A 230,686-nucleotide genomic window follows, 5' to 3' on the forward strand; every position below is an offset into this window, starting at 1 on the left:
CGGTGGGCGGTTCGGCCTTGAGGCCAGCGGCAGCCTGGGCAACTGGAGCCAGACGCTCAATTTGCAAATGGCCCGTCTCGGCGGCCCGGACGACAAGCTTTATCACGCTGTACATGAACTGCACACCCAGCGCGAACTGCAAGGCAGTTTTTTCCGTCTGGGCTATTTCACCCCCAATTCCGAAGGGCTGACACGCCAACCGCGCACGTTCGGCACCAGCCCTGACACCGCCGTCGGCGTGATGTACGGCAGCTCCGACAGCCTGGCCATCAACAGCCCGATGCCCAGTGTCTACCCGATCTATGTCACCGCCAATCGTCAGGGCTCGGTAGAGATCTGGCGCGACGGCTTGCTGATCAATACCCAATCGGTACCGGCCGGGTTGCAGACCCTCGATACCCGGCCATTGCCCGGCGGTATCTACGAAGTGGAAGTGCGCCTGATCGAAGACGGCCAGATCACCGCCACAACCCAGGAGCTGGTGTACAAGCCCAGCAACTGGCGCAACCTCGACGAGCGCTGGCGCTACAACGTTTTTGCCGGCGAAGAAAGCAAACTGCTGAGCAACTGGGACACCCAGGCCAGCGGCAGCCCCACGGCCGGGGCGGCGGTCAACTATCTGCTGCACCCGCGGGTCATTCTCGGCGCATCGGCGCGACAGATCCGCGAAAAACTGCAGTACGGCACGTCTATCGACTGGACGCTGGCCAATCACGTCAGCGTCTATGCCAACGTCTACAAGACCGAGGATTACGGCACCGGCCTTGATCTGCAAAGCCTCTACAATTACGGCGCCGGCAGCATCGTCGTCAGCCACAACCGCAGCTGGCTCGACACCACCAACACCTACGAGACCTTGCCGGACGGCACTCGCGTGCGTCCGCGCAACGTGTTTGTCGGCCAGACCAGCAATTCATCGCTGGCACTCAATCACCGCATCAGCAGCAAGAGTTCGGTCAATGCGCGGCTGGCGCACAGCGAAGGCAATGTCGAAGGCATGGGCGTGGATCTGGGCTGGACCCAACGCACGACGCTGCTGGGCAGCGATGCCAGTTGGCGCCTGTCGATCTTCGATCGGCCGGGCAGCTACAGCAGCGGCGATGCGCGCAATCGCGGGGTCGATCTGAGCATCAATATGGCACTCGGCGCACCCGGCGAGCAGATCACCGGCAGCATCGGCTCGCGTACCGCCCGCGACGGCCAGCGCGACAACAACGCCTCGCTCGGCTGGCGCAGGGACTTCAAGGATCACGTGCTGCAGAACGTATCGGTCACCGCGCTCACGGATACCTATGGCCTGGGCATGTCTGGCCTGACCAATTTGCGCACCGACGCGGTCAATGGCGATGCGTTTGTCCAGCGCTCCTCGTACAACGGCAATTACACCGGCGGCCTCAACGTCGACAGCACACTGGTGTTGGGCGGCGAGCAGATGCTCATGACCAGCCAGAGCGATGTGCGCGGCGCCGGGCTGATCGTCGATGTCGAGTCGGACATCGAAGACATCACCCTGCGTGCCGACGACTTCAGCGGTGGCGGCGCGGCGTTGAAGCCGGGGCGCAATTTCATCCCGATCACGGCGTACCAGAACAGCTCGGTGAGTTTCGACTTCGAAGGCAACAACGTTCCGGCAGCAACGATCGAGCCGGCGCGCACCCGCTATCACCTGAACAAGGGCGGCGTCGAGTACCGCAAGGTGCGCGTGATGAAGACGTTCACCGTGCTTGGCCGTCTGGTCAATGCGCAGGGGCAGCCGCTCAAGGGCCACCACGTGATCAACCACGCCAGCCGCGGCGTGACTGAAGTGGATGGGTTCTTTTCGATGGAAATGAACGCCGGTTCGCCGACCCTGGAAGTGCGTCAGGGTAATCAGTTGCTGTGCCAGTTCCGACTCAACGAGGCCGACCATCGCAGTGAAAACAACGTGCTGATGATCGGTGATCTGCGCTGCACGCCGGACACCCTGGCGGATGTTGCGACCACTGAACAGAAGGCAGGTTGAAAGTATGAAAAGAATCGCAGGCGCTTTGGGCTTATCGCTGGGCTTGGTCATGTCCACCGCACAGGCCGCCAGCCAGGAAATTCGTGCGACGTTTCGCCCGGATTCCTCGCAGCCGAGCAAGAACGTGTTTATCAACCAAACGCCGAACAGCGGTTACTGCGCGAGCTATCCGGAGCAATGCGCGGACAACGCCACATTCAGTATTCAACTGCCGATTCGCTTCACTTCCAACGGCCCGATCAAACCCAATTGGGGGGTTGGCTTGAAGGTTCCTGCCAACTGGAGGCGGCTGACAGTCATTAATGCGGACACGCAGGAAGTGGAGACCGTTGAAATGCGCATCACCGGTATTGGCTCCAATTATGTTTTGAGTGATCCGGCGCATGAACTGGTCGGTGTGAGTGACCCATTGGAGGGCCATCAAGGACTCTGGGAAAGCAGCAGTTGGGTATACGCAGCCTCACCCTGTCAGTACAGCGGAGTCGGTGCTTACGGCCCTGCTTCGTACCGTTTTTTCTGGAAAGCACCCGCAGAGGGTTACTGCACGAAGAAGACGATGTACGCCATTCCGTCGATGTACTTCGACACGCTCGACTTCGCTTATGAACTGCGTACTCCCAATCCGTTGGGTATGTCCTCCGGGCTGTACACCGGCTCGATGACCTATAGCGTTGGGGGGGGCGGCGATTTCGACATTGGGGGCGGGTTTCAACCAGACGACAGCAGCCTGACCCTCGACTTCGTTCTCGACGTCCAGCACACCCTCAAGGTCGACCTGCCGCCGGGTGGCAACAACGTCACCCTTGAACCTGAAGGTGGCTGGGCGCCTTGGATAAACAGCGGGCGCAAGCCGACGCGGATCTTTCGCGATCAACCGTTCCACATTTCGGCGTCTTCGCGCTTCAAGGTACTTATGTTGTGCAATTCCACTGGCGGAACGGCATGCAAACTGGGCAGCCCAAAGGGAGATACCACCGAGGTCGAAGTCTTTCTGACGTTACCTCCAGGCATCAGCGGCCCAGGCGGTGGCAATGTCACCCGCTCGCCTCTGCGCTTCAACGCTTGGGCGGGGCCCTACCAGCCCGAAATCTATGTCGATCGCAAACCCGGTTCGCTGTTGTTCGAAATGACCCCCTTTGCTATCGATTATCTTCTGCGGCCCGGCAAGACTGATCGGCTGCGCGGCAACATCACCATCATCTGGGACTCGGACGTATGACCGTTCGGGCAAGGTCTTACTCAAATTCAACGGAGTTGAAGAAGATGAAACGTGGTTTTCTGCTGGGCTTGCTCAGCGTGTTTTGCCTGTCGGCCCAGGCCGGCCCGCAGATCAATGTCGGCACCGTGTACGACTATCTCGATGCCGATAAGAGTACTTACCTCAAGCGTGTGTTCAACAGCGGCGACGCCACCGCGTTCGTCAAGGTCAACGTGCTGGAAATCGTTTATGCCGCCGACGGCACTTCGCAAGAAATCGCCGTCGAGAACGCCGCCGACGGCGCCTCGCGCAACGGCCTGATGGCCAGCCCGGCGCGGCTGATCGTGCCGGCTCAGGGCATGCAGGGCACACGTCTGCTGTACATGGGTGAGCGTGATCGCGAACGTTATTTCCGCGTGCGTTTCGTGCCGGTGGTGCCGGAAAAGGAGGATGAGTTCGTGGTCACTAACGAGGAGCGCGAGGACTACAAGAACTCGCTCTCAGCCGGGGTCAACGTGATGACCGGCTTCGGCACGATTTTTTTCGTCCGGCCCAAAGACGCGCGTTTCGACACAGTGGTCAATGACAGCGCCCACCGTTACGAACTGCGCAACAACGGCAATACGGTGATCATCGTTGACGAGTTCAAGAGCTGTTCACTGACCAAGGACAGCGACTGCGGTGCGACCACCAAGCACCATGTGCTGGCCGGCAAAACCTTCAACTTCGACAAGGAGAAGGGCCGCGAATACCGCTTTTTCCTGATTGAAGGGGCCGAGAAGAAAGCCGTGAAAATCGCCAGCCGCTAGGTCCGTTTCCTTTGACGCATCGGGTATTCAACATGATCAAGCAATGCACCGCCGCCGCGCTGATGGTCGCCACCGGGCTGACCGGCGCAATGGCATGGGCGGCTCGGGAAGAGCACACCTTCGAAGTGTCGCTGAGCATTCCCAGCCGGCCGTTCTATGTCATCCCTGCCGAGCCGGACTGGATTCACCGGCCGCAACAACTGTTTTGGGATTATCCCAAGGCAACCTTGGGCAGCCTTGAGAAAAACTTCGATGTGCGCCACGACAGCAGCGCCATCGACGCGCGTCTGCTGTTCGAGCCGTATCTGGAAAACGGCCGGCCCAATGAAGCGATCATGCTGCGAGTGACGTTCAACAACGTAGAGCTGAGTTCCCAACCCGTTCCCCGGCAAGTGGTTTCCCGGGATGAGGCCGCCAATGGCAAGCGCGTCGCGCTGAAGATCGAACCGATCGAGCCGGCGGGCGGTTACCGCTCCGGTGACTACAACGGCAATGTGCTGGTCATGTTCAGCGCCGCCGCACCGGCCGGCGAGCTGGAACCATGAGCCTCAGGCGACCGACCGGGGTTTCGACCGGTTTGTTGTGTGTGATTCGGAAATCGGAAGTCAGGTAGCAGACTGCACACGGCCGGTCTCTGCCGGTCCGGCTGCGTACAACCTTGACGTTGTCAGAGGCTAGCTCGGGCCAGTGCCTCGCGAGTCAGGCGTCGTGACAGTTCATTGCGCTGATAGCCGATGCCGACCACCAGCTCTGCATAACGCTCCTCACTCATCGGCGCGTCGTCGAACAAGTCCGGCGCGTCAGCGATGTCCAGTTGCTCAGCCAGGGTCTGAATCTTTCGTGCCAGCGTGTGCGCATTGGTCTGCTCATGGGGGGAGGCCCATTCTGCCTTGGCCTTGCGCAGATCCTTGAGCAGGCTGAGCCTGGAATCGAATGCAGCAGTGTTGCGCGCGTATTGGTCCGGGTAGGTCTTTTCCAGATAACCCTTCCAGAAATTTTCGGAATACAAAGCGATCATGCCGTTGACCAGGCCATCACCCTGTTCACCTTTGGTGATGGTGGCGTATGCCATGTCGACCTTCTTTTGGGTCACCCCCGAACGCTCCCGGTAAAGCATGCCTTCTGATTGCCAAGGCAATTGCAAGCGCTCAGCCAGGCCCGTTTCGAATGCCATGTGGACTTCGACTTCGTCCGGCGCGGGATTGCCCGGATGATCTTTGTTCAGTTGCGCCTGGGTTTTGTATTCGAACGCGGCTTCGTCGGCTACCCGATTCAACCGCGCCGCGGCTCTGGCCAACCGGACCAGTTTGTCCTCGAGAATGGCGGACGATGTCGCTTCGCTGTAAGCCTTGGACACCAGCACTTTCATCCCCAACGAGTTCAACAGTTGCGCACCGAAATCGCCGCAGTCATCCGGTGTCGCAATCTGCTGGAACATTTTCTCGCGCAGTTTCGCGTCCAGCGCTACCGCATCGACCATTTCCCAGACGCGTTGCGTCAAGCGCTTGCGACCCTCATCACTGCGGTAATCAGCGCTTTCTCTGAGCTTGCGAATCACACTGAAAAAACCGGCGCTATCCGGTTCCGCCATCAGGTCGTGCCAGGATTCTTCGCGGTATTTACTCAAGAATGCCGAAGGGCTGAAGATGTCGGGTTGGTCGGGAAACGAACGCCAGTGGCTGATCTCGTTGCCGGCTGCAGGGAAATAATCCTGGACGAACGCCAGGCCTACGGATTCGCGGTAACCGCCAAGACGAACGCGATCCTCGTTGGTCAGTCGCGACGTATCGAACCGCACACGGCTAAGGATGCGTGCCTGCGCAGAGCCGGATGCGACCACGGGCAACATCTTGATCGGCGCTGCGCGCATATCCAGCATGAAGCTTGGCGGTCGCTGTTTCTCAAGTGCGCCGACGCTGAACAAACCCTCCGGCCACGTCTGGATACGGGTATTGGCCAGACTCAGTTCGGTCAAGTGGTCCATCGCTCCGACATCCGGTGGTAATTCCAGCGGATTGCCGTACAGGTTCAGCGTGCGTAACTGGGTCAGTCTGCCTAGTTGTTGTCTTGATTCGGCGTTCAGCCTGATTGCGTTGTCGGCCAGGTCCAGCACCTGCAAAGGACGCATCAGCCCGATGATTTGCGGTAGCGCCTGCAACTCACACTGCCGAGCGCTTAATTGGCGCAGGTTGGGCAAACTGCTCAGCAGCGCACTCGGATCCGACGAAAGACGCGCCCCGTCGAGTTTGAGCGCGGTGATGCGATCAAAGTACGCCTTCATTTTCGGCCGTCGGAGCAGGTCTTTCCACCAGCGCTCAAGATCATGGCTCACCAGATCCGAGGACAGATCGAGCGTATAGCCTTGATCTGGATGGGCGCTGCGCTCGCCGAACATTTCGCTGCGGCGCTCGAAGCACTCTTTCAGGCGCTCCTCGATAAAGTCGCCGCCCTTGTGCAGGTAATCCGGGGACAAGCCCGGATAACCGGTTTGCGGATCGACCTCGGTATAACTGCTGCGCCATTCGGTCAATTCGTTTTGCAGATCCTTGCGTTCCTGCTCAAGCCGCGCGATGGCGTCTTTCGGCTCGCCCTTGCGCGTCAGTGCTTCAAGAAATGTGCTGGCTTCTCTTTCCGTCATCGCCGGATACAAATCGCGGATCCTTTCCTCAGTGGTCGAGCGGCGCAGAAACCTCGGCAAGCCCAGCAGTGTTTCGGTTTCGACGCTCACCACCGGCCTGACCGGCGGTTCGGCGAGAACTGTGCGGCGCTCGGCAGGCGCGGCGGCCAGTTCCATCAGCCAGACCTTCAGCGCAGCACCCTGGCCGCGTCGATAGCCGATGCTTGTCAGCGTTTCTACAGGCAGGGCACCCAAGATCGCTTCATGAAACTCGGCGGGGGCATGCAGCGAGCGGGCGTTGGCGTCGAACACTTCGTAGCGACCGTGTTCGTTTCTGATCAGACGCCTGAGCGTTTTCGCGTTGTCAGGGCCGCTGCTGCAACGCAATGGACCGTCAAAGGTGCCGTCGCGCACCTCGATGCGCAGATCGCCGAAGGTGTCGGTGTGCAGGCGCAAGGTTCCGAGGGCGAGGCGTTCGCTGTCGGCGCTCAGTTGATTGCCGCGATAGAAACCCTCGTAGGCACGGCTGCTCCTGGCTTCGAAATCCAGTTCGCGCGCCTGATTTTTCAGACGCAACGGCAAGCGTTGTTCGTTCAGGGTGCGCTGCCGTTCGCTGGCACTGGCCTGGCCGAGCAGTTTTTCACCCAGCGGAACCGGCAGCTCGGGAAAGGTCTTGCGGACCACTTGCAAGTCGGCCTGGCGGGTGCGATCAGCCGCTTGATAAAGACGCTTGGCGACGTCGTCGCGGCGTTTGTCGACGGCATCGGCAAGCACATTGCGCAGCGCTTGCACCCGTTCGGCGGCGGGCACGTCACGGCCCAATAATGTGCGCATCTGCCCCTCGTCAAGAAAGGTCAGCAGACGCTCCGGCAACTGCCCGGCGTTGAGCGCTGACTGGGTAATGGTCAGCGTGTCGGCGGCGCTGGCCATCGGGTTGCCGTACTGGCGCGAATAACCGTCGAGATGGTCATACTGCACTTTCAACGCGCGCTCGTATGGCCAGCCGGGCAGGCTGGTGGCGATCGGTTCGAACCAGTCCGACTCGACCGCAATCGGTTTTCCGGCGCGGATGTTGGCACTGGCAAGCTTCGCATCGTCGTAGGCCGCGTAACGCTTGAGGCCATCGGCCAGCAATGGCGGCGGCGGGCTGCTGTCGCTGTGCATCCGGCGCAGGTGATGGTGGCCGGTGCCGCTGCTGATGCGGATCTGCTCCAGCTGTGTGGGCGAGAAGCGCTCGGCGCGGTGGCCCAGACGCGGCATCAGTGCGCTGTCGTGCCAGTCGGCCGGGTTCTCCGCCTCATGCCGCCAGGCGCCGTGTTCGTTGTGCTCAAGGAGCGGTTTGTAGGCGTTGGCGCGTTCAGGGTGTTTGACCCGCCAGGTTTTCACGTCTGGGCGTGTCGAGGCCTTTTCCACGCTGAAGAGTTTGCCGTCCAGCGGCAGGATGCGTTCGTGGCCATGCTCGTGCAGGCCATGCGGGTCGGGTTTCGACGCCGCATCGAGTTGCAGATCTGTTCTTTCGTAGGGGCCGAGATCGGGGCTCCACAACGATGCTTTGCCATCAGGCAATCGCACCGGTTTCATGTCGTCCACCAGCGGCGATAGCTTGACCTTGAAGGCGCCGGCAATTTCCGCACCCGCACCGAAGGCAGCCAGTTCGATGACGTTGGTCACCACGCTGATGACATGCTCGCCGGCTTCCTGCCACAGGCCTTCGGCCAGGTCGACGATACCTTCGATAACGTCGCTGGTCAGTTGGTACGCGGTGTAAACCATCATCAGCTCGCCCAGTCCTGGCACAAAAGGGGTGGCGATCAGCAGAGCGACGTTGAAAATGTCCGAAACGATTTTCTTGAAGTTATCCCACCAGGCCCAGCGCGCATGACTGTCGGTGTCGGCGGTGGACACGGCGATTTGCCGAGTGTCGTTGAGAATCTTGTTGAGCTTTTGCTGATAAGCGTGGCGCCAGTAATCGCCTGGCACTTTCAGTCGCGCGAATTGCAGGTGCGGATTGTCCACCGGGTCCTTGCGCCATGCCGGGCGCTGATCGGTCGGGTCGACACGCGGGTGATAGCGGGTGACGAACAGGCGCTGCTCGAGTTCGGCAAAAAAATGCCCGCGTTGCTGCTGATCGACAAACTGGCTGAAGAACTGCCGGTAGGTCTGTTGCGTCGCCTCACTGAAGCGGTCTTCGCGAAGCTGCCGGGTCAGCTCCTCGCGAAAGGCCTTCAGCGAGGCATACTCCTTGAGTGGGTGATCCGGATCGTGCGGGATGTAGACGATCAGACGACGAATGCCGCGGCTGTCCGGTTGCGCATGGCTCAGCAGCAGAACCCCGGTCAGGCGCGTGCCGAGCAGTGACAGATCGGCACATTGCATCGAGCGCCCGTTGAGCATCAGCGGGCGCTTTTCCTCGCTCAGGTTCAAGAGCATCTTGTACGCGTCGTAGTCGATGTTCTGCTGAATCAACGCCAGATGTGCGGCGACGACGAGGGCGTCTTTCTGGCTTTGACCGACCTTGTATTGCAGGACGCTTTCAGCCAACGGCTCACCGGGCAGCAGATAGCTTTGCAGGTGCTTCTGGTACTGCGCGCCGAGGTCCAGGTCGCGGCACAGCTTTTGAAAGTCGCTGATGGGCATGGCGCTCTTGATCGGCAAGACGTCGAACAGCCCGCGTTCATCGGGCTTGCTGATGTAATCCGAACCCTGCCCGGCCGTTTCACTCTTGGCAAAGTTGTGCAGCGCGGCATCAAGCAGCGACACCGTACGGGTGACGGCGCCCTCGGACAGATTGATCGCGTACCAAGGGGTTTCAACGGGTAGATAAATGCGTAGAAAAGTGCTTCTGACGTCCAGCTCGATGCCGTGAACGGCCTTGATCTTCGCCTTGAGCAACGGTTCGGCGAAAGCGTACAGCTCGGTTTTCGCCAACAGGTGATCGACCTGGTTCTGCGAACTCCACGCCTTGAGATTGGCCGCCGCGAGTTTTTTCAGCCAGGCGGCGGGCGCCGAGTTGTACCAGGGCTGCGCCTTCCAGGGCACGTCGGCCAGGACGCGGACGCGGCCGACAGTGGCGGTTTTGAAACTGTCGTTGACCGCAGATTTGATGAATTCGTAGTGCCGGCCTTTGTCTGGTTGTGCGGCAGGCAGGGAAGCGAGAGACATGGCCAATCATCCTTGATTGTTGAGGAGTGATCAGCCTACCCACGGCAGGACAAAACAAAAGTTCAAAGATCGGGTGGCAAAGGGTGCTGCGGCTCGCCTATCCGCCGAAAATTCGAATCTGAAAAATACATGAATACCACCCACCGCGAGGAAAAAGCCTCACGCTGATTCCGAATCTCCCGACACGATTTGTTACCTCGCTGTAAGACGCGACGCCTCGTTCAGCGCCACGCCCGCGGTCTGCGTCGGCTGGCATTGTGAGTCGCTGCCCGGTTGCAGATAGGGCGTCAGAATCGGCGCCATGCCCTTGAGCACCTGCGTGGGCAGGGCCGAGGTGAACTTGAAGTTTTCCGCCGAGCGCCCCGGAACGAACGCGGTGAGGGTGCCGAAATGGTGGTCGCCGATATAGAACACAAAGGTCGCGGTACGGTTGATCGACTTCGAACTGATGATGCGCCCGCCCGAGCCGATGGCCGCGATGCGGTTGTCGCCGGTACCGGTCTTGCCGCCCATGGCCAGCGGTGTGCCATCGGCCAGTTTGAAACTGCCGGAAACACGTTTTGCCGTGCCTGCATCGACCACTTGCGACAGCGCCTCGCGCATCGCTCTGGCAACTTCCACCGGCATCACCCGTTTGCCGACATGCGGGTCGTTGACCACTCTGGTTTCGTAAGGCGTACCGGCCGCGAAATGCAGGCTGTCGATGCGCAGCGTCGGCATGCGCACGCCGTCATTGAGGATGGTCCCGATCAACTCGGCGAGGGCGGCGGGGCGGTCGCCGGAACTGCCGATGGCGGTGGCCAGTGATGGCACCAGATGATCGAACGGGTAGCCGACTTTTTGCCAGCGCTGGTGAATATCCAGAAACGCTTCGATTTCCAGCATGGTGCGGATGCGGCTGTCGCGGGCGCCCTTGTGCCGACTCTTGAACAGCCAGCTGTAGACTTCCTGGCGTTCGAAATGGCTGGCCTTGACGATCTCGCTGAAGGTGGCGTCCGGGTGGTGCAGCAGGTAGCCGATCATCCACAGGTCCAGCGGATGCACTTTAGCGATGAAGCCCTGGTCGGGCAGGTCGTAACTGCCGGGGCCATAAGCATCGTAGAGGCGGATCAGGCGGTCGTCGGTGAGCTTTTCATTGAGCTTGGTGCCCTTGAGGTGCGAGCGCACGAAGCGGTTGAAATCTTCCTGACTGGCCTCGGGCAGCAGATAGCGATGCACGGCGGCCATGCGGATCGGCGTCGGGCGCATGCTGTCGAGGAAGGTATCGAGACGCGCCTGGGTGTCCTTGTTCCGGTACTTCTTCCAGAACTTGAGCAGGAATGAAGTGCCTTCACGATCAGCGAAACTGGCCAGGTATTCCTGACGACGCGGGTCACGATCATCCTTGAGCAGTTCAGCGTTCGGACCGGAATAGGTGGTGTAGCGGACGATGTCGCGCATCAGCCGAATGAACGGCAGATTGATCGATTCACGAAGAGAATCGCGCAGGGTTGGCAGGCGACCGTTGTCCTCTTTGCGAAAGTTGTGGAAGGTGTGCAAACCGCCGCCGGTGAAAAACGCCTCGCCGGGGCTCGCCGAATATTTGCGATCCAGCGCGGCGGCGAGCAGCTTCGACAGGTCGTGATCCTTGTTCTGCATCAGGTAGTCGATGACCCAGCGGCTCAGCCGGTCCTGATCGGGCACCTCGACTTTCTTCAGCTCGGCCGCGCTCATTGCGCCGTACTTGTCGTGCAGCTCGGCGATGATTTGCAGGTAGGTGGTGAGCACGCGCATTTTCGCCGTCGAGCCGAGTTCCAGTTTGCTGCCTTCATTGATGTCGAACGGCTGATCGGTGCTGTCGGTTTGCACCCGTACGCGCGAGCCGTCGGCAGTCAGTTCGAACAGGGTGAAGCTGTAGCGCACCTGGGTGGTGCTGGTCGGCGTCAGCAGGCGTTCGCCGAGCAAGCCGATTTCGGCGGCGTAGGCCGGGTCGGCGAGTTTTTTCAGGTACGCCGTGGCCTGGGTCTGCAGGTCGCCCTGCAAAGTGCTGGTGGCGGACAGGTCGAGGCGATCGAGGTCATACAGCGGCCGATTGAGCATGCTCGCCAGACGACTGCGGGCGGCGCTGATGCCCTTGTTAGTTTCGATCGGCTGGATCGTCGGTTGAGTCTGCCAGTCGCGGTACGACACGATGCTTGCCAGCGCGGCATCGGCGAGTGCGCTGTCGATCACGCCGTTCTGTTTGAGCAGGCGCAGGTGGCTGTCGGTCAGGCTGGCGAGATCCTCGCGGCCCTTGGTCAGGTAATACGACGGGCGACGCTGAGCAATCATCAACGAGAGCATTTCACGCAGGGCCAGGCCCTTGTCGGCCATGGCCTGCGGGTCGGTGGCCGGGCTGTTCAGTTGCTCGTTGGCCTTGGCGAAATCACTGCCGTACCAGACCCGCAAGCCTTCGGCCATGCCATGCACTTCACCGTGTCCCGGCACCGCCGACAGCGGCACGCTGTTGAGGTAGTCACGCACGATGTTCTGCCGTGCGCCCAGCGTCTGCGGCCCGTCTTGATAAGCGCGGACGCTGGCGGAAAACATCTGCCGCAGTTTTTCCGCGCCCGACGCGGTGAGGCCTTCAGGCGAGTGCCGATACTTTTCCAGTTGCGTCGCCAATGTGCTGCCGCCCGCCGACTGACCGGGCAGATGCAACAACTTCGCTATCTGCGACCACGCCGCCATGCCGAAACGCGGCCAGTCCACGGCCGGGTTAGCCAGCGGTTGTTTCGGGTCGAGCAGGAAGCGGTTCTCGATGAACAGCAGGCTGTTGACAACCACCGGCGGGATGGCGGCGAAATCGGCATACAGTTGCTGCGGATAGTTGTAACGGTACAGCGGTGCGGCGCGGCAATCGGTGATCGACAAGCCGGCCTGAATTTTCTCCGAATAGGGCACGAACAGGCCTTTGTCGGTGTAGCTCAGCAGCGCCGGCGAAAACCGGGTCTGTTCAGTAATCACGTAATTGCGCTTGAGCAGACGCGGCAGGAATTCATCCAGCGAGCTGTACCCCAGACGCAGGTCGAACGGCCCGTTGCCCGGATAACGAATCGCTTCGCTCGGCCCCGGCTCCAGTTTGTAAGTCAGCGACGCCGCGTACTGGCTCAGTTCCCGCGCCTGAAAGCGCGAGGTGCGCATTTCTCGGGACGCAGCAAGCCCCACCACGATCACGATGATCAGCAGCAACAACCAGAAAGCCTTCCACCCGTGCCGATGGCGACGAGGTTTTTCAGGGACAGGCGCTTGATCCATACGTTCAGTCGGAACCACGGTTTTACTCGAATCGGTTTGCCACAAAGCGCCCATAGTCGATTGATCCATACACGCAGATTGATCGGACTTGTCTGAAGCTTAGACGGTGGTTGGCGGTGGGGAGGGGAATTGTGCGAGCGCCGAGGAGAAAATCGGTCTGAAGATGTCGAGCGATACCAGATGCGGGCATTGTCCAGCTGAAAAACAACAAACGAGCGAAACGGGGGAGGTTTAAAACAGCGTTCGGTGGGCTGTAAGCAAGTATTGATTTCATTCGGTAATACATACAGCTGGTTACGCTTGATTGATTTTTAATGAGGGAATTGTGGGGTTTACTTTACTTGTTAATTAAACAAGGAAGACTCTGCAATGCAAGTAAATCGTTTTATGCCCGGTGCTATTTCTTCATCTTCCAAGGGCTCGGAAGAGACAGTTTCAGATGGCGTGGAACTTGCTGTTACACCACACGTACTGGGCGATTTTGGCGGTGCTCTGTCCTGGCCCATACCGTTGAGCTTGAAACAGCGATCAGACGTATTGAATTCAATCAAAGTGTTCAAGGCAGGTCGAGGTAATAAATGGGCGCCAGGGCTACAACTGCTGGATTATCTGCACTCTGCCCGCAAGCTGCCGGTGGAAATACTGGCGGACCCGGCCCAGGCCCTGAATGCACTGGTTGCCAGCGCTGAAGGACAGGCTTTGGGGCTGGCGGTGCAAACACAACTCAAGGGGTTTGCCACTGATGTCAGCATTAATGAATATGCTCTGGCAGCGCTGCAACTCAGTCTGGATCCCCGGTCCATTGATAACCCTGCGCGCAACCGGTTCGCGGGTTTCGATATTGCCGATCGGCAACATTGGGGAATGCCGATTTCGGCCATGTTCGGCCAACTGTGTGAACACTTGACCAAAGGATTTATCAGCACACCCGAAGTGGCGGGATTGGCTGCCTATGCACTGTTGGCCAAAAATACACCGGTGTTCCTTGTCCAGAACATTCCTGACGATGTCCGATATGGCGGGCCGGCATGGTTCAATCTGGCCGTTGCGGCATTGATCATCGACGCGCAAACGCCGGGCAAAGTTGCCAGCATGACTTTTGCGCAAGTCATGCTCGAGGCGCAAAGTGCCGCTGTCGCGGCTGATCCGGCCGTCACCCGTCACGCACAGACACTGGTGCTTATCGATTGGGGCGTGGTCCATGGCTTGGTGGCAAGGCAAGGGGACGAAACCTGTACCGATGCGCAACTCGACGTACTGAAAGCCGAGTTCAATGCTCGGTTGGTCGATCGACTGAACTCGCCCATCCTCCTGCAAAGCACCTTTCCCAGTCGTAAAGATATTGCGGTGGCCGGGCTTAAAAAACAGTTTGGCGAAGACTACCCGATTGAGAAACGGGTCCTTGAGTGGGACAGTTCCGCGAAAGCACTGGCTCAGCTCGCGCCTCTGCCAGCAACAACCTTTGGGCCGGTTGGCCTGTATTCGCTGCTGGACGTAGCAATGATGGACGGATCATGGCAGTGGAAAACCAGTGATTCGCTGTTGAAGTACCGTATTCATGAGATCAACGAACTGGACCTGCGTGTATGGAGGAACTTCAGCAGTCAGTTCGAGACCACCCTCAAGAACCTCAAGCAAGGCGCCAGACTCAATATCAAACATCTGATATCCGAGTTGCCGCTGCAAGACAGGGAAAATCTCGAATACGGCAAGATCACTTTTTATCAGCACAAGACGTTCAGATTGAGTATTCAGTTCTGGGGCAGACATCTTCGTTTCACCAGCACCGGATTAACACTGAGAGTCGAGCGAGGTGACGACAAGAAAGTTACGGTTTATCACATTGATCTGGCCGCCGGTTCGATTAGCAAAAAAGAGACCGACCCGGCTACAGAAACCGATCGGTACGACCTCCACGTGCCGAGCATCGTATATGCCACTACGCCTTTTACTGTCGCTGACGAATCGCTCGCGGCAAAATTTGAGCACAGTCCTTTGCAGGCAACGACGGTAGCGGTGCCTGTCAGCTATTGCAGTGAAAGGACGGCGGCGATCGCCGATGTTTTCGTCGAGCATCTCGAATACGACAGCGACGATATCCTGCAAGCCGCCAGAGGCCAGACGACCTATGACAATGAAATCGCGGTACTGGAATCCCGTCTGGATTTTCTCCTCAATCTGATCCCTTTCAAATCGGCGATCAGCCATTTCATCGACGGTAAATACGCAGACGGTGCCATCGATCTGTTTCTCGACGTCCTGGGTTTTGTCACAGCCGGCGTGAGCGCTGCGGCGAAGTTGACGCAAGTGGTGGCCAGGACCGCATCGGTTATCAGCAAGGCGCTCAAGGCCGCGAAGATTATCGGCATGCTGGTGATCAGCGAACTCAATCCGCTCAGTGCAGTGGTGGCAGGAGGGCAATTGCTGGGTAAAGGCATCAAACACCTGGGTGTAACGGGTCTGCGGCAATTCAACAGACTGCGCGGCGCGGCGCCCGCTTATGACCTGTTGATTGGCTTGAGCAAAGAGTATGGCCCTGCCGCAATCGGTAGCTTCAAAGTCGGTGAACAGAGTTTTACCGGGGTAGGGGTGCTGAAGGACGGCAAATGGTATCGATACAACAGCGAGACACGTCGGTTATATGGCATCCCGGGCGACTTTCGGCCCACCGGGACAGGAGGTTTCGCCAACGACGTCATGGGCAGTCTCGCCGTTAAATCGTCGAGCATTGCCGGGCTTGAGGCCAATGCCCATGGGATTTATCGAAGTGCAGACGGAGAGCGTTTTTACATCCGCAACATTGATGCGGCCGGCAAAGAGGCCATATTCAGAATCAGAAATGATTTCACACTGAGCGACGACCTCACCGACGTGATTATTGTTGATCGTGTGACTAACCGAACTTACGGAAGCAGGCTTCGGCAAGTTGCTCCGGATCAATGGCAACCCTTGTCACTGCGTGGCGGCAATCTACCGTCGACTGTGGCGAATTATCCCGCCGCCGCGATTGTCGATGAAACGGCTGATGTCGCCAGCCGAATCGTCCACACCTCGACCAATCCACTGAGCCTCGAATCGGCATTCACCCGTGAACGTCTACCCAACGGCTTGTGGGACCCCGTCATAGAAACCGTCAACAGCCGCCAAACGGCACACCTTGCCGGCGATTGGGGCGAGATATCGCAAGTGCCCTATACGTTCCAGCGCACCAGCATTCATCAAGCACTGTCGACGACAGAACTGAACCGGGTATCGGTGACAACAGGATTGATGCAATCAACAAAAGTCAGGTACAGCGCCGAGATTGCCGCGCAAATTCAAAGGAAGGAGGGAGGGGCGAATTTCATTTTTGTCATGGAGCGCATCAAGCCTGCGGATTCGCTCGGGGCTGAGATCAACGCCTTGAGAATCCACGACCCAAAAGTCGACAAACTCCCTGAGCAGGCGAATGCAGTGCTGGGCTACTGGGCGCCGCAGGGCGGCTATGTGGATATACCGATTCATCCGGCATGGGGTGAACCCGACCACCTGTTCACGGCTGACTTCGGCGGTTGCGCGTTGGTTGCCGATCAGATGGACGCCAATCGGCTGCGGGTCAGGCACGTCGAAGGGGCAAAGGAACTGGCTCAGTACAACGGTCTTGCCAGAGCGGACCATGGCTGGGGCCAGAGCCTGTCCATGGAGTTTCACGATTATGGCTTGCGGGTCAATGACAAAGGCCAGGCCGATGCCATCCTCACAGGGTTCGCATTCATGAAATATGACCGCACGGCACTTGCCTGGAAACTTCATTTCCAGTCCAGCCAGGGCGCTGCAACCATAGCCCGGCATTCATCGGTGAAACCCGCATGGGGAACGCGGCCCGATACACTCGTCGCGCTTTGCTCCACTGCAAAAGTGGCGAAAGTGGTGACCCGACCGGTTACGACCATCCCCGGTGCGGTGGCCGGTTGATGTGACGCTGCACCGTCCTTGTGCAATACTCGCCGCCTTTTTTGGTGGCGGGTTTTCCTACCTTTGCCAGTTGATCAACTCGGTCTGTTGGCAGATTCGCGACAACTCCCGCTGAATCTTGTGGTTTATAGAGTGAAAAGACCTGCAACAAGGTTTTTATACTGACGTCCCGCTGATCTTTCAGGGTTGCCCTGCAAGACGCGTCTGCCCACGAAGCCGACGCGGTTTCCTGCCCAGCCAAGGCCTATCGGCCAACGCTTCGAAACCCGGTGGTCATATCCAATAACAAGACGAGGTTGTACCCCTATGCCAGTTGGCAATCCTCTGCCGCACGGCGACACCGCTCAGGGCGGTCCGCTCAAACGTGAACTCGGCGAACGGCATATCCGCCTGATGGCGCTCGGCGCCTGTATCGGCGTCGGTCTGTTCCTCGGTTCGGCCAAAGCCATCGAAATGGCCGGCCCGGCGATCATGCTCTCCTACATTCTTGGCGGTCTGGCGATTCTGGTAATCATGCGCGCCCTCGGCGAGATGGCGGTGCATAACCCGGTGGCCGGCTCGTTCAGCCGCTACGCGCAGGACTATCTCGGCCCGCTGGCCGGTTTCCTCACTGGCTGGAACTACTGGTTCCTGTGGCTGGTGACCTGCGTGGCGGAAATCACCGCGGTGGCGGTGTACATGGGCATCTGGTTCCCCGATGTGCCGCGCTGGATCTGGGCGCTTGCCGCGCTGATCAGCATGGGCTCGATCAACCTGATTGCAGTCAAGGCTTTCGGCGAGTTCGAATTCTGGTTCGCTCTGATCAAGATCGTCACGATCATCGCAATGGTCATCGGCGGTATCGGCATCATCGCGTTCGGCTTCGGCAACGATGGCGTGGCGCTGGGGATTTCCAACCTGTGGGCGCACGGCGGTTTCATGCCCAACGGCGTGACCGGTGTGCTGATGTCCCTGCAGATGGTCATGTTCGCCTACCTCGGTGTCGAGATGATCGGCCTCACCGCCGGTGAAGCGAAGAACCCGCAAAAAACCATTCCCGACGCGATCGGCTCGGTGTTCTGGCGGATTCTGCTGTTCTACGTCGGCGCGTTGTTCGTGATCCTGTCGATCTATCCGTGGAATGAAATCGGTACCCAGGGCAGCCCATTCGTGATGACTTTCGAGCGTCTGGGCATCAAGACCGCTGCCGGTATCATCAACTTCGTGGTGATCACCGCCGCGCTGTCGTCATGCAACGGTGGCATCTTCAGCACCGGACGCATGCTCTACAGCCTGGCGCAGAACGGCCAGGCCCCGGCCGGTTTCGCCAAAACCTCGAACAATGGCGTACCACGCCGCGCCTTGCTGCTGTCGATTGCCGCCTTGCTGCTGGGCGTGCTGCTCAACTATCTGGTGCCGGAAAAAGTCTTCGTCTGGGTCACCTCGATTGCCACCTTCGGTGCGATCTGGACCTGGGTAATGATCCTGCTGGCCCAGCTGAAATTCCGCAAAGGCCTGAGCGCCAGCGAACGTGCCGGCCTCAAATACCGGATGTGGCTGTACCCGGTCAGCTCGTACTTCGCCCTGGCGTTCCTGCTGCTGGTGGTCGGCCTGATGGCGTACTTCCCGGATACGCGCGTGGCGCTGTATGTGGGGCCGGCGTTTCTGGTACTGCTGACGGTGTTGTTTTACGTGTTCAAGTTGCAACCGACCGAGGTAGCGCAGGGCTCGGTGCGCTCGGCTTCTTGAATCGATAGTCAGTCGTAAAGCGGGCGTACATTTCTGTACGCCCGCTGTGTTTCAGGCAGCCACCACTTCCTGCGGCTCAAAACTGTCCGCCCGTGCCATCTGCCACATCCGCGAATAAAACTCGCCGTTCACTTCCCCGGTGAGCAATTCCCCCGGTTTCAGAAACACATGCAACTGCGAGAACAGCTTGATCTCGGTTGCCGACATACGTCGTACCAAGTGCTTGGCCGACAGTTGCGACGGATGCTCAAGCCCTGCGGCGGCGAGCATTTCCGCCAGCGCTTTGAGCGTGTTGCGGTGGAAGTTGAATACCCGCTGGGCCTTGTCCGGCACCACCAGTGCGCGTTGGCGCAGCGCGTCCTGAGTGGCGACGCCGGTCGGGCATTTGTTGGTGTGGCAGCTTTGCGACTGGATGCAGCCGATAGCGAACATGAAGCCGCGCGCGGAGTTGGCCCAGTCGGCACCGATGGCCAGCACGCTGGCGATGTCGAAGGCGCTGACAATCTTGCCGCTGGCGCCGAGTTTGATCTTGTCGCGCAAGTTCAGGCCGACCAGCGTGTTGTGCACGAACAGCAGGCCTTCGCGCATCGGCACGCCGATGTGGTCGGTGAACTCCACCGGCGCGGCGCCCGTGCCGCCTTCCTTGCCGTCGACGACGATGAAGTCCGGAAGAATCCCGGTTTCGAGCATGGCTTTGGCAATGCCCATGAACTCCCACGGATGGCCGAGGCAGAACTTGAAGCCCACCGGTTTGCCGCCGGACAGTTCCCGCAATTGCTGGATGAAATGCATCATTTCCAGCGGCGTGGAAAACGCGCTGTGGCGAGACGGCGAGACACAGTCTTCGCCCATCAGGATGCCGCGGGTTTCAGCGATTTCCCGAGTGACCTTGTGCTTGGGCAGGATGCCGCCGTGGCCGGGTTTGGCGCCTTGGCTCATCTTGATTTCGATCATTCGCACTTGCGGGTTCTGCGCCTGCACGGCGAAGCGCTCCGGATCGAAGCGGCCGTCGCTGGTGCGGCAGCCGAAGTAACCGCTGCCCAGTTCCCAGGTCAGGTCGCCGCCGTGTTCGCGGTGATACGGGCTGATGCTGCCTTCACCCGTGTCGTGGGCGAAGTTGCCGAGTTTCGCGCCCTGATTCAGCGCGCGAATCGCGTTGGCGCTGAGTGAGCCGAAGCTCATCGCCGAGATATTGAACACCGAGGCCGAGTACGGCTGGCTGCACTGTGGGCCGCCAACGGTGACGCGAAAACCGCTCGGATCGCTCAGTGGCGCCGGACGCATCGAGTGGCCGATGAATTCGAAACCCGATTGGTAGACATCGATCAGCGTGCCGAACGGTTTGTCGGCGGTTTCGTTTTTCGCCCGCGAATACACCAGCGAACGCTGCGCGCGCGAGAAGGGCAGGGCGTCACTGTCGGATTCGAGCAGGTACTGGCGGATCTCCGGACGGATGCCTTCGACCAGATAACGGATGTTGCCCAGAATCGGATAATTGCGCCGCACCGCGTGCGGGCTCTGCAGCAGGTCGAACAGACCGATCAGGCTCAACACGCCGGTGACGGAGGTGATCGGCCACAGCCAGTCATGTTCGAGAAAGGGCAGGCTGGCGAGGGTGAACACCACGCAGACGGCAAAGAAGGCGTAGCGGCTCAGCAGTGACAGGCTCATACGGTTTCCTTGGGTTCGGACTCAAAATAATCAACGCTGCAATCCCTTGTGGGAGCGAGCTTGCTCGCGAAGACGGTGGATCAGCCAACATGAATGTTGGATGTGATGGCCTCTTCGCGAGCAAGCTCGCTCCCACAGAGAGCAAAAATTATTAAAGATCAGGCGTTCTGTGCCTGAAGAAATCGAAAACAGCTCGGACTGGGATTTGCGGGCTACCCCGGCCGCGTAATTCCCTGGCCGGTTGCTTGCTGCGCATACTGGCCCACAGACAGAGGCCGGGCAATCTTTCCGCACCCGGTGCGATAACAAGGAACACTCATTAAAGTCGAACTCGCCGCAACTGGCGGGCCGTGACAACGACACGGCGTACAACCTGCAACGTGCCTTGGCAGCCATCTCGGTCTGCGCGGCTGACACGCGATTGCTGGTGTTTGCGCAAACCCACCTGACGGGCTTCCCGAACAGCGTGACCGTGGCGCAGATCGCCGAACCGGTCGACGGCCCGAGCGTCAGCGCCGTGCTGGCGGCAGCGCGCGAACGGGGTATCGCCGGTGATCGGCATGGCCGAGAACGACAACGGTCGCTTTTACAACACCTCACTGGCGGTTTCCGTCGCCAGCCGCCGGAGCTGGATTTTCAGGAAGCGAGCTGATTCTGCCTCAGGCGGCCGGGCGGTTCTGGCGCATGGGCAATTCGACACGGAACGTCGTGCCCACGCCCGGTTCGCTGCGCACCTGAATGTCGCCGCCATGTTTTTTGACGATGCCGTAAGACAGCGACAGGCCAAGGCCGGTGCCTTGACCGACCGGTTTGGTGGTGAAGAACGGATCGAAGATTTTCTGCAGCGTGTCCGGCGCGATGCCCGATCCGGTGTCGGCGACCTCGACCCAGGCCATGTCTTGCTGCAGGCCGGTGCGCAAGGTGATGGTGCCGCGCTCCGGCCCCATGGCCTGAGCCGCGTTCACCACCAGGTTCATGATCACCTGATTGATCTGCGACGGCAGGCATTCGATGTCCGGTAACGGCTGGTACTCCTTGATCACGTCAGCCTTGTATTTGAGTTCGCTGGCGACGATGTTCAGAGTCGACTCGATGCCTTGCTGCAAATTGGCCCACTGCCATTGCTGATTGTTATCGACGCGGGAAAAATCCTTGAGGTCTTTGACGATCTGGCCGACCCGGCCGATGCCTTCCTTCGACTCGCGAATCAGCAGCGGAATGTCTTCGAGGAGAAAATCCAGCTCTGCCTCTTCACGTAGACGCTGCAGTCTGGCGGCCGATTCGCTGTCGAGGTTCGGCGCGCAGCCCTGATAGGCCTCGAGCAGCGACAGCAACTGCTTGAAGTAGCCGTCGAGGGAACCGAGATTGGAAGATATGAAGCCGATCGGGTTGTTGATTTCGTGGGCAACGCCCGCCGCCAGTTGGCCTAACGAGGCGAGTTTTTCCGACTGCACCAGTTGTCCTTCGAGTTGCTTGCGCTCGTCGATTTCCCGTTGCAGGGCTTCGCTGGCCTGCTTGAACTGCACGGTGCGCTGATCGACCAGGTGTTCCAGATGATGCATCTGCAATGAAGCCTTTTCGGTCATCTGCCATTTGGTCAGCAGGGTATTGGCCATCTGCTGCACTTCGATATTGTCGAAGGGTTTTTTCAGGATCAGTAACCGGTCGTGTGCCTGCAAACGGTCAAGCAATTCATCCCAGGAATAATCCGAATAGGCCGTGCAGACCACGACCTGCAACTGCGGGTCGTGCTGCCAGAGGTGTTCAATGGTTTTCGCCCCGTCCCAGCCGTCAGGCATACGCATATCGACAAAGGCCAGTGCGTAGGGGCGCTGTTCCTGCAGGGCCTTGATCAGCTTGCCCAGACCTTCCTCGCCACCGTACGCCGAATCCAGCTCCAGCAGCGGTCGCTGGGGCCGGGTCTGCGCGCCGAACAGCGCGGCCTCCATCTCGTCCAGCTCCGCTGATTGCGCCGTCGCGGGGGTGAGAATCTTGCGAAAGTCTTCATGAATCGACGGCATGTCATCGATCAGCAGAATACGGCGGTTCGACAGTTCGCTCATGCGTGCTCCGTTACGGTAATCAGCGGTATCTGCAAGGTAAACAGCGCGCCTTTGCCCGGGCCGTCGCTATGCGCGCTGAGATGGCCGTTCATCTCGATGGCGGCCAGGGCGCAGCTGTGCAGGCCGAAGCCGTGGCCTTCCTTGCGGGTGGTGAAGCCGTGGGCAAAGATTCGCGTCATGTTCTCGGCGGCAATGCCCTCGCCGTCGTCCTTGACGCTGATCTGCAAAAAGCTGTCATCGACGGTCTTCACCGCCAGAGTCATGGTGCGCGGGCGATTACTCAGGTCCGACATTGCGTACTTGGCGTTACTGATCAGGTTGACCAGGATCAGCAGCAGCCGGTGCTTGTCGCCCATCACTTGCGGCACGTCGCCGTAGTCCCTGACCACCGTGACGTGATGGCGGGTCAGCGCGCCGGCGTTCATGCGCAAGGCGTCTTCGAGCAGTTCGTCGATAAACAGCGGCTCGGTCATGCTGCTGGCGCCGGCATAGGATTGCTGGGTGGCGACGATGTCCTTGATGTGGTCGACGCTTTTGCTCATTTGCGTCAACTCGTCGGTCATCTCCTGTTGTTCCTGAGCGATGGCGCCGACCAGCTGGTTGAGGTAGCCGGGGAGCAATTTACCTTTCGCATCCTCTTGCAGGAATACGCCGAGATCGTCGGGGTGTTCGTTGATCAGTTGCATGGCTTTGCCCACGCCCTGAGTCTTGCTGTTGCGTAACTTGCGCGCGATCAGGTCAGCAGAAATGTTGACGCTGTTGAGCACGTTACCGACGTTGTGCAAAACGTTGGTTGCAATCTCCGCCATGCCGGCCTGACGCGCCGCGTCGAGCAGTTCGCTCTGCGCGCTTTTCAGTTCGCGGGTGCGCTCCTCGACCCGTTGCTCGAGCACATCGTTGGCGGTTTGCAGCGCCGCATTGACCCGGTTGATTTCGGAAAAACTGCCGATCAGGCGAATGGCCAGAACCACCAGTGACAACACCAGCAGTACGGAAAACAGCAGCATGTAGAAATGGTATTGCCGATCGATTTTCTCGGCGCGCTGCTGGTCGCGGTCGAGCAGGGTGGTGATGGTGTCCAGGCGTTCGGCCACGGGGATCGCTTCGATGCTTTCGAGCAACTGATTGACCACCGGTTGTTCTCGCCCGATCAGGGCAATATGGTTGCTGAGAATCCTGATCGGTGCCTGGAATTCCTGCGGCAACCGCTGTGCATTCACCGCCAGTTTGTTCAGCCCCAGATCGATTTCTGCGGCGCGCTCGGCACTGGTGACCTGGGCGTATTCCAGTGCGCTGAGCAGCAGGTCGTAGGTGTCGGTAGTGATGTTCTGCAACTGCAGTTTGTCGAAGTCAGGCAGGTTGGCCAGTTGCTGCTGGATATCGTCCTCGGCGGTCGGCAGGAACGCCAGCGAGTTGCGCAGAAGGGCATTGTGCGATTTGAACTGCTCGACCAGGCGGGTTTTCTCTTTGATGGCCTGCAGAAAATCATTGTGCGCCTGATTCCATTGCGCCCCGTGGTTGCGCCCGAAACCGGATTCGATAGCGTCGAAACGCTCCCAGAGCTGGTTAATGGCATTGAGCGGTGAGACCAGTGGGTCGTAGTTGTGAGAAATCGCTACCCTGGCCTTGAGGATCTCGTTTTCCCACAGCGAATCCTGCTGTTTGATCTGCCGGATCAGATCCCGTGATTCGGTATATGCCATGGTCTGGTCTGAACTGGATTTGATGTACAGAAACAGCAATATCGAGGCCAGCACCGAGGCGATCAGCGTCAGCATCAGAAGGCTGCGGCGCCGCGAAACATTCATCATGGCTTGCCCTCCCATTGGCCGCTCAGGGTCTTGAGAAACAGCACGATCAGGCTTTTGTCTTCGGCGCTCGGCATGCGTCCCAATTGATACTGGAACATGATGTCCACCGCCTGTTCGAGGGTCGCCGCCGAGCCGTCGTGAAAGTACGGCGCGGTCAAGGCGACATTGCGCAGGCTGGGCACCTTGAACACTGAACGATCAGCCTCGTCGCCGGTGACATTGAAACGCCCCTGATCGGCCTCGGTTGCGTGGCCGCGATCGGCAATGTAGTCGCCGAACACACCGAATTTCTGGAACATGTTGCCGCCGATGTTGACCCCTTGATGGCAGGCAATGCAGCCGTATTCCTTGAAGCGCTGATAGCCTTGTTTTTCTTCGTAGCTGATGGCGGCGGTGTCACCCAGCAGGTACTGGTCGAAGCGCGAACCGGGGGTCAACAAGGTGCGTTCGAAGGCCGCCAGCGCTCGCTGGATATTGGTTTTGGTGACTCCGTCCGGGTAGATCGCGGCAAACTTGCGACGATAATCAGCGTCCTCGTCGATACGTTTCACAACGGTGGCCCAGTCACTGCCCATTTCATGCGGACTGGTGATGACCACGTCAGTCTGCTCTTCGAGCGTCTCGACGCGGCCGTCCCAGAACTGCCGAAAATTGAGGCTGGCGTTGAACACCGTGGGCGTATTGACCGCTACCGGCTTGCCGTCGAACCCCAACGACAACGCGCGATTGTCGGCACCGTTCTTTTCCAGTTGGTGGCAACTGGCGCAGGACAGGCTGTTGTTGCGCGATAACCTGGGGTCGTGAAACAACTGGCGCCCAAGGGCAACGCGCTGCGGATTCTGCGCGATGGCGTCAGGCAGCGGCTTGAGCGGTTCGTCCAGCGGCTCGGCCCTGGCGCCGCCAGCGAATGCGCATAGCAGCAATGCGCCGATGCAGGGCCAGAGGCTTTTCAAGAGACGGCTCAGTGGCTCCATGGCGCGTTTTTTCCCTGAGCGAGCCATTGGGCGAACGCCGCTGCCGGCAGCGCCTGACTGAAGTAATAACCCTGGCCTTCTTCGCACTGGTGATCCTTGAGAAACGCCAGTTGCCCGGCGGTCTCGATGCCTTCGGCGATGACCGTGAGCCCCAGACTCCTGCCCAGGCTGATGATCGCGTCGACGAGGGCGGCATCATTGCTGTCGCTGCTCAGGCTGCGGATGAATGACTGATCGATCTTCAGCACATCGATGGGAAACCGGCGCAGGTAACTCAGGCTCGAGTAGCCGGTGCCGAAATCATCGATGGCCAGCCGCACGCCCAGCGCCTTCAAGCGATTGAGCGCGGTCATCGTCGCTTCGACGTTCTGCATCAATACCCCTTCGGTTATTTCCAGTTCGAGGACCTGCGCGGCCAGCCCGGACTGCTCAAGCACGCGCCCGACGCTTTCCACGAAATCATGCTGACGAAAATCGATCGGCGAAATATTCACCGACAGGCTGATCGGCTGCAGCCCCGCCAGTTGCCATTCACGCGCCTGACGGCAGGCTTCGGCGAGCACCCACTGAGTCAATGGCGCGATCAGCCCGCTGTCCTCGGCCACGGCGATGAAATCGCCCGGATAGATCAGCGCTTGCCCCGGCTTCTGCCAGCGCACCAAGGCCTCGGCACCGACCACGGCGGCGCTGCGCAAATCGATTTTCGGTTGGTAGTGGAGGACAAATTCGTGCTGCTGCAGGGCGCGGCGCAGGCCTGATTCGATACTGTGCTGTTCACGCGCGCGCTGGTTCATGGCTTCGATGAAAAAAGCGCTGGTACCGGGACTCTGTTCCTTGACGTTGTGCATCGCCGTTTCAGCTTTCTTGATCAGTTCGATGGCCTCCAGCCCATCCTCGGGATACAGGCTCATGCCCAAACTGGCAGTCACGCTGATCTCGTGGCCAGCGATCGTCTGCGGTTGGCGAATGGCCGCGAGCAGTTTCTCGGCGATGCCATGGGTCTGCTGCGGGTGGTTGATGTCGCCGAGCACCACCACGAATTCGTCGGCGCCGTAACGAAACACCGAGTCTGAATCGCGTACGCAGGCGGACAGTTGCTGGCCGGTGCGCTTGAGCATTTCGTCGCCGGCCGGATGCCCCAGTGCATTGTTGATGCGCTTGAAGCGATCGAGGCCGAGAAACATCACCACCAGCTGCTTGTCGTGCCGTCGGCAATTTGCCAACGCCTGGGTCAAACGATCGCCAAGCAGGGTGCTGTTGGGCAGCCCGGTGAGCGAGTCGTATTGCAACAGGTGCGAAACCTTGAGCAGTTCCTGAACCCGTGCCTCGATCGTGTGTTCAAGGCTGAGCATCTTCAATGCCGCGTCCTGAGCGAGCTGCCACTTCCAGGTCAGGGCATTGGCCATCTGGCGGATTTCGAGGCTGTCGAAGGGCTTTTTCAGGATCAGCAATTGATCGCCGAATTCCAGCCGCTCGGCCATGGCTTCCCAGCTGTAATCGCTGTAGGCCGTGCACAAGGCGATCTGCAGGTTCGGATCGACCCGCCACAGTTGCTCGATGGTTTCCAGGCCATCCCAGCCGGGCGGCATGCGCATATCAATGAAGGCCAGCGCATAGGGGCTGCCTGCGGCCAGTGCGTGCTTGACCAGGTCGAGGGCGTCCTGGCCTTGATAGGCCGAATCGAGCTGAAAGGTCAGATGCGGCGTTTGCGCATCGCCGAACAGCGTTTGCTCCAGTTGCTGCAACTCGACTTCGTCCTGAGCGCGTGGGGCGAGGATCTTGCGAAAGTCATCGTGGATCGCCGGTGTGTCGTCGATGATCAGGATGCGTCGGTTGCTTTGCGTGAAGGGTGTCTTCATTCCCTTTGCCCCCCGGCACCGGGCAGGAGGCCCCCGGCACTGAGCGTTCGGGGCGTTCGCGATACACACGCCGTTGTCATCGGGAACATCCTTTTCCTCATCTCTTATCTGTTCGACGACCGCAGTCGTTTTCCCGTTTGAGCGTAGTTGGCGCCTCGCCACTTCGCCTGCGACTGCCGGCAGAAGTTTTGCGTGAAAGTGTAAAAAAATCATCTAGCCTTGAAGCAGGCGCCGCGACACCGGGGGGTGTGCTGCGCATCGTTCATGTCCACTGTTTTGCTTGAGGCCTTGCCATGGAAGAGCCAATCACGCCCACGCCGAGCCAGCGAGCGAAGGTGCTGCTGGTCGACGACGAAGAATCCATTCTCAACAGTCTGCGCCGCTTGTTACGCGGTCAGCCCTATGATGTTCTGCTGGCCACCAGCGGTGCCCAGGCGCTGGACCTGCTGGCGCAGCAACCGGTGGACCTGGTGATGAGCGATGCGCGCATGCCCGGCATGGACGGCGCGACGTTGCTGGCGCAGGTGCGCGAGCGCCACCCGGGCACCCTGCGCATCATGCTCACCGGTTACGCCGACCCGAGCGCCATTATCAAGGCGATCAATGACGGGCAGATCCACCGTTACATCAGCAAACCGTGGAACGACGAAGAGTTGCTACTGATCCTGCGTCAGGCGCTGGAGCATCAACATTCGGAGCGCGAGCGGCAACGCCTGGAGCGTCTGGCCCGGGCGCAGAATGCCCAGCTCAAACAGCTCAACACTTCGCTGGAAAAGCACGTCGCGGCGCGCACCGCCGAGTTGCAGCAGACCGCCGACATGCTCGATCTGGCGTACGAAGAACTCAAACGCAGCTATGTGACCGGCACCGAGGTGTTTTCGCTGCTGGCCAACCTGCGGTTGCCGCCCGCCAAACAGACCAACCGGCAGATCATCGAATTGGTGCGCGGCTACTGCAAGGTTCATGGCCTGGACGAAGCGTCCAGTCGCGACCTGACCATGGCCGCGGCGTTGTACAACATCGGCAAACTGAGCTGGCCGGACTCGATGATGGTTACGCCGTCGGATTTGCTGCATTCGGCAGAGCGCGAGCGTTATCGCGGCTATCCGAAGCAGAGCGAATCGCTGCTGATGACCCTCGATCCGATGAAAGATGCCGCCCGGCTGATCCTGCACCATCAGGAGCATTGGGACGGCAGTGGTTTTCCCGACCGGCTCAAGGGCGAGGCGATTCCGTTTGGCTCGCGGTTGCTGAAGCTGGCGGTGGACTTCGTCGAATTGCAGCGCGGCTTGATTCTCGAGCGGCAGATGAACAACGACGAAGCGCTGCTGTACCTGCGTCAATACAGCGGCCGGTTGTACGATCCGGATCTGGTCGAGGCGTTCATCGAGGTCTGTGTGACATTGCTCAATGACGTCGCCCTGATCGACCCGCAGGTCAAAGTGTTGAGCACCCGCGAGCTGAGCGCCGGAATGATCCTGGCACGTAACCTCAATGCCGATAACGGCATGCTTCTGCTCAACACAGGCAAAGTGCTGAGCGGCCCGTTGATCGAGAAGCTGATTGCCTTCGAAGCGATGGAGGGCGGCAAGTACCGGGTCTTCGTCAGAGAACCCGAGGAGCCAGAGGCCGCGCTGGAGGCACACGGCTAACGCGCATGACGGCGGAGGGTCGGGCATGGGATCCTTGGTTTTTTGCCCCAGGGATTTTCCGCCTCATGCCGCTGACTTCTGACGCTTCGCCCCGCACCCTCCGTATCGCTGCTGCGCTGCTGCTCAACCCACAAGGGCAGACCTTGCTGGTGCGCAAGCGCGGCACCACAGCGTTCATGCAACCGGGCGGAAAGATTGAAGCTGGCGAAGAACCGGTGCATACCCTCGCGCGTGAGCTGGAAGAAGAACTCGGGCTGCACATCGATCCTGCGCAAGCGGAATTCCTTGGCGAGTTTTCCGCACCAGCAGCCAACGAGCCGGGGTTTGTCGTATACGCCGAGATTTTCCAGCTGACCATCGCAGTTGACGTCTGCCCGGCGGCGGAAATCGAAGAAGTCATCTGGGTCGATCCAGCCACTGATCCTGCGGTCGACCTGGCGCCATTGACACGCGAACACATCCTGCCGTTTTATCGCCGTTCACTGAGCGCACTCGCCTGATCATCCACGCAAGGGACTTTGCCATGATCCCGCTTGAAGACCTGCTGATTTTTGCCGCCGCTGCGTTGTTGATGGTGCTGACGCCGGGGCCGAACATGATTTATCTGATCTCGCGTTCGATCTGTCAGGGCCGCCAGGCCGGTGTGACGTCGTTGCTGGGCGTGGTTGGTGGATTTTTCGTGCATATGTTTGCGGCGGCGGCGGGTTTGACCGCGGTGTTCCTGGCCGTGCCGATGGCCTATGAAGTGTTGAAGTGGGCCGGTGCCCTGTATCTGCTGTGGCTGGCCTGGCAAGCGGTGAAGCCCGGCGCGCGTTCGCCGTTCGAGGCGCAGCAGTTGCCGCCAGATTCGTCGCGCAAGCTGATCACCATGGGCTTTTTGACCAGTGCACTGAACCCGAAAATCGCAGTGTTTTATTTGTCGGTGTTTCCGCAATTCATCAGCCCTGAACACGGCTCGGTATTCGCGCAAAGCATCGTTCTCGGCCTGACCCAGATCAGCGTCAGCTTCAGTGTCAATCTACTGATCGCGTTGTTTGCGGCGGGCATTGCGGCGTGGTTTGTGCGCAATCCAACGTGGCTGTTGCTGCAGCGTTATGTAATGGGGTTTGTGCTCGGCGCTCTGGCCGTGCGCCTGATGCTTGAACAACGCAGGACAGCCTGAACATGTGGATCGAACGGCTGGACGCCAGCCACGCGCTGGCCTATCGCGAACTGATGCTCGAAGCCTATGACCGCCATCCGCAAGCTTTCACCTCAAGCGTGCGCGAGCGCGCGGTGATGCCGTTGAGCTGGTGGGAAGGGCGCCTGACCAGCAAGCTCGACGTGATATCGGGCGCGTTCGAGGATGGCAAGCTGGCCGGGATCGTCGGCTTGGCCTTCGAACCACGGGAAAAAGCCCGGCACAAAGCGACGCTGTTCGGCATGTACGTGTCGACCGACTTTCGCCAGCGCGGTATGGGTTACGCCCTGGTGCAAGCGGCGCTCGGCGAAGCGCGAGAACATCCTGCGCTGAAGCTTGTGCAACTCACGGTCACCGCCGGCAACGACGCCGCGTTCAACCTCTATCAGCGTTGCGGCTTTATCCAGTTCGGCCTTGAACCGCTGGCCGTACGGGTGGGCGAAGAGTATTTCGACAAGATCCACATGTGGCGTGAAATCTGAGCCGCGCAGATGATCGTTCCCACAGGGATCGGCGGCGTGACGGATTTAGCGCACGGCGCTGACCCCATCCAGGGTCGAGAACGAAGTGTCTTTCGCCGTCAGCAGAAAATCGCGCATATACGGCGCATCGAGCATATCCGTGCGAATTGCCGCATACAGCGTTGCAAACAAGCCTTTCTCGCCGAGTCGCTTGCCCTTCACATACCCGCGCGAACTGTATTCGTGCAGCGCCCAGTGCGGCATGCCGCAGACACCGCGGCCGCTGGCGACCAGTTGCATCATCATCACCGTCAGTTCCGAGGTGCGCACCTGCGCCGGTTCGATGTCGGCCGGTTCGAGAAAACGCGTGAAGATGTCGAGGCGATCACGCTCCACCGGATAGGTGATCAGGGTTTCGCTGAGCAAGTCTTCCGGCACGATATACGGCTTGCTCGCCAGCGCATGCTGATTGGCCACTGCGAGCATGGCTTCGTAGGTGAACAGCGGCACGTAGGTGATGCCGGCAATGTCCAGCGGGTCCGACGTCACCACCAGATCCAGATCGCCCCGGGCCAACGCCGGCAGTGGTGCGAAGGAAAAGCCCGAAGCGAGGTCGAGTTCAACCTCAGGCCAGGCGTCGCGGAACTGGTCGATGGTTGGCATCAGCCATTGGAAACAGCTATGGCATTCGATCGCCATGTGCAGGCGACCGGCCGTGCCACCGGCCAGACGGCCAATGTCGCGTTCGGCGGCGCGCAGCAGGGGCAGGGTTGCATCGGCCAGTTGCAGCAAGCGCAAACCGGCGCTGGTGAAACGCACCGGTTTGGTCTTGCGCACAAACAGCGCCATGCCCAGGCGCTCTTCGAGTTCCTTGAACTGGTGCGACAGCGCCGACTGCGTCAGGTGCAGGCGGTCGGCGGCATCGACGAGGCTGTCGGCATCGCGCAAAGCATGAAGAGTCTTCAAATGGCGAATTTCAAGCACCAGCGTGGCTCCATGAAAAAAACTTGTGATCAGCAGGGTTTTGTTGAGTTTGTCTCATGCTCATTATGTTGTCGACCACGGCGTATCTGGAGCTCACGACCCTCCCATTGTGTTCGCTGTCATTACGGGTGGTGGGCAAGTTCGCGCGGCTGGGTTCAAACCCGCTGGAAATGCCCGATGACAACCGACTGTTTGCCGATTTTCGCATAGGGCAGCGTCGCATCATCGGCATGGGTCAGGAATCGGTGCTGCGGCAATTTCAAGTGCGCGGTTTCAAAGCGCTCGAACACCGGTGTCGCGTCGCGGTAGTGAAAGTGCGCGTACCACAGCAACTGCTCGGGTTCGCGCGTAAGGTTCCAGATCTCGTATTCCTGCATGTAGTCCGGATGGCCGGCACGCCTGCCGAGCAATTTGATCGGCAGCGTTCGGCGTATGTCCACGACGCCTTGACCGATCAGGTCATCAAGCATGCCATCGGTAGGCTTCAGGCTGGTCAATGAGCGTTCGGTGCGCAGGGTGCGCCCGGCAACGCTAAGCTCGGCGGCTTCATCACGCAATCGCTGGATCAGCGGATGCTGCGCAGATCTGCTGGCGATGCGGTCGGCGCGGGTGTTCAGCTCACTGGCCTGGGAGTCCATCATGTGTTGCAGATCGACCGGCAGCATGCCCCGGTCGGCATTGCTGTGCACGCTGGCGCGGTAGGCAGGAATTCTGTCCAGACGCTGCTGGGCATCACTGATCAGAGCAGCGAGGGTGACGGGTGGTGCCTCGGGTAATGGAGCCTGAGGGCCGATCTGACGCGAGCGACCGTCGGCGCCTTGCTCCCAGATCTGCACTTCACCCTCTCTGAGTTTGCGTTCGTAAATCCGCCGCTGCGACTGCGTGTCGAAGCGTTCCGTGCCGTACAGCAGGTTGCCGTCCTCGGTGGTGAAAACCCGTTGGGCCGGCTGGCCGGGTGTTTTCGGCGACGGTGGATCGATGACGCCTCGGCGGGCGCGACCGGCCATCTGCTCCAGGCCATCAAGCAGCGGTTCGACGGTGTCCTGATGAAAATGCTCTGGATAGGCTGTCCTCCAGATGGTCATCTGCCGCCGGAAGCGGGTGTAGACGTCCAGACACTCCTCAAGCATGCGGCTGCGATTCTGCGCAGTGGTCTGAATGTTCGGCAGGTCGTACTGGGTGGTCGCGGCCTGTCTGGTCTGCTTCCAGAGTTCATCTGTGCGCTCGCGGAAGTACATCCAGGAAACGTCATTGTCATAGCTGTAATTCTTGACCAGATCCAGGCGAATGTAGGTTTTGTGATAGAGCAGACGCGCGTCGCTGTGTTGGCTGTTGATGAGCTCGACAATGCCGAACTGAGTGGCCTTGTCGGATTTCAAGGTGATGCGTTCACTCCATTGATTGACTTTGGTCCTGAGGTCTTCCAGTACCTCGAACTTTTTCACGTAGTCCAGTTGCAACTCGCGAATCTGAGCAAACATTGCCAGTCGCCGCGTCCGTGCGCCTGGAGGTAAAGCGTTGACTGTCCTGCTCAGCCGCATGACGTCTTCCAGGACCAGGACAGACGCTGCGGACACTTGACCCGAGCGCATGGCGTATCGCGAAGTCAGTCGTTGAGCAAGGGAGCTTTGCACCCGGTTGACGGAGGCTTGCTTATTGCCGCTGGTGAGCGGTTTCAACTCCGTCAAAGCCTGATAGCGTTCAACACACAGGCGAATATCTTCAAGGCATGCGGTTTCGGCTGCAGGCAACAGGGCACGCTGGTTGGCGGAGCTGGCATTCTGGAAAGCCAGTATCGCGGTCTTGTGTGCCTCGACCTTGCTGTCGATGACATGGGCCAGGCGTTCAGTCTCGAATTCGAGTTGCTGATGCCGACGAAACGTGCGCTCTGCCCACCAGCGTGGCAAGCGCTGGCGAATCACCGGTGGCCAGTACGGGTCCAGCGCATCGGCCAGATGCCCGGCGACGTTGCCGCCGCCACGCAAGCCATCTGCGCTGGCGGTTCCATAGACGCCGTACCAGGTGTCCCACTGGCCGGTCTCATCCAGCGCGATCGGCTGTTTGTAGGTCTTGCGCGAGTTGCCGAACAGGCGCCAGTTGCGCGAGCCCGTGCCCAGTTCTACCTGATAGATGCGCCCCTGACGTTCGATGAAATCACCGTCGACATGCCGGTAAACGCCTCGGTAGAGACCGTGAGTGACAGGCTCGATTCCGGCCAGCGACAGCGGTTGTTCGTAGTCGTAGCCCTGGAAACGGGCCAGTACATGCCGGGCTTGGCGCTGCGTTTTGCCATGCAGAGCCGCGACGTTGCCCAGCAGCGTATGCAACTGGCGTGCACGCGTCAGCGCGCGCGTGGTGCGCGAGAGGGTCGAAGCCACCGCTTCGCCCGGGAGCAGGTCCATGAACGCGTCGATCAACGAGAGAAACATTGTCTCGAGTTCCGCCAGGCCATCCGCCACATCGCCGCGCAGAAACGCTGCCACGGCCTGATTGGCCGCAGTCCAGGCGTCGTACAGCGCCACGACGGTGCCGACGAAAGGCACCATGCCCAGCGCCATTTTTATGTAGTTGAACGCGCGTGGCCCTTTCAGTGCGTAGCGCTCGAAGAACAGTTCATCATTGGAGCGCGAGCTGCCGCGATGAGCTTCGATCAAACGCCCCTTGTGCGCGTCGAGCAGGTGCGCGGCCAGCGAAGTGCTCGCCGGCCAGCGGGGGCCAATGTCGATAATGGCGTCGAAATTTTTTTCAACCGCCTGACCGATGCGGCTGACATGGGCGCGGACATCGCCGTGCAGGGCCTTGCCCGCCAGGTAGCTGATCCAGTGATCACTTGCGCACAATCTGAACAGCCCTTTACGCGCTGACTCGAGACTGTCGTAGCGGCGGAAAAAACGCTGATCAGGGCTGTCCGGCAGATACAGCACAGTCGTGCCGCTGATCTGCTCTTCAATGAAGGTCACGCCGGACAAGGTTACGGGGCCTTCACGCGGGGTGTCTTTGCCGCCGGTTTTAAGCGAAACCGGCAGTAGCACGATGCGCCTGCCATTGGCGAGCCAGGCGTCTGCGGTATTGGCGTCGATCGCGATGTTGACCACCTCAGCCTCATCACGGGCGAGGTGTTTCTGTGCCCGGGCGTTGTCGCACTGGATTTTCAGCAGCAGGCGCCAGGGTTCGATAAGGCTTTCGCGTCGATTTTGCCTGACGAACAGCGCCTCGCCGGGCGCGCCATGGAAGGCTTCATGGATCCTGCGCTCATAGGCCTTGGGCAGGTCCAGCTCCGGCAGGACTTTACGCAGATAGCTCAGGTTGATGCCGTTGAGCAGACGGCTGCGATCCTGTCGGCGTGCGGCGTTGACGTCCAGGCGCATGAAAATCAGGCGCTTCGACAGTGAGTCATTGAGCACTGATTGAACGTTGTCGATATTCAGTTGGGCAAGATCCTCAAGGGACATCCTGCTGCGCGTGGCGCCCGGCACGATTACGGTTTTACGCCGCGGGCCGGCGGGGCTGGGTTCCAACACCGTTTCGGTTCCAGTCGAATCGGGCAACTCGACCTGCACGGAAAAATAGCCCTCGGTGGCGAAATCCTTGCGCAGGCGCGCGTGCAGATGTTTGCGGGTGAAGTCGTCGCGCGGTTCCAGTGCCAAGGTCATCAGCGCATGACTTTTACGCATCGCGTCGATGTACGCCTGAATATGTTGTTTGAGTGCGATCCGCTCGTTTTTCTGCAGATGCACCAGCCAGCCCGGCAGATGAGTGGCCAGCACGCCGCTGCGCTCCTGCTCCTGCACATGCGCAAACATCAGGCCTCTGGCCGCGCTGACCGGGACCTGCATAGCGGCTGTGCAATCCTGACGGAAAATCTCCAGTGCATCGGCGTGCTCGGGTTGGGCGCGCAGACGGGTTGCCTGTGTTTCGCAATTGGCGATCAGCGCGTTGAGACAATGCTGCAGCGGGTCCGTGGTAATCGCGTTGAGTTGCAAAGCGGACTCGCTGTCCTGATCGCCAATTTTCAAAAGGGCGAGCGCCAATGCCCGGCGATCGCTGAAGCGCTGCAGGCCACCGCCGTTGCCGGGGCAGTAAAGCAGCAGACTCGTGTCGGACGCGCTGTCCGTCAGTGCCGCTTGCCGGGTGAATACCAACGCGCCCTTGAGCGTTTCGCGCTGCTCCGTGGTGGCTGCGTCGCGGGTTTCGCTCAGCGACAGGGTCAGGCTGGCCGCGACCAGATCTGCATCGCGTGTGCCCGCCACAGGGTTGTCCAGCACAGCGTTGAGCAGGTCGTGTTCAGCGCTGTCGATTTGCCCCAGTAGCGCTTGCAGCTTCGCCTCGGCATACAACCCATTCTTGTGAGCCTGATAAATCGCAGCGAGCGTCGTGGCGGCGGCAGGGGCGTCGAGCAACGAGGTGCAGGCGTTCTCGCAGGCTTGCTCGGCAATTTCCAAGGCTTTCAGTGCGTCCTGACATTGTCGAAATCGGGCGCCGTCGCGGTCGTTGGCCAGCAAGTGTTCGAGAGCCTCGCGCTCGCGCTTGAGCGCGGCATGCCTTGTGGCGAGCGGAATGCCAGCGGACAGGCTGCCGAACAACGGACGGTCGTCACTCGCGAGCGTATCTGGGGCAATGAGCGTTTTGGTCGGTGCTGCGACGATGATCGCTGTGCTGCGTTGATGGTCAATCAGCTCGACATGCAGCAGCGCGTGCGCACCGTGTTCGCGCAACCCGGGTTTGCCCCGGTTGGTATTGCGCAACGCACTGATTTGCGCCTGTTGCCGGTCGGCGAACAGATCGCTGGCGCCGGTGATCATCGGGTCTGTCGCTGCGCGGTAATCGAAGCGCAGGTTCTCGCGCGGCAGACCGGTGGGAATCTGCGCCTGGCCAACCAGCCACGTTTGCAAATCCGCTCGATTGTTGAACGCCTGAATACAGATCGGGCGGCAGGGCAGGTAGAGCAGCGTTCGCGCTGTTACCTGGTCACCCGCGCGGATGACCCAAGCCCCGGGGAATTTGACTCTGCTGTGGTTGCTCAGCACCAGAGCCGGTTTTTCCAGATGAATGGGCTGATCTTTGAAAGTCAGTGGAGTGGAATCTGAATCGACGATTTGCTGAAGCAGGTCGAGCTCTTCGGCGTCGATGATTTTACTGGCGTAAGCGGCGTCAGCGCTCGCTTGGAAATGCGCTCGATACAGGTCGCTGGCGCGCGTGCGTCGCGAAACCGGCGTGCCCGGCGCACGTGCTTCCCAGAATTCGGCCCAGCGTGTGGCGTGGGCGCGCTGCGGGTCGAGCGGCTTGAGCTTTTCCAGCAGTTGCGACGGCTTCAGGGCGTACAGAGGATGACCGGCCATCAGACCGACAACGTGGCAGTGCTGGTCAAGCGAGGGTTCCAGCATCGGATGTTGTACGACAAAAGCGCAGGCATCGGTAAGGCTGACGAAACGCTCTGGCTGCGTTTGGCTGGCAGTGAAGCCGAATCCGGTCTTTTCGCCGTTCAGTTGCAGTTGTTGTTGCAGCGACGCGTTGATCGTATCGCGCAGTGCGGGACTGCTAGCAAACAATTGGCGCAAGCCATTGCTGCTGTCGCGCCAGCGCTGATTGGCCTGTAACAGCAAACTTTCGTCGATGGTTTCGGGCAGTGCCAGGGTCTTCGCGAACGACTCTGGGGAGGGCGGCAAATCGAGGATAAGCGGTTCGAGCATGGTGGATGACTCGCAAGGGGGAGCGGGGCATCCGCTCCTGTGCGGTTCATTGAAAAGCGTTCACGTCGGACCATGGTGGTACATGGGTATTGTTTGCCGGCTGAATGACCGCTCGGCACTCTTCATCAAACTGTCATCGAACTGTGGCAGCGCGCTTGAACAAACATCATCAGACTCGCGGCTTACTGGGGTTCTGCGTTTCGGTGTTTTTCATGGGTAAGCATTTTCTTTCTGTCGCGGCCGTGTTGGCCGCGCTTTTGTTCGGTTCGACGGCAGGGGCGGCGGCGCGTTGCGACGTCAATGTGCCGACTGAGCGGGCCGATCTGGCGCAGGTGAGCATCGCCTATCAGAGCATTGGCCGCGCCTCGGATCCGGCTTTGCTGCTGGTGATGGGCCTGGGTGGGCAATTGATTCATTGGCCGGATGAGGTGGTGGTCGCGCTGTGTCAGCAGGGCTTTCGAGTGATCCGTTATGACAACCGCGATGTCGGCCTGTCGACCTGGCGTCAGGCGCCGGTTGAAGCCAACCTGACCTTTGAAGTGCTGCGCTACAAACTCGGCCTGCCGGTGGCGGCGCCGTACAGCCTGACCGATATGGCCGGCGATGCGCTGGGTCTGATGGACGCCTTGCATATCGAGCATTTCCACATACTCGGCGCGAGCATGGGCGGGATGATTGCGCAGCATGTAGCGGCGATGGCGCCGCAGCGGGTCGAGAGCCTGACGTTGATCATGAGCACTTCCGGCGCCGAAGGGTTGCCGGCACCGAGCGCGGCGCTGGTGCAATTACTATCGCGCCGTGGCGCACCGAATCGTGAAGTGGCGCTGGAGCAACAAGCGGATCTGCTCGCGGCGCTGGGCAGCCCCAACGTTACCGATGATCGCCAGGTCCTGCTGCAACAGGCCGCGGCCTCCTATGACCGGGCATTCAATCCCGAGGGTGTGAAGCGGCAGATCATGGCGATTCTCGCCGAACCGAGCCGGGTGGCGCTGCTCAACCAGTTGCGGGTGCCGACGCTGGTGGTGCATGGCACGGCGGATCCGTTACTGCCAGTGATGCATGGCGTGCATCTGGCGGCGCATATTCAGGGTAGTCAGTTGAAGCTGATTCCGGGGTTGGCGCATCGGTTTCAGGAGGCGTTCAAGGAACCGTTGCTGGCGGCGGTGCTGCCGTATTTGCAGGCGCATCGTGAGGATACGTCGCATTGGGCGCGGGTTGAGCCGGTGGCGGGTGGGGATGTGCTTTAGGGTGGTTTTTGATCTTAACTATGAATACGTACCCAAACAGTCACCAACACCGTCGCCGCCATCAACCAGGCCACCGCCGCCACAGCCAGCGAAGCCTCCAGCCGCATCCGGTCCACCATCACATACAACGTCGCCAGATAAACAAAATACGGAATGATCGACCACATGCCGAACACGATGGTGGTTTTCAGATCATCAACCGAGCGCCCTTTGCCAACGATGTAATGCGCAATCAACGCAAAGGTCGGAAACAGCGGCACCAGACCTGCGATGTAATAGTTTCTGGTTTTCGACAGCGCCGCGAGGATCAGCACCACGGCGGCGCCGATCGCGGCTTTCAGAATCAGGTCCATCAGTGGCTCAGCCCGTATTTTTTCACTTTGTCGAACAGCGTGGTCTTGGCCATGCCCAGTTCCAGGCTCGCCTGGGTCAGGTTGCCGCCGCTGCGTTGCAGGGCGTCGCTGAGCAGGTTGCGTTCGAAGGCTTCCACCGCTTCGGCAAACGCCAGGCCCTGGCCGCTGCTGGCGCCGGATTTCTTGAACGCCGGCAAGCCGAGGGCGAAGCGTTCGGCGACGTTGCGCAGTTCGCGCACGTTGCCCGGCCAGTCGTGGCTCATCAGGTTCGACAGCGTCTGGTTGTCCAGCTCCGGCAAGGCACGGTCGAAGCGCAGCGCCGATTGCTGGGTGAAGTGCTCGAACAGTTGCAGGATGTCTTCGCGGCGTTCGCGCAGCGGCGGCAGTTCCAGGGTCACGACATTGAGGCGGTAGTACAAGTCGCTGCGAAACTCGCCAGCCTTGCTTGCGGCGTCGAGGTCGGATTTGGTCGCCGCGATCACCCGGCAATCGACCGCCACGCTCTGGTTCGAGCCGAGGCGTTCGAGGGTGCGCTCCTGCAGCACACGCAGCAGTTTGATCTGCAACGGCAATGGCATGCTTTCCACTTCGTCGAGGAACAGCGTGCCGCCGTCGGCGTGTTCGATCTTGCCGATGCGGCGCTTGCCCGCACCGGTAAAGGCGTTGGCCTCGTGGCCGAAGATCTCGCTTTCGAACAGATTTTCCGGCAGGCCGCCGCAGTTCAGCGCAACGAACTGTTTGCTGTGGCGGCGGCTGAAATCGTGCAGGCAGCGTGCGACCAGTTCTTTGCCGGTGCCAGTCTCGCCCTCGATCAACACGTTGGCCGAGGTGTCGGCAACGTTGGCGATCAGCTCGCGCAGGTTCTGCATGGCGGGCGAGCGGCCGATGATCCGCCCTTCGAGGGAATCGCGTTCGGCCAGTTGCCGGCGCAGCGACGACACTTCGCGGGCGAGGCTGCGTTGTTCCAGAGCGCGCCGCGCGACATCGACCAGCCGCTCTGGGGAGAACGGTTTTTCCATGAAGTCATAGGCGCCTTTCTGCATCGCACCCACCGCCATCGAGATATCGCCGTGGCCAGTGATCAGCACCACCGGCAGGCTGCGATCGCGGGCCTTGAGGCGGGTCAGCAGTTCCAGGCCATCGATGCCCGGCAGGCGAATGTCGCTGATGACGATGCCGGCAAAGTTGTCGCCGACCTGCTCCAGCGCTTCTTCGGCACTGCCGACGCCGATACAGGGAATGTCTTCCAGGGTCAGCGCCTGTTGGCAGCCGAGCAGCACATGGGGGTCGTCTTCGACGATCAGCACACTGAGATCGTTATTCATATGGGCTCGGCAGGAGTAGGGCTTACCAGCGGTAAACTGAGGACGAAAGTGGTGCCACCACTGGCCGGGTGCTCGACACCCAGATGCCCGCCGGTGGCAGCTGCGAGGCTGGCGGAAAGGGTCAGGCCCAGGCCCAGGCCTTGCGCGCCGGGCTTGGTGGTAAAAAACGGTTCGAACAGATGCTTGCGCGCTTCGGCGTCGATGCCGTGGCCGTTGTCCCGCACGCGCAGGCGGTATTTGCCGTCGAATTCTTCGCCTTCCAGCCACAATTCGGGTTGCGCTTGTGCGTGCATGGCGTCGAGGGCATTGCCGATCAGGTTGACCAGAATCTGCTCCAGACGGGTCTGGTCGATGTGCAACTGCACGTCGGCGAACTGCCGGTGAATCTGCAGCGTTGGATTTTCCAGGCGTGCGCCGAGCAATTGCAGCGCCGCCTCGACGGCTTTGCCAAGGCTGGCCTGGCCGTGGTTGTCGCCGCGCCGGGCGAACGACCGCAGGCTGGCGGTGATGCGGCCCATGCGATCGATCAAGTCATTGATGGTCTTGAGGTTGGTGCTGGCGACATCCAGTTGACCGCGCTCAAGGAAGCGCACGGTATTGCCGGATAGCGTGCGCATCGCCGCCAGCGGCTGGTTCAATTCGTGGGCGATGCTCGTGGACATCTGGCCGATGGCGGCGAGTTTACCGGCCTGCACCAGTTCATCCTGGGCGCGGCGCAAAGTCTCTTCGGCCTGACGGCGTTCGCGAATCTGGCTCTTCAACCGTTCGTTACTGGCGCGCAGATCGGTGGTGCGTTCGGTAATCCGACGCTCGAGTTGACTGTTGGCTTCCTGCAGGGCTTCACGGGCGGCAAGGCGGGTGGCGATGACTTTGCGCCGCTCGTTCCAGGCGATCAGCAGGAAGGCGAGGAAGGCAAACGCCACGGCGACCAGAATGCCTTGGTTGATCGCTTCGCGGCGCAAGTCCTGCAACGGGGTGAGCAGGGTGAAATTCCACGGCGTGTCGCTCAGCGGCCGGGTCTGCGCCAGATAACTGATGTCGTCTTCGTCGGACTGCACTTCGCTGTTGGCCGGGAAGGTGAGTTTTTCCACGCCTTCGTCCAGCGTTTCGCGGGCCAGCGGTTGCAGTTCATTGAGCGGGAACCAGTAATACTGCAGGCTGCGCGCCAGTTTCTCTTTGATCTCGTCGCTCAGCGGGATCACCGACTTGAGGCGTCGGGCCGGATCGCTGGAGAGAATGATGATGCCGTTCTCGTCGCTGACAAACGCTTCCAGACGCGCGCGCTGCCAACGTTCTTCCATGGCTTCCAGGCGCACTTTGACCACCGCGACGCCGATGATCTTGCCGTGCTCTTCGAGGCCGTGGGCGAGGTAATAACCGGGCTCGCCGCTGGTGCTGCCGATGCCGTAGAAGCGTCCGGGTTCGCCGCGAACGGCTTTCTGAAAGTAGGCGCGAAAGGACAGGTCTTCACCGAGGTAGCTGTCGACATCGCGCCAGTTGCTGGTGGCCATGACGCGGCCGGTGGTGTCCATGACGTAGATGGCCCGACTGCGGCTGCGCCGGTTCAGGCCTTCAAGGTAATCGTTGACCGTGCGCCGGGTTTCCGGGGTCGGGTCGGCCAGCAGCTGCGAAACACTGGTTTCGAGTTCCAGCAGGCTGGGCAGGTAGGTGTATTTGCTGATCTCGCTTTCCACCGCGCGGGCGTGCAGTTCCAGCTGACGCTGGCCGTTCTCGCCGAGGCTGCGGATACCGAAATGCTCACTGGTCCAGAAGCCGATGAAACCCAGACCGATCATCAGCGCGATGACCAGCGGCGGCAGGAACAAATGACGAATCAGACGGGGCTTCACGGCAAGTGATGGCGGCGCTGCGCGATAAAGATTGGGGTCGCATTTCATCACAGTTGCCTTGGGTCAACCACACTTGCAGGCTCACCACTGTCCCTGTGGGAGCGAGCTTGCTCGCGAAGAGGCCGGAATGCTCAACATTGATGTTGAATGTCAGTCCGCTTTCGCGAGCAAGCTCGCTCCCACAAGGATCAATGTGATGCCCTGGATGCTCGGCTTTTTAGTGCTGCAGGATTTTCTCGAGGAAGTGCTGCGCGCGTTCGGAGCGGGCGCTGATGTCGCCGAAGAACTCCTCTTTCGGGCAGTCTTCGATGATCTTGCCGGCGTCCATGAAGATCACGCGGTCGGCCACTTTACGGGCGAAGCCCATTTCGTGGGTCACGCACATCATGGTCATGCCTTCGTGGGCCAGTTGCACCATCACGTCGAGCACTTCGTTGACCATTTCCGGGTCGAGCGCCGAAGTCGGTTCGTCGAACAGCATGACGATCGGGTCCATCGCCAGCGCACGGGCAATCGCCACACGCTGTTGCTGACCACCGGAGAGTTGCCCCGGATGCTTGTGGGCGTGCGCCGAGAGGCCGACGCGCTCAAGCAGTTGCAGGCCTTTTTTGGTCGCCTCTTCCTTGCTGCGGCCCAACACCTTGATCTGCGCGATGGTCAGGTTTTCGGTAATGGTCAGGTGCGGGAACAGTTCGAAATGCTGGAACACCATGCCCACGCGCGAACGCAGTTTCGGCAGGTTGGTCTTCGGGTCGGCAATCGAAGTGCCATCGACGACGATGTCACCTTTCTGGAACGGCTCCAGCGCGTTGACGCATTTGATCAGCGTCGACTTGCCCGAGCCCGACGGGCCGCAGACCACGATCACTTCGCCTTTCTTGACCTCGGTGCTGCAATCAGTCAGCACCTGGAAGTCCCCATACCACTTGTTGATGTTCTTGATAGAGATCATACGGCGAACCTTTTTTGCAGACGCTTGACCAGCAGCGAGGCGGAAAAGCTGATGATGAAGTAGACGACACCGGCGAAGATCAGGAACTCGTTGGAACGGCCGATGATGTCGCCGTTCGAGCGCGCGGAGTTGAGGAAGTCGACCAGGCCCACGGTGTAGACCAGCGAGGTGTCCTGGAACAGGATGATGCTCTGTTGCAGCAGCAACGGCGTCATCTTGCGGAACGCCTGAGGCAGGATGATCAGGCGCATGGTCTGGCCGTAGGTCATGCCCATCGCTTGCGCGGCGGCCATCTGGCCTTTGGGAATCGACTGCACGCCGGCCCGGACGATTTCACAGAAATACGCCGCTTCGAACATCATGAAGGCCACGACGCACGAGGTGAATGCACCGATTGGCGTGTCTTCGCCGGTGATCCAGCGCAGCACGAACGGCACCGCCAGGTAGAACCAGGTGATCACCAGCAGCAGCGGGATCGAACGGAAATAGTTGACGTACGCGCCGGCAATGTTCGACAGCAGTTTGCTTGACGACAGGCGCATCAGCGCCAGGATCGTGCCGAGCACGATGCCGCCGATCACGCCCATGACCATCAATTGCAAGGTCATGACCATGCCGTTCCACAGGCCCGGGATCGCGGGGATGATGCCGCTGAAATCGAAGTCCATTATTTACCCCCCACGGAGATCAGGCCGGGCACGGCGACTTTCTTCTCGACCATGCGCATCAGCAACATCAGGCTCATGTTCAGGGTGAAGTAGATCAGCGTGGCCAGGGTGAAGGCTTCAAACAGGTTGGCCGAGAACTCGGCGGTCTGTTTGGTTTGCGCCAGCAGTTCCATCAAGCCGATCAGGGACGCCACGGAGGAGTTCTTGAAGACGTTGAGGAATTCCGAGGTGAGCGGCGGAATGATGATCCGGTACGCCTGCGGCAGCAGTACGTTCCAGTAGATCTGCGGCAGCTTGAAGCCCATCGCGCGGGCGGCGGATTCCTGGCCGCGTGGCAGCGCCTGGATACCGGTGCGCACCTGCTCGCAGACACGGGCAGCGGTGAACAGACCCAGGCACACGACAACGCTCAGGTACGCCGAGGTGGTCGGGTTGAGGTCTTGTTTGTACCAGTCCTGCAGGTTCTGCGGCAGCAGGTCGGGTACCAGGAAGTACCAGATGAACAGCTGAACCAGCAGCGGCACGTTGCGAAACAGCTCCACATAGCAGGTCGCGATGCCCGCTACGATCCGGTTTGGCACAGTGCGCATGACCCCCAGAATGGAGCCCAGCAGCAGAGCGATGATCCATGCCACGACAGCGATGCCAATGGTCCAGCCCAGACCGGCGATGTACCAGTCGAGATAGGTCTCGCTGCCTACGCCGGTGGACTTGAAGAACACGCCCCAGTCCCAGTTGTAATTCATTAGGGTCTCCCCTCGAAATCGATCGATGTACAAGCACCCGCTTGGGGAAGTTCCTTTCCCGTCCGACGAGGAACGCCGGACACACGCGATCGGCTCGAAAACCGCCAGGTCGAGTGTTCCACAGCAAAGCCAGCAGGCAGTAACAGACGTCTGAGGGAGGGTCGCTCCCTCAGACGATAAGGTTAGTCAGGAATCAGATTTTTACGTCAGGCGCCGGCTTGTCGCTCGGGTTGGCGATCAGATCCTTCACCTTGTCGCTCATCGGGAAGTTCAGGTTCAGGCCTTTTGGCGGGATCGGGCTTTCGAACCACTTGCTGTAGATCTTGTTGATCTCGCCAGACTTGTACAGGCCGACAATGGCGTCATCGACAGCTTTCTTGAACGGCGCGTCGCCTTTGCGAACCATGCAGGCATAGGCTTCGAAGGACTGCGGCGTGCCAGTGATGACCCAGTCAGTCGGTTTCTTGGCCTTGGCTTCTTCACCAGCCAGCAGGGCGTCGTCCATCATGAAGGCAACGGCGCGGCCGCTTTCGAGCATGTTGAAGGATTCGCCGTGGTCTTTGGCGGAGATGATGTTCATGCCCATCTGCTTGTCGGCGTTCATCGCTTTGATGATGCGCTCGGACGTGGTGCCGGCAGTGGTCACGACGTTTTTGCCCTTGAGGTCGGCGAAGTCGTTATAGGACGGCTTGCCTTCCTTGTCTTTCTTGACCAGCAGACGGGTGCCGATTTCGAAGATGTTGACGGTGAAGTCGACCTGCTGGGCGCGCTCGGTGTTGTTGGTGGTGGAACCACACTCGATATCCGCGGTGCCGTTCTGGATCAGCGGGATACGGGTTTGCGAGGTCACCAGGTTGTACTTGACCTGCAGGTCTGGCTTGTTCAGGTCTTTTTTCAGGGCTTCAACGATCGCCACCTGAATGTCGTGGGAGTAGCCCACTGGTTTGCCAGAAGCATCTGCAATGTAGGAGAACGGAATTGAGCTGTCGCGGTGAGCGAGCGTGATGGTGCCCGAATCGTTGATTTTCTTCAGGGTGCCGGTGAGTTCGGCGGCGAAAACTGGCGTGCTGATCAGAGCGGCAGCAATGGCTGCGCCCAGGATATGGGGAACGATGCGCATCAAATTTTCCTCGACATTGTTTTTTTTATGGAGCCAGTTTGTCGGCCCTTTTGTGCTTCGAATGCCTGACGGCTCCTGAAGTGTTGGCTCAGCGGGCATTCGTCGAGAGAGTGTAGAGCATGAGTCGTGCCAGAGCAGGCAGCGATGGTTAAGTGCTTGTTTTATAAGGGTATTAAACTTTTGTGATGGTATTTTTGTGAATGCCTGATCCGGTTTACCGAATCGACCATTGAGTCTCGTTCGGAAAACCGAACGCCGCGCCTCACCGCCACACAGGCAGCCATCCGAACACAAACAGAAGATGCGACAGCGCGCATATTCCTCCGAACGACAGCACCAGCGCGATCATCGGCGTACCGCCCCATACCCGATAGCGTGGGCTACCGAAGCGTTTGCGTGATGCGCGTGCCAGCAGCGCCGGGGTGATGACCGCCCATAAGGTTGCGGCCAATCCGGCGAAACCGATGGCGTGCAGAAAACCTTCCGACCAGATAAAAGCGCAGAACATCGGCGGTGCAAACGTCGCGATGGCGGTTTGCAAGCGGCCGCCGGGGCTGTCGTCAAACCCCAGCACATCGGCCAGATAATCGAACAGACCGAGGGTGACACCGAGAAACGAGCAGGCCACGGCGAAGTTGGAGAAAAATGTCAGCAGCAGATCAATGTTGGCGCTGTCGAGCCGGGAGCCCAATGCGTTGATCAGCACATCGATATTGCCGCCGCGCTGGGCGATGTCCTTGAATGCATCGCGGGGAATGTTGCCCATGCTGCATAGCATCCACACCAGGTACAGCAGCAATGCGACCAGCGTGCCGCTGACCAGACAGGCACGGATACGCTGCGGATCCTTGCCGTAGTGTTTCATCAGGCTTGGCACGTTGCCGTGGAAACCGAACGAGGTCAGGCAAAAGGGCAGCGTTACCAGCAGATAAGGCCAGTAATGACTTTCGGAACTGGTCAGATCGAGCAGCGTAGTGCTTTGCACGTGCCCCAGCAAACCGCCGAAAGTCAGGAAAAACGCGAGAATCTTTGCCCCGAACACCAGCGTGGTCATGCGGCTCACTGCGGTCGTGCTGAGCCAGATGATGAACGCCACCATCAGGGTGAACAGCAGGCCACCGGCGCGTGACGAAAACTCGACACCCATCGTTTGCGCGGTGTGATGAATCACCGATCCACTGGCGGAGATATAAGCGTAGGTCAGCGTGTACAGCACAAACACGATGCTCAAGCCATTCAAGCGGCTCCAGCCACGACCGAGCAGATCGCGGGTAATCGTGGAAAAACTCGAGCCTTCGCGGTAATTGAGATTGGCCTCAAGAATCATCAGCCCGGAATGCAAGGTGCAGAACCAGGCAAACAGCAGCACGGCGACCGAGCCGTAGAACCACAGTCCGGACATGATCACCGGCAGCGAGAACATGCCCGCACCGACGATGGTGCCACCGATGATCATGGCGCCGCCAACGATTGAGGGCGCGCGTTCGGCAGCGGGCATGGAAGACATTGGAGTGACGCGCATGGCAAGGCCTGCAATCTGAATGGTTAGGGATGCATCAACACGGATCTTCTGTGGGCGCGAGCCTGCTCGCGAAGGCGGTCGTTCAGTCAACAGTGATGTTGAAGCCGATGGCCTGTTCGCGAGCAGGCTCGCTCTTACAGGAATCGAAGGTTTAACCGCTCTGAAGCAGGTGCATCAGATACCGCACGTTCGCCAGTAAAAATTCGTCCTGTCCCGGTAGCGCATCGAACGACAGACCCACCGGCAACGCACCTGCCGCCGCCACCGGAACACTGATGCTCGGCGCCGCCAGGTTGCTTGCCGGGTCGGTATTGCGCACGAAGGTTTCGAAGTGGCTTTCATTCGGGCAATCGCTGAGCAGCGGTGCACTGCAAGTGACGGTCGGGTAGGCCAGCAGATCCAGTCGATGACGAGTGAAGAGGGCGCGGTATTCCTGCTCCAGACGCAGTTTGCTCATCAGTGCCTGCACGTAGTCGGTGTAGGAAATCGCAGGGCTTTCCAGTTGGGCGGTGAGGATCTTCCTGATCGCCGGGTCACGGATCTGCGCGAGGATGTCGAGGAACTGCTCGCCGCGTCCTGCGTTCATCAGAAACCGCGGAAAATCGATAAAGAATTCATAGATCGGCAACGGAAACTGGATGCTCTCATTGATCTCGCCAATGATTGCATCGTCGACCGGCACGATGATCGCACCGCGCTCGGCGAGGGCATCGATGGCTGCGCGGCAATCGCGCTGCACGTTGTCGGCGAGATCGGTCCAGAGAAAACCCTCGGGGATGCCGATGCGCAACGGCCGGGTCTCAGGTTGCTGCAGGCTGCCGGTCAGTTGCGCGTGAACGAACTGGCAATCTTCCACCGTACGGGTCAGCAGGCCCGGGGTGTCTTTGGTTTGCGACACCGGGACGATGCCGTCGACCGGATAAACGCCGGTGGTGGGACGAAAACCGACGGTGCCGCAGAATGCGGCCGGTATGCGCACCGACCCGCCGGTGTCGGTGCCGACCGCGCACGCCACCAGTCCGGCAGCGACCGCCGCAGCACAACCGCCACTGCTGCCGCCGGCACTGTGGCGTTGGTTGACCGGGTTGATCACGGCACCGTGGCAATGGTTGGCCGATGTCACGCCGAACGACAATTCGTGCATGTTGTTCTTGCCCATGATCTGCGCACCCAGTTGCCGGAAGCGCTCGACGATGCCGGCATCGGCCTGCGGGACATAGTCAGCCAGCCCGGGCGTACCGGCAGTGGTTGGCAGGCCGCTGACGTTGATGTTGTCCTTGAACGACACAGGCAGGGCATACAGTGCGCTGCCGGTATCAGCGGCGCGGTTGGGTGCCGTCGGGGCGAAGGTGATGAAACTGTTGAGGTGTTGCAGGTGCACATGACGCTCGCGCAGGGCGTGCTGCCAGGTGTCCGGGCAGTGTTGGCCACTGCGAAATCCGTTGACGAGCTGTTCAATGGAAAGCTGGCTGTACATGGAGGATTCTCGACGCTGGAAGGAGTTGGGTCAGCAGTAGCGGTACTGCGGGTGCAAGTCGTCGAGCGGGTTACCCGCAATCAGATCACCGCCCAGACTGCTGATCACTGCACAGGCACCATTGAGCGCGGTTTGAATCGCGCCCTCCGCCCAGCCACCGGTGAAAGAGGCGCCGCAACCGGCCAGATACAAACCGGTATCCTGCTGCGGATCGAGTGCGGTGCGGAATTGATAGAACAGGCGTTCGGAGTAGATGTCGTCGCCGGGAAAATTGAGTTTGAAAGCGCCCAGTGCATGTGGGTCGGTCAGCCAGTCGTACTCCAGCACGTAGCGCTGGTAGTCACCGTTAAGCGGGAGCAGGTGGCTGGCAAATTCCGGTGCACTCATTGCCAGTTCATCAACGAGTCGCAGGCAGCGTTGCACCTTGTTCTTCATCGACACCATTTTGTGCGAGTCGTCTTCCCAGGTGTAACTGATCAGTACCACGCCCCAGGCGTCAGGGTCGTGTGGCGCGTAGTCGAGGCAGTACACGCCCTTGACCAGGGTGTCGGTCTGGATGTTCTGGGGCAAACCGTGCTTGAGCCAGAACTTGTCCCTGGTCAGGATGAACAGCTTGGACGAGCCGACCATGTGCGTTTCGTTGATCGCCCGCGCGACGTCGCGATTGACGAACGCCTGGTTCTGCGTGAGCTTGAGGTTCACCTGCAGGGCGCGGGTCGTGGTGGTGGTAATTACCCGGTCGCAGGCATAGGTTTCGCCGTTACTGCCGGCCAGCAGAATTTCGCCGTTCGCGCCTTTGTTGATCGATTCGATGCGTGTGCGGCAGATCATGTCGCGCAGCGCAATGCCATTGAACGAGGTGTCGGCAATCCGATCGGTCAGGCTCGAAATCCCGTTGGGCACCAGCCGCTGGTTGACCTCAAGTGCATTGACCACCAAGCGCAGGATTTCCGTGAAAGAGGCGCGGTACACCGATTGAAAACCGCCCGAACCAATGCCCAGCGAGCCGAACAAGTGGAAGTCTTCGGGTTTACGCCACGGCTTGCCACCGGGAGGATTATTGCCGGTGAAGATGCGCACCATCGCTGAATAGAACGAGCTGTCGCCGAAGCAATCCAGATAGCGTTGCCATTCCGGTTGCACCTCGGCGTAATTATGCTGTTTGAGCAGTTCTGTCAGCAGCAGCGGCGGGGCGAGACAGGTACCGTCGTCAAGGGTGACGCCCTCACTGAGAAACGCGTTCCAGCCCTGATGCACGGTGCTGAACAGCGCCGGCGGTGCCTGCATCGCCGCCCAGTGATGGGCTTGGCCACGGTAATGGATTTCGGTGTCGACAACGCCCGGATCGGGAAACGCTTCGGTGGTTTCAATGCCAAAGCGGTGCAAGTAATGGAACAGTCCGACTTCGCTCGGAGGAAACCGCATGGCACCCATTTCCGCGATGAATTGCGGATGAGCCGGATCAAAGCACTGAGTCAGAAAGCGTCCACCGACGTGCTGTTCTTCAGCTTCGAACAGGGTCACGCGGCGTGCGCCGGCACGCAGCAATTCATAAGCCGCCACCAGCCCGGTCAAGCCGGCGCCGACGATGCCGATGTGTTTTTCAGCGCTGTGCGGCGGCAGGCAGCCGACGGCGCTGTGGGCGTTGCGCAGAAACTGACCGTAGTCATACAGCAGATCGACGTAGGGAAAAGACAGGCAGTCGGACGCCTGTTTACAGCCGTTGGGGATAGCGTTCAAAAGAAATTTCTCGATCGATCAGATGATGAGTTGCAGGCTTTCGAGGGCACGCGCGGGGCTGAGCAAGAGGATTTTCTTACCCTGAATTTTCCAGCAGCCATCGAGGTTGATCAGTTGGTGTTCGACGGTGACCGGGTAGTGCCATTCGCGGTCGCCGCGAGCCTCGCAATAGAGCATGTTGGAGCTGGCGAAGGCGCTTGGCGAAGCTTCCTCAAGTGTGATGCGCGGGCGCTGGGCGATATGCAGGCTGCGGCTCCTGGGCTGCTGGGAAAAGTTGCGCGCGTTGGCCAGCCGGTTGATCCGCAGCGTGGTCAGGAAGCGGTCTTCATACACCAGCGACGATTCGTGCAACGGGCTGCGTTGCTCGCGAGTCATCGGGATCCAGTAGTGGTAATCGTCACTGAGCAGTTGTTGCCAGGCGTCGAAATCCTGCTGGTCGAGCAAGTGCAACTCGGTCTCGATCAATTGCTCGATGGCGCGGTGATTAGATTGATCGGGTTGCATGGTCGTCCTGCATCAAGTGCTGCCAACTGTTATAGAAATTACGCATGGCCATTTCGCTGGTGCCGGACACCACCTGGGTCTGCGCATAGGATTCATTCGGGCTGAACAGGCGGGCGACGTTGACCCAGTCGTTGGCGTCACTGCCCAGGCCTTCCATGGCCCGTTCGTACATTTCGACGTCATCATGGGCGACCATCGAGCACGGCGAATTGATCAGGTTGTTGTACTGCACGGTTCTTTCCAGCAACTGCACAGGCGCGCCTTGCAGCTCGAAGATCCACGATTCAACAATGGTTTGGCGGGCGCTGACCGGCTTGATCACGCGCAGCGTCTGGATCGGTCCCTTGACCATCAGGTTGGGGAAATACACGGTGTTGTGGCGAGTGTCGTCGAGGATCGCCCGGGCCTGCTCTTCACCGTAGCTTTCGACCATCGCCTCCCAGTAACCGGGAATATCGGTGTACGCCTTGTGAATCGAATTGCTGACGCCGGTGTGCCCGTGCCCGTTGGGCCAGACGCGAATGCCCATGCCGGCGAAAAAATCGTAGGACGCCATGAATGGCGAGAACAACTCGACCGCCATCGGCGGCTTGCCTTGATCGCCGGTTTCCTGCCACAGACGTATTGCTTCGCCGGCCGAAGACTCGTGGGCGATCATCGGGTGGCAGGTGTCGGTCTGATTGTCGACGACCATTTTCCAGTTGCAGCGGTGGCGGTGCAGCAGCGGCTGGCCGATCACTTTCAACTGACCTAGCGGCGAACGCATGACCATGTTGTCGAGCGTCGACAGCGACTCACCGAAAAACGCCTCAAAGCCGATGCCCTCTTCCGTCAGACGGACAAACACGAAGCCGCGATAGTTGTGCACCGCCGTCACGGGACGCATGCCTTTGTGCGCGGAGCAACTGCTGAGGTCGCAGTCGTCGTATTCCTTTTTCACCGGAATGCTCAGCAGCTCGCCGTCAGTCTTGAATGTCCAGGCGTGGTAGGGGCAGCGCATGAAGCGGCCGACATTGCCGCGCGCTTCAGCGAGGACTTTCACGCCTTTGTGCGGGCAGCGGTTGTGCAGCACAACGATTGCGCCGTTCTTCTGCCGCACCATCGCCAGCGGCTGCGCGGCCAGGGTGGTGGTGAAATAGTCGCCGGTTTCGGGGATCAGGCTGTCGTGGCCCAGGTAACACCAGCTCGCGGCGAACACGCGCCGCTGTTCCTGTTCGAAAAGTGCCTGATCGAGGAACAGGGATTTATGCACTTCTCTGCCATTGAAGTAATTGTCCAACGCAGTGTCCTCTTCAGATTGCCAGCTTCAGGCGGGGGCTTTTCGCTCGCGAAACGCAGGGGTAGATCCGTGCGCTGCAAGCCGCTTCCTGTTCGCTCATGATGAAATCGCGGTGCTCGACTTCGCCTTCCAGTACATCTAGCGCACACACGCCACATTCGCCGCGGCGGCAGTCATAGAGCGGGTCGAGGCCGGCGGCTTCGAGGGCTTCGAGCAACGACTGCTGTGGGCCGACGTTGATGTTCACGCCGGAATCAGCCGCCTCGATCACGCAGCCCTGGGCGTCGCTGTCCGCGGCTACGTTGAACACTTCCAGATAAACGCGCTCGCGCGGCAACCCGGCGGTTTGGGCGTGACTGAGGACTTCGCTGAGCATCGCGGCCGGGCCGCAGACATACAGTCGGTCTTGCGTCGTGAGGTCGGCCAGCACCTGACTGATCGTCGGTCGACTGCCGGACAGGTGCAGTTGCAGGCGCTCCTGCAGTTGCGTTTGCAGAAGCTCGACATAGGCAGCGTCGTCGCGGGTCTTGGCAAAGTAATGCAACAGCGGCGTGCGCTTGAGCGAGGACAAGTGACGCAGGATGCCGGTCAGCGGCGTGATGCCGATGCCGCCGGCAATGGCGATGTCGCGACCCTGCTCGGTCTCGAGTGGATAATCAAAGGTATTGAACGGGCCCTCCAGCTCCACGCCGTCGCCGACGTTCAGGTTGTGAATGTACGAACTGCTGACGCTGTCCGGCGAAAGACGGATGGCGAAGGTCAATCGCCCCTCGTCGGCCTCGTCGATGTGCACGGTCGAGTAATGGCGCCACTCGTCCAGGCCGGGAATCAGCCATTTGAAATGCGCACCGCCATGCGGCGTTTCGGGTTGGTGCGCCGGCCCCTGAACGGTGATTTCCTTGATGGACGGCGACAACATGCGGCACTGGCTGACGGTGTACTTCATGCCGGCTGTTCCACGCTGATCGGTGTTTCGTGCAGGTACTGCCACTGGACGTCATGGTGGTGGATGCGCACGATAGCCACCGACACCCGCGAAGTTTCCTGCTGATCGAGTCGATGGGTTTCCTTGTAGCGCAGCGCCACGGTCGTGCCTTCCTGCCATACCGTGTGCAGATCCTCGATCACAATCTCCAGGCCTTTACGGGCGCCGACCGCACCGCTGAACAACTGCTCGACCTGCTCGCGGGCAATGACGGCGGCTGAGGTGGTGACCATGCTGAAATGTTCGGCAAACACAGCCATCAGCGGTTCGAGCGTGGCTTCACCCGTGCCGTCGGCATCGGTGAAGACCTGCTGAATCAGTTCGTGCACGCGGTGAATGCTGTGGCGGGCTTGTTCAACCAGGTTGTTGTTCATGGCATTCCTTTGGAGGGTTCAATTGGCTCATCTGAAAAAGCGGGAACAGCCCGATCAGTGCTGCCAGCGCGAAGGTGGCGTGATAGGCCGCGGTGATTTCGAACTGCTTGAGCAGGACGTTGAAAATCATCAGAAACAACGCGGCACCGAGGCTGAACGACATCTGCCGGTTGATGTTCCAGATCACGCTGGCCTTGTGCGTATCACCACCGGCAAAGTCCATCAGCGATGTGGTTTGTGCCGTGTTGGCGCCGATGCCGCCGCCAACGCCCATCAAGCTGTAAGCGATGACAATCACCCACAGGTCCGCCGGGTCGTTGACCAGTATCAGCGTGGCGATGCCGGCGCTGTGCAGCAGCATCCCTGAGATGAACAGGCGTTTGGCGCCGATGCGGTTGTAGACCCGGCCGCAAATCGTCATGGCGATGAACGCGCCGATGGCATAGACAATCATGAACATGCCGGTCAGGCGGGCGCTGAAATGCAGGGTGTCCTGCAGGAAGAAAATGCTCATCAGATTGACCCCGGTGAACACACCGGGAATCGCGTAATAGATGAGGATCGAGGTGCTGAGCTTTTTGCTTTTGAGCAGGCCCAATTCAATGATCGCATTGCTGCAGCGGCGGTAGTGCAGCAGGTACAGCGCGACGAACAGCAGACCGGCCGCGACGCAGATCAGCGCGAGCAGCGCCGGGGAGTCGCCACCGTACAGCGACATGCCCATCAGCAGGCTGGCGAGTGCGGCGCTGACCAGCAACAGGCCTTTGATGTCCGGGCGGGGCAGGCTGGCCGGTTTGCTTTCCTTGATCCAGAACCACGACAGCCCGGCGGCGATCAGCGAGAACGGAATGTTGCTGTAGAACACCCAGCGCCAGGAACTGCTGTCGACAATAATGCCGCCAACGGTCGGTGAGATGGCCGGGGCGATCAGTGCGACGGCCATCACCAGTGTGGAGATTTTTGCCCGCTGTTCACCCTGAAACAGATTGAAGGTCAAAGCCTGGCCGACCGGAATCAACAACCCGCCGCCTATTCCTTGCAGGAAACGCCAGGCAACCAGTTCGTGGAAGCTGTCCGACAGCCCACACATCCACACCGAACCTGTGAACACCAGCATCGACGCCGTGAGAATCCCGCGGCTGCCAAAACGTCCGGCCAGCCAGGTGCTGACTGGAATAATCAGAGTCAGACCAAGGATATAAGCATTGGCGACCCATGCCACCGATGAAGTACTGACCTGCAAAGTTGCCGATATACTTGGCAGGGCTACCGCCGACATGAATATGTTTATACAGTCAATAAAGAAGCCGATCAGAAAGATCAGCGCGATCTTGTAGCGATAGTTCATTGCATATCCTCTTTGCCGCGCAGGATAGGGGCGGTGGACTCGAAGTGTCGATACGACTATGCTTAAAACAATGTTTGACAGGATTTAACAGTGAGCCAACACTTCATGCACTCTCACCTTAATCGGGTTCAGACGTTTCTCGCCGTGGTCGATTTTGGTTCTTATACCAAGGCTGCGAATTACCTCAGCATCAGCAAAGCCATGGCCAGCCTGCATGTCAAGGCGCTTGAGGAAGTCCTGTCGGCGACGTTGCTGATCCGCAATACCCGCAACATAGCCCTGACGGAGATAGGGCAGGACTTTTATGAAGAGTTCAAGGGTATTGTCGCGGATATCGACAATGCCTTTGACAATGTATTGAAGGGTAATAATCGGGTTTCGGGTAAGTTACGGATTAGTTCAACCAGCGAGTACGGCGAAAAGTTTATCCTGCCGTTGATACCGTTGTTTTCCCAGCGCTATCCGGAGATTCGCCTGTGCTACAACTTTAATTCTTCGTTGAATGACCTGGTCGCAGAAAAACTCGATCTGGTGGTACGTCTGGGTAATCTGGCGGACTCGGCGTTCAAGTGTCGCAAGTTGGCGGACTACGAAATTGTCCTGGTGGCGACCGAGGCGTTTCTCGCCCGCCATCCAGTAGCAGAACCGCAAGACCTGAATCACCTGCCGTGGATTGCCAACAGCAATCTTCAGGCGCCGACGCAGTGGACGTTGCGCGACGGGCAAGGGCGAAGCGTGGAGGTCAACGGTACCAGTCACTTCGAGTCGAATTCCTCGACAGCGATCCGTTCGATGACCTTGTCATCGCTGGGTGCTTCGGTACTGCCGGCATGGATCGTCGAAGACGATATTGCCGCCGGGCGTCTGGTGCGTCTGCTGCCTGACTATTCTCTGCCATCACAGTCGATCAATGTAGTGTTTCCCAACACAGCGCACCTGCCGCACAAGTCACGGGCTTTCATTGATTTTCTATTGCTTCACCTGGCTCGGTGATACCGACCTGAAAGCCCCTCACCTAATCCTCTCCAGGAGGAGAGGGGTCTGGGGCGGTCCGACGTTTCGGGGGGCTGGGGTGAGGGGGAAAAGATCTGAATGACCCCATCAGGTTCTGCAGAGCCCACAAAACAAAAAGCCCCTGAATCTCAGGATTCAGGGGCTTTCGTTCAAGCGTTGCTCACATCACGCCGCTTCGATCTTGCGGTTCTGCTCAACCTTGCCCAGATACGTCGCCAGCTTCTGCTGCTCGTCCGCTGTAGTGAACAACCCGAGCTTGGTGCGACGCCACAGAATGTCGTGCGCCGTGGTCGCCCATTCTTCGCTGCACAGATAATCGACTTCACGGGTGTAGAGACCGCCGCCGATGTGTTCGCCCATGTCAGCCAGGCTTTCCACGCCTTCGAGCATGCGCCAGGTGCGGCTGCCGTAGGTCACGGACCAGCGACGGGCAATTTCCGTCGGGACGAAATCGAACTTGTCGCGGATCAGTGCGCTGAGTGCCTGTGGGGTGGTCATGTCTTCGCCGCCGGGCAGAGTCGCTGTGGCGGTCCAGCTTGGGCGCATCTGGGTGAAGAACGGCATCAACTGCGCCATCGCCGACTCGGCGAGTTTGCGGTAGGTGGTCAACTTGCCGCCGAACACCGACAGCAATGGGGCTTCCTGCGCGTTGCCCGACAGCGCCAAGGTGTAGTCGCGGGTCACGGCCGATGGATTATCCGACTCGTCGTTGCACAGCGGACGTACGCCCGAGTAGCTGTGCTGGATGTCGTCGCGGCTGAGCTGCTTCTTGAAGTGCTCGTTGACCACTTTCAGCAGGTAATCGGTTTCAGCTTCGGTGATCGTCACTTTCGCCGGGTCACCGGTGTATTCGCGGTCGGTGGTGCCGATCAGGGTGAAGTGGTTCAGGTATGGAATGGTGAAGACGATGCGCTGATCTTCGTTTTGCAGAATGTGCGCATGCTCGCCTTCGTACAGCTTCGGCACAATGATGTGGCTGCCCTGAATCAGGCGGATGCCGTATGGCGATTCCATCTTCAGATCGTCGCGGATGAATTTGGCAACCCACGGGCCGGCCGCGTTGACCAGGGCTTTGGCTGTGATCGAAAACAGGCTGCCATCAGCGCGTTCCAGGTGCAGATGCCACAAGCCTTTGGCGCGACGTGCGTTGACGCAGCGGGTCTGGGTGTGCACGTGGGCGCCTTTTTCGCGCGCGGCCATGGCGTTCAGTACCACGAGGCGGGCATCGTCTACCCAGCAATCGGAGTATTCGAAGCCTTTCTTGATTTCACTTTTCAATGCGCTGTCGGCGCCGAACTTCAGGCTTTTCGAGCCTGGCAGTTTTTCGCGCTTGCCGAGGTTGTCATAAAGGAACAGGCCGGCACGGATCATCCATGCGGGGCGCAGGTGCGGACGGTGCGGCAGCACGAAGCGCATCGGTTTGACGATGTGCGGCGCCTTGGCCAGCAGCACTTCGCGTTCGGCCAGTGCTTCACGCACCAGACGGAATTCGTAATGTTCGAGATAGCGCAGGCCACCGTGGATCAGCTTGCTGCTGGCCGACGAGGTGTGGCTGGCAAGGTCGTCCTTTTCGCAAAGGAATACCGAGAGCCCGCGACCGGCGGCATCCGCAGCAATCCCGACGCCATTGATCCCGCCACCAATGACGGCGATATCGTAGATCTCGGAGATAGGGGGCGTTCGCAAGGTAGAGGTGGACATTGGCTGGCCTCGGGTTTTTTTGATTTTCTATATTTGAAATCGAACATGAATGTTCATTTGCGAAAATGGTAGCCCATAAAGACGCGCACAGCCAGTCGCCTTCGATTGAAAAAACTCATCGAAGGGCGGGAAAAGGAAAATTATCGAACATGGAATGCGCGCGAAAGCGCCAGAGGTGTGCTGCTTGTAGGGGGCGTCTTCGCGAACAGGCTCGCTCCCACAGTTTGAAATGCATTTCAATGTGGGAGCGAGCCTGCTCGCGAAGGTGTCAGTACAGCCAGCGAGGAAGAGGGATCAGACCACTTCGAGGCGAATCTTGTGCTGACTCAGCAGCTGCGCCAGCGCTGGCACCGGTGGCTGATCGGTTACCAGGCAGTCGATCAGGCTGATCGGCCCCAGCCGGATCATCGCGTTACGCCCGAACTTGCTCGAGTCCGCCGCCAGAATCACCTGGCGCGCATTGGCGATGATCGCCTGACTCACACGCACTTCCTGATAATCGAAGTCGAGCAGGCTGCCATCCTCGTCGATGCCGCTGATCCCGACCAAGGCGAAATCGACCTTGAACTGATTGATGAAATCCACGCTCGCCTGACCGACCACCCCGCCGTCGCGTCGCACATTGCCGCCGGTCAGCAGCACGTCGAAATCATCCTTGGCACTGAGCATCGAAGCCACATGCAGGTTGTTGGTGATGATTTTCAGATGGCTGTGGTTGAGCAGAGCGCGGGCGATCGATTCGGTGGTGGTGCCGATGTTGATGAACAGCGAGGCGTGATCCGGTATTTGTGCGGCGATGGCTTCGCCGATGCGTTGTTTTTCATCGCGCATCTGATCGGCGCGCATCGCATAGGCGGTGTTTTCGACACTGGAATCATAAGCCGCGCCGCCATGATAGCGACGCAACAAATTGGCTTCCGCGAGCTGATTGATGTCGCGGCGAATGGTTTGCGGGGTAACAACGAACAGCGTGGCCATTTCCTCGATGCTCACATAGCCGCGTTCGCGGACCAGCTCGAGGATTTGCTGCTGACGGGGAGGCAGATTCATGGGGCTTCCTTTGGGCTGCCGTGCAAAATTTGCCCATGATGACGCAGGATTCCGCTCCCGACCAGTTTCCAAACAGCGTGAAAGCTACTGCGCTCGGCAATCCTGCGTTAAAAACAGGCTCGGACTGCTCATTTACAAACCCGTAAACTCCGCGTCCTCGCCTGTTTTTGCCTTGTCTTGCCTTCGCTCGCTACGCTTTCACGCTGTTTGGGCTATTTCTGTACGCAGGCTTGGCTTATTCAGCGTCCTCACGCGCCCAGTCACGGGTGCGGCTGACGGCTTTTTTCCAGCCTTTGTACAGCTTCTCTTTCGCCGCTTCGTCGAGGCTCGGTTCGAACTCGCGCTCGATCACTGCTTTGCCGCGCAGTTCTTCCAGGCTGCCCCAGAAACCGCACGCCAGACCGGCCAGATACGCCGCGCCAAGAGCGGTGGTTTCGCGCATTTGCGGGCGCTCTACCTGGGTGCCGAGAATGTCGGCCTGGAACTGCATGAGGAAGTTGTTCGCCACCGCGCCGCCGTCCACACGCAACGCTTTGAGGCGTTCGCCGGAGTCCTGTTGCATGGCGTCGAGCACGTCGCGGGTCTGGTAGGCGATCGATTCCAGCGCGGCGCGGATGATGTGATCCACGCGCACGCCGCGGGTCAGGCCGAACAGTGCGCCGCGGGCATACGGGTCCCAGTACGGCGCGCCGAGACCGGTGAAGGCCGGTACCAGATAGACGCCGTTGCTGTCCTTGACCTTGTTGGCGAAGTATTCGGTGTCGTGAGCGTCGTTGACGATTTTCAGTTCGTCGCGCAGCCACTGCACGGTCGAACCGCCGTTAAACACTGCGCCTTCCAGTGCGTAAGCCACTTCGCCGCGTGGGCCGCAAGCGATGGTGGTGAGCATGCCGTGCTGCGATTTCACCGCTTTGTCGCCGGTGTTCATCAGCAGAAAGCAGCCGGTGCCGTAAGTGTTTTTCGCCTGACCCGGCTCGACGCACATCTGGCCGAACAGCGCCGCTTGCTGGTCGCCGGCGATACCGCCAATGGCGATGCCACTTTTGGTGCGGCCATAGATTTCTGACGAGGCTTTGACCTCCGGGAGCATTTCGCGCGGGATGTCGAGGATTTCCAGCATCTTCGAATCCCATTCCAGCGAATGGATGTTGAAGAGCATGGTGCGCGAGGCGTTGGTGTAGTCGGTGACGTGCACCTTGCCGCCGGTGAATTTCCAGATCAGCCAGCTATCGACGGTGCCGAACAGCAGTTCGCCGTTGCGCGCACGCTCGCGGCTGCCTTCGACGTTGTCGAGGATCCACTTCAGCTTGGTGCCGGAGAAGTACGGGTCGGTGACCAGGCCGGTGGTGTCGCGGATGTAGTCTTCGTGACCATCACGCTTGAGCTGCTGGCAGATCTCGGTGCTGCGGCGGCACTGCCAGACGATGGCGTTGTACACCGGCCGGCCAGTGGTCTTGTCCCACACAACGGTGGTTTCACGCTGGTTGGTGATGCCGATGGCGGCCACCTGATCGTGATGCAGACCCGCCTGGGCCAACGCTTCGACCATCACCGCGCTCTGCGTGGCAAAGATTTCCATCGGATCGTGTTCGACCCAACCGGCCTGCGGGTAGTGCTGGACGAACTCGCGCTGCGCGGTGCAGACCACGTTCGCATCGCGGTCGAAGATGATCGCGCGCGAGCTGGTCGTACCCTGATCGAGGGCAATGATGTAGTTCTTGTTCTGAATGTCGGTCATGTCGATTGCCTTGGACGAAATAAGGGAGAGTGGGCCATGGCGCAGGCTCGGAAGGGCAGGAGCCGGCGCCGACTGTTTCAGGACGTTCTGGGTTTGCCGTCAATGGCCGGTTCTGCATCCTTTGTAGCAGGTGTGGCGCCGGTCAGGTGGCGGGCGATGAGCCCGCGGTACCCGGCGGCGCCGAGGCAGGCACCGACAATCGGTGCAAAAATCGGAATCAGGAAGTACGGAATGTCACGGCCGCCAGTGAAGGAAATTTCACCCCAGCCGGTGAAGAAAGTCATCAGTTTCGGACCGAAATCGCGCGCCGGGTTCATCGCAAAACCGGTCAGGGGGCCCATCGAGCTGCCGATCACCGCGATCAACAGGCCAATCAGCAGGGGCGCCACGGGGCCGCGGGGCAAGCCGTTGTTGTCGTCGGTGAGGGCCATGATCACGCCCATCAGGATCGCGGTGATGATCATCTCGACCAGAAAGGCCTGAGCGGTCGACAGCGCCGGATTCGGGAATGTCGAGAACACCGAGGCCAGCTCAAGGCTGGCGGCCGAGCCACGAACCATCTGGTGAGTTTGTTCGAAATCGAAGAACAGATTGCTGTACAGCGTGTAGACCAGCAGCGCGCCACAGAAGGCGCCGGCAATCTGCGAAACAATATAGAACGGCAGTTTGCGCTTTTCGAAATCGGCGAAAATCGCCAGAGCGATGCTCACGGCCGGGTTCAAATGCGCGCCGGAAACCCCGGCAGTCAGGTAGATCGCCATGCTCACGCCGACGCCCCAGATGATGCTGATTTCCCAAAGGCCGAAGCTGGCGCCCGCGACTTTGAGCGCGGCAACACAACCGGTGCCAAAGAAGATCAGCAGGGCGGTGCCGAGAAATTCGGCCAGGCATTGGCCCCAAAGCGATGGTTGCGGTAAAGCAGTGGTCATTGAATACCTCGGTTTTTGTTGTTGTCTGGCGCGCTGCCAACAGGGCAAGGCGCGATATCCGCCGGTTAGGAATCCCCATTCCGTCCCCGGGTACTGCAATATCGATAATTCTTACATTATTCAGTTTCGAAAAAATATAGACAAGAAACAAACCTGTCAAAGGTCGAAAGTGAACTGTCAGTCACAATAAAACTATTCGTGGCGTGAATGATCCCTCGCCGAAGGAGCTGTCTGGTTGGCCTGGAGTCGCTGCAGGTCGCGGGAATCGTGGCGTGCACTAGAGCCTTTTGCACGGTGATCGCCTAAAATCCGGCGCAGGTTTTTTCCGTCACTGCCGAGCCCGGAGCTGCCATGACCCCTGCGTTGGACTTGTTGAAAAAAGTTCGTGCCGAACATCGCGTGCACAGTTACGAACATGACCCCAAAGCCGCTTCGTACGGGCTCGAAGCCGCAGAGAAACTGGCGCTTGAGCCGGCGCAGGTGTTCAAAACACTGCTGGCAGCGAGCGAAAAAGGCGAATTGCTGGTGGCGGTAGTGCCGGTCGTCGGAAGCCTTGATCTCAAAGGTCTGGCGCACGCGGCAGGGGTGAAGAAAGTCGAAATGGCTGACCCGGCGGCGGCGCAGCGCTCCACCGGTTATCTGTTGGGCGGCATCAGTCCGCTTGGACAGAAGAAGCGCCTGCGCACGTTCATCGATAACTCGGCGCAAGGCTTTGCGACCATTTATGTCAGCGCCGGGCGCCGAGGACTGGAGGTCGAGTTGGCGCCGGCAGTGCTTGCCGAACACACTCAGGCGAAATTCGCCGACATCGGCCGACCCTGAAGGGCCCCGGTACTGTATGAAAGAAAATCGCCGGTTCTGTCACTGGCGCCGCCCGCCGCACGGTTGCATGCTGTGCAGACTGACTTAGGGAGAAGGTTATGCAGCTTGCGTTTCATCAGGTCGACGCGTTCAGTGACCGGCCGTTCAGTGGCAATCCGGCCATGGTTTATCGGCTCGACGCGTGGCTGGCCGACGAGTTGATGCAGAAGATCGCCGCCGAGCACAATCTGGCGGAAACCGCGTTTCTGGTGCGCGAAGGCCAGGCCTGGCATATCCGCTGGTTCACCCCGACCACCGAAGTGCCGCTGTGTGGGCACGCGACACTGGCTAGCGCCTATGTGCTGTTCGAGATCTACGGCGAAACCGCCGAGCGTATCGACTTCATCTGCAAATCCGGGCCGCTGAGCGTCAGCCGTGAGGGCGATCGGTTGTGGCTGGATTTCCCGACGATTGTGCCGACCGAGATTGGCGTGACACTGGACGTCGAACGCGCGTTGGGCGTCGAAGCAGTGGATGTGCTCGGCTCCAATGAGTTGTTCGTGGTGCTGGAATCAGAGCAGGCGGTGCTTGATTGCACGCCGGACATGGTGGCGCTGGCGAAGCTGCCGTGGCTGGGCGCGATCGTTACCGCTCGCGGCAACCAGCATGATTTCGTCTCACGCTATTTCGCCCCGGCGATTGGCATCAACGAAGATCCGGTTACCGGATCGACCCACTGCAGCCTGATTCCGTATTGGTCGAAACGACTGGGCAAATCGAGCCTGACCGCGTGCCAGCGTTCGGCGCGGGGTGGGGAGCTGTTCTGTCGCCTGGAAGGCGAGCGAGTGAAGATCGGCGGCAATGCGACGCTGGTGGCGAGCGGAACACTGAGTTTAGGCTGACATAAAACAGACTGTGGGAGCGAGCCTGCTCGCGAATACGGTAGGCCAGTCAGATCATTTTTGACTGATACACCGCTTCGCGAGCAGGCTCGCTCCCACATTTTTACCCGAATTGGATCAGAGGGCCGTGCTGTGCCGCCGAACGCCGTTTTCCACTGCCGGAATCTGCGCCGCCGTGCTGCCGGATGCCTGGAACAGCACCAGATGCTCGGCCACTACCCGAATCCCGACATCGGCACCCACCTGATGGTCCGCATGGCTGGGGAATATCGATTCCAGCTGCGCACCGGTCGGTAGCTGCAAACGATACAGCGTCGAAGCGCCCAGGAACGTCTTGCCGACAATCCGCGCCTTCAGTGCGCTGTCCGGCGCGTAGACAATGTCGTCCGGACGCAGCAACACATCCACCGCACCGCCGATTGACCAGGTGTAAGCACGATTACCGCGCAGTTCACCGAGTTCGGTCTGCACCGATTCCGGACTGGCGAGTTGCCCGCGAATGAAATAGCCCTGACCGATGAAACTGGCCACATAAGGCGTCGCCGGCTCGTGGTAGAGGTTATACGGGGTATCCCACTGTTCCAGCCGCCCTTCCTTGAACACCCCGACGTGATCGCTGACGGCGAAGGCTTCTTCCTGATCGTGGGTCACCAGAATCGCGCTGGTCCCACGTGCCTTGAGAATGTCGCGCACCTCATGACTGAGCTTGCGGCGCAGTTCGCCATCAAGGTTGGAAAACGGCTCATCAAGCAGCAACAGTTGCGGCTCCGGCGCCAGGGCGCGGGCTAGGGCGACGCGCTGTTGCTGACCACCGGACAGTTCGTGCGGGAAGCGCTTGCCGAGGTTCTTCAGGTTGACCAGTTCCAGCAACTCTTCGGTGACGCGCTCCTTGGTCGGGTGCTTGCGAATGCCGAAGGCGATGTTGTCGGCGACGCTCAGGTGCGGGAACAGCGCGTAATCCTGAAACACCATGCCGATCCGGCGTTTCTCCGGCGCCAGAGTAAACCCGGCGCTGGACAGGGTTTCGCCACCCAGGGTGATTTCGCCTTCATGCACCGGCTCGAAACCGGCGATGGCGCGCAACGTGGTGGTCTTGCCGCAGCCGGAGGAGCCGAGCAGGCAACCGATGTCGCCGGCGTTGAGGTGCAGATTGAGATTCTGCACCACACGTTGATCTTGATAGCCGCAAGCGAGGTTGCGCAGGTTCAGCAGTAATTCATGACTCATGCGTGGTGATATGCCGGTTCGACGAGGAACTCGAGCAGGGCCTTCTGTGCGTGGAGACGGTTTTCTGCCTGATCCCAGGCGACGGAACGCGGGTCATCAAGCAGGTCGAGACTGATTTCTTCGCCGCGGTGCGCCGGCAGGCAATGCATGAACAGCACGTCCTCGGCGGCGAGGTCGAGCAGGGCACGGTTGACCTGAAACGGCGCAAACAGCTTGAGGCGCTTGGCAGTTTCCTCTTCCTGGCCCATCGAAGTCCAGACATCGGTGCTCACCAGATGCGCGCCACGCACAGCATCCTGCGGATCGCGAACGATGGTGACACGGTCACCGGCACCGGCGACGAACTCGGGGTTCGGCTCATAGCCTTGCGGGCAGGCAACGCGTAACTGGAAGTCAAACTGGATCGCCGCTTCTATATAGCTGTTGCACATGTTGTTGCCATCGCCGATCCATGCCACGGTCTTGCCCTGAATCGAGCCGCGATGTTCGAGGAAGGTTTGCATGTCAGCCAGCAACTGGCACGGGTGCAGGTCGTCGGACAGGCCGTTGATCACCGGCACGCGTGAGTTGGCGGCGAATTCGGTCAGGGTGCTGTGGGCGAAGGTGCGGATCATCACCGCATCGAGCATGCTCGACATGACGATGGCGCAGTCACCGATCGGCTCGCCACGGCCCAGTTGCGTGTCACGCGGCGACAGGAAGATTGCCTGGCCGCCGAGCTGGATCATCCCGGCCTCGAAAGAGATACGGGTGCGGGTCGAGGATTTTTCGAAAATCATGCCCAGCACGCGGTTTTTCAGAGGCTCGAACAGTACGCCGCGCTTACGCAGGTCCTTGAGCTCAACGCCTCGACGGATCACGCTGACCAGCTCTTCGGGCGTGCAATCCATCAGGGAGAGAAAGTGCCTTGCGCTCATCATTGACTACCTTTTTGCTACCAACCGCAGATGCTCAAAGCCTTGTTTAACGGAACAACGGGCGAGACCTGCGGCGTAAGCCGCACGGGGCGACGGAATAGGGGAAGGCGCGATATTGACATTAAATGTCGCGTTACGCCAATAGGCTACGGTTTACGCGAGAATCGAAGGGCGCACTGCTGCTTGCAGTCGCGCATTTGAAGCCGGGTTCAGAGCAGCAGCGAGCCTCTTTGTACACCGGCCCCGCCGCGCTTGGCAATGCGTCGCGCCGCGCACGGCAGGGGTTTGGTCGGTTTGAAGCGCGGTAACGGCGGATTCTGTTGGTCGGATGGCCGGGTTGAAACATTTGCTAAAGCAAAGTGCTGGGTTATAAATAACATTCGAGCGACGCAGGAAGCCTCCGCATGGAATCGAAAGAACAATTGTTAATGGAACTGCTGGGCCACACGGCTCGCTCCTTGACCCACCTCACCGCGTCGGTCACTTCGATGTCGTTCGAACTGCTGCGCAGTGAGGACGAAGTGGTGAAGACGGCCGGTCGACACATGATTGACCGCATGGCCACCATCAGCGCCGGGCTCGATGAACATTGGCGCCTGATCGGTGAACTGACCGGCGTGCACGTCGCTCACGAGCAGATCGAAACCATTCAGGAAATCCAGCTGGCGCCGCCACCCCAGTTGCCGTCGAACTGACGGCTGCAGCGGTATCGGCACGCCTGATAAGCCCCGATTCACAAGACGAACGTCGCTGGCGTCAGGGTGCTGGCGGGGCCATAGTTTTGTTCCCGCGGGCGCGATCGCCCGCCCCGAACAAGACAGAGACTGGCCATGACCAAGACTCTCCATCACCGTGCCTGCCACCTGTGTGAGGCCATCTGTGGCCTGACCATCGAGACCACTGAAACCGATGGCCATGTCGCAATCACTTCGATCAAGGGCGATGCCCTCGACACCTTCAGTCGCGGCCACATCTGCCCTAAAGCGGTAGCACTACAAGATATCCAGAGTGACCCCGATCGCCTGCGCCAACCGATGCGGCGCGTCGGTACCGAGTGGCTGCCGATCGGCTGGGACGAAGCGTTTGCGCTGGTGGCGACGAAGCTGGCGGCGATTCAGGAGCGTCACGGGCAGAACGCCGTGGCGGTGTATCAGGGCAACCCGAGCGTGCATAACTATGGGCTGATGACCCACAGCAACTACTTTCTGGGATTGCTGAAAACCCGTAATCGCTACTCGGCGACGTCGGTTGACCAGTTGCCCCATCACCTCAGCAGTTATCTGATGTACGGCCACGGTTTGCTGCTGCCGATTCCTGACATTGATCACACCGATTTCATGTTGATCCTCGGCGGCAACCCGCTGGCCTCCAATGGCAGCATCATGACCGTGCCGGATGTCGAGAAGCGCCTCAAAGCGATTCAGGCGCGCGGCGGCAAAGTGGTCGTGGTCGATCCGCGCCGCAGCGAAACAGCAGCGATGGCGGATCAGCATTTGTTTGTGCGCCCGGGTGGCGATGCCGCGCTGTTGTTCGGTGTGCTCAATACCCTGTTCAGCGAAGGTCTGACCCGCGCCGGTCATCTGCCGGTCGATGGCCTCGACGAGGTGCGCGCTGCGGTGGCGACGTTTACTGCGCAGGCGATGAGTCCGTTGTGCGCCGTTCCGGCCGAGCAGATCCGCCAACTGGCACGCGACTTTGCCGCTGCGCCAAGCGCGGTGTGCTATGGACGCATGGGCGTTTCGACCCAGGCGTTCGGCACGCTGTGCCATTGGCTCGTGCAGTTGATCAATCTGGTCACTGGCAACCTCGACCGCGTCGGCGGTGCTTTGTGCACTGAGCCCGCTGTCGATCTGGTGGCCTCGACCTCGGGCGGCCATTTCAATAAATGGCAGAGTCGCGTCTCGGGCCGTCCCGAATACGGTGGCGAGTTGCCGGTGTCGGCGCTGGCCGAAGAAATGCTCACCGAAGGCGAAGGGCAGATCCGCGCATTGATTACCGTCGCCGGCAATCCAGTGCTGTCGACCCCGAACGGGCGGCAACTGGAGCAGGCGCTGGACGGACTGGAGTTCATGCTCAGCATTGACCTGTACATCAACGAAACCACGCGCTACGCCGATCTGATCCTGCCATCGACCTCGGCACTGGAAAACGATCACTACGACACCACGTTCAATCTGTTTGCGGTGCGCAATGTCAGTCGCTTCAATCGCGCAATCCTCGCCAAACCTGAAGGTGCGCTGCATGACTGGGAAATCTTCGTCGGCCTCGCCAAGGCGTTTGCGGCGCAGACCGGCAAAGAACTGAAACCGACCATGCCGCCGTCGAAGATGATCGACATGGGGCTGCGCATGGGACTGTATGGCGACGGGTCCGCACACAAACTGTCGCTGGCGACGCTGTTCGATCATCCGCACGGGATCGATCTGGGCGCTCTGAAGCCGAATCTGACCGCGCGCCTGAAAACCCCGAATCAACGGGTCCAGGCCGCACCACCGGAAATCCTCGCCGATCTCCAACGCTTCGCCGCGTTGCAGGCGCCCGCCGTGGATCAACTGCTGATGATTGGCCGACGTCACGTGCGCAGCAACAATTCGTGGATGCACAACTACCATCGTCTGGTGAAGGGCAAACCGCGTCATCAGTTGTTGATGCATCCGGCCGATCTCGCCAGCCGCGGGCTCAGTGACGGCCAGCGAGTGCGCGTCAGTTCGCGGGTCGGGCAGATCGAAGTGGAAGTGCTCGGCAGCGACGACATGATGCAAGGGGTGGTCAGCCTGCCGCACGGTTGGGGCCATGCACGACCTGGCGTGCAGATGGCAATCGCCAGCGGCCAGCCCGGCTCGAGTGCCAACGACCTGACCGATGAATGCCAGCTGGATGAGTTGTCCGGCAACGCGGCGCTCAATGGTGTGCCGGTGACAGTGGTGGCGGCTTGAGCATGTGTCTGTCGGGGAGACCGAGCAGCGCGCTCGGGATTCCGTTACAATGCGCCACCGTGCCGACCCATGAGTCGGAAAGTTCAGCCGAGGTGCTCCATGGATATCATCGAAACGATTAAAGAGCAGATTGCCAACAACACCATTCTGCTTTACATGAAAGGCTCGCCGAATGCCCCGCAGTGCGGCTTCTCCGCAAAAGCTGCGCAGGCTGTCATGGCCTGTGGCGAAAAGTTTGCATACGTGGACATCCTGCAGAACCCGGAAATCCGCGCCAACCTGCCAAAGTACGCCAACTGGCCGACTTTCCCGCAACTGTGGGTCGGCGGTGAGCTGATCGGCGGCAGCGACATCATGACCGAGATGGCCGCTGACGGTTCGCTGCAAAGCACCATCAAGTCGGCTGTCGAAGCCGCAGCGGCGAACAAGTCCGAAGCCTAAGCAGGCTTCTGTAGGAGCGAGCCTGCTCGCGAATGCGGTCTGTCAGTGACGAAGCTTTTGGCTGACACGACGCTTTCGCCAGCAGGCTGGCTCCCACAGGGATTTCAGCAACGACTGAAGTTCAGGCAATAAAAAGCCCCGCACCTCAAAAGAGGGCGGGGCTTTTTAGTGTCTCGCTTTCAGCGGGCGCTGACTTACTCTTCGCCCATCTGCGATTGCAGATAGTTCTCCAGACCGATCTTGTCGATCAGGCCCAGTTGGGTTTCCAGCCAGTCGATGTGTTCTTCTTCGGATTCGAGAATGTCTTCGAGCAATTCACGGCTGCCGAAGTCGGCAACGGTTTCGCAATGGGCGATGGCGGCTTTCAGATCGGCGTGGCCGGTCTTCTCGATACGCAGATCGCACTCAAGCATTTCACGGGTGTGCTCGCCGATGTGCAGCTTGCCCAGGTCCTGCACGTTCGGCAGGCCTTCCAGGAACAGGATGCGCTTGATCAGCTTGTCCGCGTGTTTCATCTCGTCGATGGATTCTTTGTATTCATGCTTGCCGAGCTTGTTCAGACCCCAATCTTCATACATGCGCGCATGCAGGAAGTACTGATTGATGGCGACCAGCTCATTGGCGAGGATCTTGTTGAGATGCTGGATGACGGTAATGTCGCCTTTCATGATCGGAGTCCTGCCCTGTAATCGCGGTATATAAGGCGGAGTTTGAGCTTCACACTTATAAGTGTCAAACCTAAGTTATTGAATAATATATGAAAATTAATCGGAATAAGAATGTTTGTGTTCCGCGTCTTGACGCTAAGCAGTTGATTTACAGACATAAAAAAACCGGACATACGTCCGGTTCTTTGAAATTGGGCTGATCAGGCGGCAGTAAATTCTGCAGGGTAGGGAATCGCGGCCTGAGCGGTTTGCAGCTTGGTCAGGGTTTCGCGTACTACTTCCTTGGCCAGGCAGGCACATTTGCCGCATTGGCTGGCGACGCCGGTCGCCTGGCGAACTTCTTTGTAGCTGCAGCAACCTTCATAGATCGCTTCGCGGATCTGTCCGTCGGTGACGCCAGTGCAGAGGCAAACATACATAAGTAAGAACCGTCGCTGGTTGTGACTCAATTGCGATGGATCTTAATGTTAACGAGAATGATTGTCAAAGTGCTTTCCGGCAGCTTTTGGTCTCATTTGGTCCATGACTGACGAACGGTGTTTGAGCGCCGTTTGCCTGTCCTTATAAATACTCAACGGACAGCCAACGTGGAAAATCCGTTGAGGACAGGCCAAAAACGCAGTGTATGATGGTCGTCCCTTGCGAAGAGGGTTCGTGTCACAGGGCTGTCGCCTGAGGGTGACAGGCTGGCCCGGACCCTGAACTTCAAGTCTTTACACCAGGAGATATCAATGAGCGTACTCGTAGGCAAACAAGCCCCTGACTTCACCGTCCCGGCCGTACTCGGCAATGGCGAGATCGTTGACAGCTTCACCCTGTCCTCGGCCATCAAAGGCAAATACGGCCTGGTATTCTTCTACCCGCTGGACTTCACCTTCGTCTGCCCGTCCGAGCTGATCGCTCTGGACAACCGCATGGCCGACTTCAAGGCACGCAACGTCGAAGTGATCGCCGTGTCGATCGACTCGCATTTCACCCACAACGCCTGGCGCAACACCCCGGTCAACAATGGCGGCATCGGCCAGGTGAAATACACCATGGCAGCCGACATGAAGCACGACATCGCCAAGGCCTACGACGTTGAGTCGGAAGGCGGCGTGGCGTTCCGTGGCGCGTTCCTGATCGACGACAAGGGCGTTGTCCGCTCGCAGATCATCAACGACCTGCCACTGGGCCGTAACATGGAAGAGCTGATCCGTCTGGTCGACGCACTGCAATTCCACGAAGAGCACGGCGAAGTCTGCCCGGCCAACTGGAAGAAAGGCGACAAAGGCATGAACGCTTCGCCAGAAGGCGTTGCGGCTTACCTGACCGAGAACGCTGCTGCCCTGTAAGGCGCAACGTCGAGGTATAAAAAAACCGGCCCACGTGGCCGGTTTTTTCATGCGCGGGATTTGATCGACAAGGATCAGTCGTCGAAATCTTCCCAGCCGCCCATCTGCTTCCAGCGGTTGACGATGCCGCAGAACAGCTCAGCGGTTTTCTCGGTGTCGTAACGCGCCGAGTGCGCTTCACGACCGTCGAAATCGATACCGGCGGCCTGACAGGCTTTGGCCAGCACGGTTTGACCGTACGCCAGACCGGCCAGCGTCGCGGTGTCGAAGCTGGAGAACGGGTGGAACGGGTTGCGCTTCATGTCCAGACGCGCAACCGCGGCGTTGAGGAAGCCCAGATCGAAGCTGCTGTTGTGCCCGACCAGAATCGCCCGCTTGCAGCCGTTGGCCTTCAGCGCCTTGCGAATGCCACGGAAAATGTCGGTGAGCGCGGTTTCTTCGCTGACGGCCATGCGCAGCGGGTGATCGAGTTTGATCCCGGTGAACTCCAGCGCCGCTGCTTCGACGTTAGCGCCTTCGAACGGCTCGACGCGGAAGAAGTAGGTGTGATCCGGGTATACAAAACCCTTTTCATCCATGGCGATGGTGGTCGCGGCAATCTCCAGCAAGGCATCGGTGGCCGCGTTGAAGCCACCGGTTTCTACGTCGACGACAACCGGCAGGTAGCCGCGAAAACGTGCTGCCATCGGATGGCGGGAACCGCCGCCGCCATTTTGACCGTCCAGCTCGTCGTCGAAATGCTCTTCACTCACGCGTGTTCCTCCAGCAGGCGCCAGCGCAGTTTTTCACCGGCGCGCAGCGGGATAACGGTCAGCTCGCCGAAAGGCAGGCTGGTCGGGGCGGTCCATTCTTCACGAACCAGGGTGATACGGTCGGTGTTCGTTGGCAGGCCGTAGAAGCGCGGGCCATTGAGGCTGGCGAAGGCTTCGAGCTTGTCCAGCGCGTTACGCTGTTCGAACGCTTCGGCATACATCTCGATCGCGGCGTACGCGGTGTAGCAGCCGGCGCAGCCGCAGGCAGCTTCTTTGGCGTGCTGGGCGTGCGGGGCCGAGTCGGTGCCGAGGAAGAACTTCGCGCTGCCACTGGTGGCGGCGTCGAGCAGGGCTTCCTGATGGGTGTTGCGCTTGAGGATCGGCAGGCAGTAGAAATGCGGCCGAATTCCGCCCACCAGCATGTGGTTGCGGTTGTACAGCAGGTGATGCGCGGTGATGGTTGCGCCGACGTTGGCCGAGGCCTCGTTGACGAACTGTACGGCATCGCCGGTGGTGATGTGTTCGAACACTACCTTCAGCGTCGGGAAACGCTCGACCACACGGCGCATGTGCTCATCGATGAAAATCTTTTCGCGGTCGAACACATCGACGTCGCCACGGGTGACTTCACCGTGGATCAACAGCGGCATGCCGACGTCGGCCATGGCTTCCAGCGCCGGGAAAATCTTGTCGATGCTGGTCACGCCGGAATCGGAGTTGGTGGTCGCACCGGCCGGGTACAGCTTGGCGGCATGCACGAAACCGCTGGCCTTGGCTTCACGAATTTCTTCGGGCTGGGTGCGGTCGGTGAGGTACAGCACCATCAGCGGCTCAAAGCGACTGCCGGCCGGGCGGGCGGCAAGAATGCGCTGGCGATAGCCGTCGGCTTCAGCGGCGTTGCGCACCGGTGGCACCAGGTTCGGCATGATGATCGCGCGCCCGAAGGTGCGGGCCACATCGGCAACGGTATTGGTCAACACGGCACCATCGCGAAGATGAATGTGCCAGTCGTCGGGACGCAGCAGGGTCAGGCGGTCGGACATGGGGGGCTTCCAGGCGGGTCAAACTGAGGCGAATGCTACCGGAAAAGACTCTTGCAGGCACTCGCTATCAAGTTTTGCAGCAAGCGTCCGATATCCCGAAGGTATGCCGTAAACATTGTGTGAATCGGTGTTTGTGTTTCACAAGCCAATGGAGCCTCCCGTGCGCCAGCGTTATCTAGCCTTGCTCAGTGTGTTTGCCAGCCTCCCTGCGATGGCGCTCACCTACCAGACCCGTCTGGAGAACATTGAGTGGACGGTCGCCGGCGACAAGTTCGAGTGCCGTCTGACCCAGCCGATCACCGATTTCGGCTCGGGCGAGTTCGTGCGCAAGGCAGGCGAACAGGCGATTTTTCGCCTCAACGCCTACAACGCCATGCTCGGTGGTGGCTCGGCGACCTTGCTGGCGGCCGCCGCACCCTGGCAGCCGGGGCGTGGCGACATCAATCTGGGCAGCGTTCGGCTGGGCAGCGGCAATGTCCTGTTCAACAGTTCGCAGTCGCAGGCTGGCGGGCTGATCAGCGGCCTGCTGGACGGTCGCAGTCCGGTCGTGCGCCGTGCATCGGGCGATGGCCGGGTCTCGGAAGTTCGTCTGCTGCCAGTCAAGTTCAGCAAGGCCTTCAACGATTACCAGACTTGTGTGGCGAAGTTGTTGCCGCAGAATTTCGATCAGATCAAGCAGTCGCAGATCGGCTTCCCGGGCGAGGGCGTTGATCTGGACCCGGATGCCAAAGCCAAGCTGCAGGTGATGCTCGAATACATGAAGGCTGACCCGACGGTGAACCACATCGAACTCGACGGCCACTCGGACAACAGCGGCAATCGCCTGACCAATCGTGAGCTGTCGCGCCGCCGGGCGCTGGCGGTAGTCGACTTCTTCAAGGCCAATGGCATTCAGGAGTCGCAGATCACTGTGCGTTTTCACGGCGAGCAATATCCGATCGTGCCGAACACCAACAAAGCCAACCGTGCGAAGAATCGTCGCGTCAACGTGAAACTGGCGCGCGTCGCACCGACGACAGCCCCGGCCCCGGCACCCCAAGCGAGTACGCCCGCCACGGCTGCAGCAACTTCCTGACTCGCCGGTCATCGTCGCGCTCTCGACAGATTCTGTCGCTTTGTCGTCTTAAGCTGTCGCGCCTCTGTAAATTATCGCGTTTGAGCGGTAGACTCCCCGGCTTTCCGTAGAACCCCGTGGAGTGATGGCATGGCGGACGTAAACAAGGTCGTTCTGGCGTATTCCGGCGGCCTGGACACTTCGGTGATCCTCAAGTGGCTGCAGGATACTTATAACTGTGAAGTGGTGACCTTCACCGCCGATCTCGGTCAAGGCGAAGAGGTCGAGCCGGCCCGCGCCAAGGCCCAGGCCATGGGCGTCAAAGAAATCTACATCGACGACCTGCGCGAAGAATTCGTGCGTGATTTCGTCTTCCCGATGTTCCGCGCCAACACCGTTTACGAAGGCGAGTACCTGCTGGGTACTTCCATCGCACGTCCGCTGATCGCCAAGCGTCTGATTGAAATTGCCAACGAAACCGGTGCCGACGCCATTTCCCACGGCGCGACCGGCAAGGGGAACGACCAGGTACGTTTCGAACTGGGTGCCTACGCGCTCAAGCCAGGCGTAAAAGTGATCGCCCCTTGGCGCGAGTGGGACTTGCTGTCGCGCGAGAAGCTGATGGACTACGCCGAGAAGCACGCGATCCCGATCGAGCGTCACGGCAAGAAGAAGTCCCCGTACTCGATGGACGCCAACCTGCTGCACATCTCCTATGAAGGCGGCGTGCTGGAAGATACCTGGACCGAGCACGAAGAAGACATGTGGAAATGGACCGTCTCCCCGGAGAACGCTCCTGACAAAGCGCAATACCTGGAACTGACCTACCGTAACGGCGACATCGTTGCGCTGGACGGCGTTGAAATGACTCCGGCCACCGTGCTGGCGACGCTGAACAAGATCGGTGGTGCTCACGGTATCGGCCGTCTCGACATTGTTGAAAACCGTTATGTCGGCATGAAGTCCCGTGGCTGCTACGAAACCCCGGGCGGCACCATCATGCTGCGCGCGCACCGCGCCATCGAATCGATCACCCTGGACCGCGAAGTCGCTCACCTCAAAGACGAGCTGATGCCGAAATACGCCAGCCTGATCTACACCGGCTACTGGTGGAGCCCTGAGCGTCTGATGCTGCAACAGATGATCGACGCTTCGCAGGTCAACGTGAACGGCGTTGTGCGCCTGAAGCTGTACAAAGGCAACGTGATCGTCACTGGCCGCAAGTCCGACGATTCGCTGTTCGATTCCAACATCGCGACCTTCGAAGAAGACGGCGGTGCTTACAACCAGGCCGACGCCGCGGGCTTCATCAAGCTCAACGCGCTGCGCATGCGCATTGCTGCCAACAAGGGCCGCAAGCTGTTCTAGGCATCACGCGCTGAGCACCACAAAAAGGGCGGCCTTGTCTTCGAGACAGGGCCGCCCTTTTTGCATCACTGGGTGGCTGCTTCGACTGAGCAATTTTGCCAGGCACCGGCGCGTGGCAGTGGCTCATTTTCAGATTGTTCCCAAACGCGTCACCGCTTGTGAGCAGAGGTTGTAAACGATGCACAGCGTTTTGCCGGAGCCTTTCTTGAACTGCCTGGCTTGCAGTAGCGGATGTTGGGTGAGCAAGACATCCGATACGTGACTGGAAAGAAATACGATCACTCGTGATGTCTTGCGATCGAGGTTGCGGACGTTATTCAAAATCGTCGCCAGTTCCTTGGCTGCATCGACATTCCGTGCATCGATCAGATGCAAATGACTGACCCACGTCGGCAACTGAATATTGTGCTGAATGATCTGACTGGATCTCGCATTGCTATTGCTCGGCGGGTCGGCCGAATTGTGGACTTTGCACGATGCTTTGCGCTCGACACTGCCAGGCGCGCAGGAGACGACACAACTGGATAGCCCGAATGTACCTTGATCGCAGCGCTGCGGGGATGATGTGCTTCGCTTGTTGTCGCGTTCATTGGTATCTATCACTTTAAGAAAATTCTTGTCTTTATCAAAGTCCGAAGGTGAATAGAGGGAGCGATAATTGAAATTCAAAGTGATAAAGAAAAGAAACAGTAAATAAAAAGGAAAGCTGATCAGGAACCACACGTATATCTCCCTGTCCTTGTTGTCGAGAAATGGCAGGGAAACCGCCGCGGATGTTTCCGAGATGGCTGCGAATATGGCGATTACCGTCATTGGGTTGGCGATCTTGTTTTTGAGTTTTATCATCTTGGTGCTCTTTGTTTTAGTTTTGATTGATGTTTGTGCTGGTTGAGTTTTTTTTATTTGGATTTCAAGAGTTCATATTTATAGAAAAAATATTGTGTTGGGTATAAATATCTTGTTTCAAGTGTTTATGTTGTTGAGGGTTATTTGTATGCCGGAGAAATAGTGGTTTCTGCATGTGCCTAATCGTTAAGGCATATGTTTGGGTGCGGATTCTGCGGCTTGAATCGCCGCTGGGACGCAGAAGGAGATCGCGATGAATCCTGCTGCCATTGCTGTAAGACGTACCCTGTAACAAAAGTAAAGGTGAAATTTCGTCGTAGGGCGATCAGTAAAAAGTGATAGATGTTCAGGAAGTCATCGATTTTTTGTAGGATTAATCCGCGATCGCCGTAGGGCATGTCTCTCGATGCAAGTGCATGTCAACCCTGGCATGCCATGGAGCAAGTGAGTGGGATATTGTGCGTGCTCTAAAAATTCGAACAGCGAAACTGGACTTGCCATGAATAAAGTGCTGATCGTGGATGATCATCCTGTCATTCGTCTTGCGGTGCGTATGCTGATGGAGCGCCATGGCTACGAAGTCATTGCAGAGACGGATAACGGTGTGGATGCGTTACAACTTGCTCGAGAACAAATGCCGGATATTGTCATTCTGGATATCGGCATTCCAAAACTTGACGGTCTGGAAGTTATCGCGCGCCTGAGCTCGACCGCCATGCCCATAAAAGTACTGGTGCTGACTTCGCAGGCGCCCGGGCACTTTTCAATGCGTTGCATGCAATCGGGGGCCGCTGGCTATGTGTGCAAACAGCAGGACCTCACCGAATTGCTCAGTGCAATCAAGGCCGTGTTGTCCGGCTACAGCTATTTTCCCAATCAGGCCTTGCATACCGTGCGCACCAGTCTGGGCAATGCCAGCGAAGCGGACATGGTAGATCGTCTGTCCGGTCGGGAAATGATGGTGTTGCAGCAGTTGGCACGAGGCAAGACCAACAAGGAAATTGCCGACGGCATGTTTTTGAGCAACAAGACCGTAAGCACCTACAAAACGCGTTTGTTACTCAAGCTCAATGCCCGTTCGCTGGTCGACCTGATCGAGCTGGCGCAGCGAAACGGTCTGGTCTGAATATGCTGAAAGCTGACAAGTCATGGGCCGGCCGGATTCAGTGAATACAGAATGTGAAAAGCCTCCGGTACGGGAGGCTTTCAGGTATCAAAGATCAAAATCGTAATCAGCCAATTGCCTTTGCAGTCGGCGCTCCTCAAGCAGGTTATCGATGGTGCGGCGCTTGCTCAGGTTGGTCTTTGCAACTTCGACCACGGGCTCTGCTTCGTCGGAATCAACGACAATAAAATCGTCGTCTGCATCCACGGGTACTTTGTCGTCGCTCATAAGGTTAACTCCCGGCCAAGATTGCCTTTGGCGCTCCTTATATCGACATTCCGATGGCGGGTAAAAAAGTTTTTTTCAATCGGCTTATCAATTTTCCCAATAGCCGCTCAATCGTCCGAAGTTTTCGCTTTGTACTCGCACAGGTCTTCTATACGGCAACTGCCGCAGCGCGGCTTGCGCGCCAGACACACATAACGCCCGTGCAGGATCAGCCAGTGGTGGGAGTCGAGAAGAAACTCCTTGGGCACAAATTTCATCAGTTTATTTTCCACTTCAACCACGTTTTTACCCGGCGCGATGCCGGTGCGGTTGCTGACCCGAAAGATATGCGTATCGACGGCCATGGTCAGTTGCCGAAACGCGGTATTGAGTACCACGTTGGCGGTCTTGCGGCCCACGCCGGGCAAGGCTTCCAGTTCTTCACGGGTTTGCGGTACTTCACCGCCGTGGCGTTCGACCAGCAGACGGCAGGCTTCGATGACGTTTTTCGCCTTGCTGTTATAAAGGCCGATGGTCTTGATGTATTCGGACAACCCTTCAACGCCCAAGGCATGGATCGCGGCCGGCGTATTCGCCACGGGAAACAGCTTGGCCGTGGCCTTGTTGACGCCCACGTCCGTCGACTGCGCCGATAGAATCACCGCGATCAACAGCTCGAACGGCGATGAATATGCCAGTTCGGTTTTCGGCTCCGGATTGTCTTCGTGCAGACGGCGGAAAATCTCCAGACGTTTTGCGGCATTCATGGGCGATGCATTTCCTTTGAATTCAATTTCGGGCGAACCAGCGCCTGACGCGCTGCCAGCAGCAGCGCCAACACGATAAAAGCGCCGGGAATCAGACTGATCAGGGGCAGTCCGTGGCTGAACAGGGCGCTGCCTTGCCAGCTGTCAAAAGGGTTACGGCCAAGGGTGCCGCTCCCAGCGACCTCGCGCAATATCCCCAGCAGTAACAGCAATGCGCCGAACAGAGCGCAGAGTTTGCCGCGCCCAGTCAGTGTCTGGCGCCAGAAGCCATTGTATTCCAGCACCACACATTGCAAGGCGATCAAACTGGCATACAGGCCGAAGGCTTGCTGCCAGGGCAGAAACCAGCGTTGCGCCAACACATCAGCGCAACTGCTGAGCGTGGCGGCGAGCAAGACGCTGACCAGTAATCCATCTGTTTCCGTCAATCGTGGGCGTAACGCGCGCATGCACAGACCGTACAGGCCCACGACAACGCTGAATACCAACAACGTGCCGATTGCGCTGACCACTGAACCACTGCTGCCCAGCAGCAACGGCAGCATCATGCAATGGGCCAGACCCGGCGACGGCTTCATGTTCCGCTCCCCAGCAGTGCGGCGCGATGGTCATCAAAATAACGCAGGGCGTCATGCACCGCATTGATGACTGCGCGTGAAGTGATGGTGGCTCCGGCAATCTGATCGAATTCCCCGCCATCCGTCTTGAGTGCCCAACCTGCTGTCGTCGGCGCATCGCTCGACTTGCCGGTAAACGTCTGCAGCCAGGCATTCGGTCGGTCCGCCAGATGCCCGCCAAGCGCTGGTGTTTCGTGCTGTTCTAACGTTTTCACGGCGAGCAATCTGCCATTCGGCTCGATGGCGATCAACAATTCGATGGCGCCCACATAGCCCTGGGTCTGACTGCGCAACAGTATTGCGACGGGCTTGCCACTCCGGGTCGCGCGATAGCCTGCGCTCAACTGGCTGTGGTCCAGTTGGGTATCGGTCAAGCTCAGTGGTTGTTGCAGCGGCTGATTGTCGTAGCTCTCAGGCGCCAGCATGTCGAGCCATTTGAGGCTGTCGAGCACATGCTGCGCGGCGGCGATTTCTGGCGCGCTCACACGCTGTACAAGGTAAGTCGCGGCGATACCGCTGATGGCCATAAGTAGCACGATCACGGTGCTGGCCCTGCGCTTCATGGGCTCACCTTGATCTGGCGATTTGCGACGAATCGCTCCAGTGCTGGCACGCAGAGATTCATCAGCAACACCGCAAACGCCAGCCCGTCCGGGTAGCCGCCCCACGTGCGAACCACATAGGTCAGCAACCCGACTCCAACGCCGAACAGCAGGCGTGCCAGTGCGGTTTTCGCGCCGCAAACCGGTTCAGTGACAATGAAGAACGCGCCGATCATGGTCGCGCCGCTGAGTAGGTGAAACAGTGGCGAGCCATGTGAATCCGACCCCGAGCCATTCCAGCACAGCAGGCTGATCATGAACAGACTGGCAAGCATGCCCAGCGGTGCGTGCCAGCTGAACACCCGACGTTGCAGCAAAAACAGGCCGCCGGCCAGAAAGGCCAGGTTCACCCACTCGGCAGGGCTTGCGCCAAAATGCCCGAACGCCGGATGGCTGGCGAACAGTTCGTCGATGGTCAGGCTGGTGTTGACGCGCAGAGTGTCCAGCGCGGTCGCCTGCGCCCAAGCGTCTGGCGCCTGACCTGAGCCGAAGGTCTGCTGCAGGGTAGTTGCCAGATCCAGAGCGTGCGTCGGCCACTGCGTCATCGCGCGCGGGAACATGATCATCACCAACGCAAAACCGAGCATCGCCGGATTGAACGGATTTTTTCCCGTGCCGCCGTACACGTGCTTGCCAAACAACAGGCCCCCGGCGGTTGCCGTCACCGTCAGCCACCAGGGGCAATAGGCGGGCAGTGCCACCGCCAGCAAGGTCGCGCTGACCAGCGCACTGCCGTCGCGCAGCGCTGGCTGCAGAGGCCGTCGACGCAGTTGCGCAACGCCCGCTTCGACAATCAGCGCAGTGACGACTGCCAGCATCAAGTTGATCAACACGCCCCAACCGTAAAACCAGAGCAGCGTCAGCAGTCCTGGCATCGCGGCCAGCAGCAGGGTTTTCATCGCCTGTTGCAGGCGATCGTCCGCTGCCTCAAGGGGCGGCATGTTCGGCTACCTGGCGCTCGGCGGCTTGCAGTCGCGCGCGGGCCTCTTCAAGAATCTCGGCGGGGGTGTCGGCGTTACGTTCGAGCTTGCCGTATTCTGCGCGACACATCGCCAGTTGGATCTTGGCGCGCTTCAAGTCGGCGTCTTTGGCGGGTGGCGGTGCTGGAACCGTGGGTACGGCGGTTTTTTCCAGTTGCGCCAGCGCCTCTTCGGCCGCTTCGAACTGGCGTTGCAGGACGATCAATTGCGCCTGCTGCTCGAAAGTCGGCGGATGGCCGAAGGCTTTCAGCGATTTGTGCAGTTGCGCGCGGCTCATCGCGACATCGACTTTGGCTTTCTTGACGGCTGCATCGGCGTTCGCCGCTTTTTGCGCACGCACCCTTTCAAGGGCCGCCTGCACCGGGTCGGTGGCGCTCACTTGCGCTTGTGCCGGCCTTTTCGCCCGCGCCTCACGCTCAGCCTGTTTCTCCTGCTCTTCGCGATGCAGACGCTCGTTGCGCCGCTCGAAACGCTGCCGCGCGTGATCACGTTTGGCGGCACGGGCGCGTTGCTCGTCGAGGCTGAAGGCCAGCCCGCCCACCACCGGCAAGGTCTCGGGCGGCAGCGGGTGCATTTCGATGCAGTCCACCGGGCAGGGCGCCACGCACAGGTCGCAACCGGTGCACTCGTCGATCAGGACGGTGTGCATCAGTTTCGCTGCGCCGACAATCGCGTCCACCGGGCAAGCCTGAATGCACTTGGTGCAGCCGATGCACTCGGCTTCGCGAATAAACGCCACCTGTGCCGGCGCCGTGCCGCGGCTGATGTCCAGTTCCAGCGCCGGCACTTTCAACAGCTCGGCCAGCGCGGCGACGGTTTCCTCGCCACCGGGCGGACACTTGTTGATCGGCTCGCCGGCGGCGATGCCTTGCGCGTAAGGTTTGCATCCGGGATGGCCGCACTTGCCGCACTGGGTCTGCGGCAGGAGGGCATCGATGCGTTGAATCAGACTCATGTTTTGATCAGTCCACTGAATCCGAGAAAAATCACTGCAATCAATCCGGCGCCGATCAGATCGATCGGCAGGCCGCGAAAGGGCAGGGGAATGTCGTTGCCCGCCGTGCGTTCACGTAAATCGCTGAAGAGGCTCAATACCAACCAGAACCCCAGCCCGGCACCGATGCTCAGCGCCATCGCGTGAAGCAGCCCTTGGTCATTTTGCGCATTGATCAATGCCAGGCCGAGGACGCCGGCATTGCCCAGCAACAGCGGCCATAACCCGTCGAAGGGCAGATTCGGCAAGCCGCGCGCCAGGCTTTTCAACAACGGCGCGATCAGCAAAACGCTTAACGGCAGAAACACAAACAGGCGCAGGGATTGGAGTTGCAGCGGCACCAGCAGCCAGTGCCAAATCGCGTAGCCGAGCACGCCGACAACAACCATCAGACACAAGGTTGCCAGCCCCAACGCATGCACCTGGCGCCGGCTGCCCGCCAACAGTGGATCGACGCCCAGCGGCCAGTGCAACACGAAGTTGTTGAGCAGCGCGGCACTGATGAGCGTTAGCACGAATTCGGTCATGGTTCTGCCAGCGATACGGGCGGGTGTCTCTCAAGGTTAGGCCTTATCCGGCCGCCTATGAAAAATCCCACCGGCATGCAGGGCACGCCGGTGGGATCGATTTACCGCACAGTCTTACTTGATACGTTGACCCGGCTTGGCACCGCTGTCGGGGCTGAGCAGGTAGATCTCTTCACCGCCAGGGCCGGCCGCCATCACCATGCCTTCGGAGATGCCGAATTTCATTTTCCGCGGCTTGAGGTTGGCGATCATCATGGTCAGGCGACCGTCGAGCTTCGACGGGTCCGGGTAAGCACTCTTGATGCCGGAAAACACGTTGCGTTGCTCGTCGCCGATATCGAGGGTCAGGCGCAGCAGCTTGTCGGCGCCTTCAACATGCTCGGCCTTGACGATCAGCGCCACGCGCAGGTCGATGGCGGCGAACGCGTCGAAGTCGATTTCCGGCGACAGCGGATCCTTGGCCAGTTCGCCATTGCCGGCCGGAGCGGCTGCGCCGGTGTCGGTCTGGCTGGCGCTGAGGTCTTCTTTCGAGGCGTCGGTCATGGCTTGCACTTTTACCGGGTCGATGCGGGTCATCAACGGCTTGAATTCGTTGAGCTGATGGTTGGCCAGCAGCGTGGTGTGGTCGTTCCAGTTCAGCGGCGCAACGTTGAGAAACGCCTCGGCATCGGCGGCCAACAGCGGCAGCACCGGCTTGAGGAAGATCACCAACTGGCGGAACAGGTTGATGCCGGTGGCGCAGATCGCCTGGACTTCGTCCTGCTTGCCTTCCTGCTTGTTCAGCGACCACGGTGCCTTGTCGGCGATCCACGCGTTGGCGCGGTCGGCGAGGGCCATGATTTCGCGCATGGCACGGGCGAAGTCGCGCGCTTCATAGGCGTCGGCAATGCTCGGCGCGGCAGCGAGGAAGGCCTCGGTCAGCTCCGGCGCGGCATTGTTGTCGACCAGCAGACCGGCGTTGCCCTTGTGGATAAAACCGGCGCAACGGCTGGCGATGTTCACGACTTTGCCGACCAGATCGGAGTTGACCTTCTGCACGAAGTCTTCGAGGTTCAGGTCGAGGTCATCGACGCCACGGCCCAGTTTCGCCGCGTAGTAGTAACGCAGGTATTCCGGCGACAGGTGATCCAGATAGGTACGGGCCTTGATGAAGGTGCCGCGCGACTTGGACATTTTCTGACCATTGACGGTCAGGTAACCGTGTACGTTGATCGCGGTCGGCTTGCGGTAGCCGGCGCCTTCGAGCATCGCTGGCCAGAACAGCGCGTGGAAGTTGACGATGTCCTTGCCGATGAAGTGGTACAGCTCAGCGGTCGAGTCCTTGCCCCAGAACGCGTCGAAGTCCAGCTCCGGCGTGCGGTTGCAGAGGTTCTTGAAGCTGGCCATGTAGCCGATCGGCGCATCCAGCCACACGTAGAAATACTTGCCCGGCTCGCCCGGAATCTCGAAGCCGAAGTACGGCGCATCGCGGGAAATGTCCCACTGTTGCAGGCCGGCGTCGAGCCATTCGGCGATCTTGTTGGCGACCGCGTCTTGCAGGGTGCCGCTGCGGGTCCAGGCCTGCAGCATGTCCTGGAAGTCCGGCAGCTTGAAGAAGAAGTGCTGGGAATCCTTGAGCACCGGGGTGGCGCCGGAGATTGCCGACTTCGGATCTTTCAGGTCGGTCGGGGCGTAGGTCGCGCCGCATTTTTCGCAGTTGTCGCCGTACTGGTCTTCGGTGCCGCATTTCGGGCAGGTGCCCTTGATGAAGCGGTCGGCCAGGAACATTTTCTTTTCCGGGTCGAAATACTGGGTGATCGAGCGTTGGGCAATGTGCCCGGCGTCACGCAGCTTGAGGTAGATCTGGCTCGACAGCTCACGGTTTTCTTCGGCGTGAGTGGAGTGGAAGTTGTCGAAATCAACCAGGAAGTCGGCAAAGTCGGCGCTGTGTTCAGCCTGCACGTTGGCGATCAATTGTTCCGGGGTGATGCCTTCCTTTTCCGCGCGCAGCATGATCGCCGAACCGTGGGCGTCGTCGGCGCAGACATAGATGCATTGGTTGCCGCGATGCTTCTGGAAGCGCACCCACATATCGGTCTGGATGTATTCCAGCATGTGGCCAAGGTGGATCGAACCATTGGCGTAGGGCAGGGCGCTGGTGACGAGGATCTTGCGTGGCTCGGACATGTAGGGCTTCGCTACTTGATGAAACGGAGGTCGGCCACTATAAAGCGCCGGACAAGATATTTCACCCCTGCAAATCGTTGCCAGGCATGCCGTCCGGAGGATAGAAGGGGTAGGATAGCCGCCATCTTTTCCAGTCTTGTTATCGGAGTTGCCCATGAGCGCCGTCACTCGCGCAGCGGTGGAAGCCGTCCTCAGCCAATACACCGACCCTTACCTGAACCAGGACCCGGTCAGCGCCGGTTGCGTGAAAAACATCGAGATCATCGGTGACCGCGTCGACGTGCAGTTGGAAATCGGCTACGCCGCGGGTCTGTTCAAGAGTGGTTGGGCGCAATTGCTGCAACTGGCCATCGAAAACCTCGACGGCGTGGTCATCGCCCGGGTTGAGGTCAACAGCGTGATCGCCGCGCACAAGGCCCAGGCGCAGATTCCGGGGCTGGCCAACGTCAAGAACGTGGTTGCGGTGGCCTCGGGCAAGGGCGGCGTGGGCAAGTCGACCACCGCTGCCAACCTCGCTCTCGCGCTGGCTCGCGAAGGCGCCCGGGTGGGGATTCTCGACGCCGATATCTACGGCCCGAGTCAGGGCATCATGTTCGGCATTCCCGAGCGCACCCGCCCGCAGGTCAAGGACCAGAAATGGTTCGTGCCGCTCAAGGCCCACGGTGTCGAAGTCATGTCGATGGCGTTCCTCACCGACGACAACACGCCGATGGTCTGGCGCGGGCCGATGGTCTCCGGCGCGCTGCTGCAACTGGTCACGCAAACTGCGTGGGGCGATCTGGATTATCTGGTCATCGACATGCCGCCAGGCACCGGCGACATTCAACTGACCCTGGCGCAGAAAGTCCCGGTGGCGGGCGCGGTGATCGTCACCACGCCGCAGGACCTGGCCCTGCTCGACGCGCGCAAAGGCGTGGAAATGTTCCGCAAGGTCAACATTCCGGTGTTGGGCGTGGTGGAAAACATGGCCGTGCACATCTGCTCGAACTGCGGGCATGCCGAGCATCTGTTCGGTGAGGGCGGTGGCGAGAAGCTTGCCACCCAGTACGGCGTGGAACTGCTGGCCTCGCTGCCGCTGTCGATGCTGATTCGTGAACAGGCCGATGGCGGCAAACCAACGGTGATCGCCGAGCCGGACAGCCAGATCGCCATGGTCTACCAGGAGCTGGCCCGCCACGTCGGCGCGCGGATCGTGTTGCAGGAAGCGGCGACGCCGGCGATGCCGAATATCACCATCAGCGACGATTGATAAATTTAAAGCGCTGAACGAACCCTGTGGGAGCGAGCTTGCTCGCGAAGGTGGTGTGTCATTCAACCCATCAGTTGTCTGACACGACGCTTTCGCGAGCAAGCTCGCTCCCACATTGGTTTGTGGCGTGGCTTAGATACGCAAGCCGCCATCCATCTCCAGAATCCGCCCGGTGTAGTAGTCGTTTTCGAAGATGTACGCCGCCGAATGGGCGATCTCTTCCGGTTTGCCCATGCGCTTGAGCGGGATGCCCGAGGTCATTTTTTCCAGCGCTTCGGGTTTCATGCCCAAGGTCATTTCGGTTTCGATGAAGCCCGGCGCAATGCCGGCCACGCGAATGCCGTAGCGCGCCAGTTCCTTGGCCCAGGTCACCGTCGCCGCCGCGACACCGGCCTTGGCTGCGGAATAGTTGGTCTGGCCGACATTGCCGGCGCGGGAGATCGACGAGATGTTGATGATCGCGCCGCTGTTCTTCAGCTCGACCATTTTCGCCGCCACCTCACGGGTGCAGAGGAACACGCCGGTCAGGTTCACGTCGATCACCGCTTGCCATTGGGCCAGGCTCATCTTGCTCATCTCGCCGTCCTTGACCTTGAGCAGCAGGCCGTCACGCAGAATCCCGGCGTTGTTGATCAGGCCGTGAATCGCGCCAAAGTCAGCGGCAACCTGGGCGACCATGTGCTCGACCTGTTCTTCGTTGGCGACGTTGCACAGATAGCTGCGCGCCTCGACGCCTCTGGCTTTGCACGCCGCGACGGCGTCGTCGAGCTTTTCCTGATTCAGGTCGACCAGCGCGAGCTTCGCGCCTTTGCCGGCGAGGTACTCGGCCATGGAGCGGCCCAAACCCTGGCAACCGCCGGTGATAATGATTACTTTGTCGTTGAGTTGCATGCGCGTGCCCCGATTGCTGGTCTGATGGTTTTTATTCTTGGCGGCTCCTGTTCCGCCCCGGTCGTGGCCGGGTTGCGCAGGAGCATTGCCCGATGGCGTGGCCGAAACCTGTTTTCGCGCGCCTGTCCGTTTTTTCGACGGATTCTATTCAAGGAGTCATAAATTGAGCGTTGAAGTGGCGAAGAATGCCCGAGAATTGCTTCTCAAGGAATACCGTGGAGTGCTCTCGACCCACTCGAAATCGATGCCCGGTTTTCCGTTCGGCTCCGTGGTCCCGTATTGCCTGGACGAGCAGGGCCGGCCGCTGATCCTGATCAGCCGCATCGCCCAGCACACCCACAACCTGCAAAAGGACCCGAAGTGCTCAATGCTGGTCGGCGAGCGCGAGGCCGATGACGTGCAAGCGGTGGGGCGTCTTACTTATCTGGCCGAAGCGCAGAAGCTCGAAGACCCGGCCACCATCGAGTCAGCCGCCGAGCGCTACTACCGCTACTTCCCCGATTCACAGAACTACCACAAGGCTCACGATTTCGACTTCTGGGTGCTAAACCCGGTGCGTCACCGCTATATCGGCGGTTTCGGTGCGATTCACTGGATTGATCAGTTGACCCTGGCCAATCCGTTCGCCGGCAAGGCTGAAATCAGCATGGTCGAGCACATGAACAGCGACCACGCCAAGGCCATCGCCCATTACGTCGAGCTCGCCGGTTTGCCGAACAGCGTGCCGGCACAACTGGCCGGGATCGACAGCGAAGGCATGCATTTGCGCATCGGTCAGGCGTTGTACTGGCTAGGCTTCCCAAGCCCCTGCAATACGCCGACACAAGTGCGCGAAGCCTTGGTTTCATTGGCTCACGCCGAGGTCTGGGCAAAAAAAGCGGATTCTTAAGGTTGAATTCACGCAAGGGCGACGTCATCTAAGGCTTACTGCAAGGCATTTCTTGCGTTGAGGACAATTTGATGTGCCCTTTTCTGTTGCTCTTTCTGCTGTTTCCAGTGCTGGAGCTGTTCGTATTCGTCAAAGTGGCAGGGGCGATCGGGTTTTTCCCGGCCCTGCTGCTGATTATTGTCGGCTCGATGTTCGGCGTGTTCGTGCTGCGCATCGCCGGCCTGGCCACTGCCCTGCGTGCCCGCGAAAGCCTGAACCGCGGCGAACTGCCAGCGCAGACCATGCTCGAAGGTTTGATGCTGGCGCTGGCCGGCGGTCTGCTGATCATCCCGGGCTTCATCAGCGATGTGGTCGGTCTGGTCATGCTGCTGCCGTTCACCCGACGCTTGCTGGCGAACAAAATGCGCCAGCGTGCCGAAGACCAGGCCATGCGCCAACGCGCCTTCGCTGACGACCTGCAACCCCGTGGCGGTCCGGCACCGCGCGAGCCGTTGGGCCGTGAGCCGAATGTGATCGAAGGCGAGTTCGAACACCGCGACCACAAGTAACGTCAGCATCGACACGGCACCTTCGGGTGCCGTGCTCGTTTATGGGGCCAAATCACCGGACGGGGTTAAAATTTTTTTTGCCCCAGCTCTTGTAATCAGCTTGTACGCCCCTATGTATCGGTCACCGAAAGGTTTCCGGTGATTACACCGGACAGACTTGCGCGGTTCGCTCGACGAGCCGCACCCGGCACAGGCCGGATTTGTTAAACCCGCCGGGACTACACCGGCCGATGAAAACCACAATTAGGAGAGATCGACAATGAAGCTTCGTCCTCTGCATGACCGCGTCGTCATCCGTCGCAGCGAAGAAGAAAAGAAAACCGCTGGCGGTATCGTCCTGCCAGGTTCGGCTGCTGAAAAGGCCAACCACGGTGTAATTCTCGCTGTAGGCCCGGGCAAAGCTCTGGAAAACGGTGAAGTGCGTGCACTGTCCGTGAAGGAAGGCGACAAGGTTGTGTTCGGTCCTTACTCCGGCAGCAACACTGTGAAAGTCGATGGCGAAGACCTGCTGGTAATGAGCGAGAACGAAATCCTCGCCGTTATCGAAGGCTGATACTCCCGTTCATTTTCCCGTTACTACAAAGTATTTAAGGAATATCGATCATGGCTGCTAAAGAAGTTAAGTTCGGCGATGCCGCCCGCTCCAAGATGCTCAAAGGCGTCAACGTTCTGGCTGACGCGGTAAAAGCGACCCTGGGCCCGAAAGGCCGTAACGTGATTCTCGAGAAGAGCTTCGGCGCTCCGACCATCACCAAGGACGGCGTGTCCGTCGCCAAAGAAATCGAACTCGAAGATCGCTTCGAAAACATGGGCGCGCAGCTGGTCAAAGACGTTGCCTCCCGTGCCAACGATGACGCCGGTGACGGTACTACCACTGCTACCGTTCTGGCTCAGTCGATCGTCAACGAAGGCCTGAAAGCCGTCGCTGCCGGCATGAACCCGATGGACCTGAAACGCGGCATCGACAAGGCGACCATCGCCATCGTCAAAGAGCTGAAAGCCCTGTCCAAGCCATGCGCTGATTTCAAAGCCATCGCTCAGGTCGGCACCATCTCCGCCAACTCCGACAACTCCATCGGCGACATCATTGCCGAAGCCATGGAAAAAGTCGGTAAAGAAGGCGTGATCACTGTTGAAGAAGGCTCGGGCCTGGAAAACGAACTGTCGGTTGTAGAAGGCATGCAGTTCGACCGTGGCTACCTGTCGCCGTACTTCGTCAACAAGCCGGACACCATGGTTGCCGAGCTCGACGGCCCGCTGATCCTGCTGGTCGACAAGAAGATCTCGAACATCCGTGAAATGCTGCCCGTTCTGGAAGCCGTTGCAAAAGCCGGCCGTCCGCTGCTGATCGTTGCCGAAGACGTTGAAGGCGAAGCCCTGGCGACTCTGGTGGTGAACAACATGCGCGGTATCGTTAAAGTTGCTGCCGTCAAGGCACCCGGCTTCGGCGATCGTCGCAAGGCCATGCTGCAGGACATCGCTGTTCTGACCGGCGGTACCGTGATCTCCGAAGAGATCGGTCTGAGCCTGGAAAGCACCACCCTGGAGCACCTGGGTAACGCCAAGCGCGTGACCCTGTCCAAGGAAAACACCATCATCGTTGACGGTGCTGGCGTGCAGGCAGACATCGAAGGCCGTATCGCCCAGATTCGTGCCCAGGTTGCCGAAACTTCCTCCGACTACGACCGTGAAAAACTGCAAGAGCGTCTGGCCAAGCTGTCCGGCGGCGTTGCAGTGATCAAGGTTGGCGCTGGCTCCGAAGTTGAAATGAAAGAGAAGAAGGCCCGCGTTGAAGACGCCCTGCACGCTACCCGTGCAGCCGTTGAAGAAGGCGTTGTACCTGGCGGTGGCGTAGCGCTGATCCGTGCTCTGGAAGCCCTGACCGAACTGACCGGCGACAACGCTGACCAGAACGTCGGTATCGCTGTGCTGCGTCGCGCTGTTGAAGCGCCGCTGCGTCAGATCGCTGCCAACTCCGGTGACGAGCCAAGCGTCGTTGTCAACGAAGTGAAGAACGGCAAAGGTAACTTCGGTTACAACGCTGCTTCCGGCGAATACGGCGACATGATCGAAATGGGCATCCTGGACCCAACCAAGGTAACCCGTTCGGCTCTGCAAGCCGCAGCTTCGATCGGCGGTCTGATCCTGACCACCGAAGCAGCTGTTGCTGACGCACCGAAGAAAGAAGGCTCGGCTGGCGGCGGTATGCCAGACATGGGCGGCATGGGTGGCATGGGCGGCATGATGTAAGCCAGCCTTACCCCTGTAACGAAAAACCCCGCCGGCGCGAGCCAGCGGGGTTTTTTATTACCCAAGTTCAGCATCACCCGAACCCATGTGGGAGCGAGCTTGCTCGCGAAAGCGTCGTATCAGCCAACATAAATGGTGGATGACACACCGCATTCGCGAGCAAGCTCGCTCCCACAATTGGATCTGTATTTCAGGCGTTGATTGGTGGTGCCAGGATGCTGGCATCCGTCCTCATCGCCGGGCGATACAGCACCCAGTAATATGCCCCCAGACAAATCAGCCAGCAGAAAATCGCCGTCCACACGTTATGGGAGAAGAAGTGCGCGCCCTGCATCATCCGGCTGATCGAAAATACCGAGCCCAGCGCGAATGCAAACACAAATGCCTGCCGCGCCAGACGTGGACGACGATCACGCAAGACAAAGAACAGCGCAAACAAGGTGAAACCCGTCGCCGCATGCCCGCCCGGCCAGCAACGGCCCGGCTTGTCGGTCGGCGGGCGGTGTTCCATCAGTTTGCTGTAGGTTTCATGTCCACCGAATTGCTCCAGGCTCCACGGGCATTGCACCGCCGTCACGGCTTTGACCGGGGTGACGAACGAAGTGGCCAGGCCCAGCGACAGCACCAGGCAACCCAGCTCACGCTTGAACGGTTTGAGTCGGGCGAGGAAAAACGCGCCGATGAAACCGAGGATCGCGAACACCGAGAAGGCGATGACCACTTGTTTGGCGCGGTCATGCAGAATGTCTTCGAGAAAATAGCTGTGCCGTCCGATGAAGTCGCCGGCGACCGGGTCATAGAACAGTCGGGCCAGATCCATGTCCAGATCGGTCAGTTCGAGCAATACCAGAATGATCGCCGCAACCGCGGGTATGCCCAGGCATAACCAGAGGTTCAGCGGCCGGGAAACGGGACGGGCAGAGGTCAACGCCATGGGCAATTCCTTGGTCGGCAAGCATGTTCAGGGGAGCGCAATCGCGCGGAGTCTGCGCGCCGTGGCGTTGCCGATTCGTTAACCGTAAGTGAAAAAAACGTTGGCGGGCGGCATCAGCATTTTTATCGTCAAACAACCCGACACACGCCTAGCCCTGAGCCACACTTGGCCGTAAGCTGCGCGGGCCAAGACGGCCGTAACCCCGTTCGGAGGAGGTGCCCATGCGAATTCTGTTGGTCGAAGACAACCGCGACATCCTGGCCAATCTGGCCGATTACCTGGGCCTCAAGGGCTACACCGTCGATTGCGCGCAGGACGGTCTGTCGGGCCTGCACCTGGCCGCCACCGAGCATTACGACCTGATCGTCCTCGACATCATGTTGCCGGGAATCGACGGCTATACCCTGTGCAAACGCCTGCGCGAAGATGCGCGTCGCGACACACCGGTGATCATGCTCACCGCGCGCGACCAACTGGACGACCGTTTGCAAGGCTTCAAGTCGGGTGCCGACGATTACCTGATCAAGCCTTTTGCCCTGTCCGAACTCGCGGCACGGGTCGAAGCCGTGATGCGTCGCGCTCAGGGAGGGGGCCGCCGCGCCTTGCAGGTCGCCGATCTGAACTATGACCTCGACACACTGGAAGTGACCCGTGAGGGCAAGCTGCTCAAGCTCAACCCGGTCGGCCTCAAGCTGCTGGCGGTGCTGATGCAGAAAAGTCCGCACGTGTTGCGTCGGGAAATTCTCGAAGAAGCACTGTGGGGCGATGACTGCCCGGACAGCGACAGTCTGCGCAGCCACGTTCACCAGTTGCGTCAGGTGATCGACAAGCCCTTCGCCAAGCCACTGCTGCATACCGTGCATGGGGTGGGTTACCGGTTGGCCGACGTGTAATGGAGTTCAAGCAAAGCCTTTCGCAGCGGATCATCATTGCCTTTGCCTTGATGAGCGCACTGGTGGCCGGCGCGTTTGCCATGGGCATCGTCGCGACCGTGCATCTGGTCGAGGAGAAACTGATTTCGGCGGGGCTGGGCGGCGACTTGCAGCGCTTGTTGCTGATGGACAATGTCTCGGACTGGAGCCACCGCCCCGAACCGGATCAGCTGTTCTATTTCAGCGGCGGGCCGGGCGATTTCGATCTGCCCAAGGATCTGCGCCATCTCGATGCCGGTTTTCATGAAGTGTTCCGCGAGCAGTTGTCGTATCACGCGATGGTCGAGATTGTCGACGGCCGCCGCTATGTACTGCTGCAGGATCAAAGCGATTTCGAAGAGCGCGAGCGCGTGCTGTTTGCCGTGGTGCTGGTGGGCTTCGTGCTCAGTCTGGCGCTGGCGGTGTTTCTCGGCTGGGTGCTGGCACGCAAGGTGATGGCGCCGGTGGTAAGGCTGGCGCGGCAGGTCCGTCATCGCGATCAGTTGCTCGGGCTGGCACCGCCGTTGGCACCGGATTATGCGGCGGATGAAGTCGGTGAACTGGCGGTGGCGTTCGATGCCACGCTGGGACGCTTGCGTCAGGCATTGACCCGCGAGCGCTTGTTCACCAGCGACGTCAGTCATGAGTTGCGTACGCCGTTGATGGTGCTGGCCAGTTCCTGCGAGTTATTGATGGAAAACCCGACGATCGACCAGCGTGGGCGCAATCAGGTCGAACGGATCGCCCGAGCCAGTCAGGAAATGCGCGAACTGGTGCAGACCTTCCTCATGCTCGCACGCTCCCAGCGCGAAGACGCCGGCTCGGCACCGCAGCAGAATCTTGCGCAGGTGGCCGATAGCCTGCTGTGCCTGTGGCGCGAGCCGATCGAAAGCAAAGGCCTGCAATTACAGTTCGAACCGGGAAATCCGCCGTCCACCAGCTACAACGCAACGCTGCTGACGGCGGTGATGGGCAACCTGCTGCGTAACGCGTGCCATTACACCGAGCACGGATTCATTCGCCTGACGCTCACCGCGAACGGCTTCTTGGTGGAGGATTCCGGCGTCGGTATTCCGGAAGAAAAGCGCGAAGCGATGTTCGAGCCGTTCGTGCGTGGCAGCGAGAAGCGTGGCGAGGGGCTTGGGCTGGGCCTGTCGCTGGTGCAACGCATCTGCGAAAACCAGGGGTGGACCGTCAGCTTGAGCACGATGCAACCCAATGGCTGCCGATTCGAAGTAGATCTTGGCGGTAATGCCAGCAAATAGTGGCTCGAGGCTACTCCCGCCTGCCTGTCTAAATCCTGTATAACGTTGTAATACTTTGCCGGTTTACCTGACATTTTTTTCACAATTGGATGACCTGACGCTGACAAGCCGCTGACTAAGGTGGCTTCATCAGACATTCAGGAGTCCAGATGATGTCCGGCCCGATCAAACTCGATTTTTCCGAAAAGTACGACGATCAACACGCACAGCGGTACCTGCGCAAGCACAAGGAAACCTTGGGCCGTCGCCTGTCGCATTGGCGCGATGAGCAGTTGGCGCGCAAGGCCTTGTCGCTGGCGGGCGATCCCGGTCTGGTGCTGGATTTGCCCTGCGGTGCCGGGCGTTTCTGGCCAATGCTCGCGGAAAAACCCAACCGGGTGATCATCGGCGCGGACAATTCCGAATCGATGATCAAAACGGCATTGCAGGGCCAGCCAGCCGACGTGGTCAAGCGCGTGCAGCCGCTGCACACCTCGGCGTTCGACATAGCCTTGCCGGACAACTCGGTCGACAGCATCTTCTGCATGCGTCTGCTGCACCACATCGGTGAGTCCGAGCACCGTCAGGCGATCCTGCGCGAATTCGAGCGCGTGAGCCGCGACAGCGTGATTGTTTCATTGTGGGTAGACGGCAATTTCAAGGCCTGGAAGCGCAAGCGCGCCGAGCTGGACCGGCCGAATCGTGATTACCAGAATCGTTTTCTGATTCCGGCGGCGACGATCGAGAAAGAATTTGAACAGGCCGGTTTCCGCATACAGGAACAACTGGACTTTATACCGCTCTATGCGATGTGGCGGGTTTACGTATTACGCAAGAGGTAAAGGATGGCAGTGCAAGCAGCAGTTGAAGCGAACGTCGCTTCGCAAGATGGTTTCGATTATTACTGGGCCCAGCGTGGCGAATGGGTTGAAGAACCCAACGTGCGCCGCGGTGGCGAAAGCGGTGTACAGCGCATCGTAGGCCGCGACGGCCAGTTGCTGTACGCAAAGCGCCAGACCGGACACATCTATCGCAGCTGGTTGCACCCGTTCGGTCGTCCGACCGTATTGCGTGAACTCGATGCGCTGACCGGCGTAAGCAAGCTTGGCGTGCGCGTGCCGCAAATCGTTTTTTGTGGTGCCCAGCCTGATCCGCAACACAAATGGCGCGCGCTGCTGGTGACCAAATCCCTGGACGGTTTCCAGGAACTGGAACACTGGCTGGCCGCTGCCGGGGGTCGTGATCAATGTGGCGACGTGGTCTTTGATCGCGTGCTCAAGGATCTGGCGGAAAACCTGGCGCGCATGCACAAGGGCCGTTGGCAGCACAGCTGCATCTACATCAAGCACGTATTCGTGCGGGTGACCGGTGAAGGCGAGTCGGCCAAGGTCGAAGTGGCACTGATCGATCTGGAAAAATGCCGCCAGCGCCTGACCGCCTATCGCGCCGCGCAGCACGACATGAAGCAACTGCGGCGCCATTCGTCGTTCCGCGATGCCGACTGGAAAAAACTCGTCTATTTTTATGAGACGGCGTTTGGCAGCGCTATCAAAGGTTTATAGCGATGAAACTCGAAATTGCACGAGGTTTGTTTCTGGTTGGAGCCTTGGCAGTCGCTTCATTGGCGGTGGCTGCCTGGGAGCAGCCACGCATGCAGGTCATCGGAGCGTCCACGACGGACGCTCATTGCACACTGCCACGGGTGGCGAAAGCCTCCGTGGCGACCCAGCCCGATCATGACTTGCTGTTGTTCATGTTCGGGCTTTCTCAAGGGATGAGGCCACAAAGTTGAACCGATTGAAGCCCACGTAAAAGGCCTCGCAGATGCGAGGCCTTTTTTTTGCCGAAAATTGATGAAGACATGCGAACCCCTGTGGGAGCGAGCCTGCTCGCGAATGCGGTGGCTCAGTCGCATTGATGGCGACTGACACACCTTCGCGAGCAAGCTCGCTCCCACCGGGGAGATGGGTGCTACTTGGGATCGGGTTTCGCCAGCAGGGTATAAACGCACGGCAACACGAACAATGTGAACAGCGTGCCAATCGACATCCCCGTCGCAATCACCATGCCGATATCGAAGCGGCTGACCGCCCCCGCGCCCGTCGCCAGGATCAGCGGCACCATGCCGAACACCATCGCCGCCGTCGTCATCAGCACCGGGCGCAAGCGAATCGCCGCGGCTTCTTCAACCGCTTCGCGCGCTGTCAGGCCTTTGTCCTTGCGCAACTGGTTGGCGAACTCGACGATCAGGATCCCGTGCTTGCTGATCAGGCCGATCAGCGTCACCAGCCCGACCTGGGTGTAGATGTTCATGCTCGACCAGCCGAGGAACAGCGGAATCAGCGCCCCGCAGATCGACAGCGGCACCGTTACCAGAATCACCAACGGATCGCGGAAACTCTCGAATTGTGCCGCCAGCACCAGAAAGATGATCGCCAGCGCCAAGGCAAAGGTGACCCACAAGGCGCTGCCTTCCTGAACGAACTGCCGGGAAGCCCCGCCATAGTCAAAGGCAAACCCGGCGGGCGCTTCTTCGCGCGCGATCTGCAGAACGGTGTCGATGGCTTCACCCATGCTGACCAGCGGGAAACCGGAAATCTTCGCCGCGTTGAGTTGCTGGAACTGGTTGAGCTGACGTGGCCGCGCGCGGTCGCTGACCTTGATCAGGGTCGACAGCGGCAGCAGTTCGCCTTGGGTGTTTTTCACGTAGTAGTTGTTCAGCCAGTCCGGGTTGTCGCGGTAAGGCCGTTCGACCTGCGCGATCACCTTGTAGCTGCGCCCCTCGATGGTGAAACGGTTGATCTCCGCCTCGCCCAGCAATGTCGCCAGCGTGCCGCCAAGGTCCTGCATCGACACGCCCATCTGCGCCGCCTTGGCGCGATCGATATCAACCACCACTTCCGGTTTGTCGAACGCCAGATCAAGGTCGACGAAGGCAAACTTGCCCGACTCCATCGCGCGTTTCTTGATTCGATCAGCGACTTGCAGCAGCAGCTCGTAATCGTTGGCGGTGTTGACCACGAACTCGAACGGCAACCCTTCGCCGGTGCCGGGCAGGGAGGGCAGGTTGAAGCCGAAGATCTGCAACCCCGGAATGCTTTCAAGTTTGCCCTGCACCTCGGGCAGGATTTCCATCTGCGTGCGGCTGCGCTCGTTCCACGGTTTCAGCAGGAAGCCGCCAATCCCCGCCTGCACACCGTTGTAGCCGTTAATCTGGAACGAGGAGTAGTACTCGGGGAATTCCTTGAAGATCGTGATGAATTCGTCGGTGTAGGTGCTCAGGTAATCGAGGTTGGTCGGCTGCGGCGCACTGGCCATCATGAAAATGATGCCCTGGTCTTCATCCGGGGCCAGTTCCGACTTGGTGAACTTCAGGAACACGGGAATCAGGCACAGCACGATCACCGCAAACACCAACACCACTGGCCGCGTGTTCAGCGTGCCATGCAGCATGCTCTGATAGCGACGTTTGAGGCTGTCAAAGACCCGGTCGAGACGATGTGCCAGGCCGCTGGGGTTCTGGTCATGCCGCAGCAGGAACGCGCACATCATCGGCGACAGCGTCAGGGCAACGACCCCGGAAATCACCACTGCACCGGCCAGAGTCAGGGCGAACTCCTTGAACAGCGCGCCGGTCAGCCCGGTGAGAAAACCGATCGGCGCATAGACCGCCGCCAGGGTGATGGTCATTGACACCACCGGCATGGCGATTTCGCGGGCGCCTTCCAGCGCGGCGTCGAACGGTGTCTTGCCTTCTTCGATGTGGCGATGGATGTTTTCCACCACGACAATTGCATCGTCGACCACCAGACCGATGGCGAGGACCATTGCCAGCAGCGTCAGCAGATTCATCGAATAACCCATCATCTGCATGAAGAACATCACGCCGATCATCGACAGCGGAATGGTCACCACCGGGATCACCACCGAACGCAGCGCACCGAGGAACAGGAACACCACGACGATGACGATCAACACCGCTTCGAACAGGGTTTTCACCACTTCGTCGATCGAGGCCTGAATGAACAGCGTGGCGTCGTAGGCGATTTCGCTTTTCAGGTTCGGCGGCAGCTGTGCTTCGAGTTCCGGCATCAGCTTGCGCACTTCCTTGATCACGTCCAGCGGGTTGGCGCCCGGTGTGGCCTTGATGCCGATGTACACCGATGGCGTGCCGCCGAACGAGCTGATGGAGTCGTAGTTTTCCGCGCCCATCTCGACCCGCGCGACATCGCTGAGCAGCACGCGACTGTCGCCTTCGACCTTGAGCGGAATCGCTGCGAAGGCTTCGGCGGACTTCAGCTCGGTGTTGGCGTTGATGCTGGTGACCGTGTACTCGCCTTTCACTTCCCCGGCCGCGGAGAGAAAGTTGTACTGGCGCACCGCGTTGGTGACGTCGGCGGCGCTGAGACCAAAACCGGCGAGTTTCACCGGGTCGAGCCACAGACGCATGGCGAACACCTGGTTGCCGAGGATCTCCGCTTCGGCCATGCCCGGCAGCGTCGCCAGTTTTGGCTGGATCACCCGTGACAGGTAGTCGGTGATCTGCGGGTTGCTCAGGTCCTTGCTGAAGAAGCTGATGTACATCAGCGCCGAGGCGTCGGCGGATTCCTTGCTCAACACCGGGTCTTCGGCGTCCTGCGGCAGCTTGTTTTTTACCTCGTTGGCCTTGGCCAGCAACTCGGTGAACAGGCGGTCGGTGTTGGCGCCGATCCGCGCATAGATGGAAATCACCGAGAAGTTCTGGCGACTGACCGAGGTCATGTAGTCGATGCCCTCGGCACTCGCCAGACTTTGCTGCATCGGCTGGGTGATGTAGCCCTGAATGGTTTCGGCATTGGCCCCGGGATACGCAGTGGTCACCGTGATCAGCGCGTTTTCCATTTGCGGGTACTGGCGCAGCGGCAGCTTGCTCCAGGCCTGGAAGCCGAGCAGCACAATCAACAGGCTGACCACGGTGGCGAGCACCGGGCGGCGGATGAACGGGTCGGTAAAAGCCATGGGGATTCCTTGATCAGTCGGCGCGAGGCGGACTGTTCTGCTCGCCGAGGGTCTTGTCGTCGCTGATGGCGATGTGTGCACCGTTGTCCAGTTTGATCTGGCCGGCCGTCACCACTTGTTCGCCGCTCTGCACGCCCTTGTTGATCATCACCAGGCCATCGCGGCGCTCACCGGTTTCGATGAAACGGCGTTCGGCGATCAGCACCGGTTGGCCTTTGTCGTCTTTTTCGACGCTGCCGTCCTCGGCTTTCTTCTGCCCGACCACGTACACCGAGTTGCCGTAGAGGGTGTAGGTGATCGCGCTCTCCGGCACCACGATGTGCTTTTGCGGCTCCGGCAGGAGCACGTCGAGGCTGGCGAACATGCCCGGCAGCAGCTTGCCATCGGGATTGTCCAGGGTCGCGCGGACCAGAATGTTGCGCGTGCTGCTTTCGACGATCGGGTTGATCGCGCTGATCTTGCCGGCGAAGTTCTGCTTCGGGTAGGCGGCGACGGCGATCTGGACCGGTTGACCGATGGCCAGTTTCGGCACCGATTGTTCAGGCAGGTAGAAGTCGGCGTAGAGACTGCTCAGATCCTGCAGTGTGGCGATCTTGGTGCCGCTGGCGAGGTAGTCACCGACGTCGACCTGACGGATGCCGATGGTGCCGCTGAACGGCGCAAGGATGCGTTTTTTCGCCAGCGAAGCGTTGAGCTGATTGACCGTGGCCTTGTTCTTTTGCAGCACGGCGGAGAGGCGGTCGTACTCGCCTTTGGAGATCGCGCGGCTGTCGACCAGTTGGCTGCCGCGGCCGAAATCCAGTTGTGCCAGGCCGAGATCGGCCCTGGCGGTTTCCAGCAGCGCGGTTTCGACGGCGCTGTCGAGTTGCAGCAGCGGCTGCCCGGCCTTGACCTTCTGTCCCGATTCGAACTTGAGTTCGGTCACCGTGCCAGCCACTTCCAGGCTCAGCTCGACACCTTGCAACGCCTTGAGCGTGCCGACGGTTGGCAGGCGCATCTGCCACGGCTGTTCGCTGGCCCTGGCCACGGCGACGCTGATCGGCGGCTTCGGCTTGGAGAAGCCCTGGATCATCGTGTAGATCGAAAAGGCTTTGTAGCCGCCCAGCACCAGGACGATCAGCAAAACAACACCCAACATGATCAGCATGCGGCGACGCAGCATATTTCCAGTTCCTTGGATAAATCAGGTGAGACAGGCGGGCACATTACTCCGAGTACAAGGGGTATTCCAACTGGCAGTTATTACAGGTGATGAAAAGGGCGAGGAGGATTGAATCCCGCTCGCCCTTGAGGTTGTATCGGCACTGCCGCGTCTGGCTCAGGCCATCAGATGCAGATGGTTGTCCCAGAGCCCTGCGGGCAATTCCAGCGGTTTGGCCAGCAACTCCGCCTGACGGCAATCGTAATAACGGCAGCGCCCTTGCCCTGAGGTCACGACAAAACCGTCCTGCACCGCACCGACGCCGGCGCAATCGGGCAGCGGTGCATCGAGGCGCACTGCGCCGCTGTCCAGATCCCAGATGAAGAAACGGTTGCCGCGCGGCGCGGTCAGCGCAACGAGCCGCAACTCGCTGTGCACCGCGACGCTGGCGGTGTAATGCCCCATCGCCTGCAACTGCTGCTCGGGCACCGGAAACGCCGTGAACGGCTGCCCCGGACGCTTGATCGCCAACAGCTCCGAACGCTCATGGGAGGGACCCATGAATTGCTGGCCGGCGACGATGGTGCCGTCACTGGCGATGCCCAGGTGGCGCACGCTGTTCATCTGCTGGGCGAGGGTTTCCTTGCTCAGCAAGGTGCCGTCGCGCTGCATCAGCACCAGGCTCGGCTCCATGGCGTTGAGGTTCATGTCGACGCGGCTTTCCGCTTCGGTACGTATTCCGCCGTTGGCCACTACCAGCGTCTCGCCATCGGGCATCCATGACACCTGATGCGGGCCGAGACCGTGGGTGGAAATTTCGCCGTTGTGCACCAGCTGCGCGCCTTCGAACTTGTACACACCGAGCAAGCCGCGACCGGGATCAGTCGTGTCGTTCTCGGTGGCGTACAGGTATTCGCCGTCCTTGTGCACCACGGCGTGGCCGTAGAAATGCCGGTTCGGCTGGGAGGGCACGGTTTGCAGCAAGCTGCCGTCGCGCAGGTCGATCAGATAACTCTCGGTACCCGGGCGCCGGGCCACGAACAACGCGATCGGCTGCGTCGGGTGGTTGATGATGTCGTGGCAGCGCTGGCCGACCTGCGTGGCGAACACTCGCGTACCGTCGAGCCGATAACCGACGGCGTAGTGCCTGCCGTCGGTGTCGTCGCGCGCCGACAACAGCAGCGGGCTCTGATCCTTGCGTTTGAACAGCGTCCAGCCGCCCAGCGTCACTGCTCCCAGCAGCACACTACCTAAAGTCAGAGCCTGGCGTCGCAGCATGGCACTTGCCCTCATCAGTCACCGTCGTTGGCGTTGAAGCCCAGTTGAATGCCCAGCGCCTTGGCCAGTTCGCCTTCATGCAGGCGATGGACGACGTTGAGGCTGTCGTAGATATCGTTCAATTGCTGGCGACCGGCGTCGTCTTCAAGCATTTCGCCGAGCGAGCGCTGTGTGCTGTCGAACAGTTTCAGCGAGGCGGCGTAGGCGGCGTCGATCTTGTCGGCCAATGGCTTCTGCTCGGCTGGCAACAGACCGCGCAGGCCTTTGTTGTCGACACCTTCCCAGACGGTTTTGGCCGCTGCAAGGCTGGCTTCCAGTGCGGTCAGCGACGACTGGCTGCGCCAGGCATCAGCCTGGAAGGGTTGCGGCACACCTTTGCTCTGGCGGCCCATCGGCGTGCCGAGCTTTTTCTTCAGGGTATCCAGTGCGGTGACCTGCACGCGCAGCAGATCGGCGATTGCTTCGTGGGAGTCGGCATAACGCTGATTCGGGAATTTGCTCATCTGCGCGAGCATGCCGTCGGTGGTGTTCCAACCCTGCAGAATCTCTTCAGCCAATTGCTTCTGGCGTTCGCCAATGGCGATCAGCAGCGGGCAGTATTTGGCTTTCTGCTCGGCATTGGCCACGTCAGGCTTGGCATCGAAGAGGATGTATTCGTAGGCCGACAGGCCCTGAACCACCACACTCGACTTGGCCAGTGCCGCGGCATCGATCTGTGGCTGGGCGACGACCAGTTGCTCGACCTGACGGCCGACGAGGTTTTTCTTGTCCGGCCAGAACTGCACCTGCCATGAACGATTGCCCTCGGCCAGCGGACCGATCAGCAATGGTTGCAGCTCGGCCCAGGCCTTTTGCGCGTGAAGGAAGTCGGCGCGCGCGGTTTCCAGGGTTTCCTTGCCCTGGCAGTAGGCGAGGGCGCTAACCGCCAGTTGCTTGTCGGCTTCGACCCAGCGGGTGTAGGTCGGCAGGATCACCGATTTGGCGATGGCCGCCGAGGTGACTGCTTGCGGGTCCTGCGGCGAGCAGGCGCCGAGGGCGAGCGCGGCAAGGCTGGTGAACAGTAGCTTGGGACGGAACATGTCGGGCTCCCGATTCTTTCTTCAGTATTTAAAGTGAGTTCAAAAATGCCAGCAACGCAGCACGCTGCTCGGCATTGAAAGACAAAACCTGTTGCTGCGCGGCTTGCGCTTCGCCGCCATGCCAGAGCACGGCTTCAAGCAGATTGCGCGCGCGGCCGTCATGCAAGAACTGGGTGTGACCGCTGACCGCTTGCGTCAGGCCGATGCCCCACAACGGCGGCGTGCGCCAGTCGCGGCCGGAGGCCTGGAATTCGGTGCGATTGTCCGCCAGACCGTCGCCCATGTCGTGCAGCAGCAGATCGCTGTACGGGCGAATCAGCTGATTGGCCAGTTCCGGTTCGGCGGCGTTGGCGGCGGTAGTGTATTTCGGCGTATGGCACGACTGGCAACCCGCCTGGAAAAACAGGTTCTTGCCCGCCAGCACCTCGGCATCGTTGACGCCACGGCGCGCTGGCACTGCGAGATTGCGGCTGTAGAACAGCACCAGCCGCAGAATGTTGTCGCTGACTTCCGGTTCGCCATCCGGGCCTTTGCCGTTCGGTGCCTGCTTGCAGGCGGTTTGCGCCTCGGTGCAATCGTCGAACGGGCGCAGGCTGGTGGTCAGGCCCATATCACCAGAAAACGCGTGAACATTTTGTTGATTGAGGTTCGGTTGCCCGGCTTTCCAGCCAAAACGGCCGATGACGGTCTTCTGCAGTTCATCGTCCCAGACCCGGTTCGGCCTGCCCTTGATGCCTCGGTTGTCTTTGGCTTGTGTGGCGGCGTTGGCGAGAATCGCCTCTTCGGGGATCGCTTCAAGCAGACCCAGGCCAATCATCGGCGGCGCTACTCGCGCAGAGAGTCGTGTGTCCGGGTGCATCGGCCCGTAGCCCAGTTGCGTAATCTGCAGGACCGGCTTACGCAGCTCGACCTCAGTGCCATCCGCGAACCGCACCGGCACCGGCGTGTAGTCGACGCGTACCTTGCCTTCCGGCGCAACGCCGGGCACGGCCATGTCCTGGAATTGACCGCCATAGACCGGTTCAGGCACGACGCCAAGTTGCTCGATGACTCTGGCGTAGGGCGGCGCATCGGGAATCGACAGCCTGACCAGCATCGACACTGCATTGGTTGCGTCCGGCGCCGGTGGATGACCGCGACCGTCTTTGATGTGGCAGTTCTGGCAAGCGTTGGTATTGAACAGCGGGCCGAGGCCGTCGCGCGCGGTGGTGGTTGACGGCGCGATCACCCACGGGCTGCGAAAGAAGCTGTTGCCAACGCTGAAATCCACCCGTCGCGAGGGTGGGAGGTTGGCCGACGGCAGGGAAAACGCGTTCTGATCACTCTTGCGCACCGTCGCCGCGCCACCCGAACGCGCCTCACCGGGCTCGGCCTGGGTGAAACGCGGGGCGTCATCGCAGGCACTCAGGCCCAGGGCCAGCAACAGTGCGGACAAGCGAAGAGGCAGCGAGGGCATCAGACATCCTGCAGACGGGCGAAAACAAAGGCGCAAAGTCTAACAGGGCCGGGGAGTTTGAATAAGAGGAATTATCGTTTGCTTGATACAGCGCAAGCCGGAAAGCGCACGCGCCCCCCTGTAGGAGTGAGCCTGCTCGCGATAGCGGTGGATCAGTCACCCATTCATCAACTGACAGTCCGCTATCGCGAGCAGGCTCACTCCTACAGGGGACAGTGAACAGCAGACATTTAGCGGTGATCCCGCAGGGCAGGTTTCGGGCAGGTATGAAAAAGGCGACCCCGAAGGTCGCCTTTCTTTGGTTCGGACGCAGTGATCAGAACTCGTGATCGGCGTTGTCCGGGTTCAGGTCGCTGATGCCCAGTTTGCCGGCAGCGGCTTCGATCGAACCGGTCTGCTTGACCAGCGCGGCGATCGCGTCACGAACGATCTGGTTACCCGCCGTGTTGCCAGCCGCGATCAACTGGTCGTAGTGCTCACCCTTGTTGGCGTGATCGACCATGACCTGGATTTTGGCTTCGGTTGCGGCCAGATCGGCTTTCAGTGCGGTGTCGGCAGCCGGATCAGCCTTGGCCACCAGCGACGACAGGCTCGCGCCGGTCATCTTGGTGCCGTCGACGCGGGTGTACTCGCCCAGGTAAACGTTACGCACGCCTTTGGCATCGTAGAAATGCGAGTAGTGGGTGTTGTCGCTGAAGCAATCCTGCTCGTCTTCCGGGGAGTTGGCTTCCAGGGAAACCTTCATGCGCTCGCCCGCCAGTTCGCCAAGAGACAGGCTGCCCATGCCGAACAACATTTTGCGCAGACCGGATTCACCCGGCTCGGCTTCCAGCGTGGCGCGGTAGTTGTCGGCCACGTTCGGCTTCCAGTTGCCGACCATTTCTTCCAGGTCGCTGACCAGCAGCTCGGTCACGGCTTTCAGGTAGGCACGGCGACGATCGTTGTGACCGCCGGTGGCGCCGGCGCCTTCCAGGTAATCGGAGGCCGGACGGTTGCCAGCGCCTGGGCCGGTACCGTTGAGGTCCTGGCCCCAGAGCAGGAATTCGATGGCGTGGTAGCCGGTGGCGACGTTGGCCTCGGAACCGCCCAGCTCGTTGAGGCTGGCGAGTTTCTCGGCGGTGATGTCCTTGACGTCGACCTTGTCTTCGCCAACCTGAACTTCAGTGTTGGCAATAATATTGGCGGTGGCGCCCGGGTTACCCAGCGCGTGCTCGTAGGATTTGTCGACGTAGTCGATCAGACCTTCGTCCAGCGGCCAGGCGTTAACCTGACCTTCCCAATCGTCAATGATGGTGTTGCCGAAGCGGAACACTTCACTTTGCAGGTACGGAACGCGCGCGGCGACCCAGGCAGCCTTGGCGGCTTTGAGGGTGTCGGCGTTCGGCTTGGCGAGGAACGCGTCGATGGCGGTCTGCAAGGTTTTCGCAGTGGATTCGGCATCGCTGTAGACGGCGAAGACCATGTCGGCGTAGTGCGCGACCACAGCCTTGGCGGCGGCATCGTCGACTTTACCGGCAGCAGGCGCAGGCGTAGCGGCAGGGGCTGGAGCAGCGCTGCTGGAAGCCGGCGTCATTTCGGAGGCTTTTTCTTTGTCCTTGCCTTCGCCGCAACCGGCGAGGGAAATAGCGATGGCCAGCAGACTGGCGGTAGCCAGAGGCATACGAATCATGGCGAACATCCTGCTTCGGTAGTTGAGTGGACTGGCGCCGAGGGCGCGCAAAACTGCGACATAATGCAAATCTTTCGCATTATGTGTAAAGGGTTGTGGCTGGAAATATTTCTTGTTTACCACATGGACGCGCGGGACCAAGCGCACAAGCCCGAATGGCAGGAGGCGCCGCGTTCACGGCGTTTCAGAGAATGGCGGCGTTGCTGCGTTGCGCCTGCTTGAGATAAGCGCTCAACTCACGGGCCGGCAGCGGTTTGCTGTAGTGATAACCCTGACCCTCGTGGCAGCCTTCGGAGATGATGTAGGTCTCCTGCTCGGCGGTTTCCACGCCCTCGGCGATCACCTGCATACCGAGGCTCTTGCCCAACTGGATGATCGCGCGAACGATGGTCGCATCGTCGTCGTCATCGAGCAGGTCCTGGACGAAGCTCTTGTCGATCTTGATCTTGTCCAGCGGCAGGCTTTTCAGATAGCTCAGCGATGAATAACCGGTGCCGAAGTCGTCGATGGCAATCAACGCCCCGGAGCGGCGCAGGCTGAGCAAGTGCTGCGCAGCGGTGCTGATGTCTTCCATCAGGCCGGTTTCGGTGACTTCCAGTTCCAGACTGCGCGGCGGCAAGCGGTACATCTGCAGCAGGTTGTTGACCACCCGTGGCAGCTCGGCGTGGTGTAACTGGACCGTTGACAGATTGACCGCCATGCGCAGATCGGCAAAACCCTGATCGTGCCAGTCGCGCAGCTGCTTGCAGGCCTGATCCAGCACCCACTCGCCGATAGCGATGATCGTGCCGTTCTGCTCGGCCAGCGGAATGAACAGGTCCGGCGGCACCAGACCGTGTTCCGGATGCTGCCAGCGAATCAACGCTTCGACCCCGACCACGCGGTGGTCGCGGTAGCTGATCTGCGGCTGATAGACGAGGTAGAACTGATCGCGGATCAGCGCATCGCGCAGGTCTTTTTCCAGCTCGCGGCGGCGACGCATCTCGCTGTCGACACTGGCGATGTAGAACTGGTAGCGGTTGCGCGAGCGAGTCTTGGCCAGGGTCATGGTTTGCTCGGCTTTCTGCAACAGCTTCTCGGTGCTGTCGCCATCCTCAGGAAACAGAGTGATGCCGATGGTTGCACGCAGGCGGATCTCCTGGTGGTCAAGGGCGAATGGCGCCTCCAGATCGTCGAGGATGCTTTGCGCCAGTTCCGCCGCTTCGTAAGGCTGTTCGATATCGGCCTGGACCAGCGCGAACTGGTCGCCGCCAAGGCGGGCGAGGGCGCCGAGGCGACCACTGTGGGCGCGCAAACGGTCGGCCAGGGCCAGCAGCAATTGGTCGCCGGTCTGGTAGCTGAACTGCTCGTTGATGCCTTTGAAATCATCCAGCCCCACGCACAACACCGCGACGCGGCGTTGCAGCTTGCCGGCGTCGACCAGAATCTTGTCCAGTTGCTGCTGCAACTGCTGGCGGTTCGGCAGGCCAGTGAGGAAATCGTACTGGGCCATGCGCAGCAGGCTGTTTTCCGCTTCGTGGCGCAGATGGGTGTTGCGTTCGATCGATTCCAGCAACTGGTTGGCGGTGTTGATCCACACGCCCAACTCGTTTTTCTCGTGGCCCTTGAGCTGCGGGATCTTGTGTTCGCTGGGGCGATCCGGGTTGATCTCGGTAAGGTGCTCGATGATCCGCGACAGCGGTTTGGTCAGCAGCCAGTGATAAACCAGATACAGCACCAGGCCCATGGCCAGCGCCCGCAAGACCCCGGATATGAAGATGATCACCGAACTGACGAGAAAACCTTCGCCATAGGTGGCGGTGTCGAGGGTAATGCTCAGGTCGCCGTAGTACTCGCTGTACGGCCCGCGCCCGACCAATTGGGTGGTGAAGGTGCGTTCCTGCCCCAGGATCAGGTCGGTCAGCCAGCGGCTGTTGGAATGCTGCAGCTCGCGGGATTTCTGCGCGAGCATGGCTTCATTGGGATGGCCGATCGACGCCTGACGCACGGCATCGTCCTGGAACAGGCCTTCGATTACCTGCATGCCCATTTCCCGGTCCAGGCTGTACACGGCCTGAGTCGACGGGTCGCGGAACATGTCGAGGATGCGCTCGGCGTCGCCGGCCACCGCCTGACGGGTCTTGTAGGCATCGAAGACGATTTGCGCACAGCTCAAGACCACGCCGACGATCAATGCCGACAGGAGCACGACCCGGAGCAACTTCACCGACAAGCTGTTCTTGAGTTCCAGCTTCAAAGGGGTATTCCTTGTTCCGTGCGGGTAGCGTCAAGTTGCCATGAGTATTGGCAATCCCGGGGTGGCAGTCAAAGGGACAATCGGGCTCAGAGCGATTCGCCTGCGTCTTGGCCGCAATGCTGCCAATTGGAGTATTAGCTCTGAATTAACTGTGTCGGTAGCGGCTGCCCTCAACTTGAGCCTGCACATGATATTTTTTGCGCTCTGTGATGGTAGCTTCCCGTGCGCTTCCGACAAACGGCACGAAGCTGTTTCCAACGTGAGAAAAACGCCATCCGCGAACATAAAAAAACCCGGCAATAGCCGGGTTTCTTGTCTGGCGTGCGGCTTAAGCGGTGAAGGCTTTGCCTTCGAACTGCTCGGCCACGAACTTCCAGTTAACCAGGTTCCAGAACGCTTCTACGTACTTCGGACGCACGTTGCGGTAGTCGATGTAGTAAGCGTGTTCCCAGACGTCGCAGGTCAGCAGCGGGGTGTCGCCGCTGGTGATCGGGTTGCCGGCGCCGATGGTGCTGGCCAGCGCCAGGGAACCGTCAGCCTTTTTCACCAGCCAGCCCCAGCCGGAACCGAAGGTGCCGATCGAGGTTTTGCTGAATTCTTCCTTGAACTTGTCGAACGAACCGAAGGCTGCATTGATCGCTTCAGCCAGCGCGCCGGTGGGTTGACCGCCGGCGTTTGGCGCCAGGCAGTTCCAGTAGAAAGTGTGGTTCCAGACCTGAGCGGCGTTGTTGAAGATACCGCCCGAGGAAGTCTTGACGATTTCTTCCAGGGTCTTGCCTTCGAACTCGGTGCCTGGCACCAGGTTGTTCAGGTTCACGACATAGGTGTTGTGGTGCTTGTCGTGGTGGTATTCCAGGGTTTCCTTGGAAATGTGCGGCTGCAGTGCATCGTGTGCGTAAGGCAGCGGCGGCAATTCGAAAGCCATGATGATTCTCCTAATCAGGTCTGTTGCGGTGAGCGCAAGGCCGATCACGGGCGGCCAGAAATGCACCGGCGAGTTTTTACTCTTTGCGGCGCAGGGTCTGGATCATAGCACCGGGGTTGCGGCATAACCACGCAACAACTGTGTGGGATAGAGGTTCCAGAGCCGTTTGGAATAAATCAGCTCGCGATAATCAACTGCCCGGCCACCGTGAACATCATCAGCGCGACCACCAGATCGAGAATCCGCCAGGTACTCGGCCGAGCCAGCCACGGTGCCAGCCGTGCCGCGCCCAGGGCCAGGGTGAAAAACCACAGCAGCGAAGCACTTGCCGCGCCCACCACATAAGCCCCCGGCACCGATTGCTGGGCGCCGAGTGAGCCGATCAGCAATACGGTATCCAGATAAACGTGCGGATTGAGCAGGGTCACCGCAAGCGCACTGAGCATGACCGCGCGCAGCGAACGTACGGTCTGGTTTGCGCCTTGCTCCAGGCTTTGCTTCGAACAGGCCCGGCGCAACGCCTGGCTGCCATACCAGATCAGAAACGTCGCGCCGCCCCAGCGGGCGATCCCCAGCAGCGTCGGGTTCTGCGCCAGAATCGTCGCCAGGCCGAACACCCCGGCCGCCACCAGCAGTGCATCGCACACCACGCACAGCGCGGCGACCGGCAAGTGATGTTCACGGCGCAGGCTCTGCGCCAATACAAAGGCGTTTTGCGTACCGATCGCCATGATCAGCCCGAGGGCCACCAACAGGCCGTTAACATAGCTTTGCCACATGAAATGTACTCCGCGTCATAAAGTGCTTGCTGGCCATTCTCCGGTCGGACGGGGTATAAGAAAAACCAATATTGCTGATCGCTCATTAGGAAAACTGATGTTCGACTATAAATTGCTGTCTGCCTTGGCCGCGGTGGTTGAACAGGCCGGTTTTGATCGGGCCGCGCAGGTACTGGGTTTGTCGCAGTCGGCGATTTCGCAGCGGATCAAACTGCTCGAAGCACGGGTCGGTCAGCCTGTGCTGATTCGCGGCACACCGCCGGCGCCGACCGAGATCGGCCGACGCCTGCTCAACCATGTGCAGCAGGTGCGTTTGCTGGAGCGCGACCTGCAAAGCGTGGTCCCGGCGCTGGACGAAGAGGGTCTGCCGGATCGTCTGCGCATCGCGCTGAACGCCGACAGTCTCGCCACCTGGTGGGGGCAAGCGGTGGGGGATTTCTGCGCTGCCCAGCATTTGCTGCTCGACCTGATCGTTGAAGACCAGACGGTCGGCCTCAAACGCATGCGCGCCGGTGAAGTGGCGGCCTGCCTTTGCGCCAGCGAGCGACCGGTGGCCGGGGCACGCAGTGTGTTGCTCGGGGCGATGCGTTATCGCGCTTTGGCCAGCCCGGCCTTTATCGAGCGCCATTTCCCTCAGGGTGTGCGCGCCGAACAACTGCCGCGCACGCCGGCGCTGGTGTTCGGCCCGGACGATTTTCTGCAGCATCGCTATCTCGCATCGCTGGGCGTCGATGGTGGTTTCGAACACCATTTGTGTCCGTCTTCGGAAGGTTTCATCCGCTTGGCCGAAGCCGGAATCGGCTGGGGACTGGTGCCGGAACTGCAAGTGCGCGACCAGTTGCGCAGCGGTGCATTGCGCGAGTTGCTGCCAGATAAACCGATCGATGTGCCGTTGTACTGGCATCATTGGCGCAACGGCGGGCAATTGCTCAACCTGCTCACCGAGCAATTACTGCGCTCGTCACCGCAATGGCTAGTGGCTTAACAGCAGCTGCGAGCGTCAAGCTGCAAGCGGCAAGCGCAGCGTTTTAACTTGCAGCTGATGGCTTGTAGCTTGCAGCTGTATTCCTGGAGTTTTTGATGAAGATTTTGGTTACCGGCGCGAGCGGCTTCATTGGCGGGCGCTTTGCGCGTTTCGCCCTGGAGCAGGGCCTGGAGGTGCGCGTCAACGGGCGCCGTGCCGAGAGCGTCGAGCATCTGGTGCGCCGTGGCGCCGAGTTCGTGCCCGGCGATCTGACCGATGCCGAACTGGCCCGCGAGCTGTGCGCGGATGTCGAAGCGGTGGTGCATTGCGCTGGTGCGGTGGGTGTGTGGGGGCGTTATCAGGATTTCCATCAGGGCAACGTGCAAGTCACCGAAAATGTCGTCGAGGCCTGCCTCAAGCAGCGGGTCCGACGTTTGGTGCACCTGTCGTCACCGTCGATCTATTTTGATGGCGGCGACCATCTCGGTCTGACCGAAGAACAAGTGCCCAAGCGCTTTCGGCATCCGTACGCGGCGACCAAATATCTGGCCGAGCAAAAGGTCTTCGGTGCCCAGGAGTTCGGTCTGGAAACCATCGCGTTGCGCCCGCGCTTCGTCACCGGAGCCGGTGACATGAGCATCTTTCCGCGCCTGCTCAACATGCAGCGCAAGGGCCGTCTGGCGATCGTCGGCAATGGTCTGAACAAGGTCGATTTCACCAGCGTGCACAACCTTAACGAAGCCATGCTCAGCAGTCTGCTGGCGGCGGGCTCGGCGTTGGGCAAGGCCTACAACATCAGCAATGGCGCGCCGGTGCCGCTGTGGGATGTGGTCAATTACGTGATGCGCAACATGGATGTACCGCAAGTTCGCAAATATCGCTCCTACGCGCTGGCCTACAGCGTTGCCGCGCTCAACGAAGGTGCCTGCAAACTCTGGCCGGGGCGTCCGGAGCCGACGCTGTCGCGGCTGGGCATGCAAGTGATGAACAAAAATTTCACCCTCGACATCAGCCGCGCCCGGCATTATCTGGACTACGATCCGAAAGTCAGCCTGTGGTCGGCCCTCGACGAGTTCTGCGCCTGGTGGAAGGCTCAGGACATTCGTTGAAACCATTCGGTCGGCCGGCAATGAACCGCACACCCGGATGGGGGTCAATGCCTGCGGCTGCGGCGGTTATACTTCGCAGCATTTAGCCATCACCGCGTTTCTCAAAGGTTGCCTCAATGTCCATGCGTAACGATGCTCACGACGACGATTTCGATAACGTGCCCAGCCTGCGCGCCGACCCCTTCGACGACGATGACATTCCCACCACCGCCCGCACCTCCGTGCACTCGCGCACGCCGCCGGTGGTCAAGGTCAAGGCGGCCAGCACCGGGCCTTTGTGGGCGTTGGTCGGCGCATTGTTCTTTGCCTTTATCGGTCTGGCCTGGTGGAGTTTCCAGCAGATCTCGCTGATGGAGCAGCAACTGGTTGCGACTCAGGAAAGCTTCGCGCGGATCAGCGAAGAAGCGGCCGGGCGCCTGCAGGACATTTCCGGCAAGGTTGTGGCCAGCCAGTCCAACGTCAGCAGCGACAGCGAAGCGCTGAAGCTGCAAATCAAGCAACTGGAAGGCAAGTTGCTTGATCAGAGCAAACAGCAGCAAGGCGTCGCTGGGCAGGCCAGCGATCTGGACAAGCGTCTGGCGCAGATGACCGCGCAGACCAACGAACTGCAGACCGCCAACAGCCAGTTGCAGGCACAGGTGAAAACCTTGAGCACGGAACTGGCGACCCTGAAAAGCACACCGGCTGACACCAGCAAGCTCGATGCGGAATTGAAAGCGTTCGATGCGCAGTTCAAGAGCCTCGGCGCCGATATCGTGGCCTTGAAGAAACAGGGCAACCCGAGCGCAGCCATCGATCGACTCGAGCAGGAAATCGTTGTGCTCAAAAGCGAGCAGGACAACCGCCCGGCAACCCCGCAGGGTGGCGGCAACACCGCTGAGTTCGACGCCTTCCGTGCGCAGATGACGCGCAACCTCAACACGCTGCAGGCGCAGATCCAGAACCTGCAACAGCAGATCAACGCGCGACCTTGATAGTCGATTGGCTGTGGTGGGGCATGCCTCACCACAGCCACCGCGTAACGTTCAGAAACCCTCTGAATGTCCCTACATCAGCCCAGGCCGTCTACGCTCTTGAAACACTTACAAGAACGAGGGATGCGCTATGGGTTTTTTGCATAAAGTGGCCTGGCTCGGCCTGATGTTATTGGCCAGTGTCGGCCATGTCAGCGCCGCCACCGATGGCAAGGACGACAGTCAGGCTGCCGTCGCCCTGCTGGAAAAAGCCCTGGCTTATTACCACGATAACGGCGACAAGGCGTTCGCTGCGTTCAGCCGGCAGGGTGAGTTCGTCGACAAGGATCGCTACGTCTTTGTGGTCGATACCAAGGGCGTGATGCTGGCCAGCGGCGGGCCTTCAGCGGCATTGATCGGCCGCGATGTCAGCGAAGTGCTTGGCCCGGATTTGCAAAAGGCCTTCAAGGATGCCCTGAAAGTGCCCGAAGGCAACGGCATCCAGCAAGCCGAATACCGTTGGCAGAACTGGGCCGACGGCAAGGTCGAGCGCAAGCACGTATTTTATCAGCGCGTCGGCCAGCGGATTCTGGCGGTGGGTTATTACTTGCCGCGCGCTTCGGCGGAGCAGGCCAAAGCACTGCTGGATAAGGCCGCAACGGACCTCGGTAAAGACGAGAAGGGTACGCTGACCGCGGTCAATTCGCTCAAGGGCGGCTATCTGCAGGATGACCTGTATGTGTTCGTGGTTGACCTCAACACCCGCCGCTACGTGGCGCATGGCACCAACCTGCGCCTGATCAACACCGATTTCGCCAAGGTCAAGGACCCGGAAGGAAAACCGGTGGGTGAACCTATTCTGGCGCTGATCGGCAAGCAGGATGAAGGCGAGTACGAATATCGCTGGAAAAACCCGGTAACCGGCAAGATCGAGGACAAGCACGCCTACCTGAAAAAGGTCGGGCATTTCCTCGTCGCGGTGGGTTACTACAGCCCCTGACCGAAACACCGCCCCTCCCTTGTGGGAGCGAGCCTGCTCTCGAAGGCGTCGTGTCAGCCAACATCCTGGTGAATGACACACCGCTTTCGCGAGCAGGCTCGCTCCCACAGGGGTTTGTGGTGTTGCGGTTATTTCGCGCCGTGCTCCCGCCCGCGCAGCAGGTTGTTCGGCATGGCAATCGCTGCCGCGAGCCCCAACAACGATACCGCTGCACTTACCCACAGCAAATGCCGGAACGTCACTAGCAACTCCGCCCGCAGCGCGTTCTGTGCATCGCCGGGCGCTGCATTCAGGCCATCGAGCAGGACATTGCCCGAATGCCCCTCGCTGAGCAGCGAACTGCTTGCCAGGTGGGCGAAACTCGAATGCTGCAGCAGCGCCAGCAACAGTGCCGACATCAATGCCACACCCACCGCGCCGCCGAGGGAGCGAAACAGGTTGGTGGTGCTGGTGGCCACGCCGATGTCGCGTTGTTCCACCGAGTTCTGCGTGCCGACCAGCGACGTCGGGAATTGCATGCCGCCGGCAATGCCGCTGAGCAACATGAACACGCCGCTGAGCAGCGTCGCTTCCGGTGGGCTGAACGCCATGCCGAGAATCGAGATCGGCATCAATATCGCGCCGCTGAGGATCTGCGGTTTGTAGCGCCCGGTGATCGAGGTGCGGCGACCGGCAAAATACGCGCCGATCGGCAGCCCCATCGCCAGCGGCAGCAAGTGCAGCGCGGCGCTGTCGGCACCGGCCCCGGTGACGCTCTGAAAGCGCAGCGGCATCAGCACGATCAGCGAAATGGCCTGGAAACTGGTGAAGAAAATCGTGCACCAGCACAGCAAGGCGCTGCGGTTGGCGAACAGGTGCATCGGCAGCAACGGCTCACGCGCACGCCTTTCATGCCAGACGAACGCCGCCAGCACCAACACGGCACAAGCAAGCAGACCGAGCACTTCGCTGCTGCGCCACGAATGCCCCTGACCGACCTCCGTGATCCCCAGCAGCAGGGCGGTCAGACCGATGATCATCAGCACCGTACCGAGGTAGTCGATCACCGGTTTGCGCTGCGGTATCGGCAAACCGCGCAGGTTGCGCCGGGCGACCCACCAGGCACCGAGGCCCAGCGGCAGATTGATCAGAAACACCCAGCGCCACGACAGGTATTCGGTCATGTAGCCGCCGAGCACCGGCCCGGCAACACTCGCCACCGCGTACATGCTGCTGAAATAGCCCTGATAGCGACCCCGTTCACGCGGCGGCACAATGTCGCCGATGATCGCCTGACTCACCGAAATCATCCCGCCGGCGCCAATGCCCTGAAGAATGCGCGCCAGCACCAGTTGCTCCATGCTCTGCGCCATGCCGCAAAACAATGAAGCAAGGGTGAACAGGCCCATGCCGAACAGCATCAGTTTGCGCCGCCCGTACAGATCGCCGAGCTTGCCGTAGATCGGCACCGCCACGGTCATCGCCACCATGTACCCGGAAATCACCCAGGCCAGCAGGCTGACGTCCTTGAATTGCGCAGAGATGGCCGGCATCGATACGGCAACGATGGTCTGATCGAGCGCGCCGAGAAAGATCGCCATCATCAAGGCGACCAGCACGCTGCGAATGGCCGGTTTGGGTGTTTCAGGCGGGTTCAGAGTGGTCACGGAAAACCTGCGGGCAATGATGGACCCGCAAGACATGGCGAGCGGGGATGCTCGCCAGTGTAAATCGATAGCAGGCTATTCGATAGCCTCGTACGCAAGCCCGACGTAATTTTCTGCGATGGTTTTTCGCCCGGCTTCCGAGTCGACGAAGTAGTCCAGTTCCGCGGCGCTGATGCGCTGGTTGAACGCGTCGTGATCATCGAAGCGGTGCAGCATCGAGGTCATCCACCAAGAAAAACGCTCGGCCTTCCACACGCGGCGCAGGCAGATTTGCGAATACTTCTCCAGCAAGTCGGTGCGCCCGTCGCGGTAAACCTTCAACAGAATATTGAACAGCGTGCTGACATCGCTGGCCGCCAGGTTCAAACCCTTGGCGCCGGTGGGCGGGACGATGTGCGCGGCGTCGCCGACCAGAAACATCCGCCCGTACTGCATCGGTTCGACGACAAAACTGCGCAGGGGCGCGATGCTTTTTTCGATCGACGGACCGGTGACCAGTTTCTTCGCCAGTGCGCTCGGCAAGCGGCTTTTCAATTCGTCCCAGAAGCGCTCGTCGCTCCAGTCCTCGACGTTGTCATCAGCGGGTACTTGCACGTAATAGCGGGTGCGCGTTTGCGAACGCATGCTGCACAAGGCAAAACCGCGTTCGTGACGGGCGTAAACCAACTCGTCGTGTACCGGCGGGGTGTCGGCGAGAATGCCCAGCCAGCCGAACGGATAAACCCGCTCGAAGACCTTCAGACAGTCGGCCGGAATCGATTGCCGGGCAACCCCGTGGAAACCGTCGCAACCGGCGATGTAGTCGCAATCGACGCGCCAGGTTTCGCCATCCTTTTCAAAAGTGACGAACGCTTCGTCGCTTTTCATGCCGTGGGGAACGACATTGCTCGCTTGATAAATCGTCGGCGCGCCGGCCTCCCGACGAGCGGCCATCAGGTCGCGGGTGACTTCGGTCTGGCCGTAGATCATCACGGTCTTGCCGCCAGTCAAAGCGTGCAGGTCGATGTGCACCTGGCGCCCGTCGAGGGCCAGTTCGAAACCGCCATGGACCAGCCCTTCGGCGTCCATGCGCTGACTCACCCCGGCCTGACGCAACAGCTCTACCATGCCTTGTTCCAGCACGCCGGCGCGGATGCGCCCGAGCACATAATCGGGCGTTTGCCGTTCGAGGATAAGGGTGTCGATGCCAGCGTTGTGCAGCAACTGGCCGAGGAGCAAACCGGACGGGCCGGCGCCGATGATCGCGATTCGGGTTTTCAGCGTTTTCATTGTTTTTATGGCTCGCAAGCGTCACGCGGCAAACGCCGGTGAGGGTTTTTTATGGATCGAGTGCTTGCATTTTTCCCTTGCGGGTCTGTCAATTGAAGGTGAAAACTGAGCCGATACCTGTACATTCTGCCAATCGGTGCGATTATCGCCCACAACCCCGAGGCCTGGATTGAAGTGATGAACAAGCCTGAGCTGCCTTCGATTCCCGTGTTCAAGCTCTACGGTGAAAGCCTGGACTGGCCGACCCCTGACTTGCTGCACTGTGAAACCATTTCCTCACGCAGTCGCGAACATGAATGGGAAATCAAACCCCATCGCCACGCCGATCTGTGCCAGTTGCTGTTCGTTTTCAAAGGTCAGGCAGAGCTTGAAATCGAAGGCCAGCGCACGCAATTGCAAACCCCTGCGATCCAGGTCCTGCCACCGCTGTCGGTGCATGGCTTTCGTTTTTCCGAGGACGTCGAGGGCTTCATCGTTACCCTCGCCACACCGTTGATCAACCATTTGCAGGCGCAACTGGGCGATGCGGTGCACGCGCTGGCCAGCGCCGAGCATTACCCGGCGGGCGCGGACGGCGACTACCTCAACAGTCTTTTCAGCGCCTTGCAGGCCGAGTACAACGGCCATCAACCCGCGCGGGAAATGCTCATGCATTCGCTGGTCAGCGTGATCATGGTCTGGGTCAGTCGCCAGGCGATCGTGCGGCACAAAGCCAGCCAACGGCCGCAGCGTCAGCGCGAATATTTGAATGGGTTTATTCAGTTGGTCGAAGAAACCTATCGCCAGCATGTGAAGGTCGAGGATCTGGCCCATCGCCTGGGCATTTCCGTCTCGCACCTCAACGGCACTTGCCGCGAGCTGGCCGGGCAACCGGCGTTGCAGATCATGCACGAGCGCCAGTTACTCGAAGCCAAGCGCTTGCTGACCTACACCAGCATGACCATTTACGAGATGTCGGAGCTGTTGGGATTTTCCGACCCGACCAACTTCACACGCTTGTTCCGGCGCCGGGTGGGGATATCGCCGAAAGCCTTCCGTGATCGGCTGAAGGCCGAGCAGTAATCCTGACAGCACCGCCAAATACACTGTGGGAGCGAGCAGGCTCGCTCCCACAAGGGGCGAATTCCGGCGCTCTAATCAACGCAATGCATTGAGCGTCGCATTATGCGGAATACAGCGCTCGTAATTGCAGCTCGCATACTCGCGCGGCAACTGCCGCATTTGTTCGACCCGCCAGGCCGCGGTGCCGTACAGCGCCAGCGTGGCGGCGCAGGTGATGAAAATCGCGAAATACCTTCTTGTTTTGATGTTCATGGCGATGACCTCTGAACGACATACCCTGCGGTACTAGTTTCAGCATAGGTCAGTGGGGGGCAGCTGCAAGCTTCAAGTTGTAAGCTGCAAGTTGAGTCATGACGGCGCTAGCTTGTCGCTTCTGGCTTGCCGCTTGCAGTTTCGTCCCATTGCGGATTTTCGGGGAAGCGTTCCACCAGAAAATCCAGCAGGCTGCGCAGTGCCGCCGGCATGTGTTTGCGTGAGGCGTACACGGCATAAATGTTCATTTGCCGCGGTTCGGCATGGGGCAGCAGGCGCACCAGTTCGCCGCTGTGGATATGCACCCCGGCCTGATAGGTCGGCAGCATCGCCACCCCGGCGCCGGCCAGGGTGGCGCGCAGCAGGGTGCTGGCCTCGTTGGCGCTGATGTTGCCCTGCACCGGCACCGAAACCGCTTCGTCATTCTCTTCGAAATGCCACAGGCTTTTGCCGAAATAAGAATGGGTCAGGCAGTTGTGCCGACTCAACTCCTCGACCCGCACAGGCGCCGGGTGCTCCTGCAGATAAGCCGGCGCTGCGCAGACCACGGAACGGCATACAGTCAGGCGGCGGGCGATCAGATTGGGGTCGAGGTCGTTGCTGGTGCGAATCGCCAGGTCGATGCGTTCATCCACCAGATTTACCGTGCGGTCGAGCATTTGCAGATCGATGCTCACCCCCGGATAGCGCCTGACGTAGACCGCCATCGCCTCAGCCAGTTGCGCCTGTCCGAAAGAGGTGCTGACGCTGATCCGCAGCAGCCCGCGCGGCGCGGCATCGGGTTCGCTGACGGCGGCCTGCATGTCGCTCGACAGTTCGAGCATCTGTCGGCAGCGCGGCAGGATCTCGTTGCCCGCGGCGGTCAGGCTCAACTTGCGTGTGGTGCGGTGCATCAGACGCGCGCCGACCCAGTCTTCCAGCTCGGCCAGATAGCGCGACACCACCGGCCGCGACAGGTCCAGATGGTCGGCCGCCGCCGACTGGCTGCCCAGATCGACCACACTGACGAATACCCGCATTGCTTGTAACCGATCCATGATTTGCCCGCTTTCAGAAACAAACTATGTTCAAGCATCGCATTTTTTGTACTGAGTCAGGCAACTAAGCTCTGTCCATCGCCAGCAACGGCATTCGCACAGCGGAGCAACAGATGATCGGCTTCACCACACTTAAACGCGTTGTACTCGCCACGGCCGCCCTCGGTTTTGCGGCGCACGCAGCGGCGGCCAACCTGACCCTCGACGTCTACAACCCGGGCACCCAGGCGATTTTTCCGGTGACCTCGGTACTGGTCAGCGGCGAAAAAGAAGCGATTCTCGTCGACGCACAGTTCGGTAAATCCCAGGCGCAACAGGTGGTGGAAAAGATCCGCGCCAGTGGCAAGCAACTGACCACGATCTACATCAGCCATGGCGACCCGGATTATTACTTCGGCCTCGACACCCTGACCCAAGCCTTCCCGAATGCCAAGGTGCTGGCCTCGCAGCCGACCGTCGACCACATCAACCAGACCGTCGCCGGCAAACTGGCTTTCTGGGGCCCGAAAATGGGCGCCGACGTTCCGGCGAAAACCATCGTGCCGGATGTGCTCAAGGGTGACAGCCTGATGCTCGAAGGGCAGAAATTGCAGGTGATCGGCCTGCAAGGCAAACAACCGGATCGCAGCTTCGTGTGGATTCCATCGCTCAAGGCCGTGGTCGGTGGCGTGGTGGTCGCCGAGAACATTCACGTATGGATGGCCGACACCCAGACCGCGCAATCCCACGCCGACTGGCTCGACACGCTGCGTTCGATCGAAAGCCTGAAACCGACCACCGTAATACCGGGCCACTACCTGGGCGACAGCAGCCGTTCGCTGGCCAGCGTCAAGTTCACCGCCGACTACATCAAGGCATTCGACGCCGAAACCGCAAGCGCCAAGGATTCCGCAGCGTTGATCGCCGCGATGAAGAAACGCTACCCATCGCTCGGCGAAGAAAGCTCGCTGGAACTCAGCGCCAAAGTCGCCAAGGGCGAAATGGCCTGGTAAAGCGAATCCGCATACGCAGCACTCTCAAGCCAACTGGAGAACATCATGAGCAAAATCGCAATCATCGGTGCCACCGGCCGTGCCGGCAGCCAATTGCTGGAAGAAGCCCTGCGTCGTGGGCACAGCGTTACCGCCATCGCCCGCGACATGTCGAAAATCGGCAGCCGTGCCGGTGTGATCAGCAAGAATGTCGATGTGCTCGATGCGGCGGCGCTGCAGGACGCAGTGGCCGGTCACGATATAGTGATCACCGCCGCGCATTTCGCCACAGTGCCAGCGGCCGCGATTGTCGGGCCGGTGAAAAGCGCTGGGGTGAAACGTCTGCTGGTGGTGGGCGGTGCCGGTTCGTTGTTGTTGCCGGATGACACGCGGGTGATCGACAGCGCGGGGTTTCCGGCCGAGTACAAAGCCGAGGCCAGCGCCGGGGCGGCGTTTCTTGAAGCGTTGCGACAGGAAGGCGATCTGGACTGGACGTTCCTGTCGCCGTCGGCGGAGTTTGTTGAAGGGGAGCGCACAGGCACGTTTCGTGTCGGCAAGGATCATTTGCTGGTGAGCAGCGAAGGGCGCAGCTGGATCAGCTTTGCCGATTATGCAATTGCGCTGATTGATGAAGTGGAAACGCCGAAGCATGTGCGTCAGCGGTTTACGGTTGGTTATTGATTGAGGTGACGTAGAGGGATTGGTCTGGCTTCAGATCTTTCCCCCTCAACCCAGCCCTCTCCCCCAAAGGGGGCGAGGGGGAAGGGAGCCGATCTTCATGCTTTTCCAGGCCTGAGTTCGACTCGCTATTGCCGGTCGGCGCAGGTAGACCAAACAACACGGTCAGTTCCCTCTCCTTGGGGAGAGGGTTAGGGTGAGGGAAAGGCTTCACCGCAAATGAGCCTGCTCGACCAGCCAAAGCATCAGCTCTTCCAGCTGCGGCGACGGCTGCGCTCCGCCAGGCACCGCCACGTAATACGCCAGCCCCGTCTTTACCTTCAACTCGAACGGCATCACCAGTCGCCCGGCGTGCAAATCATCACCAATCAGCGACCAGTCCCCGATCGCCACTCCCGTGCCATGCGAGGCCATCGACATCGCCTGATCCAGCGTCTCGAAATGCTGGCCGTCGTTGACGTTGTTCAATTGCAGTCGCGCCGCCGTCAGCCACACCGTCCAGTCGTGGGTGTCGGGGGTCGGATGCAGTAATAAATGCTGCTGCAGATCTGCAGGTTCCAACAGCTCCGGTGGACCTTTCAACAGTGCCGGTGAGCAGACCGGTGTCAGTTGCTCATCGAACAGGTGCAGCGCGGTCGACGAGTTGTCCGGCGGCGTGCCGTAGATCACTGCGGCATCGAAAGGCTCGCGTTGAAAATCCACGCCGTGGGCCAGTGTCGTGGTGAGCTTGACCGGCACGTCCGGACGTTCCTTTTGCCATTGCACCAGGCGTGGCACCAGCCAGCGCATCACGCAGCTCGGCGCTTTGAGTTGCAGGGTTTCGCGCTTGGAGCCGATCTGCTCATTGGCTTCGCTGATCAGCGCGAAAACCTTCTCCACCCGTGGCAGCCACTCGCGTCCTTCGGCCGTCAACTCCAGACCTCGCGCCAGACGGATGAACAGCTCATAACCCAGATGATCTTCAAGCCCGGCGATCTGCCGGCTCACCGCACCCTGTGTGATGTGCAACTGCTCGGCGGCGCGGGTGAAGTTGCAGCACTGCGCGGTGACCAGAAACGTGTGCAGGGCGGGCAGGGGAGGCAGTCGCTTCATGTGGATCCAAGGTATGACGTGAGGACATGGCTAGTATGACTTTTAATCGATTGTTGCCGCTAGCGGCCGCCCGTTCAATGAGCCTATTCCACCGGCCCCTGTGGGAGCGAGCTTGCTCGCGAAGGCGATTTCATATCCAGCATTGATGTTGGCTGATCCGACGCTTTCGCGAGCAAGCTCGCTCCCACATTGGCACGGCGTATTGATCAAACAACAGGGGCAATCGACATGGCGACGTGTGGCGAAGTACTGGTCAAGTTACTCGAAGGTTACGGGGTCGAGCAGGTGTTCGGCATTCCCGGGGTGCACACCGTTGAGCTGTATCGCGGGCTGGCCCGTTCGAGCATCAACCATGTCACGCCTCGGCATGAGCAGGGCGCCGGTTTCATGGCCGACGGCTATGCGCGCATCAGTGGCAAACCGGGTGTGTGTTTCATCATCACCGGCCCGGGCATGACCAACATCACCACGGCGATGGGCCAGGCCTACGCCGACTCGATCCCGATGCTGGTGATCTCCAGCGTGCAGAGCCGCGGCCAGTTGGGCGGCGGGCGCGGCAAGCTGCACGAATTGCCGAACCAGAGCGCACTGGTCGCTGGCGTCGCGGCGTTCTCTCACACCTTGATGTCGGCGTCGGAATTGCCCGGCGTGCTGGCCCGCGCATTCGCCTTGTTCCAGGCGGGCCGGCCGCGTCCGGTGCACATTGAAATTCCCCTGGACGTGCTGGTCGAAGACGCCGATGAATTGCTCGCCAGCCTGCCGGTGCACATCGACCGCGCCGGTGCCGCGCCGGCCGCCGTCAGCCGCATGACCGAATTGCTGGCCGGCGCGCAACGGCCGCTGATCCTTGCTGGTGGCGGTGCCATCGATGCCGCCGCGGAACTTGGCGAATTAGCCGAACTGCTCGACGCGCCGGTGGCATTGACCATCAATGCCAAAGGCCTGCTGCCTTCCACGCATCCACTGTTGATCGGCTCGACGCAAAGCCTGGTCGCCACCCGCGCGCTGGTGGCCGATGCTGATGTAGTGCTGGCGATCGGCACCGAACTGGCCGAGACCGATTACGACGTGACCTTCGCCGGCGGTTTCGAGATTCCCGGCAAGCTGCTGCGCATCGATATCGATGCCGATCAAACCGTGCGCAACTATCCGCCGCACGTCGCATTGGTCGCCGACTCGCGCAACGCCGCGCAGGCCTTGCTCAGCGCCTTGTCGCACAAAGCGTTGGCCGAGCGCCGCAACGATTGGGGCCAGGTGCGCGCGGCGCGTCTGCGTGATGATCTGGCCGCGAGCTGGGACACAGCGACCCTGGCGCAGACGCGTTTCCTTGAAACCGTGCTGCAGGAATTGCCTGACGCGGTGTTCGTTGGCGATTCGACGCAACCTGTATACACCGGCAACCTCACCTTCAACCCTGAACGCCCGCGACGCTGGTTCAACTCGTCGACCGGATACGGCACCCTCGGTTATGCCTTGCCAGCGGCCATTGGTGCCTGGCTCGGTGGGCCACTGGAGAAAGGCGTTCGCCCGCCGGTGGTGTGCCTGATCGGCGACGGCGGCTTGCAATTCACTCTGCCGGAACTGGCCAGCGCGGTCGAAGCGCGCACGCCGGTGATCGTGCTGTTGTGGAATAACCAGGGCTACGAAGAGATCAAGAAATACATGGTCAATCGCGCCATGGAGCCGGTCGGTGTCGACATCTACACCCCGGACTTCATCGGTGTGGCCAAAGCGCTCGGTTGCGCCGCAGAAGCGATCAGTTCGGTAGCGCAGTTGCGCAGTGCGCTGCGTGCCGCCAGTGATCGCCAGGGCCCGACCGTCATCGAAATCGATCAGAACCAGTGGATGCAGGCGGTGGCCCAATGATCAATTTCCCAACGACCCTCGACGGCCTCTACATCAACGGCCAATGGTCGGCTGGCCACGAGCATTTGCGCGTGATCAACCCGGCCACCGAAGCGCTGCTGACCACGGTCAATGGCGGGGATGAACGTGCGGTCGAGCACGCGGTGACCGCCGCGGTTGCAGCATTCAAGGACTGGTCGAAAACCACGGGTGCCGAGCGCGCTGTGGTCCTGCGCAACATCGCCAACGGCGTGCGCAACGGTCGTGAGCACTTGATGAACCTGCAATCGAGCAACAACGGCAAGCCGTTGTTCGAAGCGGCGATCGACGTCGACGATGTCATCGCTACCTTCGAGTATTACGCCGAACTTGCCGAAGGCCTCGACGCGCAGGTCGACACGAATGTGCCGTTGCCCAGCGACGACTTCAGTGCACGTCTGCGTCGCGAACCGTGCGGTGTGGTCGGGTTGATCGTGCCGTGGAATTTCCCCATGGTCACCACCGCCTGGAAACTCGCCCCGGCGCTGGCTGCCGGTTGCTGCGTGGTGCTCAAACCCTCTGAAGTCACGCCGCTGCCGGAGCTGGAACTGGCGGCGATCATCGCCGAGTCCGGCCTGCCCGACGGCGTATTCAATCTGGTCTGCGGCACCGGCCTGGCCGTCGGCGCGCCGCTGTCGGCGGACCCGCGCATCGCCAGGATCTCCTTCACCGGCAGCAACGCCGTCGGCGTGCAGGTGATGCAACGCGCAGCGGAAACGGTGAAAGGCGTGAGTCTTGAGCTGGGCGGCAAGTCTTCGCTGCTGGTGCTCGAAGACGCCGACCTGGAGCTGGCGGTGGAGCTGGCCTGTGGTGGCGGTTTCTTCAATGCCGGGCAGATGTGCTCGGCCACCAGCCGAGTGCTGGTCGCCGATGAACTGGCCGATGAATTTCTTGAACGCCTGCAACAACGTGCGCAAGCGATTCGCGTGGCCGACCCGTTCGACGCGGATGTGGAAATGGGTGCGCTGGTCAATCAGGCGCAATACCAGCGCGTGCTCGGCCACATCGATCGCGGCCTGAGCGCCGGGGCCAAGTTGGTCTGTGGTGGCAATCGTCCGGCGCACCTGCCACGCGGCTTTTTTTTGCAGCCGACGGTGTTCACCGAAGTGCCCCTCGACAGTGCGCTGTGGTGCGAAGAGATTTTCGGCCCGGTGTTGTGTGTGCGCAGTGTCAGCAGCGAAGCCGAGGCGATTGCGCTGGCCAACGACAGCCAATTCGGCCTGGTCGCCAGTGTGGTGACGCGTAACGCCGAGGCCGCCGAGCGGGTGGCCAACGCTTTGCAGGCCGGGCTGGTGTGGCTCAACGCGCCGCAAGTGATTTTTCCGCAGACGGCGTGGGGTGGTTACAAACAGAGCAGCATCGGCCGCGAACTGGGTCCGTGGGGCCTGGCCGCGTTTCAGGAGATCAAACACGTGATCCGGGCGCTCTGAACGCCCGAAAGAGGGCAGCGCATGCCTCGCAACGAGGCATGCGTCGGCGTCATGGCATCAATGAGTTTTTATCGCGGTGTACTTCTTCAATATCCCCCAATCAGTCCCCTCTCCCTCCGGGAGAGGGTAAGGGTGAGGGGCTCTCGACGATCACACCGAAAGCCGCAACCGCGCCAGATCCCGCAACGGCGGCGCGCCAAACAGGCGGCTGTACTCTCGGCTGAATTGCGACGGGCTCTCATAGCCCACGCGATACCCCGCGGCCGACGCTTCCAACCCTTCAGTCAGCATCAAGCGCCGCGCCTCTTGCAGGCGCAACTGCTTCTGGTACTGCAACGGACTCATCGCCGTCATCGCCTTGAAGCGGTGATGCAGGGTCGAGACGCTGAGGTTCACTTCCTTGGCCAGATCATCGATGCGCAGCGGCTGCTCGAAGTTGCCGTTGAGCCATTTGATCGCTTGGCTGATGCGATGGCTCTGGCTGTTGGCAATCGCGATTTCGTACAAGCGATGGCCCTGCGGACTGCGCAGCAGGCGGTAGAGAATCTCGCGGCGGATCAGCGGCGCGAGCATGGCGATGTCTTTCGGCGCATCGAGCAGCCGGGCCAGGCGCAGCACCGCGTCGAGCATCGAACTGTCGATGCGCTCGACGTACAGGCCACGCCCGGTCGGCCGGGTCGGTACGCCCATCGGGCCGGCATCGGCGATCAGCGCGGTGATTTCGGTCGGGTCGATATCCAGGCGCACGGCGAGGATCGGTTCATCCGGCGAGACATTGACCACGCGCCCGCTCAGCGGCATCGAAACCGATACCACCAGGTAATTCAGCGGGTCGTAATTGAAGAATTCGTCGGCCAGCCGCACCTCTTTGCGACCCTGCGCCATGATGCACAGCGCCGGTTGCGCGAGCACCGGGGCAAAGTCGTGGGATTGGGTGTGACGCGACATGAACAGCGAGCCGATGGCGGTCTGGTAGCTGCCATCGTCGCTGGTGTTGCGGCGAATGATCGCCGCCAGCTCCGCGCGCTGTTTTTCCATGTCAGCAGTGGGTTCGGCTTGAAAACGATCGAATGACGTCATGCACGGCATCCTCGGCAAGTGAGGTGGAATGCAGCAGAGCATAAGTTTGTGCAAGCGCGAGCGGTAGACACATTCTGTCAAATGCTTGCCTGATCCTGCCGGCGCATGACGGACTACCCAGCCACAGCATGGCGCAGCCCGGCAAACTTGCTTGATACGCCGTATGACAAGCCTGTGACACCGATTTACAGCTTGTTACAGGTGCAGGGCGCACTGGCGCAGGATTGGGCAACTCGACGACAGGAATCGACTAACGGCGCAAACGCCTCGGCCCTTAATCTTTGCTTCAGTCGCAGCCCGCCCCCGGCTGCCACGCGATTTCATGGAGGGTTGATCATGTCCAAGCAGATGCCTGTCAGTCATATGGCTTTCGTTCGTGCCCAGCCCGGGCGTTCGGCGGAACTCGGTGTGCGCCTGAGCGCGTTGATCGAAGTCTCACGATCGGCACCCGGTTGCCTGAGTTTTTCCTTGCAGCAATCGCAATGCGATCCAGAGCTGTGGCTGGTGTCCGGGTTCTGGAGCAGTCAGCCAATGATGACCGCTTATTTCAACAGCCCATCGATGGAAGTGTTCGCTGAGCTGGTGCAGGACCTGGTGGTCAACAGCCTCGATTTTCACACCTTCCGCGACGTCTCGGCGGCACAAGCCCTGCTCCAGTGCCCGGCGCCGGTACACAAACTCGTCGGTTGAGGGTTTAATGGCCGGCTTATTTGTCTGAGCCGGGATGTGTGACATGGCACGTAAAGAGTTCGAACGCTTCGAAGCAGTTTCCGCAGTGGTCCCCGTCGAGTTGGGCGGCAACAAGGGTTATTACGCGGCAATCGCGGTCAAGGCCCTCGTCGATGGCGGTGCACCACGCTTTCACACACTGCTCGACGAGCGAGTGTTCCCCGGTGCCATTGCCGCCGACGACGCCGCCATCAACGAACTGGACAAACTCAAGGGCGTCACTGATGACGCCGAGTTGATCTGGTAAGCACTTACTTGCTGGCGCCCGGACGCCACATTTTGAACAACGCCTCGGGCCCCAACTGGAAGTAGTCCGCCGGCCCGCCGCCGCGCAAAATCGGTTGTGCCGCGGCGGTGTCGTAGATGCCGTCCTTCAACAACCATTTGGCGATGTGCACGGCGACCACTTCGCCGAGGATCAGCCAGCTCGGCACTGTTTCGCCATCGACGCGCTGCAACTGAATGATCTGCGTGACCTTGCATTCGAAGGACACCGGACTTTCTGCCACGCGAGGCACGGCGATCACCTTCGACGCTACGGTCGTCAATCCCGCCAGTTCGAATTCGTTCACCTCAGGCGCGACCATCGCGCAGCTCTGATTCATCTGCTCGGCCAATGGACGCGTGGCGAGGTTCCAGGCGAATTCGCCGGTCTGCTCGATGTTGTTCAGGCTGTCTTTGCGGCCGACGCTGGAAAAGCCAATGATCGGCGGAATGTAGTTGAACGCATTGAAGAAACTGTACGGCGCCAGGTTGAGCTGACCTTCGGCACTCTGCGAAGAAATCCAGCCGATGGGCCGCGGACCGACGATGGCGTTGAACGGATCGTGCGGCAGGCCGTGTCCGTTGGCGGGTTCGTAGAAGTGGATGTGATCGGGCATGGCGTGGTCCTGCGAAGTGTTTTCGAGCGCTACATAGTGCAAGCCCACGTCGCAGATTTCCAGCCAGATGCAAACCCTTGGGGGAGCCAGCCTGCTGGCGATAGCGGTGTATCAGTTACAACTGCATTGGCTGGTATGGCGCTATCGCGAGCAGGCTCGCTCCCACAGGGGATGTTTGCGATGCCCCGGAATGATCAAGCCCGGCGAAGGCCGGGCTTTGGCGCAACTGCGGTGACTCAGCTGATCGCTTGGGCGGTACCGGTTTTGTCGAAACCATCGGCGGCGACGGTTTTGCCGATGTGGGTCTTGTCGAAACCGTCGGCGGCATAAGTGCCCGAATGGCTGGTTTCGATGGCTGCAGTTTCGCCGGAAATGAAGTCGGCGGATTTGGTTCGGTCCGAACCATCGGCAGCGAAGGTATTGGCAGCCAGTACGGACAGGGTCAAGGCAAGCATCAGTCGGGTTTTCATGGCGGTTACTCCGGATTCGTTGGCGTGTGTGTCTTGCATGGGTTTGATTTTACGCCGGATAAGTTGATTGAAAAGCGCATATTCATGCTGAAAGCTATCGATTAAATTGATATTAAGAGCGGCGCGGATTTTTCGCTTTCTTCGCAGGAGCGAGCGTCGCGCAGGTCTTCGATCAGGTGATTGCAGAATGAAGTGGCTGCATTAATTAGCGATTAATCGCTGTATTGCGCTGCGTGACAGATTTTTCATGCTTTCCCGACTGCTTTTTCACTGTCGCACCGCCAGTCTGCCCTCGGTCATAAAACCAAGAACCGGCCGTCACACACTGGAGCGTCTCTGCGATGAATAAACTTCCCCAAATCACCCTGGCCTTCTGGGTCATGAAAATCTGCGCGACGACCCTGGGGGAAACTGCAGGGGACTTGCTGTCGATGACCCTTGATGTCGGTTATGCCATGAGCTCGCTGATCCTGATCAGCGTGTTCGTGCTCACGCTGATTACGCAGCTGATGGCCAAGACCTACAAGCCGCTGCTGTACTGGATCGTCATCCTTTCCACCAGCACCGCCGGTACCACCATGTCGGACTTCATGGATCGCACGCTTGGCCTGGGGTACGCCACTGGCTCGATGATCCTCATTGCAATCCTGCTGGCGATCTTCGCAGCGTGGCGCCTGAGCGGTGACTCGCTGAATGTCAGCAAGGTACAGAGTTTCCGTGGCGAGATGTTCTATTGGATGGCGATCCTGTTTTCCAACACCCTCGGCACAGCGCTGGGCGACTACCTGGCCGATGATTCAGGCCTGGGTTTTGCCGGTGGCGCACTGCTGATCGGCTCGACCATTGCGGTGGTCGTGCTGCTCAAATACTTCACGAAGATTTCCACGGTGCTGTTGTTCTGGGTGGCGTTCGTGCTGACCCGGCCGTTTGGCGCGACTCTGGGCGATTTGATGACCAAGTCCCATGAGAAGGGTGGTCTGGACTTCGGCACCATCGGTTCATCGGCGGTGCTGGCGGGGATTCTGCTGGCGATGATCGTTGGCGCTTCGTATGCGCAGAAACGTTATGGCAAGCCGCAGGTTGCCGAGTTGACTTGATACCGGGTTGCCGCCTTCGCGAGCGGGCTCGCTCCCACACTGGATCTGTGATCGACACGAATCCTCTGTGGGAGCGAGCGTGCTCGCGAAGGGGCCATCAACGCCGCCATTGCAGCGGCTGTGAAACCCGATCAGTCAGTGACGATGCGCGAATGCTTCTGGGTGTCTTTCATGGTGATGTACACCAGCAACGACACGGCAATGCACGCGGTCACGTACCAGTAGTAACCGGTTTCCATGCCGATGCTCTTGAACCACAGCGCGATGTATTCGGCGGTGCCGCCGAAGATCGACACGGTCAGTGCGTACGGCAGGCCGACGCCCAGTGCGCGGATTTCGGTCGGAAACAATTCGGCTTTGACCACCGCGTTGATCGAGGTGTAGCCGCTGACGATGATCAGCGCCGCCATGATCAGGAAAAACGCGCCCCACCAGGTCTGGATGGTGTGCAGGGTCATCAGGATCGGCACGGTGAAGATCGTACCGAGCACGCCGAAGGCGATCAGGATCGGGCGACGACCGATCTTGTCCGACAGGCCGCCGATGATCGGTTGCAGGCACATGAACAGGAACAGCGTGGCGGCGGAAATGGTGGTCGAGTCGGAAATGCTCATGCCGACCGTGTTCACCAGGTACTTCTGCATGTAGGTGGTATAGGTGTAGAACGCCAGGGTGCCGCCCATGGTCAGGCCGACCACGGTCAACAACTCTTTCGGATGGCGCATCAAGGTGCGCATGGCGCTTTCTTTGGCCTTCTCTTTTTTGGTGAACGACTCGGTTTCTTCCATGCCGCGACGCAGGTAGAGCGCAACCACGGCGCACAGCGCGCCGATGGCGAACGGGATGCGCCAGCCCCATGCGTACAGTTGCTCGGTGGTCAGCGTGTTTTGCAGCACGATCAGTACGCCCAGCGCGATGAGCTGGCCGGAGATCAGGGTCACGTACTGGAAGCTGGAGAAGAAACCGCGACGTTCCTTGGTCGCCATCTCCGAAAGGTAAGTCGCCGAGGTGCCGTATTCGCCACCGACCGACAGGCCTTGCAGCAGACGGGCGAACACCAGCAGGATCGGCGCGCCGATGCCGATGGTTTCGTAGTTCGGGCTCAAGGCGATCAGCAGCGAGCCGAAGCACATCAGGTACACCGAGGCCATCAGGGCTTTCTTGCGGCCGACTTTGTCGGCGTACATGCCCATCAGCCAGCCGCCGATCGGACGCATCAGAAAGCCGACGGCGAAGATCGCTGCAGTGTTCATCAACTGCGCGGTAGTAGAACCGGCCGGAAAAAAGGTTTTCGCGAAGTACAGCGAGAAGGCGGCATACACATACCAGTCGTACCACTCGACCATGTTGCCGACAGAGCCGCTGAAGATCGATTTGATCCGGCTCGCAGTGGTTCGCGGTTTGGCCGGCGCGGCCGCCGACCCGAGTGGCAGGGCGTTGGAGTTATCCATTGAAGGATCCTTCGTTTAATTGTTTTTGTGGAGCGCGTCGGAACGCAGCCTGCCGGGGCTATAGCAGGAGCTGTGCCAACGGGAGGAGGGCCGGTTTAGAGGGGGTGTCGGGAAAGCGTGAGCGGAATGTTGCCGAAGGATTCGAATCCATGAGCGGATTTCCGCTTATTGAGGCGCAAGCCCAAAGCCCCTCACCCTAGCCCTCTCCCGGAGGGAGAGGGGTCTGACCGAGGTGCTCTTGGAAGTAACGCCGACCTGGAATATCGAGTCGAACTCAGGTTTTGAAAAGCATGAAGATCAGCTCCCTTTCCCCCTCGCCCCCTGGGGGAGAGGGCTGGGGTGAGGGGGATGGTTCTCAGCCCACACAAAATCATTCGGCCAGAAACATCTCCCGACTCAACCCATGCCGCTGCATCTTTTCATTGAATGTGCGGCGCGGCAGTTGCAGTTCTTCGAGCACCGCTTTCACATCACCTTTGTGCCGGGTCAACGCCGCGCGCAGGCATTGCGCTTCGAAAGCTTCCTGCTGCGCCGCCAGCGATTGCCCCGGATCGATTCCAGCGACAGGTTCATCCAGGGCCAACACCTGACGCTCGGCGACGTTGGCCAGTTCGCGCACGTTACCCGGCCAGTCATGGCTGAGCAGGTGACTCAGTTGCGCACCGCTCAACGGCGCAAATGTGCGGCCCAGGCGTTCGGCGGCCTGGCGAGCAAAGGTGTCGAACAGCAACGGAATGTCTTCGCGGCGCTCACGCAACGGCGGCAAACGCAATTCGGCGACGTTCAGGCGATACGCCAGGTCTTCACGAAAACGCCCGGCGCGGGCTTCGTCGAGCAGATCGGGTTTGGTCGCCGCGACAATGCGCAGGTCGACGCGAATACTCTGGTTCGAGCCCAGCCGTTCAAGCTTCTGCTCCTGCAGGACCCGCAGCAACTTCACCTGCTGGGCCAGCGGCATGCTTTCGATCTCGTCGAGAAACAGCGTGCCGCCATCGGCGTATTCCAGCTTGCCGATGCGCTTGCCCGAGGCGCCGGTAAACGCGCCGCTCTCGTGGCCGAACAGCTCGGCTTCGAACAGTTGCTCCGGGATCGCCGCGCAGTTCAGCGCCACGAACGGTTTACCGGCGCGCGGGCCGAAATCATGCAGGCAGCGCGCGACCAGTTCCTTGCCGCTGCCGGTTTCGCCACGGATCAGTACGTTGACCGGCAACGTCGCCAGATCCAGCACTTGTCGGCGCAATGTCTGCAGACCCCGGGACACGCCAAGCAACGTCGCATCCAGCTTCGCGCGGTTGTCGGCCAGTTGGTGCAGGGCGCGGTTTTCCAGGACCAGGCGGCGTTTGTCCAGCGCCCGGCGCAGGCTGCCGAGCAGCATTTGCGGGCTGAACGGTTTTTCCAGAAAGTCGTAGGCGCCGTCGCGCATGGCTTCGACCGCCATCGGCACGTCGCCGTGGCCAGTGAGCAAGATCACCGGCAGATCGGCGTCGCGCTTCTGCACTTGCGCGAGCAGTTGCAAACCGTCCATGCCGGGCATGCGTACGTCGCTGACAATCACCCCGGCAAAGTGTTCGGGGAGCACGGCGAGGCACTCTTCTGCGCGGCTGAACAGTTGCACCTGGAACCCTGACAGGCTCAGCCATTGCTCGACGGCGCTGCGAATGCTGCTTTCGTCGTCGACCACCATTACCGAGTTGAGCATCAGATGTGTGTCTCCTGATCGATTGGCAGGGTCAGGCTGAACACCGCGCCGTGGTCACCATTCTCGGCGCTCAGGCGACCGCCGGATTCATGGACGATGGCGAAGGATACGGCCAGCCCCAGGCCCAGGCCGTCACCTACCGGTTTAGTGGTGAAGAACGGATCGAACACCTGGCCCAGATGCTCTTCGGCAATCCCGCCGCCATTGTCGCTGACGCTCAGGCGCCACAATTGTTCGTCGGCATCCAGACGGATCTCCAGACGTTTGCACGCTTTGCCCTGCATCGCATCCAGCGCGTTGCGCAGCAGGTTGATCAGCACCTGTTCGAGACGAATCGCATCACCGCGCACCCACGCCGGACGGGTCAGGTGCAGCACCAGACTGACCTGCTCGTCACGCAGCCGCGCATCGAGCAATTGCAGCGATTGATCGACCACTGTCGCCAGATCCAGACGTTCACGCAAACCGCTTGGGCTCTTGCGGGCGAAAGTCTTGAGGTGGCCGGTGAGGGCAGCCATGCGCGTGAGCATGTCGTCCACCGGTTTCAGCGCCTTGTACGCGTCATCGACGCGGCCATGTTCGAGCAGCAGACGCAGGGTTGCCAGTTGCATGCGCTGGGCGGTCAGCGGTTGATTGATTTCGTGAGCCAACGCCGCAGACATCTGCCCCAGCGCGGCGAGTTTGGCTGATTGCACCAGACCCTCCTGAGCGGTACGCAAGGCGCGGGTGCGCTCTTCGACCAGACGCTCGAGTTCCTCGCGATTGCGCTGACGGATCTTGGCCAGCCGCCAGCGCTGATTGAGGAACAGCAACAAAAACACCAGCGCCAGCCACACCCCGGCGGCGGCCAGCGCGGCGTTGCGCAAATCTTCGAAAGCGACTTGCGGGCGGCGCAGCAGGTGCAGAGTCCAGCCTTCGGTCGTCAGTGGTAGCGACTCCCAAAGATAGTCGGCAGTGCCGTCCGGGCCTTCGACCCGGCGCAGGTCGCTGTTGTCATCGAAGCGCCGTAGCGGCAAATGGGTCAGCGGCACCAGTGATTGCTTGTCGTACTGGCGCGTGGCTTTGATCTCGGCCAGATCATCGGTGCTCAACGGCCGCAAGGCGCGATAACGCCAGGCCGGCTGGTTGGAGATGAAGATAATGCCGCGCGCATCGCTGACCAGCAGCGTGTCGCTGCCCTGGCTCCACTCGCGCTCCAGCTCCGGGAATTCCAGTTTGACCACCATTGCACCGAGGAACTCGCTGTTCTCCCCTAGCACTGCGCTGGAAAGGAAGTAACCGGGAATGCCGCTGGTCACGCCCACCGCGTAAAAACGCCCGGTGCCTTGAGTGCGGGTCTGGCTGAAGTAGGGACGAAAACCGTAATTATGACCGACGTAACTGCTGGGCAAGCGCCAGTTGCTGGCGGCCACGGCCAGCCCTGTGTGATCGAGCAATTCCAGGGTCGAGGACTGTGCCGCACCGTTGATCTTTTCCAGCTTCAGATTCAGTGCCGCTTGCTGTGCGGCATCGACCGGGCCGGCCAGGGCCGAACGCAGTTGCGGATCCAGCGCCAGCACGGCGGGCAGGGCGCGATAGCGATCGATCAGGGTGTGCAGTGAGTTGGCGTACAACCCCAGTTGTTGGTTGGCGCGCGCGGCATCTTCTTCCAGCGCCTGACGCTCGGCATGGCGCATCGCGAGGGTCGCGGCCACGACCGTGCCGGCGATGATCAGCAGAAAATACAACGACAGACGCAGGGTACGGGAAGTCGGCAGCATGCTGGGCGCAAACAGTCAGGAAAGTCGGGCCGAGACCATAGCATGGCCCCGGCCTGAAACGATAAGCACCGTAGCGCCAGACTTTCCTAAAGGTGGACCACCTGCTTGTTCGTGCGCCTGCGAGCGGGATCGTCTCGCTTAAACCCGCTGGTCTGTGCGCCAACAGAGGCCGTCGAATTTCTTCGCGATGGCTCTGGATCATCCATGGATCGCATCCCGGATATTTTCTCGAGCATGCCCATGCTTCGCCAACTGATCCCGGCCAGCTCTTCCGCCCCCAGTACCTGTCCATGCAAAGCGTCCAGTGCCGTTGTCGTCGGTTTATCCTTTAATTGCATCTTGGCGATCAACTGGTCTGTGGTGTCCAGCAATGCTCCAGCGCGCTTGTCATTCTCTGCCTTGAGCTTGGTGCCTCTCAACTCATCGACGTATCCGCCCACCACTGGCCCTAGAATCATGCCGGCGACGGTCGCAGCCGCGTTGACCCCGGCGGTGGTCAGGTTGAAAACCCGGTTGGCATCCTGCGTGACCTCGACAGGCGGCATTTGTCCATTACTATCCGGGTCCCACGTGCCGGGGGGAGACCAGCCGGGGTTGAACATTGAGGCGTGTATTACGAGTTGCGCGGATATAGTCAAAACCGAGCTGACGACGGCTGCGTTGGCAGGAGACGATGTCCCCACAGGCAGCAGCGCTAGCCCGATCCTGGAGTTGACGACTGTCAGCGTTGCCGACTTGACCCGCTCGCGCCATGTTTGATCGGGTTCAGGGGGAAGGTGCCCGGGGGGATTAGCCTGGGGATCGGTTACCAGATCGGGCGCGCTTGCCGAAGACGGTCGGCGCGAGGAGCCAGGAGTGGAGATGGCAATGGTGGTTTGTGATGCACTGCCGGTTTGTGCAGGTACTTTGGTCGCCCCTTGTTGGTCGACAAAGTTGATCGGGTTGTTACCGGTCATGCAATACAGATTCAAGCCATCTGCGATTCCGTGTCGGTCCGGTTGCGTCCAGCGCCCCAGCCACGGCGCATAATAGCGCTCGCCATAATAGTAGAGACCGCTGCGATCCAGCTCCTTGCCGCTGTACCGAATGACTTTGTAATCGACCTCTATATCAGAGCACAACGTGAAGGCGGCTGTAGCGCCGAACGGAAAGAATTGCTCGTGGCTGATCATTTGCCCGAGCTGATCAAGTTCGATCAGGCATGAATTCAAGTGATCGTTCAGACCGTAACGCAATTGCGTACTGCCAACGTTTGCCGGATCGTTTTCCCAGTAAAGACAACGCACCGTACCCGCCCCGGTGGTGACGGTGATGGCATGCAGCTCTTCACCATTGTCCTTGCAGGAGATCTCAAGCCCCGGCAGGTAACGTACCTGGTGAAAGTGGCTGGTGTTCCTGCCGTAGTGCTCATAGCGTTTGCAGACTCTCACGCCCTGGCTGTACCAGCAGTGCTCCGCATCTTCCTGACCGTCGGAACGGGGGATCATCACCACCGATTGCAACTGATCGCGGCTGTTCCACCGCAACGGCTGGCCCGGCAATCGCTCCAGCAGATTGCCGTGCGGATCAAACAGTTGGCCGAAATCCGGCAGCGGATCGCCTGGCTCATGCAATACGCCTCGATTGCTGTATGGGTCGATCATCACATGACGGGTATGACTTGTTCCCTCACGTATCTGAGTAATCTTGATCAGATTGCCGCCATCGTCATATTCGTAGGTCTGCAGGTAGTTACGCAGGTCTCTGGGGTCGCAGGATTGCGGGCGGGCCAGGTTTTTTGGCATTGCGGCGGCGCTGCAACCGGTAGCGCTGCTCAGTTGATACAGCGAATCGTAGGTGAAGGTACGGGTGCCATCGCAGCGCTGGTTGGCGAAGAAAACCGGCTTGACGGCGGCATCGAAGATCCGGGTGATCATTCCCATGGGATCGTACTTGTACTCAAGGTCCTGAATGGGCGGTTCGCTGCTGTTTTGTGACCATTGCCTGACGAGGAGGGAATTGGCCGGGTCGTAATCCCAATGAACGCTCACGCCGTTGCCATTTTGTTGCGTGAAAAGCTGTCCGGCGGCGTTGTATTGCGCGTCGATAAGCACCCTGCGCTCGACCCCGTCTTTCAGGATCAGAGAGGTGGCTTTGATTTGCCCGGCCAGATCATAAAGCATCGTCTGTTGATGCTGGCCGGCATCCGTCAGCGCTATGACCGCACCCAGCGGACCATAGGTGCGTTGGCTGGTGAACGATTTGGCATCTTGAAAGGTTCGGGTTTCTCGCTGGGAGTGGCCGGCGAGGCTATAGCTGTGCACTTCAAGGCAGCCTGAGGGATCAGTCAGTCGCTGATGTCGTCCCCGCAAGTTGTTGCCGGCATCCGCCAAGGCATCGGCGTATTCGAATATTTCATCGTCCTGGGGGGTGGCTGTGTTCTTTACGCTCAGCAGGCGCAGTTGCGGGTCGTAAGTCATGAGCCAGACCGCACCGCGGCCATCCCAGCGCTGCAGTGTCTGACCCGCCCGCCCTGGCAGGCTCAGACGCATACCGGCATCGACGCTGTCTGTTCTCAATGGCTGATCCGACAATGAGTAGACAGTCGCCAGGCAGGGGGCGGGAAGACGTGGATCCCATTGGGCAACGCTGCGTCCGGCCAGATCATGTTCCGTGCACGTGGTCCGGGTCATGGGCAGGTCATCGGCATTCTTGCGCCAGTAGTCGACCCGCCGCACAGTCAGCCCACGACTGTCGGTGGCTGTCAGGGTTGGCGTACGATGATGAACGTGGCTGCTCATGACAGCTCTTCTGCGGTGTCGTTGAAATCCTCACTGATGAGGTACCACGGGTGATGAGTCTCACGGGAAAAATGCCCCATGGGATTGATCAGGCGCACCACGCGGCGCAGCACGTCATAGAACAATCGATCGAAGTAGCCATGCTCACGCAGGGAGACATCGTTGACGTAGCGATAGGTATCGGCGAAGAACGGCCGGAACTGGCGCACCGGCAAGCCCTTGTTGTTGTATTCGACCCGGGCGCTGATGCGCCAGCGCGACTTGCTGAAGACTTCACGCAACTCGCCATCCTCAACGATCAGCGAGCCATCGGTGTCCACCGCATAGGCCATGCCGGGATCCACCAACTGTTGGGTTTGCAGCTCGCGGCCAAAACCGTCCACGCAGGTTTTGACAATCTGGATCTGCACGTTGTCGGTGGGGTAGCGGTCGGCGCTGAGCATCACGGTGTGTACCGGCTCTCGGTGAGCCCGTTCAATGGCCATGAGCAATTGCTGTTCTTCAGGCGCCAGGGCGTGGAGTCGCGCAAGCCGGCGACGTGCGCTGGCGCGGATGTGCCCGCCGGGCAACAGATCACCTTGCTTGATCGACCGGGTTTGAAGCGCGGAAGAGGGGATCGCTCCCATCCAGCTGAACAGGTCATTGTGCAGGGTACTCGCAGCGTTTTGTACGGTGTCCTCCGGATACCGGATGGCGTATTCCGGACTCATATCGGGCAACGGCCGGTAGTCGATCAGCTGGTCGAACCCGACGTCCATGCCGTTCTCGGTCCCATGAAAGCTGATCACCAGTGGCTGACCGGAGGGCTCATAGATGACTTCTTCGGTATTTTCATTTGCGTCGATGATTCGCAGGGGTTTCAGTGCGTGGTAATCGAACTCCGCTACCTCAACGGCGCAACCGTCGGGCAGTACCGTGCGAATGACTGTCAGATAGTGTTGATCGTATTCGGCTTTGGTCACACCATGACTTGGCGTTTCGTTGAAATCGAGCACTTTGTAAAACGCTTCCAGATCGCCGTACCGAGCCAGATTGAACCGCGATGACCAAAGGTTTTGTTCCTCGCTCGGCGTCGCTTCGAACAGCAGCGGCATGGGTGAGTAACCAATTGCCTCGACGGCCTCGCGAATGTTCAGGCCCGGCACAATGCTGTAAGCGTCCAGCGCGGTCTTGTCCAGCAGGGCAAGCTCCAGAGAATGCGACAGGGCTTCGAATCCGGCGACGCCGTCACCCAGTTCAATACCCTCTACGTCCACATAGCGCTGTATGGATTGGGAAGTCAGCACCCGTTCGATGGCCCATTCTGCCGAATCCTGCAGCTTTCTCAGGGATTCAAAAGATACCTGTGCCGGGTTCAGCTCGCCGGGGAGCGTACCTTTGGCTAATTTCAGCGCGTTGTCCCGTGCCTGATATCGCAGGCCCAATCGCCATTGCTGCGGCTCAACCAGGTTGATCAGGCGCGCACGGGTTTCACTGATGTAAAAGTATTGCTGCGCCTCGTCGTGGGCGTCGCCCCACCATCGAATCAGGTGGGGCTCTGTGAAGGGGGGCGGGCTCTCGGCGGTCAACCTGCGCGCATAGCACACCGTAAGTGCGTGCATCACCGCGCCAAAAGCGTCCCAGCGCAAGATCACGTCGTGGCGGCACAGCGGGTCATCGATAAAACCGTCGTACTGATAACTGATGGTTTCTACCTCTAGCGACAGCAGCACGGCTGCGTCGTAGTGCCCTTGCGGCCGCACCTCGCGCACCAGATAACGCTTCTCCTCTACCGAGTACAGCGCGGCAGCACCAGGCGCCTGCGCATCGGTCCGATAGGCGAGGATTTCCGTTCGAGCGACCGAGCCGACCAGTGCCTGCGAGATCCGATAGCGACTGTCGGAATCCTCCGGAGCGACGGGCTCATCGATTTCACCTTTGGGGTGGTAACGACTGAACAGGGTTTCGCCCAACGGGCAGGCTTCGACGTCTGCGCTGAAATAATCGTCGCGCGAACGATTCATTTCCTGACCGTTGTGAAACCAGGTGCACGTTTGCACCGGCTCGCTGAAGCCTGGGTCTGAAGGATCTGTTCCAACCTCGCAGTCCAGTTGCTGCAGATAGCCGAACCCGCGAAATTCCCGTGCCCTGCCGTCGTAGAACCCCTCGCGCCAGGTAAATGACTGGGTCAACCGGTTGTCGGTAATTTCGTCGTGCTGCTCCTGTTTTTTCACCACAGCTAGCGGAAACGGCAGATGACATACCGGTGCACGTTCAAGCGCCAGCAGCCGCTCCTTTTCATCCAGCCATTCCTGAGCCGAGCTGCGATAAGTCACGCTGCTGGAACAGCCCATGTTGTTGTTACTGTTGACCAGCAGGTAGGGCTTGGCCGCAACGAAATCGTAGCGCCAATGCCGAGGCTGGATATGCGGCACCGTCAGAATCAGGCTGGCGCAACCGAGGCCTTGCAGATCGGCGAAACTGACCTGGCACAAACGGTCATAGCGCACATCTTCAGGCCACGGCACGCTGACGGGAATCTGTTCCAGACCATTGCCGCCGCGGTTCAGGTAAATCTCGAAGCCATCGGATTGCAGATAGATCAACGCCGGCGCGCCGGAGCCATCGAGGTCGGCCAAGCGTACTCGCGAGGCGTCGAACTCTTCATAGGTGAAAGGCAGGGCACTGATCTTGCGACCTTTACCGAATTTACCGTGACCAAGATTCGGCCAGCAGCGGACCTCGTCATGGCGGATGCGGCACAGCTCAGGCATGTCGCTGCCGAGCAGGTTACCCAGAAGCACCAGTTCGGTTTGCGAGTCGCTGAAAACCGGCAGACGGTCGTCATCGTATTCATGAGGTATTTCTTGTGCGGCGGCGAAGCCTTTTTCACGCAGGCTGGCATAGAGACGCACACGGTCGGGGCTGATGGAGGCCGCTGACATCAGGCCATCGCCGCAAAAATCGCCCATGATCAAGCCCAGATTCTGGTGTTCCACGGGAAATTTATCGAACGCGCTGAACAGTTCGAATTGTCGCTGCGCATTCAACGCGTGGAACCCGAAGTAACCCAATCGGGTGGTGATCAGGTCCAGGCGCCCGTCTCCGGTCAGATCAAGCAGTTGTGCCACGGCGCGGTTACGATCTGCCACCGGGATCTTGTCCAGCAAGGCCCATGGGCCGTAACCGATCAGTTCAGTGCCAGGCGCCGCGCGCAGCGGTTCACGGTAATACCAGGCGTTGTCGTAGCGGCAAAGAAAGCCCGGCACGCCCTCGCCATACAGATCGACGCATTGGTAGAACCCGCCATCTTCGATGCCCGGTTGAGTCTCTTTTTCCAACAGGCGTGCAGGTGTCTTATTGATCTCGAAGGGCGAGTATTCGAACTCTACCGGCGGTGAATGCTCGACATTGCCTTGCGCATCGAAGGCCTGATAGTGCGCCGCGGTGATCTGGCTGTAGGCACTCTGCGCAACGTTTTGGATCGGTCGATATTCCAGCAGCAGGCGACGGGCGAGCTTCGCCTCTGCAGCGACGCCCTCGGGGAAGTGATGAAACATCAACACTTGCTGGCACAGCCTGCGAGTGCTCAATTCAAAACCCTGGCCATAGGTGAAAAACGGATCAGGTCGTAGCTGCCAGCGGTTCACTTCTTCGTAGCTCGGAACCTCCGTCAGCGAATGGCTGCGCTCGCCGTAATCGAACACCAGTTGAAAATGCCATGGCAGATCCGTCGGCCGCTCGGTGTCCCAGCTATAGAGGCGGTCGCTCGCCGTGGCATTGCCGTAACACACCCGTCGCAGATAACGCTGGGCGCGGTAGTCGTGAATGGGGTCTTGCTCGTCAGGCTGATCGTCGGGTTTGTACTCGTAACAGATATGTTCGCCATGGGCGGTCATGCTTTCACACAGCAGCCAGCTACTGATGCGCGCTTCGTCGTCGGGGTCAGCACGGCGTGAGTCGGTGGTTTTGCCGTAGACATGCAACGTGCCGTCGGCCACATGCACCAGCCAGAAGGGCGCTCCACCGTCAGCCGGATGCCAGCATTCGCGCAGGGAGAAATCACTTTCAATCCGCGCCCGGTAAGACACCACCGTGTGCTCGGGAATGGCCAGGTCGCGGTATGTGGTTTCCCTGCGCGATTTCAGGTTGCCGTCATCATCCAGCTCGGGCATCCACACCTCGCCGTCATGACCGATGATGTTGTCGTGCTTGGTGTAACGCGGTACGCCCTTGTTGGTGCGTCGGCTGATCAGGCTCAGGCCAGCCAGATTCCAGCCCAGCCCAAACGCGCTGTTACCGCTCTGGCTGCTGCATGACAATGTCAGCTGCGGATCAAACCCGCGCCCGGCCGACGCCGGGATGGGCAATTCGATTCCTGCGGTGCCGGTCGGGCCAACGGCGCTCCAGCTCTTGCCGATGGTGGCGATCGATGAGCTTCGGGCGATGGAAGGAGCAGTGATGCTGAGGTCTTGGTCGGCCATGGTCGAATCCATCCGCGCTACGTAGGGCGTATGGATAGACGCTAACAGGAGTGAGCGGGAAATGGACCTGTCAGATCTGACAGGTGCACAAGATCACTTTTTGTGCATGGCCAGCGTTCTTGTCGCGATCGATTAGCACAACAAAAACGGCCGGGGCATCTTTGCGGATGCACCGGCCGTTTTCATGACACCAGAAGCTTACTGCACTTCTACCGCCAGGCTTTCGCTGATCTTCTGTTGCCAGATAGCAGGACCGGTGATGTGCACCGACTCACCTTTGCTGTCCACCGCCACGGTAACCGGCATGTCCTTGACCTCGAACTCGTAGATCGCTTCCATGCCCAGTTCGGCGAACGCCAGCACTTTGGACTTCTTGATCGCTTGCGCAACCAGGTAAGCGGCGCCGCCGACTGCCATCAGGTACACGGCTTTGTTGTCCTTGATCGCCTCGATTGCGGTCGGGCCGCGCTCGGATTTGCCGATCATGCCCAACAGGCCGGTCTGCTCGAGGATCTGCCGGGTGAACTTGTCCATCCGCGTTGCGGTGGTCGGGCCGGCCGGGCCAACCACTTCGTCACCGACCGGATCAACCGGGCCGACGTAGTAGATGAAGCGACCTTTCAAATCCACCGGCAGGGTTTCACCCTTGTTGAGCATCTCGACCATGCGCTTGTGCGCGGCGTCGCGACCGGTGAGCATCTTGCCGTTTAGCAGCACGGTTTCGCCCGGTTTCCAGCTCTGGACGTCTTCAGGGGTCAGGGTGTCGAGGTTGACGCGACGGGCCGAAGGGCCAGCTTCCCAGACGATTTCCGGGTAGGCGTCGAGCGGCGGCGCTTCCAGCGAAGCCGGGCCGGAACCGTCGAGCACGAAGTGCGCGTGACGGGTGGCGGCGCAGTTGGGGATCATGCACACCGGCAAGGATGCGGCGTGGGTCGGGTAATCCATGATCTTCACGTCGAGCACGGTGGTCAGGCCACCGAGGCCCTGGGCGCCGATGCCCAGCTGGTTGACCTTCTCGAACAATTCCAGACGCATTTCTTCGATGCGGTTCTGCGGGCCACGGGCCTTGAGCTCGTGGATGTCGATGGATTCCATCAACACTTCCTTGGCCATCACCGCGGCTTTCTCGGCGGTGCCGCCGATACCGATGCCGAGCATGCCCGGCGGGCACCAGCCGGCGCCCATGGTCGGAACGGTCTTGAGCACCCAGTCGACGATCGAGTCGGACGGGTTGAGCATGGCCATTTTCGATTTGTTCTCGGAACCGCCGCCCTTGGCCGCTACGTCCACTTCCACGGTGTTGCCCGGGACGATGGAGTAGTGAATCACCGCCGGGGTGTTGTCCTTGGTATTTTTACGAGCGCCCGCCGGGTCGGCGAGGATCGAAGCCCGCAGGACATTTTCCGGCAGGTTGTAGGCGCGACGCACGCCCTCGTTGATCATGTCGTCCAGGCCCATGGTGGCGCCATCCCAGCGTACGTCCATGCCGACGCGCACGAACACGGTGACGATACCGGTGTCCTGGCAGATCGGGCGGTGGCCGGTGGCGCACATGCGCGAGTTGATCAGGATCTGCGCCATCGAATCACGGGCCGCTGGCGATTCTTCGCGCAGGTAGGCTTCGTGCATCGCCTGGATGAAATCCACGGGGTGGTAATAGGAAATGAACTGCAGGGCGTCGGCAACGCTCTGAATCAGGTCGTCTTGCTTGATCACGGTCATGAGTCGCGCTCCTCTAAAACACGATGGGGCAGCTACAAGCTTCTAGCTTCGAGCGGCAAGTTAAAGCATTACGCGGACAGCTTGAGCTTGCCGCTTCAGGCTTGCGGCTTGTAGCTGTCCCTTTGTGGCGCGACGCTAAAAAGGCGCGGCAGTATACCGCGCATCAAAGGGGCGTACACGCGTTGGCGGTCATTCTCGGCGGCAGCTGCAAGCTGCAAGCATTGAGCGGCAAGTCGAAGCAGTCCGCGGACAGCTTTAGCTTGCCGCTTGAAGCTCGCGGCTTGTAGCTGCCCGTCTGGGCCAGGCAGGCCACACTTTTGACGCCATTTTCCCGGCCCGAAAATCGGTGGTCATTTAGCGACCGGGCCTCTAAAGTGGCAACCGGTCTGTAGAGTAGGACACTCGGTCAGCTTCTTATCGCACGGTGAGTCAACGATTGACCCATAACGCCATTCAACGTCTTTTGCTCAAACGCTTCGCCCTCGCTGCAGCCACCTATGGATTGGCTTTGCTGCTGCTGTGGCTGGCGTTTTTTACCGGGCATTACCAGCAATCCCTCAGCGCCGTGAGCATCGGCAGCGCCCTGGTGGTCATCAGCCAGGCGGTGCTGTTCGCCTTGTTCTGGAGCGGGCGCAACCTGCGTTTCGCCGATCCCAGCCTGACCGAAGCGCAAGTGCTGCTCGGGCTCGGCTGGCAGACCTGGCTGATCGCGCATCTGGACGAAGCCCGCGGCGTGTTCCTGGTGTTTTACGTGATGATCCTGTTGTTCGGGCTGTTCCACCTCAGTCGGCGAGCGTTCGTTCGCTGTGCCTTGCTGGTGTTCTTCAGTTTCAGTGCGATCACCTTGTGGGACGGTTATCAGTTGCGCCTGCGCGAGCCGGCGCTCGCCGCGTTGCAGGTCTGCGTACTGGCCCTGGTGCTGGCGTGGCTGGTGCTGTATGCGCGCTTCGTTCAGGTTTCGCGGCAACGCCAGCGCCAGCGCCGGTTTGCCTTGCAGGCGCATCAGGACACCTTGCGCGGGATGATGCGCCAGCTTGAGGATCTGGTTGCCACTGATGAGCTGACCGGGCTGTTCAACCGCCGGCACTTCCTGCGCCTGGCCTCACGCGAACTTAACGCGATGGACAACGACGTCGTGCACGGCCTGGCGCTGATCGACCTCGACCATTTCAAGCGCATCAACGACCTGCACGGCCACGCGGCCGGCGATCAGGTATTGCAGGCCTTCGCCGGTGTCGCCCAGGCGTGCCTGCGCGACGGCGATGTGCTGGCGCGTTATGGTGGTGAGGAATTCGTTGTGCTGCTGCCCGATTGCGACGCCGAACGGCTGACCGCGTGCTGCGAGCGTCTGCGTATTGCCTTTACTGACGTGGAACTGGTGGGCTTGAATGTGCGCAATCTGAGTCTGTCGGCCGGCATGACTCTGCTCGGCCTGGGCGATGATCTGGACGACGCCTTGCAGCGCGCCGATCAGGCGCTTTACCGGGCCAAGCGCGACGGGCGCAATCGCTGTTCCGCCGCGTGGGAGAACGTCGATGCCTGAACTGCGCGTCGGTGAGCGGCACTTGTCGGTGGCGGCGGGCAGCAACCTGCTCGATGCGCTCAACCAGAACGGCGTCGCCGTGCCTTACAGCTGTCGCGCCGGCAGTTGCCACGCGTGTCTGGTGCAATGCGTGCAGGGCTTGCCGGCCGATAATCGTCCGGACGCCCTGAGTGCCGAGCAACGTCGGGACGGCTGGCGCCTGGCCTGCCAATGTCAGGTGACCGAAGATCTGCAGGTCCACACGTTCGACCCGATCACCGATGGTCGCCCGGCCGTGGTCGAGGCCCTGGACTGGCTCAGCGACAGCGTCCTGCGTCTGCGCCTGACTGCGCAACAACCGCTGCGCTATAGCGCCGGGCAGCATCTGGTGCTGTGGCTCGGGCAGATTGCGCGGCCCTATTCGCTGGCGAGCCTGCCGCAAGAAGACCGTTTCCTCGAATTCCACCTCGATTGCCGCCAGCCCGGCGAGTTCAGCGATGCCGCCCGAAAGCTGCAGATCGGCGACCCGCTGCGCCTCGGTGAATTGCGCGGCGGTGCCTTGCATTACGACCCGGACTGGCACGACCGACCGTTATGGCTGCTGGCCGCCGGCACAGGTCTGGGCCCGTTGTTCGGTGTGCTGCGCGAAGCGTTGCGGCACGATCACCAAGGCGTCATCCGCGTCATTCACCTGGCCCATGACGAACGCGAACACTATCTGGCCAAACCCCTGGCGGCGCTGGCGGCGCAGCGCGACAACCTCAGCGTCGAGCTGTGGACGGCGGCCGAGTCAGCCGCCGCTTTGGCGCAACTGCGCCTTGTTTCCCGGCAAACCCTGGCTTTAGTCTGCGGCTCGACCGCCAGTGTCGACGCCTTCGCCAAGCGTTTATACCTGGCTGGACTGCCGCGCAACCAACTGCTGGCCGACGTATTCCTGAGCCGTGGTTGAACGCTGATTTTTTCAGACGCGAGACACGCCATGACCGAAGCCATCCTGTTGCAACGCGAACGCGGTTTACTGACCCTGCGGCTCAATCGCCCTGACAAGAAAAACGCCCTGACCCGCGCCATGTACAGCCGCCTCGCCGAGGCACTGCAACAGGCCGACAGAGATCCTGAAATCAACGCCGTGCTGATCAGCGGCAGCGCCGAGTGCTTCACCGCTGGCAACGACATTGCCGACTTCCTCCAGCAACCGCCGAGCGACCTCGACAGTCCGGTGTTCCACTTCATGCTCAATCTGCTCGAATGCCGCAAACCGGTGATCGCCGCCGTGGCCGGTGCCGCCGTGGGTATCGGCACGACCATGCTGCTGCATTGCGATCTGGTCTATGTGGCCCGTGATGCGCGCCTGCGCATGCCGTTCGTCAATCTCGGGCTGTGCCCGGAATTCGGCTCCAGCCTGATTCTGCCAAGGTTGCTCGGGCAGGCCAAAGCGGCGGAGCTGCTGTTGCTCGGTGAAGGCTTCAGTGGTGAACAGGCCGCCTCGTGGGGGATTGCCACCGAGGCGCTCGGCAGTGGTGATGCGGCGTTGAGCAAGGCGCGGGAAATGGCGCTGCGATTTGACGAACTGCCGGCTGAGGCGGTGCGCATCAGCAAGCAATTGATGCGAGCGCCGGATCGTGAGGTGCTGCGAAAGGTCATCGAGGAGGAGGGCGCTTTGTTTACCCAGCGGCTCAAGTCGCCGGAAGCGTTGGTGGCGTTGAACGGGTTTATCAAACGGCATTGAGATTTTCGCCGACTGTGCCAGCCTCTTCGCGAGCAGGCTCGCTCCCACAGGGAAACGCATTCCAATGTGGGAGCGAGCTTGCTCGCGAAGAGGACAGATCAGTCGACAGATCTTCCTGAGCAGTAAACAAAAAGCCCCGCCATTCACATGGCGGGGCTTTGGTTTTTCAGCAACCGGTCACTCAGACCTGCGGATCACCGACATGCAGGATCTTCATGCCGTTGGTGCCGCCGGTGGTGTGGTAGCTGTCGCCCTTGGTCAGGATGACCCAGTCGCCTTTTTCCACGACGCCGCGCTTGGTCAGTTCGTCGATGGCTTTCTGGCTGACTTCGTGCGGTTCCAGCGAGGCCGGGTCGAACGGGATGGTGTAGACGCCACGGAACATCGCCGCGCGAGCCTGGGCTTCGCGGTGCGGGGTGAATGCGTAGATCGGCACCGAGGAGCGGATACGCGACATGATCAGCGGGGTGAAGCCACTCTCGGTCAGGGCGATGATCGCTTTGACGCCCGGGAAGTGGTTGGCGGTATACATGGTCGCCAGCGCAATGCTTTCGTCGCAGCGGGTGAATTCCTTGCCGATGCGGTGGCTGGAGGTCTTGCCGGTCGGGTGTTTCTCGGCGCCGACGCAGATGCGCGCCATGGCCTGCACGGCTTCCAGCGGGTACAAACCAGCGGCGGACTCTGCCGAGAGCATTACGGCGTCGGTGTAGTCGAGCACGGCGTTGGCCACGTCGGACACTTCGGCGCGGGTCGGCATCGGGTTCTGGATCATCGACTCCATCATCTGGGTCGCGACGATCACGGCCTTGTTGTGGCGGCGTGCGTGCAGAATGATCTTCTTCTGAATGCCCACCAGCTCGGCGTCGCCGATTTCCACACCCAGGTCACCACGGGCAACCATTACCGCGTCGGAGGCCTTGATCAGGCCGTCGAGGGTTTCGTCATCGGCCACGGCTTCGGCGCGTTCGATCTTCGCCACCAGCCAGGCAGTGCCGCCGGCCTCGTCGCGCAGTTGACGGGCGTATTCCATGTCGGCAGCGTCACGCGGGAAGGACACCGCGAGGTAGTCGACTTCCATTTCCGCAGCGAGCTTGATGTCGGCCTTGTCTTTTTCAGTCAGGGCCGGCGCAGTCAGGCCGCCACCGCGACGGTTGATGCCTTTGTGGTCCGACAGTGGGCCGCCGATGGTCACGGTGCAATGCAATGCATCGTCAGTCTGGGTATCAACGCGCATCACCACTCGGCCGTCGTCGAGCAGCAGCTCGTCGCCCACGCCGCAGTCCTTGACCAGATCCGGGTAGTCGATGCCGACCACTTGCTGGTTGCCTTCGGTCAACGGATGGCTGGTGGAAAAGGTGAACTTGTCACCGATCTTCAGCTCGATCTTCTTGTTGGCGAATTTGGCGATACGGATTTTCGGGCCTTGCAGGTCACCGAGCAGGGCGACGAAGCGGCCGTGCTTGGCAGCCAGGTCACGCACCAGCTTCGCGCGAGCCTTGTGCTCGTCGGGGGTGCCGTGGGAGAAGTTCAGACGGGCAACGTCCAGACCAGCCAGAATCAGCTGTTCGAGAACTTCCGGCGAGTTACTGGCCGGGCCAAGGGTAGCGACGATTTTGGTACGACGGACGGACATGCAAAGACTCCTGAGTTCAAGCGCTAGCGAAGGCTACTATGCTCGAAGGGTGTAGTCATTGTTCGTTTGCACTACTTATCGTTTTCTTTATTGAACGCGGCAACTTCGGGACAAACGCGCCTGAAGATTTCCGACGATGGGTCGATACAGAGCACAAGACAGGAGAACCCCCATGCGATTGTTGCCCATTGCCGCCCTTGCCCTCAGCGTCCTCGCCGTGACGGGCTGCACCCGTTGGTCGATGAACCATCATTTGAACAACGCCTACAGCGCCTACGAGCGGGGCAACTGCGAGCAGGTCATGCTTGAGCTGTCCAAGGTCGAACGCGCCAGCCGCGCCCGCCCGTACGTGTGGCCGGAAGTGTCGATGATGCGCGGCCAGTGCCTGGAGCGGCAGAAGCTCTACATCGACGCGGTGCAGACTTACCAGTTCATCATCGCCTCGTACCCGAACAGCGAATACGCCTACCGCGCCCGCGCGCGCCTGGAAACCTTGCAGAGCCTGGGCCATTACCCGACCCGCAGCGCCGCGACCGTGGTACGCCCGACGCGTTTCTGATGACAACGATGCGGTACAAAATCTGGCCGTGTGTACAAGCTCAGCTATAGTCAGATAACCCGGATCCAGCACACCTGCAATGATCCGGAGCAACACCTGCAACTGGTCAGCGGTAAGGTGACGGCGACTTGGCGACCGGCACACCGGAAGCGGGGAGAGCGGCCCGAGTACGGGCACGTTCCGAAGCAAAGGTGCGGCTCCGTGAAGAGCCTTGCATGGCGAACTGCACATGTTTACCGACCGCCGAATCGAACGGCACCAGCTGCCTTACTTCCTCAGAGTGTTCAACACTGTCACCGACAAGCCCATTGGCTTTCTGGGCAATCTGTCCCAGGACGGGCTGATGTTGATCAGCCAGTTGCCGATGATGGTGGGCGTCGACTTTCAACTACGCCTGAAAATCCCTATGGATGGGAACAGTCAGCAAGTGATCGACCTCAATGCCTGCTGCCTGTGGTGCCACGAAGACGCAACCCCCCAGCACTATGACGCCGGCTTCAGCCTGCAACGGGCACCGCCGGAGTATGGGCAATTGGTCGAGGCACTGAAGCAGTACTTCAGTTTTCAGCCGTTGCCTGCTTCTGCCTGAAGGCTGCGGCGCTTTCATTATTGCTATCGCGAGCAGGCTCGCTCCCACAGGAGATCTCGTTGACCATAAATGTTGTGGTCAGCGCCTGTCACTGTGGGAGCGAGCCTGCTCGCGATGGCGTCAGGAAAGACGCCTGACATCTAAAGGCCAGGTCGGCTTGATCCCCCGTTCGTTATCCGCTGTAGCCACGTGTTCACGACTGAAGGACATCAGCATATTGCGGTGTGGGAAAAGTTACCGCTTGTCGGGACTGTCAGATCTTACAGGTGTCGGCCGAGGCTGAACTGGGTATTCAGTAGTCAGGCTTCACCCATGACTTACAGACATCCCGTCGAGGAGAAATCATGGAAGAGTATGAAGAGAGCGCCGATAAGGATTCCGAGCAGGAAGCGAACAGTTCTCCGTTGACACAATCATCGCAAGACGAGGTCCTGGAGCAGCGTCATGAAATTACTGCGTATCGGAGCTATCAAGGAACGGACTATTGGTGCGTTCTGGATGTTTCCGGTGAGTTTACTGCGGATGGGAGCCGATTCAGGTGCAGAACATATCGTTATAACGCCAAGGCTAATGGAGCAAGGAAGGGCAATTTGCATGTCCATGCGTCCAGCCAGAACTCGTGGTTGCGCGACTGGGATGACGTAGGCATTCAAGACGGCAATTGGCATGCGCTGGAGGATTCAGGGTGGATTGACTCACCGAATGGAAGCGCGAACGTCTACTTTCGGTATATATACGACAAGGCTGGTGCGGACGTACAGCTTGATACCCAGGTCAATTTCCACTTCAAGCCCGCCACGCCGTTTATTACCAGTCCTTCTGGAAATGTGACAACTTCACCGTTCCCGGTCAGGGGAACAGGCGGCGTATATGGATCGGCATACCTCATTGTACATAATGCGGACGGAGGTGCTGGACTAGCGGCCGCGGTCATCGAATCCAATGGAAACTGGACGGCGAATGTATCATTCCCCAGTGGTATCAAGACCTTGACCTTGTACGCCAAACAGTCTATCCGGAACATTGTTTCCGACGAGTCCAATCGTGTCGCTGTGAACCTGGTCGTGACTGCCGTCAGCATTGATTCTCCAAAGGACGGTGACTCGATACGAGAGCGCAAACCGGTGATCTACGGTAAGGGCCATACTGGCGCGACAATCAATATCCACAGGGCTAATAACGGAACGCCGATCTATGGAACCGGCACCGTTCGGAACGGAGAGTGGAGCATACCGCTGACGACACCGCTTCCCGCTGGACCGTTCACGATGGTTGCCGGCCAGATTTATGCTGGAGAAACGATATGGTCCAGCAACGTATCTGTTTCCGTTTTGCTTTATTTGCCTGTCATTACCCAGCCTGCCGACCAATCCGTACAGAGCCGTTCATTCTTGCTCAGCGGAACCGGAGGCGAGGCCGGGGCCACCATGAAGATCCATGTCGATCTGACTGATGTGGTGGTCGGCACGCTTGCATCGGTAACAGGCGATGCCTGGACTGTACCGGTCGTTATCCCGGCCAGTATCCTACCCGGGGAAATTCGCCTTGCCGCTGAGCAGACGTTGGGAACGCTCTCCGGTAGAAGCATTTATCGGTCATTCAAAATAAGGCCTGACAGAGTTGCGTCGCTGTCCGCCACGGTCGACGGCAATGCGAAGGTCACTGTCAAAGGCTCTGGAACCGTAGGTCTTACGCTTGATATCCACTACGTAGGTAACCAAACGCCTGTCAAGTCGTTCACCGTGGACAGCAATCCATGGAGCAAGGATTTCCCTGATTGGTTACCCAGTGCTACGCGATACAGTATTGGCGCGCGACAAAGCACGCCAGGGGGCGACAATCAGCCCATCTATTCGGACTGGACGGAAGTGGCGGCGACCTTCACTGTCGCAGTGCCTGTGCCGACATTAAACCATCGCGTGAGTTCGGAGGGCATTCCCACCTTCTCGGGAGTGGGCAGGAACTGGCCTGGACAGGCGGCTTGCCAAATAGAAGTCCGGTTGAACAACACTGGCGTTCCCATTGTACCCATTGTCGAAGTGATGGGAGGTGAAACCTGGTCCAGTGCGGCATCTGAACGTTGGGCTCCCGGCACTTATTCGGTAACCGCCAGGCAACTGTTTGGGACGCTGCCATCGACATGGGTGCCGGCTATTGCCGTCGACATACCAGCACCCTTGGTCGTCATCGAGAAAGTGGCCGAGAATGGATCGTTCCCGCAGTTCTCTGGCCAATGCTGGCCGGGAGCTTTGGTGACGATCACGTTCAGTGACAACGATGATTCCCATCCCGTTCCGGACATCGATACTGACGGGAAATGGACATTCCAGCGGCCGGCAGCCTTCAGCCCGGGCAAGTTCACGGCCAGCGCCACGCAGACCTTCGGCGGGCAAACCTCCCACCCGGTGTCCATGTCGTTCGATGTCCCGATGAGCGTACCGGTAATTACTCCACCACCCGGTGGGCAAACGGAATACTTACCTGTGCTGCACGGCACGGGCGGGATCGATGGCTGCCTGATTCAGGTGTTGGACTTTGTGACCCATGAGGTGCTCGGGGCGGTGGATGCCACAGCTGACAGCTGGACGGTGGAACTCACGGAGCTTGATTACATAAGTCATACCGTTTTCGCCAGGCAGAGCCTAGGTAACATTGAGTCGGTCGGTAAGCCGGTCATGTTCACCGTGGTTCTGTTTGCACCAACGCTCAACCTTGCACTCTCGCGCACGTCCGTCCCCCGGACCTTCATGGTTGAGGGCTATGCGCGACGGGGGAAGGAGTCCGACCGGACTGAGGTCGAGTTGTACCTCGGCGAGGCTCTGCAGCCTCGTATCCATCCGCGTTTTGCCGATGGCTATTACAAACACCGTGTCACGTTACCGCTGGGCCCCTGCGAGCTAAAAGCCAGACAGTTCTTCAAGGATCAGATATCGCCGTTTACCGGTGATGTGGAAATCACGGTCGTTCCCGACAAAGCGCACATCGAAACGCCCGGCGTTGATGAGGCTGTGGGGCAGCTACTGAATGTCTGCGGATTCGGATACCCCGGCGACACGGTCGTGGTGGCGCTGGCCGGCGCTATCGAAACACTGCTGGGAACGGCAGTCGTCGAAGAGAACGCTACCTGGTTCTGTCAGGTTGTCCTCCCCGAAACGGCGGGTGAACTGTCCATTGTCACTGAGCAGCGCAATGGTATTTACGTCTCGGGATGGTCGACGCCCAGAAAGCTCCAGTTGCTTGACGTAGAGCCCCGGTTTACGGCGCCCTCAGAGGGCGCGTGGACGTCTCGAACACCCGGATTCGCTGGGGACGCACGGACACACGCAAGCGTTGATGTCTGTGCGTGGTATGACTCGGGGACGAACTGGGCCGAAAACCTGGACGGCTCTGATGGCAGTTGGGCCGGCACGCCTGAGCATGGTTTGCCTGAAGGCCCGAACTGGGCTCGGGCCGTACAGATCATCGCTGGGAAACGCTCCATGCCAGCCGACAGCAAACGATTCGAAGTGGCGTCGCCTGATGAGGCTCCCACGCAAGCCCCTCAACCGCCACTAATCTGACCGGCGGTCATGTCTACTGTCATTTATGACAGTAGACGTTGCACGGCTGATGCTGCCAAATATCTTGCAGGAACAACGAAAACTCGACCGTTCGCTCACTTTGCATCGGTGTTTGCCCCCAGGAGTGTCAGCATGACTCAGACTCCCGTTCAAATCGCTCAAAAGATGTTCACTGAAACGGTTCGCAAGCCCAAGCGTTCGTCTTCGACGGCACTGGCACGTTTTTTCGAGGCGGGAGGGTCGGTCGCCGTACTGGCGCAAAAGGGCGTCGACGGGTTGATGCACGACTATGCTCTGAACCAGCAAGAGGCCAGCGAGTTTCAGCAGCGTCTTAATGTCTTGTCGACGGTGGTGCTAAGGCACTTCATCGAACATCAATTGACCTGCAAGGACGCCAAGGGGGTCGCGCGAGGGGGGCTCGATAACGGGCCGACTTACAGTTTGCTGTTCGAGCCGAACTTCGAAAAATTGTGCGTGCCGGGTGCAATCGAGGCCATTCACTCGCCTGTGGCGTATCTGACCGCCCTGTTTCATTGGGCATTGCACCGGCTCGGTGTGACAAACGGCGGATTTCCACTGAGTGACCGGCGCACGGATCTCGAAACATTGAAGATCGATGTCAATGCTGTCCATGGCGTGGTGTCGTCGGTAGAAGTGATCAGTAACATCATGGAAAACTTCATTACCGACACGCTCGGAACCATTCAGAATCTTGACGAGGCGTTTAGCGAGCAGGCTTTTCCCAGAGCGCTGCCCTTCCACTGGCCCTGGGTCACGCTTGATCAGGTGATGAAAGGGCATGGCGAGTCGGTTGGCAGTGTGGTGCGACTGTGCGATTTGCAGTATCCGTACTTTCTTCGCTCCGCACCGTGGAGTGTCAAGTCGGATGCGGCACTGATTCAGGCATCGCGACTGAGTCCTTCTCAGCGAATCCTGGTAACTGAACACGCCTATTTTCCGGACGGAGCTGCAGAGTTCTATCCGAAATATTTCGGTCTCCAGCCGGAGCATGGGAGCAATCTGGCGAATGTCATCCTTTTCAACGAAAGAACGAAGCTTGATACCGCGAGTCTGGAGGCACTGCTTTCATTAGAGGGTTTCTCAACTTCGCTGTCTGCAAACGCACCGGGCTATGGCGACGCCGAGACCCCCGTGAACGGCAAGGATTTCGGATCGGTTTTCATTCATGAAGCAAAGGATCCACCCATCACCATTGGTCACTCTGGCACGGGAGGTTTCCTCAATCGCTTCGTGGACATGACCGACGACCGCATTGACCGCATCAATCGAATACTGCGACTCAGTGACTGGTTGGGGCTGGAGCGCCATGAAACCGATCAACTCGTTGTCGCGGCAATGCTCGCCGAACATCCGTCGCCCGCCCCGACTCACTATTGGATAACGCCAAATACCCTGCGGGCCCTTGGCCTGTTCCAGCAGTTGCGCGAAGGGTACGGCTGTACGGCAGAGGAATTCGCCGTGTTCATCGCGCAGATTTCTGTTTTCGGACGGGGCACGGAACGTTCGCAATACGACCGGATTTTCAATGGCACCTCTTTCAATACACGTCCGTTGGTGCTCGATGACCGAACTGTTCCGATCATCCCGGTGACTGCTGAAGATCTGCTCACGGTCAATCAGTTATGCGCGGGTCTGGGCATTGATTTGCAAGCTTATTTTTATATTGCCAATCTGGTCGCTGCCGCTCATGGTCTGACTCATCTCAAGCTTAGCCTGCCGATTGTTTCCAGTTTTTATCGTCTGGTCAGACTGCCCCGGTTACTCGGCATCACATCAATCGAGGCGATCCTGTTACTGAATCTGATGGGAGGTCAGGCATGGGTAGACGCGTTAGCCGGCTTGCCACAGATCAACAGCCAACAATTGGTGGATACACCGGACGTACTCAGCGTGATCCACGCATTAATGGACTGCGTGCAATGGGCTTATACCGCTCAGTTATCCGTGGGCTGGGTGGTGCAACAGGCAACGGCCTGGCCACCGGCACAACCTGATGCCAGTCAACTCACCTTGTTCGATCAATGGCGTCGCCAGGTCCCTGCGGCTCTGATGACGGAAGACACACTGAAAATGGCTGGCGTGGCTCCATTGTCCAACAATCGTCAGTGGTTGCGCGCGCTGGTGGCATTGGTGGACGAATACGGGCTGATTCGTCATATCGTTGAATCAGCGGATAAAAACTATGAAGCCCATGCCCGGGAGATGACGGGACGGGCCGTGGTGCAGGAGACGGGTAGCCTCGATATCGCGCTGGTCGAGCTGATTGTGGCGGTGCTGTTACGTTGCCGCGCCGGTCAGAATATTGTCGTGCAGGAGGGGTTGGCCGCGTATAGCGGTCTGAAGCCCGATCTGGTTCTGCAAGTGCTTGGCTGGTCGGGCGCGAATGTGCATTACGTATTGGCTCAAGTGCTCGCAGTGCCGCAGGTCGCTAACGACAGCAGTATTGTCCGGCGGCGGAAGGAGCAGCCGGGTGATCCTGTTCTGCAGATGTTGGCCGAGTTCTCACGACGCAGCGCCGCGGTTGCGATGCTGGAACTGAGCGGTGAATTCCTGACTTATTTCATCACGACCGGATACAGCCAATGGTTCGGTGAAAAACAAGTCGCTGCGTTTGACCTTTCAACGCTGTACTACCTGACGATCTACAAGCGTGCCCTGGCCATGAGCAGTCAGCCTGAAGCCAGGCTGATTGATTATCTGCGCCGAATCAACGCACTGCCAGCCCGATTGGGAAATCACGGTCTTGAGCTGGTTCAGGAGCGGGCGGCAGCATGGTTGGCTGAACTGTTCAATTGGAGCGTGAGTGACGTGCAGGCCTGCGCCACCTATGTAGACCCGTCAAAAGGCCTGATCGTAACCATGCCACAGTTAGATGTGCTGACGCGCGTATGCTTGCTTGCCAAAAAAACCGGTCAGAATGCCAAGACCCTTCTCGAACTCGGGACGTTGCCTGCGGACAGCGAATACGCTCTCTACGCCCAGGTGGCAGACCGCGTCAGAAGCAGCCTGCCGAACGTTGTCGAGCCGACTTATGTAGCCAGCATCAGGCCCGTCGGCGTGGATGTAGTCGTCGGTTGGACTACCGTTCCTCATCCCGTCAAATTGATCGCCAACAAACCTGATGAATCGGCAGAATTTACCGTGACGGTGAATAATCGCCTGGGCGTTCCACGGCTGAACGTCAATGTTCATTGCGCCAGCGCGCTGGGCCGGTTTGAGCCTTCAATGGTCACTACGGACATCACCGGCACGGCAAAGGTGAAGTTTTTCCCGGATGGCCGCATGGGCACCGTAACTCCCGCTTACAGGCTCGACCTGGATGACGAGATGGCTGCGCCGAACATCGAGATCGGCCCGGATTTGGCCACACTTCAGGTAAAACCCGAAAACCCTTTCCCTTCACCCGCCAGTACCGTGCTGGTCGGTACTGCGGTGACCTGCCGCGCCGTTGTTCGAGACGACTACGACAACCCCATATCCGGTGCCTCGCTGATCTGGACATTTGAACCGCTGATCATGCTTGAGACCAAAACCATCTCGGACAGTCGAGGGTATACCGAGGTGACATTCACCAGTACCGAGGAGGCCAGGGTCAGCGTCAAGGCGACGGCAGAAAACCTGTCTGCCGCCAGGTTCCGGGATGTGACGTTTGTCGAAACCCTTCCTTCGCGCCGGCGAGTGTCCACCCCGCAAACAACAACAGTGACGGGAGATGATCATGCTCAATGAACAATCGGGTCAACTGTCTGCCCTGCGCCGCGATGCGTTGATTGATTTTTGCCTTCACGCAAAGCATTCCAAGGCGAATCTGCCGGTACCGATGAAAATTCAGTCGGCGGACGATTTATGGGAGTGGTTGCGCTCCGATCCGCTGAACAGCGCTGAGATTGAAACCTCCAGGGTGGCGGAAGCAGTGAGCTGCCTGCAGGCTTACGTTCATGCGGTGTTCCAGAAGCTCGAGCCTGGTTACGACAATCGCGAATTCGATGCCGATCTGCTGGAGGAGTGGGACATTGCCGGCAGTTACAGTCCCTGGTCGGCCAGCATGCTGCTGCGGTGTACACCGGCGGATTACATCACGCCTTATGTGCGCATCCGTAAATCCGAGTTGTTCAAGGCACTTGAGAGTCACGTGAACCAGACATCGATCACCGACGATTCTGTGCTCAAAGGCGTGCAACGCTACCTGCGTAGCTTTGAAGAAACCTGCAACCTGAACGTCTTGACCGGCTACCTGGACGGTGCAAATCCGCTGAACACTCGCTACTACCTGGTGGGCAGACAGCGCGTTGCACCTTATGGCTGGTTCTGGCGTGAGGCGAGAATCGAACTTGCGGTCGACTCGCCTTCTGTCAATCCGACCGCGTGGCGAGAGTGGAAAGCGGTAGATATTCCCACCGATGTGAGTGTGCTGGACTGTCGAATGGTCTATTGGGAGGGGCGGCCGTGCATGGTCTGGGTTCAGTGGCGAGCGGGTATTTTCAATAACGCTGGTCAGTTGCAAAGTCCCCATGAGCTGGAGGTCATGGTGGCGTTCATAGCACTGGACGATAGCTGGTCGCCGCCCATTCGTTTGCATCTGCTCCAGACGGACAAGGACGTTTCAAAGGGTTGTCGGCTGGTGGCGGTCGTACTGCGCGACGAAATCGATGCCCTGTACCCCAAAGGTCGGCTGGCCGTGCATTTGACCAATGCGCAGCCCGGCACCAGTTTACCGTCGCGGCAATCTGTCGCGATTTATGAAACCCGTGATTCGCTGTTTCGCAAAGTAAAGGACGAAACCGCTGTCATGGATTACTTGGCCAATCATCTGTTTCGCGATTCCCGCACGCTTCAGCAAAAAATGCAGCCCACGCTTTTCCCTTCCGTTGACAGCCAGATTACACAAGTCGGCACGTTGGCAGAGTACCTGGGCATCAAGGCTTATATCGTTCGCAATGCCACGGACTATTCGCTCTGGGTCCAGGGCTTTTGCGCCCATGTGTCACGTGTCAGCGCCACGGATGTGGAGTTCACGCTGGACGTTCAAAATGATACCGGTGATGACCCAAAGCCCCTCGTTGCCAATTACCCGAGCACAGGAGGATGGGCAACCCAATGGCAGGAAATCAAAAGACCAGCGTTCAACAACACCACGATTACCGTGAAACTCACGGGTACTAACAGCGGAGAGGGCTTCGGTGAGCGAACCGTCACCCTGACGGTGCCTGCTGCGCTTGGAAGTCATGGGCCTCTACCGTTTATTCATGACACCGATGCGCAGGGCGCTCAGTTTCTGGCATTCAATCAACCAGCGAATGCACTGAAGCTGAAATACGTTCGGCTCAATACGTTGATCGGTCACGAACTGGTACTGCGCGCCAGCGTGTCGATCGGGGCATTGCTGCATCGGGCGACACAGTTCCCGCAAGAACCTCCTTTGCCAGACGAAGAGACCGAACCGAATGGCCCGTTCGACAGCGCCAACGGCCTGTTTTTCTGGGAGTTGTTTTTTCATCTGCCGCACTTGATTGCCGCCCGCTTGCGTGACGAAAACCGCTTTGAACAAGCCCAGCGCTGGCTGCATTACATATTCGATCCGAGGTCTCCAGCCAAACCGGCGCAAGGCGATATTCCTGCGGGACCTGCCTACTGGCAATGCCGGCCGTTGGATACCCCGAAGCCCGATATCGCTTATGAAGTCTTTGCGCCGACGGATCCGGATGCCATTGCCTATTCCTCACCCCAGCACTACCAGATTGTTATTTTCCTCGAATATGTGAACAACATCATGGCTTGGGGTGACTGGCTTTTTCGTCAGATGACCCAAGACTCATTGACAGCTGCCAAGCTGCAGTATGTCCGGGCCAAATCGCTGATGGGACCAAAACCGGATACACGCAGTATCAATCTCTGGACACCGCAAACACTCGGTGATCTTGTCAAAGAGATGGAGACGCGGCCCGCTCTGGCAGAGTTTGAAAAGACATTGCTGCTGCAAGCTGAGGAGTTGCCTGTCAGTGCCCCGCGCGCTCGGCATCCGGGCGTGTATGGCACGAGTTCTTTCAAAATACCGCTCAGTCCCCGACTGCTGACCTTCTTTCGGCTGCCCGATGAGCGGATCGATAACATCCGCCATGGCAGGACAATCGACGGAAAACGTGCCGCGATTCCTCTTTTCTCCGCCATGGACCCAATGGCTTTGCTGAACCGTTTGGCAGCCGGCAATTCCGGGCCGGTGCGACCCATGGGCGGACAACTGAGGGTAGCGGCGTTTCGCTGGCCTGTATTGTTCGATTGCGCGTTGCAGATGGTGCAGCACTTGCGTGATCTGGCTGGCGAGGTGCTGCGCCTGCTCGAGCAACAGGACCGTGTCGAGCAGGAAGAAATGCAACAGCGTCATCTCACCGAACTGGGCGACTTCGCCCGTCGGGCGCAGGAGGAATCCATCGCACGCGAAGTCGAAAGTCTGACGGCACTGCAACACAGCAGAGGCATGGCAGAAGAGCGTGAGCAGCATTACGCCGATCTGTACGACAACCACATTTCGCCTGATGAATTCAAAGTCATGGAACATGTGGAAGCGGCCTCAGGCTTTGTCTCCTTGGCCACCGGTTTCCAGATGGGGGCGGCGGTCATCCATGCGTTTCCCAATATCTTCGGTGTCGCCAATGGCGGTTCTGAGCCGGGACATCTGGTCGGCGCCGTGGGGTTCGGCTTCCAGATCGCAGCCGATGTGTCACGGGGCAAAGCCGACAAGACGGCCACCTCCGAAAGTTACCGTCGCCGTCGGCATGAATGGCTTTTGATGCGAAATCAGGCCGTTGCGGAAAAAAACGCGATCAGTGCCCAGATCGCCGCCCAGGAGCGGACCATCAATGCGGCAAGGATTAACCTGGAACATACCCTCGCGGCCAACGCTCAGACGTTGAAGTTGTTTGAGTTCTTGCAATCGCGCGCGACCAATCTGGAGTTGTATCAGTGGTTGATGGGGCAGCTGCAGACCTTGCATTTTCAGGCATATGACGCTGCTGTGGCAGTCTGCCTGAGCGTTCAGGCAGCCTTACGCGCGGAAACCTGCGAGTTCGATGCCTTTGCGCTGAATATTGATGTGTGGCGCGACCAGCGTCGCGGATTGACGGCTGGCGCTGCATTGCATGCCGGTTTGTTACGCATGCGTTCGGAGTATCTGCAACACCATGAGCGGCGCCAGGAAATCGTCAAGACGGTTTCGTTGCAGCAGCTTTTCGACGACCCGGCAACCCGGCAAAACGGCTTTGATTGCTGGGCGGATGCGCTCAATCACTTGGTGACGACGGGCGCACTGGATTTCGAATTGACTCAACAGCTGTTCGATCGTGATTACCACGACCACTATTGCCGACAGATCGTTCGCATTGAAGTCACGCTGCCGGTACTCATCGGCCCCTTTGAAAATGTCGTGGCAAATCTGCTGCAGGTCGGCAGCTACATCGCCACAAAACCGTCCTTCGAATCGTTGGAGTATCTGCATTCCGCAGAAGGGGTGGCGCCTGCCGATGTGCTGATCAATCTAAGCAGTGGGCAACAGGTTTGCCTGTCCACCGGACTGGATGATTCCGGTGTGATTTCTCTCAGGCCTGACGAAGGCATGACCCTGCCATACGAAAATACCGGCGCCGTGTCGCGCTGGCAGATCAGGTTTCCCTGGCATCTGAAGAAAAAACCGGTGCTTTTGTCGCTGACAGACATTGCGATCAAGATCCATTACACGGCCAAGGTTGGGGATCTGGCTTTTTCCAAAAAGGTTCAGGAGCTGGTGAATCAGGCGGATGGGAAGATCCAGGCGAAGGAGAAGCAATCATGAGCATGAGAGCGATCGACACGGATCACAATTTCGTGAAAAACCACGATATGCAGCAAGGCTATAAGCATTGGGACGATGTGAGCAATGCCGGGGGCGTCGTCATCAGGGATGACCGCTGGGGTGACGAAATGGTATCGATCATGACGCTTACCAATGCGGCGGCGGTCCGTCAAATGATGATCGTGCCGATCGAGCAGCAAGCGGATGCTCGTTATCACTTACGTTTTCTCTACGAAAACACCTACCCGTCATCAGCCGGCCAAGTGGTGGTCAACAAAAAAGGCAGTACTCAAAAGCTCGATATCGAATTACCGGCGAAGACTGGACTGGACAACGCCGATCCGTTGACCGTTGATCTGCTCGAGAGGCAAGTAGAACTGCCGGAGACGTTGGGCCTGCAAGCCGGCGATGAGCTTGAGATCAACCTGATCAGCCCGAAAAAAATAGCGGGCGACGGTGGTTCTGCGGAAGTTCGCCTGACCGGGTTCTTCCTGAATCTGCATCTGTCTGCATTGGAGCTGGACGCCGTTGTCATTGATGACCGCCGCTTCGTGTCAGGTAGTGTTTTTCCTGTTTGCCTCGGAGCCACCGGGAATCAAAGGCATACGTTGGGTTTCGAGGTGAAGCCCGAAAGCCTTTGGCATGATGCGAGCCTGTGGTTTGTGGACAATCCGTTGGACTCAATCACCAGTGAGCCAGTGATGGGTAAAAGCCAGCCGATTGATCGGCTCTGGTGGCTGGATTGTCCGGATTTGCCAGGTGATGAGCCTCGCGAACTGGAGGCTATGATCTACTCCAAGTACTCGGCGCCACCTTGCCCGCTGCGGGTTTCCTGGGGGCATCATCGGCTGGAGCTGATCGCCCTCAAGGAAGCGCAGACGTACCCGGTCATTGAGTATGCCCAATCGGTCGAGCTGCAAGTTCAAGTCCGGTCTTTTTACACCCAGGCACCGGTAGCACGAGAAGTCTGCTGGAGTACCGGGGATGGGAAGAATACGATCCTGCACCGAGTGTCTACCGATGCTCACGGTCGAGCGTCCTTCCAATACACGCCAACGGACGCAAACGTGAGCGAGATTACGGCTTCCGTTACCAGTCTTCTGTCCGAAAAGGGTGAAGCCACGCTTACCTTCAAGGTGCGGGCGTTTGATGTCGATCCGTTCAAAACTTTGCGGGCCCGGTTTGATAACGGATCACCCGTTATCTGGGGAGAAAAACCCAGCTACCCGGAGCGAGGAGAGCCATTCCTCGTCAATCTGGACATTCCTGCAGACCATCCTCTAAACGATGCTGACTTTTCCCTGGTCTGGGGAGAGGGCGATTTGCCAACGGACCTGGGAGCAAGCTGTCAACCTGCCTTCGGGGATCCAGCGGCGGTCGCTGGCAATACGGTGCTCTGGACGGTAAATTTCGAGGACAAACGCGACGGTTTTTTCCACTGGGTCCTTGGTTGTTCCAGGTTGCAGCATGCATCGCCCGGCAATGCCCTGTCATTGGCGTACAACAGAGTTCAGATCGGTAAGACCTGGGGGCCAAACAAAACGCCGGTCAAGGATGAAGACGACGTCGTCACTTGCATGGTGCAGGTGCAACGGCGCGATCGCCAGCCTGTCACCAACGCAGACGTCGAGTTTGAGACGCCGACCGGTACGGTCAGATCCCTCACTGGCATGAATGGCTGGGCGAGTGTGGATCATCAGCCAGACATTGCCGGTGAATACGAGATCACCGCGCGGGTCCAGCGCCACGAGGGTGCTCCTGTGGCGGAACATCTTTTTTCCGTCAAGGCGTTGCCGACCAGTGCCTGGAAAGAACAAGTCGTCTTTTCTATAGATGGGAAGCCGCTTAATAGGGCGCTGCTGGGTGTGATCTGTCGACGAGGAAGGACATATAGACTGCGTATCGATCCCGTTGCAGACAGCAGCTTTATCAACCAATTGATCGCGTTGGATTGGGGCCCGCAAGTGGACCCTTTGCCAGGGTTCACAATGAATCCGTTACCCGGTGTAACCCGATCAATGGATGCCAGCGGCCTCGAATGGATAATCGGCTCGGGCACCGATATCAGTGGACTGTCGAGTCTGATGTTCACCAGTTCGCATGTGCCGGAAACACGTGAATTCCCTCTGCGGTTGCTGGGTGACAATCTCGCAACAGAAACCCGGGTGATGCTTGATCATGTTTCGGCCGTACCGGGTACCGACACGCTTTACCCCTGCCTTTGGGCCAGCCACCAATGTGCACTTATGCCGTACGGGGTCAGTGCGTTGCACGGATTGGCGGTGAAGACCGCCATTGCACCGATGCCATCCGGGTTGGAGATCGTTCCCCCGCTGACCATCGATATTGTCATGACGGCAGGTGGGGCGCGCAGGGAGCTGAATTTTGCCGATAGCTCGGAAGATGCAGAAATGACGTTGACCGAGACCGTCATGATCGGTGACGAGCAGCTGACGGCGCGTACTCAATTGAAGCTGGGCCACAATAAAATCAAAGTGGTTGCTGCACGCGGGCCGGCCATTGATCCGATATTGGACAAGGGCCAGCGTGCACGCGTGCAAGCGCGCTTCTACTCGGCTTTTGAGAATCGACCGGTTGAGTCTGCGCAGGTTGGATGGCAGGTCGGGAGTGCAGATCCGGTCAATTCGCCGACCGGTTCAAATGGCTGGTCAGTGTATGACGCACCGGCGCAAACCGCGCCTACCAGTGACGTATGTGCGACTGTGCTCAACCTTTATGATCAAACAACAGCCGAACAGCATTTTAAACTCAAGACCTTGTCGACCGACCCATGGACTAGTCTGCGGCTGACCACTGCTTCGTCCGATCAGCTTTGGGCGCAACGCGCGCTTTTCCCGAGGCGCGGCGAGAGCTTCAGCTTTTGTCTTCGGGCCGACGACAATAACCCGTTGCGCCATCAAACGCTGGCAGTTGGCCTGAGTCATCCAGACCCAAGCGAGCTTGAGCTTGAGTTCGTCGAGCAATTGGGTGAGTTCCGCGATTGGACGAGCGAGGGACTGGAGTGCTCGTTCAGCGCGGGCGATGTCAAGGACGGCAGCGTGTCTGTCCGATTGGCTGCCAGTCGCTTGCTGGAACTGTCTCCTCCCCAGCCCATGTCATTGGGCTCCCACGCCATTGCCGCGAACATCACAGCGAGTTCCGGTGTGCTTCAGATAGTCCAGTGGGGCGAGCCTGTTGTTTGCAAGTTGGGGGTGACGAGTGCCTTGACTGGCCGGGCTATGGCAAATGCGCAGGTCAAGTGGGAGCGAGGGGAGCATGAGCCGGTGATTACGAACACCGATTTTCGTGGCTCGACCTGGTTCAGCTTCCTACTCGACTTCCCCGGTCCAGGCGCAGTTCGTGCTTCGGTAGTGGGCGGCGCTGATTCGGCGTATGTCGAGTTTCATTATTCGATGAATGAGCCTCGCAAGATGGAAACCCTTCTCGCCGATACGCCAAGCGGACATCCGGGGCAGGAGGTCTCCGCACACGCAGTTGTGATTTCCGCTCGTACAGGCAAGCCCTTGATGGGTATCGAGGTGGAGTGGGAATATCCGGGCATCAAGATTGCCCCGACGAAAACCGATGACACCGGCAAGGCCAATGTCACGTTCAGGTTACCGCCGATCAGGGAAGGGTGGTTGACTGCCCATGTGAAGGGGGGCTACGCCGGATGGGAGGCCAGAAGGATGATGTTTACAGCGATTCCGAATTCGAACACGTGGTTGCAGGAGTTTACGCTTTGGCTCAATGGCGAAGAGGTGGACCTCGACGGAGGAGAGCTGATTCTGACACGCGCCTTGGCCTACGACCTGGAATTAAGGGTGAGGAAGCACAGCTGGTTGATTGGTTGGGCGAAGGTGGCGCTGGAAGATGTAACTGGGGTTGAGGAGTTGGGCTTGAGATTTGAGCCTGAACTGAAAACCTTGCATTCGGTCGACGGAGAACCTATTCGTTGGAACGTTTCAGCAGAGGTTTCCGGGCCAGTTGGCGAGTTTATGCTGAAGTTGACGAGCCCGGATCTTCCGGATCGTTTGTTGCCAGGGCATTTATCTGATTTTGACCTCGATAGTCAGTTTGAGGTGGAATGCAACGGCGTTTTGACGGCGCTCGGTGAAACGGCTTTTCCTTGCCTTGGCGCTTATAACGGTATCCGTATACGGGTAAAGCCCAATAGTCCATTGATAGGACGTGAGGTGGTGTTGGTGTGGGAAGGCGATAGCGCTGAAAGTCTCGCTATAGAGTTATATCCGCCGCATAGAGACACGCTGGGTACAGATTGGATTATGTGGACGCTTGACTGCAGGGAAAGTACAAAATTTGGAAATTTTTCATGGCGTTTTCAAGATGCCTCAGGAACGTGGATCACGAACTCACCGCTGGCAATGTCGATGGGACATCACATGGTGTCCGCTGAACGATGGGAAAACAAATACGATGGCCCGATCTATTTTTATGATGAGTACGGAATCAGGGCAATTTCAGGTTTCTTGAATGTACCGGCTGCAAATGTGGAAGTAGCTGTCTATCGAAATTATTCAACATCACCAGAATTTCGCTTCACCGACGTCAAAGGAGAGGTAGTTATCACGACGACCACGGGTGAACCTATCAGCTTTAAAATCACAAATCGTTACAACGGCACCGTTGTATAGGTCGTGTGATACATCTGTATGGCTGGTTAATTCTATTCGGGGGACGCGTTTCCGTTAAAAACCTCCGGCTCTTTTAAGCGCGTAGTACGCTGGCAACAGTTCAGCGCTAAGCTCCAAAGGCCGAACATCCACCACCGCAACTCCATGAGCACTCAACCGCTCATGGAGTTCTCCCCGCTCGTTCAGATAATTCACCGCCCCGCAGTAAGCCAGTGCCTGGGGTAACGCTTGCACCGGGGTGTTGCGCAGCGCATCGAGCGTATCCTCGCGCAGGCTTGCCACCAGCACCCGGTGTTGAGCGCTCAAACGTTTGACCGCGCCGAGCAATTCTTCATCATTTTCATCACGTAAATTGGTCACCAGCACCACCAGCGCCCGGCGCTTTTGTCGGGCCAACAGCTGGTTGACGGCTGCCTGGTAATCAGCCGGGCGCTGTGTGCTGTGCAGATCATAAACCGCATTGAGCAGTACGTTGAGTTGCCCGGCTCCTTTGACCGGAGCCACGTAACGCTGATCACCGGCAAACGTGCTCAACCCCACCGCATCGCCCTGGCGCAGAGCCACGTATCCGAGCAGCAGACAGGCATTTAACGCATGGTCGAAATGCGAGAGCTCGCCGTCCTGACTGCGCATCTGCCGCCCGCAGTCGAGCATGAAAATGATCTGCTGATCGCGTTCGTCCTGATACTCACGGGCAATCGGTGTGCGTTGACGGGCAGTGGCTTTCCAGTCGATCTGGCGCAGGCTGTCGCCTTCGCGAAATTCGCGCAATTGGTGAAATTCCATGCCCTGACCGCGGCGTTGCCGTTGGCGCACGCCGAGCTGGCTGAGCCAGTTGTCCACGGCCAGTAGTTCACCGCCGTAGAGCCGGGCGAAGTCGGGGTAGACGCGGGTCTGGTCGTCGACGTTGAGCAAGCGCTTGCCGATCCACAAGCCCAATGGGCTTGGTAGATTGATTTCGCAGCGTGCAAACGTGAAATGGCCGCGCTTCAACGGACGCAGGCGGTAGCTGGCCTGGCTGAACCGGCGGGGTTGCAGCTCAATCGTCAGCGGCAGATGTTCGAAGCTCAGGCCATCCGGGACATGGTCGAAAAGGTTGATGTTCAGCGGTGCATTGAAGTCGTGTTCAATCGTCAGCGGTACGTCGGCCCAGCGCCCGAGCGAGAGGCTGCCCGGCATCTGCCGGCTGATACGCACTGGCGGCATTCGCTGCAGGCGCAGCGCATCCAGCACCGCCAGGGCCAGCAGCGCCAGCAGCAAGCCCCAGTTGATCGAGATCAGGCTGGCCGGGATTGCCAATTCCAGAGCCTGCAAAGTGCCCAGCGCGATGCCAATGACCAGCAGCGCCGCGACCCAGCCCAGCAGCAGTCGTGAGGGTTTCACAGACGCGGCGCCGGTACTTGGTCGAGCAATTGCGTCAGCACCTGATCGACCTGCAGGCCTTCGATATCCAGCTCCGGCGCAAGGCGCACGCGATGGCGCAGCACGGCCAGCGCGCAGCCTTTGATGTCATCCGGAATGACAAACTCGCCGCCGCGCAACAACGCCCGGGCACGCGCGCAACGTACCAGCGCAATCGACGCGCGCGGCCCGGCGCCGAGGGTCAGCCCCGGCCAGGTGCGCGTGCTGCGCGCCAGTCGCACGGCGTAGTCAAGAACCTGATCGTCCAGCGGCAGATCGCTGGCGATGCGCTGCAAGGCTTGCACATCTTTGGCCTGCAACACGGTGCGCAGCGGTTGCACGTCGAGCATGTCGGCGCGGGTCGAGCGGCTGACCTGACGGACCATGTCCAGTTCCTGGTCGGCGTCGGGATAGTCCATGCGCACCTTGAGCATGAACCGGTCGAGTTCGGCTTCCGGCAGGGGATAAGTGCCTTCCTGCTCGATCGGGTTTTGCGTGGCCAGCACCATGAACGGTTGCGATATCGGCAGGGCACGACCTTCGAGGGTGACTTGCCGCTCCTGCATCGCTTCGAGCAGCGCCGCCTGGGTTTTCGCCGGGGCGCGGTTGATCTCGTCGGCCAAAAGTAAATTTGTGAACAGTGGGCCTTTGCGCAGCTTGAACTGCTCGGTTTGCAGGTCGTATACGGCATGGCCGGTAACATCGCTGGGCATCAGGTCGGGGGTGAATTGAATTCTCGCGAACTCGCCGCCGAAGCAGCGGGCGAGGGCGCGCACCAGCAGGGTTTTACCCAACCCCGGCACGCCTTCGAGCAAGACATGGCCGCCGGCGATCAGCGCCGTCAGCACATCGTCGATCACCTGATGCTGACCGATCAGCGCTTTGCGCAATTCGCCGCGCACCGCTTGTGCCACCTGGCTGGCACGCTGGCGTTGCTGCACGGCGTGGCTGGCGCTGCCGGGCTCGATCTGTTCAGTCATAGCGTGTTCCTCAAGGTTTGCAGGTGGGCGACCTGGCGGCAGAACTCAGCGCTGGACAGGCGCCGCTTCGGTGCCGGGCTCAGGGCCTGGCTGATGGCGCGGGTGGGTTGCCGGGTCAGGCGCGACAAGGCTAGCCATTGTTCGGCAACGTTCAATTGGTCGAAGCCGGGATGGCGGCGGCGCGCGCGGCGCAGCACGTCTTGTTGCAAGGCTTGCAGCAGCGCCTGCTGACCGTTGTGGCGCAGCAGGAAATCGGCACTGGCGCGCAAATGCTCCTGCAACTGTCGACGCCCGCTCGAGGCTGGCGCCTGAACCGGGCCATGACGCATGCCGACGTGCCATAACCACAGGACGATCAAGACGAGCAGGGCGACGAGTGCTTGCGCAAAGAAGCGCCAAAGCAAGGTCAGCAAACCGTCGTGTTCGCTGTTGTAGACCAGCGTGACGTCGGTGTCGGCGCTCAGATACCAGAGCAGCCAGGCGTTGTCGTAATCGGCGATGGCATCGGTTTTCCACAGCTCGGCGTCGGTCACCACGGTGATCGAGCCGAGGCCGTGAGGCAATTGCATCATGTGCGTAGCCTTGGCGCTGTTGGCCCAGGCTTGCGCGAGATTTTTCGGATCGTCGAGGTGGAAGTCGGTATCGAAGCTGGCGTAGGCCGGTGCGTCTTCGTCTTCAAGATAGAGTTTGGTCAGGTGCGGGAAACGGTCGGGTTCAACGTCTGCGGGTACGTCTTTCAGATCCTTGCTGAGGGACTGATGCAATTGCACCCGATCGAGCAGCAGGTCGTTGCTCTGTTTGCTCTGTTCGTCCCACAGCGATTCGGCGACGAACACCAGGCGCCCGCCGGCGCGGGTCCAGTTCAACACCTGATCGACCTGACGTGGCGTCATTCGTGAACGGTCGTTGAACAGCAGCAGCGTATGTTGGTGCGGGTCGATGTCCGGAAGCACCGCGAGGCTTTCACCATGACTGACACTGAGCCCGCGTTGGCGCAAAAACAGTTCGGCCGCGAGATACGGATTGGCCTGCGCAGCGGGCGAGGGGCCGTGATCGATTTGTTCCTGATACGGCGTGGCCTTCATAAACAGAAAAAAGCCCAGCGCGCCGAGCAAAGCGACCAGCAATGCACCGACCCACGCCAATGCGCGGCGACTCAACGGGCCGTCTCCTTGCCGAACAGAACGCGCCAGCCATCGCACAATTCCAGCCGCGCAGACGCTGTCGGCGCGCGATGTCCGTAAGCCATGTTCTGCCAGTGAGCGGTCAGACTGCGGCTGAAGGCGAGCAGTTGCGGATGCTGTAGTTGCTCGACTTGCGCCAGTACCTGATTTTCGGTGTCGGCGGGTTTCAGTTGCAGGTCAAAGTCGTGCAGCAGGTGACTGAGCAAGCCGCGATAGAGCAGGCTCAACGCCGCGCGCGGTTGGCTGTGCCAGAGTTGTTCGGCGCTGGCGGCGATATCGTCGGGCAGACTGTCGCGGTGCACATCCAGACCGAAGGCCTGCTGTGGCACTGTGCGTTTGGGCCTGGCTGGCAGGCGCGGGCGACGGCTGACAAAAGCTTGCAGAAAGTCGCGATAGCGCCAGACCAGCCAGCCGCTCAGCGCAATGACCGTAGCCCATAACAACACCTCAATGAGTTTTGCCAAACCATTAAGGTGCTGCCCGTCGAGCCAGCCCAGCAGGGTTTTCAGCCACTGCGGTGCCTCGCCGAATTCCGAGCCTCTGGCCGGTGCGGCCGGGTCTTCGCCGAAGCGATAGCGGGTAACGGACTCTTTGTTCTTGAACGGTGGCTGTTCGAGTAATGCCTTGATACTTTCTTGCGAGGCCTGACTGGTCAGCGGCTGATTCAACAGGCGTGGAGCCTGCGGATCGTCATTCGGCGCGGCGGCCCAGACTGGCGGCACATTCGGCAACACCAGACACACCGCCAGCAGTAGTCCCAACACCGAATGGTTCAGCCGCTGACGCAGGCGGCGGAATACCAGTTCGATGTCCCAGGCTTCCAGTTGTGTGCGCCGGTTCAGGTACAGGCTGAAACCGCACGCGACATACACCGGCCCCCACACCACCAGCACCAGCGCATAGAAGGCATTGGTCAGGTGTTCCAGCCAGCGCCATTCATGATCTTGCGCAAGGATCAGTGACTGCCAGTCCCAATCGGTTTCGATCTGCTGCGGCAGCAACAGGTAGAACAGCACCAACAGACCGATCCACAGCGCAGTTTCCAGATGCATGCCGATGATCGTCAGCCATTGCGCGGCGCCGGCGTTGCGTTGCAGCAGCACTTGCAGGCGTTGCTGGCGGGCACTGCCATCGAGGCCTTCGAGCTGCAGCACCGGCAGCAGAAAGCTGCGGCTCAGGCTCAGTCGGCGCCAGGTCAGGCTGGCCAGCAGTTGCGGCTTGAGCAGGCGCGGCCATTCACGCAAGGCCTGGCGCAGTGTCGGCGTTTCGCCGAACAACGCCTTGGAAAGGATGTACAACGGCAGCCTTTCGTAAGCCGGTTTCAGCCACCAGAAGATGAATACTGCCAGCGACGGCGAATCCCACAGCATCAGGCTGAGCAGGGCGAACAGCGGCAACGTGATGATCGCCCAACTGGTCATCAGCAAACGCCGATGCTGTTGACTCATGAGCACGCCCAGGTCCATGGCTTCCCATGTTGTGCGCGGGCGTATTTCGACGGTTGCGTCACTCAGGCGCATGACGGGTTCTTCCGGCAAACATCAAGTAAACCGCGACCAATGCCCACAGCCCGGCACCGACCAGATATTTGGTCGACGGCGTGACGCTGGTTTTAGAAGACCAATAGGCTTCGATGAAGGCTGCGATCAACAGGAACAGCATCACGCCGCACACCAGCAACACGCTTTTGCGCGCCGCCCGTTGTAACGCTTCGCCGCGGCTCAGGCGCCCCGGGGCAATCAACGCCCAGCCGAGTTGCAGGCCCGCCGCGCCGGCCAAGGCAATAGCGGTGAGTTCGAATGCGCCGTGGGCGATGACGAACGACCAGAAGGTCTGGCCGTAACCGATTTCGCTGAGGTGCCCGGCTACCGCACCGATGACCATGCCGTTATAGAACAGAAAGAATGCGCTGCCGACGCCCAGCAACAGACCGCTGGCGAAGGTCTGAAAGGCAATGCCGATGTTGTGCATCACGTAATAACCGAACATCACCCAGTCTTCGCTGGCCGCGCGTTCGACAGGGCGGCCGAGGTGACCGGCGACCGGATCGTACATGCCTTGCATTTCGCGCACCTGATCGGCGGGGATCAGGTTGTAGATCAACTCCGGAAACGCAAGAACCAGCACGCCGACGCCAATCAGACTGCCGAAAAACAGCAGGCCGGCGGCGAGTACAAACCGCCATTCGGCACGCACCAGTCGCGGGAAGTCAGCCAGGACAAAGCTCAGCAGATTGGCGCCGAGGTGGCTGCGATGACGGTAGAGCTGTTGATGCCCGCGCAGGACTTGCTGCTGCAACGAGTCGATCAGGAAACTGCTGTAGCCGCGCTCTTGCGCCAACGCCAGATGCTGGCAAAGCCTGCGGTAGGCTTTTGGGAAACCGGTGACTTGCGTGGTGTCCTTGCCATGCTCAAGACGTTCGAGCGCCAGGGCGAAACGCTCCCACTCGGCCTTGTGGCGGCTTTCAAAAAGGCTTTGTTTCATGTCGGGCCCAACAGGCCGCGGGCGATGCCGTTGAGCTCGGCGACGGCTTTGGGCGCAGAAACGTGCAGTGGCTGGGCCAACAGCGCCGCGAGTTCATTGACCCGCGCTGGCGATAGCTCGCTCTGGCGCTCGGCAAAGGCCAGCACCGCGCGTTGTTCGTTGAGGGTCAGCGGGGTCGGCGCGCGCCGCGGTTCGGCCTCAGGCAGTTGCGGCCGGGTCAGCGGGCGCTCGCTGTAGACCACCAGCGTGCCGGCGGCGATATCACCGAGACGTTTGAACGTCGGGTGATGCAGACAACTCAAGGCACCGAGAAAATAACCGAACGGCAGCAAGTCGACAAAGCGCAGCAGATTGCGCAGCAGCGAGGCCGACCAGCCCACCGGTGTGCCGTCGTCGTGCACCACACGCAAACCCATCCATTGCTTGCCGGGAGAGCGACCCTGGCGCAGCACTTCGAACAGCACCATGTACCACCAACTGATCGTAAACAGCAGCAGCGAACCGAGGCCCATGCCGAGCTTGCCGAGAAACGCCAGCGCCATGAACAACACGCCCATGATCAACCCGCGCAAAGCCAGATCAATGGTGAATGCCAGCGCGCGTACCATCAACCCGGCCGGGCGCAAGGGCAGGTCGATACCCTCCGGCGTTTCGACCTGATGCCGCGTATCCAGCGGTATGGTCAGCGGTGCTTTCCCTGGCGGTGCTGTGGGCTCGAGCATGGGCTACCTGATGTTCGCCGGTTTGGGTGTAAGTGAGGCCGATGCTAGCAGCCTCTCGGGGGAAAACGACATAGCTATGTATTGCACTGCATGTAAAAGCAGCCGGTTGCAAATCCCACAGGGGAAATGCATTTGCAGCTGTAGGAATCTGGAGAAATGACTGTTGGATGGCTTCAAGGCTGGCCGTGGCAACCCGGGAGCGCCTAGACTTCGCCGATCTTAAGTTCAGGAACCGCCCGTGACTTCCATTTTCTGGTACGACTACGAAACCACCGGCATCAATCCGCGCAACGATCGCCCGTTGCAGGTGGCCGGGATTCGCACGGACCACTCACTCAACGAAATCGACGAGCCGGTCAACCTTTATTGCCAGCCGAGCGAAGACATCCTGCCGCATCCGGCAGCGTGCGCGATCACCGGCATCACGCCGGGCCAGCTTGCGGAAAAAGGTTTGAGCGAAGCCGATTTCATGACCCGTGTACACGCGCAACTCGCGGCGCCGGGCACTTGTGGTGCGGGCTACAACACCCTGCGTTTCGACGACGAAATGACCCGCTACAGCCTCTACCGCAATTTCTTCGACCCGTACGCGCGTGAATGGCAGGGCGGCAACAGTCGCTGGGACCTGATCGATGTGGTGCGTGCCGCCTATGCATTACGCCCCGATGGCCTGGTCTGGCCCACCGACGATGAAGGCCGGGTGACCCTCAAGCTCGAACGCCTGACTGCCGCCAACCAGATCGATCACGGCCATGCTCACGAAGCCTTGTCGGACGTGCGCGCGACTATTGCGTTGGCCAGGCTCATCCGTGAAAAACAACCGAAGCTCTACGACTGGCTGTTCCAGTTACGCAGTAAACAGAAAGTCATGGATCAGATTCGCCTGCTGCAGCCGATGGTGCATGTGTCCGGGCGATTCTCGGCGGCACGCAGTTATGTCGGCGTGGTACTGCCGCTGGCCTGGCACCCGAAAAACCGCAACGCCCTGATCGTCTGCGACTTGCACCTCGACCCGCAGGGACTGCTGGATCAGGATGCGCAAACCCTGCGCCAGCGTTTGTACACCCGTCGTGATGAGCTGTCGGAAGGCGAGTTGCCGGTGCCGCTCAAGCTCATTCATGTCAACCGTTGCCCGGTGGTGGCCCCGCTTGCAGTGTTGCGTGCAGAAGATCAGCAGCGTCTGGGCCTGGACATGGCTTTGTATCAACAGCGCGCACTGCGGCTAACTGACGCACAACTAGTCTGGAAAGATAAAGTTACCGAGATTTATGTCGCTGAAGATTTCACTCCCAGCGAAGATCCGGAACAACAGTTGTACGACGGATTTATCGGAGATCGCGATCGGCGCCTGTGCGAGCAAGTGCGAAATGCCGACCCGGCTCAACTGGCACAAGAGCAATGGCCGTTCGATGATGAACGTTTACCCGAATTGCTCTTTCGATATCGCGCGCGCAACTTTACCGAGACCCTGACCGGCGAAGAGCAACAACGCTGGCGAATATTTTGCCAGCAGCGTTTGACCCTGCCTGAATACGGCGCGCCGAATACCTTGCAATCTTTTACCGAGGCCGCCGAGCAATGGGCAGTTAACGCCAAACCGTTGCAGAGAGAGGTACTCAATGACTGGCAAAATTATGTCCAGGCATTGCGCAAACGTTTGGATCTTTGAATTCGAACATGCCTGGGCTTAAATGCCAGGCATAAAAAAACGCCAGCGTTCGCTGGCGTTTGTTTTTCACAGATTGCTCTGCGAAAGGCTTGCCGCTTAGCCCAGCAGGGTAGCCCAGCCTTCAACCACGTCACCGCCCCACTTGGCTTTCCACTCTTTCAGAGTCTTGTGGTTGCCACCTTTGGTTTCGATGACTTCGCCATTGTGCGGGTTTTTGTATTGTTTAACTTTGCGTGCACGCTTGGTGCCGGTAGTTTTCACTGCGCCGCCACGTGGTGCCTTGGTTTTTGCTTCCGGATCCAGCAGCGCGATGATGTCGCGCAGGGATTTGGAGTATTCACCCATCAGGGTGCGCAGTTTGCCTTCGAATTCCAGCTCGGCTTGCAGTTTGTCGTCTTGCGACAGGTTCTTCAAACGAGCTTGCAGCTCTTTGATGGCTTCTTCGGTGGCGCGATATTCGTTGATCAGGGACATGGTTACTACCTTGGTGAAATGTTGAATGGCAGGGGGACAGTGTCGCAATAATAGTCAGGGTGTTTCATCAAGTAAACATTTAACCCGGGTTTTTATTTGAATTAGTTACGAGAGACTGCCGACTTTTGAATATTCCGTTAAATAATGTGATCGGTTCGTCACAGATATTCACAGTTGCCTGGTCGAATGCCGCCTCCAGCGTCTGAGCAGTCGACGTTGAGTGCCAACTAATGGCGTAGCGCCCGCCGTGGCGAGGCCTGCTGCCGATCAATACTGCAGTTTTCCCGCGCAGTCGCTAGAATGGCGGCCTTTGCGAAGTTCTGGAGTTCCCCCTCATGCGCACTTTTCGTCTGGTGATCTCTTGCCCGGACCGCGTTGGCATCGTTGCCAAAGTCAGTAATTTTCTGGCCTCTCATAACGGCTGGATCACCGAAGCGAGCCACCACTCCGACAATCAAGTGGGCTGGTTCTTCATGCGTCACGAAATTCGTGCCGACTCGCTGCCGTTCGGTATTGAAGAATTGCGCGAGAAGTTTGCGCCCATCGCCGAAGAGTTCTCGATGGACTGGCGCATCACCGACACCGAGCAGAAAAAACGCGTGGTGTTGATGGCCAGCCGTGAATCCCACTGCCTGGCGGACTTGCTGCATCGCTGGCACAGCGACGAACTGGACTGCGAAATCTCTTGTGTGATTTCCAACCACGACGACCTGCGCAGCATGGTCGAGTGGCATGGCATTCCTTATTACCATGTCCCGGTCAATCCGCAGGACAAGCAGCCGGCGTTCGCCGAGGTGTCGCGGTTGGTCAAGCAGCACGACGCCGAAGTGGTGGTGCTGGCGCGCTACATGCAGATCCTGCCGCCTGAGTTGTGCCGCGAATACGCGCACAAGGTCATCAACATTCACCACAGCTTCCTGCCGTCCTTCGTCGGCGCCAAGCCGTATCACCAGGCCTCTTTGCGTGGCGTGAAACTGATCGGTGCGACCTGCCACTACGTTACCGAAGAGCTGGACGCCGGGCCGATCATCGAGCAGGACGTGGTGCGGGTCAGCCACAGCGACAGCATCGAAGACATGGTGCGTTTCGGCCGTGACGTCGAGAAAATGGTGCTGGCCCGCGGCCTGCGCTACCACCTCGAAGACCGCGTGCTGGTGCACGGCAACAAGACTGTGGTGTTCTGATCAAACCAGCAGGCTTGAAAAAAACAGGGTCTGGGCGTTGAATCGCTCAGGCCCTTTTTTATTCAAGCCACTCGGAGCAAGCCGATGAGCGATCCACGCGACAAAGCCACCTCCAAGGCCCCGACGACCTTGGGTGAAGGCTGTTTGAGCCGCTATGACCCTGAGGACATGAGCCCTGACGACGGTACGGAATTTCCCGGAGCCGCCGAGTTGTGGGAACAGCTTCAGGATCAGCAGGACGACGCTAAGAAGCCTGCCTGACATTCATCAGCTTCTTCAGCAGCGGCCGGCCGAGCATCAATACGAACACCGGGCCACCGACCAGCAGATAGAAGTAATACGTTACCACCCGCCAGATCAGGATCGCTGCCGCTGCGGTGGATTTGCCCACCATCGGTGCCAGCAGCGCCGCTGAGGTCAATTCCGCGGCGCCGGCGCCACCCGGCAGCAGGCTGAACTGCCCGGCGCCCAGCGAAAGCATCTGTATCAGAAAGCTCCACGCCCACTGCAAGTCCGCGCCCAGGCCGCGTAGCGCCAGATACAACACGCTGTAACGCAGCAGCCAGTGCACGCAAGTCAGCGCGAAAACTTTGCCCAGCGTCTGCCAAGGCAACTTCAAGGTGTCGGTGAACGCGGCGAGAAAATGCAATAACTTGCGCGCCCAGCGCCGACGCGTGCTCGCCCTGACGTTCATGCCCGCCAGCAATCGCCCGCTCAGACGTATCAGTGCGCGGTGGTAGCGCGCGATCAGCACACAACTGAACAAACCGCCAAACAGCGACACTGCACTGAGCATCAACAGCCACTCGAGGCGATCGCTTAGATGCTGGAACAACGCATAAATCAGGATGCCGCTCAGGGCACAGAGAAAAAACAGCAGATCGCTGAGCTGATCCATGGCAAACACCGCACTGCTGCGCGCCGGACGCACACCGAAGCGCGCCAGCAAAGCCATGATGGTCAATGGCCCACCGCTGCCGCCAGGGGTGGCGCAGTAGGCAAACTCAGCGGCCATGACCACGCCGAGGCTTTTAACGGGTGGCACCCGTTCACGCTGGTCGCCGAGCAACAAGCGCAAACGCAGGGTGTTGATGCCCCAGCAGAGCAGAATCATGCCAAACATCACCAGCAGCCAGCGCAGCGGGAAGCTTTGCAGGCGCGCCCAGGTTTCGCCACCGCCGAGCACGACTGGAATCAGCACTGCGACGAGCAGGCCAATCAGCAACAACAGGCTGCGTTTCATGCGGCGCGTTCCAGTTGGGCGCGCTGTTGAGCGAGCCAGTCGATCTTGGTCATCGGTTCGCGTCCATCGGCCAGTAGGCGTTCGAGGGTTTGCAGCCAATAGTTGCGCGAAAAAGGGTGGCGCATATCCGCCGGGTGCAAGCCCAGGCGAATCACCGGCGCCTGACGCCAGCGTTGTTCGCGCTGATCGCTGAGCACTTTAGACAAGCCGCGGCGCCAGGCACTGCGCGCGCTCCATACCAGTCCCGGTGCGTCGATGGCGGTGAAGTCCGGTAGTCGATAGATGTGCTGTGGATCGCTGGTGTACTGCAGCGGCAATTCGCGCAATGCCTGGCGCGTACCATCGCTCATCAGCCAGGCGGGGGCGACGAAACCGTGCACCGGCCAGTCGTGGCGTTGGAACACTTCAAGACCGGAATGCAGGCGGGAGAGGGCGGTTTCGCGGGACAAGCGATAGAATTCGCCTTCGTGGGTGTAGACCCGGCGCATGAACCAGTCACGCGGTGTTCTCGGGCCTGGCTCCTGGTCGTCGTGATAGTAACCGTGCAGGGCCAGTTCATCGCCCCGGGCCAGTCGCCCGTCAAGCAAGCGGCGGAACGCCGGGTGCGCATCAAGGACGTTGCGCCGATGAAAATCCGGCACGACCAGCCACGTCATCGGCACTGCGCCCATGGCCTCGACCGCTTCGACAAACGGCTGATAATCGGCCCACGTTTCCGGCGCCACGTCATGCAAGACCAGTAGTACGGCGCGGCGATTGTTCGATTCAGCCATTGGCCACCTTGGGGATCGCGTGGCCGAGTACGGCGTGATAGTGACTGAGCAGACTGTCGACCACATTGTCCCAGGCGTAATGCTGCTCGACGTGCTGGCGCGCTTGTCGTCCAAGATTTGCGCAGCCGCGACTGAACAGTTCGCGCACGGCATTGGCCATTGCCTGCGGGTTATTTGGCGTACAGAGCAGGCCGCAGGATTCATCGACGATTTCTTCGAAGGCTCCCGCTGCCACGGCAACCACCGGAATGCCGCAGGCCATGGCTTCGAGAATCACCAGGCCGAAGGTTTCCTGATCCCCGGCATGCACCAAGGCGTCGGCGCTGGCCATCAATTGCGCGACGCGCGCCGGAGGGCAGAACTCGTCGATGACGCTGACGTTGTCCGGGACGATGGCCGGCATCGACGAGCCCACCAGCAGCAGGTGATAACGCGGGCCGAGGCGTTGCATGCACTTGAGCAGCACCGGCAGGTTTTTCTCTTTCGAACCGCGCCCGGCGAAAATCAGCAGGCGCGTGTCCTCGGCGATGCCCAGTTCCGCACGCAGATTGCGCTCGCATGCGCCTGGATGAAAGGTTTGCAGATCGACGCCCAGCGGCTGCACGAAGACGTTGCGCACGCCCAGACCAGTGAGCTTGTCGGCCATCACCTGGCTCGGGGCCAAGACCCGGTCGAAGTTGCCGTAGAGTTTGGTCACGTAGGCCTCGACATTCGGCGTGACCCAGTGGCCCATCCGGTTGCCGACCAGCAGCGGCAGGTCCGAATGATAGAAGCCGATCACCGGCACATCCAGTTGCCGCCGCGCATCCAGCGCCGCCCAGGCGGTCAGGTAGGGATCGCCGACTTCGATCAGATCAGGCTGCAAATCCTGCAGCACGTTGCGCCATGGCGCCAGACGCAGCGGGAAGCGGTAACCCTTGCCAAAGGGCAGGGCAGGGGCCGGAACTGTGTAAACGCCGTCGTTTTCGCCATAGCGGGCACCGGGAATCAACAGGCTGTGACGAATGCCGAGCCTGCCCGTCAACCGACGGTGCTTGGCATCCAGATAAGTCCGCACGCCGCCGCTGGCCGGGGCGTAGAACATGGTGATGTCGGCGATATGCACGGTGATCATCCCTCCGCTGCTGGGTTCTCCCTTGTTGACCTTTATCGAGAATAGATGTTCGGTCGGGATTGCGCGGTGGGTTTGAGGAGCGCCCTCACCCTAACCCTCTCCCGGAGGGAGAGGGGACTGATCGGGGGGGATGTTTGATCCAAGTCGACCTGGTGGTACGAGTCGAACTCAGGTTTGAAAAGCTCGAAGATCTGCTCCCTTTCCCCTCGCCCCCTTGGGGGAGAGGGTTGGGGTGAGGGGGAGGCTCTTGATCTTCAGATTCTGAAGCTGCCGACCAGTTGTTTCAGCCGCGCAGCCTGCTGCTCCAGATCCGAACAGGCACGCAAGGTCGCCTGCAGGTTTTCCACGCCTTCCTGGTTCAGCGTATTGATCTCGGTGATGTCGACGTTGATCGATTCAACCACCGCGGTCTGCTCCTCGGTCGCGGTCGCCACCGACTGGTTCATGCCGTCGATTTCACCGATGCGCTGGGTCACGCTGTTCAAGCGCTCGCCGGCAAGGTTGGCGATCTCGACGCTGTCCTGGCTGTGGCGCTGGCTGTCGCTCATGGTGCTCACCGATTCGCGGGCGCCGACTTGCAGCTCCTCGATCATGGTCTGCACCTGCTGCGCCGATTCCTGGGTACGGTGGGCCAGATTGCGCACTTCATCGGCAACCACGGCGAAACCGCGCCCAGCCTCACCAGCGCGCGCCGCTTCGATCGCCGCGTTGAGCGCCAGCAGGTTGGTCTGCTGGGAAATGCTGGTGATCACTTCGAGAATCTGCCCAATGTTCACGGTTTTGCTGTTCAGCGACTCGATGTTGCTGCTCGATGCACTGAGCATGCTCGACAACCGGTTCATCGCTTGAATGCTGCGATCGACCACTTGCTGGCCATCTTCGGCGAGGCCGCGCGCATCGCTGGCCTGATTCGACGCTTGCGCGGCGTTGCGGGCGATTTCCTGAGCGGCGGCGCCGAGCTGGTTGATCGCTGCCGCCACGCTGTTGGTGCGCGAGGCTTGCTGATCGGAGTTGTACATCGACGAGTTCGAGGCAGCGACCACGCGCAGAGCAACTTCGTTGACTTGGCCGGTGGCCGACGAGACTTCGCGGATCGAACCGTGAATGCGCTCGACGAAGCGGTTGAACGCGGTGCCCAGCACGCCGAATTCGTCGTTGTTGACGATGGTCAGGCGCTTGGTCAGGTCGCCTTCACCGTCGGCGATGTCTTCCATGGCGCGGGTCATGACGTGCAGCGGCTGAATCAGGATGCGGATCAGCATGCCCAGCAGCGCCAGAATGATCGCCACGGCAATCACCGTCGCAATCACCGCCGAGGTGCGGAATTCGCTGAGCATCGCAAACGCCTGGTCCTTGTCCACCGACAGGCCGATGTACCAGTTCACCGACGGCAAACCCTTGATCGGCGCGAAGGTGACGATGCGGGTCTTGCCATCGACGCTGACTTCGCTGAAGTCGCTGCTGATGCGCGGCGTGTCCTGCGGATAGGCTTCTTTGAGTGATTTCATCACTAGCGCCTTGTCCGGGTGCACAAGAATCTTGCCGTCGGCGCTGACCAGAAATACATAACCCATGCCGTCGAAATCCCGCGCGGCGAGGGTGTCGACCAGCGATTGCAGGCTCAGATCACCGCCGACCACGCCGACGCTCTGGCCAGCCTTTTTCGAGGCGGTGGCGATCGAGATGATCAACTGCCCGGTGGCCGCATCGATGTACGGCTCGGTCAGGGTCGAGGTGCTGCTGCTTTCGGCGCCCTTATACCAGGGACGAACGCGCGGATCGAAACCGTCCGGCATTTTCGTGTCGGGGCGGATGGTGAAATGGCCGGTGGCATCGCCCAGGTAGGTGGCCATGAACGTCGAGGTCAGGGTTTTCTGCTCAAGCAGGCTGGCGACGTTGGCCGGTTCCGGATTGGCGGCGATGTTCTGGGCGGCGTTTTCGATCAGCAGAATGCGACCGGTCAGCCAGGTCTGGATATTGCCCGCAGTGACCTCGCCCATTTCTTCGAGGTAGCTGTTCAAGTCATCGCGGATCGCGTTGCGTTGCAACCAATCGTTATAAAGGGTGAACGAGGCGAAGGCGGCGATGACGACGAGGGCGGCGGCAAGCAGGATTTTATGGCTGAAGCGCAGATTTTTGTTCATGGCTTGGGGTTCCGCTAAGGTCTTAATGTCCCGGGCGTGCTTTTATAGGGGCACGTGAAACGGGCAAGGGTCAAAACAAGCTGATATTTCCGTCTCTCCTTAGGGAAATGTCCGGCTGACTCGGGTCGGGTCTCTCAACCTTTCTATCGGCCATGCAGCATCAAAGATTAACCATTGGGTGACAAAATGCCTGACTCCTTGCAACTCGTAATCGGCGCCGATCCGGCCGGCCAGCAGACTGCTCAGGCGATGCGCCTGGCTAACCGCCACGGCTTGATCGCTGGCGCCACCGGCACCGGTAAGACCGTCACCTTGCAGCGCCTGGCCGAAGCCTTCAGCGACGCCGGTGTCGCGGTGTTCGCCGCCGACATCAAGGGTGACCTGTGCGGCCTCGGTGCCGCCGGCAATCCACAGGGCAAGGTTGCCGAGCGCATCGCCGGCATGCCGTGGCTCAACCACACACCGCAGGCGTATCCGGTGACCTTGTGGGATATTCATGGCGAATCCGGGCATCCCCTCCGAACCACGTTGAGCGAAATGGGCCCGCTGCTGATCGGCAGTCTGCTGGAACTTACCGACAGTCAGCAGTCGGCGCTGTATGCGGCGTTCAAGGTCGCCGACCGCGAAGGTCTGTTGCTGCTTGATCTGAAAGACCTGAAAGCCCTGCTCAATCACCTCAAGGACAATCCGCAACTGCTCGGCGAAGATGCCGCGCTGATGACCACCGGTTCCAGTCAGGCGTTGCTACGGCGGTTGGCAACCCTTGAGCAGCAGGGTGCAGAAGCCTTGTTCGGCGAGCCGGCGTTGCAACTGGAAGACATTCTGCAACCGACCGCCGATGGCCGTGGGCGGATTCATCTGCTCGACGCCAGCCGCCTGGTGCACGAAGCGCCGAAGGTCTACGCGACGTTCCTGTTGTGGCTGCTGGCCGAACTGTTCGAGCAATTGCCGGAGCGTGGCGATGCTGACAAACCGCTGCTGGCGCTGTTCTTCGATGAGGCGCATTTGCTGTTTGGCGACACACCGAAGGCGTTGCAGGAACGTCTGGAACAAGTGGTGCGGTTGATTCGCTCCAAGGGTGTTGGCGTGTATTTCGTCACCCAGTCGCCCGCCGATCTGCCGGATGACGTGCTGGCCCAACTGGGCTTGCGTATCCAGCACGGCTTGCGTGCGTTCACCGCCAAAGAGCAGAAATCGCTGCGTGCGGTGGCCGACGGTTTCCGCCCGAATCCGGCGTTCGACAGCTTGTCGGTATTGACCGAGTTGGGGATTGGTGAGGCCTTGGTCGGCACCCTGACCGAAAAGGGCACGCCGGAGATGGTCCAGCGTGTACTGGTCGCGCCGCCGCAATCGCGGATCGGGCCGCTGAGCGCAACCGAACGCACCGTGCTGATCGCCGGTTCGCCGTTCAAGGGCCGTTATGACAAGCCGATTGATCGCGAGTCGGCGTATGAAATCCTCATGGGGCGTAAAGGCCTGGCGCCGGAAGCTGAAGTGCCAGCAGGAAAACCCGCGCCTGAAGAACCAAGCCTGGCCGACCGGGCCGGGGAGTTTCTCGGCACGGCGGCGGGGCAGGCACTGAAGTCAGCCATGCGCCAGGCGGCCAACAATCTTGGTAAACAGTTGGTGCGTGGTTTGATGGGCTCATTGCTCGGAGGCAGCAAACGCCGCTAAATCCGAACTATCGGGAATCCAAATGTGGGAGCGAGCCTGCTCGCGAAAGCGGTCTGTCATTCAACTTTGATGTTGTCTGACAGGACCGCTTTCGCGAGCAGGCTCGCTCCCACATGGGTATTGCGCATTCAAACAAAAGTCAGGATTTGGCCTTGGCATGCGCCGCCAGTCGTTCCAGCGCCGCACGCAAACCCGGATCACTGATCCCGTCGGCGGTTTCCTGAATCGTCGCGGCGGCATCCGTCGACAGATCCATGGTGTGCCCGGTCGCGCCACGCTGCACGGTCGGCGGCTGCACCTTGAACAGAATCCGCGTCAGGCTGGCGAACTCGTCGAACATCTGCAATTGCCGCTGCAAGCGTTTTTGCTGATAGCGCAGACGCGTGGCCCAGTGGCCGTCGGTGACAATCAGCAGCAGACTGCCCTCGCGCCATGACGCCACATGGCAGTGTTCGCGGGCGGCGGGTTGCAGCTGGCTTTCGAGCAGACGTTGCAAATGCCCCAACCGTTGGGCATGGCCGAGGATGGCTTTGAGCGGCTTCGCTTCGCGTAACAGAACGGCGGGTGCTCTGGCCGTGAGAGGGCGAAATGCCATGATCGAACACCTGAAGGAACAGAGGCGCCATGGTAGCAGAAAGCTGCGGAACCACTCGCCCATTGCTTTTGTCCCTGCTTTGCTCATTAAATCAATGACTAACTTCTTGCCTTGGTGGCTTGAAGTTGAGCAAAACGCCCTTATTTCAAGTGAGCCCCGTCAAAGCGCAGTGCCAGCATCGTGGAACATCGCCACTTTCCTCACCACCGTTTCCGGGTAGAATGCTCGTTCGCATGCGGCCATGAGGGCTGCACGGGCGACTCACGGGGCCGCCCTCCATCCCTTTAGTGTGGAAGATCCTGCCGATATGTTTGCGCCTTTGTTAAAGAAACTTTTTGGAAGCAAGAACGAGCGTGAAGTCAAACGCATGCTCAAGACGGTGCAGCTCGTCAATGCCTTCGAAGAGCAAATGGTGGCCCTTTCGGACGATCAATTGCGCGCCAAGACCGCTGAGTTCAAGGCCCGCATCGCCAAAGGGGAAACCCTCGACAAGCTGTTGCCGGAAGCCTTTGCCGTCGCCCGCGAGGCCGGCAAGCGCGTCATGGGCATGCGCCACTTCGACGTGCAACTCGTCGGCGGCATGACCCTGCACGAAGGCAAGATTGCCGAAATGCGCACCGGTGAGGGTAAAACCCTGGTGGCGACCCTGGGCGTTTACCTCAACGCACTGTCCGGCAAGGGCGTGCATGTGGTGACGGTGAACGACTACCTGGCCCGTCGTGACGCCAACTGGATGCGTCCGCTGTACGAATTCCTCGGCCTGACCGTCGGCGTCGTGACGCCGTTCCAGCCACCGGAAGAAAAGCGTCTGGCCTACGCCGCCGACATCACCTACGGTACCAACAACGAATTCGGTTTCGACTACCTGCGCGACAACATGGCGTTCAGCATGGAAGAAAAATTCCAGCGCGAACTCAACTTTGCCGTGATCGACGAAGTCGACTCCATCCTCATCGACGAAGCGCGTACTCCGCTGATCATTTCCGGTCAGGCCGAGGACAGTTCCAAGCTGTACATGGAGATCAACAAGCTGATCCCGCAGCTGGAGCTGCACGTCGAAGAAGTCGAAGGTCAGGTCACCAAGGCCGGCCATTACACCGTTGACGAGAAGACCCGCCAGGTCGAACTCAACGAAGCCGGTCACCAGTTCATCGAAGACATGCTCACCCGCGTCGGCCTGCTGGCCGAAGGCGAGAGCCTGTACTCGGCGCACAACCTCGGTCTGCTGACCCACGTTTACGCCGGTCTGCGTGCGCACAAGCTGTTCAACCGCAACGTTGAATACATCGTGCAGGACGGTCAGGTCGTGCTGGTCGACGAACACACCGGTCGTACCATGCCCGGTCGTCGTCTGTCCGAAGGCCTGCACCAGGCCATCGAAGCCAAGGAAGGTCTGAACATTCAGGCCGAGAGCCAGACCCTGGCCTCGACCACCTTCCAGAACTACTTCCGTCTGTACGACAAGCTGTCCGGCATGACCGGTACCGCCGACACCGAAGCGTTCGAATTCCACCAGATCTACAACCTGCCGGTCGTAGTCATTCCGCCGAACAAGCCGTTGGCGCGTAAAGACTACAACGACCTGGTGTTCCTGACCGCCGAAGAGAAATACGCGGCGATCATCAATGACATCAAGGAAGGCATGGCCCAGGGCCGTCCGATCCTCGTCGGTACGGCGACCATCGAAACTTCCGAGCACGTGTCCAGGCTGCTCGCCAGGGAAGGCATCGAACACAAGGTTCTGAACGCCAAGTTCCACGAAAAAGAAGCTGAAATCATCGCTCAGGCCGGTCGTCCGGGCGCCCTGACCATCGCCACCAACATGGCCGGTCGCGGTACCGACATCCTGTTGGGCGGTAACTGGGAAGTGGAAGTCGCGGCGCTGGAAAACCCGAGCCCCGAGCAGATCGCGCAAATCAAGGCCGACTGGCAGAAGCGTCATCAGCAAGTGCTGGAATCCGGCGGCTTGCAGGTGATCGCTTCCGAGCGTCATGAATCGCGTCGTATCGACAACCAGCTGCGTGGCCGTGCCGGCCGTCAGGGTGATGCCGGTTCGAGCCGCTTCTACCTGTCGCTGGAAGACAGCCTGATGCGTATCTTTGCCTCTGACCGGGTGAAGAACTTCATGAAAGCCCTGGGCATGCAGCCGGGCGAAGCGATTGAGCACCGCATGGTGACCAACGCGATCGAGAAGGCGCAGCGCAAGGTTGAAGGTCGCAACTTCGACATCCGCAAGCAATTGCTCGAGTTCGACGACGTCAACAACGAACAGCGCAAAGTGATCTATCACATGCGTAACACGTTGCTGGCCGCCGACAACATCGGTGAGACCATCGCTGACTTCCGTCAGGACGTGCTCAACGCTACCGTCAGTGCGCACATTCCGCCGCAATCGCTGCCTGAGCAGTGGGACGTCGCCGGTCTGGAAGCCTCGATTGCCAGCGATTTCGGTGTGACCCTGCCGATCCAGCAGTGGCTCGACGAAGACGATCACCTGTACGAAGAAACCCTGCGCGAGAAGCTGATGGCCGAGCTGATCGCCGCGTACAACGAAAAAGAAGATCAGGCCGGTGCTGAAGCACTGCGCTCGTTCGAGAAGCAGATCGTGCTGCGCGTACTGGACGATCTGTGGAAAGACCACCTGTCGACCATGGATCACCTGCGTCACGGTATCCACCTGCGTGGCTACGCACAGAAGAACCCTAAGCAGGAATACAAGCGCGAGTCGTTCACGCTGTTCTCCGAGCTGCTTGATTCGATCAAGCGCGACTCGATCCGTGTGCTGTCGCACGTTCAGGTTCGCCGCGAAGATCCGGAAGCCGAAGAGCAACGCCTGCGTCAGGAAGCCGAAGCGCTGGCCGCCCGCATGCAGTTCGAACACGCCGAAGCGCCGGGGCTGGATCAGCCGGAAGCACTGGGTGAAGAGGTCGATGTCGCCCTCGCCACCGCACCGGTGCGCAACGAGCAGAAGCTGGGCCGCAACGAACTGTGCTATTGCGGTTCGGGCAAGAAATACAAGCATTGCCACGGGCAGATTCAGTAAAACCCGTCGCACTCGCTGAACTACCCGCGCCGCGACCGGCTTCTGCCGTCGCGGCGTTTTGCCATTCACACCACCGTCGCGGCGAGTGACGGTGCTGACTTCATTGAGAAAGGAGCGCATTCATGGCTGTTGGTCTTGGTCCGTTGCCAACGTTGCACCCGGTTGCCGGTTTTGAACTCGGTATCGCCTCGGCCGGCATCAAGCGCCCCGGGCGCAAGGATGTTGTAGTGATGCGCTGTGCCGAAGGCTCGACCGTGGCGGGCGTATTCACCCTGAACGCGTTCTGCGCCGCGCCGGTGATCCTCGCAAAAAAACGCGTGCAGAATGCCGTGCGCTACCTGTTGACCAACACCGGTAACGCCAACGCCGGCACCGGCGAACCGGGACTGGCGGCTGCCGAGCGCACCACCGCGAAACTCGCCGAGCTGACCGGTGTCGATGCCAGCCAGATCCTGCCGTACTCCACCGGTGTGATCGGCGAGCCGTTGCCGGTCGAGAAGATCGAAGGCGCACTGCAAGCGGCGCTCGACGATCTGTCGGAAAACAACTGGGAAGCCGCTGCTACCGGGATCATGACCACCGACACCCTGCCGAAGGGCGCCAGCCGCCAGTTCGAGCATGACGGCGTGACCATCACCGTGACCGGCATCAGCAAAGGCGCGGGCATGATTCGCCCGAACATGGCGACCATGCTCGGCTACATCGCCACTGACGCCAAAGTCTCGCGCGATGTGCTGCACAACCTGATGCTCGACGGCGCCAACAAGTCGTTCAACCGCATCACCATCGACGGCGATACCTCGACCAACGACTGCTGCATGCTGATCGCCACCGGCAAGGCTGCACTGCCGGAGATCACCCGTGCTGAAGGCGAGTTGTTCGGCAAGTTGAAGCAAGCGGTGTTCGACGTGTGCATGGACGTGGCCCAGGCCATCGTGCGCGATGGCGAAGGCGCAACCAAGTTCGTTACCGTTGAAGTCAACGGTGGCGGCAATCACCAGGAATGCCTCGACGTGGGCTACACCGTGGCTCACTCGCCGCTGATCAAGACCGCGCTGTTCGCCTCCGACCCGAACTGGGGTCGAATCCTCGCCGCCGTTGGTCGTGCCGGTGTGCCAGACCTGGACGTGAGCAAGATCGACGTGTTCCTCGGCGAGGTGTGCATTGCCAGCCGCGGCGCCCGTGCGGCGACCTACACTGAGGCCCAGGGCTCGGCGGTGATGCAGCAGGAAGAGATCACCATCCGCATCGAGCTGGGTCGCGGCGATTGCAGCGAAACCATCTGGACCACCGACCTGTCGCACGAGTATGTGAAGATCAACGCTGAGTACCGCACCTGATTCAAGTTGTTGGAGTGGGCTGCCGGCCTCTTCGCGGGCAAGCCCGCTCCCACGGTGATTGCGGTCGTTCACAAATGCCGTGTACACCACCAAAACCTGTGGGAGCGGGCTTGCCCGCGATGACGGACGACCAGACGCCAGACATTCTGGATATTTCCCTGACGAAAAGGCGCCACCACTATGTCCCTGCACCTGATCATCGGCGACAAACTGCTGTCCTCCTGGTCCCTGCGCGCCGCCCTGGCGCTGGAGCTGACCGGTGCACCTTACAGCGAAGAACTCATCCGGCTCGGTAAGCCCGATACCCGCGAGCTGCTGCTCAAGCATTCGCCGACCGCCAAGGTACCGCTGCTGAAAACCACCCGCGGCACCATCGCCGATTCGCTGGCGATCGCCGAATACCTCGCCGAGCAATTCCCTTCCGAACAGCTCTGGCCGAGTGATGTGTTCGCCCGCGCTCAGGCCCGCTCGGCCTGCGCGCAGATGCACAGCGGCTTCTTCGCCATGCGCAATCACATGCCGTTCAAGCTCAATCACGACGCGCCGCTCAATCCGGTGCCGCCAGAAGTGAAGGTCGACATCGAGCGCATGCTTGCCTTGTGGGCAGAATGTCGTGCAGCGGCGACCGAAGAGGGGCCGTATCTGTTTGGCCGCATTAGTCTGGCCGACGCCTTTTTCGCACCGATCGCCGTACGCCTGCGTACCTATCAAGTGCAACTGCCGGCCGCCGACGAAGCTTATGTTGAAACCATCTACCACTGGCCTGCGTTCAAGGCGTGGCAGAAAGCCGGACTGGAGGAGTCGAAACCGTGAAACGCGTTCACGTCGCCGCTGCGGTCATTCGTGATACCAGCGGCAAAATCCTCATCGCGCGCCGTGCCGACACTCAGCATCAGGGTGGTCTGTGGGAATTTCCCGGCGGCAAGGTCGAGGCTGATGAATCGGTGGAAAAGGCACTGGCGCGGGAATTGAAAGAGGAGCTGGGCATCGTCGTTGGCGCCGCCCGGCCGCTGATCAAGGTGCGCCACGATTATCCAGACAAACAAGTGTTGCTGGATGTCTGGGAAGTCTCGGCATTCAGTGGTGAGCCGCATGGCGCCGAAGGCCAGCCATTGGCCTGGGTGACAGCGAAGGAACTGGTGAATTATGAGTTCCCGGCGGCCAACCAGCCGATCGTTGCCGCGGCGCGCTTGCCCGCCGAATACCTGATCACCCCCGAAGATCTGGAAACCCCAGCGCTGCTGCGCGGTATCCAGAGGGCGATAGCTGGCGGCATCAAGCTGATTCAACTGCGTGCGCCGAATGGCTACGACCCCAAGTACCGTGATCTGGCGGTGGATGCGGTCGGCCTGTGTGCCGGCAAGGCGCAACTGATGATCAAGGGGCCGTTCGAATGGCTCGGCGATTTTCCCTCGGCCGGCTGGCACATCACCTCAGCACAGTTGCGTAAATACGCGGCGGCGGGGCGGCCATTGCCGGCGGAGCGCTGGCTGGCGGCGTCGTGCCACAACGCCGAAGAGCTGGCGCTGGCCGAGCAGATGGGTGTGGATTTTGTCACCCTGTCGCCGGTGCAGCCGACGCTGACCCACCCGGATGCGCGGCCGTTGGGTTGGGAACAGGCTGAGACATTGATTGAGGGTTTCAGCAAACCGGTGTTTTTGCTCGGTGGGGTAGGGCCGGCGGAGCGGGACAAGGCCTGGAGTGTCGGGGCGCAGGGTGTGGCGGGGATTCGCGCGTTCTGGCCTGAGTCCTGATCTGCAGTGAGGCTTCTGGCCCCTTCGCGAGCAGGCTCGCTCTCACAGGGATTGCATATCTTCAGTTGTAATGCAGTCGAATGTGGGAGCGAGCCTGCTCGCGAAGGCGGAGTGTCAGACGCTACTTATCCTGGGGCTTTGGGGCCGCCTGCCACAAAATCTCCGCCACCCCCTGGCGCCGCGCAATCAACCTTGCCGCAACAAACAACAGATCCGACAACCGATTGATATACGCCAGGCCAACCCCGGCCAGCGGTTCCAGCGCATTCAGATGCTGGCAACGCCGCTCGGCACTGCGCGCCAGGCTGCGGCACACATGCGCTTGGGCGATCAGCATCGAGCCGCCCGGCAGAATGAAATTCTCCAGCGGCCCCAACTCTTCATTCCACACGTCGATCGCCGCTTCCAGCCGTTCGATTTCTACTGCGTTCAACGCCTGATACTCCGGCATTGCCAATTCGCCACCCAAATCAAACAGGCGATGCTGACAAGGCGCCAAGACCTCGATCAGTTCATTGAGTCCTGGGCAGCTTTCACGCTCGGCGATCAACCCGGCCAGCAACACACCGACCTGACTGTTCAGCGTATCGACTTCGCCGATCGCCTCGATCCGCGGATGATCCTTGGGCACGCGACGGCCATCGCCCAGGCCGGTTTCGCCGGTGTCGCCGGTGCGGGTGTAGATTTTTGACAGGCGAAAGCCCATGGGTTACCTCGGTAGTTGATTGTTTTCAGCGGCGATGGGTGTTGGCTGGGTCAGTGGCAGGCGCAAGGTGAAGCAGGTGCCCTGGCCCGGCGCGGACTGCACTTCCATCTGCCCTTTGTGATTGTTGGTGATGATGAAGTACGACACCGACAGGCCCAGCCCCGTGCCCTGGCCGATTTCCTTGGTGGTGAAGAACGGCTCGAAGGTACGCTTGCGCACGCTCTCGCTCATGCCGATGCCGTTATCTTCGACCTGAATCTCGGCCCAGGGCGGATTGAGTCTGGTGCGCAAGATGATGCGCCCCGGCTCGCGGTCGTCTTCGCGTTGGTGAATCGCCTGCGCGGCGTTTTTCAATAGATTGAGCAGCACTTGCTCGAGCTCGTTGGCGGTGCCCGGCACCGGGCCCAGCGCCGGGTCGAACTGACGGATGATCGCCTGGCCCTTGAAGTCGAAACCGATGGCCAGATCGAAGTCGTTGCCGGCGATTTCCACGGCTTGATCGATCAGTGCCGGCAAATCGCACGGCGCCATTTGTCGAGTGCTGCGGCGGCTGAAACTGAGCATGTGCGTAACGATCTTCGCCGCCCGCGCACCGGCCTGTTGAATGCCGTCGAGCAGTTGCGGCACTTCGCGACCCTGCAGGTAGCGGTTGACCGTGTCCAGGTCGATACCCAGTTGTTCGGCGGTTTCCATGTTCTTCGGCAAATCCGTGGACAGGCGTCGGCGGATGTTTTGTACGTTGTGCAGGATTGCACCCAGCGGATTATTGATTTCGTGGGCCATGCCAGCAGCGAGGCCACCGACCGAGAGCATTTTTTCCGACTGGACCATCATTTCTTCCAGCGACAGGCGCTGGGTGATGTCGTCGATGCGAATCACCACCCCGCGCCCGGCACCGCCCATCAGCGGATAAAAGGTCAGCGCGTAGTGCTTCGGCTCTTCATCCTTGAACCAGGTGACCCGCTCGATTTTCGCCACGGTATGCTGTTCGACGGTCTGCTTGAGTTGCGGCAGAAACGGCTTGAGCGGTTCGAAGGCAAGGAAGATCGGCTGGTTCAGCGCCTCATCCAGACGCGTGCCGGAGAGGGCGCTGGCTTCCTGGTTCCATTGGGTGACGTAGAGCTGCTCATCGAGGGCGATCAGCGCCGAGGGCATCGAGTCGATGATGCTGTTGAGGTAATTCTGGAAACCGGTGAGCTTCTTCTCGATCTTGCTGCGCACCTGAACTTCCAGTTCCAGTTTGCGATTGGTGTGGCGGGTTTCTTCGGCCAACCCCTGGGCCTGATCGTAAGCCGCCTGCGAATCATCGCGGGCACGCTTGAGCTGCTGCTCACGCGCTTCGATGCGCGACAGCATGGTGTTGAAGGCCTCGGCCAGGCTGCCGATTTCGTCGTGGTTGCCGCGCGCGGCGCGCAGGGCGTAATTTTCTTCTCGGGTGACCTGCCGCGACAGCTCCTCAAGCTGATGGATCGGCCGGGTGATCAGGCGTTTGATCTGCCGGGCAATCACCAGCCACAGCAGTACGCTGAAAATCAGAATGCCCAGGCTTGCGGTCAGGGTGCCGGTGTAGAAAGCCATCGGCAGCTCGCTGCTGGCAACCAGCAGCAAATGGCCCGGTGAAGTGCCGGGACGGGGCAGGGTGATCAACTGGTTGCTGCGAAATTCGGTCAGTTGCCAGGCCTCGACGTGGCGGTAATGCTCCGGCAGGCTGAGCCTGTCGCCGCGCTGCACTTGCGCCAGACGTTGCCCTTTGCCGTCGTAGAGGGCGGCGGCGCGCAGCGGTGAATAACTGTCGAGCTCCTTGAGCAGGCGTTCGGCACTTTGCGGTGATTGCAGGGCTTCGCTGACCAGGCTCGGGTTGGAGATCAGCCGGCCGATGGTCTGCAAGGCTTGTGGGGCCATGCTTTCCTGGGAGATGTAATAGGCGGCGCTGATAAAGGTCAGGTTGGCGACCAGCAGAACCGTGGTCAACAACACCAGCAGGGCGGCCAACAGTTTCTGGCCGACCGGCAGGTTTTCGAGGCGCTGGCGCAATGGCATCAGGTTTATCGCAACAAAGGAACAAGTTGCCAGCGTAGCCGCTGCTCAGTCGCTGGGCAATCCGAGGCTGCGCAGATGGCTGATCAGGCGCTGTTGCAGCTGTTGCAGGTGCGGCAGGTTTACCCGGTGACGTTCGGCAACGTTGCAGGCGTGGCCCAACAGGTAGCTGATTTCTGTGCGGCGCTGATTGGCGACGTCCTGGTACATCGAGGAGTAATTGGCCGCGGTGGCCTGTATCACCCGCTCGACTTCCGTTTGCAGATTGTCCGCCGCCGCCGGTTGGCCACAGCGCTCAAGCAACTCGGCCAGCTCGCCACACAGCGTGGCGACTTCACAGTGATGCTCGATCAATCCGCCGTTGCGGCAGTCGTGCAACACCGTCAGCGGGTTGATCGCGCAGTTCAGCGCCAGCTTGCGCCACAGGCGAGTGAGGATGTCTGCGGTCCATTCATGAGGAATGTTCGCCGCTTGCAGATCGTCCAGCCAGATCGGCGTCAATGGATTTGCGGCATCACCGAGCCAGGTGAAACCATGGCCGGCAAACACCACCCGCCAGTCGCCATCACGGAACGCACCTTCAGTGCTCGAGGCGCTGATGCAGCGTGCATGCGGCACTCGGGCGGCGACCGCGTCCTGACTGCCGAGGCCGTTCTGCAGCAGGATCAGCTCGGCATCCGCCGCCAGACGCGGGGCGATTCGGGCGACGGCGCTTTCGGCGTCGTAGGCCTTGCACGCGACCAGCAGACGGCGGATCGGCGTGGGGTTATCCGCGGTTTCAGCGGGAACTGCATGGGTACTGGCTTGTCCGTTTTCTACCAGGGTCAGTCCACCGGCAGCCTCGTAGCTGCGCAAACGCGTTTCGTCGCGCACGATCAACCGCACCGGCAGGCCCGCGCGGGCCAGGCGGGTCGCCCATAATGTGCCGAGACTGCCGGCGCCCAGTACATGCCAGGGAGTCGACATCAGTTTTTTGCTCGATTGCTTGCAGGCATGTGCGGCGCGCCGTATCGGTGGGAAAAGACCCGTTATAATGAGCCCGATTTTAACCGCAAGCCAAGCGCGCTCCATCACCATCGAGCGCGCCTTTTTATTGGAGAGATTACATGCCGTCGTTCGACGTGGTATCCGAACTGGACAAACACGAGCTCACCAACGCGGTCGAGAACGCCGTGAAGGAACTCGACCGTCGTTATGACCTGAAAGGCAAAGGCAGCTTCGAGTTCAAGGAAAAGGACCTGACCGTCAGCCTGACCGCCGAGGCCGGATTCCAGCTCGAAGCAATGATCGAAATCCTCAAGCTGGCGCTGGTCAAGCGCAAGATTGACGTGCAGTGCCTTGAGGTCAAGGACGCCTATGCCTCGGGCAAGTTGATGAAGCAGGACGCCGTGCTCAAGGAAGGCATCGACAAGGAACTGGCGAAGAAGATTGTCGGCCACATCAAGGAAGCCAAGTTGAAAGTGCAGGCCGCCATTCAGGGCGAGCAAGTGCGTGTGACCGGCAAGAAGCGCGACGACCTGCAGGAAGCCATCGCGGCACTGCGCGCCAAGGAATTCGGCATGCCACTGCAGTTCAACAACTTCCGCGACTAAGCTCTGTCGGATGGCCTGTGGGAGCGAGCCTGCTCGCGAATGCGGTGTTTCATTCAGCGAACAGTTGACTGACACAGCGCTTTCGCGAGCAGGCTCGCTCCCACATTATTTTGTGTACACCCCGGGAAGCCGGAAATCAGGAGATGGAACATGGATTTGAATGCTGAGGTGGACAACCTGGTCAAGGCGTCCCAGGCGTGGATTCCGATGATCATGGAGTACGGCAGCCGCGTGCTGCTGGCGGTGATTACCCTGGCCATCGGCTGGTGGCTGATCAACAAGGTCACGCAAAAGCTCGGCGGTCTGCTGGCACTGCGCAATGCCGACCTGGCACTGCAAGGCTTTATCAGCAGCCTGGCGAACATCATTCTCAAGGTGCTGCTGATTGTCAGCGTCGCGTCGATGATCGGCGTCGAAACCACCTCGTTCGTCGCGGCCATCGGTGCGGCCGGTCTGGCCATCGGTCTGGCGTTGCAGGGCAGCCTGGCGAACTTCGCCGGTGGCGTGCTGATTCTGCTGTTCCGGCCGTTCCGTATCGGTGACTGGATCGAAGCCCAGGGCGTGGCGGGTACTGTCGACAGCATCCAGATTTTCCACACCGTACTGCGTACCGGCGACAACAAGACCATCATCGTGCCGAACGGCAATCTGTCCAACGGCATCATCACCAACACCAACCGTCAGCCGACCCGCAAGGTTGTGTTCGATGTCGGTGTCGATTACGAGGCGGATCTGCAAAAAGCCCGTCAAGTATTGCTGGACCTGGCCAAGGATGAGCGCGTATTGCAGGACCCTGAGCCACAAGCGGTGATTTCGACACTGGGCGACAGTTCGATCACGGTTTCCCTGCGTGTGTGGGTTAAAACTGCCGATTACTGGGACGTGATGTTCATGTTCAATGAACTGTCGCGCGATCGCTTGAAAGCTGCCGGGATTGATATTCCTTTTCCACAGCGCGTTATTCGGGTAATGCAGGAACCGGCCCTGAAATGATAGGTTGCTAATTAGTTGCCTGACTTCGCAGTCAGGCGACTATTGAAAGAAGCGTAATAAAAAAGGCCCATCCGAAGATGGGCCTTTTTTTATGCTTGCAAACTAACCACTGACAATTACAGGATGTTCAGTGGGTATTCGGTGATCAGGCGGAACTCTTTGACGTCGCCTTCGCCTTCGTCAGCGTTGGCAACGTGCCAGGCTTGACGGATGCGGAAGGACAGGTCTTTTGCCGGGCCAGACTGAACAACATACTTGGCTTCGAAGTTGGTTTCGTGGTGTTTGCCATCTTCGCCATACAGGCCAGTGTAAGCGCTGCCCGCTGGAGTGTTGGTGCCGTCGATATCCCAACCTTTGACGTAACGAACCATGAAGCTCAGACCAGGCACGCCGTACTCGGCCATTTTCAGGTCATAACGAGCCTGGATGGACTTCTCGCCAGGGGCGTTGAAGTCAGAGTACTGGATCGAGTTGGCGAGGAAGATCGAGTCGCCGCCACGGTTGTTCTTGCCCACGCCGATGTAGTCGAACGGGGTATCGCCGTTGACCTTCTGGAAGCCCAGGGTGAAGGTGTGCGCCTTCAGGAACGACAGGGCAGTTGCCAGCGAGAAGGCGGTGTTGCTGATCTCGCCCGCTTCGGCGCTACCGGTGTCGGTGGTGCGGTAGATGTTGAAGTCGGTGTTCAGCGAAGTATCACCACTGAAAGGCGTGGTGAGGTTCACGTTGGCGTAGTACTGGTTCCAGATGTCTTCCAGCTTGGCGCCGTACAGCGATGCACTCAGGTTCTCAGTGATCGCGTATTTGCCACCGAAGTAGTCGATGGTGTTCGCTTCAACACCGGCGTAAGTGGCGAAAAGGCCGCCATCACGGGCGTTCTTGTCCTGGCTGGAGCCGGAGTAGAAGTGGCCGGCTTCGAGGTCAAGATCTTTGACTTCGCTGCTCTGCAACTGGAAGCCAGTGGCAGTTTGCGGAAGGATACGGGAACCGCCAACAGCGAACACTGGAGAAGTGCTTGGCTGCATGTCGCCGAATTTCAGCTCGGTTTTGGAAACGCGGAACTTGATCGAAGCGCCTGCCTTGCCCTGACTGTCGTTGACGTCACGAGCGTAGCCGTTGGCCTTGACGGTATCGCTACGGCTCATGTTGCCAGTACCGGAAGTACCGTCACCGCCATCCAGTTTCAAGGCCAGATAGCCGTAGGCATCAATACCTACACCCACGGTGCCCTGGGTATAACCGGAGGTGAAGTTGCCGAGGAAACCCTGGGTCCAGTCTTTCTGGTCGCGGCCACCATTCTTGTTGTCACGGTTGAAGTAGTAGTTCTTCAACGTTTCGGTGAGTTTCGCGCCCTCAACAAAACCTTTGGCTTCTGCCTGGTCATCTACAAACGGTGCGGCCGTAGCCAACTGAGAACCGGCAGCTGCTGCAACTGCCAGTGCGATCATGCTCCACTTCATCACGCGCATCGTGATTTGCTCCTTTGGTTTTAGAAGAGTACTGCCGTCCCACCTGTTTTATTATCTGGGCGGCTCTTTCTTTTTGTGTCGGCGCAAACTTATATCACGCCGACAATGTTGGCGATACTTGCGAATTCAACCTTTCAGCTTCTTTACGACGTTGTCGCGAATGACTGGGTGGATGTCGCAAATTCACAGTACCAACGCAGCCGGACTGACAACTTTCTCGCTGTTCATGGGCCTTTTTGCATCGGTAAAAAAGAGTCCCTGGCAAAACACTTGAATCTCCATCGGGCAACCCTGCCACTGTTTTTATGGGGCTTAGGCATCCACTTCCGGTGGTGCGCTTATAGTCCATATGAGTACGAATGCAACAAGCGTGCTCAAACCGCGTTTTCCTTGCGGTTATTTTTTTCAACGCCCGCCCGCGGTTGTGAAAACCTTGTGAAACGGGGGCTTCGAGGCTGTTTTTATCAGCGCTTGACGTCAGCCCTGCCATGGTGTTGCCACGCTGTTTCGCGCACGTGACAACCAAAAACGTTACCCGTTCACCCCGTCAGTGAGTATTCGGCGGATGCCCGACGCACTGAGCGTAGACGCGTTGTACGATTTTGGTGCAAAAAATTTTCTGTCCCTGATCGACTTCCCGCGGCGTTGAGCGCTTGAAAGGCCGAGCATAGGGCGTGTTTCGATCATTTACCGGGATGGCGACGGGTATCGGTTCCGCGTTGGTGCGCAGCGCTCGCAAATGTCCCATGTCGGGGCGTCGGCGCGACGATGGCAGGCAGCGCGTCGTGAAGGCTCGCGCATTCGCAGGTATGCTGCACGCCTGTCGCTTGGCGGCTGCCCCATGAGGATCGCCGCTAAGCTGAATATGTCGATCACCGGGAGTGCGCGCAGTGTTTACTTTAGATTCACGACTTCAACAGGACACGCTGGTCATCGGTGACTTCCCGCTCTGCCGCTTGCTGCTGTCCAACGATAACCAGTACCCGTGGTTCATCCTGGTGCCGCGTCGCGAGGATATCAGCGAGTTGTTTCAATTGGATGTCGCCGACCAGCAGCAACTCTGGCAGGAAACCACTACGCTGGCCGAGCTGCTCAAGGATTCGTTCGATGCCGACAAACTGAACGTCGCCACCTTGGGCAACGTCGTCAGCCAGTTGCACATGCATGTCATCGTGCGCAAACGCGATGACGCTGCGTGGCCGGCACCGGTCTGGGGCAAACACCCGGCCCGGCCGTATAGCGCAGAGCAAGTCGCCGCCATCCGCGAGCGCTTGCGCCTGGTACTGACCGACGATTTCAGTTTTGTGGAGGGCTGAGTCATGACTCTGGAACAGCGTGTTACCGATCTGGAGAGCCGGTTGGCCTTTCAGGACGATACGATTCAGGCGTTGAATGACGTTCTGGTGGCGCAGCAGCGCGTGGTCGAGCGCCTGCAGCTGCAGATGGCGGCGCTGCTCAAGCGCCAGGAAGAAATGGTCGGGCAGTTCGGCTCTTTCGAAGAAGACGCGCCGCCGCCGCATTATTGATTTCATGCAGGCATAAAAAAACCGCGAGCAGCCGGGCTGTTCACGGTTTTTTGCTTTGGGTCAGCGGCGCGGCAGGGCGGCGATGACGTCCTCGGCTTGCAGGCCCTTGTCGCGGTTCATCACCGAGAACTCCACGCGCTGGCCTTCGACCAGAACGCGGTGACCTTCGCCACGGATCGCGCGAAAATGCACGAAAATATCATCGCCGGAATCGCGCGAGATAAAGCCGAAGCCTTTGGAGGTGTTGAACCACTTGACGGTGCCGGTATCGCGGTTGGTCATGTCGTAGCTGGTCGGCGCGGCGGCCGGTGAAGAGCGATAGAAGCTCACCGCCAGGTGCACGACCACCGCAACCAGTGCGATCACCAGGCTGAACAGCACGGCAGGCTGGCCGGCAATGACCGGCATCGGTGCGATCAGGGTCAGGGTTTGCAGGACGACAGTCAGTACCAGAAGAGCGCTGACCAGGTTTTGCAGATGCTGACGCAGGCCTTTGTTCCAGTAGGGAATTACTGGCGCAAGGATCAGGTTCAGCAGGCCGAAAAAGGCCAGGTAGAGTGCATCGGGTTGTTGCAGGTAGGGAACGGCTTCGGATTTCAAGCTGGGTATGAACGACAGCAGCAAGGCCGCTGCGCCCATCAGCAGGTGGACGATTTTCAACATTTTGATTGGCTCACGTTTATGACGGCTCACAAGGAAGAGCTGAAGGCGAACGGTTCGCTTCGAAACAAAAAAAGAGGCGGTGGACACGTGCACGGCATCAGCCTATGCGCGAACACCCCGAAAAACGGGGCATGGCGACACATCGCCTATTTAACAGCAAAGCCTGCGGCGACTCAAATCAGCCCGGCCAGTGGCAGTGCGTCGGTCGTTTTGTCGCAGTGCAAGCGTTTGATCGGGGCTGCGGGGTGGCGGCAGCCTTGCTAGAGTGGGCCGGCATCTTTTGGATGAAATCAACCGCCCTCAGGAGGTCACCATGGCAATCGATATCGGTATCAGTGAAGAAGACCGCAAGTCCATCGTCGAAGGACTGTCGCGTCTGTTGTCGGACACCTACGTGCTGTATCTGAAAACCCATAACTTCCACTGGAACGTCACCGGCCCGATGTTCCGTACCCTGCATCTGATGTTCGAAGAGCAGTACAACGAGCTGGCGCTGGCGGTGGACTCGATCGCCGAGCGCATCCGCGCCCTGGGCTTTCCGGCGCCGGGTGCCTATGCCACCTACGCACGTCTGTCTTCCATCAAGGAAGAGGAGGGTGTGCCGAGTGCCGAAGACATGATCAAACAACTGGTCGAAGGCCAGGAAGCCGTGACCCGCACGGCGCGCGGCATTTTCCCGCTGCTCGACAAGGTCAGCGATGAGCCGACCGCCGACCTGCTGACCCAGCGCATGCAGGTGCACGAGAAGACCGCGTGGATGCTGCGGGCATTGCTCGAAGCCTGATTGCCGTACGCAGGCCTTGCCTCTCAAGGCCTGCGTACCCGAGCAAAGTCTTACTTGTATCGTTGGCTTATCCTACGGCGACGGTCTACAAGTCGTCTGGCTATAACTTTGCGTCTGCGCTTTTATGAAAGCCACAGGATGTGACTTTTTCAAACAAGCAGAGATGGCAAAGGAGCGTCAGCGATATGGTTGAAGGAGACAGGCGCGGCGACCGCAGGGTCGGCGCGCCACATGATTTGAAGGTCGATCCGTTCGTCAGCGGATTCGACATGGCGCTGATCAGGCCCTTGTCGAGGTCCGTGCGCCTGAACGGTTACGCCACCTGCCTGCGTCTGGAGCAGGTTTACTGGAACATCCTCGGCTCGATGGCGGCGGACAACTGCTGTTCGATCAGCTCGCTGTTGTCTCACGTCGATCGTGAAGTGCATCTGCGGCACGGCGGGGTGAAGAATTTCAGCGCACTGGTGCGGGTTGTGTGTGTGATGAACGGCATTGGTCAGGAGGCGCGGTCCGATTCGCTCTGATACGGCGCTTGCAAACGAGGTCGCGGCCTGTGCAGCTTAGCGGCTGCACAGGCCGCATTTAATCGATATAATCCCGCTCTTTCGCCGCAAAGCCCTGCGCGCGGCAGCAATCTGATCGCCGAGACACCTCCATGCCGATGTACGATTACCAATGTGCTTCCTGTGGTCATCAGTTGGAAGCCATTCAGAAGATCAGCGACGCACCGCTGGTCGACTGCCCTGCCTGTCAGGCGCCCGAACTGAAGAAGCAGCTGTCGATGCCGGGTTTTCGCCTCAGCGGCAGCGGTTGGTACGAGACCGATTTCAAGACCGGAGCCAAGAAGAATCTGGCCGGTGGCGACAAAGCTGACTAGGGTTCAAGCCCTGAACTAACGACACGCGTGAGTTTCCGCATTGCTTGAGCAACGGGATCTCCACCGAATATCGAATGACGAGAAGCGAACCATTATCATGATGCGCAGCCACTATTGCGGCCAACTGAACGAAAGCCTGGAAGGTCAGGAAATTACCCTTTGCGGATGGGTTCACCGTCGTCGCGACCACGGCGGGGTGATTTTCCTCGATATTCGTGATCGTGACGGTCTGGCCCAGGTGGTCTTCGATCCGGATCGCGCCGAGAGCTTCGCCGCCGCCGATCGCGTGCGCAGCGAATACGTGGTGAAGATCACCGGCAAGGTGCGTTTGCGTCCTGCTGGCGCAACCAACGCCAACATGGCCTCGGGCATGATCGAAGTGCTGGGTTACGAACTGGAAGTGCTGAACGAATCGGAAACCCCGCCGTTCCCGCTCAACGAGTTCTCCGACGTCGGCGAAGAAACCCGTCTGCGCTATCGCTTCCTCGATCTGCGCCGTCCGGAAATGGCCGAGAAGCTGCGTCTGCGCTCGCGCATGACTACCAGCATCCGCCGTTTCCTCGACGAAAACGGCTTCCTCGACGTCGAAACACCGATCCTGACCCGTGCCACCCCTGAAGGTGCGCGCGACTATCTGGTGCCAAGCCGTACCCACGCCGGTTCGTTCTTCGCCCTGCCGCAATCGCCGCAACTGTTCAAGCAACTGCTGATGGTGGCCGGCTTCGACCGTTACTACCAGATCGCCAAGTGCTTCCGCGACGAAGACCTGCGCGCCGACCGTCAGCCGGAATTCACCCAGATCGACATCGAGACCAGCTTCCTCGATGAAAAAGAGATCATGGGCCTGACCGAACAAATGATCCGCAACCTGTTCAAGGAAGTGCTGGATCTGGAATTCGGCGAATTCCCGCACATGACCTTCGAAGAGGCCATGCGCCGCTACGGTTCGGACAAGCCGGACCTGCGTATTCCGCTGGAACTGGTGGACGTTGCCGACCAGCTCAAGGAAGTCGAATTCAAGGTGTTCAGCGGTCCGGCCAACGATCCGAAGTGCCGCATTGCCGCACTGCGCGTTCCAGGCGGGGCGAGCATGCCGCGCAAGCAGATTGACGACTACACCAAGTTCGTCGGCATCTACGGCGCCAAGGGCCTGGCCTACATCAAGGTCAACGAGCGTGCGGCCGGTGTTGACGGTCTGCAATCGCCGATCGTCAAGAACATCCCTGAAGACAAGCTCAACGTGATCCTTGATCGCGTCGGCGCGGTCGATGGCGACATCGTGTTCTTCGGCGCCGACAAGGCCAAGATCGTCAGCGAAGCCCTGGGCGCGCTGCGCATCAAGCTCGGTCACGACCTCAAGCTGCTGACCTGCGAGTGGGCGCCAATGTGGGTTGTCGACTTCCCGATGTTCGAAGAGAACGACGACGGCAGCTTCTCGGCACTGCACCACCCGTTCACCGCACCGAAGTGCACCCCGCAGGAACTCGAAGCCAACCCGGCCGGCGCACTGTCGCGCGCCTACGACATGGTGCTCAACGGCACCGAGCTGGGTGGCGGTTCGATCCGTATTCACCGCAAGGAAATGCAGCAAGCGGTATTCCGTCTGCTGGGCATCAACGAAGCGGAACAGGAAGAGAAGTTCGGCTTCCTGCTCGACGCGCTGAAGTACGGTGCACCGCCGCACGGTGGTCTGGCCTTCGGTCTGGACCGTCTGGTGATGCTGATGACCGGCGCCCAGTCGATCCGCGAAGTGATCGCCTTCCCGAAAACCCAGAGTGCTGCCGACGTGATGACGCAGGCTCCGGGTGTGGTAGATGCCAAGGCCTTGCGCGAGCTGCACATTCGTTTGCGCGAAACGCCAAAGGCTGAGTAAGACGGGCCTGAAGGCGCATCTTCGGATGCGCCTTTTTTCTTTCTATAAAGAGCAGGTCGAGATTTTTGTGTTTGCTGGCCGCTGCACACGCAGGGCGGGCAACGTTTCAAAGAGAATTCGGAGCGAGTTATGGCAGGTCATTCCAAGTGGGCGAACATCAAGCACCGCAAAGAACGTCAGGATGCCAAGAGAGGCAAGATCTTCACCAAGTGGATCCGCGAACTGACCGTTGCGGCCCGTCAGGGCGGTGGTGATCCGGGCTCCAATCCGCGTTTGCGTCTGGCCCTGGACAAGGCGCTAAGCGCGAACATGAGCCGCGACATCATCGACCGCGCCGTTGCGCGCGGCGCTGGTGCGACCGAGGCGGACAACGTTGAAGAGCTGACCTACGAAGGCTACGGCCCCGGCGGCGTGGCGGTGATGGTCGAATGCATGACCGACAACCGCAATCGTACCGCTGCGGCTGTGCGTCACGCGTTCAGCAAATGCGGCGGCAACCTCGGCACCGACGGTTCGGTAGCGTACCTGTTCGAACGCAAGGGCCAGATCAGCTTCGCGCCGGGCGTTGATGAAGACGCGCTGACCGAAGCGGCGCTTGAGGCTGACGCCGATGACGTCGTCACGCACGAAGACGGTTCGATCGACGTGTTCACCTCGTTCACCAGCTTCTACGCAGTGCGTAATGCCCTGGAAGCCGCTGGGTTCAAGGGCGACGACGCGGAAATCGTCATGCAGCCGACCACCAGCGCCGAACTGGATCTGGAAGGTGCGGAGAAGGTGCTCAAGCTGATCGACATGCTTGAAGACCTGGATGACGTGCAGAACGTCTATTCCAACGCCGACATTCCGGAAGACGTCGCCGCTCAGCTCGGCTGATTAGCGACTAGTCTTCCCTGTGGGAGCGAGCCTGCTCGCGAAAGCGGTGTGTCATTCAGCACCTGTGTTGCTGATAGACCGCCTTCGCGAGCAGGCTCGCTCCCACATTTGTTATGGGTTGATTTGAAAATCGTGCTTTTACCGAATCTGCAGGCGTTATGACTTTAATTCTGGGTATCGACCCCGGCTCGCGCATCACCGGTTACGGGATTGTTCGCGATACCGGACGTGGCGGCTGCATTTATGTGGCTTCGGGCTGCATCCGCACCGGCGCGGGCGAGCTGCACGAGCGTTTGCAAATTGTTTATCGCGGCGTGCGCGAAATCATCCAGACTTACGGCCCGGTCACCATGGGCATCGAAAAGGTCTTCATGGCGAAAAATGCCGACTCGGCGCTCAAGCTCGGGCAGGCCCGTGGCGCGGCTATCGTTGCGGGTGCCGAAGAATGCCTGGAGATTGCCGAATACACCGCCACTCAGGTCAAGCAGGCCGTAGTGGGCACCGGTGCCGCGAATAAAGAACAAGTGCAGATGATGGTCATGCACATGCTAAAGCTGACCAGCAAGCCGCAGATCGACGCTTCCGATGCCCTCGCAATCGCCATTTGCCATGCGCACACGCGTTCCAGTCTGCTACCGCACGGCCTGGGGACCGCACGCAGTCGTGGCGGGCGCCTGCGTCTCTGATAGCATCAGCAGCAATTTTCCTGAAAGCGGATTCATGCGCCTGTGTTGCCGGCGCGAATTTCGCCTTTCGACAGTCGCCAGCCCACGGCTGGCCAACGCTCAAGGATCTGAAACGTGATTGGACGCTTGCGCGGCACCTTGGTTGAGAAACAGCCGCCGCACCTGATTCTGGATGTAAACGGCCTTGGGTATGAGCTGGAAGTGCCCATGACCACCCTCTATCGGTTGCCGTCGGTCGGTGAGCCGCTGACCCTGCACACGCATCTGGTGGTACGCGAAGATGCGCAGTTGCTTTATGGTTTCGCCGGCAAACGTGAGCGAGACTTTTTCCGCGAGTTGATCCGGCTCAATGGGGTCGGGCCGAAACTGGCCCTGGCACTGATGTCGAGCCTGGAAGTCGACGAACTGATCCGTTGCGTGCAATCGCAGGACACTTCGGCGCTGACCAAGGTGCCGGGTGTCGGCAAGAAGACTGCCGAGCGCCTGCTGGTCGAATTGAAGGATCGCTTCAAGGCCTGGGAAACCTCGCCGGCCATGTTTGCCCTGGTGCCGAATCAGCCGGACGGCCCGGCGCCGGTCAATACCGCCGAAAACGATGCGGTCAGCGCGCTGATTTCTCTGGGCTACAAGCCGCAGGAAGCGAGCAAGGCGATTTCCGCCATCAAGGACAAGAATTTGAGCAGTGAAGACATGATCCGCCGCGCCCTGAAGGGAATGATTTAAGTGATTGAAGCTGATCGTCTGATCGCCGCTGCGCACAGCCCGCGCGAGCGCGAAGAAGTCCAGGACCGCGCCATTCGCCCGGTCAGCCTGGCCGACTACATCGGCCAGCCGACCGTGCGCGAGCAGATGGAACTGTTCATCCAGGCTGCGCGTGGGCGCAGCGAGTCGCTGGACCATACGTTGATTTTTGGCCCGCCGGGGCTGGGTAAAACCACGCTGGCCAATATCATCGCCGAAGAAATGGGCGTGTCGATCAAGAGCACCTCCGGCCCGGTGCTGGAGCGTCCGGGGGATCTGGCGGCGCTGCTGACCAATCTCGAACCGCACGACGTGTTGTTCATCGACGAAATCCATCGCCTGTCGCCGATTGTCGAAGAAGTGCTGTACCCGGCCATGGAAGATTTCCAGCTCGACATCATGATCGGCGAAGGACCGGCGGCGCGTTCGATCAAGCTCGACCTGCCGCCGTTCACCCTGGTCGGCGCCACCACCCGTGCCGGCATGCTGACCAATCCGCTGCGCGACCGTTTTGGTATCGTCCAGCGTCTGGAGTTCTACAGCACGGCGGATCTTGCGACGATCGTCAGCCGTTCGGCGAGCATTCTCGGCTTGCCGCTTGATCCGGAGGGTTCGTTCGAGATCGCTCGTCGCGCTCGTGGCACCCCGCGAATCGCCAACCGTTTGCTACGCCGGGTACGTGACTTCGCTGAAGTCCGCGCCAAGGGTCACATCACCAAGTCGGTGGCGGACCTGGCGTTGAACCTGCTGGATGTCGACGAACACGGTTTCGATCATCAGGACCGGCGCCTGTTGCTGACCATGATCGAGAAGTTCGATGGCGGCCCGGTCGGCATCGACAGCCTGGCGGCGGCGATCAGTGAAGAGCGCCACACCATTGAGGACGTACTTGAGCCGTATCTGATTCAGCAGGGCTACATCATGCGCACGCCGCGGGGCAGGGTCGTGACTCGACATGCGTATCTGCATTTCGGTTTGAACATCCCGTCACGCATGGGTGAGATGCCCGTGGCAGACGAGTTTCTCGATGCTGCGGACGATTGATACACATTTGTTGGCGATTTATTCAGGGTTTGTACTGTCAGAGCACGGTACTTTTGCAGTAAAGCTCTGAAACCACGAAAAACAGTTGTCTCGCCGGATTGGCAACCTGAGGAGTAAGCACTAGAGTATGCGCGCGCAAAACGGGCTTGGGCCGTTCGCACATCGTTGTCGCGTTTATTACGAGGACACCGATGCGGGCGGCATCGTGTATTACGTTAATTACCTCAAGTTTATGGAACGGGCTCGAACCGAGCGGCTCCGCGAGCTGGGCTTTGCCCAGTCTGCGCTTGCCGGGGAGGACCTGTTGTTCGTCGTGCATTCCAGCGAAGCGCGCTACCACGCGCCGGCGCGACTGGACGACGAATTGCTGGTAAGCGCTGATGTAACCGAATTGAACCGTGCCAGCCTGCGCTTCAAGCAGCAGGTCAGGCGGGCGACGGATAATGTGCTGCTCTGCGAAGGGCAGTTTCTGGTGGCCTGTGTGCGCACCGACAGTTTGAAACCCCGGGCCCTTCCCGAAGACTTGCGGGCGGCCTTCGCCGACGCGGTCGGTCCGGGTACACACTCAAAGCAGGAGATAAAGCGTGGAAGCTAACGTCGTCGACCATTCCTCCATGTGGAGCCTGGTCAGCAATGCCAGCATCGTGGTGCAGTTGGTAATGTTGACCCTGGTGGCCGCATCGGTGACCTCATGGATCATGATCTTTCAGCGCAGCAACCTGCTGCGTGCCGGTCGACGCGCCCTGGAGAGCTTTGAAGAGCGCTTCTGGTCGGGTATCGATCTGTCCAAGCTGTACCGTCAGGCGGGCAGCAATCCGGACCCGGATTCGGGCGTCGAACAGATCTTCCGTGCCGGCTTCAAGGAGTTCTCCCGTCTGCGTCAGCAGCCAGGCGTCGATCCTGAAGCAGTGATGGAAGGCGTTGCGCGTGCCATGCGCGTCGCCATTTCGCGCGAAGAAGAGAAACTGGAGCAGAGCCTGCCGTTCCTCGCCACCGTCGGTTCGGTCAGCCCGTACATCGGTCTGTTCGGTACCGTGTGGGGCATCATGAACTCTTTCCGCGGTCTGGCCAGCGCTCAGCAAGCGACCCTCGCCACCGTGGCACCGGGTATTGCCGAAGCACTGATCGCCACCGCGATCGGTCTGTTCGCCGCGATCCCGGCCGTTATCGCTTACAACCGTTTCGCTGCGCGCAGCGAAACCTTGCTGGGCCGTTACTACACCTTCGCCGATGAATTCCAGGCGATCCTGCACCGCAAAGTGCACACCAGCGAAGAATAAGCAGGTATTTCCCGATGGCTTTAATCGCTCGAGCTCGCAAAAAGCGCAAGCCGGTCGCCGAGATGAACGTGGTGCCCTACATCGACGTGATGTTGGTGCTGCTGGTCATCTTCATGGTGACCGCGCCGATGCTCAATCAGGGCGTGAAAGTTGATCTGCCCAAGGTTTCCAGCGAAGCCTTGCCGCAGGACAACAACACCCAGGTCCTGACCATTTCGATCAAGGCTGACAAGACCTACTACTGGAACCTTGGCAGCGAAGTTGACACCGAGAAACAGCAGGATCGCGCCATGACCCTGCCGCAGATGACCGACGCGGTGACCAAGATCATTCGCGCCGGCACCGAGGGCGGCAAACGCACCCAGGTGTTCATTCGTGGCGACAAGACTGTCGACTACGGCGCCGTCATGGGTGCCATGGGCGGGTTGCAGAAGGCCGGGGTCGGTAACGTTGGTCTGATTACCGAGGCCCCCTGATGCAGCAACAGCGAGAGCCGTCCGCCTCGGAAAGCTACTTCTGGCCCAGCGTTCTGGCGATTGTCCTGCACGTGCTGGTGTTCGGCATGCTGTTCGTCAGTTTTGCCTTCACGCCTGAACTGCCGCCGGCCAAGCCGATCGTCCAGGCGACCCTGTATCAGCTGAAATCGAAAAGTCAGGCAACCACCCAGACCAATCAGAAGATTGCGGGTGAGGCGAAGAAATCCGCCGCGCGCCAGACCGAAGTCGAACAGATGGAACAGAAAAAGATCGAGCAGGAAGCGGTGAAGGCGGCGGAACAAAAGAAAGAGGAAGCGGCTCAAAAGGCCGAGGAAGCCAAGAAGGCCGACGAGGCGAAGAAAGCGGACGAAGCGAAAAAGGCTGATGAAGCCAAGAAAGCCGACGACGCGAAAAAAGCCGAAGCGAAAAAGGCCGAAGAGAAACAATTGGCTGATATAGCCAAGAAGAAAGCCGAAGACGAAGCCAAGAAGGCCGCTGAAGAAGAGGCCAAGAAAGCCGCTGCGGAAGAAGCCAAGAAGAAAATCGTCGAAGACGCGAAAAAGAAAGCCGCCGAAGACGCCAAGAAGAAAACTGAAGCTGAAGAGGCGAAGAAGAAAGTCGCCGAGGACGCGAAGAAGAAAGCTGCTGCCGATGCTGCGAAGAAGAAAGCGCAGGAAGCGGCACGCAAATCCGCCGAAGACAAAAAGGCTCAGGCCCTGGCAGATCTGCTTTCCGACACGCCGCAGCGCCAGCAAGCCTTGGCCGATGAGCAGGGTGACGAAGTCGCGGGCAGTTTCGATGACCTGATTCGTGCACGAGCGGCAGAAGGCTGGGCACGTCCACCTTCGGCACGCAAAGGCATGACGGTGGTGCTGCAGATCGGCATGTTGCCGGACGGCACGGTGACTTCGGTCAGCGTGGCCAAGTCCAGTGGTGATGGTCCGTTCGATGCTTCGGCAGTCGCGGCAGTGAAGAATATTGGACGTTTGACAGAAATGCAGGGAATGAAGCCGAGCGATTTCGCTCCGTATCGTTCATTCAAGATGACATTCACACCTGAGGATCTAGCCTTGTGAGAAACCTTCTTCGAGGAATGCTGGTCGTGATCTGCTGCATGGCAGGGATCGCGATGGCAGAGGAAAAGAACATTCTGGTCACCAGCGGCAGCGATCGGGCAACGCCGATCGCCGTCGTGCCGTTCGGCATGCAGGGCGGTGCGGTGCTGCCGGATGACATGGCTGAAATCATTGGCAACGATTTGCGCAACTCGGGCTATTACTCGCCGATTCCAAAAGCCAACATGATCAGCCAGCCAAGCCAGCCGAGCGAAATCATCTTCCGTGACTGGAAGGCGGTGGGCGCTCAGTACATGATGGTCGGCAGCATCGCTCCAGCGGGCGGTCGCCTGCAGGTGCAGTGGGCATTGTTCAACGTTGCCACCGAACAGAAAGTGGCTGACGGCAGTGTTTCAGGTACGACCGACCAACTGCGTGACATGGCGCATTTCATTTCCGATCAGTCGTTCCAGAAGCTGACCGGTATCGACGGGGCCTTCTCGACGCGCCTGCTGTACGTGACCGCAGAGCGCTTCTCCGAGAAAAACACCCGCTACACCCTGCAGCGTTCCGACTATGACGGCGCCCGTGCAGTGACCCTGCTGCAATCGCGTGAGCCGATCCTGTCGCCGCGTTTCGCACCGGATGGCAAGCGCATCGCGTATGTGTCGTTCGAACAGAAGCGCCCGCGCATCTTCATGCAGAACATCGACACCGGTCGCCGTGAGCAGATCACCAACTTCGAAGGCCTGAACGGCGCGCCAGCCTGGTCGCCGGATGGCACGCGTCTGGCGTTCGTACTGTCGAAAGACGGTAACCCGGACATCTACGTCATGAACCTCGGTTCGCGTCAGATCACCCGTGTGACCTCGGGTCCTGGAATCAACACCGAACCGTACTGGGGCAAGGATGGCTCGACCATCTACTTTACCTCCGACCGTGGCGGCAAGCCGCAGATCTATAAAACCAGCGCCAGTGGCGGTGGTGCCGAGCGTGTGACTTTCGTAGGCAACTACAACGCCAACCCGAAACTGTCGGCTGATGAAAAGACTTTGGTGATGATCCATCGTCAGGATGGCTTCACCAATTTCAAGGTGGCAGCTCAGGATCTGCAGCGGGGTAGTGTAAAGATCCTCACTGATAGCACTCTGGACGAGTCACCTACTGTTGCGCCCAACGGCACCATGGTAATCTACGCCACCCGCCAACAGGGCCGGGGAGTCTTGATGCTCGTGTCCATTAATGGGCGCGTGAGGCTCCCGCTTCCTACCGCTCAAGGCGAAGTCAGAGAACCGTCCTGGTCCCCTTACCTGAAGTGAGCGGGCGCTACACGTTTTACTTAACACACTGGGGTTCATTAGGAGTTTCACGATGGAAATGCTGAAGTTTGGTAAATTTGCTGCGCTGGCTCTGGCCATGGCTGTAGCTGTAGGTTGCTCGTCCAAAGGCGGCGACAACGCCGGTGAAGGCGCTGTTGATCCAAACGCTGGTTACGGCGCAAACACCGGTGCCGTTGACGGTTCCCTGAGCGAAGAAGCTGCTCTGCGCGCAATCACCACCTTCTACTTCGAATACGACAGCTCGGACCTGAAGCCAGAAGCCATGCGCGCTCTGGACGTTCACGCCAAAGACCTGAAAGCAAACGGCGCTCGCGTTGTTCTGGAAGGCAACACCGACGAACGTGGTACTCGTGAGTACAACATGGCACTGGGCGAGCGTCGTGCGAAAGCCGTTCAGCGCTACCTGGTACTGCAAGGTGTTTCCCCAGCTCAGCTGGAACTGGTTTCCTACGGCGAAGAGCGTCCAGTTGCTACCGGCAACGACGAGCAGTCCTGGGCCCAGAACCGTCGCGTCGAACTGCGTAAGTAATTCGATATGCGAACGTGCCGTCGTGCTGTAACTGTTCTGGCTCTCAGCCTCGCGCCGCTTGCGGCGTGGGCTGCGGTTCCTGTGGTCGATGACAACTCCGGTTATAACAATAGCGGGAGCAGTTATCCGCCTGCGGGTTACGGTACGAACGGCGCCTATGCCGGGGGAGCGGCTTCGGCCCCTGCCTCGGCACAAGGCATGCTGTTCAACCAATTGCAACAGATGCAGGATCAGATCTCGCGCCAGCAAGGCGTGATCGAAGAACTGCAGAATCAGGTTGCGCGCATGAAGCAGGAATCCCTGGCGCGATACCAGGATCTTGATCGGCGCATAGGATCCGGCGTTGCACCAGCCGCGACTCCCGAGAATTCTTCTGCCGGTGGCGATGCAAGTGCTGCTGCCGGTGCTGCCGCGGGTGCGGGGGCTGCCACGGCTGCCCAAGCGCCTGCCGCAGGTAGCGAACCGGCTGATCCGGCCAAGGAAAAGCTGTATTACGATGCCGCTTTCGACCTGATCAAAGCCAAGGATTTCGACAAGGCCAGCCAGGCGTTTGCCGCTTTCCTGCGTAAGTACCCCAACAGCCAGTACGCGGGCAACGCCCAATACTGGTTGGGCGAAGTGAACCTGGCCAAAGGCGATCTGCAAGGTGCAGGTCAGGCGTTTGCCAAGGTTTCGCAGCTGTATCCCAAGCACAACAAAGTGCCGGATTCGCTGTACAAGCTGGCTGACGTAGAGCGCCGCCTCGGTCACACCGACAAGGTCAAAGGCATTTTGCAGCAGGTGGTGTCCCAGTATCCGGGGACTTCCGCCGCGCAACTGGCCCAGCGCGATCTGCAACGCATGTAAGCAGCTTGACCCGTTTGGAAGAAACCCGCGCTTGTCGCGGGTTTTTTCGTTAGAATTCACGCCCTTTTTCTGAAACACGCTTCTTGTGCTCCACGCGTTGGCGGGATTGCCTGAAGTGCCTGACGGAGGCGGACAGCCTGTTTAGCTGTTACGCCCGTGGCGACTATGCAAGACACATTGAGAATCACCGAAGTTTTCTACTCGTTGCAGGGGGAAACGCGGACTGCCGGGCTGCCCACGGTTTTCGTGCGCCTGACCGGTTGCCCCTTGCGTTGCCAGTACTGCGACAGCGCCTACGCCTTCAGCGGCGGCACCGTTCGCACCCTCGACGACATCCTCGAGCAGGTCGCCGGGTTTCGCCCGCGCTACGTCTGCGTCACCGGTGGTGAACCGCTGGCCCAGCCGAACGCCATTCCTTTGCTCAAGCAGTTGTGTGACGCCGGCTATGAGGTCTCGCTGGAAACCAGCGGCGCTCTTGACGTCTCGGCTGTCGATCCGCGCGTCAGTCGCGTAGTTGACCTGAAAACGCCGGGCTCGAAAGAAGCCCATCGCAACCGCTACGAAAATATCGAACTGCTCACGCCTAACGATCAGGTGAAGTTTGTCATCTGCTCGCGCGAGGACTACGACTGGGCGGTTTCGAAACTGATTCAATACGGTCTCGACCGCCGCGCCGGGGAAGTGCTGTTTTCCCCCAGTCACCATGACTTGAATGCGCGTGAGCTGGCGGACTGGGTGGTGGCGGACAACCTGCCGGTGCGCCTGCAATTGCAGCTGCACAAATATCTTTGGAATGACGAGCCGGGGCGCTGAGATGACTGAACATAGGAACACTACCGAAAAACGCGCAGTCATCCTGCTGTCCGGCGGCCTCGATTCGGCCACCGTGGTGGCCATGGCTCGCGCCGAAGGTTATGCCTGCTACACCATGAGCTTCGATTACGGCCAGCGCTCGCACGCCGAATTGCACGCCGCTGCACGCGTGGCTCGCGATCTGGGCGTGGTCGAGCACAAGGTCATCGGTCTTAATCTGAATGGCATGGGCGGCTCGGCACTGACCGACACCAGCATCGACATTCCAGAAGAACTGGGCGAGGGCATTCCGGTCACTTACGTGCCGGCACGCAACACCGTGTTCCTGTCGCTGGCATTGGGCTGGGCAGAAGTGCTCGGAGCTCGTGACATCTTCATCGGCGTCAATGCAGTGGATTATTCCGGTTACCCGGATTGCCGCCCGGAGTTCATCGAGTCGTTCGAGCGCATGGCCAACCTGGCAACCAAGGCCGGCGTGGAAGGCAACGGTTTCCGCATCCAGGCGCCGTTGCAGAACCTGAGCAAGGCGCAGATCGTCCAGGCTGGTGTGAAGCTTGGCGTTGATTACGGCTTGACCGTTTCCTGCTATCAGGCCGCCGATGACGGCCGCGCGTGCGGCAAATGCGACAGCTGCCGCTTGCGCGCAGAAGGCTTCGCGGCGGCTGGTGTAGACGATCCAACCCCTTATTTTTGATTATTTTCAAAAAGGTGTTGAATAGTCCTTAAAAATCAGTATTATACGCGCCACCACACAGCGGGTCGTTAGCTCAGTTGGTAGAGCAGTTGGCTTTTAACCAATTGGTCGTAGGTTCGAATCCCACACGACCCACCATATTTGGCGGTTTAGAAAATCCGGAAGGCCCACGAAAGTGAGGATTTCCGGGTTTTTTTTTGCCTGCAATTCGGTCATCGCCTGTTTCGCTGACCCCTCGGCTGACGCAGGTCAGAATCATCTTTTGTATCAACGGGATATTCTGTAGCCTTGCGCAGCTTCAACGCTGTCCGTGCCTGATATTACTCACTCTCCCGGCGGTACCCTCAAGCGGTCCGGAGCCGGGTGTATACTCGACTTTCGCGCGAATGCGCCTGCAGGTCTTGCGAACATGACGCAGATTTCCGAACGCCTTCTGGTTCAAGCCCACCTCGACGCCAAACAGCCCAAACCGCTGACGGCAGAGGAAGAGGCTTATTACCGTTCCGCCATTGCCGCCGAGCTCAAGGCTCAGGACGCGGTGCTGGTGGCGCACTTTTATTGCGACCCGGTGATTCAGGCCCTGGCCGAAGAAACCGGTGGTTGCGTATCCGACTCCCTGGAAATGGCGCGTTTCGGCAATGCCCACCCGGCCAGGACCGTGGTGGTCGCCGGCGTGAAGTTCATGGGCGAAACGGCGAAAATTCTTAACCCGGAAAAACGCGTGCTGATGCCAACCCTGGAGGCGACCTGCTCGCTGGACCTGGGTTGCCCGGTCGATGAGTTCTCGGCATTCTGCGATCAGCATCCGGAGCGCACCGTGGTGGTCTACGCCAACACCTCGGCAGCGGTAAAGGCACGTGCCGACTGGGTGGTGACCTCAAGTTGCGCGCTGGAAATCGTCGAGAGCCTGATGGACAACGGCGAGACGATAATCTGGGGCCCGGACAAGCACTTGGGCACTTACATTCAGCGCAAGACCGGTGCCGACATGCTGCTCTGGGACGGTGCCTGCATCGTTCACGAAGAGTTCAAGTCCAAGCAGCTCGAAGACATGAAAGCGCTGTACCCGGACGCGGCGATTCTGGTGCACCCGGAGTCGCCGACCTCGGTGATCGAACTGGCCGACGCCGTCGGCTCGACCAGCCAGTTGATTGCCGCCGCGCAAAGCCTGCCGAACCAGACCCTGATCGTGGCGACCGACCGTGGCATCTTCTACAAGATGCAGCAGCTGTGCCCGGACAAGGTCTTCATCGAAGCGCCCACCGCCGGTAACGGCGCCGCGTGCCGCAGTTGCGCGCATTGCCCGTGGATGGCCATGAACACCCTTGAGCGCACGCTCAAGAGCTTGAAGGAAGGCACGAACGAGATCTTTGTCGATCCAGCGTTGATTCCGCAGGCGATCCGGCCATTGAAGCGCATGCTCGACTTCACCCAGGCTGCACGGATGAAGCTGGCCGGTAACGCCTGAGATTCCACAAACAACACAATACCTGTGGGAGCGAGCTTGCTCGTGAAAGCGGTGTATCAGCACCCTATGGATCGGCTGATACGACGCCTTCGCGAGCAAGCTCGCTCCTACATTGGTTTTGGGTGTTCGGAAGTTATCTGGTCTTCTTCGGTATCCGCACAACGTGGCTATCCGAATAAATGTCATGCCAGGTGCGCTTCTGCTTGTCATACAGCGACCAGAAGAAACCCAGCCCGACACACAGCCACGACGCGATCGACACCATGAAGCGCAACAGCGCCTGCCACAGGCTGATCGCCGTGCCGTCGGCGTTCTGCACGCGAATGCCCCACACCTGCATGCCGAGTGTCTGCCCGCCATGGGTCCAGAACTTGGCGAAAAAGCCGAACAGCACCAGCAGCAGCACCGTCGAGTAGAGCGGATCGCCATCGAGCTGCCCGGCATCGGTCATCACTCGCAGGCGTTCTTCGCCAATGATCGCGGCCTGAATCAGCTTGTAGACGAAGCCAGTGACGATCAGCAGCGCAGTGCACAGCAGAAAGTCATAGAACATCGCCGCCAGACGTCGACCAAGACCGACGGCAGGAAAGTCGCCCTGTGGGGTGAGCAGGTTTTTCGACATGGCAGCCTCTGGACGCGAATGGAAGCGGCATTTTACGGATTCGCGCGCACAAAAAAGCCCCTGATATCAATATCAGGGGCTTTTTCGTAGCAGAAATCAGGCTTCGGCTTGTACTTCGTCAGCCTGCATGCCTTTCTGGCCCTGCACAGCAACGAAGGTCACTTTCTGGCCTTCTTTCAGGCTTTTGAAGCCGTTGCCCTGAATGGCGCGGAAATGCACGAACAGATCCGGACCGCTTTCAGGAGTGATAAAACCAAAACCTTTCTCGTCGTTGAACCACTTGACGGTACCGCTCTGACGTGTGGACATTTCTTATTTCCTTTGACGCATTAAATTAATGACAGTCTCTTTCTCATGAAAGAGTACTGGGGCTGGTTGCAGGAGAGTAAGAAGACGTCGAGCGGGATGTAGCTAACTTGTAGGCTACTGCCCAGGTCACGATTCCAAGCTGACCCATGCAAACACAGTGAACGAACTCTACGCCAACTACGGGAGAAAAAACAAGCCCCGCGAAGCGCCCGGTTTTACTGCACTTGCTGGCATTTTGGCAGTTTGTTAGTGCAGCCTTACAAGGTTGGTTCGTTCGCTGGTTTTCAAAGGTTATAAGTAAAGTTCATATTCGAATCAAATGCCGGGTAATGCACTTTTTTGTGGCGATTGCGTTACACATTAGTGCATGCATAACGCAATCGCGTTACTTATAGAAACAGTCAATCAGCCGCGGTAGTAGCGTTGCGGAACAAATGGCATTTTGCTTACAAGCATTTGCACCTTTTTCCCACGCACGATGGCCCAAACCGGGGTTTCAAGGGCGGTATAAGCGCTGTCGAGGTAACCCATTGCCAATGGCCCGCCCAACGTCGGGCCGAAACCACCGCTGCACACGCTGCCGATGATCTCGCCGGCTTCGTTGACGATTTCTGCGCCTTCACGCACTGGCGTACGTTCCTGCGGCAGCAGGCCGACGCGTTTGCGGGCGATGCCGTTCTGTTGCTGCGCAAAAATCTGTTCCGCACCGGGGAAACCGCCGGCCCGCGCGCCATCCGCGCGACGCGCCTTCGAAATCGCCCAGAGCAGGCTGGCTTCGATTGGGGTGGTCTCGGTGTTCATGTCGTGGCCGTACAGGCACAGGCCGGCTTCCAGGCGCAGCGAATCACGAGCGCCGAGGCCGATGGCCTGGACCTCCGGTTCGGCGAGCAGGGCGCGAGCCAGTTTTTCCGCATCGGCGGCCGGTACCGAGATTTCGAAACCGTCTTCACCGGTGTAGCCCGAACGGCTGACGAAGCAGTCGATACCCAGCAGATTGATACGCGCGAACTGCATGAACGTCATCTTCGCTACGTCCGGAGCCAGTCGTGCCAGCACGGTAACGGCTGCCGGACCTTGCAGCGCCAGCAGCGCGCGCTCTTCGAAGAGCGCCGTAATGGTGCACTCATCGCCGATGTGTTGCTGCAGATGTGCCAGATCCTGATCCTTGCAGGCGGCGTTGACCACCAGGAACAATTCGTCGTTGCCGAGGTTGGCGACCATCAAGTCGTCGAGAATGCCGCCGCTGTCATTGGTGAACATCGCGTAGCGCTGCATGCCCACCGGCAGGTCGATAATGTCCACCGGCACCAGGGTTTCCAGGGCTCGGGCGACGTTTGCGCCCCTCAGGCGGATCTGGCCCATGTGCGAGACGTCAAACAGGCCGGCCTGTTCGCGGGTGTGCTGGTGTTCTTTCATCACGCCGAGCGGGTATTGCACGGGCATGTCGTAGCCGGCGAAGGGCACCATGCGCGCGCCGAGTTCGAGGTGCAGCGCGTGGAGCGGGGTTTTCGAGAGTTGTTGTTCGGTGGACATGCGTGGCTCCTTTGAAATTCGGTTCAGGTGAAGGGCAAGATCAAGAGCCCCTCACCCCAGCCCTCTCCCGGAGGGAGAGGGGGCTAGTTACGTTCAGCATTCGATAATGTTGACCGCCAGGCCGCCGCGGGCGGTTTCCTTGTATTTGCTTTTCATGTCGGCGCCGGTCTGGCGCATGGTGCGGATGACTTTGTCGAGGGAGACGAAATGCTGGCCGTCGCCGCGCATGGCCATGCGCACCGCGTTGATCGCTTTCACCGAGCCCATCGCGTTGCGCTCGATGCACGGCACCTGTACCAGCCCGCCAATCGGGTCGCAGGTCAGGCCGAGGTTGTGTTCCATGCCGATTTCCGCGGCGTTCTCGACTTGCTGCACGCTGCCGCCGAGCACTTCGCACAATGCGCCGGCAGCCATCGAACAGGCCACACCGACTTCACCCTGACAACCGACTTCCGCGCCAGAGATCGAAGCGTTTTCCTTGTAGAGAATGCCGATCGCTGCAGCGGTCAGCAGAAAACGCACAACACCGTCGTCGTTCGCGCCGGGGATAAAACGCATGTAGTAATGCAGCACGGCCGGAATGATCCCCGCCGCACCGTTGGTTGGCGCCGTGACCACGCGCCCGCCGTTGGCGTTTTCTTCGTTGACCGCCAGCGCATACAGGTTGACCCAGTCGAGCACTGACAGCGGATCGCGCAGCGCCGATTCGGGGTTTTTGCACAGTTGCCGATGCAGCGCCGCCGCCCGGCGTTTGACCTTCAGGCCGCCCGGCAAGATTCCTTCGTTACGGCAACCCGCCGCGACACAGTCCTGCATGACCTGCCAGATCTTCAGCAGCCCGGCGCGAGTCTCCGCTTCCGGGCGCCAGGCGCTTTCGTTGGTCAGCATCACCTGGCTGATCGACAGGCCGTAGGTGCCGCAATGTCCGAGCAAATCCTTGGCGCTTTTGAACGGGAACGTCAGCGGTGTGGCATCTTCGACGATACGGTCGGCACCGGCCGCATCCTCATCGACGACAAAACCACCGCCCACCGAGTAGTACTCGCGGCTGCGAATCTGCAGCCCCGCCGCATCGAAGGCGCGGAAAATCATGCCGTTGGGGTGGTAGGCCAGCGGTTTGCGAATCATCGCCAGGTGTTCTTTCTCGTTGAACGCAATGCTGTGTTCACCGAGCAGATTAAGCCGGCCGTTGCCGCGAATTTCTTGCAGGCGGGCGGCGACGGTTTCGGTATCGACGGTGTCCGGGTGTTCACCTTCGAGGCCGAGCAACACGGCCTTGTCGCTGCCGTGTCCCTTGCCGGTAGCGCCGAGCGAACCGTACAACTCGACGCGCACGCTGGCGGTGGCTGAAAGCAGGTTTTCACGACGCAGACCTTCAGCGAAACGCGCGGCTGCGCGCATCGGGCCGACGGTGTGGGAGCTGGAGGGGCCGATGCCAATCTTGAACAGGTCGAACACGCTTAACGACATGGGGGCTCCTGCGGAGCAGTTGCTAGCTTCAAGCTGCAAGCTGCAAGTAAAAGCGGAACGGGTTTTTCCTTGCGGCTTCTATAAGGCCTCAGTGCATGCAGCAAGACACAAGCCGCAAGTAAAAGCAGATCAGCCCTTACTTGCAGCTTGCAGCTAGAAACTTGCAGCTGCCGCTCTTAAGCGTAGCTTTCGATCGACGGGCAGGCGCACACCAGGTTGCGATCGCCGAAGACGTTGTCGACGCGACCGACCGGTGGCCAGTATTTGCCTTCCACCAGCGACGCCACCGGGTACACCGCTTGCTCGCGGCTGTACGGGTGGGTCCACTCGCCCACCAGTTCCGCTGCGGTGTGCGGGGCGTTTTTCAGTGGGTTGTCGTCCTTGTCCAGGGCGCCGTTTTCCACCGCGCGTATTTCTTCGCGGATGCGGATCATGGCGTCGCAGAAGCGATCCAGTTCTTCTTTGGATTCGCTTTCGGTCGGCTCGATCATCAGCGTGCCGGCGACCGGGAACGACATGGTCGGGGCGTGGAAACCGAAGTCGATCAGGCGCTTGGCGACGTCATCGACGCTGATGCCGCTGCTGTCTTTCAACGGGCGCAGATCGAGAATGCACTCGTGCGCCACCAAACCGTTGCTGCCGGTGTACAGCACCGGATAGTGCTCTTCGAGGCGACGGGAAATGTAGTTGGCATTGAGGATCGCCAGTTGCGAAGCGCGTTTCAGGCCGGCGCCGCCCATCATGCGGATGTACATCCAGGTGATCGGCAGAATGCTCGCGCTGCCGAACGGTGCCGCGCAGACCGCGCCTTCCTTGCGTTCCATCTGGCCGTGGCCAGGCAGGAATGGGGTCAGGTGCGACTTGACGCCAATCGGGCCAACGCCCGGGCCGCCACCGCCATGCGGGATGCAGAAGGTCTTGTGCAGGTTCAGGTGCGAGACGTCGCCGCCGAACTTGCCCGGTGCGCAGAGGCCGACCATCGCGTTCATGTTGGCGCCGTCGATGTACACCTGGCCGCCGTTGTCATGAATGATGCCGCAGATTTCGCGGATGCCTTCTTCGAACACGCCGTGGGTCGACGGGTAAGTGATCATCAGCGCGGCGAGGTGTTCGCGGTGCTCGATGGCTTTGGCGCGCAGGTCTTCGATGTCGACGTTGCCACGCGCGTCGCACGCGGTGACGACTACGCGCATGCCGGCCATGTTGGCGGTGGCCGGGTTGGTGCCGTGGGCCGACGACGGGATCAGGCAGATGTCGCGGCGTTCATCGCCACGGCTCTGGTGGTAGGCGCGGATCGCCAGCAGGCCAGCGTATTCGCCTTGCGAACCGGCGTTCGGTTGCAGCGAGATCGAGTCATAACCGGTAGCGGCGCAGAGCATCGCTTCCAGCTCGTCAGTCAGTTGCTGGTAACCGGCGCTTTGTGCGGCCGGGGCGAACGGGTGCAGGGCGCCGAATTCGGCCCAGGTCACCGGGATCATTTCACTCGCGGCGTTGAGTTTCATGGTGCACGAGCCCAGCGGGATCATGGTGCGATCCAGTGCCAGGTCCTTGTCCGCCAGTTTGCGCAGGTAGCGCATCAGCTCGGTTTCCGAGTGATAACGGTTGAACACCGGGTGGCTGAGAATCGGCGACTGGCGAACCAGCGACGCAGGAATGGTGCTTTGTACCGAAGCGGCCAGCGCGGCGAAATCCGGCAGGGTCTTGCCGTCAGCGAACAGGCCCCACAGGGTTTCGATATCGGCTTGCGTGGTGGTTTCGTCGACCGACAGGCCCAGGCGTTCGGCATCGATGACGCGCAGGTTGATCTGCGCCGCGTGCGCCTTGTCATGCAGCGCGGCGGTGTTCGCGCCGGTGGCCACAGTCAGGGTGTCGAAGAAACTGGTTTGTTCGACGTTAGCGCCCAGAGCAGTCAGGCCCTTGGCCAGAATCGCGGTCAGGTGATGCACGCGGTTGGCGATCTGGGTCAGGCCTTTCGGGCCGTGATACACGGCGTACATGCTGGCGATGTTGGCCAGCAGCACCTGCGCGGTGCAGATGTTCGACGTGGCCTTTTCGCGACGAATATGTTGTTCGCGGGTCTGCATCGCCAGACGCAGCGCCGGCTTGCCGAAGCGGTCAACCGAAACCCCGACCAGACGGCCCGGCATGTCGCGCTTGAACGCATCTTTGGTGGAGAAGTACGCGGCGTGCGGGCCACCGAAGCCCAGCGGTACGCCGAAGCGTTGCGCCGAACCAACGGCGACGTCAGCGCCGAACTCGCCCGGGGCGGTCAGCAGGGTCAGGGCCAGTAGATCGGCAGCGACCGCGACCAGTGCATTGGCGGCGTGGAAGCGTTCGGTCAGTTCGCGGTAGTCGAATACATCACCGTTGCTGGCCGGGTATTGCAGCAGTGCGCCGAAGAACGGCGTCACGTCGGTCAGTTCGTGCTCATCGCCCACGACCACGTCAATGCCCAGCGGCTCGGCGCGGGTGCGCAGCACGTCGAGGGTTTGCGGGTGGCTGTGGATCGAGGCGAAGAACTGGTGGCTGCCCTTGTTCTTGCTCAGGCGTTTGCAGAAGGTCATGGCTTCAGCAGCGGCGGTGGCTTCGTCGAGCAGGGAAGCGTTGGCGATCGGCAGGCCGGTGAGATCGCTGATCAGGGTCTGGAAATTCAGCAGTGCTTCGAGGCGGCCCTGGGAAATTTCTGGCTGGTACGGCGTGTACGCGGTGTACCAGGCCGGGTTTTCCAGCAGGTTGCGCAGGATTGGCGACGGCGTGTGGCAGTTGTAGTAGCCCTGGCCGATGTAGGTTTTGAACAGCTGGTTTTTGCCGGCGATCGATTTGATCATCGCCAGCGCGTCGGCTTCGCTGAGGCCGTCGTCCATGCCGAGCACGCTGGTGCCCTTGATGCTTTCCGGGATGACGCTGGCGCTCAACGCTTCGAGGGAATCGAAGCCGAGGCTGTTGAGCATGGCTTGCTCGTCGCCGGCGCGCGGGCCGATGTGACGGGCGATGAATTCGTTGGCAGTGCCGAGGTTGATTTGGCTCATGTCGCTACTCCTCAGGCTTCGGCTTGGGCTTTGATCAGACGGTCGTAAGCGTCCTGATCGAGCAGTTTGGCAACGGCGGACGCGTCGCTTGGCTGAAAGCGGAAGAACCAGCCTTGGCCCAGCGGATCTTCGTTGACCAGTTCCGGGGCATCTTCCAGTGCCGGGTTGACTTCCAGTACGTCGCCGTCGAGCGGCATGTACACGCCGCTGGCAGCTTTTACCGATTCCACGGTGGCGGCTTCGGCGCCTTTTTCGTAGGCCTGCAGCTCAGGCAGTTGCACGAACACCACGTCGCCCAAGGCGTTCTGCGCGAAAGCGGTAATGCCGACAGTAACGCTGCCGTCAGCTTCGGTACGCAGCCATTCGTGATCTTCAGTAAAACGCAACTCGCTCATGGAAACTCCTCAGGGGCCAGACTCGTCTGGTGGACGCGGTGGAAAGCGTGGGCGGTGGTGCCCTTATCAATGAGGAGATGATTAGCAAGAATGCGGCCAATAAGGTTTTTGTGTTTGTAATCAATGACTTAACGGTTATTGAGCGCGAGGCTAAAGTGATGCCTGTAGCGAAATCGCTACAGGCGCAGGCGGGGAAAAAAGCTGAACCGGATCAAAGCCTTGCACAGCGGTGATCGAGGGCGGGTGTAGCGATATCGTTCCGCTGTAGCGGTTTCAGTACAGATGGAGGTCGTTTTCAAGATCGCCACGGTCCCCTGTAGGAGTGAGCCTGCTCGCGATAGCGGTATGTCAGCTAAAAATGTGTCGGCTGATACACCGCTATCGCGAGCAGGCTCACTCCTACAGGGGGCGGTGGTGTGTTCAGGGCTTGTTGGGTATGCCGTACTTGCGCAGCCGGTGGGCAATGGCCGTGTGCGAGGTTTGCAAACGGCTCGCCAGTTGTCGGGTCGACGGATAGCTCACATAGAGCTTTTCCAGCAGACCGCGCTCGAACCCTTCGACAGCCTGTTCAAGGCTGTCGACGTCGGTGTCGGTCTGCCGCGCCATTGAGGTGCCGGCGATGTCCAGATCGCCGATGTCCACCAGGCTGCTTTCACAAATCGCCGCCGCGCGGAAAATCACGTTCTGCAACTGGCGCACATTGCCCGGCCAGCGGTTGCCGAGCAGCGCCGGGTAAGTGCCCGGTGCGAGGCGGCAGACCGGCCGCTGGATCTGCGCACAGGCCTGCTGCATGAAATAGCGCGCCAGCAACAGAATGTCCTGGCCGCGTTCGCGCAGCGGCGGCACTTCGACGTTGAGCACGTTTAGGCGATAGAACAGGTCTTCGCGGAACAGGCCTTCGCTGACCATTTTTTCCAGATCGCGGTGGGTGGCGCTGAGGATGCGTACGTCGACCTTGACTTCGCGATCACCGCCCACCCGGCGGAAACTGCCGTCGTTGAGAAAACGCAGCAACTTGGCTTGCAGGTACGGTGACATTTCGCCGATCTCATCGAGAAATACCGTGCCTTGGTTGGCCAGTTCCATCAGCCCCGGTTTGCCACCGCGCGCCGCGCCGGTGAAGGCGCCGGGGGCGTAGCCGAACAGCTCGCTCTCGGCGAGGTTTTCCGGCAGGGCTGCGCAGTTGAGCGCGAGAAACGGCGCACTGTGCCGCGCGCTGATCGCATGGCAGGCGCGGGCGACCAGTTCTTTACCGGTGCCGGTTTCGCCCTGGATCAACAGCGGCGCATCCAGCGCGGCAACCCGTTGCGCGCGCGCCTTGAGCGTGCGGATCGCCGGGGATTCGCCGAGCAGCGCATCGAAACCTTCGGCGTGGTCATGGTGCAGCGCCGAGAGTTGTTCGCCGATGCGGTTCGGTTGATACAGGGTGAGCAGGGCGCCGGCATCGGTGATTGGCGTGGCGTCGAGCAGCAAGGTCTGGCCGTTGACGGTGATCTCGCGCAGCGGCAGGCGAAAGCCCTGTTCGAGCAAGGCGTCGAGCAGCGCCGGATCGTCGAACAGTTCCGCGACGCTTTCCCCGGCCGGTTCGCGACCGTACAAGGCAATCAGCGCCGGGTTGGCCAGCAGCACCTTGCCGGCGCTGTCGAGGGCCAGCACCGGATCGGTCATCGCCGCGAGCAGGGCATCGAGTTGCAGATGTCGACGCTGGCCGGGAAGGATGTCGACTACCGTCACCGCCTCGACGCCACGGACCCGAAACAGCGCATCCTTGAGCTCTTCGAGCACTTGCGCGCTGAGGGTCGGCGCGTCGATGTAGACGTTCGGCGGGATCATCTCCACCGCATCCAGATTGAGATTGCGCCCACCGAGGATAGCCAGGACTTCCTGGGTAATGCCGACGCGGTCGATGAAACTGACGTGGATACGCATGGGACGGTTCAGTGATCTGCAGGGCGAGGAGGGCGCAAGTATGCCTTGGGCTTGGAGGCAGGTGAAAGCAAAAGCACCCTCACCCCAGCCCTCTCCCAGGGGGAGAGGGAGCCGACCGCGGTGTCTTGGGTGATACTTCGGCCTGAAAGATCGAGTCGATTAAGGATTCAGCGATGCAGTATCAGGACGGCGTAATTCCGAAGCATCCACCCTAGCCCTCTCCCTCCGGGAGAGGGCTAGGGTGAGGGGCTTTTGATCTTTATTCGAAATGCTCGGGATTGACCGGATCCCCCGAATGCATATTCAACTTCTGCCGAATATCCTCGAACATCAGATCGTAATGCTTGTGCACCGAACCGATCTGGCTGTGAGCCTTGGGAATCCCGTATTTCTCGGCGATCCGGGTCACGTCACGGGCGAAGTTGTAAGCCTCTTCCTTGGGCAGGAAAAATGTCTCCTTCATGTCCTTGTTCTGCATGCTGCCATGCAGGGTGAACTGAATGCCTTTGCCTTTCTGCGGATCGGTGAACACTTCGTAGTCGAGGCTCACGTTGTAACTGACGTCATCGTCCGTCAACGCATGCCGCTCGATGTGCAAATGACCAGGTTCGAATTGGGCCATTGAGTTACTCCTTTCAAGGCATGGGAGAGGGGCGGACGCTTGGCTCGCCCCCGGAGCTTATGGTTATCGGTAGCTGATGCCGGACTTGGCCGTGGACACCCGCGTACCCGCGGTGCCCTGCACGATCGCTTCGATATCGGCCAGCGAGCCGATCACCGCGACCTTGCCAGTATGGCGCGCGAATTCGCAGGCTGCCTGGACCTTCGGTCCCATGGAGCCAGCGGCGAAACCCAAGCGTTCGAGTTCATCCGGGTGGGCTTCGGCGATGGCTTTCTGCGTCGGTTTACCGTAGTCGATGAACGCCGCGTTGACATCGGTAGCGATCACCAGCAGATCGGCCTCCAGCTGTTCAGCGAGCAGCGCCGAGCACAGGTCCTTGTCGATCACCGCCTCGATGCCCTTGAGGTTGCGGTTTTCGTCGTACATGGTCGGGATGCCGCCGCCACCGGCGCAGATCACGATGCTGCCTTTGTCGAGCAGCCACTTGATCGGACGGATTTCAAAGATGCGTTTCGGCCGAGGACTGGCGACCACTCGACGGAATTTGTCGCCGTCCGGGGCAATTGCCCAGCCTTTCTCGGCAGCGAGTTTTTCCGCTTCGGCTTTGTCGTAAACGGGGCCGATCGGTTTGGTCGGGTTCCTGAAGGCCGGGTCGTTGGCGTCGACTTCGACCTGGGTGAGCAGGGTGGCGAACGGCACTTCGAAGTCGAGCAGGTTGCCCAGTTCCTGTTCGATGATGTAGCCGATCATGCCTTCGGTTTCGGCGCCGAGCACGTCCAGCGGGTAAGGGCTAACGGAAGTGTAGGCCGCCGCTTGCAGCGACAGCAGACCGACTTGCGGGCCATTGCCGTGGGCGATGACCAGTTGGTTACCGGGATGGATCTTGGCGATTTGCTCGGTGGCGATGCGGATGTTGGCGCGCTGGTTGTCAGCGGTCATCGGCTCGCCACGACGGAGCAGGGCGTTACCGCCCAGAGCTACGACGATACGCATGGTGCATGTCCTTCTAGAAAACAGTGAGTTCGTGCAGGACGAATGCGATCCCTGTGGGAGCCGGGATTGCCCGCGATGGCGGTGTATCAGTCAGTGTCTATGTCGGCTGACACACCGCAATCGCTGGCAAGCCAGCTCCCACAGGGACCGGGTCGATCAGTTAGAGATCAGCCAGGGTCGAAACCAGAATCGCCTTGATCGTGTGCATGCGGTTTTCCGCTTGCTCGAAGGCGATGCAGGCGGGCGACTCGAACACGTCGTCGGTCACTTCGATGCCGTTTTTCAGGTGCGGATACTGCTCGGCAATCTGCTTGCCGACTTTGGTATCGCTGTTGTGAAAGGCCGGCAGGCAGTGCATGAACTTGGTGCGCGGGTTGCCGCTGGCTTTCATCAGTTCGGCGTTGACCTGATACGGCAGCAATTGCTGGATGCGCTCGGCCCAGGCCTCCACCGGCTCGCCCATCGATACCCAGACGTCGGTGTGGATGAAATCGACGCCTTTAACCGCGGCTTTCGGATCTTCAGTCAGAGTGATACGTGCGCCACTTTCTTCCGCATATTTATGGCAACGCTCAACCAGATCATCCAGTGGCCACAGGGCTTTCGGCGCGCAGATGCGCACGTCCATGCCCAGTTTGGCGCCGATCAGCAACAGCGAGTTGCCCATGTTGTTGCGCGCATCGCCGAGGTAGGCGTAGCTGATTTCGTGAATCGGTTTGTCGGCGTGTTCACGCATGGTCAACACGTCGGCGATCATTTGCGTCGGGTGATATTCATCGGTCAGGCCGTTGAACACCGGCACCCCGGCGAACTTGGCCAGTTCCTCGACGATTTCCTGCTTGAAGCCACGGTATTCGATCGCGTCGTACATGCGTCCGAGCACGCGGGCGGTGTCTTTCATGCTTTCCTTGTGGCCGATCTGCGAGGAGTTCGGGTCGATGTAGGTGACATTGGCGCCTTGGTCGTAGGCCGCTACTTCGAACGCGCAACGGGTGCGGGTCGAGGTTTTTTCGAAGATCAGGGCGATGTTGTTGCCCTTCAGGTGTTGTTGCTCGGTGCCGGTGTACTTGGCGCGTTTCAGATCGCGGGACAGGTCGAGCAGGTAACGCAGCTCACGTGGGGTGTGGTGTTCCAGGCTCAGCAAGTTACGGTTGTGAATATTAAACGCCATGATGATTCTCCTTGCCCGACACTGTGAAAGCTACTGCGCTCGGAAATACTGCGTTAAAAACAGGCTCGGAATGCTCATTTACAATCAGTAGACTCCGCTTCCTCGCCTGTTTTTGCCTTGTCTTTCCTTCGCTCGCTACGCTTTCACAGCGCCGGGTCGTGTTAAGAAAAAGTTAGTAATCGATCGGGTCGCGGATGATCGGGCAGGTCATGCAGTGGCCACCGCCGCGGCCGCGGCCCAGTTCGCCGGCGCTGATGGTGATGACTTCCACGCCGGCCTTGCGCAGCAGGGTGTTGGTGTAGGTGTTGCGGTCGTAGCCGATGACCACGCCCGGTTCCACCGCCACCACGTTGTTGCCGTCGTCCCATTGCTCGCGTTCGGCGGCGAAGCTGTTGCCGCCGGTTTCCACCACGCGCAGCCTGGGCAGGTTGAGCGCCGCGGCGACCGTGTCGAGGAAACTGCCTTCTTCGCGGCGAATGTCGATGCCGCCCTGTTTGCTTTCATCAGGACGCAGGGTGAAGGCGACAATCTGGTTGACCACTTCGGGGAAGATCGTCACCAGGTCGCGGTCGCAGAAGCTGAACACGGTGTCCAGGTGCATCGCTGCGCGGGATTTCGGCAGGCCGGCGACGATGACTTTTTCCACCGCTTTGTTCTTGAACAGGTTCAGCGCCAGTTGGCCGATGGCCTGACGCGACGAACGTTCGCCCATGCCGATCAGCACCACGCCATTGCCGATCGGCATGACGTCGCCGCCCTCAAGGGTGGAGCTGCCGTGATCCTTGTCCGGGTCGCCGTACCAGATCTCGAAGTCGGCGTTGGTGAACTGCGGATGGAATTTGTAGATGGCGGTGGTCAGCAGGGTTTCCTGACGGCGCGCCGGCCAGTACATCGGGTTGAGCGTCACGCCGCCATAGATCCAGCAGGTGGTGTCGCGGGTGAACTGAGTGTTCGGCAGCGGCGGCAGAATGAAGCTGGAATGGCCGAGGAAGTCGCGGAACATCTGGATGGTCTTGCCACCAAAGCTGTCCGGCAGGTCATCGGCGGAAACCCCGCCAATCAGAAACTCGGCGATGTGCCGTGGCTCGAGGCTTTTCAGCCAGGATTTGACTTCGCTGATCAGGCCCAGGCCCACCGAGTCGGCGGTGACCTTGCGCTCGAGAATCCAGTCCAGCGCTTCGGGGATGGCGACGATGTCGGTGAGCAGGTTGTGCATTTCCAGCACGTCGATGCCACGCTCGCGCATCTTGGTGACGAAGTCGAAGTGATCGCGCTTGGCCTGCGCCACCCACAGCACGTCGTCGAACAGCAGTTCATCGCAGTTGTTCGGGGTCAGCCGCTGATGGGCCAGACCTGGGGAGCAAACCATGACTTTACGCAGTTTCCCGGCTTCGGAGTGGACGCCGTACTTCACTTTTTCCGTGGTCATTTCAGTGTTCCTCCAGATGACAATTCAATCAGGGGTTACAGCGTCAGGAAGCCGTCGTAGAGACCGTAGGCCGCCACCACGGCGCCTATGACCACTGCGGCGAAAATCAGCTTCTCGACATTGGTGAAAACCGGTTGTTTGAGTTCCAGCTTGGCCTTGGCGAACAGGATTGCGCCGGGTGCGTAGAGCAGGGCCGAGAGCAGCAGGTACTTGACCCCGCCGGCGTACAGCAGCCACACCGCATAGATCAGGGCGATGCCGCCGATGATCAGATCCTTGCGTCGCTCGGCGGCGAAGCCTTCGTAACTCTCGCCACGCACCGCCAGCAGCAGGGCGTAAGCCGCCGACCACAGGTACGGCACCAGAATCATCGACGTGGCGAGGTAGATCAGCGACAGGTAGGTACTGGCCGAAAACAGGGTGATGATCAGGAAAATCTGCACCATCGCGTTGGTCAGCCACAGGGCGTTGACCGGTACGTGGTTGGCGTTTTCCTTGCGCAGAAACTCCGGCATGGTGTGGTCTTTGGCGGCGGCGAACATGATCTCCGCGCACAGCAGCACCCACGACAGCAGCGCCCCCAACAGGGAGATGATCAGGCCGACGCTGATCAGCACCGCGCCCCAATGACCGACCACGTGCTCAAGCACGGCGGCCATCGACGGGTTCTGCAGTTTCGCCAGTTCCGGCTGGGTCATGATGCCCAGCGACAGCACGTTGACCAGCACCAGAAACAGCAGCACGGTGATGAATCCGATCACCGTGGCTTTGCCGACGTCGGAACGTTTTTCCGCCCGCGCCGAGAAGATGCTCGCGCCCTCGATGCCGATGAACACCCACACGGTGACCAGCATCATGTTGCGCACCTGGTTCATCACACTGCCCAGATCAGGGTTTTTCACGCCCCAGATGTCGGCGGTGAAGATGTCCAGTTTGAACGCGAAGACCGCGATCAGCACGAACAGCAGCAGCGGCACGACCTTGGCAACCGTGGTCACCAGGTTGATGAACGCCGCTTCCTTGATCCCGCGCAGCACCAAAAAATGCACGCCCCACAGCAACACCGAGGCGCCGATGACCGCCGCCGGCGTGTTGCCTTCGCCGAAAACCGGAAAGAAGTAACCCAGGGTGCTGAACAGCAACACGAAGTAACCGACGTTGCCCAGCCAGGCACTGATCCAGTAGCCCCAGGCGGACGAGAAACCCATGTAATCGCCGAATCCGGCCTTGGCGTAGGCGTAGACACCGCCGTCCAGGTCCGGCTTGCGATTGGCGAGGGTTTGAAAGACAAACGCGAGGGTGAGCATGCCGACGGCGGTGATGGCCCAGCCGATCAGCACTGCACCGACGTCAGCACTGGCGGCCATGTTTTGTGGCAACGAAAATATCCCGCCACCGATCATTGAACCGACGACCAGTGCAACCAGTGCACCGAGTCTTAGTTTTCCGGGCGCTTCAGACATTTGCATGACTCCATTGCAGGAGAGAAGAGATCACAGCGTAAATCTGTTGTCTGTTCAAACAGCTGACATAGATCAGTGCATGGTCACATTCCATTGTTAATGAATGACTTAGGCAACCACTAGTGGCATTAGGCTTTCGTCTGTGAGGCCCGTTCTAGAAGCTTTGTGGCTATGTGGATGGGAATGGCTATTATTACTTTCGAATTATCACGCTAGTTCTTTTCTGGCGTTTGGCAAATTTTCCGCCGCTGTTTTCAGTACAGAATTGATTTATCAGGATCAGCGCACAGAAATGTCTTAACGTGCTATGCGTTATCGTTCTCGGCTATATATAAAGGGCTAAGCTGAACCTTTATCTGATAAGCATCATCTAGTTTTAAGGTTTTTAGCCGGCCATTGTTACAAATCAACTTCACCACGGTTTTACGAAGGAGACTTGCATGTCGCAACCGACACAGAAGCTGCGACTGGGCGCGCTGATCGCGCTGGTGGTGGGGTCGATGATTGGTGGGGGGATTTTCTCGCTGCCGCAGAACATGGCGGCACGCGCCGATGCCGGAGCGATTCTGATCGGTTGGGGCATCACTGCCGTCGGCATGCTGACGCTGGCCTTCGTGTTTCAGACGCTGGCCAATCGCAAGCCGGAGCTGGACTCGGGTGTGTACGCCTACGCCAAGGCCGGGTTCGGCGACTACATGGGCTTTTCTTCGGCGTGGGGATACTGGATCAGCGCCTGGCTGGGTAATGTCGGTTATTTCGTGTTGCTGTTCAGCACCCTCGGCTATTTCTTTCCGGTGTTCGGTCAGGGCAACACGCCGATCGCCATCGGCTGCGCCTCGGTGCTGCTGTGGGCGGTGCATTTTCTGGTGATGCGCGGGATCAAGGAGGCGGCGCTGATCAACCAGTTGACCACCATCGCCAAGGTCGTGCCGCTGATCATGTTCATCGTCATCGCGGCGGTGGCGTTCAAGGCGGATATTTTCACCCGCGACATCTGGGGCACCAGTAATCCGAATTTCGGCGGGGTGATGGATCAGGTGCGCAACATGATGCTGGTCACCGTGTTCGTGTTCATCGGCATCGAAGGCGCCAGCGTGTACTCGGCGCGGGCTGAGAAACGCAGCGACGTCGGTCGCGCCACGGTGATCGGTTTTATCGGCGTGCTGGCGCTGCTGGTGCTGGTCAATGTGCTGTCGCTGGGCATCATGACCCAACCGGAACTGGCCAATCTGCAGAACCCTTCACTGGCGGCGGTGCTTGAGCACATCGTCGGGCCGTGGGGCGCATTGCTGATCAGCGTCGGCCTGGCGATTTCGCTGCTTGGGGCGTTGCTGTCGTGGGCCTTGCTCTGCGCCGAGATCCTGTTCGCCACCGCCAAAGACAAGACCATGCCGGCGTTCCTGACCAAGGAAAACAAAAATCACGTGCCGGTCAATGCGCTGTGGCTGACCAACGCGATGATCCAGATTTTCCTGCTGATCACGCTGTTTTCGGCGGGCACTTACACCAGTCTGATCTACCTGGCCTCGTCGATGATTCTGGTGCCGTACCTGTGGTCGGCGGCTTACGCGGTGCTGCTCAGCGGGCGTGGCGAAACCTACGAACACGCCTCGGCCGAACGCAGCAAGGACCTGCTGATCGGCGGCATCGCCCTGGTTTATGCGGTTTGGTTGCTGTACGCCGGCGGGGTCAAATACCTGCTGCTGTCGGCGCTGTTGTATGCGCCAGGGGCGATTCTGTTTGCCCAGGCCAAGCGTGAGGCGGGCGAGCCGTTGTTTACCACGGTGGAGAAGGGGATTTTTGCCTGCGTGGTGATTGGCGCGGGGCTGGCGGCGTATGGGTTGTATAGCGGGGTGTTGAGTTTGTAGGCGGGTTTGCTTTGGCAGGTCAGGCCTCATCGCGAGCAGGCTCACTCCTACATTTGGAATGCGTTCCCCTGTAGGAGTGAGCCTGCTCGCGATAGCGGTTTCCAATTCACCACCGTGGGCGGTGTGAACCCAGGTCTATGGCTGGCAAGTCCCATTGGACCGGCGTCCCGCCAATCTCTACCGGCACGCGCAACCGCCGCGCCGGGCCCCACGCGGTCTGTTCAATCGCAGGAGCCTGATCCAGCGCATCTTCGGCCCGCAACGGCTCATTCGTCCCCGGCCCATGCTCGATCAACAATTTCGCCGTACGCGCCAGCGACAACCGCGCCGAACCCCCGCGTCCGTTGGCCAGTCGTTCAGTCAGCAACCTCAGCGCACTCGCTGCCATCAGATACCCGGTCGCATGGTCCAACGCCTGCACCGGCAAGGGCGTCGGTTTGTCTGCCTGCTTCCAGCGTTGCCCGGCCTCGGCGATGCCGCTGCTCATCTGCACCAGGCTGTCGAAACCGCGCCGGTTGCGCCACGGACCGCTCCAGCCATAGGCATTCAGGCTGACGTCGATCAATCCCGGCGCCAATTGCTGCCGACGTTCAAAGCTGAAGCCGAGATGTTCCAGGGCATCGGCGCGATAACCGTGCAGCAGGAGGTCGGCTTCTTTCAACAGATTCTCGAACACCGCGCGATCCGCTGGATCATGCAGATCCAGGCGCGCGCAGCGCTTGCCCAGGGTCATTTCCGGGACGACGCCGGGTTCGTTCCACGTCGGCGAGTCGATGCGCAACACATCCGCGCCCAGCCCGGCGAGAAAACGGCTGGCCGTAGGGCCGGCCAGTACGCGAGTCAGGTCCAGCACCTTGATTCCGGCCAGGGGGCGCGCGGCCGAGCCTTGCCATGGCAGGGTTTTGCCATCCACCTGTTCAGCAAAATGCACCAGCGGCTCGGCATTCACCGCAAGGCCTTGCGGGTGCTGCTGCCACTGCGCCCAGCTGCGCATCTCGGCGGCGCACCCGTGGGCTTCGACCACCGCTTGCTCCAGCGCCGTGCTGGTCCACAGCGCGATTTTGGTCGCCATCGCCGTACGGTCGGCACAGGCACCGAGCACCCGTTCAGCGGCGGCGCGGTGATGCGGGGCGTTGGTGTGCAGGCGAATCCAGCCGTCTGCGGTGGCGTAGTCACCGGCGACCGGGTCCCACAGCGGCGGGACTTGCCAGCCGATTGGCCGGATCGAAGAACTGAACCAGAACGACGCCAGGCGACGATCGACGGCGACGGTCGGTAATTCACCGGTCTGCTGGCGGAGCAATTCGCTGACCGCCTGACCGGCCGCGGCGAGGCTGGCGCAGGCCAGATCGGTGACGGCAAACGCTGAGGGCAGGGCGCCATGCCCGTTGAACGCGAATGGCGTGGGTGGCAAGCCGAGTGCGGTTTGAATGGAGGTGAGCAAGTCAGTCATCGAAAACCCTCCGGAGCGAGAGGGCGATGATAGTGCAAAAGACACGCGGTTTAGATGAAACCGCAGGATCAACACTCGCCCCTGTGGGAGCTGGCAAGCCAGCTCCCACAGGGATTTGTGGTGTTCCTGCTCTGGGGATTACACGCGGAACTGATCCATCAATTTCATCTGCTGGCTCGCCAGGCTGTTGAGCTGGCTGCTGATCGCGGCGGATTCAGTGGCCTGCCCGGTGAGGGTTTCGGTGACGGTGCGGATCGCCGAGACGTTGCGGTTGACCTCTTCGGCCACGGCGCTCTGTTGTTCGGCGGCGCTGGCGATCTGCAGGTTCATGTCGCTGATCACGGTCACCGCATCGCTGATCTTGCCCAGCGCGTCGACCGCCTGACGAATCTGCCCGGCGTTGTTGTGCGCCTGGGTCTGGCTCGAATGCATGGTCGCGACCACGCCACGGGTGCCGGTCTGGATGCGCTCGATCACCAGGCGGATTTCCTCTACCGAATCCTGGGTGCGCTTGGCGAGGTTGCGCACCTCGTCAGCGACTACGGCGAAACCACGGCCGCTCTCACCGGCGCGGGCGGCTTCGATGGCGGCGTTGAGGGCGAGCAGGTTGGTTTGCTCGGCGATGCTGCGGATCACTTCCAGCACCGAGCCGATCTGCTCGCTATTGACCGCCAGCGCTTCGACTTCGCTCACCGCTTTGCTGACTTCGTCGGCCAACTGGTTGATGTCACGAGTGCTGCGCTCGATGATCGCCATACCGTCCTTGGCCGACTGATCGGCACCTTTTGCAGCATTGGCGGCGTTCGAGGCGCTGTTGGCGACGTCGTGGGCGGTGGCGCTCATTTCGTTGGACGCGGTGGCGACCTGGTCGATTTCGCGGA

General features: G+C 59.8%; 183 protein-coding genes, 1 tRNA gene and 3 pseudogenes (2 of these 187 cut by a window edge). 86 read left to right on the top strand and 101 right to left on the bottom strand.

What is annotated here, in order from left to right:
• The 4 genes in view from V6F91_RS16640 to V6F91_RS16655 are tightly spaced (at most 44 nt apart) and all read left to right on the top strand, a layout consistent with a single transcriptional unit that may run on beyond the window.
• Positions 1 to 2,002: the 3' portion of a CS1-pili formation C-terminal domain-containing protein gene (locus V6F91_RS16640; RefSeq protein WP_332766242.1), read on the top strand. The gene continues 521 nt to the left of window position 1, outside the view; 2,002 of the gene's 2,523 nt are visible here — the last part of the coding sequence; the start codon falls outside the window, past its left edge; its stop codon occupies positions 2,000 to 2,002.
• A 4-nt stretch (positions 2,003 to 2,006) separates the two neighbouring features.
• On the top strand, positions 2,007 to 3,221 hold the full coding sequence (locus tag V6F91_RS16645) for a hypothetical protein (protein WP_332766244.1): 1,215 nt from the start codon (positions 2,007 to 2,009) through the stop codon (positions 3,219 to 3,221).
• A 44-nt stretch (positions 3,222 to 3,265) separates the two neighbouring features.
• Positions 3,266 to 4,009, top strand: coding sequence for a molecular chaperone (locus tag V6F91_RS16650; protein WP_332766246.1), 744 nt, complete (start codon positions 3,266 to 3,268; stop codon positions 4,007 to 4,009).
• A 32-nt stretch (positions 4,010 to 4,041) separates the two neighbouring features.
• A complete protein-coding gene (locus V6F91_RS16655) occupies positions 4,042 to 4,554 on the top strand; it encodes a CS1 type fimbrial major subunit (protein WP_332766248.1) in 513 nt (170 codons plus the stop codon).
• Positions 4,555 to 4,676: 122 nt separating this feature from the next.
• On the opposite strand, the gene V6F91_RS16660 is transcribed toward V6F91_RS16655, so the two are convergent.
• A complete protein-coding gene (locus tag V6F91_RS16660; RefSeq protein ID WP_332766249.1) occupies positions 4,677 to 9,788 on the bottom strand; it encodes a dermonecrotic toxin domain-containing protein in 5,112 nt (1,703 codons plus the stop codon).
• A gap of 192 nt (positions 9,789 to 9,980) precedes the next feature.
• Complete coding sequence (locus tag V6F91_RS16665) at positions 9,981 to 13,118, bottom strand: transglycosylase domain-containing protein (protein WP_332766251.1); 3,138 nt, start codon at positions 13,116 to 13,118, stop codon at positions 9,981 to 9,983.
• Positions 13,119 to 13,433: 315 nt separating this feature from the next.
• Here V6F91_RS16665 and V6F91_RS16670 point away from each other — a divergent pair, with 315 nt between their 5' ends.
• Both V6F91_RS16670 and V6F91_RS16675 read left to right on the top strand, forming a co-directional pair.
• The gene (locus V6F91_RS16670; RefSeq protein WP_332766253.1) at positions 13,434 to 17,018 is read left to right on the top strand and encodes a hypothetical protein; all 3,585 of its coding nucleotides are present in this window, start codon (positions 13,434 to 13,436) and stop codon (positions 17,016 to 17,018) included.
• 306 nt (positions 17,019 to 17,324) lie between these two features.
• The gene (locus V6F91_RS16675) at positions 17,325 to 18,746 is read left to right on the top strand and encodes an amino acid permease (protein WP_332766255.1); all 1,422 of its coding nucleotides are present in this window, start codon (positions 17,325 to 17,327) and stop codon (positions 18,744 to 18,746) included.
• A 51-nt stretch (positions 18,747 to 18,797) separates the two neighbouring features.
• Here V6F91_RS16675 and V6F91_RS16680 read toward each other — a convergent pair whose 3' ends face one another.
• The gene (locus V6F91_RS16680; protein WP_332766257.1) at positions 18,798 to 20,417 is read right to left on the bottom strand and encodes an FMN-binding glutamate synthase family protein; all 1,620 of its coding nucleotides are present in this window, start codon (positions 20,415 to 20,417) and stop codon (positions 18,798 to 18,800) included.
• 340 nt (positions 20,418 to 20,757) lie between these two features.
• Here V6F91_RS16680 and V6F91_RS16685 point away from each other — a divergent pair.
• Positions 20,758 to 21,028: pseudogene (locus V6F91_RS16685) on the top strand (nitrilase-related carbon-nitrogen hydrolase); the annotation flags it as partial.
• 48 nt (positions 21,029 to 21,076) lie between these two features.
• Here V6F91_RS16685 and V6F91_RS16690 read toward each other — a convergent pair.
• From V6F91_RS16690 to V6F91_RS16705, 4 genes are read right to left on the bottom strand one after another with little or no spacing between them, the layout of a single operon-like run.
• Positions 21,077 to 22,480, bottom strand: coding sequence for an ATP-binding protein (locus tag V6F91_RS16690; protein WP_332766259.1), 1,404 nt, complete (start codon positions 22,478 to 22,480; stop codon positions 21,077 to 21,079).
• Positions 22,477 to 24,288, bottom strand: a complete 1,812-nt coding sequence (locus tag V6F91_RS16695; RefSeq protein WP_332766738.1) for a DAHL domain-containing protein — start codon at positions 24,286 to 24,288, stop codon at positions 22,477 to 22,479. Before V6F91_RS16695 ends, V6F91_RS16690 begins: the two co-directional genes overlap by 4 nt.
• A complete protein-coding gene (locus V6F91_RS16700; protein ID WP_332766261.1) occupies positions 24,288 to 25,265 on the bottom strand; it encodes a cytochrome-c peroxidase in 978 nt (325 codons plus the stop codon). Before V6F91_RS16700 ends, V6F91_RS16695 begins: the two co-directional genes overlap by 1 nt.
• A complete protein-coding gene (locus V6F91_RS16705; protein ID WP_332766263.1) occupies positions 25,253 to 27,124 on the bottom strand; it encodes a putative bifunctional diguanylate cyclase/phosphodiesterase in 1,872 nt (623 codons plus the stop codon). Before V6F91_RS16705 ends, V6F91_RS16700 begins: the two co-directional genes overlap by 13 nt.
• Positions 27,125 to 27,417: 293 nt before the next feature.
• On the opposite strand from V6F91_RS16705, the gene V6F91_RS16710 reads away from it, so the two are divergent.
• The 4 genes from V6F91_RS16710 (at position 27,418) to V6F91_RS16725 (ending at position 30,438) form a co-directional block, all read left to right on the top strand.
• Positions 27,418 to 28,776 (top strand): HD domain-containing phosphohydrolase, encoded by a 1,359-nt coding sequence (locus V6F91_RS16710; RefSeq protein WP_332766265.1) that lies wholly within the window; start codon positions 27,418 to 27,420, stop codon positions 28,774 to 28,776.
• A gap of 65 nt (positions 28,777 to 28,841) precedes the next feature.
• A complete protein-coding gene (locus V6F91_RS16715) occupies positions 28,842 to 29,276 on the top strand; it encodes an NUDIX domain-containing protein (RefSeq protein ID WP_332766268.1) in 435 nt (144 codons plus the stop codon).
• Positions 29,277 to 29,299: 23 nt separating this feature from the next.
• Complete coding sequence (locus V6F91_RS16720; RefSeq protein WP_332766270.1) at positions 29,300 to 29,938, top strand: LysE family translocator; 639 nt, start codon at positions 29,300 to 29,302, stop codon at positions 29,936 to 29,938.
• 2 nt (positions 29,939 to 29,940) lie between these two features.
• Positions 29,941 to 30,438 carry a GNAT family N-acetyltransferase gene (locus tag V6F91_RS16725; protein ID WP_332766272.1) on the top strand — a complete coding sequence of 166 codons (498 nt, stop codon included), beginning with the start codon at positions 29,941 to 29,943 and terminating at the stop codon, positions 30,436 to 30,438.
• A 45-nt stretch (positions 30,439 to 30,483) separates the two neighbouring features.
• Here V6F91_RS16725 and metR read toward each other — a convergent pair whose 3' ends face one another.
• A complete protein-coding gene (metR, locus tag V6F91_RS16730; protein ID WP_090285902.1) occupies positions 30,484 to 31,401 on the bottom strand; it encodes a transcriptional regulator MetR in 918 nt (305 codons plus the stop codon).
• Between the two features lie 155 nt (positions 31,402 to 31,556).
• A complete protein-coding gene (locus V6F91_RS16735) occupies positions 31,557 to 37,091 on the bottom strand; it encodes a dermonecrotic toxin domain-containing protein (protein ID WP_332766277.1) in 5,535 nt (1,844 codons plus the stop codon).
• A 212-nt stretch (positions 37,092 to 37,303) separates the two neighbouring features.
• Between V6F91_RS16735 and V6F91_RS16740 the strand changes: the two genes are divergently transcribed.
• Positions 37,304 to 38,338 carry an alpha/beta hydrolase gene (locus V6F91_RS16740; RefSeq protein ID WP_332766279.1) on the top strand — a complete coding sequence of 345 codons (1,035 nt, stop codon included), beginning with the start codon at positions 37,304 to 37,306 and terminating at the stop codon, positions 38,336 to 38,338.
• A gap of 14 nt (positions 38,339 to 38,352) precedes the next feature.
• On the opposite strand, the gene V6F91_RS16745 is transcribed toward V6F91_RS16740, so the two are convergent.
• The 15 genes from V6F91_RS16745 to V6F91_RS16815 all read right to left on the bottom strand — a co-directional run bounded on the left by V6F91_RS16745 (position 38,353) and on the right by V6F91_RS16815 (position 54,581).
• Positions 38,353 to 38,682 carry a GlpM family protein gene (locus V6F91_RS16745; RefSeq protein ID WP_332766740.1) on the bottom strand — a complete coding sequence of 110 codons (330 nt, stop codon included), beginning with the start codon at positions 38,680 to 38,682 and terminating at the stop codon, positions 38,353 to 38,355.
• Positions 38,683 to 38,690: 8 nt separating this feature from the next.
• Positions 38,691 to 40,016 carry a sigma-54 dependent transcriptional regulator gene (locus tag V6F91_RS16750; protein WP_332766282.1) on the bottom strand — a complete coding sequence of 442 codons (1,326 nt, stop codon included), beginning with the start codon at positions 40,014 to 40,016 and terminating at the stop codon, positions 38,691 to 38,693.
• On the bottom strand, positions 40,013 to 41,914 hold the full coding sequence (locus tag V6F91_RS16755; RefSeq protein WP_332766284.1) for a sensor histidine kinase: 1,902 nt from the start codon (positions 41,912 to 41,914) through the stop codon (positions 40,013 to 40,015). The genes V6F91_RS16750 and V6F91_RS16755 overlap by 4 nt, the downstream gene beginning before the upstream one ends.
• Before the next feature lie 169 nt (positions 41,915 to 42,083).
• Positions 42,084 to 42,818: an amino acid ABC transporter ATP-binding protein gene (locus tag V6F91_RS16760; RefSeq protein WP_007916729.1), complete on the bottom strand. Its 735-nt coding sequence runs from the start codon at positions 42,816 to 42,818 to the stop codon at positions 42,084 to 42,086.
• The gene (locus tag V6F91_RS16765; RefSeq protein ID WP_039758394.1) at positions 42,815 to 43,486 is read right to left on the bottom strand and encodes an amino acid ABC transporter permease; all 672 of its coding nucleotides are present in this window, start codon (positions 43,484 to 43,486) and stop codon (positions 42,815 to 42,817) included. The genes V6F91_RS16760 and V6F91_RS16765 overlap by 4 nt, the downstream gene beginning before the upstream one ends.
• Complete coding sequence (locus V6F91_RS16770) at positions 43,486 to 44,232, bottom strand: amino acid ABC transporter permease (protein WP_039758393.1); 747 nt, start codon at positions 44,230 to 44,232, stop codon at positions 43,486 to 43,488. The genes V6F91_RS16765 and V6F91_RS16770 overlap by 1 nt, the downstream gene beginning before the upstream one ends.
• Before the next feature lie 193 nt (positions 44,233 to 44,425).
• A complete protein-coding gene (locus V6F91_RS16775; RefSeq protein WP_332766290.1) occupies positions 44,426 to 45,352 on the bottom strand; it encodes a glutamate/aspartate ABC transporter substrate-binding protein in 927 nt (308 codons plus the stop codon).
• Between the two features lie 262 nt (positions 45,353 to 45,614).
• Positions 45,615 to 46,874, bottom strand: a complete 1,260-nt coding sequence (mtr, locus tag V6F91_RS16780) for a tryptophan permease (protein ID WP_332766292.1) — start codon at positions 46,872 to 46,874, stop codon at positions 45,615 to 45,617.
• 151 nt (positions 46,875 to 47,025) lie between these two features.
• The gene (locus V6F91_RS16785) at positions 47,026 to 48,351 is read right to left on the bottom strand and encodes an amidase family protein (RefSeq protein ID WP_332766294.1); all 1,326 of its coding nucleotides are present in this window, start codon (positions 48,349 to 48,351) and stop codon (positions 47,026 to 47,028) included.
• Between the two features lie 30 nt (positions 48,352 to 48,381).
• Positions 48,382 to 50,091, bottom strand: coding sequence for an NAD(P)/FAD-dependent oxidoreductase (locus V6F91_RS16790; protein ID WP_332766296.1), 1,710 nt, complete (start codon positions 50,089 to 50,091; stop codon positions 48,382 to 48,384).
• An 18-nt stretch (positions 50,092 to 50,109) separates the two neighbouring features.
• Positions 50,110 to 50,595 (bottom strand): aromatic-ring-hydroxylating dioxygenase subunit beta, encoded by a 486-nt coding sequence (locus V6F91_RS16795; RefSeq protein WP_332766298.1) that lies wholly within the window; start codon positions 50,593 to 50,595, stop codon positions 50,110 to 50,112.
• Positions 50,576 to 51,874, bottom strand: a complete 1,299-nt coding sequence (locus tag V6F91_RS16800; RefSeq protein WP_332766300.1) for a Rieske 2Fe-2S domain-containing protein — start codon at positions 51,872 to 51,874, stop codon at positions 50,576 to 50,578. Before V6F91_RS16800 ends, V6F91_RS16795 begins: the two co-directional genes overlap by 20 nt.
• A 13-nt stretch (positions 51,875 to 51,887) precedes the next feature.
• The gene (locus tag V6F91_RS16805) at positions 51,888 to 52,820 is read right to left on the bottom strand and encodes an iron-sulfur cluster-binding domain-containing protein (protein WP_332766302.1); all 933 of its coding nucleotides are present in this window, start codon (positions 52,818 to 52,820) and stop codon (positions 51,888 to 51,890) included.
• Complete coding sequence (locus tag V6F91_RS16810) at positions 52,817 to 53,233, bottom strand: DUF4440 domain-containing protein (RefSeq protein ID WP_332766304.1); 417 nt, start codon at positions 53,231 to 53,233, stop codon at positions 52,817 to 52,819. Before V6F91_RS16810 ends, V6F91_RS16805 begins: the two co-directional genes overlap by 4 nt.
• Positions 53,214 to 54,581, bottom strand: a complete 1,368-nt coding sequence (locus tag V6F91_RS16815; protein ID WP_332766306.1) for an MFS transporter — start codon at positions 54,579 to 54,581, stop codon at positions 53,214 to 53,216. Before V6F91_RS16815 ends, V6F91_RS16810 begins: the two co-directional genes overlap by 20 nt.
• Positions 54,582 to 54,686: 105 nt before the next feature.
• Between V6F91_RS16815 and V6F91_RS16820 the strand changes: the two genes are divergently transcribed.
• Positions 54,687 to 55,574 (top strand): LysR family transcriptional regulator, encoded by an 888-nt coding sequence (locus V6F91_RS16820; RefSeq protein WP_332766742.1) that lies wholly within the window; start codon positions 54,687 to 54,689, stop codon positions 55,572 to 55,574.
• Between the two features lie 186 nt (positions 55,575 to 55,760).
• On the opposite strand, the gene glpD is transcribed toward V6F91_RS16820, so the two are convergent.
• The 4 genes from glpD to V6F91_RS16840 all read right to left on the bottom strand — a co-directional run bounded on the left by glpD (position 55,761) and on the right by V6F91_RS16840 (position 61,013).
• Positions 55,761 to 57,296 (bottom strand): glycerol-3-phosphate dehydrogenase, encoded by a 1,536-nt coding sequence (glpD, locus tag V6F91_RS16825; RefSeq protein ID WP_332766308.1) that lies wholly within the window; start codon positions 57,294 to 57,296, stop codon positions 55,761 to 55,763.
• Between the two features lie 294 nt (positions 57,297 to 57,590).
• A complete protein-coding gene (locus tag V6F91_RS16830; protein ID WP_045058012.1) occupies positions 57,591 to 58,346 on the bottom strand; it encodes a DeoR/GlpR family transcriptional regulator in 756 nt (251 codons plus the stop codon).
• Between the two features lie 235 nt (positions 58,347 to 58,581).
• Entirely contained in the window at positions 58,582 to 60,084 is a 1,503-nt protein-coding gene (gene glpK / locus V6F91_RS16835) for a glycerol kinase GlpK (RefSeq protein ID WP_126366033.1), read from the bottom strand.
• Between the two features lie 77 nt (positions 60,085 to 60,161).
• Complete coding sequence (locus V6F91_RS16840) at positions 60,162 to 61,013, bottom strand: MIP/aquaporin family protein (protein WP_332766312.1); 852 nt, start codon at positions 61,011 to 61,013, stop codon at positions 60,162 to 60,164.
• Between the two features lie 351 nt (positions 61,014 to 61,364).
• Between V6F91_RS16840 and ybaK the strand changes: the two genes are divergently transcribed.
• Together ybaK and V6F91_RS16850 are read left to right on the top strand one after the other, a co-directional pair.
• Positions 61,365 to 61,835 carry a Cys-tRNA(Pro) deacylase gene (ybaK, locus tag V6F91_RS16845; RefSeq protein WP_090285884.1) on the top strand — a complete coding sequence of 157 codons (471 nt, stop codon included), beginning with the start codon at positions 61,365 to 61,367 and terminating at the stop codon, positions 61,833 to 61,835.
• Positions 61,836 to 61,933: 98 nt separating this feature from the next.
• Positions 61,934 to 62,716 carry a PhzF family phenazine biosynthesis protein gene (locus V6F91_RS16850; RefSeq protein WP_332766313.1) on the top strand — a complete coding sequence of 261 codons (783 nt, stop codon included), beginning with the start codon at positions 61,934 to 61,936 and terminating at the stop codon, positions 62,714 to 62,716.
• Positions 62,717 to 62,833: 117 nt separating this feature from the next.
• Here the strand turns inward: V6F91_RS16850 and V6F91_RS16855 are convergent, their stop codons facing one another.
• Positions 62,834 to 63,943 carry an ABC transporter ATP-binding protein gene (locus tag V6F91_RS16855; protein WP_332766315.1) on the bottom strand — a complete coding sequence of 370 codons (1,110 nt, stop codon included), beginning with the start codon at positions 63,941 to 63,943 and terminating at the stop codon, positions 62,834 to 62,836.
• Positions 63,940 to 64,860 carry an ornithine carbamoyltransferase gene (gene argF / locus V6F91_RS16860; protein ID WP_332766317.1) on the bottom strand — a complete coding sequence of 307 codons (921 nt, stop codon included), beginning with the start codon at positions 64,858 to 64,860 and terminating at the stop codon, positions 63,940 to 63,942. The genes V6F91_RS16855 and argF overlap by 4 nt, the downstream gene beginning before the upstream one ends.
• A 404-nt stretch (positions 64,861 to 65,264) precedes the next feature.
• Here argF and V6F91_RS16865 point away from each other — a divergent pair, with 404 nt between their 5' ends.
• The 3 genes from V6F91_RS16865 (at position 65,265) to grxD (ending at position 68,237) form a co-directional block, all read left to right on the top strand.
• Complete coding sequence (locus tag V6F91_RS16865; RefSeq protein WP_090285872.1) at positions 65,265 to 65,555, top strand: hypothetical protein; 291 nt, start codon at positions 65,265 to 65,267, stop codon at positions 65,553 to 65,555.
• Positions 65,556 to 65,690: 135 nt separating this feature from the next.
• Positions 65,691 to 67,796 carry a molybdopterin oxidoreductase family protein gene (locus V6F91_RS16870; RefSeq protein ID WP_332766320.1) on the top strand — a complete coding sequence of 702 codons (2,106 nt, stop codon included), beginning with the start codon at positions 65,691 to 65,693 and terminating at the stop codon, positions 67,794 to 67,796.
• Between the two features lie 99 nt (positions 67,797 to 67,895).
• Entirely contained in the window at positions 67,896 to 68,237 is a 342-nt protein-coding gene (gene grxD, locus V6F91_RS16875; RefSeq protein WP_130912021.1) for a Grx4 family monothiol glutaredoxin, read from the top strand.
• 194 nt (positions 68,238 to 68,431) lie between these two features.
• Here grxD and bfr read toward each other — a convergent pair whose 3' ends face one another.
• The gene (gene bfr, locus V6F91_RS16880) at positions 68,432 to 68,905 is read right to left on the bottom strand and encodes a bacterioferritin (RefSeq protein ID WP_039758367.1); all 474 of its coding nucleotides are present in this window, start codon (positions 68,903 to 68,905) and stop codon (positions 68,432 to 68,434) included.
• 200 nt (positions 68,906 to 69,105) lie between these two features.
• The gene (locus V6F91_RS16885) at positions 69,106 to 69,324 is read right to left on the bottom strand and encodes a bacterioferritin-associated ferredoxin (protein ID WP_007953193.1); all 219 of its coding nucleotides are present in this window, start codon (positions 69,322 to 69,324) and stop codon (positions 69,106 to 69,108) included.
• 312 nt (positions 69,325 to 69,636) lie between these two features.
• Between V6F91_RS16885 and V6F91_RS16890 the strand changes: the two genes are divergently transcribed.
• Positions 69,637 to 70,239 carry a peroxiredoxin gene (locus V6F91_RS16890; RefSeq protein ID WP_003227723.1) on the top strand — a complete coding sequence of 201 codons (603 nt, stop codon included), beginning with the start codon at positions 69,637 to 69,639 and terminating at the stop codon, positions 70,237 to 70,239.
• A gap of 74 nt (positions 70,240 to 70,313) precedes the next feature.
• On the opposite strand, the gene rnt is transcribed toward V6F91_RS16890, so the two are convergent.
• Both rnt and pyrC read right to left on the bottom strand, forming a co-directional pair.
• Positions 70,314 to 70,991, bottom strand: coding sequence for a ribonuclease T (rnt, locus tag V6F91_RS16895; protein ID WP_090285860.1), 678 nt, complete (start codon positions 70,989 to 70,991; stop codon positions 70,314 to 70,316).
• On the bottom strand, positions 70,988 to 72,034 hold the full coding sequence (pyrC, locus tag V6F91_RS16900) for a dihydroorotase (RefSeq protein ID WP_332766327.1): 1,047 nt from the start codon (positions 72,032 to 72,034) through the stop codon (positions 70,988 to 70,990). Before pyrC ends, rnt begins: the two co-directional genes overlap by 4 nt.
• Before the next feature lie 160 nt (positions 72,035 to 72,194).
• On the opposite strand from pyrC, the gene V6F91_RS16905 reads away from it, so the two are divergent.
• Both V6F91_RS16905 and V6F91_RS16910 read left to right on the top strand, forming a co-directional pair.
• Positions 72,195 to 73,109 carry a flagellar protein MotY gene (locus tag V6F91_RS16905; RefSeq protein ID WP_332766329.1) on the top strand — a complete coding sequence of 305 codons (915 nt, stop codon included), beginning with the start codon at positions 72,195 to 72,197 and terminating at the stop codon, positions 73,107 to 73,109.
• 129 nt (positions 73,110 to 73,238) lie between these two features.
• The gene (locus V6F91_RS16910; RefSeq protein ID WP_007916658.1) at positions 73,239 to 74,456 is read left to right on the top strand and encodes an argininosuccinate synthase; all 1,218 of its coding nucleotides are present in this window, start codon (positions 73,239 to 73,241) and stop codon (positions 74,454 to 74,456) included.
• A gap of 129 nt (positions 74,457 to 74,585) precedes the next feature.
• Here the strand turns inward: V6F91_RS16910 and V6F91_RS16915 are convergent, their stop codons facing one another.
• Positions 74,586 to 75,302 carry a hypothetical protein gene (locus V6F91_RS16915; protein WP_332766332.1) on the bottom strand — a complete coding sequence of 239 codons (717 nt, stop codon included), beginning with the start codon at positions 75,300 to 75,302 and terminating at the stop codon, positions 74,586 to 74,588.
• A 499-nt stretch (positions 75,303 to 75,801) separates the two neighbouring features.
• Here V6F91_RS16915 and V6F91_RS16920 point away from each other — a divergent pair, with 499 nt between their 5' ends.
• Complete coding sequence (locus tag V6F91_RS16920) at positions 75,802 to 76,428, top strand: response regulator transcription factor (RefSeq protein ID WP_090285851.1); 627 nt, start codon at positions 75,802 to 75,804, stop codon at positions 76,426 to 76,428.
• 87 nt (positions 76,429 to 76,515) lie between these two features.
• Here the strand turns inward: V6F91_RS16920 and V6F91_RS16925 are convergent, their stop codons facing one another.
• The 8 genes from V6F91_RS16925 to metG all read right to left on the bottom strand — a co-directional run bounded on the left by V6F91_RS16925 (position 76,516) and on the right by metG (position 83,327).
• Positions 76,516 to 76,695 carry a PA3496 family putative envelope integrity protein gene (locus V6F91_RS16925; RefSeq protein WP_332766334.1) on the bottom strand — a complete coding sequence of 60 codons (180 nt, stop codon included), beginning with the start codon at positions 76,693 to 76,695 and terminating at the stop codon, positions 76,516 to 76,518.
• A gap of 107 nt (positions 76,696 to 76,802) precedes the next feature.
• Positions 76,803 to 77,441 carry an endonuclease III gene (gene nth / locus V6F91_RS16930; protein WP_332766336.1) on the bottom strand — a complete coding sequence of 213 codons (639 nt, stop codon included), beginning with the start codon at positions 77,439 to 77,441 and terminating at the stop codon, positions 76,803 to 76,805.
• A complete protein-coding gene (locus V6F91_RS16935; RefSeq protein ID WP_332766338.1) occupies positions 77,438 to 78,019 on the bottom strand; it encodes an Rnf-Nqr domain containing protein in 582 nt (193 codons plus the stop codon). The genes nth and V6F91_RS16935 overlap by 4 nt, the downstream gene beginning before the upstream one ends.
• The gene (locus V6F91_RS16940; RefSeq protein ID WP_332766340.1) at positions 78,016 to 78,621 is read right to left on the bottom strand and encodes an RnfABCDGE type electron transport complex subunit G; all 606 of its coding nucleotides are present in this window, start codon (positions 78,619 to 78,621) and stop codon (positions 78,016 to 78,018) included. The genes V6F91_RS16935 and V6F91_RS16940 overlap by 4 nt, the downstream gene beginning before the upstream one ends.
• Complete coding sequence (locus V6F91_RS16945) at positions 78,618 to 79,601, bottom strand: RnfABCDGE type electron transport complex subunit D (protein WP_332766342.1); 984 nt, start codon at positions 79,599 to 79,601, stop codon at positions 78,618 to 78,620. The genes V6F91_RS16940 and V6F91_RS16945 overlap by 4 nt, the downstream gene beginning before the upstream one ends.
• Positions 79,588 to 80,595, bottom strand: coding sequence for an electron transport complex subunit RsxB (gene rsxB / locus V6F91_RS16950; protein WP_332766344.1), 1,008 nt, complete (start codon positions 80,593 to 80,595; stop codon positions 79,588 to 79,590). The genes V6F91_RS16945 and rsxB overlap by 14 nt, the downstream gene beginning before the upstream one ends.
• Positions 80,592 to 81,161 (bottom strand): electron transport complex protein RnfA, encoded by a 570-nt coding sequence (locus V6F91_RS16955; protein WP_332766346.1) that lies wholly within the window; start codon positions 81,159 to 81,161, stop codon positions 80,592 to 80,594. Before V6F91_RS16955 ends, rsxB begins: the two co-directional genes overlap by 4 nt.
• A 114-nt stretch (positions 81,162 to 81,275) precedes the next feature.
• Complete coding sequence (metG, locus tag V6F91_RS16960) at positions 81,276 to 83,327, bottom strand: methionine--tRNA ligase (protein WP_332766348.1); 2,052 nt, start codon at positions 83,325 to 83,327, stop codon at positions 81,276 to 81,278.
• Between the two features lie 154 nt (positions 83,328 to 83,481).
• Here metG and apbC point away from each other — a divergent pair.
• A pseudogene (apbC, locus tag V6F91_RS16965) lies at positions 83,482 to 84,531 on the top strand (iron-sulfur cluster carrier protein ApbC); the annotation flags it as partial.
• A gap of 177 nt (positions 84,532 to 84,708) precedes the next feature.
• Here the strand turns inward: apbC and V6F91_RS16970 are convergent.
• On the bottom strand, positions 84,709 to 85,467 hold the full coding sequence (locus tag V6F91_RS16970; RefSeq protein WP_332766352.1) for an SDR family oxidoreductase: 759 nt from the start codon (positions 85,465 to 85,467) through the stop codon (positions 84,709 to 84,711).
• 163 nt (positions 85,468 to 85,630) lie between these two features.
• On the opposite strand from V6F91_RS16970, the gene V6F91_RS16975 reads away from it, so the two are divergent.
• The 4 genes from V6F91_RS16975 to groL all read left to right on the top strand — a co-directional run bounded on the left by V6F91_RS16975 (position 85,631) and on the right by groL (position 89,154).
• Complete coding sequence (locus tag V6F91_RS16975) at positions 85,631 to 86,356, top strand: HugZ family protein (RefSeq protein WP_332766354.1); 726 nt, start codon at positions 85,631 to 85,633, stop codon at positions 86,354 to 86,356.
• 71 nt (positions 86,357 to 86,427) lie between these two features.
• Positions 86,428 to 86,904: an FxsA family protein gene (locus tag V6F91_RS16980; RefSeq protein ID WP_332766356.1), complete on the top strand. Its 477-nt coding sequence runs from the start codon at positions 86,428 to 86,430 to the stop codon at positions 86,902 to 86,904.
• A gap of 259 nt (positions 86,905 to 87,163) precedes the next feature.
• The gene (locus V6F91_RS16985) at positions 87,164 to 87,457 is read left to right on the top strand and encodes a co-chaperone GroES (protein ID WP_007916610.1); all 294 of its coding nucleotides are present in this window, start codon (positions 87,164 to 87,166) and stop codon (positions 87,455 to 87,457) included.
• Between the two features lie 50 nt (positions 87,458 to 87,507).
• Positions 87,508 to 89,154, top strand: coding sequence for a chaperonin GroEL (gene groL / locus V6F91_RS16990; protein ID WP_090285825.1), 1,647 nt, complete (start codon positions 87,508 to 87,510; stop codon positions 89,152 to 89,154).
• A gap of 190 nt (positions 89,155 to 89,344) precedes the next feature.
• On the opposite strand, the gene V6F91_RS16995 is transcribed toward groL, so the two are convergent.
• On the bottom strand, positions 89,345 to 90,088 hold the full coding sequence (locus V6F91_RS16995; protein WP_332766360.1) for a phosphatase PAP2 family protein: 744 nt from the start codon (positions 90,086 to 90,088) through the stop codon (positions 89,345 to 89,347).
• A gap of 221 nt (positions 90,089 to 90,309) precedes the next feature.
• Between V6F91_RS16995 and colR the strand changes: the two genes are divergently transcribed.
• From colR to V6F91_RS17020, 5 genes are all read left to right on the top strand, one after another.
• Positions 90,310 to 90,981, top strand: a complete 672-nt coding sequence (gene colR / locus V6F91_RS17000; protein ID WP_208939945.1) for a response regulator transcription factor — start codon at positions 90,310 to 90,312, stop codon at positions 90,979 to 90,981.
• Positions 90,981 to 92,264 carry a HAMP domain-containing sensor histidine kinase gene (locus V6F91_RS17005; RefSeq protein ID WP_332766365.1) on the top strand — a complete coding sequence of 428 codons (1,284 nt, stop codon included), beginning with the start codon at positions 90,981 to 90,983 and terminating at the stop codon, positions 92,262 to 92,264. The genes colR and V6F91_RS17005 overlap by 1 nt, the downstream gene beginning before the upstream one ends.
• 152 nt (positions 92,265 to 92,416) lie before the next feature.
• Positions 92,417 to 93,085, top strand: a complete 669-nt coding sequence (locus tag V6F91_RS17010) for a class I SAM-dependent methyltransferase (protein ID WP_332766367.1) — start codon at positions 92,417 to 92,419, stop codon at positions 93,083 to 93,085.
• Between the two features lie 3 nt (positions 93,086 to 93,088).
• Positions 93,089 to 93,805 carry a lipopolysaccharide kinase InaA family protein gene (locus V6F91_RS17015; RefSeq protein WP_332766369.1) on the top strand — a complete coding sequence of 239 codons (717 nt, stop codon included), beginning with the start codon at positions 93,089 to 93,091 and terminating at the stop codon, positions 93,803 to 93,805.
• A gap of 2 nt (positions 93,806 to 93,807) precedes the next feature.
• Positions 93,808 to 94,035 carry a hypothetical protein gene (locus tag V6F91_RS17020; RefSeq protein WP_332766372.1) on the top strand — a complete coding sequence of 76 codons (228 nt, stop codon included), beginning with the start codon at positions 93,808 to 93,810 and terminating at the stop codon, positions 94,033 to 94,035.
• A gap of 179 nt (positions 94,036 to 94,214) precedes the next feature.
• Here the strand turns inward: V6F91_RS17020 and V6F91_RS17025 are convergent, their stop codons facing one another.
• The 9 genes from V6F91_RS17025 to V6F91_RS17065 all read right to left on the bottom strand — a co-directional run bounded on the left by V6F91_RS17025 (position 94,215) and on the right by V6F91_RS17065 (position 107,804).
• On the bottom strand, positions 94,215 to 97,241 hold the full coding sequence (locus tag V6F91_RS17025; protein WP_332766374.1) for a multidrug efflux RND transporter permease subunit: 3,027 nt from the start codon (positions 97,239 to 97,241) through the stop codon (positions 94,215 to 94,217).
• 13 nt (positions 97,242 to 97,254) lie between these two features.
• Positions 97,255 to 98,403 (bottom strand): efflux RND transporter periplasmic adaptor subunit, encoded by a 1,149-nt coding sequence (locus V6F91_RS17030; RefSeq protein ID WP_332766375.1) that lies wholly within the window; start codon positions 98,401 to 98,403, stop codon positions 97,255 to 97,257.
• A 156-nt stretch (positions 98,404 to 98,559) separates the two neighbouring features.
• Positions 98,560 to 99,660 (bottom strand): DUF1513 domain-containing protein, encoded by a 1,101-nt coding sequence (locus V6F91_RS17035; protein ID WP_332766376.1) that lies wholly within the window; start codon positions 99,658 to 99,660, stop codon positions 98,560 to 98,562.
• A 14-nt stretch (positions 99,661 to 99,674) separates the two neighbouring features.
• A complete protein-coding gene (locus V6F91_RS17040; RefSeq protein ID WP_332766378.1) occupies positions 99,675 to 100,739 on the bottom strand; it encodes an imelysin family protein in 1,065 nt (354 codons plus the stop codon).
• 28 nt (positions 100,740 to 100,767) lie between these two features.
• Positions 100,768 to 102,195 (bottom strand): di-heme oxidoredictase family protein, encoded by a 1,428-nt coding sequence (locus V6F91_RS17045; protein WP_332766380.1) that lies wholly within the window; start codon positions 102,193 to 102,195, stop codon positions 100,768 to 100,770.
• A 316-nt stretch (positions 102,196 to 102,511) separates the two neighbouring features.
• Positions 102,512 to 103,864 carry an imelysin family protein gene (locus V6F91_RS17050; RefSeq protein WP_332766382.1) on the bottom strand — a complete coding sequence of 451 codons (1,353 nt, stop codon included), beginning with the start codon at positions 103,862 to 103,864 and terminating at the stop codon, positions 102,512 to 102,514.
• A 184-nt stretch (positions 103,865 to 104,048) separates the two neighbouring features.
• Positions 104,049 to 106,100: a putative bifunctional diguanylate cyclase/phosphodiesterase gene (locus tag V6F91_RS17055; protein WP_090285796.1), complete on the bottom strand. Its 2,052-nt coding sequence runs from the start codon at positions 106,098 to 106,100 to the stop codon at positions 104,049 to 104,051.
• A 328-nt stretch (positions 106,101 to 106,428) separates the two neighbouring features.
• Positions 106,429 to 107,025, bottom strand: a complete 597-nt coding sequence (locus tag V6F91_RS17060) for a superoxide dismutase (protein ID WP_093098823.1) — start codon at positions 107,023 to 107,025, stop codon at positions 106,429 to 106,431.
• A 176-nt stretch (positions 107,026 to 107,201) separates the two neighbouring features.
• Positions 107,202 to 107,804, bottom strand: coding sequence for a LysE/ArgO family amino acid transporter (locus V6F91_RS17065; RefSeq protein ID WP_332766389.1), 603 nt, complete (start codon positions 107,802 to 107,804; stop codon positions 107,202 to 107,204).
• Positions 107,805 to 107,901: 97 nt separating this feature from the next.
• Between V6F91_RS17065 and V6F91_RS17070 the strand changes: the two genes are divergently transcribed.
• The 4 genes from V6F91_RS17070 to V6F91_RS17085 all read left to right on the top strand — a co-directional run bounded on the left by V6F91_RS17070 (position 107,902) and on the right by V6F91_RS17085 (position 111,830).
• Positions 107,902 to 108,789 (top strand): LysR family transcriptional regulator ArgP, encoded by an 888-nt coding sequence (locus V6F91_RS17070; protein ID WP_332766391.1) that lies wholly within the window; start codon positions 107,902 to 107,904, stop codon positions 108,787 to 108,789.
• 95 nt (positions 108,790 to 108,884) lie between these two features.
• Positions 108,885 to 109,877: an NAD(P)-dependent oxidoreductase gene (locus V6F91_RS17075; protein ID WP_332766393.1), complete on the top strand. Its 993-nt coding sequence runs from the start codon at positions 108,885 to 108,887 to the stop codon at positions 109,875 to 109,877.
• A gap of 116 nt (positions 109,878 to 109,993) precedes the next feature.
• Complete coding sequence (locus tag V6F91_RS17080) at positions 109,994 to 110,851, top strand: ATPase (RefSeq protein WP_332766395.1); 858 nt, start codon at positions 109,994 to 109,996, stop codon at positions 110,849 to 110,851.
• Positions 110,852 to 110,981: 130 nt separating this feature from the next.
• Entirely contained in the window at positions 110,982 to 111,830 is an 849-nt protein-coding gene (locus V6F91_RS17085) for a cache domain-containing protein (RefSeq protein WP_332766397.1), read from the top strand.
• Positions 111,831 to 111,958: 128 nt separating this feature from the next.
• On the opposite strand, the gene V6F91_RS17090 is transcribed toward V6F91_RS17085, so the two are convergent.
• Positions 111,959 to 113,476, bottom strand: coding sequence for an MDR family MFS transporter (locus tag V6F91_RS17090; protein ID WP_332766399.1), 1,518 nt, complete (start codon positions 113,474 to 113,476; stop codon positions 111,959 to 111,961).
• Positions 113,477 to 113,551: 75 nt separating this feature from the next.
• Positions 113,552 to 114,745 carry a 4-hydroxybenzoate 3-monooxygenase gene (pobA, locus tag V6F91_RS17095; protein WP_332766401.1) on the bottom strand — a complete coding sequence of 398 codons (1,194 nt, stop codon included), beginning with the start codon at positions 114,743 to 114,745 and terminating at the stop codon, positions 113,552 to 113,554.
• Positions 114,746 to 114,922: 177 nt separating this feature from the next.
• Between pobA and V6F91_RS17100 the strand changes: the two genes are divergently transcribed.
• On the top strand, positions 114,923 to 115,807 hold the full coding sequence (locus V6F91_RS17100) for a helix-turn-helix domain-containing protein (protein WP_203419291.1): 885 nt from the start codon (positions 114,923 to 114,925) through the stop codon (positions 115,805 to 115,807).
• A 75-nt stretch (positions 115,808 to 115,882) separates the two neighbouring features.
• On the opposite strand, the gene V6F91_RS17105 is transcribed toward V6F91_RS17100, so the two are convergent.
• Together V6F91_RS17105 and V6F91_RS17110 are read right to left on the bottom strand one after the other, a co-directional pair.
• Positions 115,883 to 116,059, bottom strand: coding sequence for a hypothetical protein (locus V6F91_RS17105; RefSeq protein ID WP_332766403.1), 177 nt, complete (start codon positions 116,057 to 116,059; stop codon positions 115,883 to 115,885).
• Positions 116,060 to 116,166: 107 nt separating this feature from the next.
• On the bottom strand, positions 116,167 to 117,096 hold the full coding sequence (locus tag V6F91_RS17110; RefSeq protein ID WP_332766404.1) for a LysR family transcriptional regulator: 930 nt from the start codon (positions 117,094 to 117,096) through the stop codon (positions 116,167 to 116,169).
• Positions 117,097 to 117,209: 113 nt separating this feature from the next.
• On the opposite strand from V6F91_RS17110, the gene V6F91_RS17115 reads away from it, so the two are divergent.
• Together V6F91_RS17115 and V6F91_RS17120 are read left to right on the top strand one after the other, a co-directional pair.
• A complete protein-coding gene (locus V6F91_RS17115; RefSeq protein WP_332766406.1) occupies positions 117,210 to 118,088 on the top strand; it encodes an MBL fold metallo-hydrolase in 879 nt (292 codons plus the stop codon).
• 45 nt (positions 118,089 to 118,133) lie between these two features.
• Positions 118,134 to 118,748, top strand: a complete 615-nt coding sequence (locus V6F91_RS17120) for an NAD(P)-dependent oxidoreductase (RefSeq protein WP_332766408.1) — start codon at positions 118,134 to 118,136, stop codon at positions 118,746 to 118,748.
• A 207-nt stretch (positions 118,749 to 118,955) separates the two neighbouring features.
• Here V6F91_RS17120 and V6F91_RS17125 read toward each other — a convergent pair whose 3' ends face one another.
• Positions 118,956 to 119,837 (bottom strand): LysR substrate-binding domain-containing protein, encoded by an 882-nt coding sequence (locus V6F91_RS17125; RefSeq protein WP_332766410.1) that lies wholly within the window; start codon positions 119,835 to 119,837, stop codon positions 118,956 to 118,958.
• 228 nt (positions 119,838 to 120,065) lie between these two features.
• Between V6F91_RS17125 and V6F91_RS17130 the strand changes: the two genes are divergently transcribed.
• On the top strand, positions 120,066 to 121,703 hold the full coding sequence (locus V6F91_RS17130) for a 5-guanidino-2-oxopentanoate decarboxylase (RefSeq protein ID WP_332766412.1): 1,638 nt from the start codon (positions 120,066 to 120,068) through the stop codon (positions 121,701 to 121,703).
• A complete protein-coding gene (locus V6F91_RS17135) occupies positions 121,700 to 123,151 on the top strand; it encodes an aldehyde dehydrogenase family protein (protein WP_332766414.1) in 1,452 nt (483 codons plus the stop codon). Before V6F91_RS17130 ends, V6F91_RS17135 begins: the two co-directional genes overlap by 4 nt.
• Before the next feature lie 150 nt (positions 123,152 to 123,301).
• On the opposite strand, the gene V6F91_RS17140 is transcribed toward V6F91_RS17135, so the two are convergent.
• Complete coding sequence (locus V6F91_RS17140; RefSeq protein WP_332766416.1) at positions 123,302 to 124,231, bottom strand: AraC family transcriptional regulator; 930 nt, start codon at positions 124,229 to 124,231, stop codon at positions 123,302 to 123,304.
• Between the two features lie 336 nt (positions 124,232 to 124,567).
• Between V6F91_RS17140 and V6F91_RS17145 the strand changes: the two genes are divergently transcribed.
• Together V6F91_RS17145 and V6F91_RS17150 are read left to right on the top strand one after the other, a co-directional pair.
• Positions 124,568 to 124,921, top strand: a complete 354-nt coding sequence (locus V6F91_RS17145; RefSeq protein WP_332766418.1) for an antibiotic biosynthesis monooxygenase family protein — start codon at positions 124,568 to 124,570, stop codon at positions 124,919 to 124,921.
• A gap of 43 nt (positions 124,922 to 124,964) precedes the next feature.
• Positions 124,965 to 125,207, top strand: coding sequence for a hypothetical protein (locus V6F91_RS17150; RefSeq protein WP_332766420.1), 243 nt, complete (start codon positions 124,965 to 124,967; stop codon positions 125,205 to 125,207).
• A gap of 4 nt (positions 125,208 to 125,211) precedes the next feature.
• On the opposite strand, the gene V6F91_RS17155 is transcribed toward V6F91_RS17150, so the two are convergent.
• Positions 125,212 to 125,841: a flavin reductase family protein gene (locus V6F91_RS17155; RefSeq protein WP_332766421.1), complete on the bottom strand. Its 630-nt coding sequence runs from the start codon at positions 125,839 to 125,841 to the stop codon at positions 125,212 to 125,214.
• 236 nt (positions 125,842 to 126,077) lie between these two features.
• Positions 126,078 to 126,311 (bottom strand): hypothetical protein, encoded by a 234-nt coding sequence (locus V6F91_RS17160; RefSeq protein WP_332766423.1) that lies wholly within the window; start codon positions 126,309 to 126,311, stop codon positions 126,078 to 126,080.
• Positions 126,312 to 126,652: 341 nt separating this feature from the next.
• On the opposite strand from V6F91_RS17160, the gene V6F91_RS17165 reads away from it, so the two are divergent.
• Positions 126,653 to 127,408, top strand: coding sequence for a hypothetical protein (locus V6F91_RS17165; protein WP_332766425.1), 756 nt, complete (start codon positions 126,653 to 126,655; stop codon positions 127,406 to 127,408).
• A 131-nt stretch (positions 127,409 to 127,539) separates the two neighbouring features.
• Here the strand turns inward: V6F91_RS17165 and V6F91_RS17170 are convergent, their stop codons facing one another.
• The 6 genes from V6F91_RS17170 to V6F91_RS17195 all read right to left on the bottom strand — a co-directional run bounded on the left by V6F91_RS17170 (position 127,540) and on the right by V6F91_RS17195 (position 141,283).
• A complete protein-coding gene (locus V6F91_RS17170; protein ID WP_332766426.1) occupies positions 127,540 to 128,859 on the bottom strand; it encodes an MFS transporter in 1,320 nt (439 codons plus the stop codon).
• Positions 128,860 to 129,229: 370 nt separating this feature from the next.
• Positions 129,230 to 130,558 carry a sigma-54 dependent transcriptional regulator gene (locus tag V6F91_RS17175; RefSeq protein WP_332766428.1) on the bottom strand — a complete coding sequence of 443 codons (1,329 nt, stop codon included), beginning with the start codon at positions 130,556 to 130,558 and terminating at the stop codon, positions 129,230 to 129,232.
• Positions 130,558 to 132,318, bottom strand: coding sequence for an ATP-binding protein (locus V6F91_RS17180; RefSeq protein WP_332766430.1), 1,761 nt, complete (start codon positions 132,316 to 132,318; stop codon positions 130,558 to 130,560). Before V6F91_RS17180 ends, V6F91_RS17175 begins: the two co-directional genes overlap by 1 nt.
• 86 nt (positions 132,319 to 132,404) lie before the next feature.
• The gene (locus V6F91_RS17185; protein ID WP_332766432.1) at positions 132,405 to 135,098 is read right to left on the bottom strand and encodes an RHS repeat-associated core domain-containing protein; all 2,694 of its coding nucleotides are present in this window, start codon (positions 135,096 to 135,098) and stop codon (positions 132,405 to 132,407) included.
• Positions 135,095 to 139,561: a SpvB/TcaC N-terminal domain-containing protein gene (locus V6F91_RS17190; RefSeq protein WP_332766434.1), complete on the bottom strand. Its 4,467-nt coding sequence runs from the start codon at positions 139,559 to 139,561 to the stop codon at positions 135,095 to 135,097. The genes V6F91_RS17185 and V6F91_RS17190 overlap by 4 nt, the downstream gene beginning before the upstream one ends.
• A 198-nt stretch (positions 139,562 to 139,759) precedes the next feature.
• On the bottom strand, positions 139,760 to 141,283 hold the full coding sequence (locus tag V6F91_RS17195; RefSeq protein WP_007916251.1) for a fumarate hydratase: 1,524 nt from the start codon (positions 141,281 to 141,283) through the stop codon (positions 139,760 to 139,762).
• A 436-nt stretch (positions 141,284 to 141,719) separates the two neighbouring features.
• Between V6F91_RS17195 and V6F91_RS17200 the strand changes: the two genes are divergently transcribed.
• From V6F91_RS17200 to V6F91_RS17210, 3 genes are read left to right on the top strand one after another with little or no spacing between them, the layout of a single operon-like run.
• On the top strand, positions 141,720 to 142,826 hold the full coding sequence (locus V6F91_RS17200) for a GGDEF domain-containing protein (protein ID WP_332766437.1): 1,107 nt from the start codon (positions 141,720 to 141,722) through the stop codon (positions 142,824 to 142,826).
• On the top strand, positions 142,819 to 143,754 hold the full coding sequence (locus V6F91_RS17205; RefSeq protein WP_332766439.1) for an iron-sulfur-binding ferredoxin reductase: 936 nt from the start codon (positions 142,819 to 142,821) through the stop codon (positions 143,752 to 143,754). The genes V6F91_RS17200 and V6F91_RS17205 overlap by 8 nt, the downstream gene beginning before the upstream one ends.
• Before the next feature lie 30 nt (positions 143,755 to 143,784).
• Positions 143,785 to 144,534: an enoyl-CoA hydratase-related protein gene (locus V6F91_RS17210; RefSeq protein WP_332766441.1), complete on the top strand. Its 750-nt coding sequence runs from the start codon at positions 143,785 to 143,787 to the stop codon at positions 144,532 to 144,534.
• A 181-nt stretch (positions 144,535 to 144,715) separates the two neighbouring features.
• Here V6F91_RS17210 and pyk read toward each other — a convergent pair whose 3' ends face one another.
• Complete coding sequence (pyk, locus tag V6F91_RS17215; protein WP_090285716.1) at positions 144,716 to 146,167, bottom strand: pyruvate kinase; 1,452 nt, start codon at positions 146,165 to 146,167, stop codon at positions 144,716 to 144,718.
• Between the two features lie 172 nt (positions 146,168 to 146,339).
• Between pyk and V6F91_RS17220 the strand changes: the two genes are divergently transcribed.
• From V6F91_RS17220 to V6F91_RS17245, 6 genes are all read left to right on the top strand, one after another.
• Positions 146,340 to 146,726 (top strand): tetratricopeptide repeat protein, encoded by a 387-nt coding sequence (locus V6F91_RS17220; RefSeq protein WP_332766444.1) that lies wholly within the window; start codon positions 146,340 to 146,342, stop codon positions 146,724 to 146,726.
• A gap of 229 nt (positions 146,727 to 146,955) precedes the next feature.
• Positions 146,956 to 147,315: a PilZ domain-containing protein gene (locus tag V6F91_RS17225; RefSeq protein ID WP_332766447.1), complete on the top strand. Its 360-nt coding sequence runs from the start codon at positions 146,956 to 146,958 to the stop codon at positions 147,313 to 147,315.
• A gap of 344 nt (positions 147,316 to 147,659) precedes the next feature.
• Positions 147,660 to 150,875, top strand: a complete 3,216-nt coding sequence (locus V6F91_RS17230) for a hypothetical protein (RefSeq protein ID WP_332766449.1) — start codon at positions 147,660 to 147,662, stop codon at positions 150,873 to 150,875.
• 132 nt (positions 150,876 to 151,007) lie between these two features.
• Positions 151,008 to 154,625 (top strand): Tc toxin subunit A, encoded by a 3,618-nt coding sequence (locus V6F91_RS17235; RefSeq protein WP_332766451.1) that lies wholly within the window; start codon positions 151,008 to 151,010, stop codon positions 154,623 to 154,625.
• Positions 154,615 to 158,721, top strand: coding sequence for a neuraminidase-like domain-containing protein (locus tag V6F91_RS17240; protein WP_332766453.1), 4,107 nt, complete (start codon positions 154,615 to 154,617; stop codon positions 158,719 to 158,721). The genes V6F91_RS17235 and V6F91_RS17240 overlap by 11 nt, the downstream gene beginning before the upstream one ends.
• Positions 158,718 to 163,376: a hypothetical protein gene (locus tag V6F91_RS17245; protein WP_332766455.1), complete on the top strand. Its 4,659-nt coding sequence runs from the start codon at positions 158,718 to 158,720 to the stop codon at positions 163,374 to 163,376. The genes V6F91_RS17240 and V6F91_RS17245 overlap by 4 nt, the downstream gene beginning before the upstream one ends.
• 54 nt (positions 163,377 to 163,430) lie before the next feature.
• On the opposite strand, the gene V6F91_RS17250 is transcribed toward V6F91_RS17245, so the two are convergent.
• Genes V6F91_RS17250 through V6F91_RS17275 form a run of 6 tightly spaced genes read right to left on the bottom strand, consistent with a single transcriptional unit; the run spans position 163,431 to position 170,147 of the window.
• Positions 163,431 to 164,759, bottom strand: coding sequence for a DUF58 domain-containing protein (locus tag V6F91_RS17250; protein WP_332766457.1), 1,329 nt, complete (start codon positions 164,757 to 164,759; stop codon positions 163,431 to 163,433).
• Positions 164,756 to 165,757, bottom strand: a complete 1,002-nt coding sequence (locus V6F91_RS17255) for a MoxR family ATPase (RefSeq protein WP_332766459.1) — start codon at positions 165,755 to 165,757, stop codon at positions 164,756 to 164,758. Before V6F91_RS17255 ends, V6F91_RS17250 begins: the two co-directional genes overlap by 4 nt.
• A complete protein-coding gene (locus tag V6F91_RS17260; protein WP_332766461.1) occupies positions 165,754 to 166,917 on the bottom strand; it encodes a DUF4350 domain-containing protein in 1,164 nt (387 codons plus the stop codon). Before V6F91_RS17260 ends, V6F91_RS17255 begins: the two co-directional genes overlap by 4 nt.
• Positions 166,914 to 168,461 (bottom strand): DUF4129 domain-containing protein, encoded by a 1,548-nt coding sequence (locus tag V6F91_RS17265; protein ID WP_332766463.1) that lies wholly within the window; start codon positions 168,459 to 168,461, stop codon positions 166,914 to 166,916. The genes V6F91_RS17260 and V6F91_RS17265 overlap by 4 nt, the downstream gene beginning before the upstream one ends.
• A complete protein-coding gene (locus V6F91_RS17270) occupies positions 168,448 to 169,425 on the bottom strand; it encodes a stage II sporulation protein M (RefSeq protein WP_332766465.1) in 978 nt (325 codons plus the stop codon). Before V6F91_RS17270 ends, V6F91_RS17265 begins: the two co-directional genes overlap by 14 nt.
• Positions 169,422 to 170,147 carry an RDD family protein gene (locus V6F91_RS17275; protein ID WP_332766467.1) on the bottom strand — a complete coding sequence of 242 codons (726 nt, stop codon included), beginning with the start codon at positions 170,145 to 170,147 and terminating at the stop codon, positions 169,422 to 169,424. The genes V6F91_RS17270 and V6F91_RS17275 overlap by 4 nt, the downstream gene beginning before the upstream one ends.
• A gap of 238 nt (positions 170,148 to 170,385) precedes the next feature.
• Here V6F91_RS17275 and sbcB point away from each other — a divergent pair, with 238 nt between their 5' ends.
• The gene (gene sbcB, locus V6F91_RS17280) at positions 170,386 to 171,816 is read left to right on the top strand and encodes an exodeoxyribonuclease I (protein WP_332766469.1); all 1,431 of its coding nucleotides are present in this window, start codon (positions 170,386 to 170,388) and stop codon (positions 171,814 to 171,816) included.
• A gap of 96 nt (positions 171,817 to 171,912) precedes the next feature.
• Here the strand turns inward: sbcB and mvaT are convergent, their stop codons facing one another.
• Positions 171,913 to 172,290: a histone-like nucleoid-structuring protein MvaT gene (gene mvaT, locus V6F91_RS17285; protein ID WP_085689457.1), complete on the bottom strand. Its 378-nt coding sequence runs from the start codon at positions 172,288 to 172,290 to the stop codon at positions 171,913 to 171,915.
• A 335-nt stretch (positions 172,291 to 172,625) separates the two neighbouring features.
• Between mvaT and purU the strand changes: the two genes are divergently transcribed.
• The gene (gene purU / locus V6F91_RS17290; RefSeq protein WP_090285672.1) at positions 172,626 to 173,474 is read left to right on the top strand and encodes a formyltetrahydrofolate deformylase; all 849 of its coding nucleotides are present in this window, start codon (positions 172,626 to 172,628) and stop codon (positions 173,472 to 173,474) included.
• 84 nt (positions 173,475 to 173,558) lie between these two features.
• Positions 173,559 to 173,735 (top strand): hypothetical protein, encoded by a 177-nt coding sequence (locus V6F91_RS17295; RefSeq protein WP_332766473.1) that lies wholly within the window; start codon positions 173,559 to 173,561, stop codon positions 173,733 to 173,735.
• Here the strand turns inward: V6F91_RS17295 and V6F91_RS17300 are convergent.
• The 5 genes and pseudogenes from V6F91_RS17300 to V6F91_RS27495 form a co-directional block, all read right to left on the bottom strand.
• A complete protein-coding gene (locus V6F91_RS17300) occupies positions 173,719 to 174,717 on the bottom strand; it encodes a lysylphosphatidylglycerol synthase transmembrane domain-containing protein (protein WP_332766475.1) in 999 nt (332 codons plus the stop codon). The two genes, V6F91_RS17295 and V6F91_RS17300, sit on opposite strands and share 17 nt — an antisense overlap.
• Positions 174,714 to 175,490 carry a DUF2334 domain-containing protein gene (locus tag V6F91_RS17305; protein WP_332766477.1) on the bottom strand — a complete coding sequence of 259 codons (777 nt, stop codon included), beginning with the start codon at positions 175,488 to 175,490 and terminating at the stop codon, positions 174,714 to 174,716. The genes V6F91_RS17300 and V6F91_RS17305 overlap by 4 nt, the downstream gene beginning before the upstream one ends.
• Positions 175,483 to 176,604 (bottom strand): glycosyltransferase family 1 protein, encoded by a 1,122-nt coding sequence (locus V6F91_RS17310; protein WP_332766479.1) that lies wholly within the window; start codon positions 176,602 to 176,604, stop codon positions 175,483 to 175,485. The genes V6F91_RS17305 and V6F91_RS17310 overlap by 8 nt, the downstream gene beginning before the upstream one ends.
• A 254-nt stretch (positions 176,605 to 176,858) precedes the next feature.
• Complete coding sequence (locus V6F91_RS27490) at positions 176,859 to 177,623, bottom strand: methyl-accepting chemotaxis protein (RefSeq protein WP_423815337.1); 765 nt, start codon at positions 177,621 to 177,623, stop codon at positions 176,859 to 176,861.
• Positions 177,624 to 177,716: 93 nt separating this feature from the next.
• Positions 177,717 to 178,748, bottom strand: a pseudogene (locus V6F91_RS27495) (HAMP domain-containing protein); the annotation flags it as partial.
• Between the two features lie 186 nt (positions 178,749 to 178,934).
• On the opposite strand from V6F91_RS27495, the gene V6F91_RS17320 reads away from it, so the two are divergent.
• Positions 178,935 to 180,422, top strand: coding sequence for a helicase HerA-like domain-containing protein (locus V6F91_RS17320; protein WP_332766483.1), 1,488 nt, complete (start codon positions 178,935 to 178,937; stop codon positions 180,420 to 180,422).
• 139 nt (positions 180,423 to 180,561) lie between these two features.
• On the opposite strand, the gene V6F91_RS17325 is transcribed toward V6F91_RS17320, so the two are convergent.
• The gene (locus V6F91_RS17325; protein WP_208940025.1) at positions 180,562 to 181,017 is read right to left on the bottom strand and encodes a DUF721 domain-containing protein; all 456 of its coding nucleotides are present in this window, start codon (positions 181,015 to 181,017) and stop codon (positions 180,562 to 180,564) included.
• Positions 181,018 to 181,324: 307 nt separating this feature from the next.
• On the opposite strand from V6F91_RS17325, the gene secA reads away from it, so the two are divergent.
• From secA to V6F91_RS17345, 4 genes are all read left to right on the top strand, one after another.
• Positions 181,325 to 184,060 carry a preprotein translocase subunit SecA gene (gene secA, locus V6F91_RS17330; protein WP_332766485.1) on the top strand — a complete coding sequence of 912 codons (2,736 nt, stop codon included), beginning with the start codon at positions 181,325 to 181,327 and terminating at the stop codon, positions 184,058 to 184,060.
• A gap of 122 nt (positions 184,061 to 184,182) precedes the next feature.
• Positions 184,183 to 185,400, top strand: coding sequence for a bifunctional glutamate N-acetyltransferase/amino-acid acetyltransferase ArgJ (argJ, locus tag V6F91_RS17335; protein ID WP_332766487.1), 1,218 nt, complete (start codon positions 184,183 to 184,185; stop codon positions 185,398 to 185,400).
• 180 nt (positions 185,401 to 185,580) lie between these two features.
• A complete protein-coding gene (locus tag V6F91_RS17340) occupies positions 185,581 to 186,213 on the top strand; it encodes a glutathione S-transferase family protein (RefSeq protein ID WP_332766489.1) in 633 nt (210 codons plus the stop codon).
• The gene (locus V6F91_RS17345; RefSeq protein ID WP_332766491.1) at positions 186,210 to 187,154 is read left to right on the top strand and encodes a Nudix family hydrolase; all 945 of its coding nucleotides are present in this window, start codon (positions 186,210 to 186,212) and stop codon (positions 187,152 to 187,154) included. Before V6F91_RS17340 ends, V6F91_RS17345 begins: the two co-directional genes overlap by 4 nt.
• 121 nt (positions 187,155 to 187,275) lie before the next feature.
• On the opposite strand, the gene V6F91_RS17350 is transcribed toward V6F91_RS17345, so the two are convergent.
• The 3 genes from V6F91_RS17350 to V6F91_RS17360 are packed head-to-tail and all read right to left on the bottom strand — an operon-like array spanning position 187,276 to position 190,863.
• Positions 187,276 to 187,860, bottom strand: coding sequence for a cob(I)yrinic acid a,c-diamide adenosyltransferase (locus V6F91_RS17350; protein ID WP_332766493.1), 585 nt, complete (start codon positions 187,858 to 187,860; stop codon positions 187,276 to 187,278).
• Between the two features lie 3 nt (positions 187,861 to 187,863).
• Complete coding sequence (locus tag V6F91_RS17355) at positions 187,864 to 189,900, bottom strand: sensor histidine kinase (RefSeq protein ID WP_332766496.1); 2,037 nt, start codon at positions 189,898 to 189,900, stop codon at positions 187,864 to 187,866.
• A gap of 45 nt (positions 189,901 to 189,945) precedes the next feature.
• Positions 189,946 to 190,863, bottom strand: a complete 918-nt coding sequence (locus V6F91_RS17360; RefSeq protein ID WP_332766498.1) for a putative 2-dehydropantoate 2-reductase — start codon at positions 190,861 to 190,863, stop codon at positions 189,946 to 189,948.
• A gap of 140 nt (positions 190,864 to 191,003) precedes the next feature.
• Here V6F91_RS17360 and V6F91_RS17365 point away from each other — a divergent pair, with 140 nt between their 5' ends.
• On the top strand, positions 191,004 to 191,489 hold the full coding sequence (locus tag V6F91_RS17365; protein WP_250607538.1) for a YajQ family cyclic di-GMP-binding protein: 486 nt from the start codon (positions 191,004 to 191,006) through the stop codon (positions 191,487 to 191,489).
• Positions 191,490 to 191,639: 150 nt separating this feature from the next.
• Positions 191,640 to 192,482 carry a mechanosensitive ion channel family protein gene (locus V6F91_RS17370; protein WP_332766502.1) on the top strand — a complete coding sequence of 281 codons (843 nt, stop codon included), beginning with the start codon at positions 191,640 to 191,642 and terminating at the stop codon, positions 192,480 to 192,482.
• 116 nt (positions 192,483 to 192,598) lie between these two features.
• Here the strand turns inward: V6F91_RS17370 and V6F91_RS17375 are convergent, their stop codons facing one another.
• Positions 192,599 to 193,948 carry an OprD family porin gene (locus V6F91_RS17375; protein ID WP_332766504.1) on the bottom strand — a complete coding sequence of 450 codons (1,350 nt, stop codon included), beginning with the start codon at positions 193,946 to 193,948 and terminating at the stop codon, positions 192,599 to 192,601.
• A gap of 890 nt (positions 193,949 to 194,838) precedes the next feature.
• On the opposite strand from V6F91_RS17375, the gene V6F91_RS17380 reads away from it, so the two are divergent.
• On the top strand, positions 194,839 to 195,264 hold the full coding sequence (locus V6F91_RS17380; protein WP_332766506.1) for an HIT domain-containing protein: 426 nt from the start codon (positions 194,839 to 194,841) through the stop codon (positions 195,262 to 195,264).
• A gap of 3 nt (positions 195,265 to 195,267) precedes the next feature.
• Positions 195,268 to 195,474 (top strand): SlyX family protein, encoded by a 207-nt coding sequence (locus V6F91_RS17385; RefSeq protein WP_332766508.1) that lies wholly within the window; start codon positions 195,268 to 195,270, stop codon positions 195,472 to 195,474.
• A gap of 60 nt (positions 195,475 to 195,534) precedes the next feature.
• On the opposite strand, the gene V6F91_RS17390 is transcribed toward V6F91_RS17385, so the two are convergent.
• A complete protein-coding gene (locus tag V6F91_RS17390) occupies positions 195,535 to 196,137 on the bottom strand; it encodes a cold-shock protein (protein WP_332766510.1) in 603 nt (200 codons plus the stop codon).
• A gap of 313 nt (positions 196,138 to 196,450) precedes the next feature.
• Here V6F91_RS17390 and V6F91_RS17395 point away from each other — a divergent pair, with 313 nt between their 5' ends.
• From V6F91_RS17395 to nadA, 19 genes are all read left to right on the top strand, one after another.
• Positions 196,451 to 196,921 (top strand): Dps family protein, encoded by a 471-nt coding sequence (locus V6F91_RS17395; protein WP_007951212.1) that lies wholly within the window; start codon positions 196,451 to 196,453, stop codon positions 196,919 to 196,921.
• A gap of 185 nt (positions 196,922 to 197,106) precedes the next feature.
• Positions 197,107 to 197,445: a ribbon-helix-helix domain-containing protein gene (locus V6F91_RS17400; protein ID WP_332766514.1), complete on the top strand. Its 339-nt coding sequence runs from the start codon at positions 197,107 to 197,109 to the stop codon at positions 197,443 to 197,445.
• Positions 197,446 to 197,576: 131 nt separating this feature from the next.
• Complete coding sequence (locus V6F91_RS17405) at positions 197,577 to 197,798, top strand: zinc ribbon domain-containing protein (RefSeq protein WP_332766516.1); 222 nt, start codon at positions 197,577 to 197,579, stop codon at positions 197,796 to 197,798.
• 97 nt (positions 197,799 to 197,895) lie between these two features.
• Complete coding sequence (aspS, locus tag V6F91_RS17410; protein ID WP_090285617.1) at positions 197,896 to 199,671, top strand: aspartate--tRNA ligase; 1,776 nt, start codon at positions 197,896 to 197,898, stop codon at positions 199,669 to 199,671.
• A gap of 129 nt (positions 199,672 to 199,800) precedes the next feature.
• Entirely contained in the window at positions 199,801 to 200,547 is a 747-nt protein-coding gene (locus tag V6F91_RS17415) for a YebC/PmpR family DNA-binding transcriptional regulator (RefSeq protein ID WP_034153419.1), read from the top strand.
• Between the two features lie 158 nt (positions 200,548 to 200,705).
• Positions 200,706 to 201,233 carry a crossover junction endodeoxyribonuclease RuvC gene (gene ruvC / locus V6F91_RS17420; RefSeq protein ID WP_007962095.1) on the top strand — a complete coding sequence of 176 codons (528 nt, stop codon included), beginning with the start codon at positions 200,706 to 200,708 and terminating at the stop codon, positions 201,231 to 201,233.
• Between the two features lie 114 nt (positions 201,234 to 201,347).
• Positions 201,348 to 201,956, top strand: a complete 609-nt coding sequence (gene ruvA / locus V6F91_RS17425) for a Holliday junction branch migration protein RuvA (RefSeq protein WP_090285615.1) — start codon at positions 201,348 to 201,350, stop codon at positions 201,954 to 201,956.
• Complete coding sequence (gene ruvB / locus V6F91_RS17430; RefSeq protein ID WP_090285613.1) at positions 201,957 to 203,018, top strand: Holliday junction branch migration DNA helicase RuvB; 1,062 nt, start codon at positions 201,957 to 201,959, stop codon at positions 203,016 to 203,018.
• Positions 203,019 to 203,145: 127 nt separating this feature from the next.
• Positions 203,146 to 203,613: a tol-pal system-associated acyl-CoA thioesterase gene (gene ybgC / locus V6F91_RS17435; RefSeq protein WP_090285611.1), complete on the top strand. Its 468-nt coding sequence runs from the start codon at positions 203,146 to 203,148 to the stop codon at positions 203,611 to 203,613.
• Entirely contained in the window at positions 203,603 to 204,298 is a 696-nt protein-coding gene (gene tolQ / locus V6F91_RS17440; RefSeq protein WP_008080223.1) for a protein TolQ, read from the top strand. Before ybgC ends, tolQ begins: the two co-directional genes overlap by 11 nt.
• A gap of 23 nt (positions 204,299 to 204,321) precedes the next feature.
• Positions 204,322 to 204,774: a protein TolR gene (tolR, locus tag V6F91_RS17445; RefSeq protein ID WP_160767866.1), complete on the top strand. Its 453-nt coding sequence runs from the start codon at positions 204,322 to 204,324 to the stop codon at positions 204,772 to 204,774.
• Positions 204,774 to 205,850, top strand: a complete 1,077-nt coding sequence (tolA, locus tag V6F91_RS17450) for a cell envelope integrity protein TolA (protein WP_332766524.1) — start codon at positions 204,774 to 204,776, stop codon at positions 205,848 to 205,850. Before tolR ends, tolA begins: the two co-directional genes overlap by 1 nt.
• Positions 205,851 to 205,867: 17 nt before the next feature.
• On the top strand, positions 205,868 to 207,148 hold the full coding sequence (tolB, locus tag V6F91_RS17455) for a Tol-Pal system beta propeller repeat protein TolB (protein WP_172833323.1): 1,281 nt from the start codon (positions 205,868 to 205,870) through the stop codon (positions 207,146 to 207,148).
• 52 nt (positions 207,149 to 207,200) lie between these two features.
• Positions 207,201 to 207,698: a peptidoglycan-associated lipoprotein Pal gene (gene pal / locus V6F91_RS17460; protein WP_003178634.1), complete on the top strand. Its 498-nt coding sequence runs from the start codon at positions 207,201 to 207,203 to the stop codon at positions 207,696 to 207,698.
• Between the two features lie 6 nt (positions 207,699 to 207,704).
• Positions 207,705 to 208,544: a tol-pal system protein YbgF gene (gene ybgF / locus V6F91_RS17465; protein ID WP_332766526.1), complete on the top strand. Its 840-nt coding sequence runs from the start codon at positions 207,705 to 207,707 to the stop codon at positions 208,542 to 208,544.
• A 165-nt stretch (positions 208,545 to 208,709) separates the two neighbouring features.
• Positions 208,710 to 209,357, top strand: a complete 648-nt coding sequence (queE, locus tag V6F91_RS17470; RefSeq protein ID WP_093098975.1) for a 7-carboxy-7-deazaguanine synthase QueE — start codon at positions 208,710 to 208,712, stop codon at positions 209,355 to 209,357.
• 1 nt (position 209,358) lies between these two features.
• Positions 209,359 to 210,051: a 7-cyano-7-deazaguanine synthase QueC gene (gene queC, locus V6F91_RS17475; RefSeq protein WP_332766531.1), complete on the top strand. Its 693-nt coding sequence runs from the start codon at positions 209,359 to 209,361 to the stop codon at positions 210,049 to 210,051.
• A gap of 62 nt (positions 210,052 to 210,113) precedes the next feature.
• Positions 210,114 to 210,189: transfer RNA gene (locus V6F91_RS17480), tRNA-Lys, on the top strand.
• Positions 210,190 to 210,460: 271 nt separating this feature from the next.
• Positions 210,461 to 211,519 (top strand): quinolinate synthase NadA, encoded by a 1,059-nt coding sequence (gene nadA, locus V6F91_RS17485; protein ID WP_332766533.1) that lies wholly within the window; start codon positions 210,461 to 210,463, stop codon positions 211,517 to 211,519.
• A 133-nt stretch (positions 211,520 to 211,652) separates the two neighbouring features.
• On the opposite strand, the gene V6F91_RS17490 is transcribed toward nadA, so the two are convergent.
• From V6F91_RS17490 to gcvH, 6 genes are all read right to left on the bottom strand, one after another.
• Positions 211,653 to 212,141: an RDD family protein gene (locus tag V6F91_RS17490; RefSeq protein WP_332766535.1), complete on the bottom strand. Its 489-nt coding sequence runs from the start codon at positions 212,139 to 212,141 to the stop codon at positions 211,653 to 211,655.
• 96 nt (positions 212,142 to 212,237) lie between these two features.
• The gene (locus V6F91_RS17495) at positions 212,238 to 212,450 is read right to left on the bottom strand and encodes a cold-shock protein (RefSeq protein WP_003227496.1); all 213 of its coding nucleotides are present in this window, start codon (positions 212,448 to 212,450) and stop codon (positions 212,238 to 212,240) included.
• Positions 212,451 to 212,855: 405 nt separating this feature from the next.
• Positions 212,856 to 213,983 carry a glycine cleavage system aminomethyltransferase GcvT gene (gcvT, locus tag V6F91_RS17500; protein ID WP_332766537.1) on the bottom strand — a complete coding sequence of 376 codons (1,128 nt, stop codon included), beginning with the start codon at positions 213,981 to 213,983 and terminating at the stop codon, positions 212,856 to 212,858.
• Between the two features lie 93 nt (positions 213,984 to 214,076).
• Positions 214,077 to 215,453 (bottom strand): L-serine ammonia-lyase, encoded by a 1,377-nt coding sequence (locus V6F91_RS17505; protein ID WP_332766539.1) that lies wholly within the window; start codon positions 215,451 to 215,453, stop codon positions 214,077 to 214,079.
• Positions 215,454 to 215,629: 176 nt separating this feature from the next.
• Positions 215,630 to 218,482: an aminomethyl-transferring glycine dehydrogenase gene (gene gcvP / locus V6F91_RS17510; protein WP_332766541.1), complete on the bottom strand. Its 2,853-nt coding sequence runs from the start codon at positions 218,480 to 218,482 to the stop codon at positions 215,630 to 215,632.
• An 11-nt stretch (positions 218,483 to 218,493) separates the two neighbouring features.
• Positions 218,494 to 218,877, bottom strand: coding sequence for a glycine cleavage system protein GcvH (gcvH, locus tag V6F91_RS17515; RefSeq protein ID WP_332766543.1), 384 nt, complete (start codon positions 218,875 to 218,877; stop codon positions 218,494 to 218,496).
• A gap of 29 nt (positions 218,878 to 218,906) precedes the next feature.
• Between gcvH and V6F91_RS17520 the strand changes: the two genes are divergently transcribed.
• A complete protein-coding gene (locus V6F91_RS17520) occupies positions 218,907 to 219,110 on the top strand; it encodes a hypothetical protein (protein ID WP_332766545.1) in 204 nt (67 codons plus the stop codon).
• 187 nt (positions 219,111 to 219,297) lie between these two features.
• Here V6F91_RS17520 and V6F91_RS17525 read toward each other — a convergent pair whose 3' ends face one another.
• From V6F91_RS17525 to arcD (V6F91_RS17550), 6 genes are all read right to left on the bottom strand, one after another.
• Entirely contained in the window at positions 219,298 to 220,806 is a 1,509-nt protein-coding gene (locus tag V6F91_RS17525; RefSeq protein ID WP_332766547.1) for a sigma-54-dependent transcriptional regulator, read from the bottom strand.
• A gap of 259 nt (positions 220,807 to 221,065) precedes the next feature.
• A complete protein-coding gene (locus V6F91_RS17530; protein ID WP_332766550.1) occupies positions 221,066 to 221,428 on the bottom strand; it encodes a DUF5064 family protein in 363 nt (120 codons plus the stop codon).
• Positions 221,429 to 221,491: 63 nt separating this feature from the next.
• Positions 221,492 to 222,421 carry a carbamate kinase gene (arcC, locus tag V6F91_RS17535; protein ID WP_332766552.1) on the bottom strand — a complete coding sequence of 310 codons (930 nt, stop codon included), beginning with the start codon at positions 222,419 to 222,421 and terminating at the stop codon, positions 221,492 to 221,494.
• A 160-nt stretch (positions 222,422 to 222,581) separates the two neighbouring features.
• Positions 222,582 to 223,592 (bottom strand): ornithine carbamoyltransferase, encoded by a 1,011-nt coding sequence (locus V6F91_RS17540; RefSeq protein WP_053123054.1) that lies wholly within the window; start codon positions 223,590 to 223,592, stop codon positions 222,582 to 222,584.
• A 172-nt stretch (positions 223,593 to 223,764) separates the two neighbouring features.
• A complete protein-coding gene (arcA, locus tag V6F91_RS17545; protein ID WP_332766556.1) occupies positions 223,765 to 225,021 on the bottom strand; it encodes an arginine deiminase in 1,257 nt (418 codons plus the stop codon).
• A 35-nt stretch (positions 225,022 to 225,056) separates the two neighbouring features.
• Positions 225,057 to 226,484 (bottom strand): arginine-ornithine antiporter, encoded by a 1,428-nt coding sequence (arcD, locus tag V6F91_RS17550; RefSeq protein ID WP_332766558.1) that lies wholly within the window; start codon positions 226,482 to 226,484, stop codon positions 225,057 to 225,059.
• 440 nt (positions 226,485 to 226,924) lie between these two features.
• Between arcD (V6F91_RS17550) and arcD (V6F91_RS17555) the strand changes: the two genes are divergently transcribed.
• On the top strand, positions 226,925 to 228,352 hold the full coding sequence (gene arcD / locus V6F91_RS17555; RefSeq protein ID WP_332766560.1) for an arginine-ornithine antiporter: 1,428 nt from the start codon (positions 226,925 to 226,927) through the stop codon (positions 228,350 to 228,352).
• A gap of 106 nt (positions 228,353 to 228,458) precedes the next feature.
• On the opposite strand, the gene V6F91_RS17560 is transcribed toward arcD (V6F91_RS17555), so the two are convergent.
• The gene (locus tag V6F91_RS17560; RefSeq protein WP_332766562.1) at positions 228,459 to 229,805 is read right to left on the bottom strand and encodes a CoA transferase; all 1,347 of its coding nucleotides are present in this window, start codon (positions 229,803 to 229,805) and stop codon (positions 228,459 to 228,461) included.
• Positions 229,806 to 229,943: 138 nt separating this feature from the next.
• Positions 229,944 to 230,686: the 3' portion of a methyl-accepting chemotaxis protein gene (locus V6F91_RS27500; RefSeq protein ID WP_394508231.1), read on the bottom strand. Its footprint extends 13 nt past the window's final position; 743 of the gene's 756 nt are visible here — the last part of the coding sequence; its start codon lies beyond the right edge, outside the window; it ends in the stop codon at positions 229,944 to 229,946.

It is taken from the genome of Pseudomonas koreensis (genome assembly GCF_036668835.1).
Classification (GTDB): Bacteria; Pseudomonadota; Gammaproteobacteria; order Pseudomonadales; family Pseudomonadaceae; genus Aquipseudomonas; species Aquipseudomonas koreensis_I.

Bases quoted from the DNA above. Each gene is read 5' to 3' on its own strand.
- V6F91_RS16645 (WP_332766244.1), top strand. From the start codon at position 2,007: ATGAAAAGAATCGCAGGCGCTTTGGGCTTATCGCTGGGCTTGGTCATG.
- V6F91_RS16650 (WP_332766246.1), top strand. From the start codon at position 3,266: ATGAAACGTGGTTTTCTGCTGGGCTTGCTCAGCGTGTTTTGCCTGTCG.
- V6F91_RS16655 (WP_332766248.1), top strand. From the start codon at position 4,042: ATGATCAAGCAATGCACCGCCGCCGCGCTGATGGTCGCCACCGGGCTG.
- V6F91_RS16660 (WP_332766249.1), bottom strand. From the start codon at position 9,788: ATGTCTCTCGCTTCCCTGCCTGCCGCACAACCAGACAAAGGCCGGCAC.
- V6F91_RS16665 (WP_332766251.1), bottom strand. From the start codon at position 13,118: ATGGGCGCTTTGTGGCAAACCGATTCGAGTAAAACCGTGGTTCCGACT.
- V6F91_RS16670 (WP_332766253.1), top strand. From the start codon at position 13,434: ATGCAAGTAAATCGTTTTATGCCCGGTGCTATTTCTTCATCTTCCAAG.
- V6F91_RS16675 (WP_332766255.1), top strand. From the start codon at position 17,325: ATGCCAGTTGGCAATCCTCTGCCGCACGGCGACACCGCTCAGGGCGGT.
- V6F91_RS16680 (WP_332766257.1), bottom strand. From the start codon at position 20,417: ATGAGCCTGTCACTGCTGAGCCGCTACGCCTTCTTTGCCGTCTGCGTG.
- V6F91_RS16690 (WP_332766259.1), bottom strand. From the start codon at position 22,480: ATGAGCGAACTGTCGAACCGCCGTATTCTGCTGATCGATGACATGCCG.
- V6F91_RS16695 (WP_332766738.1), bottom strand. From the start codon at position 24,288: ATGAATGTTTCGCGGCGCCGCAGCCTTCTGATGCTGACGCTGATCGCC.
- V6F91_RS16700 (WP_332766261.1), bottom strand. From the start codon at position 25,265: ATGGAGCCACTGAGCCGTCTCTTGAAAAGCCTCTGGCCCTGCATCGGC.
- V6F91_RS16705 (WP_332766263.1), bottom strand. From the start codon at position 27,124: ATGAAGACACCCTTCACGCAAAGCAACCGACGCATCCTGATCATCGAC.
- V6F91_RS16710 (WP_332766265.1), top strand. From the start codon at position 27,418: ATGGAAGAGCCAATCACGCCCACGCCGAGCCAGCGAGCGAAGGTGCTG.
- V6F91_RS16715 (WP_332766268.1), top strand. From the start codon at position 28,842: ATGCCGCTGACTTCTGACGCTTCGCCCCGCACCCTCCGTATCGCTGCT.
- V6F91_RS16720 (WP_332766270.1), top strand. From the start codon at position 29,300: ATGATCCCGCTTGAAGACCTGCTGATTTTTGCCGCCGCTGCGTTGTTG.
- V6F91_RS16725 (WP_332766272.1), top strand. From the start codon at position 29,941: ATGTGGATCGAACGGCTGGACGCCAGCCACGCGCTGGCCTATCGCGAA.
- V6F91_RS16735 (WP_332766277.1), bottom strand. From the start codon at position 37,091: ATGCTCGAACCGCTTATCCTCGATTTGCCGCCCTCCCCAGAGTCGTTC.
- V6F91_RS16740 (WP_332766279.1), top strand. From the start codon at position 37,304: ATGGGTAAGCATTTTCTTTCTGTCGCGGCCGTGTTGGCCGCGCTTTTG.
- V6F91_RS16750 (WP_332766282.1), bottom strand. From the start codon at position 40,016: ATGAATAACGATCTCAGTGTGCTGATCGTCGAAGACGACCCCCATGTG.
- V6F91_RS16755 (WP_332766284.1), bottom strand. From the start codon at position 41,914: ATGAAATGCGACCCCAATCTTTATCGCGCAGCGCCGCCATCACTTGCC.
- V6F91_RS16760 (WP_007916729.1), bottom strand. From the start codon at position 42,818: ATGATCTCTATCAAGAACATCAACAAGTGGTATGGGGACTTCCAGGTG.
- V6F91_RS16765 (WP_039758394.1), bottom strand. From the start codon at position 43,486: ATGGACTTCGATTTCAGCGGCATCATCCCCGCGATCCCGGGCCTGTGG.
- V6F91_RS16770 (WP_039758393.1), bottom strand. From the start codon at position 44,232: ATGAATTACAACTGGGACTGGGGCGTGTTCTTCAAGTCCACCGGCGTA.
- V6F91_RS16775 (WP_332766290.1), bottom strand. From the start codon at position 45,352: ATGCGCATCGTTCCCCATATCCTGGGCGCAGCCATTGCTGCCGCTCTG.
- mtr (WP_332766292.1), bottom strand. From the start codon at position 46,874: ATGCGCGTCACTCCAATGTCTTCCATGCCCGCTGCCGAACGCGCGCCC.
- V6F91_RS16785 (WP_332766294.1), bottom strand. From the start codon at position 48,351: ATGTACAGCCAGCTTTCCATTGAACAGCTCGTCAACGGATTTCGCAGT.
- V6F91_RS16795 (WP_332766298.1), bottom strand. From the start codon at position 50,595: ATGCAACCCGATCAATCTAATCACCGCGCCATCGAGCAATTGATCGAG.
- V6F91_RS16805 (WP_332766302.1), bottom strand. From the start codon at position 52,820: ATGAAGTACACCGTCAGCCAGTGCCGCATGTTGTCGCCGTCCATCAAG.
- V6F91_RS16810 (WP_332766304.1), bottom strand. From the start codon at position 53,233: ATGAACAACAACCTGGTTGAACAAGCCCGCCACAGCATTCACCGCGTG.
- V6F91_RS16815 (WP_332766306.1), bottom strand. From the start codon at position 54,581: ATGAACTATCGCTACAAGATCGCGCTGATCTTTCTGATCGGCTTCTTT.
- V6F91_RS16820 (WP_332766742.1), top strand. From the start codon at position 54,687: ATGCACTCTCACCTTAATCGGGTTCAGACGTTTCTCGCCGTGGTCGAT.
- glpD (WP_332766308.1), bottom strand. From the start codon at position 57,296: ATGTCCACCTCTACCTTGCGAACGCCCCCTATCTCCGAGATCTACGAT.
- V6F91_RS16830 (WP_045058012.1), bottom strand. From the start codon at position 58,346: ATGAATCTGCCTCCCCGTCAGCAGCAAATCCTCGAGCTGGTCCGCGAA.
- glpK (WP_126366033.1), bottom strand. From the start codon at position 60,084: ATGACCGACATTCAGAACAAGAACTACATCATTGCCCTCGATCAGGGT.
- V6F91_RS16840 (WP_332766312.1), bottom strand. From the start codon at position 61,013: ATGACCACTGCTTTACCGCAACCATCGCTTTGGGGCCAATGCCTGGCC.
- ybaK (WP_090285884.1), top strand. From the start codon at position 61,365: ATGACCCCTGCGTTGGACTTGTTGAAAAAAGTTCGTGCCGAACATCGC.
- V6F91_RS16850 (WP_332766313.1), top strand. From the start codon at position 61,934: ATGCAGCTTGCGTTTCATCAGGTCGACGCGTTCAGTGACCGGCCGTTC.
- V6F91_RS16855 (WP_332766315.1), bottom strand. From the start codon at position 63,943: ATGAGTCATGAATTACTGCTGAACCTGCGCAACCTCGCTTGCGGCTAT.
- argF (WP_332766317.1), bottom strand. From the start codon at position 64,860: ATGAGCGCAAGGCACTTTCTCTCCCTGATGGATTGCACGCCCGAAGAG.
- V6F91_RS16865 (WP_090285872.1), top strand. From the start codon at position 65,265: ATGGAATCGAAAGAACAATTGTTAATGGAACTGCTGGGCCACACGGCT.
- V6F91_RS16870 (WP_332766320.1), top strand. From the start codon at position 65,691: ATGACCAAGACTCTCCATCACCGTGCCTGCCACCTGTGTGAGGCCATC.
- grxD (WP_130912021.1), top strand. From the start codon at position 67,896: ATGGATATCATCGAAACGATTAAAGAGCAGATTGCCAACAACACCATT.
- bfr (WP_039758367.1), bottom strand. From the start codon at position 68,905: ATGAAAGGCGACATTACCGTCATCCAGCATCTCAACAAGATCCTCGCC.
- V6F91_RS16885 (WP_007953193.1), bottom strand. From the start codon at position 69,324: ATGTATGTTTGCCTCTGCACTGGCGTCACCGACGGACAGATCCGCGAA.
- V6F91_RS16890 (WP_003227723.1), top strand. From the start codon at position 69,637: ATGAGCGTACTCGTAGGCAAACAAGCCCCTGACTTCACCGTCCCGGCC.
- pyrC (WP_332766327.1), bottom strand. From the start codon at position 72,034: ATGTCCGACCGCCTGACCCTGCTGCGTCCCGACGACTGGCACATTCAT.
- V6F91_RS16910 (WP_007916658.1), top strand. From the start codon at position 73,239: ATGGCGGACGTAAACAAGGTCGTTCTGGCGTATTCCGGCGGCCTGGAC.
- V6F91_RS16915 (WP_332766332.1), bottom strand. From the start codon at position 75,302: ATGATAAAACTCAAAAACAAGATCGCCAACCCAATGACGGTAATCGCC.
- V6F91_RS16920 (WP_090285851.1), top strand. From the start codon at position 75,802: ATGAATAAAGTGCTGATCGTGGATGATCATCCTGTCATTCGTCTTGCG.
- V6F91_RS16925 (WP_332766334.1), bottom strand. From the start codon at position 76,695: ATGAGCGACGACAAAGTACCCGTGGATGCAGACGACGATTTTATTGTC.
- nth (WP_332766336.1), bottom strand. From the start codon at position 77,441: ATGAATGCCGCAAAACGTCTGGAGATTTTCCGCCGTCTGCACGAAGAC.
- V6F91_RS16935 (WP_332766338.1), bottom strand. From the start codon at position 78,019: ATGAAGCCGTCGCCGGGTCTGGCCCATTGCATGATGCTGCCGTTGCTG.
- V6F91_RS16940 (WP_332766340.1), bottom strand. From the start codon at position 78,621: ATGAAGCGCAGGGCCAGCACCGTGATCGTGCTACTTATGGCCATCAGC.
- V6F91_RS16945 (WP_332766342.1), bottom strand. From the start codon at position 79,601: ATGCCGCCCCTTGAGGCAGCGGACGATCGCCTGCAACAGGCGATGAAA.
- rsxB (WP_332766344.1), bottom strand. From the start codon at position 80,595: ATGAGTCTGATTCAACGCATCGATGCCCTCCTGCCGCAGACCCAGTGC.
- V6F91_RS16955 (WP_332766346.1), bottom strand. From the start codon at position 81,161: ATGACCGAATTCGTGCTAACGCTCATCAGTGCCGCGCTGCTCAACAAC.
- metG (WP_332766348.1), bottom strand. From the start codon at position 83,327: ATGTCCGAGCCACGCAAGATCCTCGTCACCAGCGCCCTGCCCTACGCC.
- V6F91_RS16970 (WP_332766352.1), bottom strand. From the start codon at position 85,467: ATGCAACTCAACGACAAAGTAATCATTATCACCGGCGGTTGCCAGGGT.
- V6F91_RS16980 (WP_332766356.1), top strand. From the start codon at position 86,428: ATGTGCCCTTTTCTGTTGCTCTTTCTGCTGTTTCCAGTGCTGGAGCTG.
- V6F91_RS16985 (WP_007916610.1), top strand. From the start codon at position 87,164: ATGAAGCTTCGTCCTCTGCATGACCGCGTCGTCATCCGTCGCAGCGAA.
- groL (WP_090285825.1), top strand. From the start codon at position 87,508: ATGGCTGCTAAAGAAGTTAAGTTCGGCGATGCCGCCCGCTCCAAGATG.
- V6F91_RS16995 (WP_332766360.1), bottom strand. From the start codon at position 90,088: ATGGCGTTGACCTCTGCCCGTCCCGTTTCCCGGCCGCTGAACCTCTGG.
- colR (WP_208939945.1), top strand. From the start codon at position 90,310: ATGCGAATTCTGTTGGTCGAAGACAACCGCGACATCCTGGCCAATCTG.
- V6F91_RS17005 (WP_332766365.1), top strand. From the start codon at position 90,981: ATGGAGTTCAAGCAAAGCCTTTCGCAGCGGATCATCATTGCCTTTGCC.
- V6F91_RS17010 (WP_332766367.1), top strand. From the start codon at position 92,417: ATGTCCGGCCCGATCAAACTCGATTTTTCCGAAAAGTACGACGATCAA.
- V6F91_RS17015 (WP_332766369.1), top strand. From the start codon at position 93,089: ATGGCAGTGCAAGCAGCAGTTGAAGCGAACGTCGCTTCGCAAGATGGT.
- V6F91_RS17020 (WP_332766372.1), top strand. From the start codon at position 93,808: ATGAAACTCGAAATTGCACGAGGTTTGTTTCTGGTTGGAGCCTTGGCA.
- V6F91_RS17025 (WP_332766374.1), bottom strand. From the start codon at position 97,241: ATGGCTTTTACCGACCCGTTCATCCGCCGCCCGGTGCTCGCCACCGTG.
- V6F91_RS17030 (WP_332766375.1), bottom strand. From the start codon at position 98,403: ATGCTGCGTCGCCGCATGCTGATCATGTTGGGTGTTGTTTTGCTGATC.
- V6F91_RS17035 (WP_332766376.1), bottom strand. From the start codon at position 99,660: ATGCTGCGACGCCAGGCTCTGACTTTAGGTAGTGTGCTGCTGGGAGCA.
- V6F91_RS17040 (WP_332766378.1), bottom strand. From the start codon at position 100,739: ATGTTCCGTCCCAAGCTACTGTTCACCAGCCTTGCCGCGCTCGCCCTC.
- V6F91_RS17045 (WP_332766380.1), bottom strand. From the start codon at position 102,195: ATGCCCTCGCTGCCTCTTCGCTTGTCCGCACTGTTGCTGGCCCTGGGC.
- V6F91_RS17050 (WP_332766382.1), bottom strand. From the start codon at position 103,864: ATGATTCGTATGCCTCTGGCTACCGCCAGTCTGCTGGCCATCGCTATT.
- V6F91_RS17060 (WP_093098823.1), bottom strand. From the start codon at position 107,025: ATGGCTTTCGAATTGCCGCCGCTGCCTTACGCACACGATGCACTGCAG.
- V6F91_RS17065 (WP_332766389.1), bottom strand. From the start codon at position 107,804: ATGTGGCAAAGCTATGTTAACGGCCTGTTGGTGGCCCTCGGGCTGATC.
- V6F91_RS17070 (WP_332766391.1), top strand. From the start codon at position 107,902: ATGTTCGACTATAAATTGCTGTCTGCCTTGGCCGCGGTGGTTGAACAG.
- V6F91_RS17075 (WP_332766393.1), top strand. From the start codon at position 108,885: ATGAAGATTTTGGTTACCGGCGCGAGCGGCTTCATTGGCGGGCGCTTT.
- V6F91_RS17080 (WP_332766395.1), top strand. From the start codon at position 109,994: ATGTCCATGCGTAACGATGCTCACGACGACGATTTCGATAACGTGCCC.
- V6F91_RS17085 (WP_332766397.1), top strand. From the start codon at position 110,982: ATGGGTTTTTTGCATAAAGTGGCCTGGCTCGGCCTGATGTTATTGGCC.
- pobA (WP_332766401.1), bottom strand. From the start codon at position 114,745: ATGAAAACGCTGAAAACCCGAATCGCGATCATCGGCGCCGGCCCGTCC.
- V6F91_RS17100 (WP_203419291.1), top strand. From the start codon at position 114,923: ATGAACAAGCCTGAGCTGCCTTCGATTCCCGTGTTCAAGCTCTACGGT.
- V6F91_RS17105 (WP_332766403.1), bottom strand. From the start codon at position 116,059: ATGAACATCAAAACAAGAAGGTATTTCGCGATTTTCATCACCTGCGCC.
- V6F91_RS17110 (WP_332766404.1), bottom strand. From the start codon at position 117,096: ATGGATCGGTTACAAGCAATGCGGGTATTCGTCAGTGTGGTCGATCTG.
- V6F91_RS17115 (WP_332766406.1), top strand. From the start codon at position 117,210: ATGATCGGCTTCACCACACTTAAACGCGTTGTACTCGCCACGGCCGCC.
- V6F91_RS17120 (WP_332766408.1), top strand. From the start codon at position 118,134: ATGAGCAAAATCGCAATCATCGGTGCCACCGGCCGTGCCGGCAGCCAA.
- V6F91_RS17125 (WP_332766410.1), bottom strand. From the start codon at position 119,837: ATGAAGCGACTGCCTCCCCTGCCCGCCCTGCACACGTTTCTGGTCACC.
- V6F91_RS17130 (WP_332766412.1), top strand. From the start codon at position 120,066: ATGGCGACGTGTGGCGAAGTACTGGTCAAGTTACTCGAAGGTTACGGG.
- V6F91_RS17135 (WP_332766414.1), top strand. From the start codon at position 121,700: ATGATCAATTTCCCAACGACCCTCGACGGCCTCTACATCAACGGCCAA.
- V6F91_RS17140 (WP_332766416.1), bottom strand. From the start codon at position 124,231: ATGACGTCATTCGATCGTTTTCAAGCCGAACCCACTGCTGACATGGAA.
- V6F91_RS17145 (WP_332766418.1), top strand. From the start codon at position 124,568: ATGTCCAAGCAGATGCCTGTCAGTCATATGGCTTTCGTTCGTGCCCAG.
- V6F91_RS17150 (WP_332766420.1), top strand. From the start codon at position 124,965: ATGGCACGTAAAGAGTTCGAACGCTTCGAAGCAGTTTCCGCAGTGGTC.
- V6F91_RS17155 (WP_332766421.1), bottom strand. From the start codon at position 125,841: ATGCCCGATCACATCCACTTCTACGAACCCGCCAACGGACACGGCCTG.
- V6F91_RS17160 (WP_332766423.1), bottom strand. From the start codon at position 126,311: ATGAAAACCCGACTGATGCTTGCCTTGACCCTGTCCGTACTGGCTGCC.
- V6F91_RS17165 (WP_332766425.1), top strand. From the start codon at position 126,653: ATGAATAAACTTCCCCAAATCACCCTGGCCTTCTGGGTCATGAAAATC.
- V6F91_RS17170 (WP_332766426.1), bottom strand. From the start codon at position 128,859: ATGGATAACTCCAACGCCCTGCCACTCGGGTCGGCGGCCGCGCCGGCC.
- V6F91_RS17175 (WP_332766428.1), bottom strand. From the start codon at position 130,558: ATGCTCAACTCGGTAATGGTGGTCGACGACGAAAGCAGCATTCGCAGC.
- V6F91_RS17180 (WP_332766430.1), bottom strand. From the start codon at position 132,318: ATGCTGCCGACTTCCCGTACCCTGCGTCTGTCGTTGTATTTTCTGCTG.
- V6F91_RS17185 (WP_332766432.1), bottom strand. From the start codon at position 135,098: ATGAGCAGCCACGTTCATCATCGTACGCCAACCCTGACAGCCACCGAC.
- V6F91_RS17190 (WP_332766434.1), bottom strand. From the start codon at position 139,561: ATGGCCGACCAAGACCTCAGCATCACTGCTCCTTCCATCGCCCGAAGC.
- V6F91_RS17195 (WP_007916251.1), bottom strand. From the start codon at position 141,283: ATGACCGTGATCAAGCAAGACGACCTGATTCAGAGCGTTGCCGACGCC.
- V6F91_RS17205 (WP_332766439.1), top strand. From the start codon at position 142,819: ATGCCTGAACTGCGCGTCGGTGAGCGGCACTTGTCGGTGGCGGCGGGC.
- V6F91_RS17210 (WP_332766441.1), top strand. From the start codon at position 143,785: ATGACCGAAGCCATCCTGTTGCAACGCGAACGCGGTTTACTGACCCTG.
- pyk (WP_090285716.1), bottom strand. From the start codon at position 146,167: ATGTCCGTCCGTCGTACCAAAATCGTCGCTACCCTTGGCCCGGCCAGT.
- V6F91_RS17220 (WP_332766444.1), top strand. From the start codon at position 146,340: ATGCGATTGTTGCCCATTGCCGCCCTTGCCCTCAGCGTCCTCGCCGTG.
- V6F91_RS17225 (WP_332766447.1), top strand. From the start codon at position 146,956: ATGTTTACCGACCGCCGAATCGAACGGCACCAGCTGCCTTACTTCCTC.
- V6F91_RS17230 (WP_332766449.1), top strand. From the start codon at position 147,660: ATGGAAGAGTATGAAGAGAGCGCCGATAAGGATTCCGAGCAGGAAGCG.
- V6F91_RS17235 (WP_332766451.1), top strand. From the start codon at position 151,008: ATGACTCAGACTCCCGTTCAAATCGCTCAAAAGATGTTCACTGAAACG.
- V6F91_RS17240 (WP_332766453.1), top strand. From the start codon at position 154,615: ATGCTCAATGAACAATCGGGTCAACTGTCTGCCCTGCGCCGCGATGCG.
- V6F91_RS17245 (WP_332766455.1), top strand. From the start codon at position 158,718: ATGAGCATGAGAGCGATCGACACGGATCACAATTTCGTGAAAAACCAC.
- V6F91_RS17255 (WP_332766459.1), bottom strand. From the start codon at position 165,757: ATGACTGAACAGATCGAGCCCGGCAGCGCCAGCCACGCCGTGCAGCAA.
- V6F91_RS17265 (WP_332766463.1), bottom strand. From the start codon at position 168,461: ATGCGCCTGAGTGACGCAACCGTCGAAATACGCCCGCGCACAACATGG.
- V6F91_RS17270 (WP_332766465.1), bottom strand. From the start codon at position 169,425: ATGAAACAAAGCCTTTTTGAAAGCCGCCACAAGGCCGAGTGGGAGCGT.
- V6F91_RS17275 (WP_332766467.1), bottom strand. From the start codon at position 170,147: ATGCTCGAGCCCACAGCACCGCCAGGGAAAGCACCGCTGACCATACCG.
- mvaT (WP_085689457.1), bottom strand. From the start codon at position 172,290: ATGTCCCTGATCAACGAATATCGCGCCACCGAAGAAGCCATCAAAGAG.
- purU (WP_090285672.1), top strand. From the start codon at position 172,626: ATGCGCACTTTTCGTCTGGTGATCTCTTGCCCGGACCGCGTTGGCATC.
- V6F91_RS17295 (WP_332766473.1), top strand. From the start codon at position 173,559: ATGAGCGATCCACGCGACAAAGCCACCTCCAAGGCCCCGACGACCTTG.
- V6F91_RS17300 (WP_332766475.1), bottom strand. From the start codon at position 174,717: ATGAAACGCAGCCTGTTGTTGCTGATTGGCCTGCTCGTCGCAGTGCTG.
- V6F91_RS17305 (WP_332766477.1), bottom strand. From the start codon at position 175,490: ATGGCTGAATCGAACAATCGCCGCGCCGTACTACTGGTCTTGCATGAC.
- V6F91_RS17310 (WP_332766479.1), bottom strand. From the start codon at position 176,604: ATGATCACCGTGCATATCGCCGACATCACCATGTTCTACGCCCCGGCC.
- V6F91_RS27490 (WP_423815337.1), bottom strand. From the start codon at position 177,623: ATGTACAACTCCGATCAGCAAGCCTCGCGCACCAACAGCGTGGCGGCA.
- V6F91_RS17320 (WP_332766483.1), top strand. From the start codon at position 178,935: ATGCCTGACTCCTTGCAACTCGTAATCGGCGCCGATCCGGCCGGCCAG.
- V6F91_RS17325 (WP_208940025.1), bottom strand. From the start codon at position 181,017: ATGGCATTTCGCCCTCTCACGGCCAGAGCACCCGCCGTTCTGTTACGC.
- secA (WP_332766485.1), top strand. From the start codon at position 181,325: ATGTTTGCGCCTTTGTTAAAGAAACTTTTTGGAAGCAAGAACGAGCGT.
- argJ (WP_332766487.1), top strand. From the start codon at position 184,183: ATGGCTGTTGGTCTTGGTCCGTTGCCAACGTTGCACCCGGTTGCCGGT.
- V6F91_RS17340 (WP_332766489.1), top strand. From the start codon at position 185,581: ATGTCCCTGCACCTGATCATCGGCGACAAACTGCTGTCCTCCTGGTCC.
- V6F91_RS17350 (WP_332766493.1), bottom strand. From the start codon at position 187,860: ATGGGCTTTCGCCTGTCAAAAATCTACACCCGCACCGGCGACACCGGC.
- V6F91_RS17355 (WP_332766496.1), bottom strand. From the start codon at position 189,900: ATGCCATTGCGCCAGCGCCTCGAAAACCTGCCGGTCGGCCAGAAACTG.
- V6F91_RS17360 (WP_332766498.1), bottom strand. From the start codon at position 190,863: ATGTCGACTCCCTGGCATGTACTGGGCGCCGGCAGTCTCGGCACATTA.
- V6F91_RS17365 (WP_250607538.1), top strand. From the start codon at position 191,004: ATGCCGTCGTTCGACGTGGTATCCGAACTGGACAAACACGAGCTCACC.
- V6F91_RS17370 (WP_332766502.1), top strand. From the start codon at position 191,640: ATGGATTTGAATGCTGAGGTGGACAACCTGGTCAAGGCGTCCCAGGCG.
- V6F91_RS17375 (WP_332766504.1), bottom strand. From the start codon at position 193,948: ATGCGCGTGATGAAGTGGAGCATGATCGCACTGGCAGTTGCAGCAGCT.
- V6F91_RS17385 (WP_332766508.1), top strand. From the start codon at position 195,268: ATGACTCTGGAACAGCGTGTTACCGATCTGGAGAGCCGGTTGGCCTTT.
- V6F91_RS17390 (WP_332766510.1), bottom strand. From the start codon at position 196,137: ATGTTGAAAATCGTCCACCTGCTGATGGGCGCAGCGGCCTTGCTGCTG.
- V6F91_RS17395 (WP_007951212.1), top strand. From the start codon at position 196,451: ATGGCAATCGATATCGGTATCAGTGAAGAAGACCGCAAGTCCATCGTC.
- V6F91_RS17400 (WP_332766514.1), top strand. From the start codon at position 197,107: ATGGTTGAAGGAGACAGGCGCGGCGACCGCAGGGTCGGCGCGCCACAT.
- V6F91_RS17405 (WP_332766516.1), top strand. From the start codon at position 197,577: ATGCCGATGTACGATTACCAATGTGCTTCCTGTGGTCATCAGTTGGAA.
- aspS (WP_090285617.1), top strand. From the start codon at position 197,896: ATGATGCGCAGCCACTATTGCGGCCAACTGAACGAAAGCCTGGAAGGT.
- V6F91_RS17415 (WP_034153419.1), top strand. From the start codon at position 199,801: ATGGCAGGTCATTCCAAGTGGGCGAACATCAAGCACCGCAAAGAACGT.
- ruvC (WP_007962095.1), top strand. From the start codon at position 200,706: ATGACTTTAATTCTGGGTATCGACCCCGGCTCGCGCATCACCGGTTAC.
- ybgC (WP_090285611.1), top strand. From the start codon at position 203,146: ATGCGCGCGCAAAACGGGCTTGGGCCGTTCGCACATCGTTGTCGCGTT.
- tolA (WP_332766524.1), top strand. From the start codon at position 204,774: ATGCAGCAACAGCGAGAGCCGTCCGCCTCGGAAAGCTACTTCTGGCCC.
- tolB (WP_172833323.1), top strand. From the start codon at position 205,868: ATGCTGGTCGTGATCTGCTGCATGGCAGGGATCGCGATGGCAGAGGAA.
- pal (WP_003178634.1), top strand. From the start codon at position 207,201: ATGGAAATGCTGAAGTTTGGTAAATTTGCTGCGCTGGCTCTGGCCATG.
- ybgF (WP_332766526.1), top strand. From the start codon at position 207,705: ATGCGAACGTGCCGTCGTGCTGTAACTGTTCTGGCTCTCAGCCTCGCG.
- queE (WP_093098975.1), top strand. From the start codon at position 208,710: ATGCAAGACACATTGAGAATCACCGAAGTTTTCTACTCGTTGCAGGGG.
- queC (WP_332766531.1), top strand. From the start codon at position 209,359: ATGACTGAACATAGGAACACTACCGAAAAACGCGCAGTCATCCTGCTG.
- nadA (WP_332766533.1), top strand. From the start codon at position 210,461: ATGACGCAGATTTCCGAACGCCTTCTGGTTCAAGCCCACCTCGACGCC.
- V6F91_RS17490 (WP_332766535.1), bottom strand. From the start codon at position 212,141: ATGTCGAAAAACCTGCTCACCCCACAGGGCGACTTTCCTGCCGTCGGT.
- V6F91_RS17495 (WP_003227496.1), bottom strand. From the start codon at position 212,450: ATGTCCACACGTCAGAGCGGTACCGTCAAGTGGTTCAACGACGAGAAA.
- gcvT (WP_332766537.1), bottom strand. From the start codon at position 213,983: ATGTCCACCGAACAACAACTCTCGAAAACCCCGCTCCACGCGCTGCAC.
- V6F91_RS17505 (WP_332766539.1), bottom strand. From the start codon at position 215,453: ATGTCGTTAAGCGTGTTCGACCTGTTCAAGATTGGCATCGGCCCCTCC.
- gcvP (WP_332766541.1), bottom strand. From the start codon at position 218,482: ATGAGCCAAATCAACCTCGGCACTGCCAACGAATTCATCGCCCGTCAC.
- gcvH (WP_332766543.1), bottom strand. From the start codon at position 218,877: ATGAGCGAGTTGCGTTTTACTGAAGATCACGAATGGCTGCGTACCGAA.
- V6F91_RS17525 (WP_332766547.1), bottom strand. From the start codon at position 220,806: ATGCGTATCCACGTCAGTTTCATCGACCGCGTCGGCATTACCCAGGAA.
- V6F91_RS17530 (WP_332766550.1), bottom strand. From the start codon at position 221,428: ATGGCCCAATTCGAACCTGGTCATTTGCACATCGAGCGGCATGCGTTG.
- arcC (WP_332766552.1), bottom strand. From the start codon at position 222,421: ATGCGTATCGTCGTAGCTCTGGGCGGTAACGCCCTGCTCCGTCGTGGC.
- V6F91_RS17540 (WP_053123054.1), bottom strand. From the start codon at position 223,592: ATGGCGTTTAATATTCACAACCGTAACTTGCTGAGCCTGGAACACCAC.
- arcA (WP_332766556.1), bottom strand. From the start codon at position 225,021: ATGACCACGGAAAAAGTGAAGTACGGCGTCCACTCCGAAGCCGGGAAA.
- arcD (WP_332766558.1), bottom strand. From the start codon at position 226,484: ATGTCTGAAGCGCCCGGAAAACTAAGACTCGGTGCACTGGTTGCACTG.
- arcD (WP_332766560.1), top strand. From the start codon at position 226,925: ATGTCGCAACCGACACAGAAGCTGCGACTGGGCGCGCTGATCGCGCTG.
- V6F91_RS17560 (WP_332766562.1), bottom strand. From the start codon at position 229,805: ATGACTGACTTGCTCACCTCCATTCAAACCGCACTCGGCTTGCCACCC.